At 62.4% G+C, this 225275-nt stretch carries 212 protein-coding genes, 3 tRNA genes, 4 pseudogenes and 1 riboswitch (2 of these 220 cut by a window edge); of the genes and pseudogenes, 124 read left to right on the top strand and 95 right to left on the bottom strand.

The window, feature by feature from the left end; translation table 11 throughout:
* The 3 genes from AMK00_RS02800 to AMK00_RS02790 all read right to left on the bottom strand — a co-directional run.
* Positions 1-247, bottom strand: partial view of an oxidoreductase gene (locus AMK00_RS02800; RefSeq protein ID WP_064809529.1) — the 5' portion only. Its footprint begins 575 nt before the window's first position; only the first 247 of its 822 coding nucleotides appear in the window; the start codon lies at positions 245-247; its stop codon lies off the left edge, out of view.
* A gap of 72 nt (positions 248-319) precedes the next feature.
* On the bottom strand, positions 320-3430 hold the full coding sequence (locus AMK00_RS02795; protein ID WP_064809528.1) for an efflux RND transporter permease subunit: 3111 nt from the start codon (positions 3428-3430) through the stop codon (positions 320-322).
* The gene (locus AMK00_RS02790) at positions 3427-4545 is read right to left on the bottom strand and encodes an efflux RND transporter periplasmic adaptor subunit (RefSeq protein WP_064809527.1); all 1119 of its coding nucleotides are present in this window, start codon (positions 4543-4545) and stop codon (positions 3427-3429) included. Before AMK00_RS02790 ends, AMK00_RS02795 begins: the two co-directional genes overlap by 4 nt.
* Before the next feature lie 98 nt (positions 4546-4643).
* On the opposite strand from AMK00_RS02790, the gene AMK00_RS02785 reads away from it, so the two are divergent.
* A complete protein-coding gene (locus AMK00_RS02785; protein ID WP_064809526.1) occupies positions 4644-5231 on the top strand; it encodes a TetR/AcrR family transcriptional regulator in 588 nt (195 codons plus the stop codon).
* A 23-nt stretch (positions 5232-5254) separates the two neighbouring features.
* Here the strand turns inward: AMK00_RS02785 and AMK00_RS02780 are convergent.
* Positions 5255-5328: transfer RNA gene (locus AMK00_RS02780), tRNA-Gly, on the bottom strand.
* Positions 5329-5386: 58 nt separating this feature from the next.
* Complete coding sequence (locus AMK00_RS02775; protein WP_064800561.1) at positions 5387-6481, bottom strand: 2'-deoxycytidine 5'-triphosphate deaminase; 1095 nt, start codon at positions 6479-6481, stop codon at positions 5387-5389.
* 74 nt (positions 6482-6555) lie between these two features.
* Positions 6556-6634, top strand: a riboswitch (SAM riboswitch).
* Positions 6635-6676: 42 nt separating this feature from the next.
* On the opposite strand from AMK00_RS02775, the gene AMK00_RS02770 reads away from it, so the two are divergent.
* A complete protein-coding gene (locus AMK00_RS02770) occupies positions 6677-7861 on the top strand; it encodes an O-succinylhomoserine sulfhydrylase (protein ID WP_064800560.1) in 1185 nt (394 codons plus the stop codon).
* Between the two features lie 223 nt (positions 7862-8084).
* The gene (apaG, locus tag AMK00_RS02765; protein WP_011423893.1) at positions 8085-8477 is read left to right on the top strand and encodes a Co2+/Mg2+ efflux protein ApaG; all 393 of its coding nucleotides are present in this window, start codon (positions 8085-8087) and stop codon (positions 8475-8477) included.
* A gap of 200 nt (positions 8478-8677) precedes the next feature.
* On the opposite strand, the gene AMK00_RS02760 is transcribed toward apaG, so the two are convergent.
* The 3 genes from AMK00_RS02760 to AMK00_RS02750 all read right to left on the bottom strand — a co-directional run bounded on the left by AMK00_RS02760 (position 8678) and on the right by AMK00_RS02750 (position 11911).
* Complete coding sequence (locus AMK00_RS02760; protein WP_064800559.1) at positions 8678-9670, bottom strand: Hsp33 family molecular chaperone; 993 nt, start codon at positions 9668-9670, stop codon at positions 8678-8680.
* Between the two features lie 89 nt (positions 9671-9759).
* Entirely contained in the window at positions 9760-10674 is a 915-nt protein-coding gene (gene argF, locus AMK00_RS02755) for an ornithine carbamoyltransferase (protein WP_004677055.1), read from the bottom strand.
* Positions 10675-10711: 37 nt separating this feature from the next.
* Positions 10712-11911: an aspartate aminotransferase family protein gene (locus AMK00_RS02750; RefSeq protein ID WP_064800558.1), complete on the bottom strand. Its 1200-nt coding sequence runs from the start codon at positions 11909-11911 to the stop codon at positions 10712-10714.
* A gap of 424 nt (positions 11912-12335) precedes the next feature.
* On the opposite strand from AMK00_RS02750, the gene AMK00_RS02745 reads away from it, so the two are divergent.
* Positions 12336-12869 (top strand): GcrA family cell cycle regulator, encoded by a 534-nt coding sequence (locus tag AMK00_RS02745; protein ID WP_064800557.1) that lies wholly within the window; start codon positions 12336-12338, stop codon positions 12867-12869.
* Between the two features lie 360 nt (positions 12870-13229).
* Here AMK00_RS02745 and phoB read toward each other — a convergent pair whose 3' ends face one another.
* The 7 genes from phoB to phoR form a co-directional block, all read right to left on the bottom strand.
* The gene (gene phoB, locus AMK00_RS02740; protein ID WP_004672768.1) at positions 13230-13913 is read right to left on the bottom strand and encodes a phosphate regulon transcriptional regulator PhoB; all 684 of its coding nucleotides are present in this window, start codon (positions 13911-13913) and stop codon (positions 13230-13232) included.
* A 160-nt stretch (positions 13914-14073) separates the two neighbouring features.
* Complete coding sequence (gene phoU / locus AMK00_RS02735; protein WP_004672769.1) at positions 14074-14787, bottom strand: phosphate signaling complex protein PhoU; 714 nt, start codon at positions 14785-14787, stop codon at positions 14074-14076.
* 44 nt (positions 14788-14831) lie between these two features.
* Positions 14832-15647, bottom strand: a complete 816-nt coding sequence (gene pstB / locus AMK00_RS02730; protein ID WP_064800556.1) for a phosphate ABC transporter ATP-binding protein PstB — start codon at positions 15645-15647, stop codon at positions 14832-14834.
* 14 nt (positions 15648-15661) lie between these two features.
* Complete coding sequence (gene pstA / locus AMK00_RS02725) at positions 15662-16984, bottom strand: phosphate ABC transporter permease PstA (protein WP_064800555.1); 1323 nt, start codon at positions 16982-16984, stop codon at positions 15662-15664.
* Entirely contained in the window at positions 16981-18462 is a 1482-nt protein-coding gene (gene pstC / locus AMK00_RS02720) for a phosphate ABC transporter permease subunit PstC (protein ID WP_064809525.1), read from the bottom strand. The genes pstA and pstC overlap by 4 nt, the downstream gene beginning before the upstream one ends.
* A 167-nt stretch (positions 18463-18629) precedes the next feature.
* Entirely contained in the window at positions 18630-19664 is a 1035-nt protein-coding gene (locus AMK00_RS02715; protein ID WP_064800553.1) for a substrate-binding domain-containing protein, read from the bottom strand.
* A 559-nt stretch (positions 19665-20223) separates the two neighbouring features.
* A complete protein-coding gene (gene phoR, locus AMK00_RS02710; RefSeq protein ID WP_064805877.1) occupies positions 20224-21444 on the bottom strand; it encodes a phosphate regulon sensor histidine kinase PhoR in 1221 nt (406 codons plus the stop codon).
* Between the two features lie 242 nt (positions 21445-21686).
* On the opposite strand from phoR, the gene ppk2 reads away from it, so the two are divergent.
* Positions 21687-22568, top strand: coding sequence for a polyphosphate kinase 2 (gene ppk2, locus AMK00_RS02705; protein WP_064809524.1), 882 nt, complete (start codon positions 21687-21689; stop codon positions 22566-22568).
* A gap of 13 nt (positions 22569-22581) precedes the next feature.
* On the opposite strand, the gene AMK00_RS02700 is transcribed toward ppk2, so the two are convergent.
* On the bottom strand, positions 22582-23778 hold the full coding sequence (locus tag AMK00_RS02700; RefSeq protein WP_064809523.1) for a hypothetical protein: 1197 nt from the start codon (positions 23776-23778) through the stop codon (positions 22582-22584).
* Positions 23779-24064: 286 nt separating this feature from the next.
* Between AMK00_RS02700 and AMK00_RS02695 the strand changes: the two genes are divergently transcribed.
* A complete protein-coding gene (locus tag AMK00_RS02695) occupies positions 24065-25024 on the top strand; it encodes an NAD(P)H-dependent flavin oxidoreductase (RefSeq protein ID WP_064809522.1) in 960 nt (319 codons plus the stop codon).
* Positions 25025-25142: 118 nt separating this feature from the next.
* Positions 25143-25218: transfer RNA gene (locus AMK00_RS02690), tRNA-Thr, on the top strand.
* 219 nt (positions 25219-25437) lie between these two features.
* On the opposite strand, the gene AMK00_RS02685 is transcribed toward AMK00_RS02690, so the two are convergent.
* Complete coding sequence (locus tag AMK00_RS02685; RefSeq protein WP_064809520.1) at positions 25438-26574, bottom strand: acyltransferase family protein; 1137 nt, start codon at positions 26572-26574, stop codon at positions 25438-25440.
* Between the two features lie 229 nt (positions 26575-26803).
* Here AMK00_RS02685 and AMK00_RS02680 point away from each other — a divergent pair, with 229 nt between their 5' ends.
* The gene (locus AMK00_RS02680) at positions 26804-27160 is read left to right on the top strand and encodes a hypothetical protein (RefSeq protein WP_064809518.1); all 357 of its coding nucleotides are present in this window, start codon (positions 26804-26806) and stop codon (positions 27158-27160) included.
* Between the two features lie 230 nt (positions 27161-27390).
* Entirely contained in the window at positions 27391-28881 is a 1491-nt protein-coding gene (locus tag AMK00_RS02675) for an MDR family MFS transporter (RefSeq protein ID WP_064809513.1), read from the top strand.
* 225 nt (positions 28882-29106) lie between these two features.
* On the opposite strand, the gene AMK00_RS02670 is transcribed toward AMK00_RS02675, so the two are convergent.
* Together AMK00_RS02670 and AMK00_RS02665 are read right to left on the bottom strand one after the other, a co-directional pair.
* Positions 29107-31056: an ABC transporter ATP-binding protein/permease gene (locus tag AMK00_RS02670; RefSeq protein WP_064809511.1), complete on the bottom strand. Its 1950-nt coding sequence runs from the start codon at positions 31054-31056 to the stop codon at positions 29107-29109.
* Positions 31057-31148: 92 nt separating this feature from the next.
* Complete coding sequence (locus AMK00_RS02665) at positions 31149-32048, bottom strand: GntR family transcriptional regulator (RefSeq protein WP_064800534.1); 900 nt, start codon at positions 32046-32048, stop codon at positions 31149-31151.
* Between the two features lie 236 nt (positions 32049-32284).
* On the opposite strand from AMK00_RS02665, the gene AMK00_RS02660 reads away from it, so the two are divergent.
* The 7 genes from AMK00_RS02660 (at position 32285) to AMK00_RS02630 (ending at position 40300) form a co-directional block, all read left to right on the top strand.
* The gene (locus AMK00_RS02660) at positions 32285-33787 is read left to right on the top strand and encodes a UxaA family hydrolase (protein WP_064809507.1); all 1503 of its coding nucleotides are present in this window, start codon (positions 32285-32287) and stop codon (positions 33785-33787) included.
* A 47-nt stretch (positions 33788-33834) separates the two neighbouring features.
* Positions 33835-34854, top strand: a complete 1020-nt coding sequence (locus tag AMK00_RS02655) for an aldo/keto reductase (protein WP_064811624.1) — start codon at positions 33835-33837, stop codon at positions 34852-34854.
* Between the two features lie 10 nt (positions 34855-34864).
* A complete protein-coding gene (locus tag AMK00_RS02650; RefSeq protein WP_064809505.1) occupies positions 34865-35311 on the top strand; it encodes an RbsD/FucU family protein in 447 nt (148 codons plus the stop codon).
* A gap of 208 nt (positions 35312-35519) precedes the next feature.
* Entirely contained in the window at positions 35520-36509 is a 990-nt protein-coding gene (locus AMK00_RS02645; RefSeq protein WP_064809504.1) for an ABC transporter substrate-binding protein, read from the top strand.
* Positions 36510-36613: 104 nt separating this feature from the next.
* Complete coding sequence (locus AMK00_RS02640) at positions 36614-38167, top strand: sugar ABC transporter ATP-binding protein (RefSeq protein WP_064809502.1); 1554 nt, start codon at positions 36614-36616, stop codon at positions 38165-38167.
* A gap of 75 nt (positions 38168-38242) precedes the next feature.
* Positions 38243-39217 (top strand): ABC transporter permease, encoded by a 975-nt coding sequence (locus tag AMK00_RS02635; RefSeq protein ID WP_003570656.1) that lies wholly within the window; start codon positions 38243-38245, stop codon positions 39215-39217.
* A 63-nt stretch (positions 39218-39280) separates the two neighbouring features.
* Entirely contained in the window at positions 39281-40300 is a 1020-nt protein-coding gene (locus AMK00_RS02630; RefSeq protein ID WP_064809500.1) for a zinc-binding alcohol dehydrogenase family protein, read from the top strand.
* 227 nt (positions 40301-40527) lie between these two features.
* Here AMK00_RS02630 and AMK00_RS02625 read toward each other — a convergent pair whose 3' ends face one another.
* Together AMK00_RS02625 and AMK00_RS02620 are read right to left on the bottom strand one after the other, a co-directional pair.
* Positions 40528-41253, bottom strand: coding sequence for a copper homeostasis protein CutC (locus tag AMK00_RS02625; RefSeq protein WP_064809498.1), 726 nt, complete (start codon positions 41251-41253; stop codon positions 40528-40530).
* Positions 41250-42479 (bottom strand): LysR family transcriptional regulator, encoded by a 1230-nt coding sequence (locus tag AMK00_RS02620; protein ID WP_064809496.1) that lies wholly within the window; start codon positions 42477-42479, stop codon positions 41250-41252. Before AMK00_RS02620 ends, AMK00_RS02625 begins: the two co-directional genes overlap by 4 nt.
* On the opposite strand from AMK00_RS02620, the gene AMK00_RS30485 reads away from it, so the two are divergent.
* From AMK00_RS30485 to AMK00_RS02590, 7 genes are all read left to right on the top strand, one after another.
* Positions 42447-42713, top strand: coding sequence for an acetyltransferase (locus AMK00_RS30485; protein WP_237350425.1), 267 nt, complete (start codon positions 42447-42449; stop codon positions 42711-42713). The genes AMK00_RS02620 and AMK00_RS30485 overlap by 33 nt on opposite strands.
* A gap of 186 nt (positions 42714-42899) precedes the next feature.
* On the top strand, positions 42900-43808 hold the full coding sequence (gene osmF, locus AMK00_RS02615) for a glycine betaine ABC transporter substrate-binding protein OsmF (protein WP_064809494.1): 909 nt from the start codon (positions 42900-42902) through the stop codon (positions 43806-43808).
* 58 nt (positions 43809-43866) lie between these two features.
* The gene (locus AMK00_RS02610) at positions 43867-45033 is read left to right on the top strand and encodes an ABC transporter permease (RefSeq protein ID WP_064809492.1); all 1167 of its coding nucleotides are present in this window, start codon (positions 43867-43869) and stop codon (positions 45031-45033) included.
* Complete coding sequence (locus tag AMK00_RS02605; protein WP_064809491.1) at positions 45030-45974, top strand: ABC transporter ATP-binding protein; 945 nt, start codon at positions 45030-45032, stop codon at positions 45972-45974. The genes AMK00_RS02610 and AMK00_RS02605 overlap by 4 nt, the downstream gene beginning before the upstream one ends.
* Positions 45971-46720: an ABC transporter permease gene (locus tag AMK00_RS02600; RefSeq protein WP_064809489.1), complete on the top strand. Its 750-nt coding sequence runs from the start codon at positions 45971-45973 to the stop codon at positions 46718-46720. Before AMK00_RS02605 ends, AMK00_RS02600 begins: the two co-directional genes overlap by 4 nt.
* Before the next feature lie 44 nt (positions 46721-46764).
* Positions 46765-47160 (top strand): VOC family protein, encoded by a 396-nt coding sequence (locus AMK00_RS02595; RefSeq protein WP_010023464.1) that lies wholly within the window; start codon positions 46765-46767, stop codon positions 47158-47160.
* A 68-nt stretch (positions 47161-47228) separates the two neighbouring features.
* Positions 47229-49682, top strand: a complete 2454-nt coding sequence (locus tag AMK00_RS02590; protein ID WP_064809487.1) for a glycoside hydrolase family 2 protein — start codon at positions 47229-47231, stop codon at positions 49680-49682.
* Positions 49683-49837: 155 nt separating this feature from the next.
* On the opposite strand, the gene AMK00_RS02585 is transcribed toward AMK00_RS02590, so the two are convergent.
* Positions 49838-50230, bottom strand: a complete 393-nt coding sequence (locus AMK00_RS02585; protein ID WP_004668843.1) for a PRC-barrel domain-containing protein — start codon at positions 50228-50230, stop codon at positions 49838-49840.
* A gap of 260 nt (positions 50231-50490) precedes the next feature.
* Between AMK00_RS02585 and AMK00_RS02580 the strand changes: the two genes are divergently transcribed.
* The 3 genes from AMK00_RS02580 (at position 50491) to otsA (ending at position 55799) form a co-directional block, all read left to right on the top strand.
* Positions 50491-52191: a long-chain fatty acid--CoA ligase gene (locus tag AMK00_RS02580; protein ID WP_016734896.1), complete on the top strand. Its 1701-nt coding sequence runs from the start codon at positions 50491-50493 to the stop codon at positions 52189-52191.
* A gap of 140 nt (positions 52192-52331) precedes the next feature.
* Positions 52332-53957 (top strand): glucose-6-phosphate isomerase, encoded by a 1626-nt coding sequence (pgi, locus tag AMK00_RS02575; RefSeq protein ID WP_064800519.1) that lies wholly within the window; start codon positions 52332-52334, stop codon positions 53955-53957.
* 435 nt (positions 53958-54392) lie between these two features.
* Positions 54393-55799 (top strand): alpha,alpha-trehalose-phosphate synthase (UDP-forming), encoded by a 1407-nt coding sequence (gene otsA, locus AMK00_RS02570; RefSeq protein ID WP_064800518.1) that lies wholly within the window; start codon positions 54393-54395, stop codon positions 55797-55799.
* Between the two features lie 148 nt (positions 55800-55947).
* Here otsA and AMK00_RS02565 read toward each other — a convergent pair whose 3' ends face one another.
* From AMK00_RS02565 to AMK00_RS02555, 3 genes are all read right to left on the bottom strand, one after another.
* Complete coding sequence (locus tag AMK00_RS02565) at positions 55948-56874, bottom strand: carbohydrate kinase family protein (RefSeq protein WP_064809485.1); 927 nt, start codon at positions 56872-56874, stop codon at positions 55948-55950.
* A gap of 60 nt (positions 56875-56934) precedes the next feature.
* Complete coding sequence (locus AMK00_RS02560) at positions 56935-57624, bottom strand: orotate phosphoribosyltransferase (protein ID WP_064809483.1); 690 nt, start codon at positions 57622-57624, stop codon at positions 56935-56937.
* Positions 57625-57698: 74 nt separating this feature from the next.
* The gene (locus tag AMK00_RS02555; protein ID WP_064809481.1) at positions 57699-58349 is read right to left on the bottom strand and encodes a TetR/AcrR family transcriptional regulator; all 651 of its coding nucleotides are present in this window, start codon (positions 58347-58349) and stop codon (positions 57699-57701) included.
* Between the two features lie 95 nt (positions 58350-58444).
* Here AMK00_RS02555 and AMK00_RS02550 point away from each other — a divergent pair, with 95 nt between their 5' ends.
* Positions 58445-58927 (top strand): anthrone oxygenase family protein, encoded by a 483-nt coding sequence (locus AMK00_RS02550; protein ID WP_064809479.1) that lies wholly within the window; start codon positions 58445-58447, stop codon positions 58925-58927.
* Between the two features lie 374 nt (positions 58928-59301).
* On the opposite strand, the gene AMK00_RS02545 is transcribed toward AMK00_RS02550, so the two are convergent.
* The 6 genes from AMK00_RS02545 to AMK00_RS02520 all read right to left on the bottom strand — a co-directional run bounded on the left by AMK00_RS02545 (position 59302) and on the right by AMK00_RS02520 (position 65493).
* Complete coding sequence (locus AMK00_RS02545; protein ID WP_064809477.1) at positions 59302-60480, bottom strand: GGDEF domain-containing protein; 1179 nt, start codon at positions 60478-60480, stop codon at positions 59302-59304.
* A gap of 171 nt (positions 60481-60651) precedes the next feature.
* Positions 60652-61698 carry a dihydroorotase gene (gene pyrC, locus AMK00_RS02540; RefSeq protein ID WP_064809476.1) on the bottom strand — a complete coding sequence of 349 codons (1047 nt, stop codon included), beginning with the start codon at positions 61696-61698 and terminating at the stop codon, positions 60652-60654.
* A 144-nt stretch (positions 61699-61842) separates the two neighbouring features.
* Entirely contained in the window at positions 61843-62475 is a 633-nt protein-coding gene (locus tag AMK00_RS02535) for a nucleoside triphosphate hydrolase (protein WP_064809471.1), read from the bottom strand.
* Positions 62472-63254, bottom strand: coding sequence for an ATP-binding cassette domain-containing protein (locus tag AMK00_RS02530; RefSeq protein WP_064809470.1), 783 nt, complete (start codon positions 63252-63254; stop codon positions 62472-62474). Before AMK00_RS02530 ends, AMK00_RS02535 begins: the two co-directional genes overlap by 4 nt.
* Positions 63255-63256: 2 nt before the next feature.
* Entirely contained in the window at positions 63257-64321 is a 1065-nt protein-coding gene (locus AMK00_RS02525; protein ID WP_064809469.1) for an ABC transporter permease, read from the bottom strand.
* A gap of 152 nt (positions 64322-64473) precedes the next feature.
* Positions 64474-65493: a sugar ABC transporter substrate-binding protein gene (locus AMK00_RS02520; RefSeq protein ID WP_064800508.1), complete on the bottom strand. Its 1020-nt coding sequence runs from the start codon at positions 65491-65493 to the stop codon at positions 64474-64476.
* Between the two features lie 327 nt (positions 65494-65820).
* On the opposite strand from AMK00_RS02520, the gene AMK00_RS02515 reads away from it, so the two are divergent.
* From AMK00_RS02515 to AMK00_RS02500, 4 genes are all read left to right on the top strand, one after another.
* On the top strand, positions 65821-67068 hold the full coding sequence (locus AMK00_RS02515; protein WP_064809468.1) for an ROK family transcriptional regulator: 1248 nt from the start codon (positions 65821-65823) through the stop codon (positions 67066-67068).
* Positions 67052-67525 (top strand): RbsD/FucU family protein, encoded by a 474-nt coding sequence (locus AMK00_RS02510; RefSeq protein ID WP_064809467.1) that lies wholly within the window; start codon positions 67052-67054, stop codon positions 67523-67525. The genes AMK00_RS02515 and AMK00_RS02510 overlap by 17 nt, the downstream gene beginning before the upstream one ends.
* Positions 67526-67884: 359 nt before the next feature.
* Positions 67885-69162 (top strand): DUF892 family protein, encoded by a 1278-nt coding sequence (locus AMK00_RS02505; protein WP_064809466.1) that lies wholly within the window; start codon positions 67885-67887, stop codon positions 69160-69162.
* A 262-nt stretch (positions 69163-69424) separates the two neighbouring features.
* The gene (locus AMK00_RS02500) at positions 69425-70006 is read left to right on the top strand and encodes a TetR/AcrR family transcriptional regulator (RefSeq protein ID WP_064809465.1); all 582 of its coding nucleotides are present in this window, start codon (positions 69425-69427) and stop codon (positions 70004-70006) included.
* 28 nt (positions 70007-70034) lie between these two features.
* Here AMK00_RS02500 and AMK00_RS02495 read toward each other — a convergent pair whose 3' ends face one another.
* A complete protein-coding gene (locus tag AMK00_RS02495; protein WP_064809464.1) occupies positions 70035-71039 on the bottom strand; it encodes an NADP-dependent oxidoreductase in 1005 nt (334 codons plus the stop codon).
* A 428-nt stretch (positions 71040-71467) separates the two neighbouring features.
* On the opposite strand from AMK00_RS02495, the pseudogene AMK00_RS33665 reads away from it, so the two are divergent.
* Both AMK00_RS33665 and AMK00_RS33660 read left to right on the top strand, forming a co-directional pair.
* Positions 71468-72148 (top strand): annotated as a pseudogene (locus AMK00_RS33665) (diguanylate cyclase domain-containing protein); the annotation flags it as partial.
* A 21-nt stretch (positions 72149-72169) separates the two neighbouring features.
* Positions 72170-73015: an EAL domain-containing protein gene (locus AMK00_RS33660; RefSeq protein ID WP_237350466.1), complete on the top strand. Its 846-nt coding sequence runs from the start codon at positions 72170-72172 to the stop codon at positions 73013-73015.
* A gap of 122 nt (positions 73016-73137) precedes the next feature.
* On the opposite strand, the gene AMK00_RS02485 is transcribed toward AMK00_RS33660, so the two are convergent.
* Positions 73138-73638 (bottom strand): RidA family protein, encoded by a 501-nt coding sequence (locus AMK00_RS02485; RefSeq protein WP_064809462.1) that lies wholly within the window; start codon positions 73636-73638, stop codon positions 73138-73140.
* 65 nt (positions 73639-73703) lie between these two features.
* A complete protein-coding gene (locus AMK00_RS02480; RefSeq protein WP_064805867.1) occupies positions 73704-74138 on the bottom strand; it encodes a cupin domain-containing protein in 435 nt (144 codons plus the stop codon).
* Between the two features lie 118 nt (positions 74139-74256).
* On the opposite strand from AMK00_RS02480, the gene AMK00_RS02475 reads away from it, so the two are divergent.
* The 4 genes and pseudogenes from AMK00_RS02475 (at position 74257) to AMK00_RS02460 (ending at position 77337) form a co-directional block, all read left to right on the top strand.
* Entirely contained in the window at positions 74257-75789 is a 1533-nt protein-coding gene (locus AMK00_RS02475; RefSeq protein ID WP_064809461.1) for a winged helix-turn-helix domain-containing tetratricopeptide repeat protein, read from the top strand.
* 212 nt (positions 75790-76001) lie between these two features.
* The gene (locus AMK00_RS02470; protein WP_064809460.1) at positions 76002-76583 is read left to right on the top strand and encodes a TetR/AcrR family transcriptional regulator; all 582 of its coding nucleotides are present in this window, start codon (positions 76002-76004) and stop codon (positions 76581-76583) included.
* A complete protein-coding gene (locus AMK00_RS02465; RefSeq protein WP_064809459.1) occupies positions 76580-76942 on the top strand; it encodes a nuclear transport factor 2 family protein in 363 nt (120 codons plus the stop codon). Before AMK00_RS02470 ends, AMK00_RS02465 begins: the two co-directional genes overlap by 4 nt.
* A pseudogene (locus AMK00_RS02460) lies at positions 76935-77337 on the top strand (TfoX/Sxy family protein). The gene AMK00_RS02465 and the pseudogene AMK00_RS02460 overlap by 8 nt, the downstream one beginning before the upstream one ends.
* A gap of 81 nt (positions 77338-77418) precedes the next feature.
* Here AMK00_RS02460 and AMK00_RS02455 read toward each other — a convergent pair.
* From AMK00_RS02455 to AMK00_RS02410, 10 genes are all read right to left on the bottom strand, one after another.
* Entirely contained in the window at positions 77419-77790 is a 372-nt protein-coding gene (locus tag AMK00_RS02455) for a hypothetical protein (protein ID WP_064809458.1), read from the bottom strand.
* Positions 77791-77822: 32 nt separating this feature from the next.
* Positions 77823-78860: a proline racemase family protein gene (locus AMK00_RS02450; RefSeq protein ID WP_012482499.1), complete on the bottom strand. Its 1038-nt coding sequence runs from the start codon at positions 78858-78860 to the stop codon at positions 77823-77825.
* Between the two features lie 35 nt (positions 78861-78895).
* Complete coding sequence (locus tag AMK00_RS02445) at positions 78896-80146, bottom strand: NAD(P)/FAD-dependent oxidoreductase (RefSeq protein ID WP_064809457.1); 1251 nt, start codon at positions 80144-80146, stop codon at positions 78896-78898.
* A gap of 208 nt (positions 80147-80354) precedes the next feature.
* Entirely contained in the window at positions 80355-81632 is a 1278-nt protein-coding gene (locus AMK00_RS02440) for an alpha/beta hydrolase (protein ID WP_064809455.1), read from the bottom strand.
* A 608-nt stretch (positions 81633-82240) separates the two neighbouring features.
* The gene (locus AMK00_RS02435; protein ID WP_004672366.1) at positions 82241-83122 is read right to left on the bottom strand and encodes an aldo/keto reductase; all 882 of its coding nucleotides are present in this window, start codon (positions 83120-83122) and stop codon (positions 82241-82243) included.
* Positions 83123-83362: 240 nt separating this feature from the next.
* Positions 83363-84031, bottom strand: a complete 669-nt coding sequence (locus AMK00_RS02430) for a class I SAM-dependent methyltransferase (protein WP_004672365.1) — start codon at positions 84029-84031, stop codon at positions 83363-83365.
* Between the two features lie 218 nt (positions 84032-84249).
* On the bottom strand, positions 84250-84549 hold the full coding sequence (locus AMK00_RS02425; RefSeq protein ID WP_064809454.1) for a hypothetical protein: 300 nt from the start codon (positions 84547-84549) through the stop codon (positions 84250-84252).
* A gap of 156 nt (positions 84550-84705) precedes the next feature.
* On the bottom strand, positions 84706-85089 hold the full coding sequence (locus AMK00_RS02420; protein WP_064809452.1) for a hypothetical protein: 384 nt from the start codon (positions 85087-85089) through the stop codon (positions 84706-84708).
* Between the two features lie 191 nt (positions 85090-85280).
* Entirely contained in the window at positions 85281-85601 is a 321-nt protein-coding gene (locus AMK00_RS02415) for a hypothetical protein (protein WP_064809450.1), read from the bottom strand.
* Between the two features lie 222 nt (positions 85602-85823).
* On the bottom strand, positions 85824-86411 hold the full coding sequence (locus AMK00_RS02410; RefSeq protein ID WP_064809448.1) for a hypothetical protein: 588 nt from the start codon (positions 86409-86411) through the stop codon (positions 85824-85826).
* A 247-nt stretch (positions 86412-86658) separates the two neighbouring features.
* Between AMK00_RS02410 and AMK00_RS02405 the strand changes: the two genes are divergently transcribed.
* Positions 86659-87075, top strand: coding sequence for a hypothetical protein (locus AMK00_RS02405; RefSeq protein ID WP_064809446.1), 417 nt, complete (start codon positions 86659-86661; stop codon positions 87073-87075).
* A 217-nt stretch (positions 87076-87292) separates the two neighbouring features.
* Positions 87293-87538, top strand: a complete 246-nt coding sequence (locus AMK00_RS02400; RefSeq protein WP_064707810.1) for a DUF982 domain-containing protein — start codon at positions 87293-87295, stop codon at positions 87536-87538.
* 441 nt (positions 87539-87979) lie between these two features.
* Here the strand turns inward: AMK00_RS02400 and AMK00_RS02395 are convergent, their stop codons facing one another.
* The 4 genes from AMK00_RS02395 to AMK00_RS02380 form a co-directional block, all read right to left on the bottom strand.
* Positions 87980-88171 (bottom strand): hypothetical protein, encoded by a 192-nt coding sequence (locus AMK00_RS02395; protein WP_064809444.1) that lies wholly within the window; start codon positions 88169-88171, stop codon positions 87980-87982.
* A 98-nt stretch (positions 88172-88269) separates the two neighbouring features.
* A tRNA-Arg gene (locus tag AMK00_RS02390) sits at positions 88270-88346 on the bottom strand.
* Between the two features lie 123 nt (positions 88347-88469).
* On the bottom strand, positions 88470-89987 hold the full coding sequence (locus tag AMK00_RS02385) for an ATP-binding protein (RefSeq protein ID WP_064805866.1): 1518 nt from the start codon (positions 89985-89987) through the stop codon (positions 88470-88472).
* A 351-nt stretch (positions 89988-90338) separates the two neighbouring features.
* Positions 90339-92339: a methyl-accepting chemotaxis protein gene (locus tag AMK00_RS02380; RefSeq protein ID WP_064809443.1), complete on the bottom strand. Its 2001-nt coding sequence runs from the start codon at positions 92337-92339 to the stop codon at positions 90339-90341.
* A gap of 419 nt (positions 92340-92758) precedes the next feature.
* Here AMK00_RS02380 and rpmH point away from each other — a divergent pair, with 419 nt between their 5' ends.
* From rpmH to yihA, 4 genes are all read left to right on the top strand, one after another.
* Positions 92759-92893 carry a 50S ribosomal protein L34 gene (gene rpmH / locus AMK00_RS02375; protein ID WP_008524438.1) on the top strand — a complete coding sequence of 45 codons (135 nt, stop codon included), beginning with the start codon at positions 92759-92761 and terminating at the stop codon, positions 92891-92893.
* A gap of 21 nt (positions 92894-92914) precedes the next feature.
* On the top strand, positions 92915-93316 hold the full coding sequence (gene rnpA / locus AMK00_RS02370; RefSeq protein ID WP_064800485.1) for a ribonuclease P protein component: 402 nt from the start codon (positions 92915-92917) through the stop codon (positions 93314-93316).
* A complete protein-coding gene (yidC, locus tag AMK00_RS02365; RefSeq protein ID WP_064800484.1) occupies positions 93316-95106 on the top strand; it encodes a membrane protein insertase YidC in 1791 nt (596 codons plus the stop codon). Before rnpA ends, yidC begins: the two co-directional genes overlap by 1 nt.
* Positions 95107-95246: 140 nt before the next feature.
* Complete coding sequence (gene yihA / locus AMK00_RS02360; RefSeq protein WP_064800483.1) at positions 95247-95900, top strand: ribosome biogenesis GTP-binding protein YihA/YsxC; 654 nt, start codon at positions 95247-95249, stop codon at positions 95898-95900.
* A 43-nt stretch (positions 95901-95943) separates the two neighbouring features.
* On the opposite strand, the gene AMK00_RS02355 is transcribed toward yihA, so the two are convergent.
* The 3 genes from AMK00_RS02355 to AMK00_RS02345 all read right to left on the bottom strand — a co-directional run bounded on the left by AMK00_RS02355 (position 95944) and on the right by AMK00_RS02345 (position 97863).
* Positions 95944-96498, bottom strand: a complete 555-nt coding sequence (locus tag AMK00_RS02355) for a fasciclin domain-containing protein (RefSeq protein WP_064811623.1) — start codon at positions 96496-96498, stop codon at positions 95944-95946.
* Between the two features lie 109 nt (positions 96499-96607).
* Positions 96608-97327, bottom strand: coding sequence for an anti-sigma factor (locus AMK00_RS02350; protein WP_064800482.1), 720 nt, complete (start codon positions 97325-97327; stop codon positions 96608-96610).
* Positions 97324-97863: a sigma-70 family RNA polymerase sigma factor gene (locus AMK00_RS02345; protein WP_064805862.1), complete on the bottom strand. Its 540-nt coding sequence runs from the start codon at positions 97861-97863 to the stop codon at positions 97324-97326. The genes AMK00_RS02350 and AMK00_RS02345 overlap by 4 nt, the downstream gene beginning before the upstream one ends.
* A 145-nt stretch (positions 97864-98008) precedes the next feature.
* Between AMK00_RS02345 and argB the strand changes: the two genes are divergently transcribed.
* Positions 98009-98896 carry an acetylglutamate kinase gene (gene argB, locus AMK00_RS02340; protein WP_011423809.1) on the top strand — a complete coding sequence of 296 codons (888 nt, stop codon included), beginning with the start codon at positions 98009-98011 and terminating at the stop codon, positions 98894-98896.
* 90 nt (positions 98897-98986) lie between these two features.
* Here argB and AMK00_RS02335 read toward each other — a convergent pair whose 3' ends face one another.
* Complete coding sequence (locus AMK00_RS02335) at positions 98987-99352, bottom strand: metalloregulator ArsR/SmtB family transcription factor (protein ID WP_064800481.1); 366 nt, start codon at positions 99350-99352, stop codon at positions 98987-98989.
* Between the two features lie 163 nt (positions 99353-99515).
* Between AMK00_RS02335 and AMK00_RS02330 the strand changes: the two genes are divergently transcribed.
* Both AMK00_RS02330 and AMK00_RS02325 read left to right on the top strand, forming a co-directional pair.
* Positions 99516-100454 (top strand): fatty acid desaturase, encoded by a 939-nt coding sequence (locus AMK00_RS02330; protein ID WP_064809442.1) that lies wholly within the window; start codon positions 99516-99518, stop codon positions 100452-100454.
* A 377-nt stretch (positions 100455-100831) separates the two neighbouring features.
* Positions 100832-101980 carry an alpha-hydroxy acid oxidase gene (locus AMK00_RS02325; RefSeq protein ID WP_064800479.1) on the top strand — a complete coding sequence of 383 codons (1149 nt, stop codon included), beginning with the start codon at positions 100832-100834 and terminating at the stop codon, positions 101978-101980.
* Between the two features lie 66 nt (positions 101981-102046).
* On the opposite strand, the gene AMK00_RS02320 is transcribed toward AMK00_RS02325, so the two are convergent.
* Together AMK00_RS02320 and AMK00_RS02315 are read right to left on the bottom strand one after the other, a co-directional pair.
* The gene (locus tag AMK00_RS02320) at positions 102047-102817 is read right to left on the bottom strand and encodes an isocitrate lyase/PEP mutase family protein (protein WP_064800478.1); all 771 of its coding nucleotides are present in this window, start codon (positions 102815-102817) and stop codon (positions 102047-102049) included.
* A complete protein-coding gene (locus AMK00_RS02315; protein ID WP_064809441.1) occupies positions 102814-103890 on the bottom strand; it encodes a bifunctional transcriptional activator/DNA repair enzyme AdaA in 1077 nt (358 codons plus the stop codon). Before AMK00_RS02315 ends, AMK00_RS02320 begins: the two co-directional genes overlap by 4 nt.
* A gap of 103 nt (positions 103891-103993) precedes the next feature.
* Between AMK00_RS02315 and AMK00_RS02310 the strand changes: the two genes are divergently transcribed.
* Positions 103994-104710 carry a pyrimidine 5'-nucleotidase gene (locus AMK00_RS02310; protein ID WP_064800476.1) on the top strand — a complete coding sequence of 239 codons (717 nt, stop codon included), beginning with the start codon at positions 103994-103996 and terminating at the stop codon, positions 104708-104710.
* A gap of 108 nt (positions 104711-104818) precedes the next feature.
* Positions 104819-105448, top strand: coding sequence for an EF-hand domain-containing protein (locus tag AMK00_RS02305; RefSeq protein WP_064800475.1), 630 nt, complete (start codon positions 104819-104821; stop codon positions 105446-105448).
* Positions 105449-105531: 83 nt separating this feature from the next.
* Here AMK00_RS02305 and AMK00_RS02300 read toward each other — a convergent pair whose 3' ends face one another.
* A complete protein-coding gene (locus AMK00_RS02300; RefSeq protein WP_064809440.1) occupies positions 105532-106398 on the bottom strand; it encodes an LOG family protein in 867 nt (288 codons plus the stop codon).
* Positions 106399-106592: 194 nt separating this feature from the next.
* Between AMK00_RS02300 and dapD the strand changes: the two genes are divergently transcribed.
* The 3 genes from dapD (at position 106593) to AMK00_RS02285 (ending at position 109329) form a co-directional block, all read left to right on the top strand.
* Positions 106593-107453, top strand: coding sequence for a 2,3,4,5-tetrahydropyridine-2,6-dicarboxylate N-succinyltransferase (dapD, locus tag AMK00_RS02295; protein ID WP_064800473.1), 861 nt, complete (start codon positions 106593-106595; stop codon positions 107451-107453).
* Positions 107454-107552: 99 nt separating this feature from the next.
* Positions 107553-108746, top strand: a complete 1194-nt coding sequence (dapE, locus tag AMK00_RS02290) for a succinyl-diaminopimelate desuccinylase (RefSeq protein WP_064809438.1) — start codon at positions 107553-107555, stop codon at positions 108744-108746.
* A complete protein-coding gene (locus AMK00_RS02285; RefSeq protein ID WP_064800471.1) occupies positions 108733-109329 on the top strand; it encodes a hypothetical protein in 597 nt (198 codons plus the stop codon). The genes dapE and AMK00_RS02285 overlap by 14 nt, the downstream gene beginning before the upstream one ends.
* Before the next feature lie 20 nt (positions 109330-109349).
* Here the strand turns inward: AMK00_RS02285 and truA are convergent, their stop codons facing one another.
* From truA to AMK00_RS02255, 6 genes are all read right to left on the bottom strand, one after another.
* Entirely contained in the window at positions 109350-110147 is a 798-nt protein-coding gene (gene truA, locus AMK00_RS02280; RefSeq protein ID WP_064800470.1) for a tRNA pseudouridine(38-40) synthase TruA, read from the bottom strand.
* Positions 110147-111082 carry a methionyl-tRNA formyltransferase gene (fmt, locus tag AMK00_RS02275; protein WP_064809436.1) on the bottom strand — a complete coding sequence of 312 codons (936 nt, stop codon included), beginning with the start codon at positions 111080-111082 and terminating at the stop codon, positions 110147-110149. Before fmt ends, truA begins: the two co-directional genes overlap by 1 nt.
* A gap of 20 nt (positions 111083-111102) precedes the next feature.
* Complete coding sequence (locus tag AMK00_RS02270) at positions 111103-111522, bottom strand: type II toxin-antitoxin system VapC family toxin (RefSeq protein WP_064809435.1); 420 nt, start codon at positions 111520-111522, stop codon at positions 111103-111105.
* Positions 111519-111779, bottom strand: coding sequence for a FitA-like ribbon-helix-helix domain-containing protein (locus AMK00_RS02265; RefSeq protein ID WP_064809433.1), 261 nt, complete (start codon positions 111777-111779; stop codon positions 111519-111521). The genes AMK00_RS02270 and AMK00_RS02265 overlap by 4 nt, the downstream gene beginning before the upstream one ends.
* A gap of 63 nt (positions 111780-111842) precedes the next feature.
* Positions 111843-112358 (bottom strand): peptide deformylase, encoded by a 516-nt coding sequence (gene def / locus AMK00_RS02260; RefSeq protein WP_064811622.1) that lies wholly within the window; start codon positions 112356-112358, stop codon positions 111843-111845.
* A gap of 98 nt (positions 112359-112456) precedes the next feature.
* The gene (locus AMK00_RS02255; protein ID WP_064809432.1) at positions 112457-113953 is read right to left on the bottom strand and encodes a globin-coupled sensor protein; all 1497 of its coding nucleotides are present in this window, start codon (positions 113951-113953) and stop codon (positions 112457-112459) included.
* 203 nt (positions 113954-114156) lie between these two features.
* Between AMK00_RS02255 and AMK00_RS02250 the strand changes: the two genes are divergently transcribed.
* The 3 genes from AMK00_RS02250 to AMK00_RS02240 all read left to right on the top strand — a co-directional run bounded on the left by AMK00_RS02250 (position 114157) and on the right by AMK00_RS02240 (position 118955).
* The gene (locus AMK00_RS02250; RefSeq protein ID WP_064809430.1) at positions 114157-115380 is read left to right on the top strand and encodes a DNA recombination protein RmuC; all 1224 of its coding nucleotides are present in this window, start codon (positions 114157-114159) and stop codon (positions 115378-115380) included.
* A 79-nt stretch (positions 115381-115459) separates the two neighbouring features.
* Complete coding sequence (locus tag AMK00_RS02245; protein WP_064811621.1) at positions 115460-116359, top strand: ribokinase; 900 nt, start codon at positions 115460-115462, stop codon at positions 116357-116359.
* 241 nt (positions 116360-116600) lie between these two features.
* Positions 116601-118955: a methyl-accepting chemotaxis protein gene (locus tag AMK00_RS02240; RefSeq protein WP_064809428.1), complete on the top strand. Its 2355-nt coding sequence runs from the start codon at positions 116601-116603 to the stop codon at positions 118953-118955.
* A 72-nt stretch (positions 118956-119027) separates the two neighbouring features.
* Here the strand turns inward: AMK00_RS02240 and ptsN are convergent, their stop codons facing one another.
* The 7 genes from ptsN to lptC form a co-directional block, all read right to left on the bottom strand.
* Positions 119028-119492, bottom strand: coding sequence for a PTS IIA-like nitrogen regulatory protein PtsN (gene ptsN, locus AMK00_RS02235; RefSeq protein ID WP_011423788.1), 465 nt, complete (start codon positions 119490-119492; stop codon positions 119028-119030).
* Between the two features lie 73 nt (positions 119493-119565).
* Positions 119566-120141 carry a ribosome hibernation-promoting factor, HPF/YfiA family gene (hpf, locus tag AMK00_RS02230; RefSeq protein WP_064800465.1) on the bottom strand — a complete coding sequence of 192 codons (576 nt, stop codon included), beginning with the start codon at positions 120139-120141 and terminating at the stop codon, positions 119566-119568.
* 290 nt (positions 120142-120431) lie between these two features.
* Positions 120432-121337, bottom strand: coding sequence for a DMT family transporter (locus AMK00_RS02225; protein ID WP_064809427.1), 906 nt, complete (start codon positions 121335-121337; stop codon positions 120432-120434).
* Between the two features lie 88 nt (positions 121338-121425).
* On the bottom strand, positions 121426-122985 hold the full coding sequence (gene rpoN / locus AMK00_RS02220; RefSeq protein ID WP_064809425.1) for an RNA polymerase factor sigma-54: 1560 nt from the start codon (positions 122983-122985) through the stop codon (positions 121426-121428).
* A 141-nt stretch (positions 122986-123126) separates the two neighbouring features.
* The gene (gene lptB / locus AMK00_RS02215; protein ID WP_064800463.1) at positions 123127-123903 is read right to left on the bottom strand and encodes an LPS export ABC transporter ATP-binding protein; all 777 of its coding nucleotides are present in this window, start codon (positions 123901-123903) and stop codon (positions 123127-123129) included.
* Positions 123904-123940: 37 nt separating this feature from the next.
* A complete protein-coding gene (locus AMK00_RS02210; RefSeq protein ID WP_064809423.1) occupies positions 123941-124573 on the bottom strand; it encodes an LptA/OstA family protein in 633 nt (210 codons plus the stop codon).
* Between the two features lie 15 nt (positions 124574-124588).
* Entirely contained in the window at positions 124589-125254 is a 666-nt protein-coding gene (lptC, locus tag AMK00_RS02205; protein WP_064800461.1) for an LPS export ABC transporter periplasmic protein LptC, read from the bottom strand.
* A 224-nt stretch (positions 125255-125478) separates the two neighbouring features.
* Between lptC and sppA the strand changes: the two genes are divergently transcribed.
* From sppA to AMK00_RS02190, 3 genes are all read left to right on the top strand, one after another.
* Positions 125479-126429 (top strand): signal peptide peptidase SppA, encoded by a 951-nt coding sequence (sppA, locus tag AMK00_RS02200; RefSeq protein ID WP_064809422.1) that lies wholly within the window; start codon positions 125479-125481, stop codon positions 126427-126429.
* A gap of 29 nt (positions 126430-126458) precedes the next feature.
* On the top strand, positions 126459-126758 hold the full coding sequence (locus tag AMK00_RS02195; RefSeq protein WP_003544934.1) for an integration host factor subunit beta: 300 nt from the start codon (positions 126459-126461) through the stop codon (positions 126756-126758).
* A 131-nt stretch (positions 126759-126889) separates the two neighbouring features.
* Positions 126890-127222 carry a LapA family protein gene (locus AMK00_RS02190; RefSeq protein ID WP_064800459.1) on the top strand — a complete coding sequence of 111 codons (333 nt, stop codon included), beginning with the start codon at positions 126890-126892 and terminating at the stop codon, positions 127220-127222.
* Positions 127223-127241: 19 nt separating this feature from the next.
* On the opposite strand, the gene AMK00_RS02185 is transcribed toward AMK00_RS02190, so the two are convergent.
* Both AMK00_RS02185 and AMK00_RS02180 read right to left on the bottom strand, forming a co-directional pair.
* Positions 127242-127676, bottom strand: coding sequence for a GNAT family N-acetyltransferase (locus tag AMK00_RS02185; RefSeq protein WP_064811620.1), 435 nt, complete (start codon positions 127674-127676; stop codon positions 127242-127244).
* 59 nt (positions 127677-127735) lie between these two features.
* The gene (locus AMK00_RS02180) at positions 127736-128191 is read right to left on the bottom strand and encodes an SRPBCC family protein (protein ID WP_064809421.1); all 456 of its coding nucleotides are present in this window, start codon (positions 128189-128191) and stop codon (positions 127736-127738) included.
* Between the two features lie 106 nt (positions 128192-128297).
* Here AMK00_RS02180 and AMK00_RS02175 point away from each other — a divergent pair, with 106 nt between their 5' ends.
* The 6 genes from AMK00_RS02175 to AMK00_RS02150 all read left to right on the top strand — a co-directional run bounded on the left by AMK00_RS02175 (position 128298) and on the right by AMK00_RS02150 (position 134799).
* The gene (locus AMK00_RS02175; protein WP_123876168.1) at positions 128298-128897 is read left to right on the top strand and encodes an NUDIX hydrolase; all 600 of its coding nucleotides are present in this window, start codon (positions 128298-128300) and stop codon (positions 128895-128897) included.
* Between the two features lie 126 nt (positions 128898-129023).
* Complete coding sequence (locus tag AMK00_RS02170; RefSeq protein WP_064809418.1) at positions 129024-130118, top strand: class I SAM-dependent methyltransferase; 1095 nt, start codon at positions 129024-129026, stop codon at positions 130116-130118.
* Complete coding sequence (locus AMK00_RS02165) at positions 130115-130975, top strand: TrmH family RNA methyltransferase (RefSeq protein ID WP_064809416.1); 861 nt, start codon at positions 130115-130117, stop codon at positions 130973-130975. Before AMK00_RS02170 ends, AMK00_RS02165 begins: the two co-directional genes overlap by 4 nt.
* Entirely contained in the window at positions 130972-131475 is a 504-nt protein-coding gene (lspA, locus tag AMK00_RS02160) for a signal peptidase II (protein WP_064800454.1), read from the top strand. Before AMK00_RS02165 ends, lspA begins: the two co-directional genes overlap by 4 nt.
* A gap of 55 nt (positions 131476-131530) precedes the next feature.
* The gene (locus AMK00_RS02155; protein WP_064809414.1) at positions 131531-133813 is read left to right on the top strand and encodes a hybrid sensor histidine kinase/response regulator; all 2283 of its coding nucleotides are present in this window, start codon (positions 131531-131533) and stop codon (positions 133811-133813) included.
* 110 nt (positions 133814-133923) lie between these two features.
* On the top strand, positions 133924-134799 hold the full coding sequence (locus AMK00_RS02150) for a GNAT family N-acetyltransferase (RefSeq protein WP_064809412.1): 876 nt from the start codon (positions 133924-133926) through the stop codon (positions 134797-134799).
* Positions 134800-135031: 232 nt separating this feature from the next.
* On the opposite strand, the gene AMK00_RS02145 is transcribed toward AMK00_RS02150, so the two are convergent.
* Positions 135032-137314, bottom strand: a complete 2283-nt coding sequence (locus tag AMK00_RS02145) for an NADP-dependent malic enzyme (protein ID WP_064809410.1) — start codon at positions 137312-137314, stop codon at positions 135032-135034.
* A 113-nt stretch (positions 137315-137427) separates the two neighbouring features.
* Here AMK00_RS02145 and mutS point away from each other — a divergent pair, with 113 nt between their 5' ends.
* The 4 genes from mutS (at position 137428) to murJ (ending at position 145067) form a co-directional block, all read left to right on the top strand.
* On the top strand, positions 137428-140154 hold the full coding sequence (gene mutS, locus AMK00_RS02140) for a DNA mismatch repair protein MutS (RefSeq protein WP_064809408.1): 2727 nt from the start codon (positions 137428-137430) through the stop codon (positions 140152-140154).
* A gap of 11 nt (positions 140155-140165) precedes the next feature.
* Positions 140166-140441 carry a hypothetical protein gene (locus AMK00_RS02135; RefSeq protein WP_064800449.1) on the top strand — a complete coding sequence of 92 codons (276 nt, stop codon included), beginning with the start codon at positions 140166-140168 and terminating at the stop codon, positions 140439-140441.
* Between the two features lie 131 nt (positions 140442-140572).
* On the top strand, positions 140573-143476 hold the full coding sequence (locus AMK00_RS02130) for a [protein-PII] uridylyltransferase (protein WP_064809406.1): 2904 nt from the start codon (positions 140573-140575) through the stop codon (positions 143474-143476).
* A gap of 10 nt (positions 143477-143486) precedes the next feature.
* On the top strand, positions 143487-145067 hold the full coding sequence (gene murJ / locus AMK00_RS02125; RefSeq protein ID WP_064809405.1) for a murein biosynthesis integral membrane protein MurJ: 1581 nt from the start codon (positions 143487-143489) through the stop codon (positions 145065-145067).
* Positions 145068-145276: 209 nt separating this feature from the next.
* On the opposite strand, the gene AMK00_RS02120 is transcribed toward murJ, so the two are convergent.
* Positions 145277-145705, bottom strand: coding sequence for a YcbK family protein (locus AMK00_RS02120; protein ID WP_064809403.1), 429 nt, complete (start codon positions 145703-145705; stop codon positions 145277-145279).
* Between the two features lie 186 nt (positions 145706-145891).
* Between AMK00_RS02120 and AMK00_RS02115 the strand changes: the two genes are divergently transcribed.
* The 14 genes from AMK00_RS02115 (at position 145892) to AMK00_RS02050 (ending at position 157782) form a co-directional block, all read left to right on the top strand.
* Positions 145892-146299 (top strand): VOC family protein, encoded by a 408-nt coding sequence (locus tag AMK00_RS02115; RefSeq protein WP_064809401.1) that lies wholly within the window; start codon positions 145892-145894, stop codon positions 146297-146299.
* A gap of 87 nt (positions 146300-146386) precedes the next feature.
* Complete coding sequence (trpS, locus tag AMK00_RS02110) at positions 146387-147451, top strand: tryptophan--tRNA ligase (RefSeq protein WP_064800444.1); 1065 nt, start codon at positions 146387-146389, stop codon at positions 147449-147451.
* 111 nt (positions 147452-147562) lie between these two features.
* Positions 147563-148054, top strand: a complete 492-nt coding sequence (locus AMK00_RS02105; protein ID WP_011423764.1) for a universal stress protein — start codon at positions 147563-147565, stop codon at positions 148052-148054.
* 109 nt (positions 148055-148163) lie between these two features.
* Complete coding sequence (locus AMK00_RS02100) at positions 148164-148730, top strand: NifU family protein (RefSeq protein WP_064693562.1); 567 nt, start codon at positions 148164-148166, stop codon at positions 148728-148730.
* Between the two features lie 89 nt (positions 148731-148819).
* Positions 148820-149482 (top strand): tRNA (adenosine(37)-N6)-threonylcarbamoyltransferase complex dimerization subunit type 1 TsaB, encoded by a 663-nt coding sequence (gene tsaB, locus AMK00_RS02095; protein WP_064800443.1) that lies wholly within the window; start codon positions 148820-148822, stop codon positions 149480-149482.
* A gap of 2 nt (positions 149483-149484) precedes the next feature.
* The gene (locus AMK00_RS02090) at positions 149485-149979 is read left to right on the top strand and encodes a GNAT family N-acetyltransferase (RefSeq protein WP_064800442.1); all 495 of its coding nucleotides are present in this window, start codon (positions 149485-149487) and stop codon (positions 149977-149979) included.
* A gap of 81 nt (positions 149980-150060) precedes the next feature.
* Positions 150061-150489 (top strand): Fur family transcriptional regulator, encoded by a 429-nt coding sequence (locus AMK00_RS02085; RefSeq protein WP_064800441.1) that lies wholly within the window; start codon positions 150061-150063, stop codon positions 150487-150489.
* Positions 150490-150516: 27 nt separating this feature from the next.
* Positions 150517-151314 (top strand): lysophospholipid acyltransferase family protein, encoded by a 798-nt coding sequence (locus AMK00_RS02080; protein WP_064805853.1) that lies wholly within the window; start codon positions 150517-150519, stop codon positions 151312-151314.
* 48 nt (positions 151315-151362) lie between these two features.
* Complete coding sequence (miaB, locus tag AMK00_RS02075) at positions 151363-152772, top strand: tRNA (N6-isopentenyl adenosine(37)-C2)-methylthiotransferase MiaB (protein ID WP_064800440.1); 1410 nt, start codon at positions 151363-151365, stop codon at positions 152770-152772.
* 18 nt (positions 152773-152790) lie between these two features.
* Positions 152791-153843, top strand: a complete 1053-nt coding sequence (locus tag AMK00_RS02070) for a PhoH family protein (RefSeq protein ID WP_064800439.1) — start codon at positions 152791-152793, stop codon at positions 153841-153843.
* Positions 153843-154358, top strand: coding sequence for an rRNA maturation RNase YbeY (gene ybeY / locus AMK00_RS02065; protein ID WP_064800438.1), 516 nt, complete (start codon positions 153843-153845; stop codon positions 154356-154358). Before AMK00_RS02070 ends, ybeY begins: the two co-directional genes overlap by 1 nt.
* Positions 154355-155500 carry a hemolysin family protein gene (locus AMK00_RS02060; RefSeq protein ID WP_064809399.1) on the top strand — a complete coding sequence of 382 codons (1146 nt, stop codon included), beginning with the start codon at positions 154355-154357 and terminating at the stop codon, positions 155498-155500. The genes ybeY and AMK00_RS02060 overlap by 4 nt, the downstream gene beginning before the upstream one ends.
* 110 nt (positions 155501-155610) lie before the next feature.
* Entirely contained in the window at positions 155611-157215 is a 1605-nt protein-coding gene (gene lnt, locus AMK00_RS02055; protein WP_064809398.1) for an apolipoprotein N-acyltransferase, read from the top strand.
* A gap of 147 nt (positions 157216-157362) precedes the next feature.
* On the top strand, positions 157363-157782 hold the full coding sequence (locus tag AMK00_RS02050; RefSeq protein ID WP_011423753.1) for a helix-turn-helix domain-containing protein: 420 nt from the start codon (positions 157363-157365) through the stop codon (positions 157780-157782).
* 147 nt (positions 157783-157929) lie between these two features.
* On the opposite strand, the gene AMK00_RS02045 is transcribed toward AMK00_RS02050, so the two are convergent.
* Complete coding sequence (locus AMK00_RS02045) at positions 157930-159300, bottom strand: IS1182 family transposase (protein WP_064809302.1); 1371 nt, start codon at positions 159298-159300, stop codon at positions 157930-157932.
* Between the two features lie 206 nt (positions 159301-159506).
* Here AMK00_RS02045 and metK point away from each other — a divergent pair, with 206 nt between their 5' ends.
* From metK to AMK00_RS30480, 3 genes and pseudogenes are all read left to right on the top strand, one after another.
* A complete protein-coding gene (gene metK / locus AMK00_RS02040; protein WP_064800435.1) occupies positions 159507-160760 on the top strand; it encodes a methionine adenosyltransferase in 1254 nt (417 codons plus the stop codon).
* Positions 160757-161458, top strand: a complete 702-nt coding sequence (gene trmB, locus AMK00_RS02035) for a tRNA (guanine(46)-N(7))-methyltransferase TrmB (RefSeq protein ID WP_064809396.1) — start codon at positions 160757-160759, stop codon at positions 161456-161458. Before metK ends, trmB begins: the two co-directional genes overlap by 4 nt.
* A 190-nt stretch (positions 161459-161648) precedes the next feature.
* Positions 161649-161912 (top strand): annotated as a pseudogene (locus AMK00_RS30480) (DUF2277 domain-containing protein).
* 294 nt (positions 161913-162206) lie between these two features.
* Here AMK00_RS30480 and AMK00_RS30475 read toward each other — a convergent pair.
* Complete coding sequence (locus AMK00_RS30475; protein ID WP_064939094.1) at positions 162207-163085, bottom strand: alpha/beta fold hydrolase; 879 nt, start codon at positions 163083-163085, stop codon at positions 162207-162209.
* Between the two features lie 213 nt (positions 163086-163298).
* Here AMK00_RS30475 and AMK00_RS02020 point away from each other — a divergent pair, with 213 nt between their 5' ends.
* Positions 163299-163853: a methyltransferase family protein gene (locus tag AMK00_RS02020; protein WP_064800432.1), complete on the top strand. Its 555-nt coding sequence runs from the start codon at positions 163299-163301 to the stop codon at positions 163851-163853.
* A gap of 87 nt (positions 163854-163940) precedes the next feature.
* Here AMK00_RS02020 and AMK00_RS02015 read toward each other — a convergent pair whose 3' ends face one another.
* Together AMK00_RS02015 and AMK00_RS02010 are read right to left on the bottom strand one after the other, a co-directional pair.
* The gene (locus tag AMK00_RS02015; RefSeq protein ID WP_008524631.1) at positions 163941-164198 is read right to left on the bottom strand and encodes a DUF1150 family protein; all 258 of its coding nucleotides are present in this window, start codon (positions 164196-164198) and stop codon (positions 163941-163943) included.
* Positions 164199-164245: 47 nt separating this feature from the next.
* A complete protein-coding gene (locus tag AMK00_RS02010) occupies positions 164246-164671 on the bottom strand; it encodes an Hsp20 family protein (protein WP_010032703.1) in 426 nt (141 codons plus the stop codon).
* Between the two features lie 281 nt (positions 164672-164952).
* Between AMK00_RS02010 and AMK00_RS02005 the strand changes: the two genes are divergently transcribed.
* On the top strand, positions 164953-165897 hold the full coding sequence (locus tag AMK00_RS02005; RefSeq protein ID WP_064809391.1) for a nucleoside hydrolase: 945 nt from the start codon (positions 164953-164955) through the stop codon (positions 165895-165897).
* Positions 165898-165935: 38 nt separating this feature from the next.
* Here the strand turns inward: AMK00_RS02005 and grpE are convergent, their stop codons facing one another.
* Positions 165936-166571 (bottom strand): nucleotide exchange factor GrpE, encoded by a 636-nt coding sequence (grpE, locus tag AMK00_RS02000; RefSeq protein ID WP_064800430.1) that lies wholly within the window; start codon positions 166569-166571, stop codon positions 165936-165938.
* 111 nt (positions 166572-166682) lie between these two features.
* Positions 166683-167771, bottom strand: coding sequence for a heat-inducible transcriptional repressor HrcA (gene hrcA, locus AMK00_RS01995; protein WP_064800429.1), 1089 nt, complete (start codon positions 167769-167771; stop codon positions 166683-166685).
* 126 nt (positions 167772-167897) lie between these two features.
* Between hrcA and rph the strand changes: the two genes are divergently transcribed.
* Genes rph through hemW form a run of 4 tightly spaced genes read left to right on the top strand, consistent with a single transcriptional unit; the run spans position 167898 to position 170896 of the window.
* A complete protein-coding gene (gene rph / locus AMK00_RS01990) occupies positions 167898-168617 on the top strand; it encodes a ribonuclease PH (protein ID WP_064809389.1) in 720 nt (239 codons plus the stop codon).
* Complete coding sequence (locus AMK00_RS01985) at positions 168614-169039, top strand: VOC family protein (protein ID WP_064809387.1); 426 nt, start codon at positions 168614-168616, stop codon at positions 169037-169039. The genes rph and AMK00_RS01985 overlap by 4 nt, the downstream gene beginning before the upstream one ends.
* Positions 169040-169684 carry an RdgB/HAM1 family non-canonical purine NTP pyrophosphatase gene (rdgB, locus tag AMK00_RS01980; protein WP_064809385.1) on the top strand — a complete coding sequence of 215 codons (645 nt, stop codon included), beginning with the start codon at positions 169040-169042 and terminating at the stop codon, positions 169682-169684.
* A gap of 9 nt (positions 169685-169693) precedes the next feature.
* Positions 169694-170896, top strand: a complete 1203-nt coding sequence (hemW, locus tag AMK00_RS01975; RefSeq protein WP_064809383.1) for a radical SAM family heme chaperone HemW — start codon at positions 169694-169696, stop codon at positions 170894-170896.
* 61 nt (positions 170897-170957) lie between these two features.
* Here hemW and AMK00_RS01970 read toward each other — a convergent pair whose 3' ends face one another.
* The 5 genes from AMK00_RS01970 to mutM form a co-directional block, all read right to left on the bottom strand.
* Positions 170958-172040, bottom strand: coding sequence for a saccharopine dehydrogenase family protein (locus AMK00_RS01970; RefSeq protein ID WP_064809381.1), 1083 nt, complete (start codon positions 172038-172040; stop codon positions 170958-170960).
* A gap of 163 nt (positions 172041-172203) precedes the next feature.
* Positions 172204-173754, bottom strand: coding sequence for a chromosomal replication initiator protein DnaA (dnaA, locus tag AMK00_RS01965; RefSeq protein ID WP_064811619.1), 1551 nt, complete (start codon positions 173752-173754; stop codon positions 172204-172206).
* A gap of 837 nt (positions 173755-174591) precedes the next feature.
* Positions 174592-174870: a 30S ribosomal protein S20 gene (gene rpsT, locus AMK00_RS01960; protein ID WP_064800423.1), complete on the bottom strand. Its 279-nt coding sequence runs from the start codon at positions 174868-174870 to the stop codon at positions 174592-174594.
* Positions 174871-175061: 191 nt separating this feature from the next.
* The gene (locus tag AMK00_RS01955; RefSeq protein WP_064809379.1) at positions 175062-175835 is read right to left on the bottom strand and encodes an enoyl-CoA hydratase; all 774 of its coding nucleotides are present in this window, start codon (positions 175833-175835) and stop codon (positions 175062-175064) included.
* A 20-nt stretch (positions 175836-175855) separates the two neighbouring features.
* Positions 175856-176746 (bottom strand): bifunctional DNA-formamidopyrimidine glycosylase/DNA-(apurinic or apyrimidinic site) lyase, encoded by an 891-nt coding sequence (mutM, locus tag AMK00_RS01950; RefSeq protein WP_064809377.1) that lies wholly within the window; start codon positions 176744-176746, stop codon positions 175856-175858.
* A 147-nt stretch (positions 176747-176893) separates the two neighbouring features.
* Here mutM and ubiE point away from each other — a divergent pair, with 147 nt between their 5' ends.
* From ubiE to AMK00_RS01910, 8 genes are all read left to right on the top strand, one after another.
* The gene (gene ubiE, locus AMK00_RS01945; protein ID WP_064809375.1) at positions 176894-177670 is read left to right on the top strand and encodes a bifunctional demethylmenaquinone methyltransferase/2-methoxy-6-polyprenyl-1,4-benzoquinol methylase UbiE; all 777 of its coding nucleotides are present in this window, start codon (positions 176894-176896) and stop codon (positions 177668-177670) included.
* Positions 177671-177718: 48 nt separating this feature from the next.
* Positions 177719-179293, top strand: a complete 1575-nt coding sequence (ubiB, locus tag AMK00_RS01940) for a 2-polyprenylphenol 6-hydroxylase (RefSeq protein WP_064809373.1) — start codon at positions 177719-177721, stop codon at positions 179291-179293.
* Positions 179294-179381: 88 nt separating this feature from the next.
* The gene (locus AMK00_RS01935; protein WP_064800418.1) at positions 179382-180950 is read left to right on the top strand and encodes an aromatic amino acid lyase; all 1569 of its coding nucleotides are present in this window, start codon (positions 179382-179384) and stop codon (positions 180948-180950) included.
* Positions 180951-181087: 137 nt separating this feature from the next.
* Positions 181088-182467 carry a dihydroorotase gene (locus tag AMK00_RS01930; protein WP_064809371.1) on the top strand — a complete coding sequence of 460 codons (1380 nt, stop codon included), beginning with the start codon at positions 181088-181090 and terminating at the stop codon, positions 182465-182467.
* Positions 182464-183744, top strand: coding sequence for a Zn-dependent hydrolase (locus AMK00_RS01925; RefSeq protein ID WP_064809369.1), 1281 nt, complete (start codon positions 182464-182466; stop codon positions 183742-183744). The genes AMK00_RS01930 and AMK00_RS01925 overlap by 4 nt, the downstream gene beginning before the upstream one ends.
* Positions 183725-184822, top strand: coding sequence for a DUF917 domain-containing protein (locus tag AMK00_RS01920; protein ID WP_064809367.1), 1098 nt, complete (start codon positions 183725-183727; stop codon positions 184820-184822). Before AMK00_RS01925 ends, AMK00_RS01920 begins: the two co-directional genes overlap by 20 nt.
* Before the next feature lie 3 nt (positions 184823-184825).
* Positions 184826-185155 (top strand): TfoX/Sxy family protein, encoded by a 330-nt coding sequence (locus AMK00_RS01915; RefSeq protein WP_064809365.1) that lies wholly within the window; start codon positions 184826-184828, stop codon positions 185153-185155.
* Between the two features lie 269 nt (positions 185156-185424).
* On the top strand, positions 185425-187086 hold the full coding sequence (locus AMK00_RS01910) for a urocanate hydratase (RefSeq protein ID WP_064809363.1): 1662 nt from the start codon (positions 185425-185427) through the stop codon (positions 187084-187086).
* A gap of 27 nt (positions 187087-187113) precedes the next feature.
* Here AMK00_RS01910 and AMK00_RS01905 read toward each other — a convergent pair whose 3' ends face one another.
* Genes AMK00_RS01905 through AMK00_RS01895 form a run of 3 tightly spaced genes read right to left on the bottom strand, consistent with a single transcriptional unit; the run spans position 187114 to position 189674 of the window.
* On the bottom strand, positions 187114-187500 hold the full coding sequence (locus AMK00_RS01905; protein ID WP_064809362.1) for a VOC family protein: 387 nt from the start codon (positions 187498-187500) through the stop codon (positions 187114-187116).
* Positions 187497-188735 (bottom strand): MFS transporter, encoded by a 1239-nt coding sequence (locus AMK00_RS01900; protein WP_064809360.1) that lies wholly within the window; start codon positions 188733-188735, stop codon positions 187497-187499. Before AMK00_RS01900 ends, AMK00_RS01905 begins: the two co-directional genes overlap by 4 nt.
* 33 nt (positions 188736-188768) lie before the next feature.
* Positions 188769-189674, bottom strand: a complete 906-nt coding sequence (locus tag AMK00_RS01895; protein WP_064809358.1) for a LysR family transcriptional regulator — start codon at positions 189672-189674, stop codon at positions 188769-188771.
* 122 nt (positions 189675-189796) lie between these two features.
* Here AMK00_RS01895 and AMK00_RS01890 point away from each other — a divergent pair, with 122 nt between their 5' ends.
* Positions 189797-190561 carry an SDR family oxidoreductase gene (locus AMK00_RS01890; protein WP_064809356.1) on the top strand — a complete coding sequence of 255 codons (765 nt, stop codon included), beginning with the start codon at positions 189797-189799 and terminating at the stop codon, positions 190559-190561.
* 217 nt (positions 190562-190778) lie between these two features.
* A complete protein-coding gene (gene coaBC, locus AMK00_RS01885; RefSeq protein ID WP_064809355.1) occupies positions 190779-191987 on the top strand; it encodes a bifunctional phosphopantothenoylcysteine decarboxylase/phosphopantothenate--cysteine ligase CoaBC in 1209 nt (402 codons plus the stop codon).
* 35 nt (positions 191988-192022) lie between these two features.
* Here the strand turns inward: coaBC and AMK00_RS01880 are convergent, their stop codons facing one another.
* Positions 192023-192835, bottom strand: a complete 813-nt coding sequence (locus tag AMK00_RS01880; RefSeq protein WP_064809354.1) for a class II glutamine amidotransferase — start codon at positions 192833-192835, stop codon at positions 192023-192025.
* 505 nt (positions 192836-193340) lie between these two features.
* On the opposite strand from AMK00_RS01880, the gene AMK00_RS01875 reads away from it, so the two are divergent.
* From AMK00_RS01875 to AMK00_RS01845, 7 genes are all read left to right on the top strand, one after another.
* Positions 193341-194018 carry a FadR/GntR family transcriptional regulator gene (locus tag AMK00_RS01875; RefSeq protein WP_064800406.1) on the top strand — a complete coding sequence of 226 codons (678 nt, stop codon included), beginning with the start codon at positions 193341-193343 and terminating at the stop codon, positions 194016-194018.
* Entirely contained in the window at positions 194015-195304 is a 1290-nt protein-coding gene (locus AMK00_RS01870; RefSeq protein WP_064809353.1) for a CynX/NimT family MFS transporter, read from the top strand. Before AMK00_RS01875 ends, AMK00_RS01870 begins: the two co-directional genes overlap by 4 nt.
* An 87-nt stretch (positions 195305-195391) precedes the next feature.
* The gene (locus AMK00_RS01865; protein WP_064809352.1) at positions 195392-196924 is read left to right on the top strand and encodes a S10 family peptidase; all 1533 of its coding nucleotides are present in this window, start codon (positions 195392-195394) and stop codon (positions 196922-196924) included.
* A gap of 10 nt (positions 196925-196934) precedes the next feature.
* Positions 196935-197336, top strand: coding sequence for a GFA family protein (locus AMK00_RS01860; protein WP_064809351.1), 402 nt, complete (start codon positions 196935-196937; stop codon positions 197334-197336).
* 631 nt (positions 197337-197967) lie between these two features.
* Positions 197968-201549 (top strand): DUF5801 repeats-in-toxin domain-containing protein, encoded by a 3582-nt coding sequence (locus AMK00_RS01855; RefSeq protein ID WP_064809350.1) that lies wholly within the window; start codon positions 197968-197970, stop codon positions 201547-201549.
* 83 nt (positions 201550-201632) lie between these two features.
* On the top strand, positions 201633-203378 hold the full coding sequence (locus AMK00_RS01850; protein WP_064809349.1) for a type I secretion system permease/ATPase: 1746 nt from the start codon (positions 201633-201635) through the stop codon (positions 203376-203378).
* Entirely contained in the window at positions 203375-204709 is a 1335-nt protein-coding gene (locus AMK00_RS01845; protein ID WP_082240257.1) for an HlyD family type I secretion periplasmic adaptor subunit, read from the top strand. The genes AMK00_RS01850 and AMK00_RS01845 overlap by 4 nt, the downstream gene beginning before the upstream one ends.
* Before the next feature lie 12 nt (positions 204710-204721).
* Here the strand turns inward: AMK00_RS01845 and AMK00_RS01840 are convergent, their stop codons facing one another.
* Positions 204722-206305: a peptide chain release factor 3 gene (locus tag AMK00_RS01840; protein ID WP_004673960.1), complete on the bottom strand. Its 1584-nt coding sequence runs from the start codon at positions 206303-206305 to the stop codon at positions 204722-204724.
* A gap of 90 nt (positions 206306-206395) precedes the next feature.
* Between AMK00_RS01840 and dut the strand changes: the two genes are divergently transcribed.
* A complete protein-coding gene (gene dut, locus AMK00_RS01835) occupies positions 206396-206866 on the top strand; it encodes a dUTP diphosphatase (RefSeq protein WP_064809348.1) in 471 nt (156 codons plus the stop codon).
* 59 nt (positions 206867-206925) lie between these two features.
* Entirely contained in the window at positions 206926-207696 is a 771-nt protein-coding gene (locus AMK00_RS01830) for a hypothetical protein (protein WP_064811617.1), read from the top strand.
* An 80-nt stretch (positions 207697-207776) separates the two neighbouring features.
* Here AMK00_RS01830 and AMK00_RS01825 read toward each other — a convergent pair whose 3' ends face one another.
* Entirely contained in the window at positions 207777-208241 is a 465-nt protein-coding gene (locus tag AMK00_RS01825; RefSeq protein WP_064800398.1) for an Lrp/AsnC family transcriptional regulator, read from the bottom strand.
* Between the two features lie 111 nt (positions 208242-208352).
* Here AMK00_RS01825 and AMK00_RS01820 point away from each other — a divergent pair, with 111 nt between their 5' ends.
* From AMK00_RS01820 to AMK00_RS01805, 4 genes are all read left to right on the top strand, one after another.
* Entirely contained in the window at positions 208353-209255 is a 903-nt protein-coding gene (locus AMK00_RS01820; RefSeq protein WP_064809347.1) for a DMT family transporter, read from the top strand.
* Between the two features lie 119 nt (positions 209256-209374).
* Positions 209375-209992, top strand: a complete 618-nt coding sequence (locus tag AMK00_RS01815) for a LysE family translocator (protein ID WP_064800396.1) — start codon at positions 209375-209377, stop codon at positions 209990-209992.
* A 146-nt stretch (positions 209993-210138) separates the two neighbouring features.
* Positions 210139-211101, top strand: coding sequence for a cysteine synthase A (gene cysK, locus AMK00_RS01810; RefSeq protein ID WP_064809346.1), 963 nt, complete (start codon positions 210139-210141; stop codon positions 211099-211101).
* 215 nt (positions 211102-211316) lie between these two features.
* The gene (locus AMK00_RS01805; RefSeq protein WP_237350423.1) at positions 211317-211778 is read left to right on the top strand and encodes a hypothetical protein; all 462 of its coding nucleotides are present in this window, start codon (positions 211317-211319) and stop codon (positions 211776-211778) included.
* A 218-nt stretch (positions 211779-211996) separates the two neighbouring features.
* Here the strand turns inward: AMK00_RS01805 and AMK00_RS01800 are convergent, their stop codons facing one another.
* The 5 genes from AMK00_RS01800 to rsmI all read right to left on the bottom strand — a co-directional run bounded on the left by AMK00_RS01800 (position 211997) and on the right by rsmI (position 216616).
* The gene (locus tag AMK00_RS01800; RefSeq protein WP_064809345.1) at positions 211997-213529 is read right to left on the bottom strand and encodes a YifB family Mg chelatase-like AAA ATPase; all 1533 of its coding nucleotides are present in this window, start codon (positions 213527-213529) and stop codon (positions 211997-211999) included.
* A 154-nt stretch (positions 213530-213683) separates the two neighbouring features.
* Positions 213684-214631 carry a glutathione synthase gene (gene gshB / locus AMK00_RS01795; protein ID WP_064809344.1) on the bottom strand — a complete coding sequence of 316 codons (948 nt, stop codon included), beginning with the start codon at positions 214629-214631 and terminating at the stop codon, positions 213684-213686.
* 86 nt (positions 214632-214717) lie between these two features.
* Positions 214718-215221, bottom strand: coding sequence for a cupin domain-containing protein (locus tag AMK00_RS01790; protein ID WP_064809343.1), 504 nt, complete (start codon positions 215219-215221; stop codon positions 214718-214720).
* Between the two features lie 119 nt (positions 215222-215340).
* A complete protein-coding gene (locus AMK00_RS01785) occupies positions 215341-215709 on the bottom strand; it encodes a YraN family protein (RefSeq protein WP_064809342.1) in 369 nt (122 codons plus the stop codon).
* Complete coding sequence (gene rsmI, locus AMK00_RS01780; RefSeq protein ID WP_064809341.1) at positions 215699-216616, bottom strand: 16S rRNA (cytidine(1402)-2'-O)-methyltransferase; 918 nt, start codon at positions 216614-216616, stop codon at positions 215699-215701. The genes AMK00_RS01785 and rsmI overlap by 11 nt, the downstream gene beginning before the upstream one ends.
* 259 nt (positions 216617-216875) lie before the next feature.
* On the opposite strand from rsmI, the gene dnaN reads away from it, so the two are divergent.
* The 9 genes and pseudogenes from dnaN to AMK00_RS30465 all read left to right on the top strand — a co-directional run.
* Entirely contained in the window at positions 216876-217994 is a 1119-nt protein-coding gene (gene dnaN / locus AMK00_RS01775; RefSeq protein WP_064809340.1) for a DNA polymerase III subunit beta, read from the top strand.
* 55 nt (positions 217995-218049) lie between these two features.
* Positions 218050-218955 carry a DUF72 domain-containing protein gene (locus tag AMK00_RS01770; protein ID WP_064809339.1) on the top strand — a complete coding sequence of 302 codons (906 nt, stop codon included), beginning with the start codon at positions 218050-218052 and terminating at the stop codon, positions 218953-218955.
* A gap of 95 nt (positions 218956-219050) precedes the next feature.
* On the top strand, positions 219051-219650 hold the full coding sequence (gene pmtA, locus AMK00_RS01765) for a phospholipid N-methyltransferase PmtA (RefSeq protein WP_064809338.1): 600 nt from the start codon (positions 219051-219053) through the stop codon (positions 219648-219650).
* A 1-nt stretch (position 219651) separates the two neighbouring features.
* Positions 219652-220233, top strand: a complete 582-nt coding sequence (locus AMK00_RS01760; protein ID WP_064809337.1) for a histidine phosphatase family protein — start codon at positions 219652-219654, stop codon at positions 220231-220233.
* A 6-nt stretch (positions 220234-220239) separates the two neighbouring features.
* Positions 220240-220947 (top strand): orotidine-5'-phosphate decarboxylase, encoded by a 708-nt coding sequence (gene pyrF, locus AMK00_RS01755; RefSeq protein WP_064809336.1) that lies wholly within the window; start codon positions 220240-220242, stop codon positions 220945-220947.
* 28 nt (positions 220948-220975) lie between these two features.
* A complete protein-coding gene (locus AMK00_RS01750; protein WP_064800384.1) occupies positions 220976-221263 on the top strand; it encodes a DUF1330 domain-containing protein in 288 nt (95 codons plus the stop codon).
* A 109-nt stretch (positions 221264-221372) separates the two neighbouring features.
* Positions 221373-222353, top strand: coding sequence for a complex I NDUFA9 subunit family protein (locus AMK00_RS01745; RefSeq protein ID WP_064809335.1), 981 nt, complete (start codon positions 221373-221375; stop codon positions 222351-222353).
* A gap of 642 nt (positions 222354-222995) precedes the next feature.
* On the top strand, positions 222996-223241 hold the full coding sequence (locus tag AMK00_RS01740; protein WP_064809334.1) for a type II toxin-antitoxin system VapB family antitoxin: 246 nt from the start codon (positions 222996-222998) through the stop codon (positions 223239-223241).
* 44 nt (positions 223242-223285) lie between these two features.
* A pseudogene (locus AMK00_RS30465) lies at positions 223286-223384 on the top strand (type II toxin-antitoxin system VapC family toxin); the annotation flags it as partial.
* Between the two features lie 118 nt (positions 223385-223502).
* Here AMK00_RS30465 and AMK00_RS01735 read toward each other — a convergent pair.
* Positions 223503-224300 (bottom strand): undecaprenyl-diphosphate phosphatase, encoded by a 798-nt coding sequence (locus tag AMK00_RS01735; protein WP_064809333.1) that lies wholly within the window; start codon positions 224298-224300, stop codon positions 223503-223505.
* 258 nt (positions 224301-224558) lie between these two features.
* On the opposite strand from AMK00_RS01735, the gene AMK00_RS01730 reads away from it, so the two are divergent.
* Both AMK00_RS01730 and queG read left to right on the top strand, forming a co-directional pair.
* The gene (locus AMK00_RS01730; RefSeq protein ID WP_064800381.1) at positions 224559-225251 is read left to right on the top strand and encodes a glutathione S-transferase family protein; all 693 of its coding nucleotides are present in this window, start codon (positions 224559-224561) and stop codon (positions 225249-225251) included.
* A 12-nt stretch (positions 225252-225263) separates the two neighbouring features.
* A protein-coding gene (gene queG, locus AMK00_RS01725; protein WP_064809332.1) for a tRNA epoxyqueuosine(34) reductase QueG crosses the window boundary here: on the top strand, positions 225264-225275 show its start. Its footprint extends 1146 nt past the window's final position; 12 of the gene's 1158 nt are visible here — the first part of the coding sequence; it begins with the start codon at positions 225264-225266; the stop codon falls past the right edge of the window.

Here is a 225275-nt window from a genome sequence, read left to right as displayed (position 1 = left end):
CGCCAGCGTTGTTGATCAGGATGTCGATCTTGCCTGCCTCGGACAAAACCCATTCGACGAAGTTCGAGACCGAGGCATCATCGGTGACGTCGACAGTGCCGAAGCGCACGCCGGCGATCGGATGAGCGCGCTTCGGGTCGCGCGCACCCCCAAAGACCTGGAACCCGTTTTGTGCAAGAAGGCGCGCCGAAGCTTCGCCTATTCCAGAGGACGCTCCGGTAATCACTACAACCTTATCTTTAGACATGCATGCTCCTTGATTGGCGCGGGTCATCAATTATGGGCTTCAGTAGAAGCGGCTGCCTCGGCAACACAGGCATCACTCGGCAGCCAATGCTGCCTGCAGTTCCACGTCCTTTGGTGAATTCTCGTGACTTTCGTTTTTCGTCGGCTTGATGCGGAACCAGGTTGCGTAGAGAGCGGGAAGGAAGAGCAGGATCAACACGGTCCCGACCGCCGTTCCGCCGATCAGCGTGTAGGCCATCGACCCCCAGAACACCGAGTGGGTGAGAGGAATGAAGGCAAGGACGGCCGCAAGGGCTGTCAGGATAACGGGACGCGTGCGCTGCACCGTCGCCTCGATGACGGCGTGATAATCGTCGAGACCGGCTGCCTTGTTCTCCTTGATCTGTTCCGTCAGGATCAAGGTATTGCGCATGAGGATTCCGGCCAATCCGATCAATCCGAGAATGGCGTTGAAGCCGAAGGGCTGATTGAAGAGAAGCAGGACCGGAACCGCCCCGGCAAGACCGAGCGGCCCCGTCAGCATGACCATGGTCATCGTCGACAGGCTGCGGACCTGCAGCACGATAACGATCAGCATGGCGGCAATCATCGCCGGGAAGATTTTGACGAGGGCGGCGTTGGCCTTGAGCGACTCCTCGATGTTCCCGCCCATCTCGATGCGATAGCCCACAGGCAGCGTGGCGATCAGCGGCTGCAGCGCCTTCATGACCTGCTGGGACACCTCCGGGGGCTGCGTCGCCTCGTCGATATCGGAACGGATCGTGACAACGGGCGTTCGATCGCGACGTTTCAGGATCGGCTCTTCAAACCGGATTTCGGAATGACCGATCTGATCGAGCGGAACCTGGCGGCCATCCCGGCTCATCAGCGAGAAGTCCGCCAATCGCGACGGGTCAAGCCGGTTGTCGCCGGCGCTGCGGGCGACGACAGGCACGTTGCGGATATTCTCGCGAACCTCGGTAATCGGGATCCCGCTCAGCAGCAGCTGCATCTGCTGGGCGGCCTCCGCCGGCGAAAGGCCGATCAGGCCCAGCCGTTCCTGGTCTGGAACGAAGCGCAGCACCGGTGTGCGGTTGCCCCAATCACGGTTTGCCTGACGCACATCCGGCACGCTCTTCATGATTTCCAGGGCCTTTTCGGAGAGCCGGTACAATTGGTCGGTGTCAGGACCCATGATGCGGAATTCGACCGGAAACGGCGTATAGGGACCGAATACGAGCTGGGTGACGCGGACATAGGCTTCGGGAGCGAGCCCATCCGAGATGGCCGCGCGCAGGCGAAGCTTCAAAGCCTCGCGTGTGTGGGCGTCAGGGGTCAGTACGACGATCTTGGCGAAGGACGGGTCCGGCAGCTCAGGGGCCATGGCGAAGAAGAAGCGGGGAGCGCCCTGACCGGTATAGCTCGTCACGGTCTTTGCCTCCGGCTGCTGCTGCAGCCAGTCTTCGAGCTTCCCCACCGTTGCGGCCGTGGTTTCGATACTGGTCCCTTCAGGCATGCGGACTTCAACCAGAACCTCCGGACGATCCGACGTCGGGAAGAACTGCTGTTTCACCGCTCCCATGCCCACGACAGAGACCGCCATGACGATGCCGACCACCGCACAAGTGACGAACTTGTGACGCACGGTAAATTCGATCATCCCCCGCAGACGCCGGTAATTCGGCGTGTCGTAGATGGCGTGATGGCCACCTTCGACCGGTTTGATGGCGGGCAACATCTTGACGCCGAGATATGGGGTGAAGATCACCGCGACAATCCACGATACGATCAAGGCAAAGCCCACGACCCAGAAGATATTGCCGGCATATTCGCCGGCGGTCGAGCGGGCAAAGCCGACCGGCATCAGGCCGATGATCGTCACGAGCGTGCCTGATAGCATCGGGGCCGCGGTATGGCTCCAAGCATAGGCGGCCGCCTTGATGCGGTCCATCCCCTCTTCCATCTTCACCACCATCACCTCGATGGCGATAATTGCGTCGTCGACCAGAAGGCCGAGCGCGAGGATCAGCGCCCCAAGGGTGATGCGATCGAAGAACCGGCCGGTCTCCAGCATGATGAGGAAGACGACGGCAAGGGTCAGCGGAACGGCCAGAGCCACGACGATCCCGACGCGCCAACCAAGGCTGACGAGGCTGACGAACAAGACGACGCCGAGCGCCATGGCGAATTTCAGCATGAATTCGCCGACGGCTTCCTTGATATTGACGGCCTGGTCGCTGACCTTGGCGAGCGTCATGCCGAGCGGCAAGGTCTTGGCGATCGCGGCGGATCTTTCCTCCAGCGCCTTGCCGAGTTCCAGACCGTTCCAGCCCTGCTGCATCACCGCGCCGAGCATGATGGCGGGCTCGCCGTCATGGCGAATGAGATAGGTGGCCGGATCTTCATAGCCGCGCCGCACTTCGGCAAAATCCGATAGTTTCAATGTGCGTCCGGCCGCGACGATCGGCGTGTCTGATATCGCCTGAATGCTGTCATAGGCGCCATCGAAGCGAATGAAGACCTGCGGGCCGCGGGTGTCGATCGACCCCGCCGGCGTCACGGTGTTTCGCCGCTGCAAAGCGGCCGCGACGTCTTGCGCAGAAATGCCGAGCGTCGCCAGCTTGGCATAGGAAAATTCGACAAAGATCTGTTCGGGCCGCTCACCGAGGATGTTGATCTTCTTGACTCCAGGCACATGCAGAAGATCCTGGCGGATGACCTCGGCCTGGCGCACCAGCTCGCGCATCGGCATGCCCTTGGCCTTCAGTGCATAAAGCCCGAAGCTGACATCGGAATATTCGTCGTTGACGAAAGGACCGAAGACGCCCTGGGGCAGATTGCGGGCCTCGTCCCCAAGCTTCTTTCGGGCCTGATAGAATTCCTCTTCGACCGCCGTGGACGGCGTACTGTCCTTCAGCGTCACAGTCAGAAAGGCGTATCCCGGCCGGGTTGTCGTCTCGACACGATCGTACCAGGTGAGTTCCTGGAGGCGCTTCTCCAGCGGTTCGGCAACCAGGTCCTGCATCTCGCGCGCCGTCGCACCCGGCCACACGGTCGTCACGGTCAAGGTTTTGATGGTGAATGAGGGGTCCTCCGCGCGCCCAAGCTTGACGAAGGCATAGGCGCCTGCGGCGGCCAGCAGAATGATGAAGAACAGCGTAACGGCCCGTTCGCGGACGGCGAGCGCGGAGAGATTGAAGTTCATTGTTTTGCCGCCTCTGCCTGTTCTACCTTGGTGCGCACGCTGGCGCCGTCCTGCAGCAGATGGGCGCCGAGAGCGACGACCGGCTCGCCTGCTTTGACGCTGGAAACCACCGCGACCTCCTCGCCTATTTGTTCAATTTTCACCTGCCTGAAGTGGACGGTCGAAGATTTCTCATCGAAGACCCACACGCCGGTTCGGCTGCCGTCGTCCAAAACCGCGCCGACAGGCACCGCGGCCTGTGATTGGCCCCTGCTGTTGGAGATCCTGATCGTCACCGTCGCGCCCAGCGGGGCCGACGCTGCCGCGCCATCCAGAACCCAGCGTGCTTCATAGGTGCGGGTTTGAGGGTCGGCGGCGTCGGAGATCTGCCGCAACCGCGCCTTGTCCCGCCGGCCTTCGTTTCCGTAGATGCTGGCATCGGCTGTCTGACCGATCTCAGGCCGCAGGAATTCAGGAAGCCAGACCAATGCTTCACGCGGGCCGGCCTGTGCGAGCCGAACCACTGTTTGTCCGGCCGTCACCACCTGCCCCGGCTCTCCGAGCGTTTCGACAACCGTCCCATCGGTATCGGCAACGAGGATGGAATAGGCGGTCTCGTTCTCTGCGACCTTGGCGTCCGCTTCCGCCGCGGCAAGCTGCGCCGTCGCGGTGTCGAGGGCTGCCTTTGCCTGTTCATAGCGCTGTGGCGTCGCGGCCAATCCGTTTTTCACCAAGGCGGCATAACGCCGCTCGTCGGCTTGCGCCTGGATCAGCACTGCTTGGGCTGCCGCAACGGCGTTTCGTTTCGCGGTCAAAGCGAGACGCAGATCGGTCTCGTCGATGCGCATCAGCGGCTGACCGGCTTTGACCTGCACGCCAACGTCCACATAGCGCTGCATGATCTTGCCGGGCACACGGAAGCCGAGATTGCTCTGCACCCGGGCGGCAATGGTGCCCGTGAAGGTGCGTTCGGTGGCCTCCGGGTTTTTTGCCTCCACCAGCTTGACAAAGGGGGGTGCCGTGCGGGGATCGGCGGCTTTTGCACTGGCTTTGGAGGGCTCCTCGAAAAGCACGAAAGCGGTGGCGCCGGCAGCAGCCACAAGTGCGAAAGCGCCGAGTAATATTTTGCGATTCATCTCATTAACCCTTATTGACCGGCACGGCGGATCATTTAGATTGCGATCTAACTCTAAAATTGGTATAGATGTCAAATGAAATCTAATTGGAGGTCGCTATGAGAGTCAGTCGTGCCCAGGCCGAGGCCAACCGCGAAACGGTGATCAATGTCGCAAGCCGGCTCTTCCGGGAGCATGGTTTCGACGGCATCGGGCTGAAAGATCTGATGAAAGGTGCCGGCCTCACCCAAGGCGGATTCTACAAACAGTTCCGATCGAAAGACGATCTTGCGGCGCTGGCATCCGGGCGAGCGATGGAGAGTGCAATTCGCCGGTGGTCGAGGGTTGCCGCCGGAAGCGCCGATCCCTTCGGCGCGGTTGTCGGCATGTATCTCTCGACCGGGCACCAGGAAGAGAGAGGCGATGGTTGCCCCCTGGCCGCGCTCGGCTCCGACGCGGCGCGTCAGAGCGAGGAGGTACGCCTTCCATTCCAGAATGGCATCGAAGCTCACCTTCAGGTTCTCGACGAATTAATCCCGGCATCGGACGGCACAAAACCGTACGAGAAAGCCATGGTCGTGCTGTCCCTGATGGTCGGCGCCGTCACCATCTCTCGCATCATGACCGATCGGGAGATGTCGGAGCGACTGCTGGAAACCGCGGCCGATGCGGTCAAGCGCGTCGCGGGCGACACGGACGAAGATTGAGATTTCGGTTGCGGATGAGGACTTGGAGCGGGTGAAGGGAATCGAACCCTCGTATTCAGCTTGGGAAGCTGCTGCTCTACCATTGAGCTACACCCGCGATGCGCTGAGATTTCCAACAGATGGGGGCCGCTGTCAAGTCGGCTGAGCGCGGCCCGTCAGATGCGGAAGTGTTTCGAGAGTTTCAGGCCCTGGGCCTGGTAGTTGGATCCGAGGCCGGAGCCGTAGAGGCTGGCGGGCTTTTCCTGCATGTGTTCATAGACCAGGCGGCCGACGATCTGGCCGTCTTCGAGGATGAAGGGCACTTCATGGCTGCGCACTTCGAGCACGGCGCGGCTGCCGCGCCCGCCGGCCGGCGCATGGCCGAAGCCCGGATCGAAAAAGCCGGCATAGTGGACGCGGAACTCGCCGACCAGCGGATCGAAGGGGGTCATTTCGGCGGCATAATCCGGCGGCACATGCACAGCCTCACGCGAAACGAGGATATAGAACTCGTCGGGATCGAGGATCAACTCGTTGCGGCCGCGGCTATAGAGCGGCTCCCAGAAATCGAAAATATCGTGCTGGTCCTTCTCGTCGACATCGACGACGGCGGTGTGGTGTTTGCCGCGATAGCCGATCAGGCCGTCCTTATCACCGGTGAGATCGATCGACAGCGCGATGCCGCCGCCCGACACGTTCGGCTGCTTGCTGGCAACCAGCGTCTCGCTTTCATGCAGCTTCAGAAGTTCCGGCTCGCCGAGCACGGATTGGCCGACGCGGAAGCGTATCTGCGACAGGCGCGAGCCGCGGCGCACGACGATCGGGAAGGTCCGCGGGCTGATTTCGAGATAGAGCGGGCCGGAATAACCTGCCGGGATCTTGTCGAATTCCTGGGCGTAGTCGGTGATGACGCGGGTGAAGATATCGAGCCTGCCGGTCGAACTCTTCGGATTGGCCGAGGCCGACATGTCGGACGGCAGCGCCAAGCTCTCCATCAGCGGCACGATATAGACACAGCCGGTTTCGAGCACCGCGCCTTGGGACAGATCGATCACGTGCAGGCTCAGCCGATCGAGCTTGTCCGAGACCAGATGCGACGGCCCCGGCATGAAGGAAGCGCGCACACGAAAAGCCTTGCTTCCTAAGCGCAGGTCGAGACTTGCCGGCTGGATCTGATCGCGGTCGAGCTCCCGCTCGGAGTTCAGACGCCCCGTTTCGAACAGCGCCGCAATCGCGCGGTCCGCCAGAATTCCAGTTTCGCGAGCCATCATGCCCCATCCATCATTTTGCCGCCGACAAAACCAAATACGGGGAATTGACGCAAGCAGCTAACAGCAGTATTGCAGAATTATCCCGTGGTGATTTGGCCGGTCGGCTTGCAGCCACGTTAAACAAGTGGCTAAAAAGACCGGGTTGAAACCGGTCTGCTTTTGCGGCCGGTTTTTTTGTTATGTGAAGGTGATGGCATGAGCAAGACCTGGCGCCCGGCAACCCAACTCGTCCATGGCGGCACGCTGCGTTCGCAATATGGCGAAACGTCGGAGGCAATCTATCTCACCCAGGGTTTCGTCTATGACACGTCGGAAGCGGCCGAAGCCCGCTTCAAGGGCGAAACGGACGGCTTCATCTACGCCCGCTACGGCAGCCCCACCAATGACATGTTCGAAAAGCGCATGTGTGCATTGGAAGGCGCCGAAGATGCCCGTGCCACCGCCTCCGGCATGGCGGCCGTCGCCGCCGCCGTTCTCTGCCAGGTGAAGGCAGGCGACCATATCGTCGCCGCCCGCGCCCTGTTCGGCTCCTGCCGCTGGGTCGTGGAAACGCTGGCGCCGAAATACGGCGTCGAGTGCACGCTGGTCGACGGCCGGGATCTCGCCAACTGGGAAAAGGCGATCCGCCCGAATACCAAGGTGTTCTTCCTGGAAAGCCCGACCAACCCGACGCTCGAAGTGGTCGATATATCAGGCGTCGCCAAGCTCGCCAACCAGGTCGGCGCCAAGCTGATCGTCGACAATGTTTTTGCGACGCCGCTCTTCCAGAAGCCCTTGGAGCTCGGCGCTCATATCGTCGTCTATTCCGCCACCAAGCATATTGACGGCCAGGGCCGCTGCCTCGGCGGCGTGGTGCTCGCCGACAAGGCATGGATCGACGAGAACCTGCACGACTATTTCCGTCATACCGGCCCGGCCATGTCGCCGTTCAATGCCTGGACGCTTCTGAAGGGCATCGAGACACTGCCGCTGCGCGTGCGCCAGCAGACCGAGAATGCGGCGAAGATCGCCGATTTCCTGGCGGAGCAAGGCAAGGTCGCCAAGGTGATCTATCCCGGCCGCAAGGATCACCCGCAGGCCGAAATCATCGCCAAGCAGATGACCGGCGGCTCGACGCTCGTCTGCTTCGAGCTGAAGGGCGGCAAGGAGGCGGCCTTCGCGCTGCAGAACGCGCTTGAGATCATCAAGATTTCCAACAACCTCGGCGACAGCAAGAGCCTGATCACCCATCCGGCAACGACCACGCACAAGAACCTGACGGAAGAGGCGCGGGCCGAACTCGGCATTTCTCCGGGCACGGTGCGGCTTTCGGCCGGCATAGAGGACACGGACGACCTGATCGAGGATTTCGCGCGGGCGCTTACCAAGATCTCGGCCTGATCGACTGGAATAGCGGCCGGACTTCGTCCGGAGCCGGCCGCCGATCCGCGGGAACAAGTCCACCCGCGCCGGCGTTGCGAAGTAAAATTAACGCTGACAGTTAGGCTTAACGACCGAAAACCCTTCGATCATCACCATTTGACCGCTGATCAACGTTCCGTTTCTTGACGGACAGGGCCTCTTTATAAGATACGGGTAACATATCTTGACTATGGTGCAAGGCATGTATCGCGCCCTCACAAGAGATATCGAAGTCGTGGTCGAACCGTTCTATCTGGAGGAGCAATCCGATCCGGAGGACGATCGCTATGTCTGGGGTTACCGGATTGTCATCAGCAACAATTCCGGCGTCGCCGTTCGCCTCGTCAACCGCTACTGGAACATCACCGATCAGAACGGACAGGTGGACGAGGTGACCGGCCCCGGCGTCGTCGGCGAACAGCCGCGGCTCAGCCCCGGCGACACCTACGAATATTCCTCCGGCTGCCCGCTCGACACGCCCTCAGGCCTGATGTTCGGCCACTATCAGATGGAAACGGATGAAGGCGAGCTGTTCGACGTCGACATCCCCGCCTTCTCGCTGGATTCGCCGGGGCTGTTGCGCGTGCTGAATTGAGGGGCAAGTTCCCACTCAGGAGATTGCCGAGATCTGAAAAAGTCCCCTCGCCACAAGGGGGAGGGGCTAACGCAATGCGCCAACTGCAGCAGACATCTGCTTCTCTGCGGAGACGGTGAAATGGAAAACAGTGGGGGCGGCATCCAAGCCCCTCCCCCTTGTGGGGAGGGGTTGGGAGGGGTTTTTGGCGCCGCCGAGAATTATTCCGCCGGCTGAAGCTCGGTCGCTTCGAAGCGGTAGGTGGTCGAGCAGAATTCGCAGGTGACGGATATCTCGCCGTTTTCCTGGCTGGCCTCGATCTCCTCGGCGGTGAAACCCTTCAGCACGTTGCCGATCTTTTCCCGCGAACAGCTGCAGCGGTCGAAGACGGCGCGGGGCTCGAAGACGCGCACGCCGCGCTCGTGGAACAGGCGGAACAACAGCCGTTCGGTGCCGACCTGCGGATCGGTCAGCTCGTCGGCGTCGATGGTCTCGACCAGCGAGCGGGCTTCGGTCCAGGCATCGTCCTCACCATGCGGGCGGTCGCCGGTGTCGCCGTCGCCGCCGTGGAGATCGGGCTGGCGCATGCGCTCCGGCGCCTCCGGCAGGAACTGGGCGACGAGGCCGCCTGCCCGCCAGCGGTGGCGCGGCTTGCCGGCGTCGTCACGGTCGAAGAGTTCGGCCGCAGCCAGGCGCACACGCGTCGGAATCTGCTCCGACTGGCGGAAATAGACGCCGGCGATCTCCTCGAGCGAGGTGCCGTCGAGCGCAACAATGCCTTGATAGGGCTGAGCGAACTTGCCCTGATCGATGGTGAAGGCGAGCACGCCCTTGCCGAGCAGTTGCTCCGGCTCGGTCTCGCCCGATGCAATGGCCTGGTCGAGCAGCGCCCGATCGAAACGGGCATAGGCGCGCACGTTCTCAGGCGTCGAGAAATCGGCGACGAGCAGATCGACCGGGCCGTCGCCCTTGGTCTGCACGGTGAACTTGCCGTCGAACTTCAGCGAGGTGCCGAGCAGCACCGTCAGCACCACGACCTCGGCAAGCAGCCGGGCGACGGGCGCGGGATAATGATGACGCTCGAGGATGGCATCGAGCATGGGGCCGAGCTGGACGGCGCGGCCGCGCACATCCAGACCCTCCACCTGAAAGGGGACGACATGATCATCGCCGGCGAAATCGAACTGGCCGAGGGCGGCTGCAGCTTCTGCCATGGCTTTCACTCCTAGTTTTCAAGCAAAGGGTCAGCGTGCCCTTCGCTCGCGCGGTCGCGCGCTTTTCACGCGCGACATCCGATTATGGTTCAGATCGCGCCCAGGCACCAAGCAAGAATCGACTTCTGCGCGTGAAGGCGGTTTTCCGCCTCATCGAAGACCACGGATTGCGGACCGTCGATCACCTCGTCCGTCACTTCCTCACCGCGATGAGCAGGCAGGCAATGCATGAACAATGCATCGCTGCCGGCCTTGGCCATCAAGGCCGCATTGACCTGATAAGGCTGGAAGACGTTATGACCCCGGGCCCGATGTTCCTGATTCATGGAGACCCAGGTATCGGTCACCACGCAATCGACGCCTTCGACCGCACGGTCGGCATCATGGCAGAGCATGATTTCGGCGCCCTCATTGCGGGCCCAGTTCAGATAGTGATCCTTAGGCTCCGAACCAAGGGGTACGGCCATGTTCATGCGGTAGCCGAAACGCGCGGCGCCTTCGACCAGCGAATGCAACACATTGTTGCCGTCGCCGGTCCAGGCGATGGTCTTGCCTTTGATCGGGCCGCGATGCTCCTCGAAGGTCATGATATCGGCCATGATCTGGCAGGGATGGGTATCGTCCGTCAGGGCGTTGATCACAGGCACGGTCGCATGTTCGGCAAGCTCCAGCAGGCGCGAATGCTCGGTGGTGCGGATCATGATCGCGTCGACGTAACGCGACAGAACCTTGGCGGTGTCGCCGATCGTCTCGGCGCGGCCGAGCTGCATTTCGGTACCCGACAGGAACAGGGTTTCGCCGCCGAGCTGGCGCATGCCGACGTCGAAAGAGACGCGGGTACGCGTCGACGGCTTCTCGAAGATCATCGCCAGCATCTTGCCGGCGAGCGGCTTGTCGCCCTGGCCGGCCTTGAAGGCCTGCTTGCGGGCGAGCGCGTCGTTCATGATGGTTCTGAGGTCGGCCGATGTGACGGCCGAAAGATCGAGGAAATGTTTAGGAGCCATGTTCTTACCTGTCGTGCGCCCGAAAGCGCCAATCCCTTCAAGCCGTCTTCTTGATCTTGGCGGCGCGGATGCTCTCGGCGGCGCGTTCGAGGCGGGCGAGACCCTCGCGGGCTTCCTCGGCGGTGACGACGAGCGGCGGGAGAAGGCGGATAACATTGTCGCCGGCCGGCACGCCGAGCAGATGCGCGGCGCGGATCGCCTGCAGCAACTCGGCCGAGGTGACGGCCGCCTTGACGCCGAGCAGCAGGCCCTCGCCCCTGATATCCTCGATCACATCGGGATAACGGTCCTTCAACGAGGCCAGCCCCTGACGGAAGACAAGCGCCACGTCGCGCACATGCTGGAGGAAGCCGTCGGCGAGGATGACATCGAGCACGGCGCCGCCGACGGCCATGGCCAGCGGATTGCCGCCATAGGTCGAACCATGGGTGCCGGCCTTCATGCCGGAGGCGGCCTCAGCGGTCGCAAGGCAGGCGCCGAGCGGGAAACCGCCGCCGATGCCCTTGGCGACGGCCATGATGTCGGGTGTGATGCCGGACCATTCATGGGCGAAGAGCTTGCCGGTGCGGCCGACGCCGGTCTGCACCTCGTCGAGGATCAGCAGCAGGCCTTTGTCGTCGCAGATCTGGCGCAGCGCCTTCATGAACTCGGTCGTGGCGGGACGCACGCCGCCCTCGCCCTGCACCGGCTCGATGAGGATTGCCGCCGTCGCATCGGTGATCGCGGCGCGTACCGCTTCGATGTCGCCGAACGGCACCTGATCGAAGCCCGGCGTCTTGGGGCCGAAGCCTTCGAGATATTTTTCCTGGCCGCCGGCGGCGATCGTCGCAAGCGTGCGCCCATGGAAGGCGCCTTCGAAGGTGACGATGTGGAAGCGCTCGGGATGGCCCTTGGAAAACTGATAGCGGCGCGCCGTCTTGATGGCGCATTCGAGCGCCTCGGCGCCCGAATTGGTGAAGAACACCTTATCGGCGAAGGTGGCGTCCGTCAGGCGCTTGGCCAGACGCTCCTGGCCGGGGATCTCATAGATGTTGGAGAGGTGCCAGACCTTATCCGCCTGCTCCTTCAGCGCCGCGACCACATGCGGGTTGCCGTGGCCGACGGAGGTGACGGCGACACCGGCGCCGAAATCGAGATAACGCTCGCCGCTCTCGGTGATCAGCCATACGCCCTCGCCTCGCTCGAACCGCAGCGGGGCGCGAGAATAGGTGTCATAAAGCGGCGCGGCTTCAGCCATGGCGCGGGTCTCCCGTTCAGTGTTGTCCTGCACGGACTCCGGCTAACGAAACCAGGTCCGAAAAATCAAAAATGCCGCCTTTCGGCGGCGAGCGGTACTATTTCCTTTTCGCGCTGCAATGTCAACAAAACTGCGGCCTTAGCGTATGCAGCAAGCTTGTACAGGGGCACTTTCGGCCTTCAACAGGCATTATTGCAGAAATGACACGCAGAGGAAGCAAGTTGGGGAAAACTTGAAATTCGATTCATCCGGATTCCCGCGACTCTTGTCACGGAGTCAGCCTCACACTAGGTTAAAGTTCAATTACTAGACTGCATGCGGCGGAACTAGTCACCAAAATTGATCAAGCGTTTCTTGTTTCGGAGGCTTCCGGGACAACGGTGAGGGATTCTGCCATCACCAACGCAAACGGTGGAGACAGGGCATGAACTGGACAGACGAGCGGGTCGAGAAACTCAAGAAGCTTTGGGCCGAGGGACTGAGCGCCAGCCAGATTGCTGCGCAGCTTGGCGGCGTGAGCCGAAACGCCGTTATCGGCAAGGTGCACCGGCTGAACCTGCCGGGTCGTGCCAAGGCCGGCGGCACGGCGACGGCGGCGCGCACGCCGAAGCGCCAGACATCGGCGCCGCGCGCGCCGAACTACGCCTCCCGGATCACCACCCGCACCGTTACCCGCCAGCAGGGCGCAACGATGCTGAAGGAAGAGATCGAGATCGAAACGGTCGAGGAAATGGAATACGTGCCGAAGGGCAACGTGGTCGTGCCGATTTCCCGCCGCCTCGGCCTGACGGAACTGACCGAACGCACCTGCAAATGGCCGGTCGGCGATCCGCTGAAGGACGATTTCCACTTCTGCGGCTGCGAATCCCCTGACAATTCGCCCTATTGCAGCTATCATCAGAAGCTTGCCTATCAGCCGATCAACGAACGCCGCCGGGCGGCAGCGCGCGTCAGCTGAGCGGGCGACATCGTCGAGAGTGAGAAACGGGCCGAGCAGCCCGTTTTTTGTGATTAGAGTGGGGAAGCGACCTTTGTGTTTGGCAGCAAAGCCGACCACGCATTCCGTCATCCCAGGGCTTGACCCTGGGATCCACGACCAGGCACTCGGCTTCGATAATTTCCCTGCATTTGAATGCCATCGCTCCTCCCGCAGCGCCAGCCGCATGGATCCCAGGGTCAAGCCCTGGGATGACGGAGAGGAGAGGTGGTGCCTGGATGACAGAGGTGAGGTGGTGCCCGCTCATACGCCGCGCCGGTGCAATGAAGGGCCTGGGAAAGGCTGCACCGGCGGGAACGCCGACCACACACTCCCTCAGCCTCAGGCCTCCATCGAATAGCCGGCGCCGCGGACGGTGCGGATGACGTCCTGCATGTTGGAGAAATTCAGCGCCTTGCGCAGGCGGCCGACATGGACGTCGACGGTGCGTTCATCGACATAGATGTCGTGGCCCCAGACGCCGTCGAGCAGCTGCGAGCGCGAGAAGACGCGGCCCGGCGACGACATCAGGAATTCCAACAGGCGGAATTCGGTCGGGCCGAGGCGGACTTCGCGGCTCTTGCGATGAACGCGATGGGTTTCGCGGTCGAGTTCGATATCGCCGCATTTCAACACCGAGGACAGCACCTCGGGACGGGCCCGACGCAGCATCGCCTTGACGCGGGCGACGAGTTCGGGGGTCGAGAAGGGCTTGACGACATAATCGTCGGCGCCGGTGGACAGTCCGCGCACCCGCTCGCTCTCCTCGCCGCGCGCCGTCAGCATGATGATCGGCAGCCGCTCGGTTTCCGGCCGCATGCGCAGGCGCCGGCAGAGTTCGATGCCGGAGACGCCGGGCAACATCCAGTCGAGGATGAGGAGATCGGGCGTGCGCTCCTGAAGCCTGATTTCGGCCTCGTCGCCGCGCAGGATGGTATCGACTTCAAAGCCTTCCGCTTCGAGATTATAGCGAAGGAGCACGCTGAGCGCTTCCTCGTCTTCAACAACTGCGACTCTCGGGATCATGCGTGTCCGTCTCCTCGCGCACAAGCCTTAAACCGGGACGATTTAACCAGGCGTCCTGCGCAAATTCAGAAATTGGCTGCGACCTCTTTGCGCGCCCCGAACGGGCGCGCACGCAAGTGACTGGTCCGGGCGGCGGGCTCGGGCGGCTCGTTCGGAACGATTATTCCGTCGCGGCGCCGACGGTGTTGGCGCTGTCATCCTTCGGACGATCGCCTTCCGGCTGGGCGCCCGTCGCCATGTAGTAGATCGTCTCGGCGATGTTGGTGGCATGGTCGCCGATGCGCTCGATGTTCTTGGCGCAGAAGAGCAGATGCGTGCAGCTCGTGATGTTGCGCGGATCTTCCATCATGTAGGTCAAGAGCTCGCGGAACAGCGAGGTGTACATCGCATCGATCTCGTTGTCGCGCTCGCGGATGGCGGTCGCCTTGTCGGCGGCGCGCGTCGTATAGACGTCGAGCACTTCCTTGAGCTGGACGAGCGCCAGCTCGGACAGGTGCTCGAGACCGCGGGCGAGCTTGCGCGGAACGCCGGTGCTCTGCACGGCGATGACGCGCTTGGCGGTGTTCTTGCCGAGGTCGCCGACGCGTTCGAGGTCGGCGGCGATGCGGATCGAACCCATGATTTCGCGCAGGTCGGCGGCCATCGGCTGGCGGCGGGCGATGGTGACGATCGCCTTGTCGCCGATCTCGCGCTCGGTGTGATCGAGGATCACATCGTCGGAGATGACCTTCTGCGCCAGCGCCGTATCGCCGTTGACCAGCGCCCGGACGGATTCGGCGACCATCTGCTCGGCCAGGCCGCCCATTTCGGAAATCCGCCTGGAGAGGAACTTCAGATCATCATCATAGGCAGAATAAATATGTGTCGATGCCATGGGGCTTTGTCCTCGAATAACGGGAAGGCTTCGGATTGCCGCAATCAGCCGAAGCGACCCATGATGTAGTCCTGGGTGCGCGGATCGTCCGGGTTGGTGAACATCTTGTCGGTGTCGTTCTCCTCGACGAGGTTGCCGAGGTGGAACATGGCGGTGCGCTGCGAGACACGCGCGGCCTGCTGCATGGAGTGGGTGACGATGACGATCGTGTAGTTCTCGCGCAGCTCGTGGATCAGTTCCTCGACCTTGGCGGTGGCGATCGGGTCGAGCGCCGAGCAGGGTTCGTCCATCAGGATGACCTCAGGGCTGACGGCAACGGCGCGGGCGATGCACAGGCGCTGCTGCTGACCGCCGGAGAGGCCGGTGCCGGACTCGTGCACGCGGTCCTTGACCTCGTTCCAGAGGCCGGCGCGCTGCAGGCTGGTCTCGACGATCTGGTCGAGATCGGCCTTCGACTTGGCGAGGCCATGGATGCGCGGTCCGTAGGAGACGTTTTCGTAGATCGACTTCGGGAACGGGTTCGGCTTCTGGAAAACCATGCCGACGCGAGCGCGAAGTTCGACGACGTCGATATCCGGATCATAGATGTCGTCGCTGTCGAGCGTGATCTTGCCGGTGACGCGGCACCCCTCGATCGTGTCGTTCATGCGGTTGAGGCTTCGCAGGAAAGTCGACTTGCCGCAGCCCGAGGGGCCGATCAGGGCGGTTACGGTGTTTTCGCGGATGTTCAGGTTCACGTCGAAAAGCGCACGCTTCTCGCCGTAGTATACGGAGACATCCTGTCCGATCATTTTATACGGGACGTTGCTCATCTTCTGATCCAGCGCCTTTTCAACTGCAGCTTCCGTCAGCATGTTCATGATATCTACTCCGTTTACCAGCGGCGCTCGAAGCGACGACGCAAGAGGATGGCGCCCATGTTCATGACGATCAGGAACAGGAGCAGGACGATGATGGCACCCGAAGTACGTTCCACGAAGGCACGTTCGGCCTCGTTCGCCCACATATAGACCTGGACCGGCAGGGCCGTCGAGGGATCGAGCGGCGTCGTCGGCGCATTGGCGACGAAGGCGACCATGCCGATCAGGAGCAGCGGCGCGGTTTCGCCGAGCGCATGCGCCAGCCCGATGATCGTGCCGGTGAGGATGCCGGGCATGGCGAGCGGCAGGACATGGTGGAACACCATCTGCATCTTCGAGGCGCCGAGGCCGAGGGCTGCGGCGCGGATCGACGGTGGCACGGCGCGCAGTGCGGCGCGGGTGGCGATGATGATCGTCGGCAGGGTCATCAGCGTCAGCACCAGGCCGCCGACCAGCGAGGCCGAGCGCGGCAGGCCGATGAAGTTGATGAAGACGGAAAGGCCGAGCAGACCGTAGACGATCGACGGGACGGCGGCGAGGTTGTTGATGTTGACCTCGATCAGGTCCGTCAGCCTGTTCTTCGGCGCGAACTCCTCGAGATAGATCGAGGCGGCAACCCCGATCGGCAGCGACAGCGCCAGCACGATCAGCATCAGGTAGAGCGAGCCGATCAGGGCGACGCCGAGGCCGGCAGCCTCCGGACGGCTGGAGTTGCCGTTGACGAACAAGCCGGTATTGAACTGCTTCTGGAGAGCGCCGCTCGCCTTCAGCTGGTTCATCCAGGTCACCTGCTTATCGTTGACCTTGCGGTTCTTCTCATCGACGGTGAGATCGATCTGGCCCTTGTTGGCGCTGTCGATATTGGCGTCGGCGAGCAGCGAGACATTGACCGTCTTGCCGATCAGCGAGGGATCGGCGACGACCATGTCGCGCAGCTGGATCGGCGCACTCTTGGAAAGCATGGCGGATGCATCGCGCACGTTAGGCTTGCTTGAGGCATTGATATTCAGCTGTTTGACGATCGCGTCGCGCAGCAGAACCGGGTAATTGGCGGTGATCAGCACCGAAGGGTCGGTCGCACGCTTGTTGCTGGGGTCGATCGTCTTCTCGGAGAATTCGATCGGCAGGGTGATCGCCGTCTGCTGGAAAGCGGTGTAGCCCTTGCCGATCACCGTCCACAGCAGAATGAAGAGGAAGACGAGACCGAAGGTGATAGCGGCGATGCCATAGGCCTGGAAGCGGCGCTCGGCGGCGTAGCGGCGCTTGATGCCGATATCGCGGCGGGCGGGCGCCTTGGAAACGGTAACACCTTGGGTGGGAGAAACAATATCCGTCATTCGTACTGCTCCCGGTATTTGCGCACGATGTAGAGCGCGTAGATATTGAGGCAAAGCGTGATGCAGAACAGGGTGATGCCGAGGGCAAAGGCAACCAGCGTCTGCGGCGAGGTGAACTCGAGGTCGCCCGTCAGCTGGTTGACAATCTTGACGGTCACCGTCGTCATCGGCTCGAAGGGGTTGATCTGAATGCGGGCGGCGACACCGGCGGCCAGCACGACGATCATGGTTTCGCCGATGGCGCGCGAGGCGGTCATCAGCAGCGCGCCGACGATGCCGGGAAGGGCTGCCGGCAGCACCACCTTCTTGATGGTTTCGGAGCGTGTGGCGCCGAGACCGAGCGAACCGTCACGCAGGGCCCGCGGCACGGCGGTGATGATGTCGTCCGACAGCGAGGAGACGTAGGGGATCAGCATGATGCCCATGACGATGCCGGCCGTCAGAACACTCTGCGCCTGGATGAAGTTCGAATAGTTGCCGGAGAGCAGGCCGCTGATCTGCGCCGAGAAATCGCGCAGGAACGGACCGACGGTGACGAGGGCGAAGAAGCCGTAGACGATCGTCGGAATGCCGGCCAGCACTTCGAGAAGCGGCTTGGCGACCCCGCGCAGCTTCGGCGAGGCGTACTCGGCCATGTAGATGGCGGCAAAGAGCCCAACCGGCACTGCGACCAGCATGGCGACCAAGCCGATGTAGAGCGTGCCGAGCAACAGCGGGATCAGGCCGAACTGGCCGAAGGAGGAGCTGCCGGCGCCGGCAAAGCGCGGATCCCAGACCGTGCCGAAGAAGAACTCGCCGGCGGGAACGACGGCAAAGAAGCGCGTGGCTTCCGACAGCATCGACAGCACGATGCCGACGGTCGTCAGGATGGCGATCGAGGAGGCGAGCAGCAAGCCCCAGAGCATGACGCGCTCGACGCGATTGCGGGCGCGGAAGCGGGGCGCAATGGCACGCAGCGCGTAGAAGGCGCCGGCAACGGCCAGAATGAAGACGACCGCGGTCATGGCCATGCGGCTCGTCAGGCTCATGGCGTTGAGTTTCTTGGCGGCCTCGACCATGTAAGGCTGCGGCTGGCCGGCGAGCGGCACACCCTTCTCACTGAGTTTGGCCTGCAGGGCGGCCGGATCGTTTGCGACCGCGGCGGCTTCGTCGGAAGTCAGCATCGTCAGGCCGCGCGCGATCGTCGCCACCATCGAATAGCTCAGATCCTGCTCGACTGCGGCCTGGGCCTTGACGTCGGCGGGGAAAGTGCCGCGCACCGAGGACTGAATGATACCGGGGCTGACCGAGAGCCAGACGCAGAGAACGATGAGGGCCGGAAGAACGGCCCAGATCGCGGCATAGGCGCCGTAATAGGCCGGCCGGGAATGCAGTGCGGAGGACCTGCCTCCGGCAAGGGCCGTGGCACGGCTGCGCGCGACCAGATAGGCGGCGGCGCCGATCACCACAAGGCACAGAAGTATGACGGATGTGCTCATTCGTTACGTCCCCAGGCCCGTGGCCCCCAAAAAAGCGCGGCGGCTTCAACAGCCTGCCTTCGGCTTCCAATCATGGAGAAGGAATTCAACCCTGCAGCGGAAAGACCGGCACGCAGGGACATAAACGATGCCGGCGCGGTGTTTGAAGCACCGCGCCGGCAAAGTCATTACATAGCCTTACCGGCTTCGACGTCCTTGCGGATCGCATCGCGCTCGGCATCCGGAGCGGCAACGAGGCCGTATTCAGCCAGCGGGCCGTCGGGGCCGATCATCTGGTCGGATACGAAGAAGTTGACATATTCCTTCAGGCCCGGAACGGCGCCGAGATGTGCCTTCTTGACGTAGAAGAACAGCGGGCGGGAAACCGGATAGGTGCCGTTGGCGATCGTTTCGGTGGACGGAACGATACCGTTCACGCTGGCGACCTTCAGCTTGTCGGCGTTGTTTTCATAGAAGGAAAGGCCGAATACGCCGACGCCGGTCTTGTTGGCGGCGATGCGAGCCAGGGTTTCCGGATAGTCGCCGTCGATGTCGACGGCAGCGCCGTCCTTGCGGACTGCGACGCAAGCCTTGCCCTGGGCAGCCTTGTCGGAGATTTCCTTGGCGATGACGTCGAGGGCGCCGGAAGCCTTGCAGCCGGCGGCGAGAACGTTCTGTTCGAAGACTTCGCGGGTGCCGTGCTTTTCGCCCGGAATGTAGGCAGCGATATCAACAGCCGGGAGCTTCGGGTTGACTTCCGACCACTTCTTGTAGGGGTTGGCGACGAGCTTGCCGTCGACGACGACCTGGGCTGCAAGAGCCTTGTAGATGTCGGCCGGAACGTAAGCGACATCGGGGTTGGACGAGTCGGTTGCGAAGACGATGCCGTCATAACCGATCTTGACTTCCTGGATGTCGGTCACGCCGGCAGCCTTGCAGGCTTCGGCTTCGTTCTTGTTGATCGGACGCGAAGCGTTTGCGATGTCGATGGTGTCTTCACCAACGCCCTTGCAGAATTCCTTCAGACCAGCGCCCGTGCCGCCGGATTCGACGACCGGCGTCTTGAAGTTGGTGAAGGTCTCGCCGAAGGACTCGGCAACGATCTTGGCGTAAGGCAGGACGGTGGACGAACCAGCGATCTGGATCTGGTCGCGGGCGACGGCTGCGCCAGCGAAAGCAGCAGTTGCAGCGAGCGCGGCAACGGTGAGCTTGAAGGTGTTCATTAAAATCTCCCGCATTGGGCTTGTGTGAGTGCGGCCTAAAGAGGCCCCCGCAGTGCCATTTTTCATCGGCGGGACTCTCTTAGCGCTGTAAGCACCGTCCTTTTATGTCAAATCGGTGAAACATTTGTGACAGGTTAAGTTGTTGTCTTTAAATGATAAATTATACAGGATCCGACTGATTACGTCGGCGGATGGAAAAGCTCGGACCGCAGAGCGACTTAACGTTGTAAAACCTTCACAGATAGCCCGTTGGTTGCTGGATGCCCGCAACAAAGGCGAAAGGGGTGCGCCGCGACCTCTCGACTCCCTCTTCTCCCCAGCGGGGAGAAGGTGCCCGTAGGGCGGATGAGGGGGCCAGTGACGCAGATCCTTCCAATGAGCCTCATGCGAGTTTAGACTGCGCCAACATCGTCTCGACCATCGGCGTGTTGAATAGGTGAATTACTTAAAAAGGATGTCGGTGTGGCCCCCTCATCCGACCCTTCGGGCCACCTTCTCCCCGAGGGGAGAAGGGACATGCCGCAACCGTTCGATCCTCGTCCGGAAGGGACAACAAATATCAGAAGCGCACCGTAAAATCGGTCCCCTTGCCGACTTCGGACTTGACTATCAGCCGGGCGCGGTGGCGGGTCAGGATGTGTTTGACGATGGCGAGGCCGAGGCCGGTGCCTTTTTTCGAGCGGCTGTCCTCGATGCTGACGCGATAGAAGCGTTCCGTCAGACGCGGCACGTGCTCGGCCGGAATGCCCGGCCCCTTGTCAACGATGCTGACCTCCACCGGCCCGCCGGCGCCGTTCTTCAGCCAGACATCGACGATCTTGCCTTCCTGGCCGTATTTGCAGGCATTCTCCATCAGGTTCTCGAAAACCTGGACAAGCTCGTCGCGGTCTCCCAGCACCTCGACCTTGCCATCGGGCAGATGCAGGTTGATGTCGACGCCGACATCTCTGGCCAGCGGCACCAGCGAGTCGCGGACATGGCCGAGCAGCGGCACCAGATCGACCTTTTCATCCGGCGCGATGTGCGATTTCAGCTCCAGGCGGGAGAGCGACAAGAGGTCGTCGACCAGCCGGCTCATGCGGGTGGCCTGATCAAGCATGATGCCCAGGAACTGTGCCTGCGCCTTCTGATCGTTCCTCGCCGGCCCCTGGATGGTCTCGATGAAGCCGCGCAGCGAGGCAAGCGGCGTGCGCAGCTCATGGCTGGCATTGGCGACGAAATCCGAGCGCATGCGGTCGATGCGGCGGACCTCCGATATATCGCGGAAGGACAGGATGAAAAACCGCTCCGGCTCTCCGTCGGCCCGGAATTCGACAGGCGCGCTGCGGACGATATAGACGCGCTCGGACGGCAGCCGCTCGGCATGCTCGATCTGGTTCGGCGCATTGGTGGCGATGGTTTCGCGCACCATATCGAGCACGCCGGGCGAGCGCAGCCGGGCCGATATGTGGGCGCCGAGCGCCACCTCGCCGAAGGCCTTTTCGGCGGCGCGGTTCTGGAACAGCACCGAAGCGTCGTCCGACAGCACCATGACGGGAATATCGAGGCCGGCGAGCGTGGCGGAAATCTCAGGCAGGCGGCTCGGCGGCGTTTCCGGCCCCGCCTCCACCGGCTCGACGGGTTCCGCCTTGAGGACCGGCGCCTCATTGAACAGCGCGGTCAAGATCATGACGAGCAGGAGAACGAGCACGACCCACTTGTTCATCCCGGCGGCAAGGGCGGCTAGCGCGCTGAGGATGGCCGCAAGCAGTACCGGCCGTTCACGCCGGATGCGCGCCAGCAGGCTTTTTCTCCAGGGGGTTTCGTCTTGCAACTGGGCCTCGCGGCGTCGATTCGTTTTTCTTTATATTGAACTCTGCCTGATAGCGGCAATTCATGACAGAAGTTTTCGGCTGGCGCCGCTCAAGCGAAAGACTGCAGCGCAAGCTTCAAGAAAAATCACCGGCCAAAAGCGAAAGATTTGATTTTCAACGGCAAATATGTTCGCCTGCGGCCAGAGGACCACCAGCGCAGGAGGAGCATATGGGCGAGGCTGTCGAAAGCAGGGCCGTGGAGCTCGATATCCGCGGCAAGAAGCGCATCTTCGACGTCGACGATCCGGTCCTGCCGGACTGGGTGGACGACCACGCGCTGGAATCCGGCGAATTTCCCTACAAGAAGAAACTCAACGAGGAGGATTATCTGGAGCAGCTCACAAAACTGCAGGTCGAACTCGTCAAGGTGCAGTTCTGGCTGCAGGCGACCGGCAAGCGGGTGATGGCGCTGTTCGAGGGGCGCGACGCGGCAGGCAAGGGCGGCGCGATCTCGGCCTCCTCCGCACATATGAACCCGCGCCTTGCCCGCGTCGTCGCGCTCGCCAAGCCGACCGAGCGCGAGCAGGGGCAATGGTATTTCCAGCGTTATGTCGCACAGTTCCCGACCGCAGGCGAATTCGTGCTGTTCGACCGCTCCTGGTACAACCGCGCCGGCGTCGAGCCGGTCATGGGTTTCTGCACGCCGCAGCAATATGAAGGCTTCCTCAAACAGGCGCCGCAGCTCGAAAAGATCATTGCCCATGAGGGGATCTTCTTCTTCAAATTCTATCTCGATATCGGCCGCGAGATGCAGCTCAAGCGTTTCCACGATCGCAGGCACGATCCGCTGAAAGTCTGGAAGCTGTCGTCGATGGATGTCGCGGCGTTGACGAAATGGGCCGATTACAGCGAAAAACGCGACCGCATGCTGAGGGAAACCCATAGCGATTTCGCGCCATGGACTGTCATCCGCGCCAACGACAAGCGGCGTGCGCGTCTGCAGCTCATTCGTCACATGCTCAACAGGATGGACTATGACGGCAAGGATAAAGCGGCGCTCGGCGAGATCGATAAGGAGATCATCGGCTCGGGCCCCGGCTTCCTGAAATAGATCGCCTGCCGCGTCACTGCCCCGGCAGGATGCGGATGGCGAAGAGGTTGATGCCGCGCGCCTTGCCGTCGAGATCGCTGTTGATCACAAGGGTGCCCGGCGAATTCGGGGCGAGCGAGCGGTCGAACTTCACCTGCAGCAGCGCATCCGACTTCTCGCGCGTGACGCTGAAGCGATGGCGGGCGCAATTGCCCAGCGACTGGAAATCGCATTCGACTGTCACCTGCGTCGGCTCGTCGGTGGTCGATTGCAGCGTCAGCGCGATGGTCGAGGATTTGCCGGCAAGCTGCTGCAGCACAGAGGCGGGAACACTGACCGAAATATTGCCGTCAGCCGCACCGCTTTCGGAAATCAGGCGCACGGCAGGGCCGTCATTCTCGGTGATGTTTTCGGTGCGCGCCTGCGGGCCGCTCTTGATCTTGTCGGTCTCGTCGGGCTTGAACACCGGGATCCAATCGGCCGAAAAACTGTTCTGCGGATCGATGGTTACCGGCTGATCGGTATGGGTGGCGGCATTGCCGGCGCTGTCGTCGTTGCCGGTGAAATCCTCCGGCTGGGTGCTGGCCGGCGGATTGGCGACGCTGGTGTCGCGCTCGACCGCCGTCAGGAGCAGGCCCGACGTATAGGCCCACCAGGCGCCGATGCCGATGAAGGCGAGCAGCACGCACCAGACGAGAAGCCTCGAAAAGAACTTGCGCGGCTTGCGGCGGCCGGCCGCCCGCTCCGGACGGAAATCCATGTTGGCGGCGCGCTGGCCGCGCTGCAGCCGCTCGTCGCCAACCGGGGCGGCGGAGAGATGATCGGCAGTGCTCGCATGCACATCGTCGAGCCTCGACTCGTCGCTGCGGTGCATGATCACTTCGGGAGCACGGATTTCGCCGGCCGCCACCGGGCTGTCGATCAGGCTGTCGATATCGGCCACATCCCCTCGGTGAGCGGGCGGCGGCATATCGACAACAGGCGGCACCGGCACTTCCGGCGGTCTCTGGCGCGGGTGAAGACGGTCTCGCTCCTCGCTTTCGATGGCGTGGATGGTGGTTTCCAGGCGATGGCGATGATGGGCCACGGCCTCGGCATCGGTGATATCCTGCTTGCGCAGGCCGGCTTCCAGCGCCTGGCGGGCCGATTGGTAGATCCTCGCTCGAACCTCCGGATTGTCGCGATCGGCATTTTCGAGCGCTGTTCTGATGGCCGTTTCTAATCCGCTCACGTCAAGTCCTTCACTTCGAACCCGGCATCGAACTGCCGTCCCTGCCGTTCTCTATAAAAATTCGGTAGCGGCAAGCGCGGCAAACCGCAAGCCTTGCAGCCCCGTTAGCCGTTGATCGGCGGCGACAATCGCCAGCTTTCACGGCTTCCGGGCCTTGCCCTTTTCTTCATGCGCAGCTGATATATCGGGTCGAAATCGACGAAGGCATGGCGGCTGCTCTTTTATCGGCTTTTCTTCTCTGTTATGAGATTGACGTTTTCGTAAACGTCAATGCGAGCGGTGAACTATGGCCCTGCCCCCGATCCTCAAGGACAAACTCAGACTGCCGGTGATCGGCTCGCCGCTCTTCATCATCTCGCATCCGGCGCTGACCCTGGCGCAATGCAAGGCGGGCGTCATCGGCGCCTTTCCGGCGCTGAATGCCCGACCGGAAAGCCAGCTCGACGAATGGCTGGCCGAGATCACCGAGGAACTCGCCCGCCACGATGCCGGCCATCCGGAAAGGCCGGCAGCACCATTTGCCGTCAACCAGATCGTCCACATGTCGAACAAGCGGCTGGAGCATGATCTTACGCTCTGCGTCAAATACAAGGTGCCGATCGTCATCTCTTCCCTCGGTGCGGTGCCCGAAGTCAACGCCGCCGTGCATTCCTATGGCGGCATCGTGCTGCACGACATTATCAATAACCGCCACGCCCATTCGGCGATCCGCAAGGGCGCGGACGGGCTGATTGCGGTGGCCTCGGGCGCCGGCGGCCATGCCGGCACGCTGTCGCCCTTCGCGCTCGTCCAGGAAATCCGCGAATGGTTCGAAGGGCCGCTGCTGCTTGCCGGCGCGATCGCGACCGGCGGCGCCATTCTGGCGGCGCAAGCGATGGGCGCCGACATGGCCTATATCGGCTCGCCCTTCATCGCAACAGAGGAAGCGCGCGCCGCGCCCGCCTACAAGCAGGCGATCGTCGAAGGGGCAGCCAGCGACATCGTCTACTCCAACTATTTCACCGGCGTGCACGGCAACTATCTCAAGCCCTCGATCATCGCCGCCGGCATGGACCCCGACAACCTGCCCGTCGCCGACCCCTCGAAGATGGATTTCGAGCAAGCCACCGGCGGCGCCAAGGCCTGGAAGGACATATGGGGCAGCGGCCAGGGCATCGGCGCCGTCAAGGCGGTGGAGCCGGTGGCCAATGTCGTCGACCGGCTGGAGGCCGAATACAAGGCCGCCCGCACGCGGCTCGCGCTCTGAGGGTCTTCCACACCCTGCCCTCTTTTTTGCCAAAGGCATGACAGGGTGCTTGAAATCTTCAGACAATGCCTGTATCAGCGCCATGCAAATCGCAGGCCGCACGCTTCGGCCGCCAAATGCCGCTTTAGCTCAGTCGGTAGAGCACATCATTCGTAATGATGGGGTCACGTGTTCGAGTCACGTAAGCGGCACCATTTTTCTTCCATCGCATGCCAACAACCTCCATTATAAGCGTCTTTTAATATCCCGCCTTCACCTTTAGCTGCGTTTGGCCGCGCTGCGGGCAAGTTCCAACAAATGGTGGCTTGTACTCTCACACGGTCGGGCTGCTCCCTTCCTCAGCCGCGGCCGGATGTAGCGGCGCAGCCGCGGGAGGCACGTGGACAAGCCATACGGTGAGAATCGCGCCGGTTCTAGGCCGCCACCTGCCTCTGTTGTGTCAGACGCCTGCCGACCGACTGACCGGGCAGCTCGATGAATTTGTAGCCCATGAAGGACAAGACATAGACGACAGGGATGGTGACGATCAACGTCACCAGCCAGCGAGCGGGATTGCTGAGGTCGGTATTGCCGATCAGCCAAGCGATCACCGGCTGCATGATGAGCAGGTGAATGAGATAGGCCCCGAACGAAAGTTCCCCGAGGTTTCGGAAGAAGGTGTTGCCGAGCACCGAATTGACCGAGCGCGAATAATGGCCGGCGGAACCCGGGAAACGATCCGCGTGCACCAGGACAAAGAACAGCACCACGATCCCCACGCGCACAGTTTCGTGCAGCACAGTCACGTCGCCGCCGAGAGGGATGAGGACCAGCAGAGCCGAAATCGCGAAAGCGAGGTAAGCTCTGCCCTGCGACATCCACAATGCGCCCGCCAGCAGCATGCCGGCGGCGAAGATGTGCATTTTCATCGGCAGAAACGACGGCATCGGGAAGCGAAAGCCCAGATGATGGACCACCCAGGCGGCAATGACCGCCAGGCCGACGGTGACGAGCATGCCCTTCAGCCAGCCCAGCCGCCCGAGAACGATCATGATGAAGGGCAAAGCCGCATAGAACTGCATTTCCAGGCCGATGCTCCAATCGGGCAGCGCCGTACGGAAGGCGTGAGCCGGGGACAAGCCGAACAGGAAGGAGAGATGCATCAGGTAATTGGTCAGGCTATCGTCCAGATAGCGGGATGCGGCTTGCGGCGGATTGCCGTTGAACGCATCGATGACCATCCTTGCCTGATAAATCTCGGACCCGGCGATGAGCGCAATCACCAGCATGAGGTAATAGAGCGGTGCGATGCGGAAGAAGCGACGCGCCCAGAAGACCGCCCATGTTTGCGGGCTCTCCCATGGCTCCCTGCCCTTCCGCCGCTGATAGTGAAACACCATCAGGAAGCCGGAGAGCATGATGAACAGGTCGACCCCGAGCTCCGGATCTCCGATAATCGGCACCTTGAATCCCGTCAGGATATGCGCATGGCCGATCAGCACCCATAGCGCCGCCAAACCACGCAAACCATCCAGACATTCGATGCGTCTGCCGCCTTTCATCGCGTCCATGAGATACCTCTATCCATTCGTATCCGCGGGCAGGGTTAGCATCTTCGACGGCAACCGGATAGTGTTGAGCGGATTTTAATGCGCTGCGGCACAACTTGCGCGGGTCGACAGCCGATGAAGGCCGGGTGGCGTCAGGCGGTCCGTTGCGTCCTTTCGACGCGAAATATCGGACGGAACATGCCGCTCCCGAGCAGGTTTCCCCCTTGAGACAACAAGGATGGAGAAGACCATGTCCTGCAAACTCATCGCGATATCCCTCCTTTCGCTCGGTCTTGCCGGCTCGGCCCTGGCCCAGACGGCCGGTGGGGCGAATTCCAGCGGGCGGCTTTCGGTGGCGCCCATTATCGGCGGCTCGGGCAATACAGGCTCGGGTTCGGCTGGTACCGGCTCCGTCGGTACGGGGTCGACCGGCAGCGGTTCCATCGGCACCGATCCCGGCACGACAGGCAGCACCACCGGCAATGGCGGCGTCGATCTCAACAGCGGCCGCAGCACGATCAATCCGGGCGGCGTCAATCCGGATCTCCAGCAGACCCCGGGCTGCACCGACGGCAGCAGTTCGATGAGCGAGGCATGCCAGCGGTGAGAAATGGCGCCCCGCCCGCCTGCCGACAGAATGAAGGCCCGGCCGTGATGGCGCCGAACCTTCATTTCCGCCGCTGACGTCGCGCAAAATGACGGCGGCCCATGAGAATTGCTTTACCGGCCGGCGTTCCGGTCGTACAAGAACAGCCATCCCTCCGCACATGGCAATCGCCACACCCAGCCAGCCTGCCGATATCTCCGGCGTCCGCGGAGCACCCGAAGAGGACCGTCATGTCGAATGCAGCGCATCGCTCGAACCGTGTGCTTGTCGTCGCGACCATCATGGTGGCGACATTCATGGTCGCCATCGAGGCGACGATCGTGGCGACCGCAATGCCGCGCATTGTCGGGCAGCTCGGCGGCTTTTCCTATTACAGCTGGGTATTTTCGGCCTTCCTGCTGGCGCAGTCGACGACGACGGTCATCTACGGCAAGCTTTCGGATATTTTCGGACGCAAGCCGGTGTTGATCGGCGGCATCCTGATCTTCCTCGCCGGCTCTTTGCTCTGCGGCTTTGCCTGGTCGATGATGTCGCTGGTGCTGTTCCGGCTGCTGCAGGGGCTCGGCGCCGGCGCGATCCAGCCGGTGACGATGACGATCATCGGCGACCTCTTCAGGCTTGAGGAACGCGGCCGTGTGCAGGGGGCGATGGCGACGGTCTGGGCGACGTCGGCCGTCGTCGGGCCGCTTGCCGGCGGCATCATCGTCGACGCCTTTTCCTGGGCGTGGATCTTCTGGATCAACCTGCCGATCGGCATCATCTCGATCATCGCCTTCATGATTTTCCTGAAGGAGGAGGTCGCGCACAAGCAGGCGAGGATCGATTATCTCGGATCCGTGCTGTTTTCGATTTCGATCGTCGCCCTGCTGGTCATGCTGACGGAAACCGATGCGAGCGCCTGGATCCTGTTGTCGCTTTTCGCCGTCTTCGTGGTCTCGGGGTTGTTCTTCCTCGCCCAGGAGAGGCGGGCGGCGGAGCCGATCATTTCGATCGCCCTCTGGAGCCGCCGGCTGATCGCGACCAGCAATGCCGCCACCCTGCTTGCCGGCATGGCGCTGATCGGGCTTTCCACCATCCTGCCGATCTATGTGCAGGGCGTGCTCGGTCGCACCCCGATCGTCGCCGGATTCACGCTGACCATGCTCATCGTCGGCTGGCCCCTGGCGGTGATGCTCTCCAGCCGCTTTTACCGGGCGTTCGGCATTCGCCGCACGCTGCGCGTCGGCAGCCTGATGTTTCCGTTCGGCGCCTGCTTCCTGTTGTTCCTGACGCCTGAAAGCTCGCCGGTTCTTGCCGGCGCCGGCTCCTTTTTCATGGGCTTCGGCATGGGCCTGATCAGCCTGACGAGCATCGTGCTGGTGCAGGACAGCGTCGAATGGTCGATGCGCGGCAGCGCGACGGCCTCGATCATCTTCGCCCGCAGCCTGGGCAATACGCTCGGCGCGACCGTGCTCGGCGCCATTCTCAATGCCGGCATCGGCCATTATGCGAGCGGCGAAACGGCGGCAGCCCTTCATAAGGCGCTGAACCAGCCGACCGGGCTCTCGGCCCTCGCCGCCGATCCGGCGATCCGCAGCATCTTCGACGCCGCGCTGCACTGGAGCTTCTTGGGCGTGGTCGTCGTCGCGGTGCTGACCTTCTTCACCACCTGGCTGATCCCGGTCGGCCACCGCCAGACGCGCGAAGAGCCGGCGGTGGCAAGCGAGGCGGCCTCGCATTGATAAGGTTGCTCCTCAGGGGAAGCGCCTGGCAGTTTGTTGACAACGTCTCCTCCGTCATGCTCGGCCTTGTGCCGAGCATCAGAGCACCGCAATTGCTTGGCATGACTCATTTATTTTCAGATACTTAATTGGACGCGTGCAGATCCTCGGCACAAGGCCGAGGATGACGTCGCGGGTATCCAAGCACCTACGGAAAAGCCGCTTCGCGCCTTTCGTGGGATCGCCTTAGCGGCGGTTGTCCAAAACGCGCAGGATCAAGTTTCGTCTTCCCTTGCGCGGGACGAGATCGATATCGCTGACGAGCTTTGCGCCGCCCTCCCGCCGTTCCAACGTGATCTTGCGGCTGTGGAAGGCTTCCAGCTCGGCGCGATGTGCCACGCTGATGATGGTCGCCGCCGGCAATTCGTCGATCACCATCTCCATCATCCTGTCCTGGCTCTTCTCGTCGAGTGCCGAGGTCGCTTCGTCGAGCACGATGATATCGGGGGTATGCAGCAGCAGCCGTGCGAAGGCGAGCCGCTGCTTTTCGCCGCCCGACAGGATCTGGTCCCATGGCGCCTCTTCCTCGATTTTCTCGCTCAGATAATCCAGCCCCACCTTGGCAAGGGCGGCCTTGATTTCCTCCGGCGTCCAGCTGTCGGCGGCGCGGGGGTAGGCGACTGCGCGGCGAAGCGTGCCGGAGGGGATATAGGGCCGCTGCGGCAACATGAACAAGCGCCGGTCACCGTGGAAATCGACGCTGCCGTGACCCCAGGGCCAAAGACCGGCGATGGCGCGCACCAGCGTGCTCTTGCCCGAGCCGGATTCGCCTGCCACCAGCACCCGCTCGCCCGGCGCGATCTCGACCTGGGTTTCCTTGACCACCGCGGTGCCGTCGTCGAGAGACACTGCGAGATCGTTCAAATTCAGGATCGTATCGTCCTTGGTTTCACCGTGCCTGATGCGTCCCAGAACGTCGCTCTGTTCGGCGCGCTCGAGCCCGTCGAGCGACATCATCAGCGAGGCGACGCGTCGCGCGCAGGCGTTCCAGTCGGCAAGACGCGGGTAGTTGTCGACCAGCCATCCGAACGCCGTCTGAACGATGGCGAAGGCGGAGGCAGCCTGCATGACCTCGCCAAGCGTCATGCCGCCGGCGAGAAATTTCGGCGCGCATAGCAGGAGCGGCACAACAGGAGCAATCAGCATCGACCCGTGCGAAACGAAGGTCGTTCGCATGTGCTGGCGCGCAAGCAGCGCCCATTGCTTCAGCACATTGGAAAATGTCTTGTCGAGGTCGCTACGCTCCTCTTCCTCGCCGCCGAGCAGGGCGATGCTCTCGCCGTTTTCGCGCACACGGGTCAACGTGTAGCGAAGCTCGGCCTCCACCTGGTTCTTGACCTCCGAGACCTGGACGAAATGGCGGCCGATGACCGCGATCACGGTTGAGGTGATCACGGCATAGAGAACCGCGGTGACGACGAGAAAACCGGGGATGGTGATGGTCGACCCGGCGACCGGCAGCGTGAGCGCTCCGCCGATCGTCCACAGCACGACGATGAAGGTCGAGGCCGACAGAAAGGCGGCGATGACGCCGGCGATGAAATCGACCGGCGCTTCGGTGGCGATCCGCAAATCCTCCGAGAGGCGCGCCTCAGGATTCTTGTGGTCGCCGCCGATGAGGTTCAGCTGATAATAACGACCGTTGGCCAGCCAGCGCGTGATCACCGCCTTCGTCAGCCAGGAGCGCCAGCGGCGCTGGATCATCATGCGAACATAGACTTGCGCGGTGACAAGCGCGACGCTTCCGAGCACAAGCGGCACGAAGACGGCGCTGAGATAATAGACGGTGCCGGCGTCGTGTCGCTCTATAGCGTCGAAGATACCGCGGTTCCAGCGATTGATCCCATACTGGAAGCCGACATTCATGCAGATCATCATCAACAGACCGATCGAGCACGGCCAGGCAAACCTGTCGCCGCTGCGGCCCCAGTAACGGCGGGCGCTGATCCAGAAACGCCTCAGTAAATATCGCTTGCGCGCCTGCTCGGCCTCCTCGGGCGTGAGCTTCTGACTTGGTTCGATGACATCTGGCGGCGGCGCGACCTCGACAGTCGATGCCTTCTCCTGGCGCGACTTCTCGGCACCGCCCTGCTCGGTGCCGTCGACCGATTTCGGTTTGATTTTAACGTCGGTCATAAGCACGATAACGGCTTACAAATCAGAAGGTTTCATGGCGCCGGCGCCGACGTGGCGCGCGCATGAAGATGACGTCTGCCGGCATAGGCGGCTCAGGCGTTGTCGCTCATAGTCTGCGGCAGAGACTGCAGCAGGGTCTGGCGAGCGGAGCGCAGGTGGACGCGGCAGGCTTTGCCGATCGCTGCCTGGTCGCCGGATTCCAGTGCGGCGATATAATCCAGATGTTCGTGGATGGCGCGCTCGTTGCGCTCGCGGGCGGCGGTCTTGTTCCACTGGTAGTGATAGTGGAAGATGATGGCGATCGCGTCGTAGAAATCGGCGATGAAGCGGTTCTTCGAAGCGCGGTGGATCAGCAGGTGGAAGCGCTCGTCGAGGACGGAGAAGTCCTTGAAACGCTGGTTGATGTCGGCAAGCATGGAAAGATGCTCCTCGCGCATGGCGGCAAGATCGATCCACGCTTGATTGTCCTTGGGAAGCCGGCCGAACTCGGCAGCCGAATGCAGCTCAAACATTTCGCGGACATCGGCAAGCTCGAGCGCGAATTCGCGCGTAAAACCCTTCAGCGTCCAATGGCTGTTCGGCCGCTTTTCAATCAGTCCGAAGCGGGAGAAGCGGATCAGAAATTCGCGCACGCTCGTCGTGCCGGTGCCGATCTCGCGGGCAAGCTCCAGCTCATTGATCTGCATGCCGGGCGCGGCATCGTCGGCAAGGATGCGCCGCATGAAGCTGCGCTCGATGATGTCATGCAGCGAATCCGTCTCTTCGGAGGGAAAGAGGTCGCGGTCGGTGGGCTCGCGCAGCACGATCTTCTGACGTTTGTTCCAGCGGATGATGCCTTCGTCGCTGAGGCGGGTGAGGATGGCGCGCGCGGTGGAACGGCTGACGCCGAGCTGGGCGGCGATCTCCGGTTCCGACGGCAGCGCCGTATCCGTGCGCAGGGCCGCGGCATACCTGTTGTAGGCTTCCTTGAAGACCGTATTCTGCCTTGCCATCAGATCCCCCGCTTTCCGCCCGCGTGCCGGGATTTCCGTTCCGCTTCAACAGCGAAACGGCGCCCGACCGGAGCTTGTTGAAAAAACCATTAGCGTATTTCCGATCGTCTGCGGCGCGTTGCCTCCCTCGTCCACAGGATCAATATTCCCGTTGACTTGAAAATGTTTATTGTAGATAAAAAACAAAATCAATCGCATTCGCCGATGCAGCAAGCGTTTCCTTCAGGGAGAAGAGATTGGACAAACAGCCTTGGATCATCCTGTCGGCCGGCGACAATGTCGCGGTCGCAACGTCCGCCATCGCCGAGGGCTCCACGGTTGCCGGCATTGCAGCCCGCCAGAAGATCGAGCCGGGCCACAAGGTGGCGATCGCCGATATTCCGCTCGGCTCCGCCGTGGTGAAATACGGACAGGCGATCGGCCGCACCACCGCCGAGGTCAAGGCCGGCGAGCATGTGCACAGCCATAATCTGCATTTCGAAAACGACCGGCTGGCCGCCACCGCCAATTCGGCGCCGGAGACGGCGACGGCCGAAGACAAGGCGCGCACCTTCATGGGCTATCGCCGCGCCGACGGGCGGGCGGCGACGCGCAACTATATCGGCATCATCGCCAGCGTGAACTGTTCCACCACCGTCTGCCGGGCGATCGCCGACGAGGCGAACCGGACGATCCTGCCGCATTATGACGGCATCGATGGCTTCGTGCCGATCGTGCATGACCAAGGCTGCGGCATGAGCTCCACCGGCGACGGCATGAATGTGCTGCACCGCACGCTTGCCGGCTATACCAGACATGTCAATTTCGGCGGCGTGCTGATGATCGGCCTCGGCTGCGAGGTCAACCAGCTGACGCTTTACGGCCAGAGCGGTGCGGGCGCCTCGAAACGGCATTTCAACATCCAGGACGCCGGCGGTTCGCGCCGTGCGGTCGAGCGCGCCATGGGCGTGCTGCGCGAGATCGCCGCCGATGTCGGCAAGGAGAAGCGGGTGCCGATCTCGATCGGCGAGATCATCATCGGACTGCAATGCGGCGGTTCGGACGGCTTTTCCGGCATCACCGCCAATCCGGCGCTCGGCGTCGCCGCCGATCTCCTGGCGGCGGCCGGCGGCACGGCGATCCTGTCGGAGACCTCGGAAATCTATGGTGCCGAACATCTGCTGCGCAGCCGCGCCGTCAGCGACGAGGTGGCGAGAAAGCTCGACGAGAAAATCGCCTGGTGGGAAAACTATGTCGCCCTGCACGGCGCCTCGCTCGACAACAACCCGTCGCCCGGCAACAAGCGCGGCGGTCTCACCACCATCCTGGAAAAGTCGCTCGGCGCGGTTGCCAAGGGTGGCCGCTCGCCGCTGACGGCGGTCTATGGCTATGCTGAGCGGGTGACAGCCCCCGGCCTGGTCTTCATGGATACCCCCGGCTATGACCCGGTCTCGGCGACCGGCCAGGTGGCCGGCGGGGCCAACATGATCGCCTTTACGACAGGGCGCGGCAGCTGCTTCGGCTGCCGGCCGGCGCCGTCGCTGAAGCTTTCGAGCAATTCGGCTCTCTACGCCTCGATGGAGGAGGATATGGACATCGATTGCGGCACGATCGCCACGGGTGATGCGACGATCAGCGGCAAGGGCCGCGAAATCTTCGATCTGATCGTCGACACGGCCTCCGGCAAGAAGACCAAGAGCGAGATCTTCGGTTACGGCGATAACGAATTCGTGCCTTGGCATCTCGGCGCAACGCTCTAGATTGCGATGCTAAGCTTTTGTTTTTATGCAATTCCCGAGGGGGCATGATGAAGACGAGACGGATCGGCAAGACCGGGCTTGAGGTGACCGAGATCAGCTACGGCGCAGCTCCACTGGGTGGTCTCTACCGCGCATGCCCGCGTGAGCAGGCGATGGAAACGCTACAGGCCGCCTGGGACAGCGGCATCCGCTATTTCGACGTCGCGCCCTGGTATGGGCTCGGCCTTGCCGAACGGCGCGTCGGCGATTTCCTGCGCGACCAGCCGGACGGCGCTTACGTGCTGTCCACCAAGGTCGGCCGGCTGCTTCGTCCGGTGCCGACGGGGACGGTGCCGGATTACAGCTATGTCGATCCGCTCTCCTTCGATGCCGATTACGACTATTCCTATGACGGCATCATGCGCTCGGTCGAGTTCAGCTATGCCCGTCTCGGCCTCAACCGCATCGATATTCTCTATGTGCACGATATCGGCGTCTATACGCATGGGGCGGCAAAGAACGCGGTCTATAAGAAGCAGCTGCTCGATTCGGGCGTGAAGGCGTTGGAAGAGCTGAAGTCTTCCGGGGCGATCTCCGCCTTCGGCCTCGGCGTCAACGAAGTGCCCGTCTGCCTCGACGTCATGCGCCATGCCGATCTCGACTGCATTCTGCTTGCCGGCCGCTACACGCTGCTCGACCGCTCCGCAGTGGAGGAACTGCTGCCGCTCTGCCGGCAGAAGGGCACCTCGCTCGTCGTCGGCGGCGTCTTCAACTCCGGCATTCTCGCCACCGGTCCGGTGCCGGGCTCGCATTTCGACTATATGCCGGCCGATGCGGACGTGCTTGCCAAGGTCGGCGCCATGGAGGCGATCGCCAAGCGTCACGGCGTGCCGCTCGCGGCCGCCGCCATGCAGTTTCCGCTGCGCGATCCCCTCGTCGCCTCGGTGCTGATCGGCACCGCCAAGCCGTCGAGCCTGACCCGCAACATGGAAATCGTCGAGCCGCCGCTTGCCGAGGGCATCTTTACCGAATTCGAGCCCTATACGCTCACCGCGCCGCCGCTCGGCGCCGAAGCGGTCCGAGTCTGAGGAGACAACTATGCTGAGGGGTATTCATCCGCTGCTCGGTCCCGACCTGCTCCATGCCCTGAAGACGATGGGGCATGGCGACGACATCGTTATCGCAGACGCCAATTTCCCCGCGGGCTCGATGGGCCCGCCGGTCATCCGCGCCGACGGCGTCAGCGCCACCGCGATGGCCGAAGCGATCCTGACACATATGCCGCTCGACACCTTCGTGCCGGAAACGGCATGGCGGATGGAGGTGGTCGGCGACCCGCAGGCCGTGCCCGAAGTCTGCGCCGAGTTCCAGCAGATCGTTTCGAAGCGCGCCGGCGATTTTTCGATTGTCCCGGTCGAGCGCTTCGCCTTCTATGCGATGGCGCGCAAGGCCGCCTACATCGTCGCGACCACCGAATTCCGGCTGTACGGCAACTTGATTTTGAAAAAGGGCGTCGTGCATCCGCATGAGGTCGATTTCACCTGATAGCTATTTTAGGCTATCGTTGTATTGAAATGAAATCAGATGCTTGGGAGGAGTTTTTCGGAGCAAAAAAGCGCAATTGACGCTCTTGCAATTTGATTGCTCCTCGGCTAGCTTCTGCCTGCAAATGTTTTTTATCGATAAAAACCCTCCGCCAGCGTTCAGCGGTCCGGTTTATTGGAGGAGAACGCATCCTGAGAGGAGAACCCTTATGAGCATCGTGAAATCCATTCTGTCGCGTCGCGCCTTTACCGCGCTCGCGGGTGCCGCCGTCATCGCCACGGCGATGCCGGTCACGTCCTTTGCCGCCGATGTGACGATCCCGATCATCGTCAAGGACACGACGTCCTTCTACTGGCAGATCGTTCTGGCCGGCGCTCGCAAGGCGGGCAAGGATCTCGGCGTCAACGTGCCGGAACTCGGCGCCCAGGCAGAATCCGACATCAACGGCCAGATCAGCATTCTCGAGAACGCCGTCGCCGGCAAGCCGGCCGCCATCGTCATTTCGCCGACCGAATTCAAGGCGCTCGGCAAGCCGATCGATGAAGCCGCCAAGTCGGTTCCGATCATCGGCATCGATTCGGGCGCCGACTCCAAGGCGTTCAAGTCGTTCCTGACGACCGACAACGTCCAGGGCGGCCGCATCGCCGCCGACGGTCTTGCCGCCGCGATCAAGGAGATGACGGGCAAGGAAGAAGGCGACATCGTCATCCTCACCAATCTTCCCGGCGTCGGCTCGCTGGAACAGCGCCGCGAAGGCTTCCTGGATCAGATCAAGACCAAGCATCCCGGCCTCAAGGTCATTGCCGACAAGTATGGTGATGGCCAGGCAACGACTGGCCTCAACATGATGACCGACCTGATCACGGCCAACCCGAAACTCGTCGGCGTCTTCGCCTCGAACCTCATCCTGGCGCAGGGCGTTGGCCAGGCGATCGCCGAAAACAAGCTCGGCGACAAGATCAAGGTCATCGGCTTCGACAGCGACGACAAGACGGTCGGCTTCCTCAAGGACGGCGCCATTGCCGGTCTCGTCGTTCAGGACCCCTATCGCATGGGTTATGACGGCATCAAGACCGCGCTCGCCGTCTCCAAGGGCGAGAAGGTTCCGGAAAATGTCGATACCGGCGCCAACCTCGTGACCAAGGCTAATATGGCCGATCCGAAGATCGATGCGCTGCTGAACCCGAAGATCAAGTAATAGAACAAGATGGCCGCGCCGGCTCAAAAACCGGCGCGGCTTTTTTCATCCATGGTATGATTCACCCGGGATGGAGCGAGAGACGACAAGAGGAGGAGAGGTCCATGATCGGACTGGAAGAGGTCAGTCATCGCCATGATGACAGCGCCACGCTGAAAGAAGCCAATCGCATTCCCACCGGGTCGCCTATCCTCGAACTCAAAGGCCTGCAGAAGAATTACGGTCATGTGCAGGCGCTGAAACCGGCGACGCTGACCTTCCTGGCGGGAGAGATCCACGCCATCGTCGGCGAAAACGGCGCCGGCAAATCCACTCTGATCAAATTGCTCACCGGCGTCATCACCCGCACGGCCGGCGAGGTGTTGTGGTGCGGTCACCCGGTGGGGCTGTCGACGCCGAACGAGGCGATCGCCCGCGGCATCAACGCCGTCCACCAGGAAGTGGTGCTCTGCCCACACCTGACAGTCGCCGCCAATCTCTTCCTCGGCGACGAGGTCAACCGCTACGGCCTGATGCGCAAGAAGCAGATGGAGAAGATGGGCCAGGCCGTGCTCGACGATCTCGGCTTCGGCCTGCCGGCCGGCGCGCTTCTAAGTTCGCTGACGATCGGCCAGCAGCAGCTGGTGGCAACGGCGCGCGCGGCGATGCGCGGCACGCAGTTCCTGATCTTCGACGAACCCACCGCCTATCTCACCCGCCAGGAATCGGCGCAGCTGTTCAAGCTGATCCGCCGCCTGCAGGGCGAAGGCGTCACGATCGTCTATATCAGCCATCGCATGGAGGAGGTCTTCGAACTGGCCGACCGTGTCTCGGTGCTGCGCGACGGCACGCATGTCGGCACCCGGCTGATCGGCGAGACCAACGATGCCGAGCTGATCGCTTTGATGATCAACCGCTCGATCGAGCAGATCTACCATAAGGAAGAGATCGCCTTCGGCGAGACGATCGTCGAGGTCAAAGGGCTTTCGGGTCCGGGCTTCGAGGACGTGTCGCTCAGCGTCAAATCAGGACAGATCGTCGGCCTCTATGGCCTGATCGGTGCCGGACGTAGCGAATTTGCGCTCGGCCTTTATGGGCGCCAGCCGACAAGCGCCGGCGAAATCCACTGGATGGGCAAGCGCGTCGACATCCGGAACGAACGCACCGCGATGGAGCTCGGCATTGCTCTGGCGCCGGAAAGCCGGCGCGACCAGGGGCTCTGCCTCAATCAGTCGATCGGCCTCAATATCAACCTGCCGGTCTTCGGGCGCCTCAGCTACGGGCCGGTCATCAACCATGCGCGGGAATCGGCGAATGCCGACAATCAGATCCGCAATCTCAGCATTAAGACGCCGAGCCGGCGTGTTCCGGCCTCCAGCATGTCGGGCGGTAACCAGCAGAAGATCGTCATTGGCAAGTGGCTAAGCCACGGCGCCAGGCTGTTCATCTTCGACGAACCCACGGTCGGCGTCGACGTCGGCACCAAGGCTGAGATCTACCGGCTGTTCGCCAAGCTTCTGAAGGAGGGCGCCGGCATCATCCTGATCTCCTCCTATCTGCCCGAGGTCTACGAATTGGCCGACCGGCTGCACGTCTTCCGCGGCGGCAGGATCGTCGCCAGCCATGATTATCACGCGGCGACGCATGAAGAAGTGCTCAGCGAAGCGATCGGCGTCTGAGCACGAGACAACAAAGAGATAGAGCATTTCCGCGGTTCGGAAAAAAACGGAAAGGCTCTAAGAGGGAGAAAATTCATGACTGCCACCCCCACCGAAATCGTCGCGCCGCCGCCGCGCCGGAAAATGAACATCCTGTTCGGCCTGACGCTGATCGGGCTCTTGATCTTCCTCTGGGTCGTGCTTGGGCTGGTCACCCCGAGCTTCTGGACGCCGCTCAACATCTCGAACCTGCTGCGTCAGGGGGCGATGACGGCGATTCTGGCGCTCGGCCAGACCTTCGTCATTATCACCGCCGGCATCGATCTGTCGGTCGGCGCCATCGTCGGCTTCTGCACCGTCATCATCGCCTGGCTCCTGCAGGCCGGCGTGCCGCTCTGGGGCGCTATCGTGCTGACGCTCGCCATCGGTGTGGCGATCGGCGCCTTCCACGGCTTCGGCATCGTGCATATGGGCCTGCCGCCCTTCATCATCACGCTGGCAACGCTGACGTCGCTACGCGGCATCGGCCTGCTGATCACCAACGGCTCGACGATCAGCATCACCGACGAGAGTTTCAGCAATTTCGCGCGGGCCGATTTCCTCAGCATTCCGAGCCTGTTCTGGATGGTCATCCTGGTGGCGGTGCCTTCCTTCGTCTTCCTGCATTTGAGCCGCTGGGGCCGCTATCTCTTCGCGGTCGGCTCGAATGCGGAAGCGGCGCGCCTTTCCGGCGTCAACGTCAAGGGCATGATCTATCTCGCTTATATCCTCTCGGCCGGCTTTGCCGCCTTCGTCGGCGTGCTGCTCGCCTCGCGCATCGCCATCGGCAACGCGACACAGGCCGACGGCTGGGAACTGCAGGCGATCGCCTCCTCCGTTATCGGCGGCACCAGCCTGTTCGGGGCGGTCGGCTCCGTGCACGGCCCGTTGATCGGCGCCTTCATTCTCGCCACCATCAACAACGGCGCCAACCTTCTGAACGTCAATTCCTTCTGGCAGCGCATCATCACCGGTCTGTTGATCATCGTGATCGTGTTCTTCGACCAGCTGCGCCGCCGCAAGAGCAATTGAGAAACACAGAGAAGCCGGTCGGACAGGCCGGCTTCTTCAATTTCGAGGAATGCGAGACCTGTCATGAAAGCAGTTGTTTGTCGTGAGCCCGGCGTGCTCGAGATCGTCGAGCGGCCATCTCCCGCCGCACCGGCGCCCGGCTGGGTGCGGCTCGCCGTCAGCCATGTCGGCATCTGCGGCACGGATTATCATATCTTCGAGGGCAAACACCCTTTCCTCGAATATCCCCGGGTGATGGGGCACGAGATCTCGGCGACGGTCGTCGAAGCCGGTGAGGGCGTAACGCTTGCGACCGGCACACCTGTTATCGTCAACCCCTATCTCTCCTGCGGCCAATGTGTCGCCTGCATCAAGGGCAAGCCGAATTGCTGCACCGACATCAAGGTGCTCGGCGTCCATACCGACGGTGCCTTCTGCGAAGAGATCTCTGTTCCGGCAGGCAATCTCTACCCCGCCAGGGGCCTCAGCCTGGAGGCGGCGGCGACCACGGAATTTCTGGCGATCGGCGCGCATGCGGTGCGCCGCTCGCTGGCCGGCGCCGGCCAGCGCGCACTCGTCATCGGCGCCGGCCCAATCGGCCTCGGCGCGGCGATCTTCTCGCGCATTGCCGGTCACGAGGTGACGCTGCTCGATACCAGTGCCGAACGGCTGCAGATGGCATCGGAGCGCTTCGGCTTTAGCTCCGGCATCGTCGCCAACGAGGCGACGGCCGAGGCCGTCAAGGAAAAGACCAATAACGACGGTTTCGACGTGGTGTTCGATGCGACCGGCTACGGCCCGTCGATGGAAAAAGCCTTCTCCTTCGTCGCCCATGGCGGCGCGTTGGTGCTGGTCAGCGTCGTCAAGGACGATATCCGCTTCTCCGACCCGGAATTCCACAAGCGCGAAATGATGCTGATCGGCAGCCGCAACGCCACCCGCGCCGATTTCGAACATGTGGCGGATTCGATCGCCAAGGGCCTTGTGCCGGTGGACAAGCTCATCACCCACCGCACGACGCTCGCCGACGCACCGCGCGACCTCGCCCGCTGGGCGCGTGAGAAGAGCGGGCTCATTAAGGCGGTGATCCGGGTTGGCGGTTAGGGTATTTTTAGAAAGGTGGGGAGCGGTTTGCGCTTATAACTGCCCCTCACCTAACCCTCTCCCCGTAAACGGGGCGAGGGGACGTGCCCTGCGAGAGGTTGGTGGGGAACGGAGAGGTCGCGGCATATCCCCTTCTCCCCCCCAAGCGGGGGTCCGAAGGACGGGTCGAGACCAGTGGCTCGACCCCCGTCGGTGGCGGCAGCCGGATCAGGGACAAGCGGCAGCCGCTAACCCGCAGCCGCAATCGCCCTGCGCATATCCCTGACAACATCGACATCCGTCCTGTTGCTGCTCTTCGCCTCGAAGCCGAAGGCAACCGCACGTGGGTCGACGCTTTCGACCGGCGAGCTGCAGGACCCATGCACTTCGCGGGCGCCGGTTGCCTGCAAGATGGCAGTGACATTGGCGGGGCGGATGCCGCTGCCGGGCATGATCGAAATGCGGCCGGCGGCCTTTGCCGAGAGGCGTTTCAGCTTTTCGATGCCATCGGCGGCCTTCAACGCGCAGCCGGAGGTGAGGATGCGCTCAACACCGAGCTCGACCGCCTGCTCCAGCGCCTGGTTGGCATCCGGCACCAGATCGAAAGCCCGGTGCAGCGTTGATCCCAAGCCTGAAGTATGTGCCTTCAGGCGGTGGATCAGCGGCATGTCGAGCGTACCATCAGGCCGATTGGCGCCGATGACGACGCCGGCGAGGCCGGCGGCGCGCACGGCGTCGATATCGAGCAGCATCGCTTCCTCGTCGGCGCTGCCGAAGATGAAGGGGCCGGCATGCGGGCGGATCATCGCGTAAACAGGAATGGGCGCCCGGGCGGCGATCCGCATCAGGCTCGGCAATGGCGTCAGGCCGCCGAGCTCCAACGCCGAGCAGAGCTCGATGCGGCCGGCGCCACCTTCGATGGCGGCGGCAAGGCCCTCGGCGCTGTCGACACAGACTTCCAGCAGGATCGTCATGCGGCGCTCTCCCTGACTGCGTCGGTTTTCGCGACGGTCTCCGACGTTATTCTTGCCGCCGCCGCGATGATGACGGCAGAGGCATCGGCGGCGGCTTTGCGATGGTTGAAGGCGACGTGATAGGACATCGGCAGGGCCTCGTCGAGATCGACGATGCGCACCTTGTCGGCGATCGGCATGGCGCTGACACGGCCGAGGAAGGAGACGTAACCGTGATTGGCGACGAGGTCGACGATCACCGGCAGTGAATCCGCCGCGGTGATATCGCGGCTGCGCAAGCGCCGGTCGGGTGCACGCTCGGCGCTGAAGGCCATGGCCGCATGGCCGAGGCCGGTGCGCGGACTCGGCATGCAGATGGCATGACCGGCGACGAGATCGGCGACCGAGGTTTGCGTGCTTTGCGGCGGCGCGATCACCACCATGTCCGTCTGCAGCAGTTCACGATGCCGGAAGCTTTCCAGGCCGAAGACCGAATCCAGGATCGCCACATCGATGCGGCCGCTCTTCATTGCCTCGCGCAGATCGTCGGCGGTCATCGAGACCAGCGAGATCGCATTGTTGCTGCGGCGCGCGTTCCATTCGGAGACCAGCAGGCCGAGGCAGCGCGCCACCCAGCTTTCCGATCCGGTCGGGATGATCGAGCCGATGCGCAGCGACCGGGCGGTGCGGCGATAGCGCTCGTCGGCCGCCGATTTCAGATCGTTCCACGCCTGGCTGATCGCCATGAAGATCTGGTAGGCGCGCCGGCCCTCCTCCGTCAGCACCGAGCCCTGCGCCTGCCGTTCGAACAGCCGGCGACCAAGAAATTTTTCAAGATTGGCAAGCTGCAGCGAAAGCTGCGGCTGACCGAGATGCAGGCGGCGGGCGGCGCGGTTGATGCTGCCCTGGTCGGCGACCTCGAGGAACCGCTCGATCGCGCCGATCTTGACGGGAATGCGGGCGGCCCAGGCCTCATCGATGCCGCCGGCGCCTGCATGGCCGGCGAATAGGCAGAGTTCGCCGATCGCGGCCGTGATCGGCTCCAGGCCTTCGAGCACGCCGCCGCTTGCGATCAGCGTCACCAGCTCGCCGGAGGCGCGTTCCGTCAGCTTCATCGCCAGTTCGGTCTCGGCATTGCGGATGGCCGCAGACACGGTGGAGGGCGACAGTTGGAAGCGGCGCGCGGTTTCGCGGACCGAAGCCGAGGTCAGGACGTGACGGATGATGAACAGGGCGCCGAGATGCAAAGGCTGGCTCCGGAAAGCGCTTTAAAAACCGGACGATATGATGTGTTCGCGAAAAAAGATATCCCTGCCTCGACAGAGCCGGGCTATCGTCGCCGTCATAATAATCCGGGCGGCGGTTATCCGCGCAAGAGCACCGGAACCATCGCGGAAACACGCAAGGGAACAAAAACAAATCGTGCCGGACCTGGAAAAGGGAATGCCTTTCCGCGCGCCGGGCCGCGTTCGCCGCCATAATCACCGGCGCGAACGCAAATACTGGAGGGGGCCTGCATCGATTTTTCGAGTGTGCACGCTATTTCCATGACGCACGCAATTCCGGCATGATGGCGGCCTTGTCGCCTTCGCCGGCGGATTTCCTGCGCAGACGCCTCCCGCCGGGGGGCTGCGCCACGTTAACGGTGTTAAAACAGGGGATATTCCATGCTGAAGAAACTCGCACTTGCCGTCTCGCTCTCCGCCTTCGCGGCGGGTGCGGTTCAGGCCGCAGACGTCGTCGTCTCGTCGAAAATCGATACGGAAGGCACGCTGCTCGGCAACGTCATCGCACTGGCGCTCGAAGCAAACGGCATCAAGACGCAGGACCGCATCGCGCTCGGCGCCACACCCGTGGTGCGCAAGGCGATCACCGCAGGCGAAATCGATATCTACCCTGAGTATACCGGCAATGCCGGCTTCTTCTTCAACAAGGCCGACGACGCGGCCTGGAAGAACAACGACCAGGGGTATGAGCTGGCAAAGAAGCTCGATTATGACGCCAACAAGATCGTCTGGCTGACGCCCTCGCCCGCCAACAACACCTGGGCGCTCGCCGTGCGCAACGACGTCGCCAGCCCGAACAAGCTGAAGACCATGTCCGATTTCGGCAAGTGGGTTGCCGGCGGCGGCACCGCCAAGCTTGCGGCCTCATCCGAATTCGTCAATTCGGCCGGCGCGCTTCCCGCCTTCCAGACGACCTACGGCTTCGAGCTGAAACCCGACCAGATGGTCGTTCTCTCCGGCGGCGACACGGCGGCGACGATCAAGGCGGCGGCCGACCAGACGAACGGCGTCAACACCGCCATGGTCTACGGCACCGACGGCGCGATCGAAGCGGCCGAACTCACCGTTCTCGAAGACGACAAGGGTGTGCAGCAGGTCTATGCGCCGACCCCGATCATCCGCGAAGCGGTGCTGAAGGCCAATCCGAAGATCGAGGAAATCCTCTCGCCGATCTTCAAGAGCCTCAGCGCCGACGAGCTGCGCAAGCTCAACGCCAAGATCCAGGTCGACGGCGAGCCGGCAAAATCCGTCGCCGAGGCCTATCTCAAGGAAAAAGGCTTCCTGAAGTAATCATCGCCCGCTCCGCCCGGCAGCGGGCGGAGCGTCCTTTCCCCATAAGGTTGGATCGATGGACGAAACCTCAGCGGTCCGCAGGCTGGACCGGCTCGGCGCGGTTCTGGTGGCCGGCGGCATTGCGGCCACCGCACTGATGCCCTTCATCTACGTCAAGGCGAACCGGATCGCCGCCGGCAAGCCGATGCTGCTCACCCAGCTCTTTCCCCAGCCTTCCGTCGTCGTCCTGACCGCCCTGCTTATTCTCACCGCCCTGGCGGCGCTGTTTCTGCGCAGCGCAGTGGCGCGGCTTGTCATCGCCACGCTCTGCCTTGTGGCGCTGGTCGTCGCGATCGGCCTGGTCTCGAGCGCGGCGACGCCGCCCGGCAGCACCGTGGCGCGCATGACGCCCGGCGGCGGTTTCTGGGTGCTGTTTGCGGTGATCGGGCTCATCATCTCCGATGCGCTGGTGAAGATAAGGCTGGCGCCGTGGATGCGGGTGGTGGCGCTCGCCGCCTATACGGCGCTGCTGTTCATCTCGCTTGCCTCCGGCCTGCTCGACAGCCTGTCGATCATGAAGGAGTTTGCGACGCGGGCGCCGCAATTCGAGACGGAAGCGATTTCGCATCTGTTGCTGGCGCTCGGCTCGCTTGCCATCGCCATTATTCTCGGCCTGCCGCTCGGCATCCTCTGCTTCTGGGTGCCGCGGCTGCGGGCCGTCGTGCTGCAGGGTCTGAGCCTCATCCAGACGATCCCGAGCCTGGCGCTCTTCGGCTTGCTGATGCTGCCGCTCGGCTATCTCGCCACCCATGTGCCGCTGGCATCAGCGATCGGCATCCGCGGCATCGGCACGGCGCCGGCGCTGATTGCGCTGGTGCTCTATTCGCTGCTGCCGATCGTTGCCAATACCGTCGTCGGCCTGCAGGGCGTCGATCCGTCGGTGCGCGATGCCGCGGCCGGCATGGGGCTGACGCGCCGGCAGATCCTTGTTGGTATCGACATGCCGCTCGCCTTTCCGGTCATTCTTACCGGCATCCGCATCGTGCTGGTGCAGGCGATCGGCATGGTGACGATCGCCGCGTTGATCGGCGGCGGCGGCTTCGGCATCTTCATCTTCCAGGGGCTCGGCCAGACCGCGATGGATCTGGTGCTGCTCGGCGCCGTGCCGACCGTCTTCTTCGCCTTCTCATCGGCCGTCATCCTCGATGCGGTCATCGACAGCATCCGGGGGCCTGCCGCATGAGCATGATCGAAATCCGCAACGTCACCAAGCGCTATGGCGCTGCCACCGTCGTCGACAATGTCTCGATGCAGGTCGAAAAGGGCTCGATCACCGTCGTCGTCGGCACGTCGGGCTCCGGCAAATCGACGCTGATGCGAATGATTAACCGGCTGGTGCCGATCACCGAAGGCGAGATCTTCGTCGGCGGCCAGAATGTCATGGACGTCGAAGTGACCGAGCTTCGCCGCAGGATCGGCTACGCCATCCAGGGGCACGGCCTGTTTCCGCATCGAACCGTCGCGCAGAACATCGCCACCGTGCCGCAGCTTCTCGAATGGGATTCGGCACGTATCGCCGCCCGCGTCGAAGAACTGCTCGGACTGTTCAACCTCGATCCGGCAAGTTTCGCCGACAAATATCCGCACCAGCTTTCCGGCGGCCAGCAGCAGCGCGTCGGGGTCGCCCGGGCGCTGGCGGCCGAACCGGAACTGCTGCTGATGGACGAACCCTTCGGCGCCCTCGATCCCGTCATCCGCGGCAAGGCGCAGGACGACCTGCTGGCGATCCAGAAGCAGTTCGGCACCACCATCATTCTCGTCACCCACGACATGGACGAGGCTTTCCATCTCGGCAATCAGATCGCGGTGATGAGCCAGGGCAGATTGCTGCAATGTTCGACGCCGGAAAAGATCCTCACCGAACCGGCCGATCCCTTCGTCCAGCAACTGACCGGCACCTCCGACCGGGCGCTGAAGCTGATGTCGCTGCTGCCGCTGAAAGAGAGCATGGAACCGGCCAAGAGCGGCCTTGCCTATGCCCTGCCGCAGTCGCTCAGCCTGCGCGATGCGCTCGCCGAAATGATCTGGCAAGGGGTCGATGAAGCGGCCGTGCAGGATGGCGAAAAGGCGCCTGTCGGCTCAATCTCGATGACGCGGCTGCTCGAACTGGGCCGCAAGGCATGAAACTCCTCGTCGCCAATCTCTTCCGCCTGGCGGCGCTCGCCCTGCTGCTCATCCTGCTGTTCAGGACCGAGTGGCTTTCCTTCCTGCTGACGCCGCTGACCAGCAACAATGCGCCGGCCGTCTATACGCAGAACAGCCTTGCGTCGCTCGCCGCCGGCCATCTGCAGCTCGTCGTCGGATCGATCGCCTGCAGTGCCGTGCTCGCCGTGCTCGGCGGCATCTTCGTCACCCGCGAAAGCGGCGCCGACTTCCTGCCGCTGTCGCGGGCGATTGCCAATGCCGGGCAGACCTTTCCGCCGGTCGCGGTGCTGGCGCTCGCCGTCCCCGCCACCGGCTTCGGCGCCATGCCGACGCTGATCGCACTGTTTCTTTACGGCCTTCTGCCGATCTTCGAGAATACCGTCGCCGGCCTGAAGCAGGTGTCGCCGCAGGTGCTTGATGCCGCCGACGGCATGGGCATGAGTGCCACCCAGCGGCTGTTGCGGGTCGAGCTGCCGCTTGCCCTGCCGCTGATCCTCGAAGGGCTGAAGGTCGCGACCGTCATCAATATCGGCACGGCAACGATCGGCTCGACGGTGGCGGCCAAGGGCCTCGGCGAGGTGATCATTGCCGGGCTGATTTCGGACAATACCGCCTTCATCCTGCAGGGCGGGCTGATCGTCGGGCTGATGGCGGTGCTGATCTATGACGCCATGGGCCTTGTCGAAGGCGCGATCACGCGAAGAATCGGCTTGCGCGCGGTGTGAAAGGACCGCTACCACAGGCGTGACCGAAAGAATGGGAGGCAGAATTGGCGAAGATGATCCACTCCATGATCCGCGTTCTCGACGAGGCGCGTTCGGTCGACTTCTATCGCAAGGCTTTTGGCCTTGAAGTTGCCGATCGCGTCGATTTCGAAACCTTCACGCTGATTTATCTGAGCAATGCCGAGACCGGCTTCGAACTGGAGCTGACCGTCAACAAGGGCCGGACCGAGCCCTATAATCTCGGCAATGCCTATGGCCATCTCGCCATTTCGGTCGAAGAAGTGGCGGTCGAGCGCGAGCGCATGCTGAAACTTGGGCTTAAGCCGGGTGAGCTGGTGGAGCTCAATCGCGACGGCAGGCTCTTCGGCCTGTTCTTCTTCGTCAGCGATCCCGACGGCTACAAGATCGAAGTGCTGCAGCGCCACGGCCGGTTTCTCTGACGCGCCGCGGCGCCCCTCCTAAAGCACCCCCCACCACAGTTTCGAGCGGCATTAATCAGGAGCCCGCCATGATCGAGAAGACCGTGCTCAATTCTGGCTGGACGCTCTCCTGCAACGATACAGCAAGACCGGACCTGCCGGAAACAATCGCTGCGACGGTGCCGGGCTGCGTGCATCTCGACCTTCTCGCCAGCCGGCTGATCCCCGATCCCTATATCGACGTCAACGAGATCACCAATGACTGGATCGGCAAGACCGACTGGACCTATCGCTGCAGCTTCGAGGCCGCACCCGATGATGACAGGGTGTGGGAATTCGTCTTCGACGGGCTCGATACGGTCGCGGTCATCGCGCTGAACGGCGAAGAGATCGGCCGCAGCTTCAACATGCATCGCACCTATCGTTTCGATGTTTCCGGGCTGCTGAAAACAGGCGCCAATGAACTCACGGTCAGCTTCCGCTCGGCCTATGCCTATGGCGCGGAGATGGAGAAACATTACGGCTACCGGCCGAACAACTATCCGGGGCCGGGCAATCTGATGCGCAAGATGGCCTGCAATTTCGGCTGGGACTGGGGTCCGACGCTGGTGACATCAGGTCTCTGGAAACCGGTGCGGCTGGAAAGCTGGGACCGGGCGCGGCTTGTCGAGACACGAGTCTCGGCAAGCCTTGCCGGCGGCGACGGGCTGGTGAAGATCCATGCGAAGGTGGCACGACATGGCGAGACGACGTGCCGGCTGGCCGCCGCGATCGGCGGCGTGACGACAACGGTTGTGATTAGGCCTGAAGAAGATGAAGTCACCTTCGAGCTCGTCCTTCCCTCGCCAAAACTTTGGTGGCCGCACCATCTCGGGGCGCAGCCGCTTTATCCCCTGACGCTCGAGCTCATCGACGATGCCGGCGGCGATCTGCTCGACACCTATGAACGGGAGCTTGGTTTCCGGTCGCTCAGGCTCGACACCGCGGCCGACGCGCACGGCTCGGCCTTCACCTTCGTCATCAACGACGTGCCGCTGTTCATCGCCGGCGCGAACTGGATCCCCGACGATTGTTTCCCCTCGCGGGTGACGGCCGAGCGCTATGTCGCCCGGATCGAGGAGGCGAAGGCCGCCAATATCCACATGCTGCGCGTCTGGGGCGGCGGCATCTTCGAGCGCGACGAATTCTACGAGGCCTGCGACCGCATGGGCATGCTGGTCTGGCAGGATTTCCTCTTTGCCTGCGCCGCCTATCCGGAGGAGGAGCCGCTTCGAAGCGAGGTCGAGGCCGAGGTGCGCGACAATGTCGTGCGGCTGATGCCGCATGCTTCGCTGATCCTGTGGAACGGCAACAATGAGAATATCTGGGGCTTCGACGAATGGGGCTGGCGGCCGATCATCAAGCAAGGGGAGAGCTGGGGGCTCGGCTATTATCTCGACCTGCTGCCGAGGCTTTGCAGTGAGCTCGATCCCGACCGGCCCTATTATCCCGGCAGCCCCTATTCCGGCTCGATGGAGATCGAGCCGAATGCCGACGGACATGGCTGCAAACATATATGGGACGTGTGGAACGATGTCGGCTACGAGGTCTACCGCGACTATATCCCGCGCTTCTGCTCCGAATTCGGCTGGCAGGCGCCGGCCGCCTGGGCGACGATCGAAGAAAGCGTGCACGATCAGCCGCTGACGCCGCAATCGAACGGCGTCTTCCACCATCAGAAGGCGACGCTCGGCAATGACAAGCTGATCCGCGGCCTCGCCGGCCATCTGCCGGAGCCGAAGACGATGGACGACTGGCACTTCGCCACCCAGCTCAATCAGGCCCGCGCCATCCGCTTCGCCATCGAGCACCTGCGCTCGCATCGGGAGATCTGTAGGGGTGCGGTGGTCTGGCAGTTCAACGACTGCTGGCCGGTGACCTCCTGGGCGGCGCTCGATTCGGCCGGTCGCCGCAAGCCGCTCTGGTATGCGCTGCAGGCAGCCTATGATCCACGCCTGCTGACCATCCAGCCGCGCGGCCGCGGACTTGCGGCAGTGGCGGTCAACGAACGCACGCTGTTCTGGCGGGCGAAGATCAGCGGCAGACGTTTGAAGCTCGACGGCACCGTGCTGGCCGAATTCGAATTCTGGCGCCTGCTCTGCGACCGCTTCGAAGCCAAGGAATTTCCGCTGCCCGAGAATATCGTCAGGCCGGACTTATCAAAGGACGAGGTCATCGTCGTCGAGATCCTCGACCGGCGAGCGTTGCATTATTTCGTCGAGGATATCGAGCTTGCCCTGCCGGTGCCGCGGCTGGCGGTCGATGTGACCGGCACTGAGGGCGGTTATGCCGTGAAGGTGACGGCTGAGAATTTCCTCAAGGACCTCTGCCTGATGGCGGATCGGCTCGATCCGGATGCTGTGGTGGATACGATGCTGGTGACGCTGCTGCCGGGCGAGAGCCATGTGTTTGCGGTGAAGACGGCAAAGGTGATTTCGGCCAACGACCTTGTCGTCGGTACAGTGCTGCGGTCGGCCAATGATCTTGTCGCGGGTCGACAATAAAGGCCGCCGCAACGTCTCGACTCCCTCTTCTCCCCTCGGGGCGAAGAAGAGATACAGCGACCTCCCAGTTCCTGGCAACTTTTGTAAGGCACGTCACCACACCAAAAAGGCCCCGCATCGCACGGGGCCCTTCCAGCTCGGTCCATCGGACGACGTTACATCCAGTAGGGCGGCACGCCGTAGTAGTCATAGACCCGGCGGCCATTATCGTTGTACCAGGTGTCATCATCGTCCGAATAGCTCGGGGCGCCTTCGATCTGCTCCTTGGTCAGGTCGATGCGATAGCCGTCCAGTTGGGTATCGTAGTTCAGCTTTTCCCAGGGGAGCGGATAATGGTCGTGTCCGATGCCCAGGAAGCCGCCGAAGCTCAACACCGCATAGGCGACGCGGCCATCGCGCTTGCCGATGATCAGGCGTTCGATCGAGCCGATATGCCGGCCATCGGAGCCATAGACCCGGGTGCCTTCGACCCGGTCGCTGGCGATCAGCGAATGCGTTTCCTTGGTGTCAGGGTCGCGGCGGCTGGCGTCAGTATCCTGGTTCAGCATTGAAACCTCCTTTGGTGTTCCTCATGGTTGGTGTGAAGGTCAACGCCATGGCGGACTCAAAGTTCCCTGCCTTTCGAGGGCTACGCGGCGAGCCAATGTTGACGTTTACGTCAAGGTTAGTATAGCGTCATTCGGCTTGAACCGTTCAGGCAATGGCATAAGCTGCCGGACAGGAAGATGGAGGATGCTTCCGGTCAATTGCGGGCCAGCCGATAGCGGCTCGGCGCCGGCGCAGCGGCCGCAAGGGAGAGAGAGACACGATGAGCAGCATTTCCGTCCATCCGAACGGAGCAAAAGCCGACAAGCCCTGGCTTGCCACCTATCCCGAAATGGTTCCGGCCGAACTCCCGCCGCTGGAACATGCCTCTCTTGCCGAACTCCTGGAAAAGTCCTGCGCCCGTTACGCCGACCGGACGGTTTTTTCCAGCATGGGCAAGGCGATGAGCTACCGCGAGCTGGAGGACCAGACGCGCAAGGTCGCCGCCTGGCTGCAGAGCATCGGGCTCGAGAAGGGCGACCGCGTCGCGGTGATGATGCCGAACGTCCTGCAGAATCCGGTCGCGACCTATGCCATCCTCAGAGCCGGCTTCGTCGTCGTCAACGTCAATCCGCTCTATACGCCGCGTGAGCTCGAACACCAGCTGCGCGATTCCGGCGCCAAAGCGATCTTCGTGTTGGAGAATTTTGCCCGCACGGTCGAGCAGGTCCTGAACAAGACCGATCTGCGCCACGTCGTCGTCACCTCGCTCGGCGAGATGCTGGGGCCGAAGGGGCTGATCGTCAATTTGGTCGTGCGCAAGGTGAAGAAGCTCGTTCCTTCCTGGTCGATCCCGCAGCATAAGAGCTTCAGCCAGGTGCTGCGCGAAGGCGCGAAGAAAAGCCTTCAGCCGGTGACGCTAGCCGGCGGCGACGTCGCCTTCCTGCAATATACCGGCGGCACAACAGGCGTTGCCAAGGGTGCGGTGCTGACGCATCAAAATCTGCTCGCCAACAAGCTGCAGCTGTCACTCTGGCTGCGATCGGCCTTCGAGCGCAAGAAACAGCCCGAAGTGCTGAATTTCCTCTGCGCGCTGCCGCTCTACCACATCTTCGCGCTGACGGTGAATTCGCTGATGGGCATGTCGCTCGGCGCCCACAATATCCTGATCGCCAATCCGCGCGACATTCCCGGGCTGGTCAAGGAATTCGAAAAGTCCGATGTGCATATCTTCCCGGGCCTCAACACGCTGTTCAACGCACTGATGAACAATGCCGAATTCGCCAAGCTCGACTTCTCCTCGCTGATCATGTCGCTCGGCGGCGGCATGGCCGTCCAGCGCCCGGTCGCCGAACGCTGGTTGAAGATGACCGGCACGGCAATTACCGAGGGTTACGGCCTTTCCGAGACCTCGCCCGTCGCCACCGCCAACCGCTTCGATTCCATCGAGTTCACCGGTTCGATTGGCCTGCCGCTGCCCTCCACCGAACTCGACATCCGCGACGAGGAGGGCCGGCCGCTGCCGCTCGGCGAAATCGGCGAGATCTGCATCCGCGGACCGCAGGTGATGGCCGGCTATTGGCAGAAGCCGGAGGAAACGGCGCGGGTGATGACCGCGGACGGCTATTTCCGCTCCGGCGACATGGGCTTCATGGACGAACGCGGCTACACCAAGATCGTCGACCGCAAGAAGGACATGATCCTGGTTTCGGGCTTCAACGTCTATCCGAACGAGATCGAGGAAGTCGCCGCCATGCATGCCGGCATTCTCGAAGCCGCGGCGATCGGCGTGCCGGACGGGCATTCGGGCGAAGCAGTCAAACTCTTCGTCGTCAGGAAGGATCCGAACCTGACGGAGGCGGAGGTGAAGGCCCATTGCATCGCCAATCTCACCAATTACAAACGCCCGCGCTTCATCGAATTCCGCACCGAACTGCCGAAATCCCCCGTCGGCAAGATCCTGCGCAAGGACCTGCGCGGCTGATTTTGACGGTCTGATGAAATTCAACGCCATCCGCTTGCCGCGGGTGGCTTTTTTCATATTGGAGCGGCGGCCGAACTTGATTTGGTCCCGATAAAGCGAATAGTTTCCGCAACCCTTTCCGCCTCCAAAGGAGCCTCCCCATGAACGCCATCGTCGAACAGCTGAAAAGCACTGCCGCCGCCACCAAGGCGACCGATCTCCGTGCGGCCTTCGCCGCCGATGCGCAGCGCTTTTCGCGCTTCTCCGTCGCTCTCGACGATCTCCTGATGGATTTTTCCAAGACGGCGGTGAACGACGACATCCTGAAGCTGCTGGTCAAGCTCGCCGAAGACGGCGGCGTCGAGAAGAAGCGCGAGGAGATGTTCTCCGGCAAGGCGATCAACTTCACCGAAGACCGCGCCGTTCTGCACACCGCGCTGCGCAACCGCTCCAACACGCCGGTTCTGGTCGACGGCAAGGACGTCATGCCCGATGTCAACGCGGTGCTCGCCGCCATGGGCAGATTCGCCGACGAGATCCGCTCCGGCGCGTTGAAGGGCGCGACCGGCAAGGCGATCACCGACGTCATCAATATCGGCATCGGCGGCTCGGATCTCGGTCCTGTCATGGCGACGCTGGCGCTTGCCCCCTTCCATGACGGCCCGCGCGCCCATTTCGTCTCCAATATCGACGGCGCCCATATCGCCGACATCCTGAAGCTGGTTCAGCCGGAGACGACGCTCTTCATCGTCGCCTCGAAGACCTTCACCACCGTCGAGACGATGACCAATGCGCAAACGGCGCGCAATTTCATCGCCAAGGCGCTCGGCGAAGCGGCCGTCCAGCACCATTTCGCCGCCGTCTCGACGGCGCTCGACAAGGTCGCCGCCTTCGGCATCGACAGCGCCCGCGTCTTCGGCTTCTGGGACTGGGTCGGCGGCCGCTATTCGATCTGGTCGGCCATCGGCCTGCCGCTGATGATCGCCATCGGCCCGGAGAATTTCGGCAAGTTCCTCGAGGGCGCGCATGCCGTCGACAACCACTTCCGTCAGGCACCGATTACCGAAAACCTGCCGATGCTGCTCGGCCTGATCGGCTTCTACCACCGCAATGTGCTGGGTTATCCCACCCGCGCCATCCTGCCCTACGACCAGCGCCTGTCGCGTTTCCCCGCCTATCTGCAGCAGCTCGACATGGAATCGAACGGCAAGGGCGTCACCATCGACGGCACGCCGGTCGAAGGCAACTCCGGCCCGGTCGTCTGGGGCGAGCCCGGCACCAACGGCCAGCACGCCTTCTACCAGCTCATCCATCAGGGCACGAGCATCATCCCGGCCGAATTCATGATCGCCGCCAATGCCTTCGAGCCGGAGTTGCGCCATCAGCACCAGCTGCTGATCTCCAACGTTCTCGCCCAGTCGGAAGCGCTGATGAAGGGCCGCAGCTTCGCCGAAGCCAAGAAGCAGCTGACCGACAAGGGCATGGACGACAAGAAGGCCGATTTCATCGCCCCGCACCGCGTCTTCCAGGGCAACCGGCCGTCGATCACCTTCGTTTACGACAAGCTGACGCCTTACGCGCTCGGCCGCCTCATCGCGCTCTACGAACACCGCGTCTTCGTCGAAGGCGTGCTCTTCCGCATCAACTCCTTCGACCAGTGGGGCGTCGAGCTCGGCAAGGAACTGGCGACGGGCCTGCTGCCAGTCGTCGAGGGCAAGGAGAGCGCGGAAGGCCATGATTCCTCGACGCAAGGGCTGGTCGCGGCACTGGCGAAACTGGCGAAGTAGGCGCTCGAGGGCGCGCCCTCTGTGTGGATAGAAGGCGCGCCCGTTGACCGGCCGACGCCGTGATTGGCGCCAACATCATCATTGCCAAAACGGACTTCGACGCGCCGGGTGCGCCCCTGCCGCGCGACGGGCTGTCGTGCGGAAGCGGATGAAACGTTCCTCTAATGGAAAATTGTAGAAAGAATTCTTCCATTCCCCTGTAATCGCCCTAGATTCAAGCAAATTCTGTGCAATGGGTATTTCCGACGACATGGCCTATCAAGCCCGGGACGACGCTCCGTTCCATTGTTCCCGCCGGTCTCTGCGGCGGCCCCTCGTCCGGATGTCTCGTTCGATGTCGGTGCCCGCGCAGCATCGCCCCCATCAGATTCAGGAGGTTCTCCAGGAGGCTCGTCACATCGCGTTTTCATGCCTCATCTTAACTGAAGGAAGCTTATGAGCCGTCTTATCGTCGTTTCCAATCGCGTTCCCGTGCCGAGTAAAGATGGCGGTGCGGCTGCCGGCGGCCTCGCCGTCGCACTGCAGGCGGCCCTGCAGGCGCGCGGCGGCATCTGGATGGGGTGGTCGGGAGAATCGAGCGGCGACAGGGAACCCGGCGCGCTGTCGCAACAGCAGAAGGGCAACATCACCTATGCCCTGACCGACCTCACCGACACCGACGTCGAGGAATATTATCGCGGCTTTGCCAACCGCGTACTCTGGCCGATCTGCCACTACCGCCTGGATCTCGCCGAATATGGCCGGAAGGAAATGGCCGGTTATTTCCGCGTCAACCGCTTCTTCGCGCACCGGCTGGCGCCGTTGATCGAGCAGGACGACATTATCTGGGTTCATGATTACCACCTCATTCCGCTCGCCGCCGAACTGCGCCAGATGGGGCTGAAGAACCGGATCGGCTTCTTTTTGCACATTCCCTGGCCGCCGGCCGACATACTCGTCACCATGCCGGTCCACGAGGAGATCATGCGTGGGCTCTCGCATTACGATCTCGTCGGCTTCCAGACGGACTATGATCTCCAGAATTTCGCCGGTTATCTGAGAAGAGAGGGCATTGGCGACGACCTCGGCAACGGATTGTTCGATTCGCACGGGCGGATATTCAAGGCCGGCGCCTATCCGATCGGCATCGAGACCGCGGCCTTCGCCGAATTCGCCGAGAGAGCCGCTGACAATGTCATGGTGCAGAAGACCCGGCGCAGCATCGAAGGCCGGGATATGATCATCGGGGTCGACCGCCTCGATTATTCGAAGGGCATCATTCAGCGGCTGGAAGCCTTCGAACGCTTCCTCACCAGCAATCCTGCCTACCAGAACAAGGTCACTTATCTGCAGGTCACGCCGAAATCGCGATCGGAAGTGCCCGAATACGAACATATGCAGAAAATGGTCGCCGAACAGGCCGGCCGCGTCAACGGCGCCATCGGAACCGTCGACTGGGTGCCGATCCGCTATGTCAACCGATCGATCAGCCGCAACGTGCTCGCCGGCCTCTATCGCCTGGCGACGATCGGGCTCGTCACACCCTTGCGCGACGGCATGAACCTCGTCGCCAAGGAATATGTCGCCGCCCAGGATCCGGATCGCCCTGGTGTCCTGGTGCTGTCACGCTTCGCCGGCGCCGCACGCGAGCTGAAGGGGGCGCTGCTGGTCAATCCTTATGATGTCGAAGGCACCGCCAATGCGATTGCTCGAGGGCTCGCCATGTCGCTTGAGGAGCGTCGCGACCGCTGGAGCATGATGATGGAACATCTGCTCTCGCACGACGTGTCGCTGTGGTGCAAAGATTTCCTGCGCGACTTGGTGGCTGCTCCGAGCTCCGACCGGAGCGGGGCTCAGGGATAGTCTCTTCAGCGCGCGCGAAGAATGAAATCTCTGGCAAATCAGTGCCGGTTGGCACGGGAACCGGGCGCAGGCGTTGCGGCATATCCCCTTCTCCCCCGCGGGGAGAAGATGCCGGCAGGCGGATGAGGGGCCGACGCTGGCTTAAGCCTTAAAGCCCGATCTCATGCGCCCAGGGCGGATTGGCGCCGGCGCGGGAGACGGTGACGGCGGCGGCTTTGGCGCCGAGTGTCAGGGCGTTGCGCACCGCCTGTTCGTCGAGCGAGGCGACCTGCGCCTTGGTCAGCAGGCCATCCCGCTTCAGCGAGGCCAGCACGCCGGCATCGAAGGTGTCGCCGGCGCCGACCGTGTCGACGACTGCGACGCGCTCGCTCGGCACCGTCACCTTGCGCTCCCTGGTATAGCCGGAAGCGCCTTCGGCACCCTTGGTGATCACGACAAGCTTGGCGCCGTGGGCAAGCCAGTGGGCGGCGAGTGCGTCGTGGTCGCCTTCAAGGCCGAACCAGTCGAGGTCTTCGTCGGAGAATTTGACGATGTCGGCTTTGGCCGCCATGCGCTTGATGCGGGCCATATGCGCCGGCTTGTCCTTGATGAAGCCGGGGCGGATGTTGGGATCGAGCGAGATGACGCGCTTTTCGGCTTCGCGGTCGAGCAGCGCTTCGTAGGTTTCGCCGCAGGGGCTCGGGATCAGGCTGATCGCGCCGAAATGCAGTGCTTCGCAATCATCGCCGAGGGTAGGCAGGTCGGCCTCGGTGATCATCCGGCCGGCCGTGCCCTCGTCGTAAAAGGCATAGGTCGCCTGGCCGTTGACGAGCTTGACGAAGGCGATCGTCGACGGGCGCTGCGTGATGGCGCAGGGGCTGTAGTCGACATTGGCGGCCTTCAGCGTCGCCAGCAGGATTTCGCCCATCATGTCGTCGGCAATGCCGGTGAAGAAGGCGGTCGGGATGCCGAGGCGGCCGAGCGCGATCGCGGTGTTGAAGATCGCGCCGCCGGCATAGGGCGCAAAACCCTTTTCACCCAGGGTCGTGTCCCTCGGCAGCATGTCGATCAAGGCTTCGCCGCAGCACAAAATCATCGAATTCCTCCCACAGGGCCTACATTCTTCAATCGATTTAAGCGAGCTTTTGTCAAAAGGCTAGAGCGAAAGCTCACTGACGCCACCATTCCTTCCCGACCAGGCGAGCGGCGCATCGAGGAAGGCCTCGACTTCTTCGAGCGTCTTGTCGTCGAACAGCTTCTGCGCCCTGGCGACGGCCAGAACATTGCGCCAGGTGGCGATATGATGCAGCCGGACCTTGCCGTCGGTAAACCGCTGTTGGCCGAAGATGTCATAGAAGAACAGCGCGATGCCGTGATCGACGATGCCGCCCGCGGCGCGGACCGCATCGATGAACTTGAACATGCTGCCGCCGGCCGTCGTCAGGTCCTCAATGACGAGCACACGCGAGCCTTCCGGCATATTGCCTTCGATCTGGGCATTGCGGCCATGGCCTTTCGGCTGCTTGCGGACATAGATCATCGGCAGGCCGAGGCGGTCGGCGAGCAGGGCGGCGAAAGGAATGCCGGCGGTCTCGCCGCCGGCGATGCAGTCGAACTGCTCGAAACCGGCGTCACGCATCAGGGTGCTGGCGGCGAAATCCATGACGGTCGAGCGGATGCGCGGATAGGAGAGCAGCTTGCGGCAATCGATATAGACCGGGCTCGCCATGCCGGAGGAGAGCTTGTAAGGCTGAGCGGCGTTGAAATGCACCGCCTTGATCTCCCAGAGCATCTTGGCCACCAGTTCGGCCATTACGGCGCGGTCGGGAAATGTCGTCTGGATCATGCGGCTCTCCTTCAGCTTTGCGTCTCCGGCAATAGCAGCAAGAGCCCCGAGTTTCCAGACGCAACACGGCTCTATCAGCGCAGCAGCCGGCTGAAATCGACGAGCTGCATCGTCTTGAACAGGGCGATCGCCCGGGCGCCCTCCTCCGCATCCAGCGATACGGCGTAGCGGACGGCCGCGGCCAGCAACTGCATCGTCAGCCGGGCAATCGCCAGAAGCTCGCCGTGGTCGCGATCGGGCCACAGGCGGACGAGCACGGCGAGAAACGCCTGGGCGTGGAATTCCATGTCCTCGGCATCGATCTGCTGCAGCAGCTTGTCGGTATGGGTCGCATGCCAGAGATCGCGCATGACGGGCTCACGGCGGAAAAAGGCATAATATTCGTCGACGATATTGGCGAGCGCGCCTTGCAGGGCAGCGGCGTCGGCGACCTTTGCCAATTCCGCCGCGACACAGCGCCTGCCCTCTTCGTTGAAGCGTTCGGCCAAGGTCCGGATGATCGCGCTCTTATCGGGGAAATACTGGTAGAGCGCCCCGAAAGAGATGCCGGCCGTCTCGACGATCTCGCTCATCTTCAGGCCGTCGCTGCCCTTGCTTTCGATCAGCTCGGCGGCGGCGGCAAGGATCTTTTCGAAGCGTTCGCGGCCGCGCTGCTGGCTGGGGATCCGGCGCGGTTGGCCCGTATGCTGCTGACGCCTGCGCGGCGCGACGGCCTGTTCCGACAATGCTCTCTCCTTCACGGTTGACAATCAAAATAAGAGAGTTTATCTCATTTCGCAAATGAGAGAGTTTCTCTTATTTTCTCGGAAGGAGTTTCGACATGCAGATCGTCCTTATCCTTTCCCTCGTCGCCGCGGCGCTCGGCAGCGGCCTTGTCGCCGGTATCTTCTTTGCCTTCTCGACCTTCATCATGACCGCCTTTTCGCGCATCCCGGCGGAACAGGGCATTGCGGCGATGAACTCGATCAACGTGACGATCGTCCGCTCGCCCTTCATGGCACTGTTCGTACCGACGGCGATCCTCTGTCTCGTCATAACAGTGCTGGCGGTGATCAACTGGCGCGGCGGGGCGTCGGCGCTGATGCTGGCGGGAGCCGCACTCTATGTCGTCGCCTCCTTCCTTTCGACCATCATCTTCAACGTGCCGATGAACGATGCGCTGGAAAAGGTGAGCGGCAACGGGCCGGAAGCGGTTGCGCTGTGGAGCACCTATCTCAAGGACTGGACCTGGTGGAACCATGTGAGGACGGTGGCCTCGCTGCTGGCTTCGGTCGCTTTCGTCAGGGCGTTGATGATCGTTTGAGACATGCAAGGAGCAGCGTTGCGGCGCGTCCTTCGAGGCTCCACCCTACGGCTTCCGCGCCTCAGGAAGAGGGACGTCGGAGGGTGCCGCGGCTTGTTTTGCGAAGGACGAGGCGGGTATTCCGGCGTCCGAATGGGTCTCCCCTGCCCATCCCACCCTCCGTCATGCTCGGCCTTGAGCCGAGCATCCACACCGCATTCAACAGCAGCAGCCGTCGCATGGATCCCAGGCTCAAGGCCTGGGATGACGGAGAGTTTGGTCGGCGTTCTCGCCAAACTCGCCGCCAGCTAACGCCGAACTTTCAAACGTGCGGCGTCGCGGGGCGGCTGACTGCATCCGGCCGAAGGCGCAGTTATGAGGGGATGCGTCCGGAATCAAGACGCGGTGCGCGATACCTCGGCCGGAACCGCTCTGAGGTGGGCGGCCAGCTCGACGCGGTTGCGGCCGCCGCGCTTGGCGGCGTAGAGCGCCTTGTCGGCGGCACTCAGCATGGTGTCGAAATCCGGCATCTGCGAGCGGCCGGGGGCGACGCCGACGCTGACCGTGCATCTCAGCATCTGGCCGTCGATGTCGATCTCGCGCGCCTCGAAGGCCCGGCGGATGCGTTCGGCGACCAGTTCGGCCCGGCCGGGCATGATCTCTTTCAGCACCAGCGCGAACTCCTCGCCGCCGAGCCGGGCGGCGGTGTCGCCGGCGCTGCAATGGGCCTGCAGTTCCTCGGCGAAGACGGTGATCACGCGGTCGCCGGCGGCATGACCATAACGGTCGTTGACGGATTTGAAATGGTCGATGTCGAAGACGATGACGGCGGTGGTCGTTCCCATGGGACGCGTGCCATATTGGTCGAAGACGGCACGGCGGTTGAGCAGGCCGGTCAGCGGATCGGTGATCGCCTCCAGGCGATGGCGGGCGGCAAGACGCCACTGATGCAGCGCCAGCGACAGCGCACCGATTCCGGTCATGCCGGCGATGCAGACGGCAAGGCTCAGATCCTCGGCCCAATTACTGGGCGCTGCGCCGAGCACCAGCTTGCCGTCGGCAATCAGCACGCCGGCGCAGAGCACGAAGGAGATTGCCGTGGCGGTATAGAGCGCGGCAATGCCGAGGATCGGCGCCGGGACTTCGGCGCGAGCGAGCCAATATTGCCGGGCGGTGGCAAAGAGCAGCAGGGCGATGGCAAGATTGTCTGCGATGAAGGCCAGGCCGTCGTAACCCGCCAGCATCGGCGCAACGGAAGAGATCATCGCGGCCAGCGCGCGGATGGCAATGGCCGGGATCGACAGACAACCGGTGAGGAACTGCTTGCCGGCGCCCCAGATGGTGGAAAAACCGGCATGGAACAGTACGAAACTGCCAATGGCGAAGGCTGGTTCCGGCCGGTTGACATAGGCGCTGTAGACGAAGATTCCGCTGACGACGAGGACGAGGCCGATCGTAGCGGTCAGCAGGACGGTTTCGGCCCGGCGCACCAGCCAGCTGCCCATCAGGGTCACGGCAAGGCATGCGGCGGAGACACCGAGCGCCAGCAGCAGGGAGTTATAGTCAAGCGTCATGCTCTTCAGTCTCCGCAGCTGCGCCGGAATATCGGCAACTCATGGGTCCGCGACGAGGACTGTCTTACGCATCCGTTAACAAATGATGCACCGCACAATGCAAATGTTACGCGTTTAACGTCGCGCTGAAATTTTAGATGAATTTTCGATTTAAAATTGAAATCCTGACGATTACGCCCGCGGCACCACTTGCCAGCGCAGGGGAAACATCGGATCGAAGACGGTAACTGGTCCGGCGCCGGTTTCAATCTTAGCGGGAAAGACGACGGGCTCGGCCTGCTTTGCCAGGGTGATGCGTTCCTCGTTCGGCTGAAACCCATACCAGGCCGGCCCGTTCAGCGAGGCGAAGGCTTCGAGCTTGTCGAGAGCACCCTCCTCCTCGAAGACATGAGCAAGGCAGCTCATCGTGTTGATCGAGGTATAGATGCCGGCGCAGCCGCAGGCGCATTCCTTCAAGGGATCGACATGCGGGGCGGAATCGGTGCCGAGGAAGAAGCGGGGGTCACCGCTCACGGCGGCGGCGCGCAGCGCCAGTCGGTGGTTCTCGCGCTTGGCGACCGGCAGGCAGTAATAATGCGGCCGGATGCCGCCGACGAGGATGGCGTTGCGGTTGATGATCAGATGGTGGGTGGTGATCGAGCCGGCGAGATTGCCCTTGGCGGCCTTGATGTAATCGATGCCGTCTGCTGTCGTCACATGCTCCATCGTCACCTTCAGCTCCGGCAGGCGCCGGCGCAGCGGGTCGAGCACGGTGTCGATGAAGACGGCCTCGCGGTCGAAAATATCGACATCAGGCGTCGTCACTTCGCCGTGGACGCAGAGCGGCAGGCCGATCTTCGCCATGCGCTCCAGTACCGGCATCGCCTTTTCCATGTCGCGCACGCCGCCATGCGAATTGGTGGTGGCGCCGGCCGGATAGAGCTTGACGGCGGTGATAAGGCCGCTTTCCGCACCCGCCTCGACATCGTCGGGGCTGGTGTGCTCGGTGAGATACAGCGTCATCAGCGGCTGGAAACGATGGCCGTCCGGCAGGGCCTTGAGGATGCGCTCGCGATAGGCCGCCGCATCTGATGTGGTGACAACAGGCGGCACCAGATTGGGCATGATGATGGCGCGGGCGAAGGTGCGGCTCGTATCGGCGATCACGCCTTCCAGCATGGCGCCGTCGCGCAGATGCAGGTGCCAGTCGTCAGGGCGGCGGATGGTGATCGATTGCATGGCAGACCTCCGAAGCGATGCGTCTGCGGCCTCGATAGCACTAAAGCGGGCCGCATTGAAATCGATTCATGCGCCGCGCTTTCGCTCTTTGTTTTGATGCATGTCGTTCTCCCGGAACCGCGGTACACTTCCTGATGACATGCATTACGCCAGCGCCATCTCCAGCGTCACATCGGCCGGGCGGCGGTTTTCGAGGATCAGCCTGCCGTTCGGCAGGTCGTTGCCGTAGACCTTGGCGCTGGCCGCTTCTTCGCTGAGATTATAGCCGCGCCAGCGGTCCCAAAGGCGTTCCTCGAGCACCTCGATCGGCGGCGCCAGCATGATGGTGAAATCGAAGATGCCGTCGAGTTCGGCCCATTTTCCCTGTGTGAACAGCAGATAATTGCCTTCGACGATGATGAACCGGTCCTTGGGATCGATCGGACGGGCCGAGGCGATGGCGAGTTCACGCGCGCGATCGAAGACCGGCACCAGAACCTCCTGGTCAGCCGGCCTGACGGCGCGGACGATATCGAGGAAGCCACGGACGTCGAAAGTTTCGGGAATGCCCTTGCGGGCCAGAAGACCGCGTTCGATCAGGATGGCATTGTCCATGTGAAAGCCGTCCATCGGCAGGACCGCGGCACTTTCGCCCTTGGCTTTCAGCGCCGCCGCCAGATTGTCGGCCATGGTCGATTTTCCCGAACCCGGCGGCCCGGCAATGCCGATCAGGAAACGTCTGGCATCGCCGGCGCGGCCAAGAACCTCGCCGGCGATTTCGTCGATGCGTGCACTCATGCCGCAACGGGCTCCGTCGGCACCGCCTTGGCGCCGGTCATGAAGGCGACGGCGTCCGACATGGTGTATTCCTTCGGATTGATCACCGTCAGGCGCCGGCCGAGGCGGTGGATATGGATCCGGTCGGCCACTTCGAAGACATGCGGCATGTTGTGCGAGATCAGCACGATCGGCAGGCCGCGGGCGCGCACATCGAGGATCAGCTCCAGCACCTTGCGGCTCTCTTTGACGCCGAGAGCCGCGGTCGGCTCATCCATGATGATGACCTTCGAGCCGAAGGCGGCGGCGCGGGCGACGGCGACACCCTGGCGCTGACCGCCGGAGAGTGTCTCCACCGCCTGATTGATGTTCTGGATGGTCATCAGGCCGAGTTCGGAGAGCTTGTTGCGGGCCAGCTTTTCCATCGCCGGCCGGTCGAGCATGCGGAACATCGAGCCGAGCGGGCCTTTCTTGCGGATCTCGCGGCCGAGGAACATGTTGTCGGCGATGGAGAGCGCCGGCGACAGGGCGAGGTTCTGATAGACGGTCTCGATGCCGGCCTCACGCGCTTCCATCGGCGAGCGGAAATGCACCTGCCGGCCTTCGAGCGTGATCACTCCCTCGTCGGGCGTGACGGCGCCTGAAATCGCCTTGATCAGCGAGGACTTGCCGGCGCCGTTATCGCCGATGACGGCAAGGATTTCACCCGGGTAGAGGTCGAAATCGGCATTGTCGAGGGCGGTCACGCGTCCATAGCGCTTGACGAGACCGCGGGCAGTGAGAATGGGTTCGTGAGCCATGATTACACCGAAACCTTTCTGATCCACTGATCGATGGCGACGGCGGCGATGATCAGCACGCCCGTCAAAAGAACTTTCCATTGCGGGTCGGCGCCGAGCATGTTGAGGCCCATCGACACGACGCCGACGATCATGGCGCCGAACAGCGTGCCGAGAATGGAGCCGCGGCCGCCGAAGAGCGAGATGCCGCCGATCACGGTCGCGGTGATCGCCTGGAGGTTATAATCGGTGACGGCCGAGGACGGCGAGATCGAGCCATTGCGGCCGATCGAGACCCAGGCGGCGAAGGCGGCGATGACGCCGGACATTGTATAGACGGTGAGCAACACCCGCTTCGTCTGGATGCCGGACAGCTTGGCCGCTTCCGGATCGTCGCCGACTGCATAGACATGCCGGCCCCAGGCGGTGTGATTGAGCTCATACCAGAGCAGCAGGACGAGCAGCACCATGGCGATCACGCCGAGGGTGAGCACAGCGGTGCCGAGCCTGAAGCTTGCGGCGAAAAGATGCAGCAGCGGCGCCTGTGCGTCGACATCGGCGTCGCGGATCGTCTCATTGGCTGAATAGATGAAATTCGTCGCCATGACGATGTTCCAGGTGCCGAGCGTGACGATGAACGGCGGCAGCTTCATGAAGGCGACGAGGAAGCCGTTCAGCAAGCCGCAGAGACCGCCGACCAGCAGGCCTCCGATGACCGCAATCGGCGTCGGTATGCCGTAGGTGATGGCGACGTTGCCCATGATGACGGCCGAGATCACCATGATGACGCCGATCGAAAGATCGATGCCGGCCGTCAGGATGACCAGCGTCTGGGCGGCGCCGAGAATGCCGACAATGGCGATCTGCTGCAGGATCAGTGTCAGGGTGTAGGACGAGAAAAACCGTCCGCCGAGCGCTATCCCGAAGATGATGATCGCCAGCACCAGCACGATGAGCGGCACGGCGGCCGGCGTCGAGTGCAGAAAATGCTGCGCACGCTTGATCAGCGGGACGCCCTGGTGCTCGAAGGAGGCGACGTTCTTGTCGCTGCCGTCGAGGACGCGTTCGAATTCCTGTGCTCCGGTCATGGTTCCTCCTCCGCATCCGCGCGCCGAACCCGCGCGGAGGCCGCCACCCATTGTCATCCGTTCGTTGCTTAGCCGGTGGGGTGACGGCACATCGTCCGTCCAAAACGGCCGGGGATCAAGCCCCGGCCGCTTGCTCTTTCAATAGATCGGGCTCAGCCCCAGCACTTGTCGGTGCCTTCCTTGGTGTCGATCGACTTGACGCCGGAGACCGGCTTGTCGGTGACGAGCGAAACGCCGGTGTCGAAGAAGGACTTGCCTTCGGTCGGTTTCGGCTTCTCACCGCTATCGGCGAACTTCTTGATCGCCTCGATGCCGAGCGACGCCATCAGCAGCGGATATTGCTGCGAGGTGGCGCCGATGACGCCTTCCTTGACCGACTTGACACCCGGGCAGCCGCCGTCAACCGAGACGATCAGCACGTTCTTTTCCATGCCGACGGCCTTCAGCGCCTGATAGGCACCGACAGCGGCCGGCTCGTTGATCGTGTGGATGACGTTGATGCTCGGATCCTTCTGCAGAAGGTTTTCCATGGCCTTGCGGCCGCCTTCCTCGTTGCCGTTGGTCACGTCATGGCCGACGATGCGCTTGTCGTCTTCGTCGCCGATCTTGTCCGGGTTCTTCGGGTCGATGCCGAAGCCCATCATGAAGCCCTGGTCGCGCAGGACGTCGACCGTCGGCTGCGACGGCGTCAGGTCGAGGAAGCCGACCTTGGCGTCCTTGGCCTTGTCGCCGAGCGTTTCCTTGGCCCACTGGCCGATCAGCTTGCCGGCGAGCAGGTTGTCGGTGGCGAAGGTGGCGTCGGCGGCATCGGCCGGCTCGAGCGGCGTGTCGAGCGCGATGACCAGTACGCCGGCATCACGCGCCTTCTTGACCGAAGAGACGATGCCCTTGGTGTCCGAGGCGGTCAGCAGAATGCCCTTGGCGCCGTCGGCGATGCAGCTTTCGATTGCCGCAACCTGGCTTTCGCTGTCACCGTCGACCTTGCCGGCGTAGGACTTCAGCGAAACGCCGAGTTCCTTGGCCTTGGCCGTCGCGCCTTCCTTCATCTTGACGAAGAAGGGATTGGTGTCGGTCTTGGTGATCAGGCAGGCGGAAACGTCGGCAGCCATAACAGGTGCGGAAAAAGCGACGCCGAGCGCGAGCGCGCCGAAAGCGAGAACTGATTTCTTCATGAACTCCTCCCAGAGTTTGCCGGCGCCGCCTCTCGCGGGCCGGAATTTTCGAGATGTGACACTTCGCTTCGGTCGCTCATCGCTTCCGAAGCCGCCCGTGCCCTTGACGCTGGCAATTAAGAGCGAAAGAAATCGGCTTGTCAATAAATAAATCCAATTGAATTATTAATTCGATGTGGCATGCTCAATCGCATTAGGATGTACGGTACCGCGCCTTTTCAAACGCAGAGAATGGCCGCCTTACCGCTTTCAGCTGCTGCACAATCCCCTTGGATCGCTTCCGATCCGGGGAACCGTGCAAGAGGCCAACGCTCGGGAGGAGCGGCCATGTCGTCTTTGGATGGGCCGGAACACACACCGGTCCCGCCGCCCATTCTCAATCCGGCCGGGGGTGCGAACCAGGTCAGGGTGCGCGCCTATAACGAACGGCTCGTGCTGTCGCTGGTGCGCCTCTACGGCGCCCTGTCGAAGGCCGATATCGCGCGCCGCAGCGGCCTGTCGGCGCAGACCGTCTCGGTCATCATGCGGGTCCTGGAAAAGGAAGGGCTGCTGTCGCGCGGGGCGCCGGTGCGCGGCCGGGTCGGCCAGCCGTCGATCCCGATGCATCTCAATCCCGACGCCGTCTATTCCTTCGGGCTCAAGATAGGCCGTCGCAGCGCCGATCTGGTGCTGATGGATTTCGTCGGCCGCATCCGCATGCAGCTGCACCAGACCTATGCCTATCCGCTGCCGGACGAAATTCTCGCCTTCGTCACCTCGGGCATCGAGGAGATCGAGAGCAGGCTCGACGACAAGCAGCGCAGCCGTATTGCCGGCCTCGGCATCGCAGCTCCGTTCGAGCTCTGGAATTGGGCCGAGGAAGTCGGCGCGCCGCCGGGCGCCATGGAGGTCTGGCGGGATGTCGACCTGCAGGCCGATATCGCCGCCCGTGTCTCCCATCCGGTTTTCCTGCAGAACGATGCGACCAGCGCCTGCGGCGCCGAGCTCGTCTTCGGCGTCGGCCCCTCCTATCCCGACTTCGTCTATTTCTTCATCGGCTCCTTCATCGGCGGCGGCATCGTGCTCAATTCGGCGATTTTTTCCGGCCGCACCGGCACGGCGGGTGCCATCGGGCCGCTGCCCGTGCGTGACCGGAACGGCGAGACCAAGCAGCTGCTCGAAATCGCCTCGATCTTCGTGTTGGAAAACATGCTGCGCGAACGCGGCATCGATCCCGAGCCGCTCTGGTATTCTGCCGACGACTGGGTGGATTTCGGCGAGCCGATGGAAATCTGGATCCAGGACACCGCCAAGGCGCTGGCGCAGGCGATCGTCGCGGCCGCCTCGATCGTCGATTTCAGCGCCGCCGTCATCGACGGCGGCTTTCCCGATTGGGTGCGCAGCCGCGTCGTCCAGGCGACGATCGACGAAGCTGCCAAGCTCGACCTGCAGGGCGTCGTCATGCCCGAAATCATCGAGGGCGCGGTCGGCGCTCAGGCGCGCGCCATCGGCGGCGCCAGCCTGCCGATCTTTTCGCGTTACCTCACAGACCAGAACGTACTCTTCAAGGAGATAGACCATGCTGAAGGGACTTGATCCGCTTCTGAGCCCGGAATTGCTGTTCACGCTGCGGGCCATGGGCCACGGCGACGAGATCGCCATTGTCGACGGCAATTATCCCGGCGTCGAACATGCCCGCCGGCTGATCCGGCTCGACGGCCATCGCCTCATTCCGGTGCTCAACGCCGTGCTCAGCGTGATGCCGATCGACGATTTCGTGCCCGAGGCGATCTTCCGCTCGACCGTCAAGGCTGAGCGCGACAAGCTCGATCCGGTGCATGAGGAGATGATCGACTGCTGCGCGGTGCACGAGCCGCACCGGCAGGTGGTGCCGCTCGTCGGCCAGGATTTTTACGGCCGGGTAAAGGCCGCTCATGCGGTGATCCAGACCAGCGAGCCGCGGCTTTATGCCAACATCATCCTGCGCAAGGGCGTGATCTATCCGAAAGAGCCGGGCACCCAGGCGGCCGACGTCGATCCTTTCGTTTACTAGCCAAGGGTCTGGTCCCGCCGTTCAAGCCACGATTTCGCTGCGCGTCTGCCTAGACGCGCGGCGCTCACAATCCGTGCTGAGCCACGCCGAAGATGCGCAGCTGCCGATCCGGCCAGCCGCGGCTGTCCGCATTCCCACGCCCTATTTGCTGCGCGAGTATCGATGATCCCGTCGAGGAAGCCAGCATGTGATGGGGCTCCTTATCATGGGGTACGTCCGCACAGGTAATGCCTGCCTCCGAAGCGGCACCGACCGGTGTGGGCTGATGAGGACGCAATCCGATGCGCCGGCAGCAGCCACAGATGGGGAACATTCCTGCAATAGGTCGGTTAGTCGCCATCCAACCAGGAGGAACCCCAATGTATCACCACGTAAAAAAGCTCATGTATACCGTTCGGGTTGACGAACCTGATCCAAAATTCGGCAATATGCTGCTTGAGCAGTTCGGCGGCGCAAACGGTGAACTCGCGGCGGCCATGCAATACTCCATTCAAGGCTTGAACTGCGAGGATCCCGGTCGGAAGGACCTCCTGATGGACATCGGGACCGAAGAACTCAGCCACCTCGAGATCGTCGGTACTCTTGCGAGAATGCACCTCAAGCCGCTGAAGTCAGTCAGAGAGGAGGCGGAAGCCGATCCGCTGATCGCCATTGCAGGCGGCGGTGGCGTGAACCTTTTCAATTCGATGGGAAACCCCTGGACGGCCGATTATCTCAAAATAACAGGCGAGCTGGATGTGGATCTGCGAAGCAATATAGCCGCGGAAGCGCGCGCCAAGATCGTCTACGAACGCCTGATCGACTTCTGCCGCGATCCGGGAACCAAGGATGCGCTGCAGTTCCTGATGACGAGAGAGATCACTCATATGCGTGCTTTCGCGCTGGCCCTCGAAAGCATGGGCAAGCCGCCGCTGAGCGTCGGCAGGATTGCGCCGACAGCAGGACTGGTCGATCAGTTCTTCAACGATTCCACGGGTCAAGGGGATTTGGGTGAGGTTGACACCCGCGGTCCATGGAATGAAGGAGAACCCTGGGAATTCGTGGAGGCGCCGGCCTTCCAGGATCTCCCGGGCGCTGAAAACGCCGGAAGGGCAATCCGCGCTCAAAGCGCTCCCCCTGAAGGAGCAGAAGCGATTCAGGAGGTCCTTGTGGACGAGCTCCGTGACCTGCTGCATGCGGAGAAGCAGCTGTTGAAGGCGCTTCCAAAGATGCAGAAAGCCGCGCGGACGCAGCAGCTCCAGACCTTGCTGCGCAACCATCTTGCGGAGACGGAGGCGCAGGTCGAGCGTTTGAACGAATGTCTGCGCATCCTTGGCACCTCGGCTCGCGCCAAGCCATGCAAGGGCATGGCCGGCCTGGTTGAGGAAGGCGAGGAAGTGATGGCGGAAGGCAAGAAAAAGGAAGACGCTCCCGCTGATCTGGCTTTGATCGGAGCGGCGTTGCGGGTCGAACACTACGAGATTGCCGCCTACACCACCGCTCGCAATATGGCACTTCAACTAGGGCAGCCGGCGGTCGCGCAATTGCTAATGCTGTCGCTGGGTGAAGAGCAGAATGCCGGCCAGTTGCTGGATCAGGTTGCCCAACCCCTAATGTCGGAAGCGAGAATGCCAAGTAGCGTCCTTCTGACAGTTTAGCCCTGCGCGGCGAGGAACGCGTATTGGTCAGCGACGGCGAGGCAACCATCTGAAGCCGATGCCGAGAGGGCTTTTTCCTACACTCAAAGTTGCTGCAGATGTCACCGCGCGAAAAAACGCGCGGTGACATCTGCATGGAGTGCGTCAGCATCTCAAGGGGATACCTTGTTCACCGTCCATATTAATGATGTGCATCATTAATAAGTAAGCTATAATGACGGTTGCCATCATAGCTGGAAATGGACGTGGAAAGGACCGTGACGTGCGGATCACCAAGGAACAGAAGCAGGAAAACTACGACCGGATTATCGCCACCGCGTCAGAGCTGTTTCGCGAGCGTGGATTCGATGGAGTGGGCGTCGCGGAATTGATGGAGCGCGCGGGGCTCACCCATGGCGGCTTCTACAATCACTTCCGCTCCAAGGAGGAACTGATCGCCGAATCGACCGAGAACGGGTTGAACGAGACCTTGCAGCGCTATGCCGGTTACGACGTCCTCGACGTCATGGAGCTTTATCTCGCACGCGATCACCGGGATGGGCGCGGCCAGGGGTGCACGGCCGCAGCACTGAGTTGCGATGCCGCCCGACAGCCTGAGACAACAAAGGCTGTTTTCGCTGCAGGAATAGACAAGCTGGTGCGCGCAGTGGAGGGTGGCATTGCGCAACGTCACGCTTCCGGCGCCGGCCGGCGCGCCCAAGCCATCGCTATTCTCGCTCAAGCCGTTGGCGCAATCGTGCTTTCGAGGGCCTGCCCGAACGATTCTCCCCTGGCTGACGAACTGCTCGACGCCTGCCGCGCGGATTGCCGCGACGCCATTGAGAACCGGATGCGGCAACGATAGGGCCACGCATCCGCCGGCGCGATGTTCGTCAATTCGCGACGGCGATGACCACCTTGCCTTTGGCTCGCCCGGTCTCGACATAGGCCAGCGCATCCTCCGTCTTCTCAAACGGGAACACCTTGTCGACGACCGGCCGGATCACGCCTTGTTCGATCAGGCGGGCAATCTCACCCAGCTGCCGCCCCTCGGCGCGCATGAACAGGAATGAATAAGCGACGCCGAGACGCTTGGCCTTTCTGCGAACTCCTCGGCTGAGCAGCCACAGTACCAGCTTCAGGAACAGATTGAGGCCGAGCTCCCTGGCGAATGCCGGATCGGGCGGACCGGAAATAGAAATGAGCCGGCCACCCGGCTTCAGCACGCCCAGCGACTTTTCGAGCGTCTTCGGATCCTGGCTGTTCAGCACCAGATCGTAGCCCGACAAGATCTTTTCGAAATCCTGCGTCTTGTAGTCGATGACCACGTCCGCCCCGAGACTTCTCGCCAGCTCGGCATTTTCAGCACTCGTCGTCGTCGCAACCGCCGCGCCGAGGTGTTTGGCGAGCTGAATGGCGAACGTCCCGACACCGCCGGAACCGGCCTGAATGAAGACTTTCTGGCCGGGCTTTATCTTGCCCACCTCGACCAGCGCCTGCCAGGCGGTCAACCCGACAAGCGGGACGGACGCCGCTTCGCTCATGCTGAGGTTGCTTGGCTTCAGCGCCGCATCGGCTTCATCGATGGCAATGAATTCGGCGAATGTCCCGACGCGATGATCACGCGGTCGTGCATAGACCTCGTCACCCATCTTGAACCGCCTTACCCTGGATCCGACTTTGACAACCGTCCCGGCAAGGTCATGCCCGAGGACGAAGGGCGGACGATAGGGAAGAATAAGCTTGAACTCCCCGTCCCTGACCTTGGAGTCCAGCTGGTTCACGGCGGTGGCCTTTATCCGCACGAGCACGTCATTGTCGTGCAGTTCCGGTTCCGGCAGGCTGGCGAGGCGCAGAGCGCCCTTCTTCTTGTACTTGTCAACGACGAATGCCTTCACGGGGCCTTCTCCTGTTGCGGCGTCAGGTATCGAGGAAACGATAAAGCCATCGGCACTAATCGGCGTGGACCTCAAGTGGCAGAAGACGACCCTCGTTCCGCCAATCTTTAATGACGTTTATCATCATAAATGTTTAATGATATCCGTCATCAAAGTTGTCAAGCAGATATTTCTGAACCGGCGCCTCATGCGAATTGCGGCAACCTGTCCGATGCGCGCAGCGAAACGCATGCACCTTCGGCCAGGCAACCCACCATTAACCTTCGAGGTTCAAAGATATGTTTGGAGGTGCCGGTGCGCTTGGTCGATGCCGGCGAGCCGACCTCTCAACTCCGCCCGAATGAATTGTGGCGGTTTCGACCACCGCCGGGGACGATGCGGTTCTGCGAGCCGGCCATGAGGGCTCTTCACCCAACAGGAGCCGTTCTATGCCCCGCATCCGACCGACCAGACCCCAGATGGAGATATTGGGTTGGCTCGCGATCTTCCTGCTTCTCTTCTGCCTCTCCTGGCGCTTCCAATGGCATGAAGAGCTGGATGAGTTTATCGAGCGGCATCACCGCTATCCGCTGGACCATGCGCTGCTTGCCCTGAATATCTCCGGGTTTTTGGGACTCATCTATTCCGCACTCAGGATCCGGGATCTTTCGAGAGAAGTCGCTCGCAGGCTGCAGGCCGAGAAGAATGTTGACTGGATTGCCTGCCACGACACGCTGACCGAGCTGCCGAACCGCAGATTTCTGGAATCCGTATGCGCGCAGGCGATGAACGAACGAACGGCAGAAGAAACCTATGCCGTGTTCAGCATCGATCTCGACGGCTTCAAGAAGGTCAACGATCTCCTGGGGCACGATCACGGTGACGCTGTGCTCAAGACCGTCGCCCAGCGGCTCTCGTCGCTCTTCCCTCGCGATCACGTTTTTCGCCTCGGGGGAGATGAGTTTGTGATTCTGGCGCGGCGGGTCGGAAATGCCGATCTTGTCGCCTTGGGAAACCGCATCGTCAGTGCGATCGGAAAGCCGTTCACCTTCAATGGTGCTGCCGTCGATCTCGGCGCCAGTGTCGGCTTTGCACTTTATCCCGAGAATGGCGATGAGCTCGGTCAAGTCATCCGGCATTCGGATTGCGCGATGTATGTCGCAAAAAAGCAGGGCCGCAATCTGGTGAAGTCTTTCGTGCCTTCGATGCAGGACGAGCTGGCGAAGCGGATCAGGACAGAAGGCGATCTGCGGGCGGCCATCCGGAAAGCCCAGATCGTTCCCTATTACCAACCGCTCGTGGACCTCAAGGCGAACAAGATCATCGGCTTCGAGGCGCTGGCGCGCTGGAAAACGGCCTCCGGCGAATTCATCCCGCCGAGCGAATTCATTCCGGTCGCGGAGGAAGCCGGGCTGATCGTCGAATTGACGGACCAGCTGCTTCGCAGGGCCTGCACCGATGCGCTTTCCTGGCCAAGCGAGCTTGTCCTGTCCTTCAATCTTTCTCCGATCCAACTGAGCGACCGGTTGCTCGGCTTACGAATTCTGAAGATTTTGGGCGATGTCGGCCTGCCCGCGCACAGGGTCGAGCTTGAGGTGACGGAGAGCGCCATTATCCAGGACGCGGTTACCGCACGGATTGTTCTCGACGATCTGGTGAATGCCGGGGTCAAGATTGCTCTCGATGATTTCGGAACGGGCTTTTCCAGCCTCTCCCAGCTGTCCAGCTACCGGTTCGACAAGATCAAGATCGACAGGAGTTTCGTCGCCTCGTTCGAGACCAATGACAAGCAGGACAAGGTGATCAAGGCCATCATCGCGCTCGGCGCCGGACTGGGCGTGGCGATTACCGCCGAAGGAATCGAAGAAGAGAGCCAACTCCAGCGGCTTCAGGACCTCGGCTGCGACATCGGCCAGGGATACCTGCTGGGCAGGCCTGCGCCCATCGAGGAGATCGCCGCAGATCAAGCCGGCGGCAGGATTCTGCAGCGGCGTTGATGGGATGATGCGATCTTGGATCGGGCCGAAAGAGGCTCGATCAAGCGCGGTGCAGATCGTGCAACAGCCCCTTGCGCCCGGCAACGCCGCCTTTTCTCCACGTTGATCGTGAGGGCTCCGACCTAACCCGCACCCGGAGATTTACCGTCGATTTCGACTTCCGCTTCGCAATTCACCGGCGCATTCAGCGGGATGGCCATGCCGATAGACGAGCGGGCGTGCGCGCCGACATCTGGACCATAGAGCGCCAGGATCAGGTCGGAATAGCCGTTTGTGACCAGCGGCGTCTCATTGAACCCTGGCGCAACATTCACCATGGCGAAAACGCGCAGCCACGCCGTGACCCGGTCGAGATCTCCGAGAGCCCGCTTGAGACTGGCGAGATGGGCCAGGGCAACGAGGCGCGCCGATGCGTAACCCTGCTCCGGAGAAACCTCGGCCCCGACCTTGCCCAGCGGTTTTGCCAATGTCCCATCCGGATTGGAGGCGACGTGACCCGAGATATACGCGCGGGTGCCGCGCACCCGTACCCAGGCAAAGGGCAGTTTCAGGCCGTCGCGAACCTTCAAAGGTTCGGGCAATTGCAGACCCATTTCGGCCAGACGTTGTTCGATGATGGCCATAATGTACCTCCCATGCGGTTAGATCGCGCAAAGCGGACAGCGGTTTTGCGATAGCGACGCGCACCTTACGGCACGATCTCGTCAAGCTCCGGCATCAGAACGACGCTCTCGTTCGCCGCCGGATCGTTGCGGGCGCCGAGGAATTCGGCGTCTTCCGGGCTGCGATTGACAGCCACGTGCGGAACGCCGGCCGGAATGAACAGGTAGTCACCGGGGCGGACCATTTCGCAGCGTTCGAGCTTCGCCCCTGACCAGATTTCGATCTCCTGGCCGCCGGTCATGAGAAGGGCGGTTTCGTGTCCCTCGTGGCGATGGGCGCTGGTACGCCTGCCTGCGGGCAGCGAAATCGTCCCGAGCCACAGCATCGTCGATCCGACGCTCTGTGCCGAGACGCCCGATCGGTAGACGGATCCCTGCTGCGCGACATGGCTGCCGCTGCCGCTCACGACTTTAGCGGTTCCTGCATAAGGATTTTTCGGTTGCGTTGCCTGGTTCGTCATCGCGCTCACCATTTCGACCGTTGCATGGGAGCAGACTCTGCGTGCTCGGCCGCCGCAAGTCCTGAAGAGCGGCCGAAAAATTCCGAAAAACGGCGAAATCGGCGTATCATAGCCGGCCATGAACACCCCCCACCTCGCATTCGGCCACTTCGAGTTCAGCGCCGAGAATGGATGCCTGCTTCGTGACGATCGGCCTGTCGCCGTTGGCGCCCGCGGCGCTTCACTGCTTGCCGTTCTGCTGGCGGCACAAGGGGGCGTCGTCGCCAAATCGGCGCTGATGGATGCCGTTTGGCCGGGATTGGCCGTCGAGGAAAGTAATCTTTCCGTTCAGATTGCTGCCCTTCGCAAGCTGCTCGGCCCGGCACCGGACGGCGGCGAATGGATCATCACCGTCCCACGGGTCGGCTACAGGTTTTCCGGCCGGGTGGAGAGCGCAAGCGAGGGGACCGACAGCGGGTGGCATGCGCAAGCCGGATCGAAGCTGGGGATCGCAGTGCTGCCGTTCGACAATCTGTGCGGCGATGCCGAGAAGCAATATCTGGCCGACGGTATCGCCGACGACCTGATCACAGCGCTCACCCGGTTCAGATGGCTGCGCGTCGCCTCACGCGGGGCGAGTTTCAAAGACAGGTCCGGCTCCAGGGATCCGCGCGCCGTCGGGCTCGAACTCGGTGTCAATTTTCTGGTGGATGGAGCTATCCGGTATACCGGCGACCGGATCCGGATATCGGTGCACCTCGCCGAGGCGGGCAAGGGCGCGACCGTCTGGTCCGAACATTACGATCTTCAGCTGGCCGAGATATTCGCGGTGCAAGACGCGATCGCCGAGCGGATCGCCGCGGCGGTCGAACCGGAGCTGCTGTTGCGCCACGGGCTTGCGGTCGCTCCCCACACCGGCAACATCACGGCCTGGGACCTTGTCCGGCAAGGCACGTTCAATTTCCACAAGGTCTCACGGCCGACCCACCTTCTGGCAAGACGATTTTTCCGCGAGGCCGCCGAGCTCGACCCCATGCTTCCGGAGGCGCAGATCTGGCGGGCGCGGGTCAATGCGGGCCTCATCGCCTATGGCTGGACGGACGATCCTGCCGCGGATGGTCAGGAAGGGCTAACCGCCGCCCTGCGGGCGATCTATCTCGACGCGCGAAACCCCTATTCGCACTATGCGCTGGCGATCGTGTCGGCCTATACGGGCCGAGCCGACCAGGCGATCCTCGCCGCGGAACGGTCGATCGAGCTCGGCTCGAGCTTCGCCCTCGGGCATCTCGTCCTTGGCATGGCCCGGCTCTTTACCGGTGATGCGGCCGGCGCACGCAAGCCTTTGTCGCGCGGCCTGGAACTCAATCCGCATGATCCGCAGAATGGGGTCTGGTTCAGTCTGCTGATGCTTGCACAGTACTTTTCGGGAGACGTCGAAGGGGCGCTCGACGCGGGGCGTGCGGCGTTAAAGGCGCGGCCCGACTGGCCGGCGCTGCTGCGCATACACGCGTGCTGCCATATGGCGCTGGGACATATTGAGCAGGCTCGCCGATTTGCCGCTGCTGCCAGCGGCCTGCCGGAAGCCGCTGGCGATGCGCTTGGGCCGTTCAGAGAGGGCAACACGGAATGGGCGGCCCGTCTTGAGCAGTTGCTGCGTGAGGCCGAACTTTAACACCGCCTCTGCCGGCGGGCTACGGGCGACGTCGTCCGGCCAGGACTTCTGCTCTGCCAACGTCATCCTGACCCATTCCGAAAGCGCGATGCAGCGCACCCGGCATGAGCAAATGCGACCGGATGAGAATTTTCGGAGAACCGGCGAAAGGCGGTTGCACTCGCATTCTTTATCAGTCATTCTAGAACGATCAATAAAGAATCGAGGCGAGTGTGGGCAGACCGCGGGAATTCGATGAGGAGGCGGTGCTGAAGGGAGCGATGCACGTCTTTCGCAAACACGGATATCAAGGTGCGTCGATCCGAGACCTCGAAGAGGCGACAGGCCTCAAAGGCGGAAGCATCTATCACGCCTTCGGCGACAAGGCCGGGCTCTTCGACGCGGCGTTCAGACATTACAATCGGGCGGTCCTGGAGGGGCGGCTCGAGCGATTTGCGCCGCCGGGGAGCGGCCTTAAAGGCTTGCGCGAACTGTTCCTTTCACTGCTGCATGAGCCCGACAATGGCTCCCTGGGCTGCCTGATCACCAACATGGCTGTGGAGTTCGGCGGTGACGTCAAAACGCATCCCCGTGTCGAGGCAGCGCTCGGTCTTCTTCGCAGCACGTTCCGCTCGAGGCTCGGCGAGCCGCCGAGCTTGGCCCGAGACACGGACAGAACCAAGGCCGACAGGACAGCTGTCCGCCTCCTTGCCTTCTATCAAGGCCTGCTCGTGCTCATTCGCGGCGGCGAAGACAAGGCGAGCCTGCGGCAGGCGATCGAAGACGAATTCAATCAACTGGAGACACTGTTATGACGCCTGAGGCGCTATGGAATCGATATGCGGCCATCTGGTCGCTGGACGCTGACGCACGCGAGCCGGAAATGTTGGCATGCCTCGCCGACGATGTGACCTATTGCGATCCGAATGGAGCGATCGCGGGGCGAGCCGGCCTCTCGGCTTACATGGCCGGCTTCAAGGAGAGCGTACCGGCAGGCCGGTTCATAATATTGAGTGTCCTCCATCACAATGAACGTTCGCTGGCACGCTGGGAACTGCGCCACGAGGACGAGACCGTCCTGCAAACGGGGACAAGCTTCGCGGCGATGTCCAATGGCCGGCTCAGCGCGATCACCGGCTTCTTCGATCCTCTGGCAGGGCAGCACCATGGGTAGCGAGGCGACACGCAGCCTGGCGCTCGAATTTGCGAGCCAGATCGCCCCACCGGGCGCCATCGATGTCCGGCGGTTCTTCGGCGGATCCGCCCTCGTCCGAAACGGCGCCCAGTTCGGGTTCGTCATGAAAGGCATATTGTATCTGCGCGTCGACGCCGCAATGCGCGCGGAATTCGAGGCAGATGGCTCGGAACCGTTCAGCTACCGCGCTGCTGGAAGGGATGTGACGGTTCGCCGCTACTACGCAGTGCCGGCGCATGTGATCGACGATCCATCGCTGTTGCGCGGGTGCTCGCAGCGCGCATTTGACGCGACCCCTGCCCGGCCGCAAACGCTCAAACACGATCCTCGCTGTCACCCCGAGAAAGAGGCTTGAAATGGCTGATGATCGATAGTGCGTGCGCATCAGCATGCGGCAGGCGCGCGTAAGTCGAAGAGGGGCGGATGTCTAAAGACTTGGCCGATTTAGGGGCAAGTCATTTAGCGGTCACCGACGCACAGTAGGTGAAATAACTCTCATACAAATCAGCCGAACCGCCTCCTATCGACCACTCCGATACGCTGACGTGGGTTCGGCCGGCTCCGGATCCGACAACCTCGATGATGGTCTGGAATTTATCCTGCGAACCCTGAAGGAACCTCACTTGTTTGGTATCGCCGTGGTCTTCGCGAAGCCAATACTGGCCAGACAGATACTTAGCTGCACAGCTGGCTATGGCTTTATAGTCGCCGCTCACTTCAACATCGGCAAAATGCTGGACTACGGTATCGCAGCCGCACAGCGGGATAACGACCAAAGATGCCGCCAAACGCTTCCACCAGTTCACCAGACCTACCGGTTCAACCATATATTATTTCCACGCAGGGCCAGGAGGAAGGCTCAAATTTCCCCGGCCGACGGCCCCCAGACATCCGTCAGTGCGAAGCCGCCGGGATGTGGGTCGAAGGGGTCGAGCGCCACCTGGGTCAGGCCGAAGGTGAAGCCGCGGCCGGTGATGGTGGGGATGACCGCCGGGCGGCCGGCAACCTCGGTCACCGCCTGCAGCCCGACCTCGAACTGCGAGCCGATGATCGATTTCGAGGTGAAGATGTCGCCGATTTTCGCCCTGCCGCGGGCATGGAGCGCGGCGAGATTGGCGGAATTGCCGGTACCGCAGGGCGAGCGGTCGGCCCGGCCCGGCCACATGGTGGTGCAGGTGCGCACCGTGCCGTCGGCTTCGGTATCGCGGAACATCACATAGGCGACGCCCGAAATTGCCGGGATTTCGGGATGGACGACCTTGATGTCGCGGTTGATCAGCTCTTTCAGGATCATGCCGGCCTGGACGAGGCCGGCGGCATTGGCCTTCTCGATCGTGAGACCGATCTGGCCGACATCGACGAGGGCATAGAAGATGCCGCCGTAGCAGAGATCGGCTTTGATCTTGCCCCAATGCGGCGTGTCGATCGTGACATCGAGCTCATGCACGAAGGACGGCACCATGGTGAGCCGGACCTTTTCGCAGCGGCCGTCGCGGCAGGTCGCGGTCGCCTTGACGAGGCCGGCTGCGGTTTCCAGCGTGACGATCGTTTCCGGCTCCTGCATCTCGACAATGCCGGCTTCGAGCAGCGCCGTCGTCACGCAGATCGAGTTCGAGCCGGAGCTCGCATGCGCCTGGTCGGGCTGCAGGATGATGAAGGCGGCGTCCGCTTCCGGATGACGCGCCGGCAGCAGCAGATTGACCGAGCCGATCGGAGCGCCGCGCGGCTCGAGGCAGAGGAAGCGGCGCAGCTCGTCGCCCTTCGGATCGGTGTTCAGCCAATGCAGCTGGGCGGCGATGGTATCGCCCGGGATTTTCGGTACGCCGCCGATCGCGACGCGGCCGATCTCGCCCTCGGCATGGACATCCAGCAGCTGGATCGTGCGTTTCCATCTCATGTCGAAACCTCCGGTTCTGAAGCAACGGCTCTCATTCAGTATCGGTCGATGCGGAACGGGCGCATGTCGATCGGCGGCTCTGTGCCGCTCACCATATCGCCGATCAGCCGCGCTGTCGTCGGGGCATAGGTCAGGCCGAGATGGCCGTGGCCGGTCGCATAAAAAACACCCGGCATTTTCGACGACGGCGAAATGATCGGGATCGTATCGGGCAGCGCCGGGCGGTGGCCCATCCAGTCCGTCGCCTCCTCGAGCTTCAGCCCGGGCAGCGCCCGCTGGGCGTGGCGCACCAGCACCCGCGGGCGGCGGAAGTCCGGCGCGGCATCGAGACCGGCGAGTTCGACATTGCCACCGACACGAATGCCGCCCGCCGTCGGCGTCACCATGAAGGCGCGCGCCGGCCAGATCATCGAATAGCGCATGGAGATGCCCGGCTTCATGATCTGGGTATGATAGCCGCGCTCGGTTTCGAGCGGGATCGGCTCGCCGAGCTTTTCGGCCAGAAAACGGGTGTGGACGCCGGCGGCGAGCACCACGGAATCGGCCTCGAGGCGGCCGCCATCTTCCAGGAGGACGACGACGGCGCCATCGCCCTTGCGCTCGATGTTCCTGACGGCGCCGGAGACAAAGGCCGCGCCCGCGACCTTGGCCGCCTCGGCCAGCTTGACCACCAGCCGATAGGGATCGCGGATCGACTTGTTGTCGGGCAGCAGCACCGCCTTGGCGATGGCAGGCGAAAGGGCCGGCTCATAATATTGGATGGCGCCGTTGCTCAAGACTTCGAATTCGAGGCCGTAGCGCTGCATCATGGCGAGGTGGCCGCGGTCGGCGGCAAATTCCGCTTCCGTCTCGTAAATCGCCAGACACCCCTCCTCCGTCATCAGCTCGGAGGCGCCGATCGCCTGCAGCATCTGCCTGAAATCGCCGAGCGCACGCTCAGACAGGCTCATGCCGGCATCTTCGATTTGTCGGAGGCGCGACGGGCGGCCGGCGGCGAGGAAGCGCAGGAACCAGGGCAGCATTTTTGCTGCATAGGAGGGCCGCAGCCAGACCGGACCTTCGGGATCGAGCAGCCAGCCGGGCATTTTCTTCCAGGTCGAAGGACCGGACCCGGCGGCAAAATCGAGCGCGATGCTCGCCATATTGCCGAAGGAGGTGCCGCGTCCCGGCTCGCCCTTGTCGACCAGCGTCACCTGATAGCCACGCCGCTGCAAGTCGAAAGCAATGGAGGCGCCGATCACCCCCGCGCCGACGACAACAACCCTCTTCTTCGTTTCTTCAGCCATGCCATCAACCCAACCGCACGGCAGACAAGAGCGCCGCTTCGTCAACCTGATATATCAGATCAGCGGTGATTGCCTAGAGAATTTCTGTTTTCTCCGATTGATGGAAATTCTCTATCTCTTTGTTTCCTCGCAATTTCATGGGAAGTCGCTTTGCGCCTTCCCCGGCAAAACCGCTGTACACTTTTGCTGAAATTGCTCTGTGGAATTTTCACTGGGTTTCAGGCAGGCCGGCGCCAACACTGTCGCCGACCGAACCGACGGTATTATCGACCGACTGGCCGAGACGCTTCAGCTGGGCGTCGTAATTGCGCCTTGTGCGCGGATCGAAGATGGCGATCGGCGTGCTGACGGCGACGCCGACGGCACTTCCGGCGGTCTGGGCAGCGCCCATCGCCACGGCGCCGACGGCCTCGCCGAGGCCGACATTGGAATCGGTGATCGTCTGGCCGGCGATCAGCCGGTCGCCGATCAGCTTCACCACTTCCGGGCTTTCGGCGAATTTGCCGTGGTTCAGCCGGTCGCCGCCCTTGAGCTTGGTGAGATCGAGCACGGTGATGCCGGCCGCTTCGAGCTTGCTGCGATAGGGCTCGGCCGAGGGGTCGATCTGGCCGAGGCGGTCGATATTGCCGGAGATGCGCCGCGACAGCGCCAAGGCGCGATCGTCCTGTGAGACGAAGATGGTGAAATGCGGCTTGTCCTTGCCGAGGCTTGCGAACTGGCGGCCGAAGACGTCGACATCGAGATCCGGCGAGGCGAGGATGACATTGTTGATCTTGCCGGCCACCTGGCCGTTGCGGATCGCCATTTGTCTCAGCGCTTCGACGGTAAGCCAGGTGCCCATCGAATGCGCCATGATGGTGATGTCGCTGACGGCGGGATTGGCGGCGGTGCGGGTCAGCAGTTCCTCCAGCGCGTCGCGGGAATAGTTGGTGCTTTCCTTGTCGTAATTGTAATCGAAGATGCTGGCGCGCGACGGCCAGGTGAAGACGACAGGGGCGACGTCGGCATGCGAATCATGGACGATCTGGGCGAAGCGGTAGACGGCATCCTCGTAACGATTGTTGAAACCGTGCACGAAGACCAGCACGCGGCGGCTTTTTGGCATATGGCCCTTCAGCCAGCTCTCGCCCGCCCGCTCGCCTTCGAGCGGATCGACGGACACGGTGACGAAATCGCGCAACGGGTCGGCCGGCAAGCGCTTTGGCCATTGCACCTGGCCGACCTTGCGATTGGCATCCGGCGGAATGGAGACATCGACGGCATTGACGGTGAGCCCGGTGCCGCGTTCGCCGGAGAAAAGCACGGCGGGATTGTCGTCGGCAGCCCGCGTCGTCGCCACCAAGAGATCGACCTTCGGGGTGCCGGGCGGCACCGTGCCGGCCGCCTGCATGACGCCGACCGGCCTGCCGCCGCAGCCGGCGAGCACAAGCGTTGCAACCAGAAGACCTGTCAGGGCCGCATGCGGGGCGCGCCATTTGCCGATCATGACCAAACTCCAACCGGTGCGCGCACCGGACAGAGGGGCGCCCGTTCAATTAGTCCGACGATGCTTGCCGAGTCAAACCGCGCGTGGCGAAGAACCTGCTGGGAAAAAGAAAAGAGCCTGGCGCGGGAGGAGGTGCGCCAAGCTCTTGATCCTGACTGACAACTGGGAGGAGGAGTGTTGTCAGTCCGATGTAAGAGCGCTGGGAGGAGGAGTGCGCTGCTTACGGAGATATAGATAGCCCATTCATTTGATCGGGAATAGCGAAAATACCGCAATGCAGCAATGCACCCAGCGCAATGCTTGCCCTCAAAACACCAGATCGCCGCCTCATTTTGCGGCATCTTTGACCGGATGGTCAAATTCTGCTGAAAAATAAGGCCGCGCTGATCGCCGATGGCTGACACCAGCCCGAGACCCCTCCCAACCCTCCCCACAAGGGGGAGGGACTAAGCCGCAGCACCCGGCGTGACCAAAAGAACAGTTCTACCGGCTGCTCCCGTTCTACAGTTTGGTATGATGGACGTTGTGTGAAGCGGCGCGGCATCGCAGCCCCTCCCCCTTGTGGGGACGGGTCTTGGACTGGGCCAGCCATCGGCTGCCGTCGCCCCTTAAGCCGCCTTGAACAGCTTCCGGCCTTCGGCATCCAGCGCCGAGAACTCATCATCCGACAGCGCGATGTCGACGGCCGCGACGTTTTCTTCCAGGTGCTTGACCTTGGAGGTGCCGGGGATCGGCAGCATGACAGGGCTGCGCTTCAGCACCCAGGCGAGCGCGATCTGGCTCGGCGCGGCATTGTGCTTTTTGGCGATCGTGTCGAGCAGCGAGCCTGATTTGGCGAGGTCGCCGGCGGCCAGCGGGTACCAGGGGATGAAGCCGATATTGTGCTTGGCGCAATAATCGAGCACGTCCTCGCTGGTGCGATCGACGAGATTGTAGCGGTTCTGGACGGTGGCGACCTTGAAGTGCTTCGAGGCCGCCTCGATTTCGGCGACGGAGACTTCGCTCAAGCCGGCATGACGGATGAGACCGGCATCGAGCAGCGACTTGATCGCGTCGAACTGCTCCCTGGCCGGCACTTTCGCATCGATGCGGTGCAACTGCCAGAGATCGATCTGCTCGACCCCGAGATTGCGCAGGCTCTTATGCGCCTGCTGGATCAGATATTCCGGACGGCCGACCGGCAGCCAGATGTCGGGGCCGTGGCGGGTCAGGCCGCCCTTGGTGGCGACCACGGACTTGCCGCCATAGGGATGCAGCGCCTCCTTGATCAGCCATTCGGAGACATCGGGACCGTAGGAATCGGCCGTATCGATGAAATTGACGCCGAGCTCCGGCAGGCGCTTCAGTGTGCGGATGGATTCGGCGTGATCTTCGGGCTCGCCCCAGATGCCCTTGCCGGTGACGCGCATGGCGCCGAAACCGAGACGATTGACCTCGATCTCGCCGCCGATCCTGAAAGTGCCTGACTTGGCTGCGTTGTGACTGGCCATGATCTTTCCTCTCTTGGTCAATGGAATGGTTGAACGTCAGCTGGAAGGCCGAAAGCCGCCTGGATCCAGTCGCCGCAAACGCGCATGTCTGCCCGCCCTGGCGAGGCCAATGGCTGGCCGCAGCAGCAGCGGCAAGCGGCCGCTGGGACGCTTGAGATATAGGACGGCGCCACGGAGATAACAGGGATGGCGCCGGAGCGGCGATAGGAATGCCGGCGGCGCTTGCGTTTCGCCTGCGGGTCAGCCGCCTGTTTCGCCGGAAAAGGCGGCGACGTCGATGTCGGCGTCGCTGTCCCGATATCGCAGGCGCTCGCGCGAGAGTTCGAGCGGCTTGCGGCGGGAAATGCGGTAGACGGAGGCAGGCGGCAGGTTGCGCACCGTGCCGCCGATGCGCACGGCCTTGAGGCCGAGGCGGTCGAGGATCGGCCGCGGCACCGGGCAGCGCGGGCCATAGGTGAACTGATAGACCGCCCCGCCCGGCCGCATATAGGTGAAGACGCCGGCAAGGATCGAGGCGATCTTGCGCGGCGACATGGACAGAAGCGGCAGGCCGCTGATGACGGCGCCGACCGGTTCGTCCTCGAAAATATCGGCCTGGGCAAGGTGGGCGGCATCCATCTGCAATACACGCGCCGCCGGGAACCGCGCCTGCAGCGCGTCAATAAACTCAGGCCCATATTCGATTAGGGTGAGATCGGCCTCGCTGACGCCGCGGGCGAGCAGCGCCCGGGTGAACACGCCGGTGCCCGGGCCGAGCTCGATGATCGGCCCATCCAGTGCGGCAATTTCGCTGGTCATGATTCTGGCCAGGGAATCCCCCGACGGCGCGATCGCCGCCACCCGCAGCGGGTTGCTGATCCAGGAGCGGAAAAAATGCAGGAAATCGGAGCATGCAGCCTTTGCGGTCATGACTGTTCCACCTGTCTGAAATTCAATTGAGTATCAACGCGACCATCGCGGCCAGCATGGCAATTCCAAGGCAGAGACGTCAATCGCCTGTGTATGCCGGCGTTTGCGACGATTTTTCCATCGGCGCCCGGCCTGTTTCCGCATCCATGCCTATCTCCGGGCAGCGTCCCTATGGAAAAGGGGGGCCCGAAAGCCGCCCCTTTCCCGATCGCAGGGCCTCAATAGTTGCAGCCGGAGCTGCTTGTCGGGTTGAAGCCGAGCTTGCAATCCATGTTCAGCGGCTTCTTCGGGTTCATCATGTAAGGTGAAGCCATGGTGTCGGGGCCGCGCTCGCCGATCGAGCCGGTGGTGCGCCGGTCGTGCTGCATCTGGGTTTCTTGCTGGGCAACCGGCTGCTTGACCGCGCCCTGCTGTGTCGCACTCGACTGGAGGGGAGCCGCTTCGGCCGAGAACCAGGAAAGGCCGAGCATTGCACCGATGACCGCAGCCGCCAGGCCGCTCTTGAACGTCGTGATCATGATCGTCTCCTTGGGAGGATTTCGGGGAATTTACGCCGAGGAGTTAGGAAGCGGATCTGTCACATACTACGGCACTGCAACAGGGGTCACGAATATGTGAGCGGGCGCCCTGATCGAGAAAGAGGCGGCTCGTCGCCGCCTCTTTCCTTTGCCGGCTCAATAGCCGTTATCGCAGGGCATGCTGCCGGAACCGATCGATCCAGAAAACGTAGGGTTGCACATTGGCGGAGCCGCCGGCCTGTTCACGGGCTGGCGGATGATCGAGCCGGTCGTGCCGGGTTCGACGCCGAAAGCGGCCAGCGGATACCAATAGCCATCGGAATGGCGGCGGGTGCCGGGACGTTCCGTGGCAAAGCCCCGATAGCCGTGCCAGGTGCCGGCATGTGCCTTATATTGCACCGTTTTCGCATCTGAAAGGCTTGGCGAGACGATGGGCGGCCGAAGTGTCGGAATGGGTGCGGCCGCAGCCGGAGCGATCGCCGCGAGGGCGACAAGGGTGCCGAGGGCGGCGGTCAAAGGGGCAAGGCTGACTCTCTTCATGATAAACCCTCCTTCGTGGATTTACCCTGCGAAAATGCCTTTGTGACGGGTGGGGTTCCGCGATCACGCGCGGCTTCCGAAACTCGTGATTGCAGGCGATCCGGCGTGACCTTATCGCGAAAAAATGTGAAAAGCCGCAATCAGGCGAAGGGCGCCGACGGAGCCGGCCAGGAATCATGAATTCTCTGTTCTCAATTCGCGTATAATGTGGGGTAGCCCTGGCCGGAGAGGCAGGCGACATATTGGCGATGGGCGGCGGCGCGAGCAATCGTTTCCGCTTCCAGCGCATCGGCCTGCGCATATCCGGTCAGCTGGGCGCGCAGCTCGTACTGGCGCTTCGCCTCGTCATACATGGCATTGCCGTCGGTCATGCACAGGCTGTGTGCAACGGCCGGCGGATTGACCGGCACGCCGACGGCCAGCAGCACCGGCTCGTTGGCATGGTCGATGCAGCCGGCAAGAGCCGCCATCAAGGCCACGGCGCCGACAGCCCGAAAAATTCCCATCGCCATGCATTCCTCCGGCCGAAAGCGCGTCAAACATCGTCACGCTCGCGGATACACCCGCAAGGTTGCGCGAAACTAGGCATGCCGGCAGCAGGCACCTGCGCTGCTGGCTTCTGATCCGATCTTGCGGGTTCATGAGGCATTCCCCACCAGAATCTATATAGCACTGCGGAATCCCGAAATTGGTTGCGGCACTGAAATCATTGACTCTTCCCTCGCCCCGAGCGCTCACGAGGCGCGGCGAATTTCGGGATCCCGAAGCGGGGGAATTTCGGGATCCCGAAGCGGCGTTTTTTTCTTCCTGCCGACCCGCCCGCGTTTGTCGGCGGCAAGCTTGCGGTCGATCTCCGACCACTTCCGGCACCTCTCCGCCGTGCACCGCCGCCAATCGTTCGTGGGCGGTGCGCCTTCATGGTCACCGACAAAGGTCAGCGTGAAGAGGTTAGGATGCGCGACACCGCTGCCCGCCCGGCCGCGGCGAACCTTGATGAGGCCCTTATAGGCCAGCTCGTCGAGGGCATCGGCGACATATTCGCCGGTGACGCCGTAGGAGACGAACTGCGGATGGGTGACGACAAGCCGGCCATTTGCCAGGGCGGCGTGGGCGGTGTGCTCGATGATGATGCGGAAGAAGGCGCGGCTGGCATTCGCGCTCAGCGACGTGAACGCCGCCGATTCCAGCAGCTGGATCGTCAACCATTGCCAGCGGAGGCTGCCGTCATCGCCTCCGCTCGGCGGCGCGGTATGTTTGCGCACGAGCGACCGCGTCTTGCCGGCACTGGTGCGGCTCTTGTCACGAGGGTTGAATTCCGCCATCAGACCCTCACCTCGGCTGCCGGCACCTCCTTCCGGGAAACGGCAGAAGAACTCGTTTTTTCAGGCGTGCGGAGGGAAAGCCCCACCCAAGCACCCACATCACCAATCACTGCAAAATTCTTCGACATTCAACATTCCATGGTTGCAACAATGAGCAATCTAGCGTAAGAACGTTTCATGAACTAGGAAAATAATCTTAGGCGATTTTGATATCACCTGACGACGGGTAATTGCGGTGGAGGCCAGAATGCGAAAGAGCGGCATGAGGGAGATGGGCGCGATGGTCTACGGCCAGCGGCTGATGGCATTGATTTCAATCTTGCTGGGAAGCGCCGTCCAGGCTTTTCCCTGCGATCAGCCAATTATGATATCGAATTGGTCGCTCTGTGCGATCGCCAATGTGAGCGACGAGGGTGGTCAGGCTGATTGGAAAGCCGTGCCTGCATGGACTCGTCAGAAAGCTATAAGCGCGTATTTCGGAAACGAGCCGCGGCTGCTGGCAAACCACGGACTCTGCAACGCCAAGTTTGAACGCGTCGTGCTCTGCCTGCCAGGATGGGACATGGGCGACCCGGATGAGTGCTCCTATCTGATTTGCAGCGGCTATTACTCATCCATGTCCGGAAAGAAAGACCGGGAAGACTTTGAGAAAGAGTTCAACTAGGTGATCTTTCGATACTTTTTGCTTTCCTGCATTGGGATTGAGAATCTAGCGGCGAAAAGAAGCGACTGCCGGAAAATAGGCGAGCCGAATATGCCGGTGTTTCACAAGCAGCTCACTGCTCGATAAAACATCGTGTTCAGGCGGCCACCTCGCCATGCCGAATGAATTGTCTTATGTGAGCAGGCGGCGGAGAATACGCAGTGGAGATCCTGCAATCATGCAAACCCTATGGAAGAAGCCGGTGACGCTGGCCCTTGAAGGCCCGGATCAGTGGGTGGTCATCCAGACGACCCAGGCCGCAACATGGGCGCTGATCGAAGACTGGCCGACCGAAGAGGGCCCTGCGCTCGACAGAGCGTGTGCGGTTTGCGCCGATGTCATATCTGGGAAACGGAGCCGGGAAGAGGCGCGGCAGGCGTTCATCGAAGCTGCGATCGAAGCCGGGATCCCTATCAAGGAATGAGGCGACGCGCCCCGGTCTAGCATTCCCGCGGCCAACCTTCCCGCCGCTTCGAGCGCATTCCCGGAAAGGCCGCCGAAGCGCACGCGCGACAGATGGTCAGTGTCCACTACTGCAGCGCGCCGATGAACTGCGACGGGATCAGGCCAGCAGAGCAATTCCTCGGCTTGGCCGGGTCGTGAAAAGCACGTGGGTGCGGCTGGAAATGGTTTAGGCCTGCCAGGCACTTTCGCACTGGACAGGCCCGCAAGCCCTTTCGGGAGGTTTCTGTTGCGTCGATGCGCGGAAGCCGATTAAAGTTTGTGATGGTTGACGAGATAGACCGCTGTTCCGGCGATGATCAATCCGGCGACGGGCATCAGCAGCAGCGAAATCATTTCCATCGTCGTCATGGCTTCATCCTTTTGAGAACCGTGCTTGCCGAGTAATGTAATGTACATGCGGTCAAAAACAAACGATGCTGACCAGCATCAGGAAAAGGGTCGGGCCGCCGGAATTATACAGGCTGGAAAAGACAGGGGCCAGGCCGCCGACCGCAAACACCGAAATGCCAATGCCGTTCAGGAAGGTCGCAAGCAATTTCAGCCGCTCATTGTGAATGGTCACTGCCAGTTTGGCGAGATCAGGATCGGTCATGGATATCTGCTGATGACGTGACGGACGGAGGCGGCAATCGCCTGTGACATTCGGAGCCGATTTTTCAAAACAGGAGGTATCAAAGGAAGGGAAAAGAATGGCGCACCCGAAGAGATTCGAACTCCTGACCCCCAGATTCGTAGTCTGGTGCTCTATCCAGCTGAGCTACGGGTGCGTGGCAGAAGCGGCGGTGCCGCTTGCGTGGGCGATCCTCTAAAGGGTCCTTTCGGACATTGCAAGAGCATTTCTGAAAAAATCGCGTCTTTGCCTGTAAGGGCCGCGCTCCGGCGAAAACCCGTCACTTCTCACCCTGGGTCCGATTGCGGTAATCGTCCAGCGAAACCGGCCGATCGGGGATCTCGATGCGGAACTGGGTGCCGACCGTCGGCTTTTCCACCAGCGCAATCGTACCGCCATGGGCGAGCACCAGTTCGCGGGCGATGGTCAGGCCGAGGCCGGTGCCGCCGGAACGGGCCGAGCCGCGGAAGGCGGCAAAGAGGTTCTGGCGCGCCTTCAGCGGCATGCCGGGGCCGGTATCGTCCACCGTGATGCTGACGACGCTGCCGACACGCTGGGCGGAGACGGTGATGCGCCGGATGGTGCCGGGGCCGCCCTCGCCCGGTGAAGTCAGCGCCTGCAGGGCGTTGCGGCAAAGATTGTGAATGACCCGGAACAGCTGCTCGCCGTCGGCATCGACCTCGAGATCGGCAGCGAACTGTTCGACAAACTCGATGCCGCTTTGCGGATCGATCGCCAGCATGTCCTTGACGTCCTGAGTCAGTCCCAGCAGCCGAACATGGCGGCGGCGCGGCGCCGATTCGCTCGCCTTGCCGTAGGACAGCACCTCTGTTGTATACCCGACGGCGCGGTCGATGGTGCGCAGCAGCTTCGGCGCGAAGCTCTTGACCATCGGATCATCGACATCGACGAGCCGGTCCGACATCAGCTGCGCGGAAGCCAATATGTTGCGCATATCGTGATTGATCTTGGAAACGGCGAGGCCAAGAGCGGCAAGGTTCTTCTGCTGCTTCAGCGTCTTCTGCAGCTCCATCTGCATCGAGGTGAGGTTGCGGCCGGCCACCGCCAGCTCGTCACGGCCACCGTCACCGATATAGATATGGGCCGGATTCTCGGGATCGGAGGAGAATTGCTGCATGCTGCCGGTCAGCCGGCGAATCGGGCCGATGAGAATGCGGTTGATCGCAAAGAAGATCAGCGTCGCCGTGAAGAGCGAAATCAGCACCGAAAGCAGCAGCACGTTGCGGGAATAGGCAAACATCGCCGTGCGCAGCGGCCGGTCCTTCATGACAACCTCGACGCCGACCTTGTTTTCACCGACCGGGCCGTAGACGCGGATCATCCTGCTGCCGCCGAAAATCAAGGTGTCGAGAGCGTCGCGGATCGCCGTCAGCGGCGGCACGTCGGTGAGGTCGTAGGATTCGTCGACGGAGGTCGGCATGTCGGTCGTTGCCAGCAGCCGCGAAGTGCCTTCCTTGCGCAGCACGATCGCCTTGGTGCCGGTCGCTTCCAGCGTCTCTTTCTGCAGGGCGCGCGGCAGCTCGATCGGCTGCAGCCCGTCGATGACGATGGCGGCGGCGGCGGCCGTGTTCAGCCTGTCCTGCAGCCAGCGCATCCGCATGCTGGCGACGGAGGGAAAGAAAATCAGGATCTCGGCGAGCATGATGAAGACGACGGTGAGCCAGAGCAGCTTGCCCGAAAGCCCGCCGAACAAGCCGGACGGGCACCGCCCCTTGGCAGCCTCGCCGGCTGCCGGGATGTCAGCCGAAGGATCTTTGCCCTGGTCTCGAACCGGCATGGTCATCTCGCCCGATCGGCAGCGCTCGCCGCCCTCACCGATGGGTTCTTATATTAGACCAAGACGCTCCGCTTTCAAATCTTTGCGAGCAGCGTCGCCTCGCCACAACAAAACGTGCGGAGGAAGCCCCCTCCCCAACCCTTCCCTACAAGGGACTAATTTGCGGCACCCGCACAGCAAATAGCAGCCTTTCCGCGGATGAAACGGCGAAGTGGGAAGTGCCGTTGCTACAGGTTGAGCCCCTCCCCTTGTGGGGAGGGGTTTGGGGCGGGGTCTTTGCCCGGCGCGGACCGGGCAAAAAAAACCAACGCCGCCCGGAGGCGGCGTTAAAAGGCGCCTGATAAGTGGCGATCAGAACTCTTCCCAGCTCTGCTCGGCTGCGGCCGCATTGCCGCCGCCGAAGGCGCGGGCGACCTTGGCGATCGCCCGGCGGGCGGGCGAGGCGACCGGCTGCCGGTGCGGCTCGTTGCGGACGAGCGCTACGGGCGTGGCCGTGTCCGACAGCTTGAAGCGGGCGATGAGGTGCACGAGCCCGTTGGCTTCGGCCGAAAGCCTGTGGGTGGCGGCGGAGGTTTCCTCCACCATCGCGGCGTTCTGCTGGGTCACCTGATCCATCTGGTTGACGGCGGTGTTGACCTCCTTGAGGCCGGTCGACTGCTCGACCGCGGCGGTGGCAATCGAATGGATATGATCGTTGATGGCGATGACGCGGGTGCCGATTTCGGACAGCGCCTCGCCGGTCGCCTGGACAAGCTTGACGCCGACCTGCACCTCGTCGCCCGACTTGGTGATCAGCGCCTTGATGTCCTTGGCGGCCGTCGCCGAACGCTGGGCGAGTTCGCGCACTTCCTGCGCGACCACCGCGAAGCCCTTGCCGGCCTCGCCGGCGCGCGCGGCCTCGACGCCGGCATTCAGCGCCAGGAGGTTGGTCTGGAAGGCGATCTCATCGATGACGTTGATGATCTGGCTGATTTCGCGCGAGGCCTGTTCGATGCGGCCCATGGCCTCGACGGCGTTGCGGACGACGACGCCGGAGCGGCCGGCATTTTCCTTGGCTTCGGACACCATGACGGTTGCTTCATGCGCCCGCTCGGTGGAGTTCTGGACGACGGCGGTGATCTCGTCGAGTGCCGCCGAGGTCTGTTCGAGTGCTGCCGCCTGCTGTTCGGTGCGCTTCGACAGGTCGTCGCTGGCATTGCGCAGCTCGGCGGTGTTGCCGTTCATCGCTTCGGTCGTCTCGCGCACTTCGCGCATCGTCGCCTGCAGCGTAACCAAGCTGTTGTTGACGTTCTGCTGCAGCTCGGCGAAGGCGCCCTGGAAGCTGCCATTCATCGTCTGGGTGAGATCGCCTTCGGCAAGGCTTGCGATGACGCGGCGGGTCTCGCCGATGCCGGCGTCGACGCTCGACAGCAGCGTGTTGATGTTGTCGGCGAACTGGTTGAGATTTTCGTCCTGATAATCCTTGTCGATCCGGTGGCTGAAATCGCCGGCCGCAGCCGCGGCGACGACGACGGACATGCTCGATTGCAGGTCGTCGCTCTTGGCACGCATCGCCGCTTCCTGGGCGTTCAGACGCTTGATGGCCAGGCCGTTCTCCTTGAAGACGGCGACTGCGGCGGCCATCTCGCCGATTTCGTCCTTGCGGCCGGCAAACGGAACCTCGGCGTCGAAATTGCCGTCGGCGACCTCCTTGATTGCATGGGTGACGCGCTTGATCGGGCGGCTAAGATGGCTGGTGCCGATATAAAAGCCCATGCCAACACCGGCCGCGATGCCGATGCCGGTGATGCTGAGGACGAGCATCAGCACCCAGGAACGGAAGCTCTCGATCTCATCATCGACCGCCTGAAGCGCTGCCTTGTCGGTGGCGACCACCGCGTCGATCTCGGCCTGGAACGCCTTGCGATTGGCGCGGTTGGCCTCATTGTTGCCCTGGGCGCTGGCAGCCTCGGGACCGACTTCGGTGCCGAGCCGAGCCGTTTCCGTGCGGAAAGTGCGAAATTCGGCGGCGCGCGCCACCAGCTTGGCGAAATTGTCCTTTTCGCCTTCGGGTACGAGCGGCGCCCAGCCGGCAGTGACCTTATCGATTTCGTCGAGGCCGGCCATCAGGCCCTTGGCGAAGTTCGGCGTATCCTTGATCGATTTTGCGGCATAGATACCGCGCGATTCCATGACAACGGCGGTGACGAAACGGTTGAGGCGTTCGCCGGCATAGGCGCGGGCGGCGGCCTGCTCGTAAGCCGTCAGATTGCGGCTGTATTCACGCATGGCGGATAATGCTGTTGCGCCGATCAGAAGCGCCACCGCGCCCATCACGCAAACCAGCAGATTAATTTTCCCGCGGATCTTCAATGCAATGCCTCCTAGCTACACCACAGCCTGGAAACAACTCCCCCAGCCGATGCGCTGAATATCAGCGAAATTGATTAAAGTTAGATTTCTAATATTTACGATTAAGAGTACAGAACATTGCCGATCCGACCCTCGCCCTTCCATTCAAGCCATTGCAATTTCAGGCGATCGACCCGATGCGGCGCCAAAGTACAACTTATTGGCGCTGGTCGAATTTATTAACACCACAATGCGAAAACCGTGGTCGCCGATGGCCGCGCAGTTCAAATGAGCCGATATAATTGACTTTGCCGGGCTTCATCCGTATAAGCCGCCGCACGTCCGGTCACTCAAGCCGTTCATGGCCCGCCCGTTCGAAAAACAACGCTCCTTGCATAATGCAAATTCAAGAAGGGCCGCACTCCGCGGTGTTTAAATAAATGAAGCGTACTTACCAACCATCCAAGCTTGTTCGCAAGCGTCGCCACGGCTTCCGTGCGCGCATGTCCACGAAGGGTGGCCGCAAGGTCATCGCTGCCCGCCGCGCGCAGGGCCGCAAGCGTCTTTCGGCTTAAGGCCGGGCTGCCCGGTAAGAGATGGCGGGCGAAGTGACGACCAGTGAGAAGAAATATGCTGTCGGGCGGCTGAAGAGCCGCCCGCAGTTTCTTGCCGTGCGCGAGGGCGAAAAACGCCGGGGAGGACTCTTCCTTCTCGAAGTCCTCGACCGGAAGGAACCCGACAGCCAGGCCCGCGTCGGTTTCACAGTCACCAAAAAACATGGCAACGCGGTCGAACGGAACCGCATGCGCCGCCGCCTGAAAGAGGCGGTGCGGCTTCATGCGGGATTTGCAATGCAGCCCGGACACGACTATGTGGTTGTCGCGCGCAGGGACGTGCTTGATGCGTCCTTCCAGGAATTGGCCGCGGAGCTGAAGCTTCGCGTGGAAACCAGGCCGAAACACCGGCGCTCCGGAGACGGACGCCCCAGGAACGTATGATGGAAAACAACCGCAATTATTTCATTGCGATCGCTCTCTCGGTGCTGATCGTCCTCGGCTGGCAGTTTCTCTATATGAATCCGCGCATCGAGGCCCAGCGCAAGGCGCAGGAAGCCCAGAAGGCGCAGCAGCAGACCGAGCAGGTCCAGCAGCCTACCGCCGGCGCAACGCCGGCTCCGACCAGCGGTGCAGCCCCTTCCGGCCAGGCCGTCGCAACGGCGACCCTTGAGCAGGCGCTCGCAAAGACCCCGCGTGTTGTCATCGACACTCCTGCCCTTTCCGGCTCGATCAACCTTGCCGGCGCCCGGCTCGACGACCTGAAGCTCAAGGGCTACCACGAGACCGTCGACGATTCGAGCCCGATCATCACCCTGTTCAGCCCGGCCGAAACCAAGGACGGCTACTTCACCGAGCTCGGCTATATCGGCAGCGATGCCACGGGCAGCGTTCCCGGCGCCTCGACGCTGTGGACGGCGCCGGAGGGCGCCAAGCTCACCGAGAAGACGCCGGTGACGCTCAGCTATACCAACGACAAGGGCCTGACCTTTACCCGCACGATTTCCGTCGACGAACGCTACATGTTCACGATCGCCGACAAGGTCGCAAACACCGGCCAGGCGCCCGTCTCGCTCTCCTCCTACGGCCGCGTGACACGGTACAACAAGCCGACGACGCCATCGGCCTACGTCCTGCATGAAGGTTTCATCGGCGTCATCGGCGACGACGGCCTGATTGAAACCAAATACACAGCGGCCGAGAAGGAAGCCGTAACGCCGGCAAAATCCACCGGCGGCTGGCTCGGCATTACCGACAAATACTGGGCTGCAACGATCGTTCCGCCGCAGACGTCAGCCTACGAGGCGCGTTTCTCGCATTTTGCCGACGGTCAGCCGCGCTATCAGGCCGACTACAAGGACGATGCCTTTACCGTTGCGCCCGGCCAGTCGATCGAACTCAAGAACCTGGTCTTCGCCGGCGCCAAGGAAGTGCCCGTCATCGACGGCTATGAGGCCAGCTATTCGATCCCGAAATTCGACCGCCTGATCGACTGGGGCTGGTTCTATTTCATCACCAAGCCGATGTTCAAGCTGATGGACTTCTTCTTCCGCTTCTTCGGCAATTTCGGTGTCGCGATCCTGTGCACCACCATCGTCGTCAAGGCGCTGTTCTTTCCGCTCGCCAGCAAGCAATATGCGTCGATGGCGAACATGAAGCGCATGCAGCCGAAGATGGAGGAACTGAAGGCGAAATTCGGCGACGACCGCATGGGGCTGCAACAGGCGACGATGCAGCTCTACAAGGAAGAGAAGATCAATCCGATCGCGGGCTGCTGGCCGGTGGCGCTGCAAATCCCGATCTTCTTCTCGCTCTACAAGGTGATCTACATCACCATCGAAATGCGCCACGCGCCGTTCTTCGGCTGGATCCAGGACCTTTCGGCGCCCGATCCGACGACGATCGTCAACCTGTTCGGCCTGCTGCCATTCACGGCGCCGACATTCCTGCATCTCGGCGTCTGGCCGCTGATCATGGGCGTCACCATGTTCCTGCAGATGCGCATGAACCCGACGCCGCCCGATCCGACGCAGGCGATGATCTTCAACTGGATGCCGCTGGTGTTCATGTTCATGCTGGCAAGCTTCCCGGCCGGCCTCGTCATCTACTGGGCCTGGAACAACACGCTCTCGGTGATCCAGCAGTCGGTGATCATGAAGCGCCATGGCGTCAAGATCGAGCTCTTCGACAATCTCAAGGGCCTGTTCCGACGAAAAACGGCGCCATCGAAATGATGCTCTCAAGCCCCGCTCCGGCGGGGCTTTTCATTTCCGGCCCGCCCGCGACGCGCGGCGCGGACCGCCTGAAAGCTTGACATCCGCCCGTAAAACCACGAAGCCGACAGTAGACCTAATCCGGAGATTGCCGAGCCCGCATGCCTGAAACCGCAAAGCCGCTCTTCGGCCACCCATGGATCTTCATCCGCGGCGTCCCGTCGCTCAACTTCCTGCCGCCGGAAGGACCGGCTGAAGTCGCCTTCGCCGGACGCTCGAATGTCGGCAAGTCGTCGTTGATCAATGCGCTGGTCGGCCAGAAGGGCCTGGCGCGCACGTCGAACACGCCGGGGCGCACGCAGGAGCTCAACTATTTCGTCCCGGACGGATATTCCGGCGAGGCGGGCGACCTGCCGCCGATGGCGATCGTCGACATGCCGGGCTACGGCTATGCGCAGGCGCCGAAGGAGCAGGTCGACAAATGGACCAAGCTGGTTTTCGATTATCTGCGCGGCCGCGCGACGCTGAAGCGCGTCTACGTGCTGATCGACAGCCGCCACGGCATCAAGAAGAACGACGAGGAGGTGCTTGATCTGCTCGACAAGGCGGCCGTCTCCTACCAGGTGGTGCTGACCAAGACCGACAAGATCAAGGCGCCGGCCGTGCCCAAGCTGCTGGCCGACACGGCGGACAAGATCCGCAAGCGCCCGGCCGCCTATCCCTATCTGCTGTCCACTTCATCCGAAAAAGGTGACGGGCTCGACGATCTGCGCCAGGCGATCGCCGAAACCGTCGGCATCGCAACCTGGAAATAGAGGGGCGCCTCGAAGAGCGCCCCTGCCCGCCGATACCGGTGATTTACATTTTCGGCAGCAGCACCTTGTCGACCACATGAATGACGCCGTTCGACTGCTTGACGTCGGCGACGGTCACATGGGCAATCTCGCCGTTTTCGTCGGTCAGCGTGATCTTGCCCATGCTCTCCCTGGCCTTGATCACGCAGCCGCCGACGGTCTTGATGTCGTGCTCGCCGCCATCATCCTTGATCATCTTGGCCACGGTTTTGGCCATAGCGTCCGCGGCCACCACGTGGCAGGTCAGAACCTTGGTCAGAGTCGCCTTGTTTTCCGGCTTCAGCAACGTATCGACGGTGCCCTTGGGCAGGGCGGCGAAGGCCTCGTTGGTCGGCGCAAAGACCGTAAAAGGCCCTTTGCTCTCAAGCGTGCCGACGAGACCGGCCGCCTTGACGGCGGCGACCAGGGTCGTGTGATCCTTGGAATTCATGGCGTTCTCGATGATGTTCTTGCTTTCGAACATCGCAGCGCCGCCGACGACCGGGTTCTTCGCCGCAGCAAAGGCGACAGCGGACAGGGCGGCGGCAAGTGCAAAGCCGCGCAGTAAGGACTTGATCATGATCTTCTCCTCTGGCCGGATATTCTTCGCCGGCATCATGCCTGAGCGTCGTCCGGGCAATGCCAACTACGAAGTGATGCGCCGAAGAGTTTCAGAGGAGAGAAATTGATTATGGCCGCTGTACGGTGCCGCTCGCAATCACCGGACCGGTCACCTGCCCGCTCGGCGAGCCGCCGAAAGGCTCGAGGCTGACGGCAAGCGTTGCGCCATCGGCGACATTGTTGCGCAAATCCGCCGGAATGACGAGTTCGCCGCTTTCGCCGGGCTGGAAGATGCCGAGCGATTTCGGCGCGCCGCTGCCCGGCACCAGCCAGAGTTCCAGCGATTTCTCCTCCGGCTTGCCGGCGGCGACCGGCACGATCTTCAGCCGGCCGCTCTGGATCTCGTAGGAGGCGCGGAGATTGATCGCGTTGTTTTGACCCGCAAGTTCGGCCACCAGCGGTGCCGGTCCCTGCGGCTGCGGCACAAGGCCGGAGGCGAAGATGACGGCACTGACGGCGACGACGATGCAGGCGAACGCCAATGAGCGCCAGAAAACCGCCGAATTCCACAGCCCCTGCGAAAAGGATGCGGGTTTTCCGGCATCGCCGAACAGCCGGGACTCGATCTGCTTGAAGGTTTCCCGGCTCGGCGCGACGCCGTCATATTCGTCGTTGAAGGCGGAGAGGTTGGTTTCCCAACGGCTGACGATCGCCGCAAATATCCGATCGTGGCGCATGCGCTCTTCCACCACCCGGCGATCCTGCAGCGACAGGACGCCCAAAACATATTCACCGGCGAGGACCTCGTCGCGGGAGCGGTTTCCCTTGCTTTTGTCGGGCGATGTCATCGTTCCATGCACTCTCTCAGTTTCAAGAGGCTGCGCCTGAGCCAGGTCCGCATCGTGTTCAGCGGAACGCCGAACTGATCCGCCAGTTCCTGATAGCTCAGCCCTTCGACATAAGCCCGTTTCACGGCGACCGCACGATCAGCTTCCAACTCTTCCATGCAGGTGTCAATCCGCCTTCCTTCATCCTTCGTCACCGTCTGTCTTTCCGGGTCGGGTTCGGAATCGGCAAGATCGTAAACGCTGTCGAGTTCGTCGGCGACGGGCTTGCGCGCACGCAGCAGATCGATCGACCGGTTGCGGGCAATTGCGGCCAGCCATGCCGGGGACGATCCCGAGGCTGCCTGGAAGCTTCGAGCGCGTTGCCAGATGCTGATATAGACTTCCTGCAGGGCCTCCTCGGCCTCCGTGCGGTCCTTCAAGATACGCAGGCAGATTGCGAAAAGTTTCGGTGCGGTCTGGTTGTAGAGGGCAGCGAAGGCCATGCGGTCGCCGAGCGCGACGCGGCCGATCAAGTCCTTGATCTCATCCCCCTGCATGCCGTTCCCCTCTATCGTGCCTCGCTCAGCCAGCGGGTCCAACTCCTCCGGCTTCATGCCACATACGAAAAACTATTGCGTTCTGGATTATTCCCTCTGTCAGAAACTTGCGATAAAAGGCCGCGATCAATTCTGCGGGGTTCCCATGAACGAGTCCGAAAGCGAAATCCAGGCACGTCTTCTCGCCCAGGCGCTGCCCTTCATGCAGCGTTATGAAAACAAGACGATCGTGGTGAAGTACGGCGGCCATGCGATGGGCAATCCCGAGCTCGGCAAGGCCTTTGCCAGCGACATCGCGCTTTTGAAACAGTCGGGCGTCAACCCGATCGTCGTTCACGGCGGCGGTCCGCAGATCGGCGCTATGCTGACCAAGATGGGCATCGAATCGAAGTTCGAAGGTGGCCTTCGCGTCACCGACCAGAAGACGGTCGAGATCGTCGAGATGGTGCTCGCCGGCTCGATCAACAAGGAGATCGTCGCGCTGATCAACCAGACCGGCGAATGGGCGATCGGCCTTTGCGGCAAGGACGGCAACATGGTCTTCGCCGAAAAGGCGCGCAAGACCATCAAAGATCCGGATTCCAACATCGAGCGGGTGCTTGATCTCGGCTTCGTCGGCGAAGTGGTCGAGGTCGACCGCACGCTGCTCGATCTGCTCGCCCGCTCCGAGATGATCCCGGTCATCGCGCCCGTTGCACCTGGCCGCGACGGCGCGACCTACAATATCAACGCCGACACCTTCGCCGGCGCCATTGCCGGCGCGCTCAACGCCACCCGCCTGCTGTTTTTGACCGACGTTCCCGGCGTGCTCGACAAGAAAGGGCAACTGATCAAGGAGCTTTCCGTCGCCGAAGCGCATGCGCTGATCGCCGACGGCACGATCTCCGGCGGCATGATCCCCAAGGTCGAGACCTGCATCGATGCGATCAAGGCCGGCGTGCAGGGTGTCGTCATCCTGAACGGCAAGACCGCCCATTCCGTCCTGCTCGAGATCTTCACCGAGCACGGCATCGGAACGCTGATCGTTCCCTGATCAAGGCTGCGCTCTTCAACGCATGAAGGGCGCGTCTTCTCACTTCGAACATTTCCCGGTCTCCCTAAAGATCGGGAGAGATGCCAGAATTCAGGGCAATTCTTTCCGGCGCGCACGCGACTGGCTTTCCTTCTTGATCGGCCGGCCAACCGGGCAGACCTCCTGCACGAACCCGTTGAGCGTATTGACGAGATTGTTCTCGATCAGGGAATAGTGAACGAACTGGCCCTGTTTTTCCCGTCTGAGCAATCCTGCCGCTTCCAGGATGGAAAGATGCTGGGAAACCGCTGGCTTCGACATGCTGAAGCGGTCGGCGATCTCACCGGCGGTCAGCCCCGACGCGGAGAGGTATGCGAGGATCTTCCGCCGCGGCGCGCTGGAAAGCGCGTGGAACACCCGCTGGGCGGCACCGACCGAACTGCCTTTAGTAATGTCGTCGAAAGTCTCGTCTTTCAAGTTCCGTCTCCATGCCTACGGCAATCAACGCGTCGATCTGCCAAACAGTTAAGCAATTAGCGCATTGCTTAACTGTTTTTCCTGATGCAAGGTAATTAGGTAATTGCTTAATTAATGAATTGCCGGCCGGTGTTCAAGTGGCGCCCGATGGGAAGGAGTTGTTATGAGCAGTATTTCCACCGGACGCATGATCGACGATAGCAGCGATCCCGTGAAGGGCAGAGTGGTCTGGATGCCCGCGAAATCGATCTGGATCACCGCAATGACCGTGGTTGCCGTAGTGGACGGACCACTGACCTTCAGCTGGAGCGCTGTTACCGTCTTTGTTCTATCGACCGCCATCACGATCTGCCTTGGCCATTCGGTGGGCATGCACCGGCTGCTGATTCACCGTTCCTTCAGCGCTCCGCTCTGGCTCGAGCGCTTGCTCGTCTATCTCGGCACGCTGGTCGGCATGGCCGGCCCCTTTGGCATGATCTACGCCCACGATATTCGCGACTGGGCGCAGCGGCAACGAGACTGCCATGACCTCTATGCCCATCGGCGATCGTTCTTCGTCGACGCCTTCTGGCAGATGCATTGCGCCGTGGCGCTCGACCGGCCGCCACGTTTCGTCCTTGAAGAGCGTGAGCGGGGCGACCGCTTCTATCGTTTTCTGGAGGCGACATGGATGGCGCAGCAAATTCCCTTGGGACTCCTGCTCCTCATTCTTGGCGGACTGCCGTGGCTGGTCTGGGGGATTGCCGTGCGGGTCTCGGTGTCGCTGACCGGGCACTGGCTGGTCGGTCATTTCGCCCATCGGCACGGCCATCAAGGCTGGAGCGTCGATGACGTCGCGGTGCAAGGCTATAATCTACCGCATTTCGGGCTGGTGACCTTCGGCGAGAGCTTCCACGGCAACCATCACGCCTTTCCGGAATCGGCGCGGCTCGGCATCGAGCCGGGGCAGCTAGACCTCGGCTGGCATTTTATCCGGCTGCTGGCAGCGCTCGGTCTGGCTTCAGCGATCAAGCTCCCGCACACGATCGTACCGAGGGATGGGTTGAGAGGCGTTGAAGTCTCCGGAGACACTGGTGAGGATCATCCTGTTGGTCAGCGTTGAGGAGTACCACAGAATATAGCGCGGCGTTCAAGAGAGCCTCCCCCTGAGGTGCCCCGGAGGGACCTCGAAGGGCGGGGCGGGTGCGCTGGCAGCGGATGGATGCAAGCAGCGGCGTTGCGGCATGTCCTTCGATGCTTCGCCCTGCGGGCTGCGCGCGTCAGGATGAGGGGCGTTGGAGAATGCCGCGCCGAGGCACAGGCCGGGGAGAGACAGCTCAGCCTCTGCATGAGCGCGCCCAGCAGATCATTATCCGCCTGCAAACCCACCCAAGCCGCAATATCCATCCGACAGGTCGCAAATCGCACAATCTAGCCTTGGCAAGGTTTCGAATCGTGCTTTAGGTTGCGGCCCGAAAACTAACTGGGTCGAGCAAAAAGATGCGCCTTACAGACTGCTATAATTTTCACGATTTCCGGCGCATGGCCAAACGGCGTCTTCCGGGGCCGATCTTCGACTATATCGATGGTGCCGCCGATGACGAGGTGACGTATCGGCGCAATACCGCGGCTTTCGAAAATTGTGATCTGGTGCCAGACGTTCTCAAGGGCGTGGCCGAGGTCGATATGTCGGTGACGGTCATGGGGCAGAAGCTCGCCATGCCGGTCTATTGCTCGCCGACGGCGCTGCAGCGGCTGTTTCACCACCAGGGGGAACGGGCGGTCGCGGCGGCAGCGGCAAAACACGGCACGATGTTCGGGGTTTCCTCACTCGGCACGATCAGCCTGGAGGAGGCCAGGCAGATCAGCGACGGGCCTCAGGTCTATCAGTTCTATTTCCATAAGGACCGCGGGCTGAACCACGAAATGATGGCGCGGGCGAAAACGGCGGGCGTGCAGGCGATGATGCTGACGGTCGACAGCATCACCGGCGGCAACCGCGAGCGCGACAAGCGCACGGGCTTTGCCATTCCCTTCAAGCTCAATCTCGCCGGCATGATGCAGTTCGCGATCAAGCCGTCCTGGGCGATCGGCTGGATGACGCATGAGGCGTTCCGGCTGCCGCAGCTCGAAAACCACGTCAAGATGGACGGCGGTGCGCTGTCGATCAGCCGCTACTTCACCGAAATGCTCGACCCCTCGATGTCGTGGACCGACGTGGCCGAGATGGTGCAGGCCTGGGGCGGGCAATTTTGCCTGAAGGGCATCATGTCGGTGGAGGACGCCAAGCGCGCGGTCGAGATCGGCTGCACCGGCATCGTGCTGTCCAACCACGGCGGCCGCCAGCTCGACGGTTCGCGCAGCGCTTTCGACCAGTTGGCCGAGATCGTCGATGCCGTCGGCGACCGAATCGACGTGATGATGGATGGCGGCGTGCAGCGGGGAACACATGTTCTGAAAGCGCTGTCGCTGGGGGCAAAGGCAGTCGGGCTCGGCCGCTACTATCTCTTCCCGCTGGCCGCCGCCGGACAGCCCGGCGTCGAACGGGCGCTGGAGACGATCCGCACCGAGATCGAACGCGACATGAAGCTGATGGGCTGCACCTCGGTCGACCAGCTGACGCGGCGCAACCTGCGCTTCCGCTCCTGAGCCGAGCAGGATGTCATTTAAGGGCCGCAGCCCAACATACGGATGCGGCCCTCGCCCACAGCGGCGTCAAAGCAGGCTATAAATCGCCGCCGCCTCCTGTTTCAGCTTTTCCATCATCGACCGGTAGGGCCCCGGGCCATAGCTGATGCGGCCGACGCCGAGCTTTGCCAGGGTTTTCACGTCGGGAGCGCCTGCCCGCATCATGACATTGACCGGCAGCGACGATGCCGCGCAGATCTTTTCGATCAAGGCGGGGTCGATCAGGCCAGGCACGAAGAAGCCGTTGCCGCCGGCGGCCGCATAGGCCCTGCCCCGCTCGATCGCCTCGTCCACCAGGCCCGCATGTTTGGCAAGATCGCTCTCGGCCAGGAAGAGGTCGGTGCGGGCGTTGATGAAGAAGGGGATATCCTTGCCGTCGGCCATGGCGCGAATGGCGCGGATGCGGGCCGCCTGGCTTTCGACGGGATAGAGCCCCTCGCCGGCGACCACCCGATCCTCGAAATTGATGCCGATGACCCCCACATTCATCAGCCTGGCGACATTGGCGGCCGCCCCCTGAGGATCGGCGGAATACGCCCCTTCGAAATCGACCGAAAGCGGCAGGTCGACGGCATCGGTGATGGATTTTGCCGTCTCCACCAGCACCGACATCGGCAGCTTTTCGCCGTCGGCAAAGCCATGGGCGGCGGCGACCGACCAGCTTCCCGTCGCAAGCGCCTTGGCGCCGGCATCGGCGACGGCCTTTGCCGTCCCCGCATCCCAGATATTGTAAAGGACGATCGGGTCGCCCTTCCGGTGAAGCGCGCCGAATGCCTTGGCCTTTTCAGTCTGGTTCATGCTGTCTCCTCCATCCTTGTCTCTGTGCTGATTTTCTCTTCATGGCGCAGCAGCCACTGCTTGCGCCAGAGCCCGCCGCCGTAACCGGTCAGAGAGCCATCGGCGCCGAGGATGCGGTGGCAGGGCACGACGATGGCAAGCTGGTTGGCGCCATTGGCGCGGCCGACCGCACGCACGACCTCCGGTCTTTCCATCTCCCTGGCGAGATCGCCATAGGCGCGCGTCTGCCCGATCGGGATCTCCATCAGCCTTGCCCAGACATGCTTTTCGAAGGGCGTGCCGCCAAGCGCCAGGGGCGTCCTGAAGGTGGTCAGCCGGCCTTCGAAATAATCGCGGATCTCCGCCTCGATCTGATCGATCGCGGGGGTGCGGCCGATCGCGACGGAGGAGCGGACGCGCTTCTGCAGCGCTTCGAGTTCGCTCGGTAGCGCCTTGCGATCGTGAAATTCTAGCAGATGCAGATGTGTCTTGTCGGCGACCGCGATCATCGGTCCGAGCGGCGTGTCGAACCAATCGGCAAAGAGCAGCTCGCGGTTCTGCGAGAGCGCCGGCGCCTTGCCGACCATCCGCTGGAACGCCGACCGGAAGCCGCTCGGAGATTCGTATCCGGCGTCGATCTGGGCATCGATGACACGCGCCCCATCCGCCAGCTGCCGGGCCGCTTCTCCGAGCCTGCGGTAACGGACGATGTCATGGAAGGTCATGCCGAGCGCCCGCTTGAAGGCGCGGCGCACGGTCGAGGGATCATGGCCGCGGCGCACAAGCTCCTCCTCGGTCCAGCGAACCTCCGGCTCGCTGTCCAGCCGCGCCAGCAGCTCGTCGACGACTGGCTCCCGGCCTGGCTGCTGTTCCAGCGGCCTGCAGCGCTGGCAGGGGCGAAAGCCGGAATGCATGCAGGCGGCGATCGTCTCGAAGAAGAGCGTATTTTCCCGCTTCGGTTTGCGCGCCGGGCAGGTCAGACGGCAGAAGATGCCCGTCGTCTTCACGCAAACATAGGCCTGGCCCTCGTAATCGGCGCTGCGCGCGACCAGGGCGTCATAGAGCGTATCATCGTCGGGGCGTTCGAAAAGCATGTGCGCTTTCTAACATCCAACGCCTGCCGCGTCCGCCGAAAATCGGGCGTCTATTTTTTCTTGTCGATTTCCTTGGGCGAGCAGCCGTGCCATAAGGGCGGCCATGACCAAGATCGACCGTACGCCTGAAAAAGCCGATTTCGAACACGTGACAGACTGGGTGTTCGACCTCGACAACACCCTCTACCCGCATCACATCAATCTTTTCGCGCAGATCGACAAGAACATGACCGCCTATGTCGCGGCGCTGTTACAGATGGAGCGGGAAGAAGCGCGCAAGCTGCAGAAGCAGTATTATCTCGACCACGGCACGACGCTGCAGGGCCTGATGATCCATCACGGCATCGACCCGAACGATTTCCTCGAAAAGGCGCATGCGATCGACTATTCGGCGCTGACGCCGCAGCCGGAACTCGGCGAAGCGATCAAGAAGCTGCCGGGGCGCAAATTCATCTTCACCAACGGCAGCGTCAAACATGCCGAAATGACCGCCGGAGCGCTCGGCATTCTCGAGCATTTCGACGATATCTTCGACATCGTCGCCGCCGATTACGTGCCGAAGCCGGCGCAGGCGACCTACGACAAGTTTGCGGTGCTGAAGCGGGTCGAAACGAACAAGGCGGCGATGTTCGAGGATCTGCCGCGCAATCTGACGGTGCCGAAGGCGCTCGGCATGCAGACCGTGCTGCTGGTGCCGCGCAATCTGGAAGAGACCGTCGTCGAATGGTGGGAAAAGACCAGCGGCGACGAGGATCACATCGATTTCGTCACCGATGACCTCGTTGCATTTCTCGGCAAGGTGACCAGATCCGGCGGCTGACCGCCAGGTTACGAAAGTTTCACCCAGCTTACCGATGTTTAACTGGGTCATTGAGGCCTGCTGCCGTAGCTTCTTTCGTGAGGGGACACCTTACGAAAGGGAAACACGATGTACCGCAACAAGCTGATACTGGCAGCGCTCTCCTCCGTCCTTATCTTCGGCGCCGCAGCCGGGGCAAGCTTTGCCGCACCGGGCGACGGGCCGCGCCCGCATCATGCCGGCATGGACCGCCCGGGTCCGGCTGGCTTCCGCGAAGTCACCTATGTCAGAATGCTCAAGCAGTTCGACACCAACAAGGACGGTCAGATCTCCAAGGAAGAGGCAACCGCCGGTCTCGACAAGATCTTTGCTGCGATCGACACCAATAATGACGGCTCGTTGACACCCGGCGAAATCCGCCAGTACCGGGAAACGCAGATGAAGGCGATGAAGGATGAGCGCAAACAGGAGGTCGGCGAGAATGACGACGTCAATGCCGTGCCCGACCTGCTGGACAATGACGATCAGGGACGGCCGCCGCGGGAAGATCATGAAGGCCGCGACGGACGTCACTGGATGCGCCATGGCGGCAATTTCATGCGCGCCTCGATGATGATGCGCCGCGTCGATACCGACGAGAACGGCCAGATCTCCAAACAGGAAGCCTCCGCCGCCCTCGACAAGCTGTTTGCGCGGATGGACAGCAACAAGGATGGGGTCATCTCGATCGACGACATGCCGGACCGGCCGCTACTGTAAGGGCGGTGAACCATTGCATACTCCTTCCCCGCCCCGGTGGGGAAGGAGATACGCGTTGCAATCGAGACGCTGCGCTCGGCCCCCTACTCGCGATGTTCGTAGAAATCCTGGACGATCTTCCACGCGGCGTCGGCCGTATCAACGAAGCTGATCAGCTTGACGTCGTCGGGCGCGATCGTGCCGAATTCGGCCAAGGCCTCGAAATCGATGATGCGCCGCCAGAAGGCCTCGCCGAAAAGGATCAGCGGCAGACGTTCCATGCGGCCGGTCTGGATCAGCGTCAGGCATTCGAAGAATTCGTCGAGCGTTCCGAAGCCGCCGGGAAAGACCGCGATCGCCTTGGCGCGCACCATGAAATGCATCTTGCGAATGGCGAAATAGTGGAAGTTGAAGCTGAGCTCCGGCGTCACATAGGTGTTCGGAGCCTGTTCGTGCGGCAGCACGATGTTGAGACCGATCGACGGCGCGCCCTCATCGGCTGCGCCGCGATTGCCCGCTTCCATGACGCCGGGGCCGCCGCCGGTGACGATGACATATTCCTGAAAGTCGAAGCCCGCCGAATATTTCGAGCAGAGACGGGCAAATTTGCGCGCCTCGTCATAATAGACGGAGGCCGCCTCCAGATTGGCGCGCTGGATCTCGTTGCGCGCCGCCCAGGCGCTCTGGCCGGGGGCGGGAATGCGGGCGCCGCCGAACATGACGACGGTCGAGCGGATGCCGCGTTCGGTCAGCATCATCTCGGTCTTCAAGAGTTCCAGCTGCAGCCGGATCGGCCGCAATTCCTCGCGGCAGAGGAAATCCTCGTCGACATAGGCTAGGCGATAGGCCGGCGACAACGTCTGCGGCGTCTTCGGCACGGCTTCGGCGCGCTGCCTGTCGGTCGAGCTGCTCTTCAACGGGTCCCATACGCCATCCTTGCGCCGCGAACCGCCGTTTCGTCCCTTCGCCATGTCGAAATGCCTTTCAGTATTGCCGGCCGTGAAACCGGATATGTCGCTATAACGCCTTGAATCCAGGTATGATCTTGTTCGAAAAATCATTCCGTTCTACGGGTGCATGCTGTAGAGCAGGACAAACCCACGCCGATCGCATGTCCGGAGACTCCGCCGTCTCCACGATAAAGATCGAAGTTTAAGGAATTCTCATGAGCGCCACCGACCTCGCATCCCTGGAAAAGACCATCGAAGCCGCCTTCGACAATCGCGATAATGTGAACATGTCGACGAAGGGCGAGGTCCGTGATGCGGTCGAAGCGGCGCTCGATCTGCTCGATTCCGGCAAGGCCCGCGTCGCGACCCGCGGCGCCGACGGCGCCTGGACGGTCAATCAGTGGCTGAAGAAGGCGGTGCTCTTGTCTTTCCGCCTCAACGACATGGAGGTGGTCAAGGGCGGCTCCGGCAATTCCACCTGGTGGGATAAGGTTCCCTCGAAATTCGAGAATTGGGGCGAAAACCAGTTCCGGGCGGCGGGCTTCCGCGCCGTGCCCAACTGCGTCGTGCGCCGCTCGGCCTATATCGCCCCGAACGCCATCCTGATGCCCTCCTTCGTCAATCTCGGCGCCTATGTCGGCGAAGGCACGATGGTCGACACCTGGGCGACGGTCGGCTCCTGCGCGCAGATCGGCAAACATGTGCATCTGTCCGGCGGCGTCGGCATCGGCGGCGTGCTGGAGCCGATGCAGGCCGGCCCGACGATCATCGAGGACAATTGCTTCATCGGCGCCCGTTCCGAAGTGGTCGAAGGCTGCATCATCCGCGAAGGCTCGGTGCTCGGCATGGGCGTCTATATCGGCAAGTCGACCAAGATCGTCGACCGCGCCACCGGCGAGGTCATGTACGGCGAAGTGCCGCCCTATTCCGTCGTCGTTGCCGGCTCGATGGCATCGGCCAATGCGACGATGGCAAACGGCCAGCCGGCGCCGCATCTCTACTGCGCCGTCATCGTCAAGCGGGTCGACGAACAGACCCGCTCCAAGACCGGCATCAACGAGCTGCTCAGAGATTGATGACACCGGGACATTGATCCGGTAAACAGACGGCGTCTTTCGGCGAGGCGGCCCCGCCTCGCCATGTCTTTGCCATTCCCGCCGGATAGTTCGACCGCCATGACCGCTTCCGACCCCGTCGCCAATCTCCAGACATTGATTCGCTGCCCGTCCGTGACGCCCGCCGAAGGCGGCGCGCTCACGGCGCTCGACGCCATGCTCACGCCGCTCGGCTTTACGGTCGACAAGGTGACGGCACGCGAAGAGGGCACAGCCGATATCGAGAACCTCTATGCCCGCCTCGGCCGCGACGGCCCGCACCTGATGTTTGCCGGCCACACGGATGTGGTGCCGGTCGGCGACGAAGCCGCCTGGACGCATCCGCCTTTTGCCGCCGAGATAGCAAAGGGCGAGCTCTTCGGACGCGGCGCCGTCGACATGAAGGGAGGCATCGCCTGTTTCGTCGCCGCCGTCGCCCGTCATATCGAAAAGAACGGGCCGCCGGCCGGCTCGATCTCTTTCCTCATCACCGGCGACGAAGAAGGCCCGGCGATCAACGGCACGATCAAACTGCTGCAATGGGCGGCGGAGCGAGGCGAACGCTGGGACGCCTGCCTTGTGGGAGAACCGACCAATCCGGACCGGCTCGGCGACATGATCAAGATCGGTCGGCGCGGCTCGCTGTCGGGGAAGATCACCGTGCATGGCGTTCAGGGCCATGCCGCCTACCCGCACCTCGCCGACAATCCGGTGCGCGGCATGCTGCAGCTGACCCAGGCGCTGATGGATCCGCCTTTCGACGCTGGCACCGACGATTTCCAGCCGTCGAACCTCGAAGTGACGACGGTCGATGTCGGCAATCCGGCCACCAACGTCATTCCGGCCAAGGCATCGGCCAGCTTCAACATCCGCTTCAACGACAGCTGGACCGTCGAAACGCTGCGTGCGGAAATCCTGCGCCGGCTCGAGGCCGCTGCCGGCAACGGCCAGCTGCGGCCGGGCCGGGAGCCGGTGAAATACGATATCGTCTGGGCCGACCGGCCGAGCCATGTCTTCCTGACACGCAACAACGCCCTGATCGCCTCGCTGTCTTCGGCCATCGAGAGCGCGATCGGCTGCTCGCCGAAGCTTTCGACCACCGGCGGCACGTCGGACGCCCGCTTCATCAAGGATTATTGTCCGGTCGTCGAGTTCGGCCTGGTCGGTCAGACGATGCACATGGTCGACGAGCGTGTCGCCGTTGCCGATCTGGAGACGCTGACGGCGATCTACGAAACCTTCATCGACCGCTGGTTCGCTCATGCCGGGTCTTAGGGAAGTCCAGTATTATCTGGCCGGCCTCTGGCTGCTGATCCGGATGGATCCGCGCGGCTTCCGCTTCCTCGATCTATCGGAGCGCGGCGTCAACCGGTCGTTTTGGGCGATGGCCTGGTGCCTGCCGCCGATGGGCATTTCCTGGCTCTGGTGGCGACAGGCCTTCCTGCGGTCGATGCCGCCCGAGGCCGATGTCGATCTTGCCTTCTACATCAGGCTCGGCCTCGTCGAGGTCGCCAACTGGTTCGTGCCGCTGGTCTTTGCCGGGCTGCTGCTGCTTGCCTTCCGCATGGGCGAGCGCTTCGCCCCCGTCGTCGTCAGCGTCAACTGGCTCGGCGTGCCGCTCTCCTATATCAACGGTCTGCTATTGGCGCTGGTGTTCTTCCTGCCCGGCACCGTCGGCCTCGTCTCGCTGCTGCTGCTCGCCTTCATGCTGGCGCAGATCTTCGCCCTGGCCCGCATTCTCAGGATGATCTGCCACGATCACGCGCTGATGGTCGGGGCGCTGACGCTGGTGCTACTCGTGCCATCGATGATCCTTTCGGAATATCTGCAGCACTTCCTCGGCATCTACCCCGCCTGACCCGCGCTATCGCATGAGCATCAGAGATCGTCGTCGTTTTCCTCGGCGGGCCTGCGGCGGTCAGTGATCACCTCGGGATAATCCACCTGCAGGAAATAGAGCCCTTCGGGCGGCGCCACCGGGCCGCAGGCCTTGCGGTCCTGCGCCTCGAGCGCCGCCTGCACATCCCCAGGGGTCCATTTGCCTTCGCCGGCAAGCTTCAGCGTGCCGGCGAAGGAACGGATCTGGTTGTGGAGAAAGCTCTGCGCCGTGGCGCGGATCTCGATCAATTCGCCATTTCGCGTCACGTCAAGCCGGTCGAGCGTGCGCACCGGGCTGTTCGCCTGGCAATGGGCGGAGCGGAAAGTGGAGAAATCGTGCCGGCCGACCAGCCTCTGGGCGGCGGCGTGCATGACCTCGTGATCGAGCGTCTTCGGCACCCACCACGCCTTGCCGGCTTCGAGCGCCAGCGGCGCCCGGCGGCTGACGATGCGATAGAGGTAATGGCGCCGCAGTGCCGAAAAGCGGGCATCGAAAAAATCGGGAACCGCCTCGACGTCGAGAATGGAGACACGCTCGCCGGCAAGCCTCAGATGCGCGTTCAGGGCATTTTGCAGCTTGTAGGGCGACCAGTCCTTGGAAAGGTCGGCATGGATCACCTGTCCCATGGCGTGAACGCCGGAATCGGTGCGACCGGCGCCGCGGATCGACACGGTCTCGCCGGTCAGCGACAACACCGCCGCCTCGATCGCCCCCTGCACCGAGGGGCCGTTCTCCTGCCGCTGCCAGCCGACATAGGGGCCGCCGTCATATTCGACGGTCATGCGGAAACGCGGCATCAGGAAAGCCTCGTGCCGGCGGCAAGCGGCGTACCGCGGAGGAAATCCGCTGCGGTCAGCGGCTTACCGCCGGCCTTCTGCAGCCGTGTCAGCCGCACGGCGCCGGAAGCACAGGCGACGACGAGATCGTCGGTCAGCAGCTGCCCGGCAGCGCCCTGCCCCTCGGCCAGTTCGGATCCCAGTACCTTGACCCGCTCCGGCCTGCCGCCGATCTCAAGCTCGAACCAGGCGCCGGGAAATGGCGCCAGGCCGCGGATATGGTTGTGCACATCACTGGCATTTCTTGCAAAATCGATGCGCGTCTCGGCCTTGTCGATCTTGGCGGCGTACAGCACGCCCTCCTCCCGCTGCGGCGTCAGCGGCAGGTCGTTCATCTCGAGCTTCACCATGGCTTCCGCCATCGCCTTGGCGCCGACGAGCATAATCCGGTCGTGCAATTCGCCCGCCGTCATGTTCGGGCCGATCTCGACTTCGCGGGTCAGCGCGACAGCGCCGGTGTCGAGCCCCTTGTCCATCTTCATCACCATCATGCCGGTCTTTTCGTCACCCGCCATGATCGCCCGCTGGATGGGCGCAGCACCGCGCCAGCGCGGCAGCAGCGAGGCGTGGCCGTTGTAGCAGCCGTCGCGGGTGCCGTTCAAAACAGCCTCCGGCAGCAGCAGCCCGTAGGCGACGACGACGGCGACATCGGCCTTGAACGCGGCAAACCTCTCGCGCTCCTCCGCATCCCTGAAATTAATCGGCGTGAACACCGGCAGACCAAGCAGTTCGGCCGCCTGATGCACCGGCGATTTCTGCAGATCGAGCCCGCGCCGGCCGCCCGGCCGCGGCGGCTGCGTATAGACGGCGACGATCCTGTGGCCGGCGTCGACGAGCAGGCGCAGCGTCGGGACCGAGAACTCCGGGGTTCCCATGAAAATGATGCTAAGAGACATTCTATCTCGCCAATTGAGGATCAGCCGTCTTCAAACGGGTTTACGAGCTTGAGATCAAGCCCCTCGAAATCTCGGGTGTTGCGGGTGGCGAGCGTCGCGCCGTTTGCCAGGCAGATGGCGGCAATCATCCCATCCTTCGTTTCCATCGGCCGCCCCATCTTTCTGCGCTGCGCCGCCAGGAGGCCGTAACGATTGGCCGCGCTCAGGGAAAAACCGAGCACGCGGCCGGCAAATTCCGACTCGATCCTGTTGAAGTCGGATATCAATGTTGCCTTCCGCCTGCCGTCATCAAGAAGTTCAAGACCATAGCGCATTTCAGCGACGGCGATCGTCGTCAGGAAAAGCATCTCGACGTCGTAACCATCAAGCCAGCTCAATATCCGCTCGCTATGGGTCCTCCCCTGCAACTCGGAAATCACATTCGTATCGAGGACGATCATTTGTCGAAGCGCGGCGGTTCGCGGTCGTGTTCGTGACGAGATGCGGCGATAGCTTCCACTTCCTCATCGCTTAACTTTTCATCGCTCATCAGCGAGCGCAGGCGCTGTCCGGCGGAAGCCCCCGAACGCCCGACCGCAATCTGCCGGCGGATGATTTCGATCGCCTCTTCCGAAAGGCTGCGGCCATTGCGCTGCGCGCTTTCCTGAAGTTGCCGCTTCATTGCGTCAGGAACATCGCGAATAAGCAGGTCACCCATTCGGCACCTCCATCATGATATCGGTGATATCATAGTGCCTCGCCGGCGCATTTTCAACGCTCGTCAGAGTGCCTTGGACTTCGCCGCCTTGGTGAACTTCTTGATCACCATCTCGCGCTTCAGCCGTGAGATGTGATCGATGAACAGCACGCCGTTCAGGTGGTCGATCTCGTGCTGCAGGCAGGTGGCGAGCAGGCCGTCGGCTTCCACCGTCTGTTCCTTGCCGTTGCGGTCGAGATATTTGACCGAGACGACCGCCGGGCGCTCGACCTCGGCATAATAATCCGGAATCGACAGGCAGCCTTCCTCATAGACCGAGCGTTCGTCGGAAGATTTGACGATCTCCGGATTGATGAAGACCTGCGGCTGCTTTTCTTCGCCTTCGCGCGACACGTCGATGACAAGCATGCGTCGCGGTATGCCGATCTGGATGGCGGCAAGGCCGATGCCCGGCGCGTCATACATGGTTTCCAGCATGTCGTCGGCCAGACGCTGCAGCTCGGCGTCGACCCGCTCGATCGGCTTGGACAGCTGGCGGAGAAGGGGATCGGGAAGAATGATGAGTGGCTTGATGGTCATGGGCGTTCCCATAACCCATCTTTTCCCACTATGGAATTATCCGGCGGGCGGGGAAGACGCTTTTTTCCATCCCCGCCCGGAATTTCGCCATATTCGCCTCATGCCGCCCGGCGGGTGGCGGCGACGGAACGGCCTTCCGGCCGGGCGCGGAAGCGGCGCAGCAGCTCGATCAGCTGGTCCACCTCGTCCTTGAGGCGGCCGGTTTCCGCCGACGTGCGCTCGACCATGCCGGAATTCTGCTGGGTGATCTCGCCCATGCTGCGGATCGCCACACTGACCTCGTTGACGCCGGTCGCCTGATCGCGGGCGGCAGCGGCGATATCGGCGACGAAGCGGTTGATGATGTCGATGCGGCCGATCATGTCGTTCAGCGCCTCGCCGGTGCTGGAGACGATGCCGACACCCTCATTAACCTGGGTCGAGCTCTGCGAGATCAGGTTCTTGATCTCCTTGGCGGCTTCGGCCGTGCGCTGGGCCAGCTGGCGCACTTCCTGGGCGACGACGGCAAAGCCCTTGCCGGCATCACCAGCGCGCGCTGCCTCGACGCCGGCGTTCAGCGCCAGCAGATTGGTCTGGAAGGCGATCTCGTCGATGACGCCGATGATCTTGGAAATCTCCGTCGAGGATTTTTCGATGCCGGCCATCGCCGAGACGGCGCTGGTGACGAGTTCACCCGAATTCTTCGCCTTCTGCTGCGTCTCGCGTACGGCATCCGAAGCCTTCTCGGCATTGGCGGCGGTCTGGCCGACGCTGACGGAAAGCTGCTGCAGGGCAGCCGAACTCTCCTCGACACCCGCCGCCTGCTGGGCAGTGCGCAACGCCAGGTCATTGGTCGCATTGGAGATGACGTCGGCGCCGTTCATGATATGGCCCGACGTGTCGCGCACCGATGCGAAGGACTGGCGAAGAGCCTTGACGGCACGATTGTAATCCTCGGCCATCTGCCGGAAATTGCCCGGCAGGTCGGATGGCAGGGTGGCCTCGAGATCCCCGCTCGACAGCGCCTCCAGACCGCGGCGCAGCTGCTCCAGCGCCATCGTCTGATCAGCCTCGGCTTGGGCGCGCTGCTCTTCCAGAGCCTGACGCTTGGCTTCAAGCGTCTCGAGATAGACCGAGATGGAATAATCCATGTCGAGCATGCCCGCCTTGATGACCGCCGACAGCTTCTCGGCGAGCAGTTTACCCTGCTGGCGCGCGAAGACCGACGGCCACTGCTTCTCCATGATGCCCTTGACGAGCTCGGACATGACGATGGCATAGCCGCCGATATACCAGCGCGGCTCCAGCCCGATGCGGGCATGCGTGCGGCCGACGCCAGTCACGCCCTCGACGTAGCGCTCGTCAAACGTACCGCTTGCAAGATTGGCCCAATGATCCTGCTGCCGCTTCTTGGCATGGCCGACATGGCTCTTGTCCGTGAAGAAGCTCGAGACAGCGGGAGTCCTGGCGATCTTGGCGTAGAATTTATCGAGGGCGCCGCCGATCAGCTCGGCAATCAGAGGGCGCAGCTCCCGCATCGACTTGCGCGCCGCCTCGTCCAGTTCGATGAAATCGAGACGCTGCTTGAGCGCGCTGTCGGTCTGCTGGGATGTCATGGGTATCTCTGTATTTGGCGCGACGGCGCGGGAGGGAATTCTGCGCCACAGCTTTTGGCGAATATGGTTGAGCAATCGTTAAATCCGGCCGCGATTTTCCGCGTTGGCCGGCAAGGCGCGGCGGCCTCTTGAGATATTGAGGATCGCCGATTTCGTTCACGTTTTGATCTATATCTTGCCGCATCTTCTGTTATGGTTGCGCCATGACCGTCACTTCCGAATCGCTCGCAGCTTCCGTCGCCTCTATCAGCCCGGCCATGCCGGCGCTGGCCGGCGGCGTTCTTGCCGCCATCATCCTGCTGGTGATCGTCCTTTCTCTGCGCTCCGCCGGCCTTCGCCGCGAACAGGCGGAGGAGGCAGATCTGCGCGCCAGGGAAAGTGCGATGCGCATGGCCGAGCTTTTGAAGATCCAGGCCGAGATGCAGGGCCGCATCACGGCCATGGCCGAGGTTTTCGGCGCGCGGCAAAGCGAACTCAATCAGTCGATCAATCAACGCCTCGACGGCATGTCGCAGCGCATGAGCTCGACGATCACCGAGCAGACCAAATCGACGCATGAGAATCTGCAGCGGCTGCAGGAGCGGCTGGCGGTCATCGATGCGGCGCAGAACAATATCCAGACGCTCGCCAAGGACGTCGTCGGACTGCAGGCGATTCTCTCGAACAAGCAGACGCGCGGCGCCTTCGGCCAGTCGCGGATGGAGACGATCGTCGCGGACGGCCTGCCGATGGGCGCTTATGCCTTCCAGCAGACGCTTTCGAACGGCTCGCGGCCGGATTGCACGATCCACATGCCGAACGGCGCGCCGCCGCTCGTCATCGATGCGAAGTTCCCGCTCGAAGCCTGGAACGCCATCCGCGACGCCGGCAGCCCCGAGGCCACCAAGATCGCCGGCCAGCAGTTCCGCCGCGACATGGAGATCCATATCCGGGATATTTCGGAGAAATATCTGATTCAGGGGGAAACCCAGGAGACGGCCTTTCTCTTCGTGCCGTCAGAGTCGATTTTCGCGGAGATCCACGAGAACTTCGAGGCCCTGGTGCAGAAGGCGCACCGGGCGCGCATCGTCATCGTCTCGCCATCCCTGCTGATGCTGTCGATCCAGGTCATCCAGGCGGTGCTGAAAGACCAGCGCATGCGGGCGCAGGCGCATCTGATCCAGGGCGAGGTGGCGCTGCTGATGGACGATCTCAGCCGCCTCGACGAGCGGGTGCGCAAGCTGCAGGGCCATTTCGCCCTGGCGCAGAAAGATATCGACATGGTGGTCACGTCGGCCGACAAGCTCACCAGGCGCGGCGCCAAGATCGAAGCGCTGGAATTCGAGGCAGGCGGCGACGCCAAGCCCGCCCGCCACGACGAGACTCCGGCCAAATCCGTGGAAAGCCGTACCGGCCTTCTCAAGCTTCGGGTGGTTGACGAGGAGTGATCGCTTCGGGCAGTGTCTCGCCCCATGAAATAGCAGGAGCATGATGTCATTCGCATGCTCCAAAAGACGGGACAGCCTGATGATCACAGTTTTCGGATCCATCAACATGGATCTCATCGCCACGACCGAGCGACTGCCAAAGCCCGGCGAGACGGTGGCCGGCAACGGTTTTGCCACGGCCGCCGGCGGCAAGGGCGCCAACCAGGCGCTGGCAGCCCGTCGCGCCGGCCGCTATGTGCACATGGCCGGCGCCGTCGGCAAGGATGCTTTTGCCGCCGATGCTCTCGCCCTGCTCGATGAGGCCGGAACCGACCTCTCCCTCGTCAAGCATGTCGACGGCCCCACAGGCACGGCGCTGATCCTCGTCGGCGGCGACGGCGAGAACATGATCGCCGTGGTTCCGGGCGCCAACGGCTTGGTCACGCCTGCGGATGCGGAAATCGCGATCGGCCGCATGAACGAAGGCGACATGCTGATGTTGCAGCTCGAGGTGCCTGTCGCGGCCGTCGAACGCGCGCTCTCGGCCGCGCGCGCCAAGGGCATCACCAGCATCCTCAACCTCGCCCCCTTGATCCCCGATGCACCGCGTCTCGGTCGCCTGGCCGATATCGTCATTGCCAATGAGACCGAGTTCGAGCGGCTCGCCGGACAGAACGGCATGGACACGCAAGAGCGCGAGGCAGCGCTTGTCCGCCTGCATCAGGAGACCGGCCAGACGCTGATCGTGACGCTCGGCGGTGACGGCGTCATCGCCATCCGCGACGGGGTCATTTCACGGGCGCAAGGGTTGGCGATCGATCCTGTCGACACGGTCGGAGCGGGAGACACCTTCTGCGGCTATTTCGCCGCCAGCCTCGATGACGGCGTGGATTTTCCGACGGCGCTGCGCCGCGCGGCGGTCGCCGGTTCACTCGCATGCCTCAAATCAGGCGCGCAACCGTCGATTCCTTTGAGCGAGGAAGTCGCAGACAGAATATAGGCTGGCCTCCTTGCGAAAGGTGGCCGGACCTCCCTTCGATTTTGAGGGGATTTCTGCGGCTTTCCTCATATAAACCCCTAAAGTTTCACTCAAATTTAAGAGGTCTCCGGCGATCTTCCCAGTGATCGCCGGGTCTTCGCGCTTGCGGATCCGCGGCTCATGCGGCTGCTCCATGACGGAGCCATGCCTTCGCTCCTGTGCCGAAGAATGCCCCTTCGGCGCATCCTTGCCCGAGGACCCCATGTTCATCTTTCGCATGAAATCGCTTGCGGCGAAGCTTATCGTCATCACCGGCATCGCCATCGCGCTTGTTCTCATCGTTTCGAATTTCTTCCTCATCGGCCAGACCCGGGATCGCGTCCAGACGCTGACGATGGATCAGGCCAACCTCGAAGCAAAATCGATCGCCAATGAAATCGCCGCCAATGTCGGCGAGCTCGCCAGTGCCGCGCGCAGCATGATGGGCGTCCTCGGCCGCGCCCACGACGGCAAGTCGCTCGATCGCAAGGGCATGATCAACGTGCTGAAGGCCAATCTCGAACAGAACGCCTTTGCCTTCGGCAGCTGGTTCTGCGAGCAGCTCGGCGCGCTCGACGGCAAGACCACCGAGATCGCCAACAATAATGACGAAGGCACGAACAAGAACGGCGCCTTCACGCCCTATTGGTCGAAGACCAAGGACGGTGGCATTCAATACTCCACCTTCGACAATGACTATACCGCCGAATGGTGGAAGCTTGCTGCCGACAGCCGCAAGGGCGCGATCACAACCCCCTATCTCGCCCAGGGAACAGATGTACCGACGCTGCTGACATCAATTGCCTATCCCGTCATAGCGGGCGGCAAGATGATCGGTGTCGGCGGTGTCGACATCTCGCTGAAGTCGCTGACCGACAAGCTGCAGGCGCTGCATCCCTTCGGCTCGGGGCGCGTGACGCTGCTGTCGCAGGCCGGCAACTGGATCGTCGCGCCGATCCCCGACCTGATGACGAAACAATATGACGGCGAAGGCGCCGACGTCGTCAAGGCGGCGCTGTCGAACAAGCAGCCCGGCCTTGTCAGGAATCTCACTTATGACGGCCTCGACCCCTTCGACCGCGTCGTCTATCCGTTCGAAGTCCCCGGCGTCAACGCCACCTGGGTCGTGCTTGTCGATGTCCCGCACACGGCGATCAACGCGCCGGTGCAGGACCAGACCTACATGATGATCGCCACCGGCCTGATCGTGCTCGGTGCGGTGATGCTCGCGCTCTATTTCGCCGTCCGCTCGCTCGTACAGCGGCCGCTCGGCAGCCTTGTCGCTAGCGTCAAAACGCTCAGCGACGGCGAATATGCCGAACCCATCGCTGCCCAGGACCGTACCGACGAAGTCGGTTCGGTCGCCAAGGCGCTCGAAGGCTTCCGCTTCAAACTCGCCGACTCCAGGCGCCTCGAAGACGAGGCCACCCACCAGCGACAGGCCGCCGAGACCGAGCGCAGCCGTTCGGAATCGGAACGGCAACAATCGGTGTCGCTGCAGCGTCATATCGTCTCGATCGTCGGCGCCGGCCTTTCCGAACTGTCCCAGGGCAATCTGGGTCACCGCATCACCGAGGAATTCCCCGGCGAATACGGCAAACTGAAGCAGGACTTCAACGCCGCGCTTGCGAGCCTCGAAGAGACCATCAACACGATGAATCTCAGCGTCGTCAATATCGGCGCCGGCACCGGCGAGATCAGCAACAGCGCTTCCGACCTCGCCAAACGCACCGAGCAGCAGGCGGCAAGCCTGGAAGAGACGGCGGCAGCGCTCAATGAGCTTACCGCCCAGGTCGATTCCAGTGCCGAGAATGCCCGCACGGCTGCCGACAACGTCAACCTCGCCTGCCAGGATGCCGAGAAATCAGGCGAAGTGGTGCAGAAAGCCATCGCCTCTATGCATGGGATCGAGCAGTCTTCGACGGAGGTTTCGCGGATTATCGGCGTCATCGACGAAATCGCCTTCCAGACGAACCTGCTGGCGCTGAATGCCGGCGTCGAAGCGGCCCGCGCCGGCGAAGCCGGCAAGGGTTTTGCCGTCGTCGCCCAGGAAGTGCGTGAACTCGCGCAGCGTTCGGCCAATGCTGCCAAGGAGATCAAGACGCTGATCAACACGTCGGCCGTCCAGGTCAAGGAAGGCGTCGATCTCGTCGGGCGCGCCGGCGGCACGCTGCACAAGATCGCCGAACAGGTGATGGGCATCAACAGCCTCATCCGGCAGATCTCGGCATCGGCGAGCGAACAGGCGGTCGGGCTGAAGGAAATCAACCAGGCCATGAACCAGATGGATCAGGTGACGCAGCAGAATGCGGCGATGGTGGAGGAAGCGACCGCCGCCAGCGTGGCGCTCAACGACGAGGCGCAGACGCTGAAGGCGCTCGCCACGCGCTTCAGCGTCTCCGGCTCCGCCAACGCGACTGCACTCGCCTCCGTGGCAAGGCAGATGCGTGCGCCGGCTGCAGCCCCCTCACATTTCGCGGCTGCTCCCGCGGTCCGCCACGCCCCGGCGACCCGCCGCACCACGCCTCAATCGCATGGCTCGGCTGCCGTGGCTCGGGATAACTGGGAAGAGTTCTGACCGTTCAGCCCTGCATAAGAAAAAAGGCGCCTGCGAAATCAGGCGCCTTTTTTCATTTAGAAATTATGCAGCTCAAGCAGCGTTCGACGTCTGCTCCTCGTTGAGGAAGGCGTAGATCGCCGAGGCGGAATCGGTGGCCCGCAGCTTTGCAACCAGGTCTTGATCGCGCAGGACGCGGGCGATGCGCGACAGGGCTTTGAGATGATCGGCGCCGGCGCCCTCCGGTGCCAGCAGCAGGAAGACGAGATCGACCGGCTGGTCGTCCAGCGCTTCGAAATCGACAGGCTGCTCCAGCCGGGCGAAGATGCCGACGATGGAATGAATGTTCACCAGCTTGCCGTGGGGAATGGCGATACCGTTGCCGACGCCGGTCGAGCCGAGGCGTTCGCGCTGCAGGATGACGTCGAAAATCTCCCGTTCGGAGAGCCCGGTGATCCTCGCGGCTCTTGCCGCCAATTCCTGAAGCAACTGTTTCTTGGAATTTACTCTGAGGGCGGGAATGATCGCATCCTGATGGAGCAAATCTGCCAATGCCATTTCTTTTTCCTTCTGTCGCCGGGATCAGATGATGCGAGGAGCGGCGGCGATACCGCCGCTCACCGCCCTGATCTCAGCCTTTGATATTGGCCGAATCGATCCAGCCAATATTTCCGTCGTGCCGACGATAAACGATATTCAGATGTTCCTTGCCGGGACTGCGGAACAGGAGAAGCGGCTCATCGGTCATGTCGAGCGCCATCACGGCGGTGGCGACGGACATGGTCTTCAACTGCTTCGTGCTTTCAGCGACGATTGCCGGGGCGAAATCGTCGGGAATTTCATCCTCGTGATCAGGAACGGAGTCCATGACCGTGTAGGAGACTTCTGCAAAGCCATTCAGGTGGTTTCCGGCATGATGGTCCTTCAGCTTGCGCTTGTAACGGCGCAGGCGTTTCTCGATGCGCTCGGAAGCGGCGTCGAAAGCAAGCTGCGGATCCGTGGCTTCGCCGGCGGCATGAAGCACCACCCCGCTGTCGAGATGAAGCTTGCAGTCTGCCGAGAAACGAGAACTCGCCTTTTCGACGGTCACCTGGCCGGAATACCCCCCATCGAAGTATTTCGTGATGGCCGTAGCAATTTGGTCCTCGATCTTTTGACGGAAGGATTCACCAATTTCCATATGTTTCCCGGATACACGCACACTCATGGAGTTTCCCTTCTTATGGTCGTTTGCGGGTATCAGTTTACGCCAAGCCTCGGGTTCATCCAAGCACTTCGCGCAATCTCAAGCAAGATCGGCGCAGGCCTGTGGGCCCTCGGTGCCCTTGGGATGATGGGGATAACTTCAAAACGCCGTTCACGGCGCCAATTGCGGCGGGCTTCTAGCCAGAGGTTACCAGAAAGTCAATAGGACGCCGAATCAGCCCCGGGCGCGCTCGCAGAAGCTGTAGCAAATCTCCTGCGGAAGGAGCCTTCCAGCAACTTCCTTTCATGAGCTCACGCGCTTCGCGCCTGCGTTGTGCGCGGCATCGTCATGGCGATGACACCGAGAATGACGCAGGTGAGCCCGATCCAGGCCGTCGGGCTCAGGCTTTCACCGAGGAAGACGATACCGATCGCGACACCGATCGGCACGCGGAGATAGGCTTGCGACGTGGTTCCGACCGAACCCAGCGTCTGAACGAGGCGGAAATAGATCGTAAAGGCAAGCGCCGTCGAAAAGGCGGAAAGGGCAAGCAGCGCCAGCACCGATGCGGCCGAGGGATCGAGCCCCCACGGCCGATCGACGATCAGGCTCACGGGCATCAGAATGACCGCGCCTGAGATCAGCGAACCGGCCGCCGGCACGGCGGGATCAAGGCCTCTGAAGTTCTTGCTGAAAATCGCAGCCCCGGCATAACAGATGGTCGCCAGGATGATGGCAAGCTGCGCCATCAGGCTTTCGCCAAGACCGCCGAGCGCTTCGACGCCGATGACGAGGCAGATGCCGGCAAGCCCGGAGACGACGCCGAAAAGCTTCCGCGCCGTCGCCTGCTCATGGCGGGTTATCGACACGGTCAGCAGGAAGGTGAAGATCGGCGTCGCCGAATTCAGGATCACCGCCAGTCCGGCATCGACGGACTGCTCCGCCCAGGCGATCAGCGTGAAAGGAATGACGCTGTTCAGGCAGGCCTGGACGACGAACAGGCGCCATGTCGCGCGGTCGCGCGGCAGGCGGACATGCCGATGGCGAAGCACGGCCAGCAGAATGGCGCCGGCGATCAGTGTGCGCACCGCGATCAAGGTCACCGGCGGGATCGTTTCGACCCCGATCTTGATAAAGGTGTAGGAAGAACCCCAGAGGGTCGCCAGCACCAAAAGCAGGACAAGTTCTCTGGCAAGCTTCGGATTTTGCGGCGTCATAGGCACATCGATATTCGTTTAAGACACGGGAGAAATAGGCCAATTTGCGAAGTGGATGCTTCGATCACGGTCGAAGCGTCCTGCTGCCTCAGAAGCCCGCGACCTTGGCGAGCGCCCGTTTCTCGCGGCGGCGCTGGACCGAGGAAGCGATGTTCATCGCTTCCCGGTATTTCGCGACCGTGCGGCGGGCGAGATCGATGCCGCCCTTCTTCAGCATGTCGACGATATCGTCATCGGAGAGCACCGCGTCGGGGCTCTCCTGCATGATCAGCGCGCGGATCTTGTGGCGCACGGCCTCGGCCGAATGGCTGTCGCCGCCCTCGACCGCGCCGATCGACACGGTGAAGAAATATTTGAGTTCGAAGAGGCCGCGCGGCGTCAGCATATATTTGTTCGAGGTGACGCGGCTGACGGTGGATTCATGCATCTTGATCGCCTCGGCCACCGTTTTCAGGTTCAGCGGCCGCAAATGGTCGACACCGTGCAGCAGGAAGACGTCCTGCTGGCGGACGATCTCGCTTGCCACCTTCATGATGGTCTTTGCCCGCTGGTCGAGGCTGCGGGTCAGCCAGTTGGCGCTCTGCAGGCACTCGGAAAGGAAGGCATGATCCTCGCCGTTCCGGGTCACGCGGGAAAAATAGGACTGATTAACAAGCACGCGCGGCAGCGTATCCGGATTGAGCTCGACCAGCCAGCCACCCTCCGCGGAGGGCCTGACGACGACATCGGGCATGATCGCTTCGGAAACACCCGTCTCGAAACCGCTGCCGGGCTTCGGATTGAGCTGGCGGATCTCGCCGAGCATGTCGAGAAGATCTTCCTCGTCAACGCCACAGAGCCGCTTCAGCGTGGCGAAGTCGCGCCGGGCCAGGAGCTCGAGATTTTCGACCAGCGCCTGCATGGCAGGGTCGTAACGGTCCTTCTGCCTGAGCTGGATCGCCAGGCATTCGGCGAGGCTGCGGGCAAAAACACCCGGCGGATCAAGCGTCTGGAGGGCGGCGAGCACGTGTTCGACCTGCGTGAGACTGGTGCCGAGCCGCTCGCCGGTCTCGACCAGATCGACCTGGATGTAACCGGCATCGTCGAGCTGATCGATAAAATTCTGCGCGATCAGCCGGTCGCTCATATCGGGCAGCACGAAGGGGATCTGCTGAGCGAGATGATCGCGCAGCGACACCTGGCCGGCGACAAAATCGTCGAGATCGTAATCGGCGCCGTCGGCGCTGCCCGGCATCGACTTCCACTGACCGACGAGTTCCGGTGCGTCGAGGCGCTGCGGACCACCGTCATCGGGAAAGACATTGGTGTAATTGGCGTCGAGCTCGTCGTTCAGCCGGCTGCTGCTTTCGCTGCCGCCATTGTCGTACCAGTCACTCGACAGCGCCTCGGCGCGATTGTCGGCGCCGTCGTCCGAGCCGGCGTCCTCCGGCGAATGACCGAACTGCTCGTCCTCGCCTGCCGGCCGTTCGTCGCCCGCCTCCCCGTCATTCGACGGAAATTCGAGCAGCGGGTTCTTCTCCACTTCCTGAGCGATGAACTGAGTGAGCTCGAAATGGGTCATCTGCAGCAACTGGATGGATTGCATCAGTTGCGGCGTCATGACCAGGGACTGGCTCTGGCGCAGAAATAGATTGGCGGACAGTGCCATGACGGACGCGAAACTCCCTCGACTCCAGGAAACCGCGCCCGATCCACGCTTCAGGCCACGGAAATCCGAGTTGGCCCAAAAATTGCTTTTTTATCTCATTTGGTCAAGCGGAACTACGCGGCAAGGTGAATCGGCGCGGGATCAGAGGCTGAAATTATCGCCGAGATAGAGCCGGCGCACTTCCGGATTGTTGACGATGTCGTTGGCCCGGCCGTGGGTCAGCACTTCACCGGCATGGATGATATAGGCGCGGTCGATGAGGCCAAGCGTCTCACGCACATTGTGGTCGGTAATGAGAACGCCGATGCCGCGGGCCGTCAGGTGGTGGACGAGGTTCTGGATATCGGCGACCGAAATCGGGTCGACACCGGCGAAGGGCTCGTCGAGCAACATGAAAGTCGGGTCGGTTGCAAGCGCTCGTGCGATTTCAAGACGGCGGCGTTCGCCGCCGGAAAGGGCGACGGCCGCGCTCTTGCGCAGCTTCTGGATATGAAATTCCTCAAGCAGCTCGTTCAGCTTCTGCTCGCGCTCGGCCTTGTCCTTCACATGCACTTCGAGGACGGCGCGGATATTTTCTTCCACCGTCAGTCCGCGAAAGATCGAGGCCTCCTGCGGCAGGTAACCGACGCCGAGGCGCGAGCGGCGGTACATCGGCATGGTCGTGACATCGTTTCCGTCGATCTCGATCGTGCCTTCATCCACCGGCACCAGGCCGGTGATCATGTAAAAGCAGGTCGTCTTGCCGGCGCCGTTCGGGCCGAGCAGGCCGACGGCTTCGCCGCGACGCACCACCAGGGAGACGCCGTTGACGACACGGCGCGTCGCATAGGTCTTGGTCAGACCACGGGCGATCAGCGTTCCCTGATAGCGGCTCTTGTCGGCGGCACCCGCAGCGTGCGGCTCAGGCCTGCCGAACATGGTTGATAGCGATGATAATTTCACGTGGGAGGCCGGTTCAGTTCTGCTTCTGCGCGTTCGGCTGCGATTTCGGATCGAGCTGAATCTGGACACGACCGCCGCAGCTTTCAAGCTCCGCCTGGCCGGTTTGCATGTGAACGGTCAGCTTGCAGCCGGTGAAGACGTTCGGACCGTCCGACAGAATGACCTTGTTTCCCTGATCCGCGGTCAGGATGAATGTCTGCGAGGCCATGTCGAAATTGCCGTCGTCGGCAGTCGCCGTCTGCGTGCCCGAGACCAGGTAGACCTTGTCCGTCACCAGGATCTTGTCGATATCCGCACTTCCCGACGCCAGCGAGGCCGACTGCGCGGGCTTCGCCTCGGGTTGAGCCGGCGCGCCGGCGCCCGACTTTGCCGCCTTGTCCTTGTAATAGACGGTCATCTTGCCGGACTGCATCGTCGTCGTGCCCTGGACGACCTTGACGTTGCCGGTGAAGAGCGCCGTGTGCTCCTGGTCATGGATCTCCAGCTTGTCGCTTTCGATCTGGATCGGCTGGTCGTTGGAAAGCTTCATGCCCGACATGGTGGTCGACTGCGCCCCAGCGCCCGAGACCGTCAGAATAAGGGCAAATGCGCCGGCAACGAATGCGATGCCCGTCTTGCAAGCTGAAATGCGACAATCTTTTGTCATGGGTGACCCGGCTGGTTAAGTGCCCTGTTTATGAATGGTGGATGGATCGACATTCATGCGAACATTCCCCTCGAATGTGATCACGCGCCCCTTATCGGTTATCTCCAGCGTCTTCGCAACAATGGAAGCATTGTCCTTTGTGATGGTGACGGGGTCGTCGCTGCGCATGTTGCCGCCCTTGATGTCGAGCCGGGCGGACTGGAATTGCGCGTTGAGGCCGCTGCTCAGCACCAGGGTGAAGGGAGCCGTCATATGCAGGTTATCGGTGGCGCGATTATAATCGGCAGTCGAAGCGATGACGCGGGCAATCAGCCCGTCATTCATCGGCACGGCGGCCTTGATGGTCTCGAGGGTGATGAGATCGGGATTGCGGATATCCTGCAGCGCCCTTTCGGCAAGCATGGAATAATTGACGCCGTCGGAGTTGCGTCCGGCAATTGCCGGCTTTTCCATCACGACCTTGCCGTTCTCGATCTTGGCGCCTTCGAACTTGACGTTTTCGGGCAGGTAGAGGCTCACCAAGGCCACCGTCGCAAGCGCGCCGGCGACGATAAGGGCGGCCAACGGCAGCAAGATCTTCAGCCGCCGCACGCGGGCGGAATGGAACAACGCATCGCGATAGGGGCTCCTGCCGGAGCCCGCATAAGCGGCATGTCCGTTGTTCTTCAGGGTATCGAGCATAGGTCTCGTTCCATGTGCGGTGATTGCCTCGCCTGCGTAACAAAGCCGGCCGGCAATCACAGTTCGTTTCGCATTATTACATTGGCTTGCCAATATGGAATTTTTTCTGCAACAAGCAACAAAATGGAAAAACATACAAAAGTGGCATTCATACGCGCCGCTGCCACCCATTTCACCGGGCTCATCGGCGCCATGCCGACCCGGGCCAGCGCTGGAGGTATCTCATGGACAGTTCGATCATCGCGGATCGCCGGCGGCTGCGCCGCAAGCTCGGCTTCTGGCGCATCGTCGCGGTCGCCCTCATCGTGGCGCTCGGTTTTGCCTTTTACCGCTTCGCCGTCGGCGAGGCCGGCACGGCAAGTCCGCAAATCGCCCATGTGACGATATCGGGGCTGATCGTCGATGATGACGAGCTGCTGGAGCGGCTAAAGAAGGTCGAGACCAGCGATCAGGTGAAGGCCGCGGTGATTTCGATCTCCTCGCCCGGCGGCACGACCTATGGCGGCGAAAAAATCTTCAAGGCGATCCGGGCGATATCAGCGAAGAAGCCCGTCGTCTCCGACGTGCGCACGCTGGCCGCTTCCGCCGGCTATATGGTCGCCACCGCCGGCGACACGATCATTGCCGGCGACAGCTCGATCACCGGCTCGATCGGCGTCATCTTCCAGTACCCGCAGATCCAGCCGCTGCTCGACAAGATCGGCGTGTCGCTGCAGGAGATCAAGTCCTCGCCGCTGAAGGCCGAGCCTTCGCCCTTCCACGAGGCGAGCGAGGAAGCCAAGGCGATGATCCGCAACATGGTGATTGACAGCTACAACTGGTTCGTCGACCTAGTGGCCGACCGGCGCAAGCTGCCCCGCGAGGAGGTGCTGAAACTCGCCGACGGGACGATCTATACCGGCCGGCAGGCGCTCCAGGCGAAACTCGTCGATACGATCGGCGGCGAGGCGGAAATCCGCGCCTATCTCAAATCGCGTGGCGTCGACGTTGATCTGCCGATGGTGGATTGGGACAAGAAGAGCAACACGCCTTTTCTGCTCGCTGGAGCTGTTTCGCGGCTGGTTACTATCCTGGGTTATGATGATCTTGTCAGGGGTCAGGATATCAATGGAATCCTACCCCCAAAGTTGCTTCTTGACGGGCTGCTTTCAGTTTGGCAGGTTGGCCGCGATTGATAAGAAATCAATAATTTAAGGGGGCGACTGTGATCAAGTCCGAATTGGTGCAGATTGTTGCGGCACGCAACCCGCATCTCTATCATCGCGACGTCGAAAATATCGTCAACGCGGTTCTCGACGAGATCACCGATGCACTGGCTGCGGGCAACCGCGTCGAATTGCGCGGCTTCGGCGCGTTTTCGGTCAAGAACCGCCCTTCCCGCTCCGGCCGCAACCCGCGCACCGGCGATACCGTCTTCGTCGAGGAAAAGTGGGTTCCCTTCTTCAAAACAGGCAAGGAACTGCGCGAGCGGCTCAATCCCGGCCAGGCCGACGAAGAGGATTGAGCGGCGCGAGCCGCCTGCGGCGAAACCGCACTTGAACTTGAACACCGTTTTCCTATTCTGCTAGCGCATCGGCCCGAAAGTCGGAATCGATTTTCGGGCCGATGCATATATAAGGCGCATGGAGAGTTCAAATGGCCAAGAAGATTGTCAACCTGTTGATTTTGCTGCCGCTCGGCGTCATCCTCATCGTCTTCTGCGTCGCCAACCGGCAGAGCGTCACGCTCGCCTTCAATCCCTTCAGGCCCGACGATCCGGTGCTTGCTGTTTCCGCGCCCTTCTTCGTCTTCCTGTTCATCGCGCTGATAGCAGGCATGCTGATCGGCTCGGCCGCCACCTGGTTCAGCCAGGGCAAACACCGCAAGCGCGCCCGCACCGAGGCCAAGGAAGCCATTCGCTGGCAGGGCGAGGCCGACCGCCACAGGACCCGCGCGGAGGACATCGCCGGCCAGCTGCCGTCGCGGTGAGATCGGCTCACCGCCCGAGTCAAACCGGAGAAAAGCTCAGCTCCTCATAATCGCCTTCCGGCGACGCGCCATTGCCGGTCACGGCAAAACCGTGGGAAAGGTAGAAGGCCTTCGCCCGTCGGTTGTTCACCAGGCATTTCAGACGGTACTTATGTTGCGGCCACTCCGGCAGCGCCCGGAGCAGCGCCGTGCCGGCGCCAAGACCCTGAAACTCGGGCCTTATATAAAGCATGTGAATGAAATCGTCCTCCGGCCAGAGCGACAGGAAGCCGGCAAGGCTGCCATCGACATGCTCGCAGACGAAGATCGTCTCACCATTGGTATGAGCGGAGAAATCCTCGCGGTGAAACTTGCCGGGATCGACCCAGACGAATGTCTGGCGGCGCACGGAAAGATAGATGTCCGCGAGCATTTCCTGGTCTTCCGCCCGCGGCGGCCTGATGGTCCATGTCATCATGTCGGAATAGCTCAGGCACGGGTCCGCGCCAAGCCCGCAGCGAAAGCCTTCGATGCTCAATCCGCAGCCATTTTTGCAACGACCGCAGTATTGAAATCCGAGAAGAAGCCCTCGGCCAGCCGCTGCGAGGTCGAATCGAGCAGGCGTGCGCCGAGCTGAGCGAGCCTGCCGCCGAGTTCGGCCTTGGCCCGATAGTGCAGGATCGTCTCCTCGCCGCTCGCCTCGAGTACGACATCGGCGCTGCCCCTGGCGAAGCCAGCCAGGCCGCCCTTGCCTTCCGCCGACAGCGTATAGCTTTCCGGCGCATCGATATTGGAAAGCGTCAGTAACCCATGGAAGGTGGCGGAGAACAGGCTGAACTTCACCTTGATCGTCGCCTCGAACGCGCTTGGCGATAGCCGCTCGATGCCCTGGCAGCCGGGAATGCAGCCACGCATGATCTCCGGATCGTTGAGCGCTGCCCAGACCATGTCCCGCGGCGCGGCGATACGTTCTTCGCCGGTGAAATCCATTCGGCAGCCCCATCTTCGATTCGCTCAACTTATCCAGCGGGAAAGCGCTTTGCCAAGGCGGAGGGGAATGTTATCTGCGCTACGATCCCGAGTGAGGAATTGGCCGATGAACGAACTGAAGCCCTGGAGCGTGACGGCAAGCCGCATCACCTATGAAGACCGCTGGATCAGGGTGCGGAGCGACGATTGCGTCACCGCCGACGGAATCGTCATCGCGCCATTCCATGTGCTCGATTATCCCGACTGGATCAACGTCATCCCAGTCATGCCCGACGGGCGGGTGCTGCTGACGCGGGAATACCGGCACGGCCGCGGCGAGATCGTGCTCGGCCTCGTCGCCGGCGGTGTCGAAGCAGACGATGGCAAGACTGGCGACGGCAAGAGCGGCGATGCGGCGTTGGCGGCGGCACAGCGCGAACTGCGGGAAGAGACCGGCTATGAAGCCTCGACCTTCGTCAAGCTGCTCACCTCCTATCCGAATGCGGCCAGCCATAGCAACACGGTGACGAGCTGGCTGGCGCTCGGTCTGAGCCGGGCCGGCGAACCGCGTTTCGACCCCGGCGAGAAGGTCGAGCTGCTGTTTACCGATCTTGCCGCCATCCTCGGCGACCTGCAATCCGGCGCCGTCATCATGCAGTCGATGCATGTCGCTGCACTTTATGCGGCAGAAAGCTGGCTTCGGAGAGGGGCGCGTCCGAGGGCTTGAAATAGGCGCTGTGCCCGCAGAAGCTGCCCTCTCGCCGGGGCCGACCAGCGCGCAGTTGATCCGGCACGGTCTTCTGGGCTACTGCATAGCCTGCAAGACACCCCGACAGAGACGCGGAAGAGCACGTTGAAACAAAGAGAACGCCGGCCGGGCCAGAAGAAGACATCAGGTCCCGCCGGTGAAAGCCGCAGGGACGATCGGGCCGGCCGATCACTGAAGCCCGTGGTGCGCCCCGCGGCCACACGCGATACAGTTCGCGAGACTGCGGCGGCCGCGGTTTCGCGCCCGCTCATGGTACGCAGCGGCGGTCGGCCGGCGGAGCGCGTGCCTGTCATTCTCGAATCGCTCGGCGCCGGCGATTTCCACCTGATCGACAGCGGCGACGGCCAGAAGCTCGAGCAATATGGCCCCTACCGCATCATCCGCCCGGAGGCCCAGGCGCTGTGGCGGCCTTCGCTGGCGCCGCAAATCTGGGAAAAGGTCGATGCCGTCTTCACCGGCGATACCGACGAGGAAGGCACCGGCCGCTGGCGCTTTCCGAAGGCCGCACTCGGCGAGACCTGGCCGCTCAACCTGCTCGGCGTCGATTTTCTCGGCCGCTTCACCTCGTTCCGTCACGTCGGCGTCTTTCCCGAGCAGATCGTGCACTGGAGCTGGATGAAAGAGCAGGTTGAAAAGGCCGGCCGGCCGCTGAAGGTGCTGAACCTCTTCGGTTATACCGGCGTCGCCTCGCTGGTCGCCGCCGCTGCCGGCGCCGAGGTCACCCATGTCGACGCGTCGAAGAAGGCGATTGGCTGGGCGCGCGAGAACCAGGCGCTCGGGCGCATGGAGAAGCTGCCGATCCGCTGGATCTGCGAGGATGCGATGAAGTTCATCCTGCGCGAGGAACGCCGCGGCAGCCAGTACGACATCATCCTGACCGATCCGCCTAAATTCGGCCGCGGCCCCAATGGCGAAGTCTGGCATCTTTTCGAGCATCTGCCATTGATGCTCGATGTCTGCCGCGAAATCCTGTCGCCGAAGGCGGTCGGCCTGGTGCTGACGGCCTATTCGATCCGCGCCAGCTTCTATTCGATCCACGAGCTGATGCGCGAAACGATGCGCGGCGCCGGCGGCGCGGTCGAATCCGGCGAGCTGGTGATTCGCGAGGCAGGCCTCGACGGCAAAACGCCGGGCCGCGCGCTTTCCACCTCCCTCTTTTCCCGCTGGGTGCCGCAATGAGCAAGGACTTCCACGATCAGGGACCGCGCAGGGTCGGGCAGGTGAAGGAAGTCACCTCGCTCGCCAATCCGATCATCAAGGACATCAAGGCGCTGACCAACAAGAAGTCGCGGGAGGAAAGCGGGACTTTCCTCGCCGAAGGTCTGAAGCTCGTCATCGATGCGATCGAGCTCGGCTGGACGATCCGCACGCTGGTCTATGCCAAGGCCGCCAAAGGCAAGCCGCTGGTCGAGCAGATGGCGGCAAGGACCGTCGCCGCGGGCGGGCTGGTGCTCGAAGTCAGTGAAAAGGTGATTGCCGCAATCACCCGGCGCGACAACCCGCAAATGGTCGTCGGCATCTTCGAGCAGCGCTGGACGCCGCTTAAGGGCATCCGACCCCAGGAGGGTGAGACGTGGGTGGCGCTCGACCGGGTGCGCGATCCGGGCAATCTCGGCACCATCATCCGGACGGCCGATGCCGCCGGCGCGTCCGGCATTATTCTGATCGGCGAGACGACCGATCCCTTCTCGCTGGAGACTGTGCGGGCAACCATGGGCTCGGTCTTTGCCGTTCCGGTCGCGCGGGCGACGCCGGAGGAGTTCTTGGCCTGGCGGAAGTCGGCCGGCGTTTCCATAGTCGCCACCCATCTGGCCGGCGCGGTCGATTATCGCACGATCGACTACCGGAGGAAGCCCACCGTACTGCTGATGGGCAACGAACAATCCGGCCTGCCGGACCAGCTCGCCCGGGAAGCCGATGCGCTTGCCCGCATCCCGCAGCAGGGCCGCGCCGATTCCCTCAACCTCGCCGTCGCCACCGCCGTCATGCTTTTCGAAGCGCGCCGCCATCTCCTCTCACTTGCCGAGGGCAAATGACCGAACCGACGCATGCACGCCCCGCACTGTTTTCGCGCCCGGCGCCGATCCTCTTCTTCATCCTCTTCGCCGTTCTGATCGACCAGGTCGTCAAGGTCGCCGTCGATCATTACCTGCCGCTGCAGGAAGCCGTGCCCGTCATTCCGATGCTGGCGCTCTACCGCACTTATAATCTCGGCGTCGCCTTTTCGATGCTGGAGGGTATGGACGGCTGGTTTATCGTCGGCATGCGGCTCGTCATCGTCGCCTTCGTCATCTGGCTGTGGTACCGCACGGCAAAAGACCGCTGGCTCGCCCATCTCGGCTATGCGCTGATCATTGCCGGGGCGATCGGCAATCTTGTCGACCGCTTCGCCTATGGGCATGTGATCGACTACATCCTCTTCTACACCGAAAGCTGGTCGTTTGCGGTGTTCAATCTCGCCGACAGTTTCATCACCATCGGCGCCGGCTGCGTCATTCTCGAGGAACTGCTGCTGCCGAAAAAGGCCGGCCGCTAAAATTGTATCGAATTCCTGAAGGCATTCGGAACAAGCCTCATGTTATCCAGATACCATGCAGAGTCTGGGACAGTTGCAGGAAAGATTGTCCGCCGCCTTCGGCGGAGCCGCCGTCAAGCCGCATCAGGAGCGGACGGAGGAACCCTCTCCGCGTCCCGGCGCATCGCCAGCGCGCACGGGTACTACTCCCCTGTCGGGGCCTGCAGCGACGCGGCGCCTGCTGTTCTACTGGCTGAGCGGCGCCGGTTTTCTGGCCGCGATGATCCTGACGCTGCTCGCCCATGCCGGCGAGCCGCTGCTCCTTTCGGGCGGTCTCGTCGCTCTCGGCCTTGCCGTCATCGCCGGCTATGCCGTGCTGGTGGTTCGCCGGCAGAGAAGCGGGCAGCCGGCCGGTCGATCCACTCCGAACGGCGATGATGGCGCGAAGCTCTTCGCCGAGGTGCATGATGTGCTCGGCGACATCACCCTCACCCGCGCCATGGACCGGCGCATCATCTCGGCCAACGACACGTTTCGCCGGCTGACCGGCCGGCTGCGCCCGGAAGGGCGGACCTGCGAAGAGATCGGGCTTGCCTTCCGCCCCGGCCCGATCCCGCACTGCTACGACGTCGAGATATCGACGCCGGAAGGCCAGCGTATTTTCCTGTGGCGCGACGTCGTCACCCGCGATCCGGGCAGCGGTCACCTGCTGCTGCAGAGTGTTGCCCGTGATGTGACGGAGGAACGGCTCGTCGCGCAGGGCCGCGAGTCCGCCCGCCAGAAGGCCGAGTATAACAGCGCCGCGAAATCCCGACTGCTTGCAACCGTCAGCCACGAGGTGCGCACGCCGCTTTCCGGCATTCTCGGCATGACGCACCTGCTCGCGGAAACGAGGCTGACGCAGGAGCAGCAGAATTATCTGGCCAACATCCGCCAGTCCGGCCACGCCTTGACGCAGCTTGTCGAGGATCTGCTCGATTTTTCCACCATCGAGGTCGGCCGATTCGAGCTTCACCCGCGCTCGGAATCGCTGCGGAAGCTCCTGGAAAGCGTTGTCGAAATGCTCGCCCACCGGGCGCATGAAAAGGGCATCGAGATCGGCGCCACCGTGTCATCAGACGTTCCGGAGAAAATGAGCTTCGATGCGGCGCGCCTGCGCCAGGTTCTGTTCAACGTCATCGGCAATGCCGTCAAATTCACCCAGGCCGGCGGCGTTTTCATCCGCGTATCGCTTGATGCCGGCAACCTCCTGATCACCGTCACCGACACCGGTCCGGGCATGACGGCGGAGGAGCAGGCGCGTGTCTTCGGCGAGTTCGAGCAGGGTGGAAACGTTGCCGACAAGAGCGGCGGCACCGGGCTCGGCCTTGCCATCTCCGCCCGCATCATGCGCGAATTCGACGGCGCCCTGACGGTCACCAGCGAAAAGGGCAAAGGCAGCACGTTCACCATCCGCTTCCCGATTGAACTCGATAGCGAGCGTTCCGAGCGGCGAAACACGCTGCTTTCCGGCAACAGCGTCGTGCTGCTGGCGCCGGCGGGGGCTGCCCGCTCCGCCATTGCCGAAACGATCACCGCGCTCGGCGGCATTTGCCATCTCGTCGACACCGGCGAGGCTGCGCGCGCGAGGCTGCTCGGAATGGCGAGCGGCGGCCGCCGGCCGACCGATATCATCGTCGATCATCGCATGTCGGCGGAATTTTCAGCGCACCTCGCCGATCGCGCCGAAATCGCTGCACTTGGCCTGCGCAAGGTCCTGCTCGTCAACCCGGAAGAGCGCAGCGCCCATCCGCTCGACCTGTTCGATGCCTGGCTCATCCGGCCGCTGCGCGAACAGTCGCTGATCGATGTGCTGCGCGGGCGCATGCGCGGCATGGAGAAGCGCGACGCGCTGAACGACAACCAACCGGGCTTCGGCCTGCCAATGACCGACACCGTGGTTGCCGCACACGGGCTGCGCATCCTGCTCGGAGAGGACGATCCGATCAATGCGATGCTGGTGCGCGTCATGCTCGAAAAGGGCGGACACAAGGTGCACCATGTCGAGGATTTCGAGACGCTCCTCGATTGCGCCCTCGGCGAGGCGAACGCTCGGCCCGACATCATCATCAGCGATCTGTCGATGCCCGGCGGCAACGGCATCGACATGCTGGGGCGGCTGCGCGGCCACGAAAGGCGGCTCGATCTCGACCCGGTGCCGGTGATCGTGCTCACCGCCGACAAGAGCGACGAGTCGCGCCGCCAGGTCTTGCTCAATGGCGCCAACCGCGTCATGGTGAAACCGGTCGACCCGGTGCGGCTGCTGACGGAAGTTCAGGCGGTCGCCGCGCTTTCCGCCCGCCGGGCAGAGGCGCGGTAGGTCGCTGAATTGACTGCGCAGGCTGCTTGCGCCGGGAAATTCAATATGTCACTTTCCTGTCGCACAGAAGTGTTTTATGGCGTCGATAAGCCGGCAACGGGAGAATCGCCATGTCCTCCATCGACATCCTGAATCGTGACGTTACCACGGAGGCTGCACGGCCGTCGACGGCTGCGCAGCAAGACGGCGACATCCTCGGCCGGATCGGCAATCTCGAAACCCGCCTTGCCCGCACGGCACGTGAGATCGATGCGGCCCAGGCCGTGCGCTACCGCGTCTTCGTCGACGAAATGAAGGCGCAGCTGCCGCCGGAAGCCATGCGGCGCGAACGGGATTTCGATGCTTATGACGCTTTCTGCGACCATCTTCTCGTTCTCGACCGCTCGCTCGAAGGTGATCCGGAAGACCAGATCGTCGGCACCTACCGGCTGCTGCGCCAGGATGTCGCGATCGCCAATGGCGGTTTTTACTCGGCTTCCGAATTCGAAATCGAGAGCCTGCTCGCCAGGCATCCGGACAAGCGTTTCATGGAACTCGGACGCTCCTGCGTGCTGCCGGAATACCGCACCAAACGCACCGTCGAGCTTCTCTGGCAGGGCAACTGGGCTTATGCGCTGAAGCACGGCATGAGCGCGATGTTCGGCTGCGCCTCGTTCCCAGGCGTCTACCTCGAAAGCCACGCATTGGCGCTGTCCTTCCTCTACCACAATGTGCTGGCGAAGGACGAATGGACCGTCGGCGCACTGCCGCATCTCGCTCGCAACATGGACCTGATGCCGGCCGAGGCCGTCAACCCGAAGCGGGCGCTGATGGCCCTGCCGCCGCTGATCAAGGGCTATCTCAGACTCGGCGCGATGGTCGGCTCCAGCGCGGTCATCGACCACGCCTTCAACACGACCGACGTGCTGATCGTGCTGCCGATCTCCAGCATTTCCGACCGCTACCTGAACTACTACGGCGCCGACGCCGGCCGTTTCGCCAGCTGATCGCTTCGTCGCGCTGCCGTCCGATAGGATCAATGGCTGCCCCTCATCCTAACTCTCTCCCCGTAATGACGGGGAGAGAGGACGTGCCTTATGAGAGATCTGCGAGGAACTGAGAGGTCGCGGCACGCTCCCTTCGCCCCGCAAGCGGGGAGAAGCTGCGGGCAGGCGGATGAGGGGCTGATCTCGCCGATCTCCCCTGTCACTAAATAGCTCGCTATGCGGGCAGGTGGCCTTACGAACCGCCATAGGCGGCGATCGCCGCCATGTTGACGATGTCGCTGTCCTTGGCGCCCATCGAGGTGATCTGCACCGGTTTGTCGAGGCCGACGAGGATCGGGCCAATGACGGTGGAGCCACCGAGTTCCTGCAGCATCTTCGTCGAGATCGAGGCCGAGTGGAAGGCCGGCATGACGAGCACGTTGGCGGGGCCGGAGAGCCGGCAGAAGGGATATTGCTCCATCACCTTGCGGTTCAGCGCCACATCGGCGGCCATCTCGCCGTCATATTCGAAATCGACGCGGCGCTTGTCGAGGATCTTCACCGCTTCGCGCACCCGCTCGGAGCGTTCGCCGGAGGGATGGCCGAAGGTGGAATAGGCAAGCAAGGCGACGCGCGGCTGATAACCCATGCGCCGTGCGAGACCGGCAGCCTCTTCGGCGATGTCGGCAAGCTCTTCGGACGTCGGCATATCATGCACGGCCGTATCGGCGACGAAGACAGTGCGGCCGCGGCAGAGCGCCAGCGACACACCGATAACGCGGTGGCCGGGCTTCTCGTCGATGCAGCGGCGTATATCCTCGAGCGCGGTCGAATAGTTGCGGGTGATGCCCGTCACCATGCCGTCGGCGTCGCCAAGCGCTACCATGGTGGCGGCGAAATGGTTGCGGTCATTGTGGATCAGCCGCTGGGCATCGCGGTGAAGGTAACCCTTCCGCTGCAGCCTGGCATAGAGATAATCGATATAGGCCTCGACGCGGGTGGAGATACGGGCGTTGACGATCTCCAGGCCGGGGCGGTTGAGATCGATGCCGGCGCGCTCCGCCGTCGCCCGGATCAGGTCTTCGCGGCCGAGCAGCAGCGCGGTGCCGAGCTGCTGATTGGCATAGGACAATGCTGCACGCAGGACCTGCTCTTCCTCGGCTTCGGCAAAGACGATCCGCTTCGGCCGGCGGCGCACCCGCTCGTAGAGGCTGGCGAGCGTCGAGGCGATCGGATCGCGGCGGGCCGAAAGCTCGCGGGCGTAACCGGCCATATCGGTAATGACCTTGCGGGCAACGCCGGTCTCGATCGCGGCTTGGGCGACCGCGACCGGAATGGCCGAGATCAGCCGCGGATCGAATGGAACCGGGATGATGTATTGCGCGCCGAAACGCGGCCGGTTGCCCTGATAGGCGGCGACCACGTCATCGGGCACGTCCTCGCGGGCCAGATTGGCCAGCGCGTTGACGGCGGCGATCTTCATTGCGTCGTTGATCGTCGAGGCGCGCACGTCGAGGGCGCCGCGGAAGATATAGGGGAAGCCGAGGACGTTGTTGACCTGGTTCGGATAGTCCGAGCGGCCGGTCGCCATGATGGCGTCGTCGCGGATGCGGGCCACCTCCTCCGGGGTGATTTCGGGATCGGGATTGGCCATGGCGAAGATGATCGGCCGATCCGCCATCGAGCGGATCATCTTGGCCGAGAAGGCGCCCTTCTGCGACAGGCCGAAAATGACGTCGGCACCCTTCATCGCCTCTTCCAGCGTGCGGGCGTCGGTCTTGGCCGCATGCGCCGATTTCCACTGGTTCATGCCCTCGGTGCGGCCCTGGTAGATGACGCCCTTGGTATCGCAGAGGATGATGTTTTCAGGGGCAAAACCCATCGCCTTGACCAGTTCGACGCAGGCGATCGCCGCCGCGCCCGCGCCGTTGCAGACGAGCTTCGTCGTCTTCAGGTCGCGGCCGGTCAGCTCCAGCGCGTTGATCAGGCCGGCGGCGGCGATGATCGCCGTACCATGCTGATCGTCGTGAAACACCGGAATATCCATCAGCTCGCGCAGCCGGCTTTCGATCACGAAGCAATCCGGCGCCTTGATGTCCTCAAGGTTGATGCCGCCGAAGGAGGGGCCGAGGAAGCGCACGCAATTGATGAACTCGTCGACATTTTCGGTATCGATCTCGAGGTCGATGGAATCAACGTCGGCGAAGCGCTTGAACAGCACCGACTTGCCTTCCATGACCGGCTTGGAGGCGAGCGCGCCGAGATTGCCGAGGCCGAGAATGGCGGTGCCGTTGGAGATAACCGCGACCATGTTGCCGCGCGCCGTGTAGTCGTAGGCCGTCTGCGGATCGGCGGCGATCGCCTTGACGGGGACGGCGACACCGGGCGAATAGGCGAGCGACAGGTCGCGCTGCGTTGCCATCGGCTTGGTCGGATTGATCTCCAGCTTGCCGGGCCGGCCCATCGCATGAAAATCGAGCGCCTCCTGGTCGGTCACTGATGTCGTCGGCCGGTCCTTCTTATCGATATCGGGCATAAATCCTCCAACGTCCTGTGGGCGACGCTTTGCTCTTCCTCAAATGCTGTTGTCATCTATAGCGGCGCACGGATAGGGTTGGCACCTGTTTTTTTGGGAAAAACTGCACCTCCGTGAACGCACGAATAGACACAGGAAATGAAGCCTTTTCGGCTGCCGAGCTTGCCACGGCGGAAAGCCGTGCCTCGGCGACGCCGATGATGGAGCAATATATCGAGATCAAGGCGAACAATCCGGGTTCGCTGCTGTTCTATCGCATGGGCGACTTCTACGAGCTGTTCTTCGAGGATGCGCTGGAGGCTTCGCGCGCGCTGGGCATCACGCTGACGAAGCGCGGCCAGCATATGGGCCAGGATATCCCGATGTGCGGCGTGCCGGTGCATGCCGCCGACGATTATCTGCAGAAGCTGATTTCGCTCGGTTTCCGCGTCGCCGTCTGCGAGCAGGTCGAGGATCCGGCCGAAGCAAAGAAACGCGGCGGCAAATCCGTCGTCAAGCGTGATGTCGTGCGGCTGGTCACGCCGGGCACGATCACCGAGGAAAAGCTGCTATCGCCTTCGGAATCCAACTATCTGATGGCGCTCACCCGCATTCGCGGCGGGGCCGAACCGGCGCTGGCACTTGCCTGGATCGATATTTCCACCGGCGTCTTCCGGCTGGCGGAGACGGAAAGTTCGCGCCTGCTCGCCGACATCCTGCGCATCGATCCGCGCGAGCTGATCCTGCCCGATACGATTTTCCACGATCCCGAGCTGAAACCCGTCTTTGACGTGCTCGGCCGCACGGCGGTGCCGCAGCCGGCGGTGCTCTTCGACAGCGCCAGCGCCGAAGGCCGGATCGCCCGCTATTTCGGCGTTTCGACGCTGGACGGCTTCGGCAGCTTCTCGCGCGCCGAGCTTGCGGCAGCCGCAGCCGCCGTCGCCTATGTCGAGAAAACGCAGATCGCCGAGCGTCCGCCGCTCGGGCAGCCCGAGCGGGAAAGTGCCGCTTCGACGCTGTTCATCGACCCGGCCACCCGCGCCAATCTCGAGCTTGCCCGCACGCTGTCGGGCGATCGCAACGGTTCGCTGCTGAAGGCGATCGACCGCACCGTCACCGGCGGCGGCGCCAGGCTTCTCGCCGAGCGGCTGATGTCGCCGCTCACCGACCCCGCCCGCATCAATGCCCGGCTCGATTCGATCGGCTTCCTGATCGACGAGCCCTCGCTCTGCGGCAGGCTGCGCGATACGCTGAAACATGTGCCCGACATGCCGCGGGCGCTCTCGCGCCTGGCGCTCGACCGCGGCGGCCCGCGTGATCTCGCGGCCATCCGCCAGGGCCTGCAGGCCGCAAGCGGCCTCGCGGATCTGCTCGCCACCGCCATGCTGCCGGAAGAACTCGGCGAGGCGCTGTCCGGACTGAAAGCGCTTCCCGCGAGCCTGGAAACGCTGCTTGCCGAGACGCTCGCCGACGAACTGCCGCTGCTCAAGCGCGACGGCGGTTTCCTGCGCGACGGCGCCAGCGGCGAACTCGACGAGGTCCGGGCGCTGCGCGACCAGTCGCGCCGCGTCATCGCCGGGCTGCAGCTGCAATATGCCGAGGAAACCGGCATCCGCTCGCTGAAGATCAAGCACAACAATATTCTTGGCTATTTCATCGAGGTCACCGCCGGCAATGCCGGCCCGATGACCGATACGGCGGAAGCCAAGGCCCGCTTCATCCACCGCCAGACGATGGCGAGCGCGATGCGCTTCACCACGACGGAACTTGCCGATCTCGAAAGCCGCATCGCCAATGCCGCCGACCGGGCGCTTTCGATCGAACTCGAAGCCTTCGACAAGATGACGGCGGCCGTCGTGGCGGAAGCCGAGGCGATCAAATCAGGCGCCCGGGCGCTGGCCGTCATCGACGTCGCCGCGGGTCTCGCGCTGCTCGCCGAAGAGCAGGCCTATTGCCGGCCGCAGGTCGACGGCTCGAAGATGTTTGCCATCGAGGGCGGCCGTCATCCTGTTGTCGAGCAGGCACTGCGGCGGCAGGCGGGTGGCCCCTTTGTCGCCAACCATTGCGATCTTTCGCCGAAGGACGGCGCCAAGGACGGCGCCATCTGGCTGCTGACCGGCCCGAACATGGGCGGTAAATCGACCTTTCTGCGCCAGAACGCGCTGATCGCGATCCTGGCGCAGATGGGCTCTTTCGTGCCGGCGACGTCCGCCCATATCGGCATCGTCGACCGGCTGTTCTCGCGCGTCGGCGCCTCCGACGACCTGGCGCGCGGGCGCTCGACCTTCATGGTCGAGATGGTGGAGACGGCTGCGATCCTCAACCAGGCGAGCGACCGCTCGCTCGTCATCCTCGACGAGATCGGCCGCGGCACCGCCACCTTCGACGGCCTGTCGATCGCCTGGGCCGCCGTCGAGCACCTGCATGAGGCCAATCGCTGCCGCGGTCTGTTCGCCACGCATTTCCACGAGCTGACCGTGCTGTCGGAAAAGCTTGGCCGGCTATCGAACGCCACGATGCGCGTCAAGGAATGGGACGGCGACGTGATCTTCCTGCACGAGGTCGGCCCGGGTGCCGCCGACCGCTCCTACGGCATCCAGGTCGCCCGTCTTGCCGGGCTTCCGGCCTCGGTCGTGTCGCGGGCCCGCGACGTGCTCACCCGCCTCGAAGATGCCGACCGCAAGAACCCGGCGAGCCAGCTGATCGACGACCTGCCGCTCTTCCAGGTGGCGGTGCGCCGCGAGGACACGACCCGCGGCCCATCGAAGGTCGAGGAGACGCTGAAGGCGATGAGCCTTGACGACATGACGCCGCGCGAGGCGATCGACGCGCTTTACGATCTCAAGAAAAAGCTGAAATAGGAGCGCAGCCGATGTTCATGGAGAAGCTGGTTCGCGAAACCGAGCGTCTGTCGCTCATCTGCTCCATGCTCGACACAATGCGGCGCGCCGACAAAGACCGCAACGCGCGCGGCTGGACATCGCCGATCGGCCTGCTGAAAATCACCCGCTCTTGCGCTATGATCTCTGAACTCGGAACGTCGATCGCCAAGGCGGGCTACCGCGAGTGCGACAGGGCGACGCTCGAGGAGATCCAGCGCGAGACCCGGCAGGTGCTGTATTCGCTGCATGCGCAGGTCGCAGACTGAGGCTTTACGGAAAGGCCGCCGCTTGCGGCAAAGCGTCCCGCATCGCAGCATGGCAACACCATTTCGCCAAATTTAAAGGTTCTTGCAGTACGAAGGCCCGTGTCAATCGCCGGGCAAAGAGGTTATAGCGCATGCAGACGAAACGTGAGGCGAGCCTCGATCAGGCAGCCCGGCATGAACAGGAAACCAGCCCTGTGAGCGCGACGCGCAACCTCGATTTCTCGGAGATCCTCGACGCCGAGCTCTTGCAGAAGCAGTGCGACGCCGTTGCCGAGGCCAATCGGAACCGGCCCGACATCATGCGCGCCGATCTTCTCGCGGCGCTGAAAAAGGCGAGCACGGACGGCCGGCAGAAGGCGCGCGCGGCCCTTGCCGCCGACGGCAGCGGTCTCAATTGCGCCTATCGGATTTCCTGGCTGCAGGACCAGATCATCACCGTCCTCTATAATTTCGCCACTGCCCATATCTTTCCGCTGCAGAAGGACAAATTCGCGGTGACCGCCGTCGGCGGCTACGGCCGCGACACGTTGGCGCCGGGCTCCGATATCGACCTGCTCTTCCTCTTCCCGCCGAGGCCGGCGGAGGAGACGCACAAGGCGGTCGAATTCATGCTTTACGTGCTCTGGGACATGGGCTTCAAGGTCGGCCACGCCACCCGCACGGTGGAGGAATGCATCGCGCTGTCCAAGTCCGACATGACGATCCGTACCGCGATCCTCGAGATGCGCTATATCTGCGGCCTGCAGCGGCTGGAAACCGAGCTCGAGGCCCGCTTCGACAAGGAGATCGTCACCGGAACCGGCCCCGAATTCATCGCCGCCAAGCTGGCGGAGCGCGACGAGCGCCACCGCAAGGCAGGCGACACGCGTTACCTGGTCGAGCCGAACGTCAAGGAAGGCAAGGGCGGGCTGCGAGACCTGCACACGCTGTTCTGGATCTCGAAATATTACTACCACGTGCGCGACCAGGCGGAGCTGATCAAGCTCGGCGTCTTGTCGAAACACGAATATCGCCTGCTACAGAAAGCCGACGATTTTCTCTGGGCGGTGCGCTGCCATATGCACTTCCTGACAGGCAAGGCCGAGGAGCGGCTGTCCTTCGACATCCAGCGCGAGATCGCCGAGGCCTTCGGTTATCACACCCGCCCCGGCCTCTCGGCGGTCGAGCGCTTCATGAAGCATTATTTCCTCGTGGCCAAGGATGTCGGCGATCTCACACGCATCCTCTGCGCCGCACTCGAAGACCAGCAGGCGAAATCGATCCCGGGTCTCACCGGCGTTATCAGCCGCTTTACCCATCGCACCCGCAAAATCGCCGGCAGCGTCGAATTCGTCGAAGACCGCGGCCGCATCGCTCTCGCCGACGCCGATGTCTTCAAGCGCGACCCGGTCAGCATCCTGCGGCTCTTTCACGTCGCCGACATCAACGGGCTGGAATTCCATCCCGACGCGCTGAAACGCGTCACCCGTTCACTCGCGCTGATCGACAACAGCTTACGGGAAAACGACGAGGCCAACCGCCTCTTCATGTCGATCCTGACGTCGAAGCGCGACCCGGCGCTGATCCTGCGCCGCATGAACGAGGCCGGCGTGCTCGGCCGCTTCATCCCCGATTTCGGCAAGATCGTCGCGATGATGCAGTTCAACATGTATCACCATTATACGGTCGACGAGCATCTGATCCGCACCGTCGAGGTTCTCTCGGAGATCGACAAGTCGCGCTCGGAGGATCTGCATCCGCTCGCCAACAAGCTGATCTCGGGAATCGAGGATCGCGAAGCGCTCTATCTCGCCGTTCTCCTCCATGACATCGCCAAGGGCCGCCAGGAGGATCATTCGATCGCCGGCGCCCGCGTCGCCCGCAAGCTCTGCGCCCGCTTCGGACTGTCCCAGAAGCAGACGGAACTCGTCGTCTGGCTGATCGAGGAACATCTGACGATGTCGATGGTGGCGCAGACCCGCGACCTCACCGATCGCAAGACCATTATCGACTTTGCCGACCGCGTGCAGTCGCTCGACCGGCTGAAGATGCTTCTGATCCTGACAATCTGCGATATTCGCGCCGTCGGCCCCGGCGTCTGGAACGGCTGGAAGGGCCAGCTGCTGCGCACGCTCTATTACGAAACCGAGCTGCTGCTGGCCGGCGGCTTTTCGGAGGTCTCCCGCAAGGAGCGGGCCAATGCCGCCGCCGAGGCGCTGCGCGGCGCCCTTTCCGACTGGAGCCAGAAGGACCGCAACACCTATACGAAGCTGCATTACCAGCCCTACCTGCTCTCCGTGCCGTTGGAAGACCAGCTCCGCCACGCCGATTTCATCCGCCAGGCCGACAAGGCGGGCCAGGCGCTCGCCACCATGGTGCGCACCGACAGTTTCCACGCCATCACTGAAATCACCGTGCTGTCGCCCGACCATCCCAGGCTGCTTGCCGTCATTGCCGGCGCCTGTGCTGCGGCGGGCGCCAATATCGTCGATGCGCAGATCTTCACGACCTCGGACGGACGGGCGCTCGATACGATCCATGTCAGCCGCGAATTTGCCGACGATGCCGACGAACTGCGCCGCGCCGGCACGATCGGGCGGATGATCGAGAATGTACTGGCCGGCCGCAAGCGCCTGCCCGAGGTCATCGCCACGCGCACGCGCAACCGCAAGAAAAGCAAGGCTTTCGACATTCCGCCCTCGGTCAATATCACCAACAGCCTGTCGAACAAGTTCACGGTCATCGAGGTCGAATGCCTCGACCGGCCGGGCCTGCTGTCGGAGATCACCGCCGTGCTCTCCGATCTGTCGCTCGACATCCAGTCGGCGCGCATCACCACCTTCGGCGAGAAGGTGATCGACACCTTCTACGTCACTGATCTCGTGGGACAGAAGATATCCGGCGACAGCAAGCGCGCCAATATCACCGCCCGGATGAAGGCCGTGATGGCGGAGGAGCAGGACGAACTGCGCGAGCGCATGCCCTCCGGCATCATCGCGCCCGCCGCCACCCGAACATCCCCCGCAGCCGAAAAGAAAGCCGATTCCCCCGCATGAGCCCCAAAGCATGAGCCTCGTCAAGAAATTCGCGACCGTCGGCGGCGCCACTCTCGGCAGCCGGATTTTCGGTTTCGCCCGTGAAACGCTGATGGCGGCGGCGCTCGGCACCGGGCCGATGGCCGACGTCTTCTACGCCGCCTTCCGTTTTCCGAACCTCTTCCGCCGGCTGTTTGCCGAAGGGGCCTTCAATGCCGCCTTCGTGCCGCTCTTTGCCAAGGAAATCGAGGCGAGCGGCACGGACGGCGCCAAGCGCTTTTCGGAAGAAGTCTTCGGCGTCTTGTTTTCGGTGCTGCTCCTCATCACCATCGTGATGGAGCTTGCCATGCCGCTCTTGGTGCGCTTCATCATCGCGCCGGGTTTTGCCGACGATCCCGACAAGTTCTCGATCACGATCCGCATGGCGGCCGTGATGTTTCCCTATCTGATGTGCATGTCGCTGACGGCGATGATGAGCGGCATGCTGAATTCGCTGCATCATTTCTTCGCCGCCGCCATCGCCCCCGTCTTCCTCAACGTGGTGATGATCGGGGCGCTGTTTTATTCGCTCTATACCGGGGCCGATCCGCTCGCGACAGCCTGGTATCTCTCCTGGGGCGTTCTTGCCGCCGGGGTGCTGCAGCTCGCGGTCGTCTATATCGGCGTGCTGGCGGCCGGCATGAGCATCGGCTTGCGCTTCCCGAAAATGACGCCCAACGTCAAGCGGCTGCTAATTCTGGCCGTGCCGGCCGCCGTCACCGGCGGCATCACCCAGATCAACCAGCTGATCGGCCAGGCGATCGCCTCCTCCCGCGACGGCGCGATCGCCGCCTTGCAATATGCCGACCGTATCTATCAGCTTCCGCTCGGCGTCGTCGGCGTCGCCGTCGGCGTCGTGCTGCTGCCGGAGCTTGCCCGGGCACTGAAGGGCGGGGCGCTGCGCGAAGCGGCAAACCTGCAGAACCGCTCGATCGAATTCGTGCTGTTCCTGACCATCCCTGCCGCTTTCGCGCTCTGGATCCTCTCCGACGAGATCATCCGCGTGCTCTATGAGCGCGGCGCCTTCCATCAGGAAAACACCGCGGTGGTCGGCTCGATCCTGGCGATCTACGGCATCGGCCTGCCGGCTTTCGTGCTGATCAAGGCGCTGCAGCCGGGCTTTTATGCCCGCGAGGACACCAAGACGCCGATGCGCTTCTCGGCGATCGCAGTGGGGACCAACTGCGCGACGGCGCTGACCCTCTTTCCTTTTATGGGCGCGCCTGGCATCGCCGTCGCCGAAGCCACCGCCGGCTGGATCAGCACGTTTCTGCTGTTCACCACGCTTCTGCGCCGCGGCCATCTGACATGGGAATGGGCATTGGCAAAACGCGCCGCCCTGCTGATCGTCGCCTCGGCCGTCATGGGCGCGGCGATCGTCTTCCTCAAGCAATATTGGGCGCCATGGCTCGCCTCCGGCGCGCCGCTTCTGAGCAAGGTTGGTACGCTGGGGCTGCTGATCGCAATCGCCATGCTCATCTATTTCGCCGCCGCTTTCCTGATCGGCGGGGCGGACCTCGGCATGATCCGGCGCAATCTGAACCGCAAGCCGGTGCCGGCGAAGGATGCGTGAAACCAGGGTAATTGCCAATACCGGCCCCTCATCCGGCTGCCGCCACCTTCTCGCGTTCTGACGGGGAGAAGGGACTTGCCGCACCGTCATGCCTCTCTCAAGACTCTCGTAGGGCATGTCCCCTCGCCCCGTTTACGCGAGAGGGTTAGGGTGAGGGGCAAAAGCCACCATCGCAAATGCACAAACCCCTGCACATTTTCCTCGGTCGCTTAACAATCGACCCATCGCCGTTGCGGCCCGACATCGACATGAATGATGCCGTTGCAATAGCTGCCGATGCCGCCGATGCCAGGAGCTGTCCTGGCGGCAGCAATGATTGTTCGTTCCGAGAGACCCGGCACCCTGATATCGGCCGCCAGGCATTTTCCATGCAGGGAGCCATGACGGCGGGGATGAGGCCGGAGGCCGGAGGTGACGATCGGGCGGCGTCCGGTCTTTGCGGCGATATGCGAGAGGATCGCTCGCAGGCGCTCTGGAAAACAGTCGGCGCGCACGCTGACGGTCTGGACCGCATAGGCGAGACGCGCCTCATGCTTGGGAAGATGAATGACCGGTCTCTTGCTGTCTTGACCGGCGGCGTCGGTTGCGGATTGTAGAGCGAAAAGGCCTGCCATGGCGAGCAAACTGACGTTCTGCATGGTCCCTCCGGGCGGTTAGGCTGGCGATCAATGGACTGGCCAGCACGGCCGAGGATTTTCAGTTCAATAAAAGCTTTTCTGTGAAATTTTATACTCAATTTGAACTAAGAAGGCTGATCAATTCGGCTTAAAAATGAGCATCCTTCGCGTTCTAGGTGGAATAAACATCCAAATGCAGGAGATCACATGACCGTCCAGTCTCTTTTTCTCGTCACTCTGGTCGTCGACGATTACGACCGCGCCAAGCGCTTTTATTGCGGCACCCTCGGTTTCGATTGCCTTCAAGACGAAAAGCAGCCTGAGGGCAAACGCTGGGTGGTGGTGAAGCCGAAAGGCGGAGATGGCGCCGCCTTTCTGCTGGCGCAGGCGGCAAGCGAGACGCAGCGCGCGGCGATCGGCAACCAGACGGGCGGCCGCGTGGGCTTCTTCCTGAAGACCGACGATTTCGCCCGCGATTATGCCGCGATGATCGGCGCCGGCGTGTGCTTCCTGGAGGAGCCCAGACATGAGGTTTACGGCACGGTTGCCGTCTTTGCGGATCCTTACGGCAACACCTTCGACCTGATCCAGCATGCCGCAGCCCGAACCTCTTGATTGCGACCGGCCGCCCGTGCATAAGCCGCGGCGTTAGCAACACAGGCGAGAAGCCTTGGGGCCCTCCACCAGCCTATTGAGGACGACATGAGCGAATTCAAGAAACTCGTATTCTCCGGCGTACAGCCAACCGGCAATCTACATCTCGGCAATTATCTCGGCGCGATCCGCCGCTTCGTGGCGCTGCAGGAAGGCAATGACTGCATCTACTGCGTCGTCGACATGCATGCGCTCACCGCCCAGCTGGTGCACGAGGATATGCCGAGCCAGACGCGCTCGATCGCCGCCGCCTTCATCGCCGCAGGCATCGATCCGGAAAAGCACATCGTCTTCAATCAATCGGCCGTGCCGCAACATGCGGAACTCGCCTGGATCTTCAACTGCGTCGCCCGGATCGGCTGGATGAACCGCATGACGCAGTTCAAGGACAAGGCCGGCAAGGACCGCGAGCAGGCTTCGCTCGGCCTCTATGCCTATCCGAGCCTGATGGCCGCCGACATTCTCGTCTACCGCGCCACCCATGTGCCCGTTGGCGAGGACCAGAAGCAGCATCTGGAGCTTGCCCGCGACATTGCGATGAAGTTCAACCTCGATTATGCCGAGCATATTCGCAAGAGCGGCTACGGCATCGACATCACCGTCGGCGACGAGCCGGTGCATGCTTATTTCCCGATGGTCGAGCCGCTGATCGGCGGGCCGGCGCCGCGCGTCATGTCGCTGCGCGACGGCACCAAGAAAATGTCGAAATCCGATCCCTCCGATCTTTCGCGCATCAATCTGATGGACGACGAGGAGGCAATCTCCAAGAAGATCCGCAAGGCCAAGACCGATCCAGACGGTTTGCCGAGCGAGGTCGACGGGCTGCAGGGCCGGCCGGAAGCCGACAATCTGGTGGCGATCTATGCCGCGCTCGCCGACAAATCGAAGACCGAGGTGCTGGCCGAGTTCGGCGGCCAGCAATTCTCCGTCTTCAAGCCGGCGCTGGTCGATCTCGCCATCCATGTGCTGGCGCCGATCACCGGCGAGATGCGGCGGCTGATGGACGATACCAGCCATATCGACGCGATCCTGCGCAAGGGCAGCGAACGGGCGAGAGCCCGCGCTGAAGTGACGATGAGCCAAGTGCGCGACGTCATCGGCTTCCTCTACTGAGGCAGATCTCCTCTTCTGCCCTTCTGGGGGAGAAGGGGATCTCCTTCCGAGCGCGAGGCGCCAAAAAACTGCACTTGCAATTTTTCCGCTTCGGGTGTCAGAGTCCGCGCCATGGTATCGAAGCGACTCTCACGGCTCGAAGGTCACCGGCGCAAATTCATGGCGGTGATCGACGGGACACCCGAATGCCAGCGCGCCGTTCATTATGCCGGCCGGCGCGCGAAGAACTCCAATGGCGGCCTGGTGCTGCTCTATGTGATCCCCAACGGCGATTTCCAGCAGTGGCTCGGCGTCGAAGAGATCATGCGGGCCGAGGCGCGCGAGGAAGCCGAGGCAACCGTCGCAAAGATCGCCCAGATCGTGCGCGAGACGATCGGCATCGAGCCTGAGGTCGTCATCCGTGAAGGCAGTGCGGCCGAGCAGATCAACGCCGTCATCGAGGAAGACCGCGATGTGGCGATCCTCGTTCTTGCCGCCGGCTCGGCGAAAGAAGGCCCGGGACCACTGGTTTCGTCGGTCGCCGGACGCGCGGCGGCGTTTCCGATCCCCGTCACCGTCCTGCCGGATACGCTGACCAACGAGGAAATCGACGCCCTCTGCTGAGCCTATTTCTTGAGTACAAGTCTCTTGATTAGGCCAGGCAATGGGCTTATCTTCTTTTGAAGAATTCTAAAGACGGCCGAGGTCTCGAGCCTGTCACATGGAGAGCCAGATGTTCATTCAGACCGAAGCCACGCCGAACCCCGCCACACAGAAGTTCCTGCCGGGTAAGGTCGTCATGGAAAACGGCACCGCCGAATTCCGCAGCGCCGAAGAGGCTGAAGCCTCGCCGCTCGCCGCTCGGCTGTTCGAAATCCCTGGCGTTACCGGCGTCTATTTCGGCTATGATTTCATTTCCGTCTCCAAGGACAACGCCGAATGGCAGCATCTTAAGCCGGCTATCCTTGGCTCAATCATGGAGCATTTCATGTCCGGCAAGCCGGTCATGGGGGATGCTTCCATCCTTTCCGAGGATGCCGATGCCGGCGACGAGTTCTTTGACGAAGGCGACGAATCGATCGTGCTGACCATCAAGGAGCTTCTGGAGACCCGCGTGCGCCCGGCCGTCGCCCAGGACGGCGGCGACATCACCTTCCGTGGCTTCAAGGACGGCAAGGTCTATCTGAACATGAAAGGCTCCTGCTCCGGCTGCCCGTCCTCGACGGCGACGCTGAAGCACGGCGTCCAGAACCTGCTGCGCCATTTTGTTCCAGAAGTGCAGGAAGTCATTGCCGCTTAAGAATTTGGAATTCGCTCCGGCCGTTCATCTCAGGTTCGGTTGGACGGTTTATGGTTAGGCGACAAACAGTTTATTCGGAAATTGATGGCATGATCGTTCTGGCGCTCGACACGGCAGGTGTGGATTGCGCTGCCGCCGTTTATGACAGCGGCAGGAATACGGTGCTGGGGGAGGCATCGGACATGATCGGCAAGGGGCATGCTGAACATCTGATCGGTATCGTCGATCGCGCGCTGGATCAGGGGGGAGTGACACTTTCTCAGATCGACCGCCTTGCCGTCACCATCGGCCCTGGCTCCTTTACCGGTATCCGCGTCGGCGTTGCTGCAGCCCGCGGTTTTGCGCTTTCCCTCAATGTGCCCGTCGTCGGCGTCACCACGCTCGAGGTGATGGCCGCCGCGCAGCGTGAGAAGACGCCCGGCCGCGCCGTGCTGGCGGCGATGGACGCCAAGCGGGACGAAATCTATCTCCAGTCCTTCGCAGCCGATGGTTCCCCGCTCGATCAGCCGCGGGCGGCAAGTCTCGCCGAGGCCCAGGCTTTCGCCGCCGGCTTCGATGGTGAAATCACCGGTTCGGCAACGCCGCTCCTGAAGGCCGGCACCCGTGGCGATCACCCCAACGTCTTTCCGATTTCGATTGTCGCGCGTCTGGGGGCTGCCGCCCCTGCCGATGTCGGAAAGCCCAAACCCCTTTATCTGCGCGGACCGGATGCCAAGCCGCAGGCCGGATATGCGATTGCGCGACGAGTGTGACGATGCTGGAAGCCTATCTGACGCTGAAGCCGGAATTCGAAATCATCGCCATGGAGCGCGAGGATTGCCGCGACGTCGCCGTCCTGCATGGCGAGCGTTTCGCCCGGCCCTGGGGCGACGGCGAATTCCACAGCCTGCTGTCGCAGGAGACTGTTTTCGGCTTCGTCGCGCGCCAGACCAACGCCATCCTGAAAAAGTCGCTTCCCGGCTTTATCCTTGCGCGTGAGGTCGCCGGCGAGGCCGAGATCCTGACGATTGCCGTGCAGGCGAAGGTCGCCCGCGCCGGGCTGGGCTGGCGGCTGATGCAGGCAGCAATGCGCGAGGCGCGGGCGCGTGGCGGCGAGAGCATGTTTCTCGAGGTCGACAGCGGCAATACGGCCGCACTCGGCCTCTACCGCAAGCTCGGCTTTGAAAAGGTCGGCGAGCGCCAAGGCTACTACAAGCAGGAAAACGGCGCCCGCTCCACGGCGCTTGTCATGAAGCGCGTTCTTCGATAGTTCCGTGGCAGAAAGATGACATCCGCACCGGCACGAACGCCGTGCAGGCATGTCGAAACACGAATATCTCTAGAGGCGGCCATGACCGATGTAGCCAAGACCCTTGAGGAGCTTTGCGCCGAACGCGGCATGCGCATGACCGAGCAGCGCCGCGTGATCGCACGCATCCTCGAAGAGTCGGAAGATCATCCTGACGTCGAAGAGCTTTACCGCCGTTCGGTGAAGGTCGATGCGAAGATCTCGATCTCCACAGTCTATCGCACCGTCAAACTGTTCGAGGACGCCGGCATCATCGCCCGCCACGACTTCCGCGACGGGCGCTCGCGCTACGAAACAGTGCCGGAAGAGCACCACGACCACCTCATCGACCTGAAAACCGGCACGGTCATCGAATTTCGCTCGCCGGAGATCGAGGCGCTGCAGGAGCGCATCGCCCGCGAGCACGGCTTCCAGCTGGTCGACCATCGCCTGGAGCTCTACGGCATTCCGTTGAAGAAGGACGATCTCTGAAGCGATGGCAGCCCGGGAGTGCCGCATTTGATCGCCTGGCTGCGCATTGCCTTCGCTGCGGTCGTGATCCTTGCCGTCAGCATCGTGCTCATGCCGCTGCAGGTGTTGGCCCTGCGTTTCGACTGGCGGCTGCGCCGCAGACTTCCGCGCGTCTGGCACCGTATCATCTGTTATTGTCTCGGCATCAGCGTCCGGGTGACCGGCAGGCTGGAAGACCGTCGGCCGCTGATGCTCTGCTCCAACCATTCGTCCTGGCTTGACATCATGGTCCTGTCGGCGGTCGCCGACGTCGCCTTCATCGCCAAGATCGAAGTCAGCGACTGGCCGATCTTTGGCACCCTCGCCAAGCTGCAGAAAAGCGTGTTCGTCGTGCGCGAGGAGAGGCGCAAGACCGGCCATCAGGCAAATGAAATCGCCGGACGCATGGCCGACGGGGAAATCGTCGTGCTTTTTCCGGAGGGCACGACATCGGACGGCAACCGGTTGCTGGAGGTCAAGTCGTCGCTGTTCGGCGCTGCCGCGATGGCGGTGCCTTATTCGCCGACGGGAACCGTCGTGGTGCAGCCGGTGGCCGTTGCCTATACCAGGGTGCACGGCATTCCGATGGGACGCTACCACCGGCCGCTCGCCGCCTGGCCTGGGGATATCGAGCTCCTACCGCATCTGATCGACATCCTCAGATGCGGCGCCATCGACGCGGAAGTTTCCTTCGGTGAGGCGGTGGAATACCGCGCCGACAGCAATCGCAAGGAGGTGAGCGCGACGATCGCCTCGCGCATCCGCAGCCTTCTCAACACAAGCCTGCGCGGACGCAGTGTCGGGTGAGCCGAGAGTCTCTTTTCTCGGACGGCAAAAACCACTAAATAGCGCGCCATGACACAGGATAACGCCCTCCTTCAGGCCCCAGAGGTTTCTCTCCGTGACGGCAGCAACAGCCGCAAGGTCTTCATCAAGACCTATGGCTGCCAGATGAACGTCTACGATTCCATGCGCATGAGCGATGCGCTTGCTCGCGACGGCTACGAACCGACCGAAGACATGGAACAGGCGGATCTCGTTCTGCTCAACACCTGTCATATCAGAGAGAAGGCGGCCGAGAAGGTCTATTCGGCGCTCGGACGGCTGCGCGAGATGAAAAAGAAGAAGGCAGCCGAGGGCCAGGAGATGATGATCGGCGTCACCGGTTGCGTCGCCCAGGCCGAAGGCGAGGAGATCCTGCGCCGGGCGCCCGCCGTCGACGTCGTCATCGGCCCGCAGACCTATCATCGCCTGCCGGAAGCACTGCGCCGGGTCCAACAGGGCCAGCGCGTCGTCGACACCGAATATGCGATCGAGGACAAGTTCGAACATCTGCCGATTGCCGAGAGCCGGAAGATCCGCGCCCGCGGCGTTACCGCTTTCCTGACGGTGCAGGAGGGCTGTGACAAGTTCTGCACCTTCTGCGTCGTGCCCTACACACGCGGCTCGGAAGTGTCGCGGCCGGTTTCCCAGATCGTCGAGGAAGCCGAAAAGCTGGTCGAAGCCGGGGTGCGCGAAATCACCCTGCTCGGCCAGAATGTCAATGCCTGGCACGGCGCCGGACCGCGGGGCGAGGCATGGAGCCTCGGCGACCTGCTGTACCGTCTTGCCGAAATCCCCGGCCTTGCCCGACTGCGCTACACCACCAGCCATCCGCGCGACATGGACGACCGGCTGATCGAGGCGCATCGCGACCTGAGGGCGCTGATGCCCTATCTGCACCTGCCGGTGCAGTCGGGCTCCGACCGCATTCTGAAAGCGATGAACCGGCGCCACACGGCCGCCGAATATCTCAGTCTGATCGACCGCATCCGCACCGTGCGGCCCGACATCGCGCTGTCGGGCGATTTCATCACCGGCTTTCCGGGGGAGACAGACGCGGATTTTGAGGATACACTGAGGCTTGTGGAGGAGGTGCGCTACGCGCAGGCCTTCTCGTTCAAATACTCGACACGGCCGGGCACCCCCGGCGCGGAACTGAAGGACCAGGTGCCGGAAGAGATCAAGGCAGAACGGCTGGAACGCCTGCAAGCGCTTCTTTTGAAGCAGCAGCAGGAATTTGCCGAATCCTGCATCGGCAAGGAGATCGATCTGCTGCTCGAAAAGCCGGGCCGCATGCCGGGCCAGCTGATCGGACGTTCTCCCTGGCTTCAATCCGTGAATGTTGATGCAAAAGCATCGCAAATCGGTGACATTATCAAAGTGCGAATCACCGGAACCGGAACGAACAGCCTGTTTGCCGAACGCGCAGAGGCTGCGGTTTAACCCAAGGAGCCCGACCGCTTGAACGGACAAGAATTGGTTTCTTCTTCACCGCGCCACCCCCGCACGCCGAGCGACACCAATCACTTCGTCCTGACGTTCGAGAACAATCGGTTCGCCAGCGAACTCTTCGGCCAGTTCGACCAGAACCTCAAGCTGCTCGAGGAGCGGCTGAACATCGATGCGCGGGCGCGCGGCAATTCCGTCGTCATATCGGGCGATGTCGTGACCACCAATCAGGCGCGGCGCACGCTCGATTATCTCTATGAAAAGCTTCAGAAAGGCGGCAGCGTGGAACGATCAGACGTCGAGGGCGCAATCCGCATGGCGGTCGCCGCCGACGATCAGCTCAGCCTTCCCACCATGGAGCGCAAGGCCAAGCTGACAATGGCGCAGATTTCGACGCGCAAGAAGACGATCATCGCTCGCACGCCGACGCAGGACGCCTATATCAGGGCGCTGGAGCGCGCCGAGCTCGTCTTCGGCGTCGGCCCGGCCGGCACCGGCAAGACCTATCTCGCCGTCGCCCATGCCGCCCAGATGCTGGAGCGCGGCGCGGTCGAAAAGATCATCCTGTCGCGCCCGGCCGTCGAGGCCGGCGAGCGCCTCGGCTTCCTGCCCGGCGATATGAAGGAAAAGGTCGACCCCTATCTTCGCCCGCTCTATGACGCGCTCTACGATATGATCCCGGCCGACAAGGTCGATCGGGCGATCACCGCCGGCGTCATTGAAATCGCCCCGCTCGCCTTCATGCGCGGCCGCACGCTCGCCAACGCCGCCATCATCCTCGACGAAGCGCAGAACACGACGTCGATGCAGATGAAGATGTTCCTGACGCGCCTCGGCGAAAATGCCCGCATGATCGTCACCGGCGACCCGAGCCAGATCGACCTGCCGCGCGGCGTCAAATCCGGCCTCGTCGAGGCCCTGGAGCTGCTGAACGGCGTCGAGGGCATCTCGATCGTGCGCTTCAAGGACACCGACGTCGTGCGTCATCCGCTGGTCGGCCGCATCGTCAGAGCCTATGATGCCACCTATCTTGTCGAAGCCGAAGACGTCGGTCGGCAGGGCTGATGGCCGAACTCGATATCCAGATCAGCATCGAGGACATCGGCTGGCCCGGCGAGGAAACGCTGCTGGTTTTTTGCGAGCGCGTGCTCGGAGCCGCCGCGGTCTATCTGCGCGACAATGAGAAGCAGCCCTTTCCGACGATGCCGCCCGAGGTTTCGCTGGTCTTTACCGACGATGCCTCGATCCAGGACATCAATGCCGAATGGCGCGGCAAGGACAAGCCGACCAATGTGCTCTCCTTCCCGGCCTTTCCGGTTCAGCGGGGCAAGCTGCCCGGGCCGATGCTCGGCGACATCATCATCGCCCGGGAGACGGTGGAGCGGGAAGCCCAGGAACTCGAAAAGAGCTTCGACGACCACCTGACCCATCTGCTGGTGCACGGTTTCTTGCATCTTCTCGGCTACGACCATATGAATAATGCCGAAGCCGAAATTATGGAGGCGCTGGAGACTCGCATTTTGGCGCAGCTCGGCCTATCTGATCCCTACGAGGGTCAAGACCTTAAAATGGAACCATGAGCGACTTTACGACGAAGCCGGCGGCAGACGCCAAGGACTCCGAGCCATCCTCATCTTCGGATGAGGTCGGCAGTAGTAGTCGGCCATCCGGCCGATCCCAATCCTTCTGGTCGCGCGCCGCCCGCATTCTCCGCCCGCAGCAGGGCTCGCGACTGCGTGAGGATCTTGCCGATGCGCTGATGACCGATGCGGCCGGCGACGACGCTTTTTCGCCCGACGAACGGGCGATGCTGCACAATATCCTGCGCTTTCGCGAGGTGCGCGTCGCCGACGTGATGGTACCGCGCGCCGATATCGAGGCGGTGGACCAGAACATCACCATCGGCGAGCTGATGATCCTTTTCGAGGAATCCGGCCGCTCGCGCATGCCTGTTTATGCCGATACGCTCGACGACCCGCGCGGCATGGTCCATATCCGCGACCTGCTCTCCTATGTCGCCAAGCAGGCGCGCAACAAGCGCCGCGGTCCGGCAAAGCCGGCCGCTGCAGCGCCGGCGATCGAGGTCGCGCCGGAGAACATTCAGAAGCCGCCGCGCTCGACCAAGCCGAATTTCGATCTTGCCCGGGTCGATCTGCAGAAGACGCTGGCCGAAGCCGGCATCATCCGCAAGATCCTGTTCGTGCCGCCGTCGATGCTGGCCTCCGACCTCTTGCGCCGGATGCAGGTGAACCGTACGCAGATGGCGCTCGTCATCGACGAATATGGCGGCACCGACGGGCTCGCCTCGCATGAGGACATCGTCGAGATGGTGGTCGGCGACATCGACGACGAACATGACGACGAAGAGGTGATGTTCAAGCGCGTCGCCGAAGACGTCTTCGTCGCCGACGCCCGTGTCGAGCTGGAAGAGATCGCCGAAGCGATCGGACCGGATTTCGACATCAGCGAACAGGTCGACGAGGTCGACACGCTGGGCGGGTTGATCTTCTCCGCGCTCGGCCGCATCCCAGTCCGCGGCGAAGTCGTTCAGGCCCTGCCGAACTTCGAATTCCACATCCTCGACGCCGATCCGCGCCGCATCAAGCGGCTGCGCATCACCCGTAAGCGCCACGCGATCCGCCGCCGCGCCAAGGAGGCTGGCGACATCACGCCCGGATCCGAGACCGGCGACGACCGGCCGGCCGAATCGACCACCAACTAGGCATCGGTACGAAAATCGGAATCGCCTTTCGGGCCGATGCGGAACAGGACAAAGAGCCGCTTTTTTGAAAGACTGCGAATGGGTTGATTCGCGGTGTGATGGGAGTGCGCATGGAGCGGCTTGCGGACAGGGTTATCCTCGTCTGGGGGGTAAAACGGTCGTTGCTGGCCGTCGCCGCTGGAGCATTCGCCGCGCTGGCGCTGCCGCCTTTCGGCTTTTTCGCGGCGATGTTTCTCTCCTTCACGCTGCTCGTCTGGCTGATCGACGGGGCGGCGGCTTCTCCTGAAAGCGGCCTGATCGGCAGGCTATGGCCAGCCTTTGCCATCGGCTGGCTGTTCGGCTTCGGTTATTTCGTCGCCGGCCTCTGGTGGATCGGTCACGCCTTGCTGGTCGATTCGGAGGAATTTGCCTGGGCACTGCCCCTGGCAGTCCTCGGACTGCCGGCCGGCCTCGCGGTCTTCTACGGGCTGGCGACTGCACTTGCCCGGATCGTCTGGTCCGACGGCATGGGACGGATCGCCGCACTTGCGGCCGGCTTCGGCCTGATGGAATGGCTTCGAAGCACGATCCTCACCGGCTTTCCCTGGAATGCCATCGGTTATGGCCTGATGCCCGTTCCGCTGATGATGCAGTCAGCGCATGTGATCGGCGCGATGGGGGTGACGACACTTGCCGTCTTCGTCTTTTCCGTCCCGGCGCTGATCGGGACGCGACAGGGCGCGAAGCCTGGAATTGCGCTCGCCACCCTGCTGTTTGCCGCCCATATCGGCTACGGAGCCTACGCTCTCTATCTGGCGCCGCGGCCCGCGCCGTTGCCTGAGGACAAGCGGCCCGTGGTGCGGCTGGTGCAGCCGGATATCGACCAGGCGGCGAAGATGGACAACGACGCCGATCGCAATGCGATCTTCGAGACGCATCTGAAGCTTTCCGCCGAGGCGCCGAGGAATGGCGGCCGCAAACCCAATATCATCGTCTGGCCGGAAACCTCGATCCCCTTCATCCTCACCGACAACCAGGATGCGCTGACGCGCATCGCCGATACGCTCGACGACGACCAGATCCTGATCGCCGGCGCGGTGCGCGCCGAGGAGATGGGGCCCGGCACCCCGGTGCGCTACTATAATTCCATCTATGTGATCGACGGCCGCGGCCAGATCATCGCCGCCTCCGACAAGGTGCATCTGGTGCCTTTCGGCGAATATCTGCCCTTCGAGGACATCCTCACCGAACTCGGCATCCAGAATGTCGTCGAGATACCGGGCGGCTTTTCGGCCGCCGCAAGTCGGCACCTGCTGGCGCTGCCGGGCGGCCTCAATCTTTATCCGCTGATCTGCTACGAGATCATCTTTCCGGGCGAAATGACCGGCGACATCGTGGATGCCAACGCGCTCCTCAACCTCACCAATGATGCCTGGTTCGGCATCACGCCCGGACCCTACCAGCATTTTCAGCAGGCGCGGGTGCGGGCAGTCGAGACCGGCCTGCCGCTGATTCGCGACGCCAACAACGGCATATCGGCACTCGTGAACGCACACGGGGAAATCATCGCAGGCCTCGATCTTGGTGAGACCGGCTTTATTGATGCAACTGTTGATGGGTTCGGCAATGCGTTCGGAACCTCATACCCCCTTCAGACATACTTCTGGTTGACCGAAGCACTGTTGATATTGATTGCGCTAATTTCACGCGGAGGTTTTATTTTAGGGTTGAATTGACCAAAAACCCCTAAAATTGCATAGTGGTGTCAATCGGCGTTCTTAACGTATGTTTATCGGCGGGTTCCCGCCGCTTACAACGTGGCGTTTTGGGATGGATCAGGGGCATGCCGGTTGGAAACAGAAATTCGTAGCTAGGGCACGACCATGATTGAAAATAAGAAGAAACCGAATCCGATCGACATCCATGTTGGCAGCCGCATTCGCCTTCGCCGAACGATGTTGGGCATGAGTCAGGAAAAGCTTGGCGAAAGCCTCGGCATCACCTTCCAGCAGATCCAGAAATATGAGAAGGGCACCAACCGTGTCGGCGCAAGCCGTCTGCAGAACATCTCGAGCATCCTCAATGTTCCGGTCTCCTTCTTCTTCGAGGATGCGCCCGGCGAACATGCCGGCGCCGCCGGCGGCATGGCCGAAGCCTCCAGCTCGAATTACGTCGTAGACTTCCTCTCCTCCTCGGAGGGCCTGCAGCTCAACCGCGCCTTCGTCAAGATTTCCGATCCCAAGGTTCGCCGCAAGGTCGTGGAACTGGTCAAGGCGCTCGCTGCCGAAGCCGACGCTGACTGATCCAGCTCTTATTGCGAAACAGAAAGGCGGTCGAAAGACCGCTCAGGCTGCTGACAAACCCCGTCATTTTTTGGCGGGGTTTTGTTTTGTATTGATATTGGTGGCTTGAACGACTTGCGATGGCGGGCTTTCGGAGGCGTCATCGCCTCATGCGGGCGTTGGTTTTGGTGCCGTTGTGAGGGCCATTGCGATCTTCTTGATGTTCTGCGCTGCGGCTGCCAGCAGGCACTGGCATGCGACGCGGATTTGACTTCGGAAGCGGGCATAGCGATGTCCGTGAAGCTGTTTGGCATCCGCGAAGGAGCGTTCGACCGTCTCCTTTCGCCGCTTGTAGATTGCTTTGCCCCAAGGCTTCAGTCGGTTGGCATCGGTCCGCTCGCGGGCTTCGGCCCAGACGTGTCGGGTGATGGTGCGGGTCGAGGCGGCGTTCGAGGTGCAGGATGCAAGCAAGGGGCAGTCGCAGCAGATCACCGGGTCGGAGCGATAGTGGCGATAGCCGTTGCGGTCGGTGGTGGCGTAGGCGAGCAGTTGGCCTTGCGGGCAGCGGTAGCCGTCTTCTTGCCCATCGTAGACGAACTTCGACTTGCGCATCATGCCAGGCTTGGGCGGCGTCGGATTGCGATAGCCGGTGACGCCGAGGATGTCGCGTTGTTCGAGCCCTCTGGCAATGCCGGATGTGGCATAGCCCGCATCGAGCCCGACCGCTTTGACATCGAAGGAGAAGCGTTGGCGCTGACGGTCCAGCCGATCGAGATAGACGATGCTGTCATGCACATTGGCTGGGGTGACATGGGTGTCGGTGATGATGGCGTGCCGGCCGTCCACCGTGCGGTGGTCGAGATAGAAGAAGCCTTTCGGCTTGCCGTCGCGCACCATGTAGCCGCTGTCGGGATCGGTGCGCGACACCTTGGTTTCCCTGACCTCAGGCGCGCGCGCCTTTTCCTTCAACGGCTTCTGGCCGCGCACCAGGCGTTCCGCATCGATCGCCCGGTCGAGATCGGCCCAATAGTCGGACCGCGACTTTTCGATCATCGCAAGATCATATTTGCCCTTGTTGGCATTCGCCTTCAGGTGGGTCGAATCCGTATAGAGCACCGTGCCATCGACCAGCCCATGGCCGATCGCCTGCTCGACGATATGGTCGAAGATGTCCTGCGCCACATCCGTATCGTTGAAGCGCCGGCGCCGGTTCTGCGACAAGGTCGAGGCGTCGAACACCCCATCCGTCAGTTTCATCCGCAAGAACCAGCGATAGGCGACATTGACCTCGATCTCGCGCACCAACTGCCGCTCGGAGCGGATGCCGAACAGGTAGCCGATGAACAACGCCTTGAACATCAAGGTTGGATCGAGCGGTGGTCGGCCGTTGTCGGCGCAATACAATCCCGCAACGCGGTCGTGGATGAAGGAGAAGTCAATCACCGCCTCGATCTTGCGAAGCAGGTGATCCTTTGGCACCAGACTATCGAGCGTCACCATCTCGAGAGCTGTCTGTTCAGGGCTGGGTTTCTTCAACATGTCCCAGTGAATCACAAACCCCCAGCTCTCGCCAGGGGTTTGTCAGCAGTCTGAGCGGTCGAAAGACCGCTTTTTTTGTGTTTTTGCGGCAAAATTTGTCACTTCGCCGCAGATATAAAGATATATTTATGTCCTTGTGCGCTTGTCATCGGCGCTCGAACTGAGTACCTACTAGCTGGCTTTTATTCTTTGAGGGGAATCCCGGAATGCGCGCGAATTATCTCTTTACCAGCGAATCTGTTGCCGAAGGTCATCCGGACAAAGTGTGTGACCGCATCTCCGACGAGATCGTCGATCTGGTGTACCGCGAAGCGGCCAAGACCGGCGTCAATCCGTGGGGTGTGCGCATTGCCTGCGAAACGCTGGCAACGACCAACCGTGTCGTCATCGCCGGCGAAGTCCGCCTTCCGCCGAGCCTGATGAAGAAGGACAAGGACGGCAAGGACGTCATCAATCCCTCGAAGTTCAAGGCCGCTGCTCGCCGCGCCATCAAGGATATCGGCTACGAACAGGACGGCTTCCACTGGAAGAAGGCAAAGATCGACGTGCTCCTGCACTCGCAGTCGGCCGATATTGCCCAGGGCGTCGACAGCGCCGCCGACCAGCAGGGCGACGAAGGCGCCGGCGACCAGGGCATCATGTTCGGTTACGCCTGCAAGGAAACGCCGGACCTGATGCCGGCGCCGATCTATTATTCCCACAGGATCCTGCAGCTGCTGGCGGCCGCCCGCAAGAAGGGCGACGGTGAAGTCGCCAAGCTCGGCCCCGACGCCAAGAGCCAGGTAACCGTGCGTTACGTCGACGGCAAGCCGTCGGAAGCAACCTCGATCGTGCTTTCGACCCAGCATCTCGACGAGAGCTGGGATTCCAAGAAGGTCCGCGCCGTCGTCGAACCCTATATCCGCGAAGCGCTCGGCGAACTGAAGATCGCCGAGGATTGCAAGTGGTACATCAATCCGACCGGCAAGTTCGTCATCGGCGGACCGGACGGCGATGCGGGCCTGACCGGCCGCAAGATCATCGTCGACACCTATGGCGGTGCGGCTCCGCATGGCGGCGGCGCATTCTCCGGCAAGGACACGACCAAAGTCGACCGTTCGGCCGCCTATGCCGCCCGCTACCTCGCCAAGAACGTCGTGGCCGCCGGCCTCGCCGACCGCTGCACGATCCAGCTCTCCTACGCCATCGGCGTCGCGCAGCCGCTGTCGATCTACGTCGACCTGCACGGCACCGGCAGGGGTGTGTCGGAAGACCAGGTCGAAGCGGCGATCCGCCAGAATATGGACCTGTCGCCGTCGGGCATCCGCCGTCACCTCGACCTCAACAAGCCAATCTACGCAAAGACCTCGGCCTACGGTCATTTCGGCCGCAAGGCCGGCCGTGACGGCTCGTTCTCCTGGGAGCGCACCGACCTCGTCAAGGCACTCAAGGAAGCCGTCAAGACCAAGGTCGCTGCATGACGGATATGGAACGCCGGGGACGGGCGACCGAAGCCTTTTTCGGTCGCCGCAAGGGAAAGGCCCTGCGCGAACAGCAGGCCGAAACGCTGAACAGCCTGCTCCCGGCATTCCTCATCGACCTGTCGGCGGCTCCTCCGGAGCCGCTGACCTCTCTCTTTCCGGTTCCTGTCGAAACGTTGCGGCTGGAAATCGGTTTCGGCGGCGGCGAGCATCTGATGCACCGTGCCCTGGAAAGGCCTTCGACCGGCTTCATCGGCGTCGAGCCCTTCGTCAACTCCATGCAGAAGCTGTTGTCGCGTATCGGCGAGACGGGTGCCTCCAATATCCGCGTCTATAACGACGACGCGACGCAACTGCTTGACTGGCTGCCGGATGCGTCGCTCGACCAGATCGATCTGCTCTATCCCGATCCCTGGCCGAAGCGGAAGCACTGGAAACGCCGCTTCGTCTCGAAGACCAATCTCGACCGCTTTCACCGGGTGCTGAAGCCCGGCGGCCTGTTCTGCTTCGCCTCCGACATCGACACCTATGTGAACTGGACGCTGATCAAATGCCGCGACCATGGCGGCTTCGACTGGCTGGCCGACAATGCGGCGGATTGGCTGACCCCCTATGAGGGCTGGCCGAGCACCCGCTACGAGGCGAAGGCACGCCGCGAGGGCCGCTCTTCGGCGTATCTGACCTTCAGGAAGATCTGAGGCTGTCGGCAATTTCCGGCATCCGGCTCCAAAACCGACGACGACAACAAACCGAACTGAACGCGCTACGCTCTCACTTGTGGCGCGTAGAGTTCCGCCGTGGAACGGTTGCAATTGCCGCTGACGCGACTATTTCCGTGCTGGCCACCCTCCGCTCAAATGGAAGGGAGAAAATGACCGGGAGCATGTCATTTGCCGAAATATAAACCCCTGTTCAATTTCGATCCGCCAGCGACGGACGACGAGGTCCACGATGCCGCGCTCCAGTTCGTGCGCAAGGTGAGCGGAACGACCAAACCGTCGAAGCGCAATGAGCTCGCATTCGAGCACGCGGTCAGTTCGATCACGGCCTGTGCCCGCGAGCTGCTCGATTCGCTGGAAACGTCTCAACCTCCTCGTGATCGCGAAGAGGTTGCGGCAAAGGCGCGCGCGATCAGCGGTCCGGTTCGCGTAAGAGAGCTCCGTCATGCACGGGAGATCTCAATCAAGCCTCAAGTGGCCTACCTGACGGCTTTCGGTCCGAAGCGGACTATCAGTTCATTTCAGGTGGACGACCGCTATGCGCCCACAAGCGGACATGGGCGGCCCGCCGATCGACACCGTTTGCCAAATCCGCAATCTGAACCAGGCTGCTATGCATCAGAAGCCTATCAAGCGCGAGAGGGTCACGTTTCCGACACGACAATCCGGCGGAGAGAGTCGCCGCCAATAGGTGATGGCCAAAGCCTTGGTTTCATCGTTGATGATCCTATATCTGGCTTCCACTGCGGCGACAGTGTTGATTTTTCAGATCGGTATTGGCTTCATGAGCGGCGACTGTGTTCAGGAACCGGTCGAGCATCGAGTTGAAGCTCTCCGGCTTCTCCCAGAAGGGCGCGTGTCCAGCCCCTTCTATTACATGCGCTTTGCCTTCGAAGAGCAACTGGATGTTCAGGCCCGAAAAATAGCTGAGTTTGACAAAGGGGTCATAAAATCCATTCACAAAAGCAATGGGTATATCAGCCTGTTCGACGGTGCGGCGCTGATCCACCCCCTGCCCCCGCAACATTGCGCGAGAAAAAACGCTCCTTAGTCTCCCGTCCGCGCGCGCTATGGCATCGCGAAAGGAGGGGTTACTCGTGTCTCCAAAGCAAAGAGACTGAAACCGCTCCACATCACGCGATGTAAAGTTCTCTTTTGATGCCAGAAGAATATCAAATGATGGATGGAATCCCCGCAGCATTCCGAGGAGACCGCTTTGGATCGGTGGCGTGCCGCACAACATCAGGCCCGAAATGCCGTTGCTGCTGCCCGCCATCTGAATCGCGACGTGACCGCCAAGCGACCATCCCAGCACGGGAAAGCGATGAAGTCCCAGGCGGGCTGCCACCTCTCCTATGCAGTCGGCAAGACCGGTGACGGTGTAAGTTGACTGCGGATCTCGAGCGTCGCTCGATTCGCCATGTCCCGGAAGATCGAGCGCAATCAGACGCCAATTCCGAGACAAATGGCTGTGTAGTTGCTGTGAAAAGACCGTCCGTGAGCTGCCCGAACCGTGTATCATAACCAGTGGTGCAGCGCCATCAATAGTGTCACTGATGCGCACAGCGCCGTGGCTGGTGTCGATTGTACAGTGAAATATGTCCATAAACTGCGACCCCTAACGCGCAGCCAAAGTCTTGCACGAAAATATCTATGGCAGGTGCATGATCATCGTAAACCAGATCTGAACCAGGTCGTGCAATCACGACACGTTTCGGTGCGGTTACGCATCAATACACAATCATTTGCCTTGGCGTTGTATACGGGTTAGGTCTGTCGCAGCAGCAATTGCAACCAACCTTTCAAGGTGGACATCACGATGCAATTTCTTCTGGACTTTGTTATTTCGATCACCAGCCTGAGTGTCGTCGGGTTCTACGCGTGGTCGTTGCGAGGCCACTTCAACTCGCCGAAGATGGAAGCCGGAGCAAAGCTGATCACCGTCGTCGTCATCGCGACGACGGCGTTTTTCCTGTACCTGGTTTGGTCCGGGACGCAGATGCTATGGGTACAGGTAGTCGGACTGGGATTTGAAATCGGGTCGGCGGGCTTGTTCTGGTGGGCGGTGTCGGCGTCGCGAGAGGCCAGGTTGCGCTTTGTGTTCACCCTCGATCACCCAGATAGTCTTGTCACCGACGGTCCCTATCGCTACCTGCGGCACCCTTTTTACACGTCCTACCTGCTCTTCTGGTCGGGGTGGGCGCTGGCATCTTGGTCGATATGGTCGATCCTGCCGGTCTTATTTTTTACGGTTGTCTACGTGATTGCAGCCCGCAACGAGGAGAGGAAATTCGCCCTATCACCGCTGGCATCCGAATATGAAGCCTATCGGCGCAAGACGGGCTTGCTGACGCCGTGGTTTGATTGGCGATAATGTCGCGACATCCGTCCCGACCGCAGCGAAAACGAATAGAGCGACCGTGCACCGCAAGCAGTGAAACGTAGCAGACGGTCTTGACGGTCAGTGCAGGCTGACCGTCTTCAATTCGTCCTCGGCCGCTTTGAAGAAGGTGCTGGAACGGTTGTCCGTCAGCAGAATCGGCGTGCCGTCGGCGCCGAAGAGTGCCCAGAGATCGACGTTCGGATCGATATCCGGCGCCTCTGGAAAGCACTTGGCGACCTCTTCGGTGCGCATCTTTCTGATGTAGGCGACCTCGCCGTTGCCGATGTGGGCAAGCTCGGATTTGGTCAAGTGAGACGTGGCTTCTTTCATCAACATTCCTGTTCCTCCGGAAGAAGGGACCAACGGTTTTGGAAACCGTTGTGCTACTGTGAGACCGAAATGTTAATTTTCTTGACCATGCGGGCGGGTTCGGGTCGAATTAGATCGACGGAGAGCAGACCGTTTTTCAGGCCGGCGCCAAGGACCTGCATGCCGTCGGCCAGCACGAAGGTGCGCTGGAACTGGCGAGCGGCGATGCCGCGATAAAGATAATCCCGCTCGCCCTGCTCCACCTGGCGGCCGCGGATGACAAGCTGATTCTCCTCGGTGGAGACATCAAGCTCCTCCTCGCTGAAACCGGCAACGGCAAGGGTGATGCGCAGACGCTCGGGCGCGCCGCTGTCGGCGGCGATACGTTCGATATTGTAAGGCGGGTATCCGTCGCTCGCCTTGGAAATGCGCTCCAGCGTCTTTTCCATAGCGTCGAAGCCCAGAAGCAAAGGGCTGGCGAAAGGGGTAATGCGGCTCATCTCTTTTCAAGTCCTTGATGCAAGCGACCATCCCGGACCTAAAAGTGCAGCATCCGGATGCCGCTAATATGGGGGCATGATCACGGCGCTGCAAGGCGCGCGCGATCCTCCGCGATTTAAACATCTGTCAATTTCGAACGGCGGCGCCTGCCTCCTTGCTTGACAAAGGACCTGCTGCCTCGCATCAAAACATGCCCGCGCGGAATGTGCCGATTTGTGACGGGAAATGAAGAGATGGTGTCTGCCGGGATAAGCGGCATGCCGAGAACGGGACGATTGAAATGGCAAGCGCGAGAAAGATCATCATCGACACCGATCCCGGCCAGGATGACGCGGCCGCCATCATGCTGGCTTTCGGCAGCCCCGATGAGCTCGAGGTGCTGGGGATCACGACGGTCGCCGGCAACGTGCCGCTGTCATTCACCAGCCGCAACGCGCGCATCGTCTGCGAGCTCTGCGGCCGCACGGATGTGAAGGTTTTCGCCGGCGCCGACAAGCCGATCGCCCGCAAGCTGGTGACGGCAGAACATGTCCACGGCAAGACCGGCCTCGACGGCCCTGTTCTGCCCGAACCGACGATGGCGCTGCAACCCGGCCATTCCGTCGATTTCATCATCGAGACGCTGCGCCGCGAGCCGGAAGGCACGGTGACGCTCTGCACGCTCGGGCCGCTCACCAATATCGGCATGGCCTTCCAGAAGGCGCCCGACATCATTCCGCGCATTCGCGAGCTGGTGATGATGGGCGGCGGCTTCTTCGAGGGCGGCAATATTACGCCGGCCGCCGAATTCAACGTCTATGTCGATCCCGAGGCGGCCGACATCGTTTTCCGCTCGGGCGTTCCGATCGTGATGATGCCGCTCGACGTGACGCACCAGCTGCTGACCCGCAAGGACCGGGTCAAGCGCATGGCCGTGATCGGCACGGCGCCGGCAAAGGCCATGGTCGAAATGTTGGAATTCTTCGAGCGCTTCGACATCGAAAAATACGGTTCCGACGGCGGGCCGCTGCACGACCCGACGGTTGTCGCCTATCTGCTGAAACCAGAGCTTTTTCAGGGCCGCGACTGCAATGTCGAAATCGAGGTCCAGTCCGAACTCACCGTCGGGATGACCGTCGTCGACTGGTGGCATGTGACCGAGCGCAAGCGCAATGCCAAGGTCATGCGCACCGTCGATGCGGACGGCTTCTTCGATCTGCTGATCGAACGCTTCGCCCGCATCTGAATTTTCTTCCTTCTCCGAGGCGGAGAAGGAAAACGACCTCAGGCGTCCTTCTCGTCGAAGACGGAATTGATTTCGGCCTCGACCGGCTTCGGGCCGCCCTTGGCAACGCCGACCATGGCCGGGCGCAGGACGCGTTCGCCGATGGTGAAGCCGGCCTGCACGACCTGGACGACGGTATTGTTCGGCACTTCGGAGTTCGGCACCTCGAACATCGCCTGATGGAAATTCGGATCGAATTTCTGGCCAACCGGCTCCAGCTTGCGAACGCCGTGGCGCTCCAGCGCCGAGAGCATCGAGCGCTCGGTCATCTCCACACCTTCGATCAGCGTGGTGAGGCCGGCATCGGCCGTGGCCTTGGTCTCCGGAGAGATGGCGTCCAGCGCCCGGCGCAAATTGTCCGAGACGGCGAGCATGTCCCGGGCGAAACCGGCGACGGAATAGGATTTCGCATCCTTGACCTCGCGCTCGGTGCGGCGGCGCAGATTATCCATCTCGGCGGCAAGGCGCAGATAGCGGTCACGCAGCTCGGCATTCTCGGCCTTCAGGAGGTCGAGCGGATCCGGCTGGTTTGCCTCCTCCTGCCCGACAGTGGCAGTCTCGACGTTGACGGCAGCGTCGGCTGCGGCGTTGGCCGCAGTTGCGTCAGGTCCGTTTTTCGTCGTTTCATCGGTCATGACGGTCTCCGGTTGGTATTTTCAGATGCGCCCGATATCGAGGTTTGACCGGAAAAAATCAAGTCTGCGTGACGAAGAAGCGAAAATTCCGCGGCTTCGTCAGTGATGACATCAAAGCGGATTGCGCGACAGGCGGGAGACGAGCTGGGCGGTATAATCCACCATCGGCACGATACGGGAATAATTGAGCCGCGTCGGGCCGATGACGCCAACGGCGCCGACGATCCGGTCGTCGTCGTCGCGATAGGGCGCGACGATGAGCGACGAGCCGGACAGCGAGAAGAGCTTGTTTTCCGAGCCGATGAAGATGCGCACGCCCGAACCGCTTTCGGCGAGGTTGAGAAGCTCGATCAGGCTGTCCTTCTTTTCGAGATCGTCGAACAGCATGCGCAGCCGGTCGAGATCTTCGGCGCCGGCGAGGCCTTCGAGCAGGTTGGCGCGGCCGCGGATGATCAGCTGAGCAGGCTTTCCCTCGTCCGGGCTGCCGGCCCAGACGGCGATGCCGCGCTCGACAAGATCGCGCGAGAGCGCATCGAGTTCGTGACGGACATCATCCTTCAGCCGGCTTAACTGTTTGCGCAGCTCCGGCAGCGTCTGGCCGGACATGTGCGCATTGAGGAAATTCGCCGCCTCCGTCAGCTGCGAGGAGGTGACGCCCGCCGGCAGTTCGATGATGCGGTTTTCCACCTGGTCATGATCGCCGACGAGCACAGCGAGCGCCTTTGTCGGTTCAAGCCGGATGAACTCGACATGTTTCAGCACCGGATCGCTTTTCGAGGTGATGACGAGGCCGGCCCCGCGCGAGATGCCCGAAAGCATGCGGCTGGCTTCGTTCATCATCGATTCCACCGGATTGCCGCCGCTTTCGGCCCGCACCTGGCGATCGATATTGGCGCGCTCCTCGGCGGAGAGATCGCCGATCTGCATGAATGCATCGACGAAGAAGCGCAGCCCGATCTGGGTCGGCAACCGGCCGGCGCTGACATGCGGGGAATAGATGAGACCGAGCTCTTCGAGATCGCTCATGACGTTGCGCACCGAGGCCGGCGACAGCGACATCGGCAGCAGGCGCGACAGATTGCGCGAGCCGAGCGGCTCGCCGCTTTCGAGATAACCTTCGACGATGCGGCGAAAAATTTCCCTGGAGCGCTCGTCCAGTGCAGCAACGGCATCCGAAACCGACGTCGACCTGATGCCCATGAACCTTTTCAAACCCGCGCTGATGATGCTCCCGAAAATATAGTCAAACTCGCACCCGTGGCAAAAGGGAATTTGCAAATGGGCGCCGCCAATCGTAGAAGCGGTCAACAACTCCAGGAGATGAGAATGCGGCCTTCAGGCAGAAAAACCGACCAGATGCGCAAGGTCTCGTTCGAGCGCAATTTTTCCAAGCATGCGGAAGGCTCCTGCCTGGTGAAATTCGGCGATACGCACGTGCTTTGCACCGCAAGCCTCGAGGAAAAGACGCCGCCGTGGCTGCGCAACACCGGCAAGGGCTGGGTCACGGCCGAATACGGCATGCTGCCGCGGGCGACCGGCGAGCGAATGAAGCGCGAGGCCGCCGCCGGCAAGCAGGGCGGCCGCACCCAGGAAATCCAACGGCTGATCGGCCGGTCGCTGCGCGCCGTCGTCGACCTGCAGGCGCTCGGCGAAAAGCAGATCACGCTCGATTGCGACGTCATCCAGGCCGATGGCGGCACACGGACGGCCTCCATCACCGGCGGCTGGATCGCGCTTTACGACTGCCTGAAATGGATGGAAAGCCGCAACATGATCAAGGTCGACCGGGTCCTGAAGGATCACGTCGCAGCCATCTCCTGCGGCGTTTTCGCCAGCCAGCCGGTCATCGACCTCGATTATCTCGAGGATTCCTCGGCCGAGACCGATGCGAACTTCGTCATGACCGGCGCCGGCGGCATCGTCGAGATCCAGGGAACTGCCGAAGGCACGCCGTTCAGCGAAGAGGAATTCAGTTCGCTGATGCGGCTTGCCAAGAATGGCATCGGCGAACTCGTCGCCCTGCAGAAAGAGGCGATTGCGGGATGAACGCCATGCTGGAAGGCATGTTGGAAACCGCGCTCTATGCGCGCGATCTCGATCAGGCCGAGACGTTCTACGAGGGCGTTCTCGGGCTTGAAAAGATCACCCGCGCCGGCAACCGGCATGTCTTCTTCCGCTGTGGGCCAGGCGTTCTCCTCATCTTCAACCCCGAGGAAACGATAAAGCCGCCAGCACCCGACGCGCTGCAGGTGCCGCCACACGGCACGACCGGGCAAGGCCATGCCTGTTTCCGGGTATCTGGCCGCAACATAGATGCGATGGCCGAACAGCTGAAAGCAGCTGGCGTTGCGATCGAATCCGAGGTGCACTGGCCAAATGGCGGCCGCTCGATCTATTTCCGCGACCCTGCCGGCAACAGCCTGGAATGCGCGGAGGCTAAAATCTGGGGCATCGAACAGGATATTTGAATGCGCAAGCTCGAAACCAAAACCATCGTCGTCGCCAGCCACAATGCCGGCAAGATCCGCGAGATCCAGGAATTGATCGGACCGCTCGGCTTCACCGCCAAATCCGCCGCCGAACTGAATTTCGTCGAACCTGACGAAACCGGCACGAGCTTCGAGGAGAATGCGACGATCAAGGCGGTCGCCTCGGCCAATGCCGCCGGCATGCCGGCGCTTTCGGATGATTCCGGCCTGGTGGTCGACGCGCTCGGCGGCGATCCCGGCGTCTACACCGCCAACTGGGCGGAAAGGGCAGACGGCACGCGCGACTTCGACATGGCGATGGCCAAGGTGGAAAAGGCGCTGCAGGACGCCGGCGCTACGACGCCGGAACAGCGCGGGGCGCGTTTCGTCAGCGTGCTCTGCCTTGCCTGGCCGGACGGGCATACCGAGCTTTTCCGCGGCGAGGTGGAAGGCCATGTCGTCTGGCCGCCGCGCGGCACCCAAGGCTTCGGCTATGATCCGGTTTTCCAGCCCGAGGGTTATGCCGTCACCTTCGGAGAAATGAGCGGCGAGGAGAAACACGGCTGGAATGTCGGCAAGCCGCAGGCGCTGTCGCATCGGGCCCGTGCCTTCAAACTTTTCGTCGAAACCTGCCTGGAGGCATAAGATCTGTTCGTGGGCAATTTCGATACGCCAAGCCTCTCGCGCGACGCCGCGCTGCTGCCCGATACCGGCGAGCCCGGCTTCGGCGTCTATGTGCATTGGCCCTTCTGCGCGGCGAAGTGCCCCTACTGCGACTTCAACAGTCATGTGCGCCATCAGCCGGTGGATCAGGAGCGCTTTGCATCAGCCTTTCTGAAGGAGATGGCGGCAGTCCGGGCGATGAGCGGTCCGAAGACGGTGACAAGCATCTTCCTCGGCGGCGGCACGCCGTCGCTGATGAAGCCGGAGACGGTCGATGCCATTCTCGACGGCATCGCGCGGCACTGGCATGTGCCCGCCGGCATTGAAATCACCATGGAGGCCAACCCGTCGAGCGTCGAGGCTGAACGGTTTCGCGGCTACCGGGCGGCCGGCGTCAACCGCGTCTCGCTCGGCGTGCAGGCGCTTGATGATCGGGATCTGAAATTCCTCGGCCGGCTGCATGACGTCGCCGACGCCCTGAAGGCGATCCGGCTGGCGCGCGAGATCTTCCCGCGCATGTCCTTCGACCTCATCTATGCCCGGCCGGACCAGACGGTCGAGGAATGGGAGAAGGAACTTAAGGAAGCGATCTCCTATGCCGTCGACCATCTGTCGCTCTATCAGCTGACCATCGAGGAAGGCACGCCCTTCTTCGGTCTGCACAAATCAGGCAAGCTGATCGTGCCGGACGGCGAGCAATCGGCTCTGCTCTACGAGGCGACGCAGGAGATCACGGCGCGTGAGGGCATGCCCGCCTACGAGGTCTCCAATCATGCCCGGCCGGGTGCCGAAAGCCGACATAATCTGACCTATTGGCGTTACGGCGATTATGCCGGCATCGGTCCGGGCGCGCACGGCCGGCTGACGCATGGGCATGAGAAGCTTGCGACGGCGACCGAGCGCAAGCCGGAAGCTTGGCTCGAGATGGTCGAGCGCGACGGCCACGGTATTCTCGACCAGGAGCGGCTCGGTTTCGAGGAACAGTCGGACGAACTACTGCTGATGGGACTGCGGCTGAGGGAAGGCGTCGATCTCGCCCGCTGGCAGCAGCTTTCGGGCCGTGAGCTCGACCCGAAGCGCGAGGAATTCCTGCTCGAACACAAATTCGTCGAGCGGATCGGCAATTCGCGCCTGCGCTGCACGCCATCGGGCATGCTGATCCTCGATTCCGTCGTCGCCGATCTCGCCTGCTGACATCCAACGAGGTTGATCCGGGCGCGACAGCGACATCGCCGTCCGCGCCGGAAAACATGTCTCAGCCGTGGCTGGTCGCGCCCGCCTTGAACAGGCTGCCGGTCGGCGTCTTCAGGAACGTCTCCAGTGGAATGTGCTCCTGGTGCAGGAAGCCCGTCGCCGGCAGGAGGCCGTCGCGGACCATCTCGATGACGGCAACGACGGAGGCCGAGGTCGTCCAGGCAATTGCCGTGCGGCGCGCGCCGGCAATCTCGATCGGATAATAGGCGCGCACGAATTCCTTGCGGCGCAGGCTGCCATTCTCCGTTCCCTCGGCCGCGACATGGACGTAGACGACATCGTCTTCGACAGGCGGCTTGGCATTGGTCAGGATCTCGCCGGCGAGCTTGCGCTTGTCGCGCATCAGGAGCTCATGGAAGAAGAAGTTCATCAGCTCCATATGGCCGGGATAACGCATGGTCTTGTAGTCGAGATTGTCGACCTTGCCGAGCATGGTGTCGCACATGGTGCCGAGGCCGCCCGAGGTCGTGAAGGCTTCGAGCTTGACGCCGCCGACATAGATGGTCTCATGCCATTCCATCGGCGAGACCAGCTTGCGCACACCGCCCTCGATGACCTCGCAATCGTTCAGATATTCGTTGACGACTCCCTCCGGCGACCAGTTGAAGGCATAACCGAGAAGGCCTGTGGGATGCTGCGGCAGTGCGCCGACGCGCATGCGGATCGAGCGGCAGCGCTCGAAGCCGTCGGCAAGGCTTGCGCCGACGATGCCGACGAAACCCGGCGCCAGTCCGCATTGCGGCGCCATCAGGCCGCGGGCGGTCTTCGACAGTTCGATGATGAAGTTGGTGGTCGGAACGTCTTCGGTCAGATCGAAATAATGGATGCCGGCAAGATGGGCGGCGCGGGCCAGTTCGATGTTGAGGTGATAGGGAAGGCAGGAAAGCACCGCCTCGACGGTGGAGAGCAGCTCGCCGATCACCTGAGCGTCGGAAATATCGCCGGTGCGGCACTTGAACGGGACCTCACCCAGCGGCAATTGCGCGTCGACACCGATGACCTCGAAGCCGCCTTCATGCAACAGCGTCGCCGCCAGCCGGCCGACCTTGCCCAGGCCGAGAACGGCAACCTTTTTAAAACTCATGCATATCCTCCCACGCGCCCGCTTCGGCGCTTTCGTTTTTATCCGATGCGCGTCGCTCCAAATCGGACGTGCACGGGATGGCTGGAGGTATAGAATAAAAAGCTTATAAAGGAAAACGGCCGGAATCGCTCCCGGCCGTCGAATTCCCTCGAAAATCCACCAATTATTCGTTGATCAGCCGCTTCAGCAGCTCGATTTCGTGCGAAAGCTTGGTGTCTCCCGATATCAGCTCTTCGATCTTGCGCACGGCGTGCAGCACGGTCGTGTGATCACGCCCGCCGAAACGGCGGCCGATCTCGGGGAAGGAGCGCGGCGTCAGCGTCTTCGACAGATACATGGCGATCTGGCGCGGCTTGACGATGACGCGGGTGCGGCGGTTGGAGACCAGTTCCTGGCGCGAGACGTTGTAGTGCCTGGCGACGATGCGCTGGATGTCTTCGATGCGCACGCGGCGCGGCTCGCCCGAACCGACGAGATGGGCGAGCAATTCGTCGACGCGCTCGATCGACAGGTTCGGCTCGAAGGAGCGGCGGAAGATCAGCTGGTTAAAGGCGCCTTCGAGTTCGCGTCCGCTGGCCGTGATGTTGCGGGCGACATGCTGCAGCAGATCTGCCGGAATTTCGAGCGACGGATCCTCGAGACGGGCCGCGGCCAGACGCCGCTTGAGGATTTCGAGGCGCATTTCGTAATCCGGCGCGTCGAGTTCGATGGCAACGCCGCCCTGCAGGCGCGAGCGGACGCGCGGATCGAGAGACTCCAGCTCCCATGGCGCCCGGTCGGCGGCGACGACGACCTGCTTGGCGCTGTCGAGCAGCATATTCAGGAGATGGCAGAATTCGTGCTGGATCATCTTGCCCTGCAGGAACTGCATGTCGTCGATGATCAAGAGATCGATGTTGCGCAATGAATCCTTCAGCGTCAGCGCGTCGTTGTCGCGGATCGCCGTGGCGAAGCGCCACATGAAATATTCCGCCGTCAGATAGACGACGCGCAGAGCCCGCGGGTTCTGCACCGCCGCATTGGCGATCGCCTGCAGAAGATGGGTCTTGCCGAGGCCGACCGTCGAATGGACGAAGAGCGGATTGAAGCGCACGGCGCCGGAGCCGACTTCCGCGATTGTCTTGGCAGCCGCAAGCGCGACGCGGTTCGAGCTGCCTTCCACGAAGGTATCGAAGGTGAAGCGGCTGTCGAGCGGCGAGCCGAAGAGCGGCGTGCCGAGGCTTGCGGGCCTTGCGGCGGCAACGGCCGAAACCGCCTGCTGGACGGCCTGGCCAGCCGGCTGGGCGCTCGGCGGACGGCGCATCTGCGCGTGAGCAGCGGGCTCAGGCTGGACCACCTCGTCGGCGGCCTTCATGCCGCTGCGCGTTGCCGTGCGCACGAGGATTTCGATCTTCATGATTTCCGGATCTTCGGCCTGGAACAGACCGGTGATAAGGTCGAGATAACGATTGTTGATCCACGACTTCAGGAAGGTCGTGGGAACTGACAGGCGAACAACGCTCTTCGATACCGAATGCAGCTTCAGCCTGGCAAACCAGCTGGCATAGACGTCAGGACCGACCTGGGCCTTCAAGCGCGCGCTGACGCGCTCAAACAAAATGCTCTGCTTCATTTCCGCCTTTGCTTCCCCCACTTCCTGGCGAATGGAGCCGAACGCCTGCGGTGCCGCATCCCCATTGTCGAGCCCGCCCGCCATCATCGTATTCATCTGCATAATGCCGCCTTTCAATTCCACCGGGCGGCCTCCGCTAAACAGCCGCCCGATCATTCCCCGCTTTGACGGGCTGGCGGCATCCTCATGAAGCCACTCGCCTGCCGGTTCACTCAAACACGGCACGGAAGCTCTTTGCAGGTACCGCATTCATGCGGCGCCTTCATCGGCTTTCGGTGCCAGGCTTGTCGGTCAATCCTCGTTTTCGGCCGACCAGCCCGAACGCAATATTACTATCCCTATCCGGCATCCTCACGTTAAACGTGTGGTTGCCATAGGCACAAAACATCCCTGCCCGTAACAGCCACGTTACGGCCCAAATCCGTCAAGTGCTTGAAAAAACGGAAGCGCAAGGCTCCGTAACAGATGGCACAAACGTATCGCCCTGCCGACGTGGCAGTTAAGACCGAACTCTGCAGGTGATGTCCGCGCCCTCTGTTGGACGCCATTTAGGCAGGATCAAATGGCAAGATCAACGATGAATTTTACGCAAAATTAAGATGCGACCATTGACTCCGGCCGCCCTTTTCGGGCGTCACACCAGCGTCAAAAAAGAATCGCAGTTGAATCAAAGAGATTCCCCGTTCGGGCTATTTTGACACGCAAAGAAAGAAAAAAAATAAAAATCTGCTTGACTCGCCCGTGATCCGCAAAGGTTTGGCCAGAGTCGCGCAATGGGAAAGCATCCTTGCGCAAGCTATTGTTTTAAAACGATTTTTCCTGTCATGGCGCTGACACGAAACAGTCGTGAGATTCACCATGCAGAGGTCGTTCGGCAGAATCGAAAAAGCCCGGTAAAATTACCGGGCTAATCATAACGAGGAGGTCGTTAATGGATTATTACGCGGTCGTGGAGACCGACAGAGCCTTCACACGAGCGGCCAGGCGAGAGACCTTGCGCGATGCCGTGTTGGAGTGCAGCACGCCCTTGCTGGCGGCGCGGGCGAGTTCCGGCTGAGCGGCCAGGAAAGCTGCCTTCGCCTTGTCGGCGTCACCGGATGCGATGGCCTCTTCGACCTGGCGAACGAAAGTACGAACGCGCGAGCGACGAGCCTTATTGACGTCGGTACGGCGGGCGATCTTGCGGGTCGCTTTTTTCGCCGAAGTTGTATTGGCCATGGATGCCTCTCTCAAGAATTCGAACAAACTCCGCCATTACCGCGGGCCCTGCGGCCACCAAATCCAGCAATACGGGAGCAATCGCGGAAAACCAGAGCGGCTTTCCGAACCGTGGGCGGGCATATAACCCTAAAGCCGGCCCACGTCAACGCGGATTTTCAAGCTTTCCGGCGGCAAGCGCCGAAAAGCATTCAACGGTGCTTAAAGGCAGGTTTGCGCTTCTCGATGAAGGCGGTCATGCCTTCTTTCTGATCGTCCGTGGCAAAGAGACTATGAAACAGGCGGCGTTCGAACCGCAACCCTTCCTCCAGCGTCGTCTCAAAGGCGCGGTTGACCGCCTCCTTGGCCATCATGACCGAGGGCTGCGAAAGCGAGGCGATCTTTTCGGCCGCGGCAAGCGCCTCGTCGAGAAGACGCTCGGGCGCCACCACACGCGAAACGAGTCCCGATCGTTCGGCTTCCGCCGCATCCATCATCCGGCCGGTCAGGACAAGATCCATCGCCTTCGCCTTGCCGACGGCGCGCGTCAGCCGCTGCGAGCCGCCCATGCCGGGAATGACGCCAAGGGTGATCTCCGGCTGGCCGAACTTCGCGGTCTCCGAGGCGATAATGAAATCGCACATCATGGCGAGCTCGCAGCCACCGCCGAGGGCAAAACCGCTGACGGCAGCGATCACCGGCTTGCGCGCCTTGGCGACGTCATCCCAGCCGCTGATGAAGTCACTCTTATAGATGTCGGCGAACTGGAGCGACTGCATCTCCTTGATATCGGCGCCGGCGGCAAAGGCGCGTTCGGAGCCGGTGATGACGATCGCGCCGATCGCCTCGTCGGCGTGGAACGCGGCGTAGGCCGCCTTCAACTCCTTCAGGACGGTGGAATTCAATGCGTTCAGCGCCTGCGGGCGATTCAGCGTGACGAGGCCGACATTGCCTCGGGTTTCGACGATCAGGGTCTCGTAGGCCATGCTGGTCTCCCGGTTCTCTGTTATTTCTGGCAGGCGGCGCAATAGAAGGTGGAGCGGCCCGCCTGCACGACACGGGCGACCGTAGCGCCGCAGCCGGGCGTGCCGCAAGCCTCACCTTCGCGATCATAGACGGAGAAGGAGTGCTGGAAATAACCGAGCGATCCGTCGGCCTGGATATGGTCTCGCAGCGACGATCCGCCGGCGGCGATTGCATCGGCGATGACGTCGCGGATCGAGGCGACCAGCAGGTCGAGCTCATGCTTCGGCCGGCCGCCCGGCGTCACCAGCGTGCCGGCAGCACGCAGCGGCGACAAATGCGCGCGCCACAGCGCCTCGCATACATATATATTGCCGAGACCGGCAATGTTCTTCTGGTCGAGCAGCGCGCTCTTCAGCGGCTGCGCCTTGTCGCGAAAACGTTCGGCCAGATAAGCGGCGCCGAGTTCGTTTCCTGTCGGCTCCGGGCCGAGATCGCGGAAGAAGGGGTGGGCGGCGAGATCGGCGCGTCCGACCATATCCATGAAGCCGAAACGGCGCGGGTCGTTGTAGATGACGCGGCGTGCGCCGTCCGGACCCTGCAGATGAAAGACGACGTGATCGTGTTTCTCATCCTTCGAGCGGGCGTGGTGGAACTCGCCCGGCATTGCGGAGGCGGAGTTCTCCTCGATGCGAAAGGAACCGGACATGCCGAGATGGGAAATCAGCGTGTTGCCGTCATCGAGATCGACCAGCAGATATTTGGCGCGGCGACCAAGGCCGATGATGGTGCGGCCGGAAACCTTGTCGGCCAAGGCATCGGGAAAGGGGAAGCGCAAATCCTTGCGCCGCAGTTCCAGCCTGGCAATGCGAGCGCCTTCCATCGCCGGCGCCAGGCCGCGCTTGACCGTTTCGACTTCTGGCAATTCCGGCATCTTAACCCATCTCTATCGAACGTGTTTCAACCGAGGACGATGTGCGCTATAGCGCCATGTGCCGCGGAGAGCGCGGTCCAGTGATAACGTCGCGCGCGGTCTTTCGCTACGGTCGCCGCGCCGATCTTCAAGGAACGGAGCAGCCTGATGTCAGAAAGCCGCACTTCCGCCGATGGCGGCATGGAGACCTCCTACGGCTTCCGCGAGGTGCCGGGCGGCGAGAAACAGGGTCTGGTCAATCAGGTGTTCCACAAGGTCGCCAAGCGCTACGACATCATGAACGATGTGATGTCGATGGGCATGCACCGGGCCTGGAAAGATGCGATGATCTCGGCGCTCAACCCGCGCAAGGAGCCGGGCTACAAGGTGCTCGACGTTGCCGGCGGCACCGGCGACATCGCCTTCCGCATCATCGAGGCTTCGGGCCGGCAGGCGCACGCGACCGTGCTCGACATCAACGGCTCGATGCTCGGCGTCGGCGCCGAGCGGGCGGCAAAGAAGAAGCTTTCCGACAATCTCACCTTCGTCGAGGCGAATGCCGAGGAACTGCCCTTCGAGGCCGCGAGCTTCGATGCCTATACGATCGCCTTCGGCATTCGCAACGTGCCGAGGATCGACAAGGCGCTGTCCGAGGCCTATCGCGTGTTGAAACGCGGCGGACGGCTGCTGGTCCTGGAGTTTTCGGAAGTCGATATGCCGCTTCTCGACAAGATCTATGACGCCTGGTCTTTCAACGCCATTCCGCAATTCGGCAAGGCGATCACCGGCGATGCCGAACCCTACCAGTATCTGGTGGAATCGATCCGCAAGTTCCCGAACCAGGAGAATTTCGCGGCGATGATCCGCCAAGCCGGATTTTCGCGCGTCACTTATACGAATTATACCGGCGGCATCGCCGCGCTGCATTCCGGCTGGAAGCTCTGAGGGAATGAACGAAAAAAAGACGAACCTCCCTCGATGGGGCACTTCTGCATGAGCACTTTCGGAGCCTATTTCCGCCTTTGGCGTGTCGGTTGGGTGCTCGTGCGTGAGGGTGTCGTATCGGCCCTGCCGTCCGAAGGTTTGCCGCCTTCGGTCGCGCTAGCCAAATCCTTCGTCACGATTTTCGAGCGCAGCAGGGCGCGGCATCAGAAGCGCAGCGATCGGCTGGCGCAGGCGGTCGAGCGGCTCGGCCCGTCCTATGTCAAGATCGGCCAGTTCCTGGCGACACGGCCCGACGTCGTCGGCGTCGAATTCGCCAACGACCTGTCGCAGCTTCAGGACCGGATGGCCTTCTTCCCCTCGGCTGCCGCAAAGGCGAATATCGAAGGATCGCTCGGCCGGCCGATCGAGGAACTCTATGTGAGCTTCGGCGAGCCCATCGCCGCCGCCTCGATCGCGCAAGTGCATCCGGCCGAAGTCGAAACGGCAGAAGGCCGAACGAAGGTCGCCGTCAAGGTCGTCCGACCGGGCGTGCGCCAGCGTTTTGTCCATGACATCGAGGCAATGTATCTGGTCGCCCACATGCAGGAGCGGTTCATGCCGTCCAGCCGGCGGCTGCGGCCGATCGAGGTGACGAAGACGCTGGAACAGACGACGAAGGTGGAGATGGATCTTCGCCTGGAGGCGGCAGCGCTTTCGGAGATTGCCGAAAACACCGACAGCGATCCCGGTTTTCGCGTGCCGAAGGTCGACTGGGAGCGCACGGGCCGCGACGTCATCACCATGGAATGGATCGACGGCACGAGAATGTCGGACGTCGAGGGCTTACGCGCTGCCGGCCACGACCTCAACCTGCTCGCCGACACGCTGATCCAGTCGTTTCTCCGCCACACGCTGCGCGACGGTTTCTTTCATGCCGACATGCATCCGGGCAATCTCTTCGTCGATGCCGGCGGCATGATCGTCGCAGTCGACATGGGTATTGTCGGGCGGCTCGGCAAAAAGGAGCGACGGTTCCTCGCCGAAATCCTCTACGGCTTCATCACGCGCGATTACATCCGTGTCGCAGAGGTGCATTTCGAGGCCGGCTACGTGCCCGGCCACCACAATGTCGAAAGCTTCGCCCAGGCGATCCGGGCAATCGGCGAGCCGATCCACGGGCAGCCGGCCGAAACCATCTCAATGGGCAAGCTCCTGACGCTGCTGTTCGAAGTGACCGAACTCTTCGACATGGCGACACGGCCGGAGCTTGTGATGCTGCAGAAGACCATGGTCGTGGTCGAAGGCGTGTCGCGCATGCTCAACCCGCGTTTCAATATGTGGAAGGCTTCCGAGCCCGTCGTCGGCGACTGGATCCGCACCAATCTCGGCCCGAAGCGGATCGTCACCGACCTCAAGGACGGGCTGAAGGCGGCGGTCAAGCTCGCCGAAGCCGCGCCCGAGATCGCGGCGAAAACCGAGAAATTCCACCATCAGCTGCTGCATATGAGCGAACACGGCCTGCGTTTCGACGACCAGACGGCCGAGGCGATCGGCAAGGCCGAAGCGCGTCACAACCGCTCGGCCAGGATCGCGCTCTGGGTGATCGCATTGACGCTTCTCTATATTGCCTGGATGCTGAGCTGACCGCTCCGATAACATGCTGTGTTCGGCATTTAGGATATCCCATGTGACGGAGGGCTCGCTTAGTCTCGCAGTTTAGGAGATACGGCACATGCAGCACGAACGCCCCGGCATCGAACTTTCCGGACGACCGCTCGGTTTTGCCGAGATGGTGACGATTGGTGCCGGCAAGGCGAGGATTTCGGCTTCACCGACCGGCATGGCCCGCATCGCGATTGCCCGCGAGATCGTAGAGGACGCGATTGCCGCCGGCACGCCCGTCTACGGCTCGACGACTGGCGTCGGCGCCATGAAGGACGTGGAGTGGTCGGCCGACGAACTCGACACTTTCAATCTCGGCTTGGTGCGTGCCCATCACTTCGGCACCGGCACGCCGTTTTCCTGCAATGTCGTGCGCAATGCCATGGCGATCCGCGTCAACACGGCGCTGACCGGCCAGGTCGGCTGCACGCCGGAGCTGATCGAGGCCTATATCAGGATGCTGGAGGCCGATCTCATCCCGGTCGTGCGCCGCACCGGCTCGATCGGCTGCGCCGATATCGGCCTGATGGGGCAGATCGGCGCGGTACTGACCGGTGTCGGTGAAGCGGTCTATCGCGGCAACCGGATGCAGGCGGCCGACGCTTTCCGGGCGGCGGGACTGGAACCGGTGCGGATGGCGCCGCGCGACAGCCTCGCTTCGCTGAGTGTCAACGCGGTGAGCTTTGCGGCGGCGGCGGAAACGACGCGCAATGCCGCGGCCTCGATCCGTATTCTGCTCGCCACCGGGATGATGGCATCAGGTGCGCTCGGCGCCTCCCGCGATCCGTGGAAGGCAGTCCGCCACGTCGGCACGGCGCGCGAGGCGCTGATCGGCGCCTGGCTCTGCAACGCCTCGGACGAATGGGACTGGCCGGTTGCAACGCATGTGCAGGATCCGCTCAGCCTGCGCATGATCGCCCAGGTGTTCGGCGCCGTCATCGAAAATCTGCTTTCGACCGGCCACAAGATCCTTGCCGCCACCGGACGCTCGGACGACAATCCGGTTGTTGTCGAGGGCCGGGTGATGACATCAGGCGGTTCGCTTCCGCTCGATGTGACGATCCTGCTCGAATCGGCCGCACTCTGCATGGCGCATGCGGCGCGCAATGCCTTCAACCGCTGCGTCATTCTCGGCAACGGTCAACGGCGCGACCTGCCGGTCAACCTCGTGCCGCCAGGCCGGATTGCCACCGGCTTCGGGCCGATCATCAAGCTTGCCGGCGAAATCTTCTCGCGCGTCCTGTCGATGTCAGGTCCCGTTTCGGCGCAGTCGCTTGTCGTTGCGGCCGGGCTGGAGGACGAGGCCGCCTTCCTGCCGCTGGTCATCGAGCGCTTCGAGCGGCAGATGCAGGCGCTGAAGCGCCTCGCGGCACTCGAGGCGCTCTTGTCTGCCCAGGCGATCGACATTCTCGGCGATGAACCGAAGGGCGTGGCCGGCATGCTCTACGACGTCGTGCGCAAACATGCGGCCTTTTATACCGTCGACCGGCCGCTTTCGGCTGAGGTGGAGGCGATCGAGGAAGAACTCGGATCGGACACCTTTCTCGCGAAGCTGACCGAACAGGTTCCGATCGCCTCCTTCGACGATTTTTTCGCACTCGGTTCGCCGGAGCCCATCGAGGAGCGGCTGGCCAGCTGAACAGGATGATGTCCGGCCAGGGACTGAAAATCTGGATCCTGTTCTACATTAACCGGTCCGGGCCGTGCGAAAGACGCTCGCGCTTTTGGCGTTCTGCCCCGGCCGGCAACGGTGACTTCAGTCTAGGAGGAAGCGGCATGGACTTCGATCTCGTTCTGCAGGGCACGGTGGTGCTGCCGCATCGCATTCTCGACGAAGGCTATGTCGCCGCCCGCGACGGCAGGATCGCCGAGGTCGGCCTTGGCGTACCACCTTCAGCGCGTGAAAGGCATCTGCTCGGCAAAGCACTGATCCTGCCCGGTGCGATCGACGCCCAGGTGCACTCGCTTTCGCAGAAAGACCAGGAAGACTTCATCTGGTCGACGCGTTCGGCGGCGGCCGGCGGCGTCACGACGATCGTCGACATGCCCTATGACGAGGGTGATCTCGTTTGCTCGGCGGCGGCGGTCAAACGCAAGATCGACCATGCCGGGCAGCAGGCGCGTGTCGACTTCGCGCTTTACGGCACCGTCGATCCGGAAGAAGGCCCGGCGCGGATCGGCGAGATGGTCGAGGCGGGCGTCGCCGCCTTCAAGTTTTCCACTTTCGGCACCGACCCCAAGCGCTTTCCGCGCATTCCGCCGGCCCTGCTCGACGCCTGCTTTGCGGCGATCGCGCCGACAGGACTGACATCAGGCGTGCACAACGAGGACGACGAGGCGGTGCGCAGCTACATGGAGCAGGTAAAGGCGAGTGGCATCGCCGACTGGCGGGCGCACGGCCTGTCGCGGCCACCGATCACCGAACTTCTGGCGATGCACACGATCTTCGAGACGGGTGCGGCCACCGGCTGCCCGGCGCATGTGGTGCATTGCTCGCTCGGGCGCGGCTACGATATCGCCCGCGCCTATCGGCGTGACGGTTTTGCGGCGACCGCCGAATGCTGCATCCATTATCTGACGCTCGACGAAGAGAATGACGTGAAGCGCCTCGGCGGCAAGGCGAAGATCAATCCGCCGCTGCGGCCGCGCGCCGAGGTGGAGAAGCTCTGGCGGAAGGTGGCCGAGGGCGATGTCTGGCTGGTTTCGACCGATCACGTCAGCTGGTCGGAGAACCGCAAGACCAATCCCGACATGCTCGCCAACGCATCCGGCGTGCCGGGTCTCGAGGTCATGGTACCGCTTTTCGTCAAAGGCGCCATCGACCGCGGCATTCCGCTGACTTGGGCGGCCCGGCTGATGGCCGAGAATCCGGCCAAGCATTTCCGGCTCGACCATATCAAGGGGGCGCTGACACCAGGCAAGGACGCCGACATTACCGTGCTGGAGCCGCGCGAAAGCATCTACGATGCGGCTGCGAGCGGCAACAACGTCGTCGGCTGGAGCCCCTATAACGGCATCCGCCTGCCGTGGACGGTTACGGCTACCTATCTGCGCGGCGAAAAGATCGCCGAAGGTGGCAAGGTGCTGGCCAAGCCCGGCACCGGCCGGTTCGTCCGGCCGCCGCCGCGCCACCTCATTGCGGGGGCCAGTGCATGAATCGCAATCTTCCCGTCAATGCCAGCCGGATCGCTGAGGATATCGTGGCGCTGGCCGAAATCACCGAGCCGGGGCACCCCTGGACGCGGCGGGCCTTCTCGCCGCTCTTTCTCGAAGGCCGGGCCTACCTCGAAGCGCGGATGAAGGCGGCCGGACTGGAAACGCGGATCGACGCGGCCGGCAATCTGATCGGCCGGCGCACGGGTCGCAAACCGTGGCTCGGCACGATCATGCTCGGTTCGCATTCCGACACGGTGCCCGACGGCGGCCGCTTCGACGGCGTTGCCGGCGTGATTGCGGCGCTCGAGGTGGCGCGGGCGCTGCATGACCAAGGCCTGGAACTGGACCACGATCTGGAGATCGTCGATTTCCTTGCCGAGGAGGTCAGCATCTTCGGCGTCTCCTGCATCGGCAGCCGCGGCATGACCGGGCAGTTGCCGGAAGCCTGGCTGTCGCGGGCAAGCGGCGGCCTTGATCTTGCCGGCGGCATCGCCCGGGTGGGCGGCGAGCCCGGCGTGCTGGGACAGCAGAAGCGGCCCGATCTGGCAGGCTTCCTGGAGCTCCATATCGAGCAGGGGCCGGTGCTCGAAGCCGAAAGGGAGGATATCGGCATCGTCACGGCAATATCGGGCATCACCCGCATCGAGATCACCGTCGAAGGACGGGCTGACCATGCCGGCACGACGCCGATGGACAGGCGGGCGGATGCGCTGGTCGCGGCCTCGCAGCTGGTGCTCGACATCCGCAATGCCGCCGCCGAGCTTGCCAGGACGCCGGGGCATTTCGCGGCGACGGTCGGTGAGTTCAGGATCGAGCCGAACGCAGCCAATGTCGTCCCCTCGAAGGTCGTGCTGCTGATCGACGGGCGCGCGGAAATCCGCCCCGACGTGGAAGCCTTCTGCCGCTGGCTCGACGGCCATGTCGAAAAGCTGGCGACCGCTTACGGCGTGACGATCGAGGCGCCGAACCGGGTTTCCGACAATCTGCCAACGCCCAGTGATGTCGCGCTCCTTTCGACGCTGGAGACCGCCTGCGAACGCGTCGGCGCAAAATACCGGCGCATGGCCTCCGGCGCCGGGCACGATACGGCCTGGATCGCCAAGGTGGCGCCGGCGGCAATGATCTTCGTGCCCTGCCGGGGAGGTCGCAGCCATTGCTCCGACGAATGGGCCGACAATGAGGATATTGCGCTCGGCGCAGCCGTGCTTTTCGAGGCGGTGCGCGAGATGGACAAGGATTTGAAGCGGGAGAAGGCCGATGGGACGCATACTGGTTGAGAAGGACGTCGAGGCGGCTGTCAAAGGCGGCTCCGTCTATGCCGCCGGCGGCGGCGGCTGGGCCGATCACGGCCGCATGCTCGGGCTTGCGGCCGTCACCATCGGCAAGCCGGAGCTGGTATCGGTCGACGAATTGAAGGATGACGACTGGATTGCCACGGCGGCGGCGATCGGCGCGCCGGCCTCCACCACGCCCTGGGAAATGCAGGGCGTCGATTATGTGAAGGCGGTGCAATTGCTTCAGGAGGCGCTCGGCGAAAGGCTTTCCGGGCTGATCATCGGCCAGAACGGCAAATCGTCGACGCTGAACGGCTGGCTGCCATCGGCGATTCTCGGCACCAAAGTGGTCGATGCCGTCGGCGATATCCGCGCCCACCCGACCGGCGACATGGGCTCGATCGGCATGGCCGCCTCACCCGAGCCGATGATCCAGACCGCCGTCGGCGGCAACAGGGCCGAGAACCGCTACATCGAGCTGGTGGTGAAGGGTGCGACGGCCAAGATCTCGCCGGTGCTGCGCGCCGCGGCCGATCAGTCCGGCGGCTTCATCGCCAGCTGCCGCAATCCGCTCCGGGCTTCTTACGTGCGCAGCCATGCCGCACCTGGCGGCATCTCGATGGCGCTTGCGCTCGGCGAAGCGATCATTGCGGCGGAGAAGCGTGGCGGGCCAGCGGTCATCGATGCGATCTGCAAGACGACGGGCGGGCATATCCTCGCCGAAGGAGTCATCAGCCGGAAGGACGTCGTCTACACCAGGGAGGCCTTCGACATCGGCACCATCACCGTCGGCTCGGGCAATAAATCGGTGACGCTGCATGTGATGAACGAATATATGGCCGTGGACGATGCGGGTGGCGGGCGGCTTGCCACCTTCCCTGCCGTGATCACCACGCTGTCGCCTGAGGGCGAGCCGCTGAGCGTCGGGCAGTTACAGGAAGGCATGCAAATCTTCATCCTGCATGTGCCGATGGATATCATTCCGCTGTCGGCTAGCGTACTCGATCCGACAGTTTATCCCGTCGTCGAAAAGGCGATGGGAATCGAGATCGCGCGTTATGCACTGGCGGCGAAGGCCTGAGCCATGGCACGCGATTCCGGCCTTGAAGAACTGCTGCGTGAGGAACTCGGCGATCGTCCTGGGCTCAGCGAAAAATCCATGTTCGGCGGCCGCGCCTTCCTGCTGAACGGCAATCTTCTCTGCGGCGCCCGCAGTGACGGCATGCTGATCCGTCTCGGCAAGGGCAACGATGATTGGGCGCTGGCGCTGCCGGGCGTAATCCGGATGCTGATGGGCGAGCGTGTCATGCACGGCTGGCTGCGCGCCTCCGCCGAGGCTTACGGCGACGATGCCCTGAGACGGCGTCTGCTCGATGCGGCGCTTGCCTATGTGGAATCGCTGCCGGGCAAGTGACGCCATTTCCCTTCTCCCCAGTGGGGTCCGAAGGACGGGTCGAGACCTGCGGCTAGACCCCGGTCAGATGTCCGAAGGACAGATGAGGAGGTGAGCGACGCCAGGAGCGAATGCGCTGAGCGCAAGCGAAGAGCAATGGAGGGCGTGCCGTGCGGCCCCCTCATCCGACCCTTCGGGCCACCGACCGGGGTCGAGCCACAGGTCTCGACCCGTCCTTCGGACCCCCGCTGGGGAGAAGGGAAAAGCAGAAACCAAGCGAGGAACCCACGATGCCGAAGGCCAATCCACGTCATCCGAAATTTCCGATTCCCGGCGGGCCGGAGTTGCGCGCCAAGGGCTGGCGGCAGGAGGCGCTACTGCGGCTGCTCGAAAACGTGCTCGCCGTCGGCGAGGATCCCGACAATCTGATCGTCTATGCCGCGCTCGGCAAGGCCGCCCGCAACTGGGCGGCGCACAAGGGCATTGTCAAGGCGCTGACGGAGATGGATGAGGACCAGACGCTGCTCATCCAGTCCGGCAAGCCGATCGGGCTGGTGAAGACGCATGCCAAGGCGCCGCTGGTCATCATGGCGAACTGCAATATCGTCGGGCAATGGGCAAAGGCCGAGGTGTTCTATGAGCTGCAGCGCAAGGGACTGATCTGCTGGGGCGGGCTGACGGCAGGGGCCTGGCAATATATCGGCAGCCAGGGCGTTATCCAGGGAACCTACGAGATCTTCATGCGCATTGCCGAACGTCGCTTCGGCGGCGATCTCCAAGGCCGCTTCGTGCTGACGGCCGGCCTCGGCGGCATGGGCGGGGCACAGCCGCTCGCCGGCCGCATGGCGGGCGCGGCGATCCTCTGCGTCGACATCGATCCGGAGCGGGCGCGCAAACGCCAGCAGATCGGCTATCTCCAGGAGATCGCGCCGGATCTCGATACCGCCCTTCAAATGATCGATAGGGCGGTGAAGGACAAGCGGGCGCTCTCCGTCGGGCTCGTCGGCAATGCGGCGGAGGTTTATCCCGAGATTGCCCGGCGCGGCATCGTGCCCGATATCGTCACCGATCAGACCTCGGCGCATGACCTCGTCTATGGCTACGTGCCGAAGGGCATGAGCCTCGATCAGGTCAAAGGCTTGCGCGACGATGGCCAGGGGCAATTGATGGCGGCAAGCCGCGCCTCGATCGTCGAGCATGTGACGGCGATGCTGGAGTTCCAGAAGAAGGGCTCCGAAGTCTTCGACAACGGCAATCTCATCCGCACGCAAGCCCGCGAGGGCGGTGTGACCAACGCCTTCGATATTCCGATCTTCACCGAAGCCTATCTGAGGCCACTCTTTGCCCGGGCGATCGGACCGTTCCGCTGGATGGCTCTGTCAGGCGAGGAAAGCGATATCGCGCGGATTGACGACCTGCTCATCGAGATGTTCTCCGACAACAAGATCATTACCAACTGGATCCGGCTGGCGCGCGAGCACGTCCCCTTCGAAGGGCTGCCGGCGCGCATCGCCTGGCTCGGCCACGGCGAACGCACGATGCTGGCGCGGCGTGTCAATGCCCTGGTTGCGAGTGGCGAACTCAAAGGGCCGGTCGCCTTCTCGCGCGACCATCTCGATGCCGGCGCCATGGCGCATCCGAATATCATGACCGAGCGGATGAAGGATGGCTCCGATGCGATCGCCGACTGGCCGCTGATCGATGCGATGATGCTCTGCTCCTCCATGGCCGATCTCGTCGTCGTCCATTCCGGCGGCGGCGGCTATGCCGGCTACATGACGAGCTGTGGCGTCACCGTGATCGCCGACGGCACCGATGCCGGAGACGAACGCCTCGACCACGCGCTGACCAACGACACGGCGCTCGGCGTCATGCGCTACGCCGATGCGGGTTACGAGGAGGCGCTGGATGAGGTGGCGAAGAAGGACGTGCCCTATATCAGGCTGGATTGAGCCCGGAGGCGGATATCGGCCTAAGCGTCAGTCGATGAGGTTCGAAACTTCGATGAGATTGCCGTCTGGGTCTCGGAAATAAACCGAACGCAACCGTCCGGTCGCGCCGGTGCGTTCGACCGGACCTTCCTCAATCACAATGCCGGACGCCTGCAGATGGGCGATGACCCCGCCAATCGACGTTTCGGCGATGAAACAGAGATCGCCGGAGCCGGGGATAGGATGTTTGGCCTTGGGTTCGAATTCGTGGCCGGCCTGATGCAGGTTGATCTTCTGGCGGCCGAATTTCAGCGCCTTGCGGCCTTCCGCGAAGGTTTCGACCGACATGCCGAGGATGCGGGAGTAGAAATCGCAAGTGGCTGCCATATCGGCGACGGTCAACACCAGATGATCGAGACGGTCGATGCGGATCATGCGTTTTCCCTTGCAAGGCGCTGGGCGACACAGGCCGCGATAAAGGCCAGCGCCAGCATGGCAAGGGTGAAGACGACGACAGCTGCCCAGCCTTCGACCGCGAAGAACCAGCCGCCGGCCGAGCCTATCAGGCTGGAGCCGACGTAATAGGCCAGCATGTAGATCGATGAAGCGTGCCCCTTATTGCCAAAGGCAAGTTTGCCGACAAGGCCGCTGGCGATGGAATGGCTCATGAAGAAGCCGGTCGTCAGCACGATGATACCGAGGATGATCGGCGGCAGCGAGGCGAAGAGCGTCAATGCGCTGCCGGCAGCCGTCAGGGCGAGGCCGAAGAAAAGCACCGGAAAGTGACCGATCCGGTCTCCCAGCAGCCCGCCGGTCGAGGCGGCGCCGATGCCGAAGAGATAGACGGTGAAGATCAGGCCGAGTTCGGTCTGATTGAGGCCGTAGGGCGGCGCTACCAGGCGGAAACCGGCATAATTATAGATCGTCACGAAGGAGCCCATCGCCAGGAAGGCGATGGCGAAGAGGAAGGGCAGCGCCGGATTTCTGAGATGGCCGAGCCAGGCTTTCGCGTGAAAACGCGGATCAAAGCCAGGCCGGCGAACGAAATTCCGTGATGGCGGCAGAAGGGCGATGAAGCCAATCGCCGCGGCAAGTCCGATGGCGCCGACGAGGAAGAGCGCCGGGCGCCAGCCAAAATATTCGGCAAAGATGCCGGTGAGCACGCGACCGGACATGCCACCGAAGGCCGTGCCGCCGACGTAGAGGCCCATGGTGGCGCCAAGGCCGCGCGGATCGATTTCTTCGGCAAGATAGGCCATGGCGACGGCCGGCACGCCGCCGAGAACGAAGCCCTGCAGGGCGCGGATGACGAGCAGCAGGTGCCAGTCCGGCGCAAAGGCGGTAGCGATCGTCAATAGAGCCGCTCCAAGCAGCGATATCGACATCAGGCTGCGGCGGCCGATTCCTTCCGAAACGGCGGCGGCGCAGACGATGGCGACGGCGAGAAAGCCGGTGGAAAGCGACAGCGACAGCGAGCTTTCGGCCGGACTGACGGAAAATTCCTGCGAGAAGACCGGCAATAGCGGCTGCACGCAATAGAGCAGCGAGAAGGTGGAAAAACCGGAGAGAAAAAGCGCCAGGCTGGCGCGGCGGTAAGCGCCTGTACCGCGCGTCAAATAATGCTTTTCTGCTGCGATCGCGGTCTTCGCGGTTTGCGCTGGCGGCGGCATATCTTCATTCCCGTGAGCCTTCGAACTCATGCGTTAACCCGCCGGATCCCAATAGGGCGGGTCCCCGAAGCTCTTCCTCAAGTGATCGGCGATAGCGCGAAGCTTGGTCGAGGGATTTCGGCCCTCGGGATGGGCCATATAGATGAATTCGGCCTCCGGCCTGTGACCGACATCGATTTCGGCAAGCCGGCCCTCGCGGATGGCCGGGCCGGCGATGAAGGCCGGCAGCAGGGCGATGCCGAGGCCGGCAATCGCCGCATCGCGCAGCATGTCGCCATTGTTGATGCCGAGCGCCGGTTTGGCGCGGACGACGACCGCTCCCTCCGGCGTCTGGAAGCGCCAGTCGGCAACGCCGCGGTTGGTGTAGAAGACGCCGCGATGGCGGTTCAGGTCGGCAAGCGACGATGGCGTTCCCTCGCGGGCGAGATAATCCGGCGAAGCGCAGAGAAGACGGCGGCTGCGGGTGAGCTTCCAGGCGACCAGCCGGCTGTCGGCGATCGGGCCGTTGCGGATGATGGCGTCGTAGCCGTCCGAGGCCGCATCGACGCGGCGGTCATCGATGTCGAGCGTCAACTCGATATCGGGATGATCGGCAAGAAAGGGGTAGAGCGCCGGGCCGAGATGCATGCGGCCGAACGTGACCGGGGCGGCGATGCGGATCGGGCCGGACAGCGTGCCGCGCCGCTCGGCCATATCGGCGGCAGCCTCGTCAATCTCACGCACGATGCGCGCGGCGCGCTGCAGAAATGCAGCTCCGTCCTCCGTCAAGGTGAGCTTGCGTGTCGTTCGGTGCAGCAGTACGCCGCCCAAGGACTTCTCCAATTCCGCCAACCTTTCGCTGACGACGGATTTGGAGAGCCGCAGCCGCCTGGCCGCCTCGCTGACCGAGCCTGCCTCCGCCACGGCGACGAAAGCCGCAATGCCTTCTATTCTGATCATCGTTCGGCATTTCCGAATTCGAGTTCCTTAACTTGGAGACTAATCCGAACGAAAAGAAAGTGCCATCTTCTGATCAATGAAAGGGACGGCAGGGGCCGCCCGCTCAAACAGGAGATGGAAGCATGAACCGCTTGAACAACAAGGTCGCAATCGTTACCGGCGCAAGCTCCGGCATTGGCCGCGTCACGGCAAAGCTCTTTGCCGCCGAAGGCGCGAAGGTCGTCGTCGGCGCCCGCCGCGAGCGCGAACTCGACAGCCTTGTTGCGGAGATCAAGGCAGAAGGCGGCGACGCCATCGACGTTGCCGGCGATGTCCGCTCGGAAGATTATCAAAAGGCGCTTGTCGCGGCTGCCATGACCCACTACGGCAAGCTCGATATCGCCTTCAACAATGCCGGCATCATCGGCGAAGCCGGTCCGAGCACCGGTGTCTCCGAAGCGGGATTCAGCGACGCACTGGCCGTCAATCTGACTGCTTCCTTTCTCGCTGCCAAGCACCAGATCGGCGCGATGACCGACAGTGGCGGCGGTTCGGTGATCTTCACCTCGACCTTCGTCGGCTACAGCTTTGCCTTTCCCGGCGTTGCCGCCTATGCCGCCAGCAAATCCGGCCTGATCGGCCTGACGCAGGCGCTGGCCGCCGAATTCGGACCGCAGGGCGTGCGCGTCAACGCCATCCTGCCGGGCGCCGTCGATACCGATATGTACCGCGATGTGAACGATACGGCGGAGAAACAGGCTGCCATCACCAATATGCACGCGCTGAAACGCGTCGCGACACCTGATGAAATCGCCCGCTCGGTTCTCTACCTCGCCTCCGACGATGCAAGCTTCGTCACCGGCACGGCTTCGCTGGTCGACGGCGGCATTTCGATCAGCCGCAGTTGAGACGGCGGGGGCTGCCGCCATCCACGGGGGGTCAGCCAAGGTTGAAAGACTCCTCCCCAACCCCTCCCCCTTGTGGGGACGGTTGGGGAGGGGTCGTTCACCGACGCACCGGTCGCCCGTCTCGAGCAGATCCGATACCTGTCGTCCGCGCGATTGCATGTTCTCCGCCAAAGGCTTAGGGTCGGGGCAGGTCAGAAAAGGCAACGGGTAGAAGGCCATGGCTCTCAGCGGCAAACGCATCCTCCTCATCATCTCGGGCGGCATTGCCGCCTATAAGAGCCTGGATCTGATCCGCCGGCTGCGGGAGCGCGGTGCCAGCGTGCGCCCGGTCATGACCAAGGGGGCGCAGGAATTCGTCACGCCGCTTGCGGTCGGCGCGCTGGCGGCAGACCATGTCTTTGTCGATCTGTTTTCGCGGCAGGACGAACAGGATGTCGGCCATATCAGGCTGGCGCGCGACTGCGATCTTGTGCTGATTGCCCCCGCCAGCGCCGATCTGATGGCGAAGATGGCGAACGGCCTTGCCGATGACCTCGCCTCGACCGTGCTTCTGGCGACGGACAGGCCTGTGCTGGCCGCACCGGCGATGAACCCCAGAATGTGGGCGCATCCGGCAACACGGCGCAATGCGGCGAGGCTCAGGGAAGACGGCGTGCGCTTCGTCGGGCCGATGGCCGGTGAGATGGCCGAAAGCCGGGAGGCGGGGATCGGTCGGATGGCGGAGCCCCTGGATATCGTCGCGGCCGCCGAAACCATGCTCGACGAGGGGGAAAAGCCGCTGAAGGGACGCAAGGCGATCGTCACGTCAGGGCCGACCCATGAGCCGATCGATCCGGTGCGCTACATCGCCAACCGCTCCTCCGGCCGGCAGGGGCACGCGATCGCCGCAGCTCTGGCGAAGCTCGGGGCCGACGTGACGCTCGTCTCCGGGCCGGTGACGATCGCTGATCCGGTTGGCGTCAACGTCATCCACGTCGAGCGGGCCGAGGAAATGCGCGATGCCGTGCTGGCGGCGCTGCCGGCCGATATCGCCGTGATGGTGGCGGCGGTGGCGGACTGGCGCGTCGCCTCGGCCGCCGACCAGAAACTGAAGAAACATCCGGGTGAATCCATTCCGACGCTGGCGCTGACCGAGAACCCCGACATATTGAAGACCCTGGGACATCACACGATGCGGCCGAGGCTGGTGATCGGCTTTGCCGCCGAGACCCAGGACGTGGAAAGCAATGCCAGGGCGAAGCTCGAGCGGAAGGGCGCCGACCTGATCGTCGCCAATGACGTTTCTCCTGCGACCGGCATCATGGGCGGCAGCCGCAACAGCGTCAAACTCATTCGCCACGACGGCGTCGAGCAATGGCCAGACCTGACGAAGGAACAGGTCGCCGAAAGGCTAGCGGCGCTGATCGCCAAACGCTTCCGCGCATAGCCGCCTCGAAAATCGATCCCGTTTTCCGGAAAGGATTATGCCGAGATCGCCAGGCGCTGTGATTTGGCGGCGCTCGGCTTTTCCGGCCGGAATTCCGCGACATCGATACCGTTTTTGCCGACGATGACGGCGCTGCCATCCGGAATCTCCGCCCAGGCGTCGACATCGTCGTTCAAGGGTTCGGAGACGAGGCAGTAGCCGGCACCGACGGGCGAGGCGTAGAGCGTCGGCGCCTTGCGATCCGTGGCATAGCGGATCGCATAGAGCGACTTGCCGTCGGAGAAGGCGGCGGTGAAGCGCAGCAAGATCGAGCCGATGGTGCGTTCGGCGAGATCTTCGACGAAGCCGACCATATCAGCCATCGCAGCGATCGGCGCCTCGCGCAGGCCGAACTGCAGCGCCAGCAGAAACATCAGCTCGGAATCGGTCGTGCCGCTGCGGGCATTGAACAGCTCGTCGTCAAGCATCGCCTCCATCGGCCGGCGCAAGCGCTCGAAGCCCGATATCTGGCCGTTGTGCATGAACGACCAGATATCGTGGGTGAAGGGATGGCAATTGTCCCGGCGCGTGCCGCCACCGGTGGCGGCACGGACATGGGCGAGGAAGAGGGGCGAGCGGATCTGCCGCGCCAAGCTCTTCAGATTGCAATCCGACCAGGCCGGCAGGATGTCGCGGTAGCGGCCGGGCTCGGGCCGGTCGCCATACCAGGCGATGCCGAAGCCGTCGCCATTGGTCGCGGTCTTGGCGCGGGTGGCGCAATGGGACTGCTCGATCAGCGAATGGGCCGGCGAAGATACCAGTTCCTCGAGGTAGAGAGGGTCTCCGCGATAGGCTGCCCAGCGACACATGGCTCTTTGCTCCGGAACCCGCGGCATCGGCGGGCATGCTCTAAATTGTCGAACGTCACGGCTAATAACAGCTTAACGCGCGACCGATTTGTAGACCGATCATGACGGTTTGGTGACAGGGTGGAACTTCAAATTCGGCGAAAGCCTGTGTTCTTTTGTGAACGCGGCTCCGACCCAGAGGGATGCCTCGAGTGCAATTTCTTCTTGCATCCGGCGCGAATCGTCCTACCTTTTCCCTATCGGCAACAGAACGAAAGGAAGGTGATCCAATGTCTAATGAGATTTCGGACCTCGTATCGGGCATGGAAGTGGTGATGAAAGCGAGGCAGCCCTCGCTCTAAGACCCCCCTTCCTGGGGCTGCTTTGACAGTCCAGGCCAGTTCGAGGCCAAACTCATGGAAAGGGTCGCCGAGGCGGCCCTTTTTTATTGCCTGAGTCCCCAAGATTGACAGAAGACGACAATTCTTCTACTCATAAAGTCATCTGATGACTTTATGAGTAGAAGATGCAGGCGCTCAGCAAGACCAATCTCGCCGATGAGGCGATCGAGGCAATTCGCAGCGACATTGTCGGCAAGCGCTGGGCGGTCGGCGACAAGCTGCCGAACGAGGCCTCGCTGTCGGCCATGCTCTCCGTCAGCCGCGGCACGGTGCGCGAGGCGGTGCGGGTGCTTGTCTCCCAGGGTTATCTTGAAACCCGGCAGGGGTCGGGCACCTATGTGCGTTCGACCAGCGACGCCGGCCGGCCGCTGACCATGGCGCGGCGCGCGAGCCTGCGCGATCAGTTCGAAGCGCGCTTAGCACTCGATGTCGAGGCGGCACGACTGACGGCGATGCGCAAGACGGCGGAGACGATTGCCGAGCTGCGCCGGCTGCTGAACGAACGCGGCAGTTACGCCGGCGGCGATGAAGCCGCCTTCATCGAACGGGACCTCGCCTTCCACAAGGCGGTCATCGCTGCTTCCGGCAATCGGGCGATGATCGAAATCTACGCTTTCTTTTCGGCCTCGATCGCCGACACCATTGCGGCGACGCTCGGCAGGGATATTCCCGAGCCCGACATGCAGGCGCATGTCGATATCGTCGATGCGATCGACACCGGCGATCCCGACCAGGCGGATGCCGCGGTGCGCCGCTTCATGGCGCCGGTTCTTGCGGCACTCGACCGGATGATCCTGTCATGAATACACCTTCCAACGCTGCCGCCATCACGCTTGATGTGGCCGACGAATTGCTGATCGATGCCGAGGCCGGCAGCCTTCCCGCCCAGCAGGCAACGCCGGTGCGGAATGGTGCGGCCAGTTTGCTGCTCGGCGCGAGCCTGGTGCTGATCGCTTTCAACCTGCGCCCGGTGTTTTCGAGCGCCTCGGCGCTCCTGCCGGAGATCCGCTCCGAACTCGGGCTGAGCGCGCTCGGCGCCAGCCTGCTGACGACGCTTCCGGTCGTCTGCCTCGGCGTCTTCCCGCCGCTTGCGCCGCGTCTTGCCCAACGCATCGGAACCGAACGCACACTGCTCGGCGTTCTCCTGCTGCTTGCGCTCGGCACAGCCTTGCGCGGGCTTTTCTCCGTGCCGCTGCTCTTTATCGGCACGGCGCTTGCCGGTGCCTGCATCGCCGTCGGCAACGTGCTGCTGCCGGGACTGGTGAAACGGGACTTCCCCACGCGCGCCGCGCTGATGACCGGCTTTTATACGATGGCGCTCTGCGCAGGCGCTGCCGGCGCGGCCGGGCTGACCCTGCCGATCGAACACGCGCTCGGCGGCTCTCTCGGCGGCGCGCTCGCCGTCTGGGCGCTGCCGGCGCTCGCCGTCGGCCTGATCTGGCTGCCGCAGGTCCTTCGCAGCGGCGCCGGAGCAAGGCGAAACGGCTTTCGCGTCGACGGACTCTGGCGGGACCGGCTGGCCTGGCAGGTTACGCTGTTCATGGGGCTGCAATCGGCGCTTGCCTACTGCGTCTTCGGCTGGCTGGTTCCGATCCTGCGCGAACGCGGGCTCGACGGCGTCACGGCCGGGGCGATCGTATCGCTCTCGGTGATGGTGCAGGCGGCCTCCTGCCTCGTCGTGCCGCATATCGCCGTGCGCGGCCGGGATCAGCGATTGATCAATGCCGGCCTCTGCGGCGTCGCCGTCATGGCTCTGCTTGGACTGCTCTTTGCGCCGCTTTCGAGCGTCTGGCTGTGGGCGGTGCTGCAAGGCATCGGCCAGGGCGGACTGATCGCGGCCGCCATGACGACGATCGTGCTGCGCTCGCGCGACCCCGATGTTGCCGCCCATCTCTCCGGCATGGCGCAATGCGTCGGCTATCTGCTCGCCGCAATCGGCCCGCTGATCGTCGGCCTCATCCGCGGCTGGACCGGAAGCTTTTCCTTGTGTGCGGTTCTCTTCATCGCGCTCGGGCTCGGGGCCGCGATCAACGGCTGGAGGGCCGGCCGGGCGCTGGAGGTGAATGTGCATGCGGTCGAGAAAGTCTAGGCTCACCGGCCCATCACCATCTCTTGATGCCGGTCGCCAGGCGCGGATGCTACGCTATCTCAGCCTGCATCCGCCGGAGGACAAGTCGTGCGCATACGAACCCTGTTTCTGCTCACCGCGTTGATGGCATCGCTGGGGCCTGCCTTTTCCCCGGCGCAGGAACGCGGCGGGCGCCAGGCAAATGTCGAGCGCAGTGCGCGCGACGGCGTGCTGAAGCTGCTGCCGGCCGACTCCGCCACGGAGCACGAGCTGACGGTCGACGGCCGGAAGATCGCCTATACCGCGACCGCCGGTACTCTTGATCTCTTCGGCCAGGACGGAGCGCAGACCGGCGCGATCTTCTACACCGCCTATGTCGCCAAGGGTGGCGGGGCGGATCGGCCGCTGACCTTTGTCTTCAATGGCGGGCCGGGCGCCGCTTCCGCCTTTCTGCATCTCGGACTGGTTGGGCCCAAAGTGCTCGATTTCGGGCCGCAGGCACGCGACGGCGCCCATGCGAAACTCGTCGATAACGAGCATAGCTGGCTCGACTTTACCGATCTCGTGCTGATCGATCCGATCGGCACCGGCTGGAGCCGGACGGCGAAGGCCGACGACGCCTCCAACTATTACAATGTCAACTCGGATGCCCAGAGCATCGCCAAGGCGATCGCGCTCTATGTCGCGCATAACAACCGTTCCAACTCGCCGAAATATCTGCTCGGCGAAAGCTACGGCGGTTTCCGCGCCGCCAAAGTCGCTTCCACCCTGCAGGAAAGCCAGGGCATTGTCGTCGCCGGCGCCGTCATGCTCTCGCCGCTGCTCGAAGGGCAGCTGATGTTCGATGCCGACCAGTTCGCGCTCGGCGCGGCGCTCGAGCTGCCGTCGCTGGCTGCGGCCGAGCTCGACCGGCAAAATGGCTTTACCGAGGAGAAGCAGAGGCAAGCGGAGCGTTTCGCGCTCGGCGATTATTTGACGACGCTCGCCGGCCCGCCGCCGACGGGCGCCGATGCTGCAGCCTTCTATGGCAGGATCGCCGGGCTAACCGGCATCCCGCAGGATATCATCGCCCGCAACCGCGGTTTCCCAGGCAATTCCTTCGTCAAGCACTCGAACGGCGGCAGCGGCGAGCTGATGAGCCCCTACGACGCGTCCTTTGCAGCGCCCGACCCCTATCCGGAGTCGGATTACGACCGCGGCGACGACGCCATCCTCGACGGCTTCGCCCGCGCCTATGGCGGCGCCTTTGCCGACTATGCCCGCAACGAGCTCGGCTTCAAAACCGAAATGACCTATTCGCTGCTCGACAGCGATATCAGCCGGCGCTGGGAATGGGGCGGCGGCCGCGGCGGCGGATCACGCTTCCAGGCGAGCGCGACCGACGACATCAGGCAGCTGCTCGCCTCGAACACGGCCTTCCATCTGCTGATCGCGCATGGCTACAGCGATCTGGTGACGCCTTACAGCGTCAGCCGCTATGTCGTCGACCACCTGCCGCCGTCGCTCGCCGATGGCCGCGTTGGGCTGAAGCTCTATCATGGCGGCCATATGTTCTACACGCAAGCCGATCAACGGGCCGCCTTCACGGCGGATGCCAAGGCCTTCTATGCCGCACGCCCGGCCGCACAACCGGCGGATTGAGGAGTTGCCGATGCATATAACGGGAGGATGTCATTGCGGGGCGATCCGCTATCAGGCGGAAATCGATCCGGAGCGGGTCACGATCTGCCACTGCACCGATTGCCAGCGATTGACGGGCTCGGCCTACCGCGTCACCGCGCCGGCGCAACCGCAAAGCTTCACGCTTATTTCGGGCGAACCGCGCAGCTATGCGAAACATGGCGACAGCGGCGCCCTCAGCCGGCAATTCTTCTTTCCGAATTGCGGATCGCCGCTCTATCGTACGGATGGCGAAGGCGGTGCGATCGGCATCCGTCTCGGCGGCATCGACCAGCGGCGAGAGATGACGCCAAAAAAACAGATATGGTGCCGGTCGGCCCTGTCCTGGTCGGAAAATATCGAGCCGCTGCCGCGGTTTGATCGCGAAGACTGAGAGATCTTCCACGCCCATCTGAAAAGACGTGTCGCGCTGCAATCAGGAGTGCCATTTCCGACCCGCTATCCATGACACCGGCGTATAGTCTTGCGGCGCCGCTTAATGTTCTCTTGTCGCATCCAGACGCGGCGTCGGATGTCCGACTGTTCACCGGGCCGCAGGTCTCCAGTTGAACTCGCGCCATATGCAATGCGATGTATTCGTTGACGAATAACAGGATAATTGGGTGATATTGTAATATATATCTGCCTTAGCTCGAATTGGCTAAGTGAAATTTCGCCCAACTTGTAGTATACATCTAAATGGAGGGGAATTCTCGTGCCGCGTTTGATGGAAGCTTTTAGCCATAAATGCTGTATTTGCGAGTTCACAAGCTTTGTCTTGCATTTATGAGAATGTAAACTTATGCGTGTCTTTATGGCGAGCCTCCATGTATAGGCTTTGGTCTTAATCCAACACCGGACTTCAGTCTTAATACCCTCCAACTGGGAAGGACCGGCGCTCTCCATCAGCGAGACAATCGCGATCGATGGGGAGCGGCAAGTCCGATACGCAAGGGGGTAGACCCACCGGGTGCATTCCGCGTCCGGGGCATGGCTCCCTGCGACTTAACGGAGGGAGAATCTCCATGGCACTCGACATCACAACCCAGGACCTCATCATCGATGAAACCCCCGGCTTGCAGGACGATGATATCAATCCGTCCACTTCACCACACGACGTCAACACCACGCTGCAATATATGTTAACCCGCGATGGCGCGGGTGGGCTATCCTCACCTGAAGTCGCCTACCAGTCCAATTTCGTCGTGGCCTCAGCCAGTGCAGGGGAAACCATCACGACGGTGATTCTCACGCAAAGCGCCTCCGGCACCCCGTTTTCCACTACGGTCGGCGTCAACAGCAACATCCGCACCGTCGATGGCAATTATGTCTGGCTGTTCCAGGACCCGACGCATACAAACGTCGTGATCGGCGTCATCGGCACCTCTAACCCGCTCACCGCACCCGCCGCGACCGGGCCTCTTGCCTTTTCACTGGGGCTGGTCGGCACGAGCACCACTAATGCCGACCTCTACACCGTCCAATACGTGCCGTTGTTCCATCCCATTGCGACCGATGCCGACGACCGCATCGATCTGACCAACAAGGTGTTTGCGTCGGTCACTGGGACCAGCGACATCAGCTTTACCGGCGACAATGCCCATTCCGGCAGCAACCAATTCAACCTCCTCAGTTCGCCCGATGACGCTTCCAAACAGTTGCTGGTGACGGGGCTCGTAAGATCGAGCCAAGCCGACCCCAACAGTGCGCTGGTCAACAGCGAGTGCAACGTGAGTGAGCAAGGTTTTGGCGTCGATAACCAGAGCATTAACCCGGATACAGATGGGCAGAATCAACCTAAAGGACATGAAGTGCTGCAAGTCGATTTTGTGACCGGCGGCACGCCTAGCGCCGGTGATGGCGCGGACATCGCATATGGCAGCCACCTCGACAACATCCTGCAGGCCGGCTTCATCATCAACCAGATCACGCCGTCTACTCCGACTGACCGGGTCGACATCAAGATCAGCGCTTTTGATGTTCAGGGAAACGAGCAGGGTTCAAACTTTTTTGATGGCAGTCCGACCAATCCCGTGGACATCACCAGCCTCACATTGACGGGTGCGTCAGCCTTGGCCACCATCACCGCCGATGGCACCTACGCCACAGCAAGTGGCAACGTCACCGTAACCGGGCTCAGCGGGACCGGAAATGTCGTGACCATCACCGGGCTCGACAACATCACCACCGTCGATTTCACCACAAGCAGCCAGATGGATCGGCTGCATGTGGAGGCGATCGATGCGACCGAAGGGCTCGACATCACCGAGATCCATTACGCGCAGCAGACAACCAACGCCTTCAATAAAGAAGTCGGATCCTTCATCAACTTCGATGATGACGGGCCAGCGATCACGGCAGTCGGCACTGCACCGCAGGTGATAGTCGACGAGAGCGACCTGGCGACCAATGCGACCGGTAACTTCGCGACCGCCTTCGCCCCAACCCCCGGCGCTGACGGCGCCACCATCGCCTATGCGCTCGGCATCAACGCGCTCAACAATGTCAGCGGTCTGACCGACACGGCAACCGGCCAATCCGTGCTGCTCTTCAAGGAAGGCACCAGCGTCGTCGGCCGCGCCGGAGCCGGTGGTCCGATTGTCTTCACCGTCAGCGTCGATGCTAACGGCGTCGTCACCCTCGACCAGCAAAGGGCAATCGTCCATGCCAACACCAGCAATCCGGACGACAGCCGAACCTTGGCAGCCGCCGACCTTGTCACCCTGACCGCAACCATCACCGATCGTGACGGCGATCCCGCCTCGGCTATCCGTAATATCGGCCAGAACCTCAACTTCGAAGATGACGGACCGACGATCAACGCAAACGGCACCGCACCGCAAGTGACAGTCGACGAGACCGACCTGGCGACCAATGCGACCGGCAACTTCGTCGCCGCCTTCAACTCGACTCCGGGGGCCGACGGCGCCAATACCACCTATGCGCTCGGCGTCAATCTGAACACCAATGTTAGCGGCCTTACGGATACCGAAACCGGCGCGTCCGTGCTGCTCTTCAAGGAGGGCAGCAATGTGGTCGGGCGCGCCGGAGTCGGCGGGCCTGTTGTCTTCACCGTTAGCGTCAGCGCTCTCGGCGTCGTCACCCTCGACCAAGCACGGGCAGTCGTCCATGCCAATACCAGCAATCCGGACGACAGCCGAACCTTGGCAGCCGCCGACCTTGTCACCCTGACCGCAACCATTACGGACGGTGACGGCGATACCGCCTCGGCTATCCGCAATATCGGCCAGAACCTCAACTTCGAGGATGACGGGCCGACGATCACGGTTCCGTTTGACGGCGACCCCATTGCCGCAAATATCCAGCACGAGATTCTGGCCAACGCGCTCAACGCCTCGGCCAGCGGCGTCTTCGGCTATAATATCGGCGCGGATGTCCACCCAGCCGCATTCTACACTGGTGGCGGATCCGACTTTGTCGACCAGGATGGCGGGACTGCCGGTGTCCAGATCGGACTGACCGGCGCGATTACCGGCGGCGGCGGCGGCAATCTCCTCAGCTCGAGTGTGACGCTGGCGTCGGAGAGCCTCACCTCGGCGACGTTCAACTTCACCTTCACCTACGACAAGGATCCGGCGGCCGGCACCCAGACGGGCACGGCAGGCGGCACCCTCGTCTTCGACAAGGTCGCCGACACCTATGCCATCAACCTGACCGACCCGCTCGAAGGCTTCAGCTTCGACGTGCTCCATACCAGCGAGCTCCTGGCCAAGAACCCGACGAGCAATACCGGCCACCCCCCGATCGTGCTGGAAACGCTGCAGGTCGATGACCCGAAGACAGATCCCAATGAAGGCTTCTATGTGCAGTTCACCGGCAACCTGGTCAACAAGGCCAACCCGTTCGGCCTGACGAGTGATGGCGAGGGCACCACCTCCCCCCTTGACACCACCTTCACTGTCGGCGGTCACGACATGGTGAGCAACAACAATGAAACGTGGGTGTCTGCAACACGGAGCACCAACGGCGTTGCCGGCGACACGATCCAGAAGGACGAACTGCTAACCTTGCGGTTCTTCAACACCAATGTCGGCATCACCACCGAAGCCACCGACCCGACGGCCACCGCCGGCGCGATGGCCATCAAGTTCGACGGCATCGGCAACAGCGAGGATCTGATGCTGATCCTGAACCTCACCGATGGGAACGGCCACGAGATCACGCGGGCCATGTATGTGTCGAACGAGGACATCTACAAGACCGGCCAAGTCCCGGCTCCCTACAGCAGCGAGTTCACGCTCGACAATAATGACGGCCTCGTGATCGTTGAGCAGAACGATTACAACGCGGCTGGCGAGAATTACGTGCTGCAGGGTGTACAGATCATGCAGTCGGCCAACGGGATCACCGGCATCAATGCGGCGATCGACCTCAACAGGTTGACCGGCGCCACCGGCGGCAGCAATGCGACCACCAATCTGGTGAACTTCGACCCCACCGACAATGACGTGCTGAAGATCACCGATATCGGCTTCACCTCGACCGTCACACAGACGCCGGATGCCAACCTCGACTTCGCCTTCCGTGTGGCCGACGCGGACGGGGACCAGACGGAGATACAGCACATCCTCGTCGACGTCACCTGACACTTGACCAGCGGGGGCAGCGAAAGCTGCCCCCGTACTTCCTTCCGCATGACATGTGATCTCGAGTAACAGAGCTAGAAAAGATGAAAACCAAACAGCCGCCCCCGGCGCTTCAGGTGGTGATGAAAGAGGCCAGACGGGCCATTCGGCCGCTTATCTGGTTCAGCGGCGGCATCAACGTCCTGATGCTGACCGGGGCGCTTTACATGCTGCAGGTCTATCACCGCGTGCTGTCCAGCCACAGTCTCGAGACCTTGGCGATGTTATCGCTGATGGCCGCAGGCGCACTTGCGGCAATGGCGGGGCTGGAGGTGGTGCGCGGGCGCCTTCTGGCAACCGTGGGGTCGTGGATGAACGCGCGGCTGGCGCCCGTTCTGCTGACGGCATCGGTGGAATATGCCGCCTCAAAACCCGGCCAGGCCAATGCCCGCCCACTGCGCGACCTCGATCAGGTCCGGAATTTCTTCACCAGTCCGAGCATCTTCCCGATTCTCGATGCGCCTTGGGCGCCGCTGTTTTTCGCCGCCATCTTCTTCATGCATCCCTGGCTGGGCTGGCTGGCGCTGTCGGGCGGCGGGGTGCTGTTTGCACTGGCCTTGCTCAACGAATGGCTGACGCGCAAGCCGTTGACCGAGGCCACCAGCGCACAGTCGCGGGCCTACAACCAGGCCGAGGCGGCAATCCGCAACGCCGAGGTCGTCCAGGCGATGGGCATGCTGAAGCCGCTGCTGGAAGGCTGGAAGGTGCAGCAGGACGAGGCAAACAGGGGCCAGGTTCTCGCCGCCAACCGCGGCGGCATCATCTCGGCCATTGCGCGTTGCCACCGGCTGGCTCTGCAAATGGGAATATTGGGCCTCGGAGCCTATCTCGTCCTGCGCAACGAGGCTTCCCCGGGCATCATGGTCTCCGCCTCCATCCTGATGGGCCGCGCGCTATCGCCGGTCGAGCAGGCGATCGGCACGTGGAAGGCGACGGTCGGCGCGCGCGCCGCCTACCGGCGCCTCACCGCCGTCGCCGGCGAGCACCCAGAGTCCACGCCGGTTCCGGCAATGCCGCGGCCGACAGGCCGGTTCGAGGCAGACAATATCGTGCTTGCCCGACAGGGCGGCGAACATATTCTGAAAGGGATCAACTTCCGTCTCGAGCCGGGTGAATCCATGGCGTTGATCGGCCAGAGCGGGGCCGGCAAGACGAGCCTGGCACGCATCCTGGCCGGGGCCTGGCGCCCTTCCGGCGGGCGGGCTTTGCTCGATGGCATGGATGTCGCCCAATGGGCGGCGGAGGACCGCGGTCATCATGTCGGCTACCTGCCGCAGGACATCGAGCTTTTCGCAGGCAATGTCTGCGAAAATATCTGCCGCTTCGCCACGGTCAGTCCCGTGGTGTTCGACAAGGCGGTCAAGGCAGCGCAGCTCGCCGGCGTCCACGAACTGATCAAAGGGCTGCCGAAGGGTTACTTGACCGAGATCGGTGAATCCGGCGCGGTGCTGTCGGGCGGACAGCGCCAGCGCATCGGCCTGGCGCGGGCGCTCTACGGCGATCCGGCGCTCATCATCCTGGACGAGCCCAATTCGAATCTCGACCGGGAGGGCGAGGAGGCCTTGATCGCGGCGCTCGGCACGGTCAAGGCGGCGGGCACGACCGTTATCCTGATCGCACACCGGCCGAACATCATGGAAACCGTCGACAAGATACTGGTTCTCAACCGAGGCCAGCAGGACCTGTTCGGTCCGCGCGACCATGTCTTCAATGAACTCGCCGCACGTGTCCGCAAGGTCGCCCAGATGCCGACGATCGTGGCAAAGCAGCAAGGACCGAAACAGCCATGACGGATATGAAAGTCGTCCCGTTACCGGTTTCGCCGCCCGCTGCGCCAATCCCCCTGCGTCTTACAGGCGTAACGGTCACGGGCTTCGCGATCATATTCCTGTTCTTCGGCATGGCCGGGGGCTGGGCGACACTTGCGCCGCTGGACAGCGCCGCAGTGGCGCCGGGTGTCATCAAAGTGGTCGGCGACCGCAAGCTTATCCAGCACCTGGAGGGCGGCATCATCGCCGATCTGAACGCCGCCGATGGCGATATCGTCAAGGCGGGCAAGGTGCTCATCCAGCTCGACAGCACGCAGGCGAGGTCGAAGCTCGATCTGGTCCAGAACCGGATCGCAACGCGCGAGGCGCTGGCCGCGCGGCTGCGCGCCGAGCGCGACGACAAGGCCGAGATCGAATTCGATCCGGCCTTGCTGGCAAACCCCACAACGTCGGCTAAGGACGCGGTGGCCGCTCAGCGTGATGTCTTTGCGGCGAAGCACCACAATCTGCAGGACGAGCGGGAAATTCTCAGCCAGCGCCGGCACCAGACCCAGGAAGAGATCACCGGACTGCAGGAGCTGATCGTTACCGAGGACAAGCAGATCGAGGTCTTCGAGGGTGAAACCAAGGATCTTGAAAGCCTGCTCAAGCGTGGCCTGGTCACCCGCGAGCGCGGCCTGCTGCTCACCCGGCAACAGCGGGAGGTCGAGGGCGATCGCGCGACCAATGTCGCGGCCATTGCCCGCGCCAAGAGCGCCATGGCCGAGATCGACATGCAGATCCTCAATCTCAGCACGTTGCGGCTGAACGAGGCGGTCGAAGAGCTGAGCAAGGTCGAGGCGGAACTGGTCGATCTCAGGCAGGAGGAGCGGTCCGCCAAGGACGTGCTTGCCCGCACCGATGTCGTCGCACCGGTTGACGGCATCGTCATGGACCTGAAGGTCCACACAACAGGCGGCGTCGTCAAACCCGGCGAGACGTTGATGACGGTCGTGCCGCTCGGACAGCAGCTCGTGGTCGAGGCCATGGTCCGGCCGGAGGATGTCGAGACGATCGCGCCCGGGCAGCGCGCACGCGTCAGCTTCCCGGCCTTTGCCCGCTACAACCTGCCGCCGCTCGAGGGCGTCGTCGGGATCGTCTCGGCCGACAGGATGTTGGAAGAACGCAGCGGGGCACCCTATTTCGCCGCAACCGTGCTGATCGACAAGAGCGAACTCGCCAAGCTGGAAGGCCGCAAGCTCATGCCCGGCATGTCGAGCGAGGCGATGATCCGGACGGGCGCCCGCACCGTGCTGTCCTATCTGGCCGAGCCGATCACCCAGAACTTCCGCCGCGCAATGCGGGAAAAATAGCCGCGAGCTAGATCACGCCGCCTTGGCGGCGTGATATTCCTTGATGGCGACCATCTTGATTGCCGGGTAACGCTCGGCCTCGTAACGCAGCGAGAATGCGTCCTGGGCGAGGAAGACGGGATCGCCGTCGAGATCGCGGGCGATATCGCCGCGTTTGACGGTGAGGAATTTGTCGAGATCGGCCGGCTGATCGGCCGAAATCCAGCGGCACACGGAGAAACGCGACATTTCGAAGGAGACCGGCAGGCCGTATTCGGCCATCAGCCGTTCCTTCAGGACGTCGAGCTGCAGGGCGCCGACGACGCCGACGATTGCCGGCGAGCCGTCTTCCGGCGAAAACAGCTGGACGACGCCTTCTTCAGCCATCTGCTGCAGGGCTTCCTTGAGCTTCTTCGCCTTCATCGCATCTTCGAGGCGCACGCGGCGCAGGATCTCGGGCGAGAAATTCGGCACGCCCTGGAAGACCAGCGATTCACCTTCGGTCAGCGTATCGCCGATGCGCAGCGTCCCGTGATTGGGAATGCCGACGACATCACCGGCATAGGCGGTGTCGGCCAGCTGGCGCTGCGAGGCGAAGAAGAATTGCGGTGCCGTCAGGCCGAGCTGCTTGCCGGTGCGGGCGAGCCTCGCCTTCATGCCACGTTCGAGCTTGCCGGAGCAGATGCGCGCAAAGGCGATGCGGTCGCGGTGGTTAGGATCCATGTTGGCCTGGATCTTGAAGACGAAGGCCGTCATCTTGTCATCGGTCGCATGAACCGTCCTGGTATCGGCGACCTGGTCACGCGGCGGCGGGGCGAATTCGCCGAGCGCGTTGATCAGATCGCGAACGCCGAAATTGCGCAGCGCCGAGCCGAAGAAGACCGGCGTCATATGGCCTTCGAGGAAGGAGTCGCGATCGAAGGGGCGACAGGCCTCGATGGCGAGCTCGGTCTCGTCGATGAAGGCCTGGCGTTCGTTTTCCGGCAGCCGGCCGGCAACGGCCTGCGGGCCGTTAACCGGCGTCGTCTCGACTTCGGTGTCGGAACCGCGGGCGGTGCTGTTGGCGAGATGGTAGGAGCCGCAGAAGGTCTTCGAGCGGCCGATCGGCCAGGTGATCGGCGCCGTATCCAGCGCCAGCTTCTCTTCGACCTCGTCGAGGATCTCGAAGGGATCGCGGCTTTCGCGGTCCATCTTGTTGATGAAGGTGATGATCGGGATATCGCGCATGCGGCAGACTTCGAAAAGCTTCAGCGTGCGCGGCTCGATGCCCTTGGCGGCGTCGATGACCATGACGGCGGCGTCGACGGCGGTCAGCGTGCGATAGGTGTCGTCGGCAAAGTCCTCGTGACCGGGCGTGTCGAGGATGTTGAAGACATTGTCGTTATATTCGAAGGTCATCACTGAGGTGACGACGGAGATGCCGCGCTCGCGCTCGATCTTCATCCAGTCGGAGCGCGTCTGCATGCGGTCCTTCTTCGCCTTGACTTCGCCGGCCAGCTGAATGGCGCCGCCGAACAGCAGCAGCTTTTCGGTGAGCGTCGTCTTGCCCGCGTCCGGGTGGGCGATAATAGCGAATGTGCGGCGGCGGGAGACCGCCTCGGCGAGACTTTCGGCCATACTATGAATCCTGTGGAATTGCGGCGTATCTAACGATTAAAGCCCGGCTTTGCAATTGACCTCGGCGCTCGCGGCGCAAAGTAATGAGCCATGACCATTCATCCCGACCTCAGCCCGACGCTGAACCTCATCTGCCTGGCCAATGGCGAAGGCCTCGACCTGCCCGCCTATGAAAGCAAGGGAGCGGCCGGCATGGACCTGCGCGCCGCCGTCGATGCGGATGCGCCGCTGAAGCTGCTGCCCGGCAAGCGGGCGCTGGTGCCGACCGGCTTCATTTTCGAGATCCCCGAGGGTTTCGAAGGCCAGGTGCGACCGCGCTCCGGCCTTGCCTTCAAGCACGGCATCACCTGCCTCAACTCACCCGGCACCGTCGACAGCGACTATCGCGGCGAAGTGAAGGTGCTGCTCGCCAATCTCGGCGAAGAAGCCTTCGTCATCGAACGCGGCATGCGCATCGCCCAGATGGTAATTGCGCCGGTCACCCAGGCACGGGTGGCCGAAATCACAGCGGCAAGCGAAACCGCGCGGGGCGCCGGCGGCTTCGGCTCCACCGGTGTGTGATGACGGCTCGAACAGTGAAGCAACCGAACGATTGATGAGCAGCGTTTGTGGGGGCGCTCATGCTATTCAAGAGGGCGCCATGGGGCGTGGTTATGGGTCTAGCGGCAGCGCTGATTGGGGCGCCGGCGCTTGCGATCGATTCAACAAAGCTCCAGTCGATTCGCTCATCTTTATCTGCGGAACAGATCGTCGCATTTGCCATGGCGAAATCGACGGTGCCGATTCTCGACATCGACAAAACCATCGAGATGAACATCGTCCTCAATGCGAAAGGCATGCAGAAGAGCGATATTCAAGCGCTGCAGCTCGAGTTTTTGCGCGCGTTTTCTGCGGTCATGGCGTATGCGGACATTCGTATCAACTTTAACGCCAGTCAGTCGATAGATTATTCAGTCGGAACGCCATATGTCCCTTTCGGCGATCAGAACCGACTCTCAAATACCCAAACCGTCGATGTATTTGTTGATCGTGATGCGCTCAAGCTGGCGAAGTTGGGCCAAATAGCAGTTCATGATGTGGATACGCTTCGAAGCAAGCCGGACACGTTAGAATGCTACCATGAGCGCCGAAAAGGATACGCGGCTATCAACGTCGTCGTCGACCGTGATATCAACCCAGTAGGTTGCCTTTACGCAGTGGTAGTGCAATCGGTCGGACTTAGAGATCTTTTTGGCGGTGCTGCCGCGACTTTCACTCCGGGCAGAATCCCCGGCTTCCGGATCAACGCTGAAATGGCGGCGGCATATGCCATTCATGAATGCCGATCGCTCATCGATAAGAAAGATCAATATGAAAAATGCCTAAGAGAGGTTCTTGATGCCGACAAGTAAGGATCGCATCAAGCAACTCCTCCACATATTCTAGCTCGGGATCGTCACCGGTCGCGATTTTTAGAGCTTCCCGGCTGACCTTACCCTTTGCGCGAAAGCGGCGGCAGGCGTCGCTTAACGGGAGAGGCTTTAATCATCGCGGTGTTGGTCTCCGCGCGTTCGGCAACCCTGTCCAGGAGACCGTCAAGTTCCGCCATCGAGCGGATGACCAGGCGGGCGATAAAACAATCCTCGCCGGTCACCTTGTCGCATTCGACGATTTCGGGAATTTCCTGAATGAGCCGCTCGACGACATGCAGTTGCCCCGGCAGCGGACGCACGCGGACGATGGCCTGCAGGGGATAGCCGACGGCGGCAGGATCGAGATCGATGGTGAAGGCCTTGATAACGCCGCGCTCCTCCAGCCGGCGCAGACGCTCGGCAGCGCTCGGCGAGGAAAGCCCCACCTGCTGCGCCAGCTCCTTCAGCGAGATCCGGGCATTGCCGGCCAGCGCTTCGAGAATGGCCTGATCGATTTCGTCGAGCGGCGGGACGTCGTTAGGCATTAGCGTGATTTCCCCTATTATTATTAGGCCACAGCAGCGAAGTTCGTTTTTATCTTTATATAATTTTACCCATCACCGCAATATTATCACCTCAGCAAAACGGAGGCGATCATGAGCGGCGACATCAAAAGAGGCACGGCGGAAATGACGGCAGCGATGCTGATCTCGGGGACGATCGGCTGGTTCGTCGTCATGTCGGGCCAGCCGGTCAGCGGCGTGGTTTTCTGGCGCTGCCTGTTCGGCGCGCTCACCCTGCTTGTCATCTGCGGCGCTCTCGGGCTGCTGCGGCCAGGCATCCTCACGCTGCGCACCTTCGCCATCGCCGTGCTCGGCGGCATCGCCATCGTCATCAACTGGCTGCTGCTGTTTGCCTCCTATTCGCATGCGACGATCTCGATCGCCACCACCGTCTACAACACCCAGCCGTTCATGCTCCTGGTGCTCGGCGCGCTGTTTCTCGGCGAAAAGATCACCGCCGCCAAGCTGTTCTGGCTGACGCTCGCTTTTGCCGGCATGATAGCGATCGTCCAGGCAAAACCGGGCGGAAGCGGCGATACGTTCGAGAGCTACGGCCTCGGCATCCTGATGGCGCTGGGCGCGGCTTTCTTCTACGCGCTGGCAGCGCTTGCCGCGAAGTGGCTGAAGGGCACGCCGCCGCATCTGATCGCGCTGATCCAGGTCGCAACCGGCATGCTGATGCTGGCGCCGATGACGGATTTTTCGCAGTCCCCTCAGGATGCCGAAAGCTGGGCAATCCTCGTTTCCATCGGCGTCGTTCATACCGGACTGATGTATGTGCTGCTCTACGGCGCCATCCAGCGACTACCGACCCATCTGACCGGGGCCTTGTCCTTCCTCTATCCGATCGCCGCAATCCTCGTCGACCGGCTGGCCTTCGGCCACGCGCTGCAGCCGATGCAGATCGCAGGCGCCGCCATCATTCTTTTGGCTGCCGCCGGCATGAACCTCGGCTGGACACCGCGCTGGCTGCGGCCGCGGGCACTTCAAGGCTGACGACGGCGGGCAGGCACAAGGCCGGCAGGCATTTCTTCTGGTGATGGACCCATCAACGCCGGCGGATTGATTGGTACGGCTTGGCGGATATAAAACAGCTGGCAAGAGGGAGCCCACACATGAGCCTTGCCGCCTTGCTTGCCTATGCCGGAGCGCTGTTCATTGCAGCCGCCATTCCCGGGCCGGGGATTACCGCAATCGTCGCCCGCGCGCTCGGCTCGAATTTCCGCGAGACCTTCTTCATGGGGCTCGGCCTAGTGCTCGGCGACATGACTTATCTCACCGCAGTCATTCTCGGCCTTGCCTTCGTGGCACAGACTTTCACGGAAGTCTTCCTCATCATCAAGATCGCCGGCGCCCTCTATCTCGGCTACATCGCCTGGAAACTCTGGACGGCGGGGCTGCTGCCGCAGGACATCGCGGCGAAGAAATCCAGCAATATCGGCCTGTCCTTCCTTTCCGGTCTGCTGGTGACGCTCGGCAATCCGAAGACGATGCTGTTTTATGTCGCGCTGGCGCCGACGCTGATCGATATCGGCAATATCGGTTTGCGCGACTATGCGCTTCTCCTCGCCGTCACCTTCGTCGTGCTCATATCAGTGCTGGTGCCCTATATGCTGCTGGCCTCGCGGGCACGCACGATGCTGAAACAGCCGCGCGCCCTGCAGGCGCTGAACCGGGTTGCGGCCGGCATTCTGGCCGGCACGGCCGCCTTCATCGCCACGCGGGCGGCCTGAAATAAACATCCGCAAGGAAACGGTTTTCAAAGCTTATTTTCTCTCCCGTCCGCGCGCCGGAAGCGAACGCGCTCTGGCCTCCTGCGGCCTTTGACCCTATTCTCCTCCTCGATTTCAGGAACGAAATTTCAAAGGGAGAGCACACCATGTCGCACAAGCCCGGCCGCGGCCGCATCTATTCCTCGATCACCGAGACCATCGGCGACACGCCGCTCGTGCGCTTCGACAAGCTGGCGCGGGAAAAAGGCGTCGTGGCCAACCTGATCGGCAAGCTCGAATTCTTCAACCCAATCGCCTCGGTCAAGGACCGCATCGGCGTGGCGATGATCGAAAGCCTCGAAGCGCAGGGCAGGATCACCCCCGGCAAGTCCGTGCTGATCGAACCGACCTCCGGCAATACCGGCATCGCGCTCGCCTTTGCCGCCGCTGCCAAGGGCTATCGGTTGATCCTCACGATGCCCGAAACCATGTCGGTCGAGCGCCGTAAGATGCTGGCGCTGCTCGGCGCCGAGCTGGTGCTGACCGAAGGGGCCAAGGGCATGAAGGGCGCGATCGCCAAAGCGGAGGAACTGGCGGAGTCGCTGCCCGACGCCATCATTCCGCAACAGTTCGAAAATCCGGCCAATCCTGAAATCCACCGCAAGACGACGGCCGAGGAAATCTGGAACGACACCAACGGCACGGTCGACATCGTCGTCTCGGGCATCGGCACCGGCGGCACGATCACCGGCGTCGGTCAGGTGCTGAAAAGCCATAAGCCCGAAATCCAGATCATCGCCGTCGAGCCCGCCGATTCCCCCATTCTCTCCGGCGGCAATCCCGGTCCGCACAAGATCCAGGGCATCGGCGCGGGCTTCGCGCCGAAGATCCTCGACACCGGCATCTACGACGAGGTCGTCACCGTGACCAACGACGAAGCCTTCGAACAGGCGCGCCTGGTCGCCAGGCTGGAAGGCGTGCCGGTCGGCATCTCCTCGGGTGCGGCGCTGACGGCCGCCATCAAGGTCGGCAGCCGGCCGGAGAATGCGGGCAAGAACATCGTCATCATCATCCCGTCGTTTGCGGAGCGTTATTTGTCGACGGCGCTGTTTGAGGGGTTGGGGAGCTGAGGTAAGGCTTTATCTCCCGGTTTCCCATTCTTAATCCCCGCGGGAATATTGGGGGCGCTGCGGCGCCCCTAGCTCTTGCTGATGTGATCCGCTGGGATGAACTTAAAATTGGATAAAACTTGGGGCAAAGTCACGGTCTATACTGTTAAGCGGGGATTTGCGTTCATCCTTATCGGATCGATGAAAGCTAAGTGCACTGGTGTGAGAAGGAAAGAATGCTGAACGCGCAGGCGCGATTATTATGTACAGCGGTTTTGGTTCTATCGGCTATTGGTCTGCGGCAGACTGCGGCAATGGCGCCGTGTCCTAGCCAGAAAGAACTGCTTGCGAAGGCAGAGATCGTCGTGGAGGCGAGGGTCAGATCACTCTCCATCAGCCCTTCTGGTTTGATAACGACCGACAAAGATTTCCCAGGGCAGCTGGTAAGAGCAGAGTTGGAGATCAAGAAGGTCGTCAAAGGAAAGTTCGCTGCAAAGGAGGCGATAGTGTACGGCATCCCATTTCCTCCCGGGCCGTTCACTGAGTTGACTACCATGGCACTAATCTACGGGTACGAGGGCCATGACACATTCGAGTGGGAACTTTCGCAGGCCGACATGGACCATGGTATAGGGTGGTTCAGGATCAATGACTGCATCTATCACAAATTCCCCGAATTAGACGTCGGCCCCCGCTGACGAAGGTGACCCGCCCTGCATTACGCAGAGCTAGTTGCAGACGTTCGTCCCATCGAATTCGGTCTAGACCGAAATTTGTCGTTGATTGAAAGCATGGCTTGTTCCCGATGTCGCGCGAGCAGGGCATTGCTGTCATAGGCTTTATCGCCGAGCACCGGCCGTGCCCACCTGACCAACGAGAAGAGCAGGACGTCAGCGCGCCCGCGGTCCTCATCTCGCTATGCCGCCGCCGTCAACCTCTCCCCGGCAATCCTGTAGGAAATCGCTTCGGCGAGATGCAAACGGCCGACTGTCGGTTTGTCGTCGAGGTCGGCGAGGGTGCGGGCGACCTTGAGGACGCGGTGGTAGCCGCGGGCGGAGAATTTCATTTTTTCGGCGGCGTCGCGCAAGAGCTGCAAGCCGGCGGCGTCGGGTTCGGCGAGTTTTTCGATCATCGCGGTGGAGCAGCGGGCATTGGTGCCGATGCCCTTGGCGCCGGCGGCTTCGAAGCGCTCTTGCTGGAGTTCGCGGGCGCGGGCGACGCGGCGGGCGACGTCGGCGCTGGCCTCGGCCGCCATCGGCCGGATGAGGTCGGCGGCTGAGACGGCGGGCACGTCGATGCGGATATCGATGCGGTCCATCAGCGGCCCGGAGATGCGGGTCTGGTAATCGCTCATGCAGCGCGGGCCGCGGGCGCAGGTGTGGCCGGGCTCACCGGCCATGCCGCAGCGGCAGGGGTTCATCGCCGCGATCAGCTGGAATTTCGCCGGATAGGAGACGCGGTGATTGGCGCGGGCAATGACGCATTCACCGCCTTCGAGCGGCTGGCGCAGCGCATCGAGCGCCTGCGGCGTGAATTCGGGAAACTCGTCGAGGAACAGCACGCCGTGATGGGCAAGCGAGGCTTCGCCCGGCCGGGCGCGTATACCGCCGCCGACAAGCGCGGCCATGGTGGCGGAATGATGCGGAGTGCGGAAGGGCCGGCGATCGGAAAGCTTGCCGCCGGTGAGCTGGCCGGCGATCGAGTGAACCATCGACACTTCAAGCAGTTCGGCGGGCGAAAGCGGCGGCAAGATCGAGGGCAGCCTTGCCGCCAACATCGACTTGCCGGAACCGGGAGGCCCGACCATCAAGAGGTTGTGACCGCCGGCTGCCGCCACTTCGAGGGCGCGCTTGGCGCTTTCCTGGCCCTTGATCTCGGCGAGATCCGGCAGGTTGGCCGCATTGGCGCGGATCGACGGCTCCGGCCGGGAGAGCACCTGCGTGCCGCGGAAATGATTGGCAAGGGCAATCAGGCTGCGGGGTGCGAGAATATCGACCTCGGCGCCGGCCCAGGCGGCTTCGGCGCCGCTTTCGGCCGGGCAGATCAGCCCCTTGCCGAGCGCATTGGCGCCGATGGCGGCCGGCAGCGCGCCTGCGATTGCGGCGATCGTGCCGTCGAGATTGAGTTCGCCGACGACGACATAATCCGAGAGCGCATCGGCAGGAATGGCGCCGAGGGCAGCCATCAGGGCCAGCGCGATCGGCAGATCGAAATGCGAGCCTTCCTTCGGCAGATCGGCCGGCGCCAGGTTGACGGTCACCCGTTTGCCCGGCAGCGCCAGGCCGGAAGCATGAAGGGCGGCCTGCACGCGCTCGCGGCTTTCGGCCACGGCCTTGTCGGGCAGGCCGACGATCTGCATGCCGACCTTACCAGGCGCGATCATGACCTGAACCTCGACCGGCACGCCTTCGATGCCCTGGAATGCTACCGTACTGACACGCGCGACCATATGCCCACCCTTGTCCCGCAAACTCTTAGAGACCGCCCCGTGGCCGTTGAAAGCCAGCGGTTGCAATCTGGCACGGACGCAGGACTAAAACAAGAACAATAAAAGAACGCAGGCAGATAATCAGCGGTGGACGCGGTTGTACCCGATCGCAGCCTCAGCCGCGCTTGCGCTCGATCGCGTCCCAGAGCAGGGCCGCAATATCGGCGCCACCGAACTTCCGGACCTCGCGGATGCCTGTGGGCGAAGTGACGTTGATCTCGGTCATGTAATCGCCGATCACGTCGATGCCGACGAGCAGGAAGCCACGTTCCCTGAGCGCCGGGCCGATGCGCTCGCAGATTTCCTTTTCGCGCGGCGTCAGTTCGGTCGCCTCAGCACGGCCGCCGACATGCATGTTGGAGCGGCTGTCATGCTCGGCCGGCACGCGATTGATGGCGCCGGCAAACTCGCCGTCGACGAGGATGATGCGCTTGTCGCCCTTGCGCACGTCGGGCAGATATTGCTGGGCGATGAAGGGCTCGCGGAAAAGCTGGCCGAACATTTCCAAGAGCGAAGAGAGATTGCGGTCGTCGCGGGTGGAATGGAAGACGCCGGCGCCGCCATTGCCGTAGAGCGGCTTCAGGATGATGTCGCCCATCTCGTCGCGGAAGCGGCGGATTTCGGCGGGATCCTTGGTGATCAGCGTCTTCGGCATCAGGTCGGAGAATTCGGTGACGAAGATCTTCTCCGGCGAATTGCGCACCCAGGCCGGATCGTTGACGACGAGCGTCTTCGGGTGGATGCGCTCGAGCAGATGCGTCGAGGTGATATAGGCCATGTCGAAGGGCGGATCCTGGCGCAGCAGCACCACATCCATGGTCGAGAGATCGACGCGCTCGGGCGCGCCAAGCTCGAAGTGATCACCCTTGACGTCGCGCAGCACCATCGGCTCGACGCTGGCAAAGAGCTTGCCATCGCGGAAGCTCAGGCGCTCGGGGGTGTAATGGAAGAGCCTGTAGCCGCGCGATTGCGCTTCCAGGCTCATGGCGAAGGTGGAGTCACCTGCGATATTGATGCCGGCGACATGATCCATCTGGACCGCTACATTGGTGATCTTGGCCATTTCCGTCCCTCGCTGAATGCCGGACAGATGTAGGTCGGCCCGGCATCAAACGCAACGGTCATCGAAGGTATGCGGCGGTCGCAATTTTAAGCGGCGATGCCCTGGCTGCCGCCGTTGCGCAGCATGTTGCGCAGCCGGTAGGCGATTGCCAAAGGCTTCGGGAAAGGCTTGCGCAGGAAGGCGACCTTGCGGACGTAAGTGTCGACCCGCCAGCTCGCCCAGGTTCCACCTGCGAAAAAGGCGACGTCGCCGGTGCACAGGGTCCGTTCCGTGCCATCCTCGGCGGTGATGTGGACCTCGCCTTCGAGGATCATCACGGTCTCGTCCCAGCCGAAATACCAGCGGAATTCGCCCGCCGTGCAGTCCCAGATCGCCGTCAGCGACGCCTCGTCCTGGCCGCGCGAATGTTCGGCGGTGCGGGCTTCAGGATTGCCGCTGATGATCCAGTCGGGATTGATCGGCGTCGATTTCAGCGGCAGGTGGTCGCTCGCATGCGCGACGAAGGATTTCCCGGCCGGCTTCAGCGCGATATAAGGCACCGAGCGCGCAGCCATGCCGACCGCACTTGCAAGCATCATCTTCCAGGCCATGCAACAACCCCCGATTCTTAATCCCTACCGCGGTGGTGGGTAGCAGAGAGAGGTAAGGAGCTCGTTCAACGCGGGACTAAAATTTTAACAATCCGGCAACTCGACAGCGCCGCAAGTCCTCAGAAGGCGTCGGGAAAGTGCCGCGGCAGCCGACCGGGCATGACCGCGACGATGTCGTAGCGCTGGGAAAGGCGAGCTTGATCCGCCTGACGGGCAAGCCAGAGATCGCTTGCCGCCCGGATCCGCTTCTGAGCGCCGATGGAGACGGCGTCGATGGCCGCAGCCTCGCCATGGCGGGCCTTGACCTCGACGAAGACGGCGAGATCGCCCTTGCGGGCGACGATATCGATCTCGCCGAGCCTGGTGCGGTGGCGCAGCGCCAGGATGCGGTAGCCCTTCAGCATCAAGAAGGCGGCGGCGATATATTCCGACATGCGGCCGCGGCGCAGCGCTTTCCGTTTGGTGGCGGTGAGGTCTTTATCGCCCATTGCCGCTCTTCATCTCCAGCAGGCGCTGGTAGAGCGCCTTGCGCGGCAGGCCGGTGAGACGGGCGGCCTCGGTCGCTGCCTTTGCCGTCGGCATCGACATCGACAGGTCCGCAAGCACGGCGTCGACATCGGCCTCGGACGTTTCGGCCGGCTGCGGCGGACCGACGACGAGGACGATCTCGCCCCTGACATTTTCCACCTGCTGGTAGTGGGCGGCAAGTTCGGCCAGCGTGCCGCGGCGGAATTCTTCATAGGTCTTGGTCAATTCGCGGCAGACGCAAGCCGTCCGAGCCGGGCCGAGCACATCGGCGGCGGCAAGAAGCGTCGCACCGATGCGATGGGGCGATTCAAAAAAGATCAGCGTCGCCGGGGCTGCAGCCAGTTCGCCGAGACGATCGCGGCGGGCCTTGTCCTTGGCCGGCAGAAAGCCGGCAAAGAGGAAGGCGTCGTTCGGCAGGCCGGAACCGACCAGGGCAGCGAGTGGCGCCGAGGCGCCTGGAATGGGAATGACGCGGTAACCGGCGGCAATTGCCTGCCGGGCCAGCCGGTAGCCGGGATCGGAGACGAGCGGCGTGCCGGCATCGGACACCAGCGCCACCGAGCGGCCGGCTTCCAGCGCCTGGATGAGCCGCGGACCGGCTTCGTCGGCATTGTGCTCGTGGTAGGCGAAGGGACGGTTCTGGATGCCGTAGCGGTCGAGCAGAACGCGGGTGACACGCGTATCCTCGCAGGCGAGCACGTCGGCGCCGGCCAGCGTCTCCAGTGCGCGCAGCGTGATGTCGCCGAGATTGCCGATGGGGGTCGCGACCAGATAGAGCGCCGGTTCCAGCGGCCGCGCCGGCACCGCCATGTTGTGCAGGCGGAAGCTTCGCCGGCCGGCGTCCTCCGCTGTGGTTTGCTCGTTCATGCCATTTGCCTTCGTCCCGACGGCCCTTCGCCCCTCATCGGGCCTTTATGGGCGAGCGGCGCCGCTTCGGCAAGGGTTGGGATTTCTGTGAGGATTGCTCCGGAAAACCTGAAATGCGGGGGCTCAGCCGTCCATGCCTCTTGCCATCCAATGCTGAAGTCTGCCATTTTGCCCGTCCACTCCCCCGACCTAAATCGGGAAAGCATTCTTCGGGCCTTCGATGCGCCCGGGCAGTCACGGTCGAAAGCGGTAGCATCCCATGCGTATTACTATTGAGCGGTCAAACCTTCTGAAATCGCTGAACCACGTCCACCGTGTGGTCGAACGTCGCAACACGATCCCGATCCTGTCCAACGTACTGCTCAAGGCCGATGGCCAGAACCTCGACATGAAGGCGACCGACCTCGACCTCGAAATCACCGAGGCGACGCCGGCAAGCGTCGAACAAGCAGGCGCCACCACCGTTCCCGCCCACCTTCTCTACGATATCGTGCGCAAGCTTTCCGATGGCGCCGAAGTGCTGCTGGCGACCAGCACCGACGGCGGCTCGATGACCGTCCAGTCCGGCCGCTCGAAATTCTCGCTGCAGTGCCTGCCGGAATCCGATTTCCCGGATCTGACCGCCGGCACCTTCACGCATTCCTTCAAACTGAAGGCGACCGATCTGAAGATGCTGATCGACCGCACCCAGTTCGCGATCTCGACGGAAGAGACGCGTTATTATCTGAACGGCATCTTCTTCCACACGATCGAGAGCAATGGTGAGCTGAAGCTCAGGGCGGTCGCGACCGACGGCCACCGGCTGGCCCGCGCCGATGTCGACGCGCCGTCGGGCTCCGAGGGCATGCCCGGCATCATCATTCCACGCAAGACGGTCGGGGAACTGCAGAAGCTGGTCGACAATCCGGAAGCGATCGTCACCGTCGAAGTTTCAGACGCCAAGATCCGCATGACGATCGGCTCGATCGTCATGACTTCGAAATTGATCGACGGCACCTTCCCCGATTACCAGCGTGTCATCCCCACCGGCAACGACAAGGAAATGCGCGTCGATTGCACGACCTTCGCCCAGGCCGTCGACCGCGTCTCGACGATCTCCTCCGAGCGCGGACGCGCCGTGAAGCTGGCGCTTTCCGAAGGGCAGCTGATGCTGACCGTCAACAATCCGGATTCCGGCAGCGCTACGGAAGAAGTCGCCGTCGGCTACGACACGGATGCGATGGAAATCGGCTTCAATGCCAAATATCTGCTCGACATCACCGCGCAGCTTTCCGGCGAGGAAGCGATCTTCCTGCTGGCCGATGCCGGCTCGCCGACGCTGATCCGCGACACCGCCGGTGATGACGCGCTCTACGTCTTGATGCCGATGCGCGTCTGACGGAACGAAGGCGGCCGCTTCCGGTTTTCCTCCTGTCAAACAGGAGGATTCCAGGATGAAAAAGACGGGAGCGGTGCGCATCGGCATTTCCGGCTGGACCTATGCGCCCTGGCGCGGGCAATTCTATCCGGAAGGCCTGCCGCAGAAGCAGGAGCTTTCCTACGCCGCCCGTCACTTCCGTTCGATCGAGATCAACGGCACCTTCTACGGATTGCAGAAGCCCGAAAGCTTCGGCCGCTGGCGGGACGAAACGCCTGATGATTTCGTCTTTGCGGTCAAGGGACCGCGCTTCCTCACCCATGTGCGGCGACTGAAGGAGATCGAGGCGCCGCTTGCCAATTTCTTCGCCTCGGGCCTGCTCAGGCTCGGCCCCAAGCTCGGGCCGATCCTCTGGCAATTTCCGGCCAACATGGTCTTCGATCCGGATCGTTTCGAAAATTTCCTGTCGTTGCTGCCGCATGATCACGATGCGGCGATCACGCTTGCCAAGCGGCATGACAATCGCCTCAAACAGGCCTGGCTCAAAAGCGACGGACACCAGCCGATCCGCCATGCGTTCGAAATCCGTAACGACAGCTTCCGCTCAGCCGAGTTCATCGAGATGCTCCGGCGGCACAAGGCGGCGCTGGTCTGCGCCGATACGGTGAAATGGCCGCTGCTGATGGATATCACTGCCGACTTCATCTATTGCCGCCTGCATGGATCCGAACAGCTCTATGTCAGCGGCTATGAAGACGAAGCGCTCGATCTGTGGGCCGAGCGCATCCGCGCCTGGGCACAGGGCGGAGAACCAGAGAATGCGACGCGGATAGTTGCACCGCTGCCGGCGAGAGCCAAGGGTCGCGACGTCTATCTTTATTTCGACAACACCGATAAGAAACTTCGCGCCCCTGTCGACGCCGGCCATTTGAGCGAAAGACTTGCAGACCTCATGCCTCATTCCCAGCGAAAGGCCGCATGAGCTGTTGATGCCGATGTCCTCGTTGCGAAAATCCTTGTCCCGGGAGCGACAAGCAGCATATTAAGGCAGTCGATCAACGTGCGGATGGGTGGAGAATGCGCTTACGGGTCAAGGTGAAGGAACACCTCGGGAAGAGATTTGATGAGGAAATCCGCTTCTTCCGGGGCATGATGCAGGGGCCGAAGACGGTGGGCTCGATCGTGCCGACCTCTTCGATTACGGCCAAGCGCATGGCCAGCGTCATCGATATGCATTCGGGGCTGCCGGTGCTGGAACTCGGCCCGGGCACGGGGGCCATCACCAAGGCCATCCTCGGCCGCGGCGTGAAACCGGAAAATCTCGTGGCAATCGAATATTCGACGGATTTCCACCAGCATCTGCTGCGAACCTATCCCGGCGTGCACTTCATCAACGGCGATGCCTTCGATCTCAAGACCACGCTCGGCGACTACGGCGACCGGACGTTCGATTGCGTCATCTCCTGCATTCCGCTCTTGAATTTTCCAATGGCGATGCGCGTCTCGCTGCTCGAAAGCCTGCTCGACCGCCTGCCTGCCGGCCGGCCTGTGGTGCAGATTTCCTACGGCGCGATTTCGCCGATCGCCGCCAATCCCGATCGTTATCACATACAGCACTTCGACTTCGTCATGCGCAACATCCCGCCGGCGCAGCTGTGGATCTACCGGCGCGGTTGAGATGTTCGGACTTTATATCACCCACCCGCAAGTCAAGATCGATGCGAATGTTCCCGTGCCGAAATGGGGCCTTTCCGATGTCGGCGCCGCGCGCGCCCGCAGGGCTGCCGAGAGCGACTGGACCAAACGGCTGACGCGCATCGTCTCCAGCGACGAGACGAAGGCGATCGAAACAGCCGAAATCCTGGCGGCAGCCTCCGGCATCAGCGTCGAGCTCGTCCATGGCATGCACGAGAACGACCGTTCGGCCACCGGTTTCCTGCCGCCGCCGCAATTCGAAGAGGCGGCCAACTGGTTCTTTGCCAATCCGGAACAAAGCTTCAAAGGTTGGGAGCGCGCCGTCGACGCGCAGGCCCGCATTGTCGCGGCAGTCAAGGCCGTTCTCGCCACGCATGATCCGGCCGCACCGATCGCCTTCGTCGGCCATGGCGGCGTCGGCACGCTGCTCAAATGCCATCTGGCGGGCCGGCCGATCGCCCGCGACCGCGACCAACCGGCCGGCGGCGGCAATCTCTATGCTTTCGGCCTTGCGGATCTCGGCCTAACATGCGACTGGACGCCCATCGAAGACTGGCGGGGGTGACTTCACATGGACGCACGCGAGCGGCTGATCGTCGGCCTGGATGTTCCAACGATCGGCGAGGCGGAAAGATTGGTTTCCACGCTCGGCGACGATATTCTCTTTTATAAGATCGGCTATCAGCTGGTCTTTGCCGGCGGTCTCGAATTCGCCCGCGACCTTGCCGCCAGCGGCAAGAAGATCTTTCTCGACATGAAGCTGCTCGACATCGACAACACAGTCGCGTCAGGCGTCGAGAATATCGCCAAGATGGGCATGTCGATGCTGACGCTGCATGCCTATCCGAAGGCGATGAGAGCGGCAGTGGCGGCGGCGGCCGGCTCCGGCCTCTGCCTGCTCGGCGTCACCGTGCTGACCTCGATGGATGCCGAGGACCTTGCCGAGGCCGGCTATAGCCAGGACCCGCACAGCCTGGTGCTCAGCCGCGCCGGGCAGGCCCGCGCCGCCGGCATGGGCGGTATCGTCTGCTCGGCGGCGGAGGCGGCCGAAGTGCGGGAGATCGTCGGTCCCGACATGGCGATCGTCACACCCGGCATTCGCCCGACCGGCAGCGACAAGGGCGACCAGAAGCGGGTGATGACGCCTTTCGACGCGCTCAAAGCAGGATCAACCCATCTCGTCGTCGGCCGGCCGATCGTCAAGGCGCCCGATCCGAAAGAAGCGGCCCGCGCCCTCCTTAACGAGATGGTGAGCGCGCTCTGGCCGGCAAACCGCTGACTTCAAAAGAGCAAAAAGGGAGAAGATCATGGCCAAGGCATATTGGATCGCCCGCGTCGACGTTCGTGACGCCGAGCGCTACAAGGATTACGTGGCTGCGGCCAAACCGGCCTTCGAAAAATACGGCGCGAATTTCCTGGCGCGCGGCGGCGCCATCACCGAGCTCGAGGGCAAGGCGCGCGCCCGCAACGTCGTGATCGAATTCCCGTCGATGCAGCATGCGGTCGACTGCTACAACTCGCCGGAATACCAGATCGCCGCGAAAATCCGCCAGGAAGTGGCGGATGCGGAAATGGTGGTCGTCGAAGGCGTCTGAGTCCCTTCGCATCCGCAAAACTCGCAGCGCGATAGGCCTTCCCGTCGCGCCGGGATTCGGCTAAGAGGAGCCGATACAGCATCCCGCACAGCCTTTCGAGGAGCCTGCCATGACCCTTGCCAACCTGCCGCCGCTCGTCACCGTGTTCGGAGGCTCCGGCTTCGTGGGCAGGCACGTGGTGCGGGCGCTCGCCAAGCGCGGCTACCGCATCCGCGTCGCCGTGCGCCGGCCCGATCTCGCCGGCTTCCTGCAGCCGCTCGGCAATGTCGGCCAGATTTCCTTCGTGCAGGCGAACCTGCGCTATCGCAATTCGATCGACCGTGCCGTCGAGGGCGCCAGCCACGTCATCAACTGCGTCGGCATCCTGCACCAGACCGGCCGCAACACTTTCGACGCGGTGCAGGAATTCGGCGGACGTGCCGTTGCCGAAGCGGCGCGCAATGCCGGCGCGACCCTCACCCATATTTCGGCGATCGGCGCCCACGCCGATTCCGATTCGGGTTATGGCCGCACCAAAGGCCGCGCGGAAGCGGCCATTCTCTCCATCAAGCCCGATGCGGTGATCTTTCGTCCGTCGATCGTCTTCGGACCGGAGGACAGCTTTTTCAACAAGTTTGCCGACATGGCCCGTATGTCGCCTGTCCTGCCGCTGGTCGGCGGCGGCAAGACGAAATTCCAGCCCGTTTATGTCGAGGACGTCGCCGAGGCGGTCGCCCGCGCCGTCGACGGCAAGGTTGCCGGCGGCAAGATCTATGAACTCGGCGGACCCGAGGTGTTGAGCTTCCGCGAATGTCTCGAGATGATGCTGAAGGTGACGAGCCGCAAGAACCCGCTGGTGTCCCTGCCCTTCGGTCTGGCTTCGCTGATCGGCAGCATCGCCTCGCTGATCCCCTTCGTGACACCGCCGATCACGCCGGACCAGGTGCGCCTGCTCAAGCGCGACAACGTCGTATCCCCAGAAGCCGAGGCGGAAGGCCGCACATTGAAGGGCCTCGGCATTACGCCGACCATGCCGGCATCGGTGCTCGGCTCCTACCTCGTGCAGTACCGTCCGCACGGCCAGTATACCGGCTCCGGCAAGGCCGCCTGACCATCTTTCCCGAGGAACGATAACGCCGTCCGCCGGTCCTGCGGGCGGCGTTTTGCTTTGCCGCAGCACCTTAACCGTTGCGGCGTCCTGAACGGTGTGCGACGCCGCCATGCCGGCGCAAGCTCGGCCTATTTCCTGCCGGCTATAGCGAGCAGCGTTGCATAAAAGGCGCAGCGGAAATTTTGTGGAATTAACACCAAATTTAGCAGGAACGTTTATTGCTATTTGTCATTCCACTGACTACCAAACCCCGCGTCTTCCAACGGACTCAATGTCTGCGAAGGCGTGCGGCAATCACTGTGAAAGGCATTTCTCGATGGGCAAGTCAATCGCGCTCCTTTTTGCGTGTGCGGCGCTGATTATCATGGCAGGTTCCTTCGTTGCGCCCGGTTCGGTCGCGGCGGTCAAGGGCGACTGCTCGCCGGCCTACGGCGTCGATCCTTGCTCGACGGCTTCGATCAGCCACTGACGACCGGGCGTCTTGCCAGACGCGCAAAAGACGCTCCAACACTCCGAAAATTGCGCATCGACCTGCGAAAATCGAAGCCGGTTTTCGAGCCGATGTGGTAGGTCATTGCAAAACCGTCTCTTGTAATACGCTTTCAATAGCTGTGGTCGGAAGGCTTTTGAGAGGTTGAAAAGATGTTGCAGGTGCCACAAGAGACCGAACGCCTTGCGCGGCTAGTCGCCGACCGTACGGGGCGAAGCGCCGAAGACGTCGTTCGCATCGCGATCAAGCGTGAAGCCATCACCTTCGGAGTGCTCGACAAGCCGAAGCACCGGATCACAGTGGAAGAGATGCTCGCCTTCGGGGAGAGGATTGCAGCCATGCCCGTGCTCGATCCGCGCAGCCCGCAAGAGATCATCGACGACTTGAACGCAGTATGATCGTCATCGACACGTCTGCGCTGATCGCCATCTTCGAGAAAGAAGCCGATTGTGCCGCCTACGCGCTGGCGAAGAGCCTATCTCTGCCCCTCCTCTTCAAGGGCGACGACTTCGCCCATACGGACATCGAACCATGGCATTGATCGCATGGATGTCGCCCCGTGATCAAACGGCACCGGCAGCTTCGCAGGATCAGCAGCCGCGATAGGTGCATCGCATCCGCGCCGGGAGTTGCGCGAATGCGTTGCGGGTGGGGATGCCTCAGGCGATCAGGCCAGTCGCGGCCATGCCGAGCAGCAAGACGCCGAGAATGATGCGGTAGATGGCAAACAGCGTGAAGCGGTTGCTTCTGATATAGGCGAGCAGCCATTTGACGGCGATGAAAGCGACGATCGTGGAGACCACGAAGGCGATGGCGAGCGCCGTCCAGTCTTCACCTGCCGCGCCGCCGTCCTTGAAGGTCTTCAGCAATTCATAGCCACTCGCGGCGTACATTGTGGGGATGCCGACGAGAAAGGCAAATTCGGTCGCCGCGGCGCGATTGCCGGTGCCGGCCAACAGGGCGACGAAAATCGTGGCGCCGGAGCGTGACGTACCCGGAAAGACGCCGGCAACGATCTGGGCGATGCCGACCAGGATGGCGACAAGCCAGGTGATCTGCTTATGCGGCGGCCGGCGCGCGGCCGCCCATTCGGCAAAGATCATCCAGATGCCGCCGATGATGAGCGCCCAGGCGATCGGCGTCGCGGTCTCGGGAAGTTCAAAGCCGAGCTTCTTGACGACGAGCCCGAGGACTGCGGTGATGAGAAATGCGACGATCAGTTTGGCGGCATAGTCCCTATTCTCAGGTTCGCGCCAGCCGAGCACCAGATCCAGCAGGCGGCGCCAGTAGATGATGGTGACGGCAAGGATGGCGCCCGCCTGAATGACGATGTTGAACATGTCCGACCGGTGGCCGAGCCATTGCTCTGCAATGATGAGATGGCCGGTGCTGGAGATCGGCAGAAACTCGGTGATCCCCTCGATGACACCGAGAATGGCGGCATTGATATAGTCCATAAATTGTCTCCGGTTTAAAGGTCGTTCGGACCGAGCATCTCCTGCAGGAAATGCTCAGAGCTGCGTCTGAGCCGATCAGGCAGCCGTTATCCTCATAGGCAAGACGTGTGTTTTGTCCCTTGTCAGATGGCGTGAAAGCCGATTCGCTTGTATTGGCCGGGCCAAGCTCCTATAGCTTCAACCAATGAGTCATGACTAAGGCGCTATAAACGAGCTGCCACACAGTCCTGTAACAGCAATCATAAAGCCCGAGTATCGATGCCCACGCTTTATCATCATCCCATGTCCTCCGCATCTCGCTTCGTCCGGCTGATCCTGGCGGAATACGGCTATCAGACGGATCTGATCGAAGAGCAGACATGGGAGAAGCGCCGGGATTTCCTGGCGCTCAATCCGGCCGGTACGTTGCCGGTCTATGTCGACGACAGCATGCGTGCGCTTTGTGGCGCGAGCGTCATTTCCGAATATCTCGACGAGACGCACGGGGTCTTGAAGCGCGACCGGCGGCTGCTCGCCGAGGATCCTTTCCAGCGGGCGGAAATCCGTCGGCTGACCGAATGGTTCATGCAGAAAATGGAAAACGACGTGACGAAGCCGCTCGCACGTGAGCGTGTCTACAAGTTGCAGATGACATCAGATCAGGGTGGCGGAGCGCCGGATTCGAAGATTTTGCGCACGGCCCGCGCGAATATCCGCCAGCATATGCGTTATCTCACCTGGCTTGCCGGCTCGCGCCAATGGCTGGCGGGGGAGCGAATGAGCTATGCGGATCTTGCCGCCGCCGCCTCGGTGTCGATCCTCGATTATCTCGGCGAGATCGAGTGGGCCGAAGCCCCCGTCGTGAAGGAGTGGTATCAGCGGCTGAAGTCCCGCCCGTCTTTCCGGCCGATGCTGACCGAGCGCGTGCGCGGCCTGACCCCCGTTTCACACTATGCCGATCTGGATTTCTGACGAGGGCTCTTCATGCCCGAAGCT

The organism is Rhizobium sp. N621, from assembly GCF_001664325.1.
In the GTDB taxonomy this organism is placed as follows: domain Bacteria; phylum Pseudomonadota; class Alphaproteobacteria; order Rhizobiales; family Rhizobiaceae; genus Rhizobium; species Rhizobium esperanzae.
The sequence above is the reverse complement of the archived record's forward strand: the minus strand, read 5'-3'. Positions and strand labels throughout refer to the sequence as shown.

Excerpts from the sequence above, each read along its gene's own strand:
- AMK00_RS02520 (WP_064800508.1), bottom strand. The coding sequence starts at position 65,493 with ATGAAGAAATCAGTTCTCGCTTTCGGCGCGCTCGCGCTCGGCGTCGCT.
- AMK00_RS01750 (WP_064800384.1), top strand. The coding sequence starts at position 220,976 with ATGGCCAAGGCATATTGGATCGCCCGCGTCGACGTTCGTGACGCCGAG.
- osmF (WP_064809494.1), top strand. The coding sequence starts at position 42,900 with ATGCTGAAGAAACTCGCACTTGCCGTCTCGCTCTCCGCCTTCGCGGCG.
- AMK00_RS02510 (WP_064809467.1), top strand. The coding sequence starts at position 67,052 with ATGCTGAAGGGACTTGATCCGCTTCTGAGCCCGGAATTGCTGTTCACG.
- AMK00_RS01735 (WP_064809333.1), bottom strand. The coding sequence starts at position 224,300 with ATGGACTATATCAATGCCGCCATTCTCGGTGTCATCGAGGGGATCACC.
- yidC (WP_064800484.1), top strand. The coding sequence starts at position 93,316 with ATGGAAAACAACCGCAATTATTTCATTGCGATCGCTCTCTCGGTGCTG.
- rpmH (WP_008524438.1), top strand. The coding sequence starts at position 92,759 with ATGAAGCGTACTTACCAACCATCCAAGCTTGTTCGCAAGCGTCGCCAC.
- AMK00_RS02090 (WP_064800442.1), top strand. The coding sequence starts at position 149,485 with ATGCTGGAAGCCTATCTGACGCTGAAGCCGGAATTCGAAATCATCGCC.
- pstA (WP_064800555.1), bottom strand. The coding sequence starts at position 16,984 with ATGACGGATATTGTTTCTCCCACCCAAGGTGTTACCGTTTCCAAGGCG.
- AMK00_RS02300 (WP_064809440.1), bottom strand. The coding sequence starts at position 106,398 with ATGGCGAAGGGACGAAACGGCGGTTCGCGGCGCAAGGATGGCGTATGG.
- AMK00_RS02535 (WP_064809471.1), bottom strand. The coding sequence starts at position 62,475 with ATGAGTGCACGCATCGACGAAATCGCCGGCGAGGTTCTTGGCCGCGCC.
- AMK00_RS01920 (WP_064809367.1), top strand. The coding sequence starts at position 183,725 with ATGGGACGCATACTGGTTGAGAAGGACGTCGAGGCGGCTGTCAAAGGC.
- pmtA (WP_064809338.1), top strand. The coding sequence starts at position 219,051 with ATGCGCTTACGGGTCAAGGTGAAGGAACACCTCGGGAAGAGATTTGAT.
- AMK00_RS02485 (WP_064809462.1), bottom strand. The coding sequence starts at position 73,638 with ATGGCCATCATCGAACAACGTCTGGCCGAAATGGGTCTGCAATTGCCC.
- AMK00_RS01770 (WP_064809339.1), top strand. The coding sequence starts at position 218,050 with ATGAAAAAGACGGGAGCGGTGCGCATCGGCATTTCCGGCTGGACCTAT.
- AMK00_RS02310 (WP_064800476.1), top strand. The coding sequence starts at position 103,994 with ATGACCAAGATCGACCGTACGCCTGAAAAAGCCGATTTCGAACACGTG.
- AMK00_RS01790 (WP_064809343.1), bottom strand. The coding sequence starts at position 215,221 with ATGGCCTGGAAGATGATGCTTGCAAGTGCGGTCGGCATGGCTGCGCGC.
- AMK00_RS01880 (WP_064809354.1), bottom strand. The coding sequence starts at position 192,835 with ATGTGTCGCTGGGCAGCCTATCGCGGAGACCCTCTCTACCTCGAGGAA.
- AMK00_RS01800 (WP_064809345.1), bottom strand. The coding sequence starts at position 213,529 with ATGGTCGCGCGTGTCAGTACGGTAGCATTCCAGGGCATCGAAGGCGTG.
- AMK00_RS02355 (WP_064811623.1), bottom strand. The coding sequence starts at position 96,498 with ATGATCAAGTCCTTACTGCGCGGCTTTGCACTTGCCGCCGCCCTGTCC.
- AMK00_RS02650 (WP_064809505.1), top strand. The coding sequence starts at position 34,865 with ATGCTGAGGGGTATTCATCCGCTGCTCGGTCCCGACCTGCTCCATGCC.
- AMK00_RS01830 (WP_064811617.1), top strand. The coding sequence starts at position 206,926 with ATGCTATTCAAGAGGGCGCCATGGGGCGTGGTTATGGGTCTAGCGGCA.
- AMK00_RS02750 (WP_064800558.1), bottom strand. The coding sequence starts at position 11,911 with ATGGCTGAAGCCGCGCCGCTTTATGACACCTATTCTCGCGCCCCGCTG.
- trmB (WP_064809396.1), top strand. The coding sequence starts at position 160,757 with ATGACGGATATGGAACGCCGGGGACGGGCGACCGAAGCCTTTTTCGGT.
- cysK (WP_064809346.1), top strand. The coding sequence starts at position 210,139 with ATGTCGCACAAGCCCGGCCGCGGCCGCATCTATTCCTCGATCACCGAG.
- AMK00_RS02565 (WP_064809485.1), bottom strand. The coding sequence starts at position 56,874 with ATGATTTTGTGCTGCGGCGAAGCCTTGATCGACATGCTGCCGAGGGAC.
- AMK00_RS02255 (WP_064809432.1), bottom strand. The coding sequence starts at position 113,953 with ATGACATCCCAGCAGACCGACAGCGCGCTCAAGCAGCGTCTCGATTTC.
- AMK00_RS02130 (WP_064809406.1), top strand. The coding sequence starts at position 140,573 with ATGCAGACGAAACGTGAGGCGAGCCTCGATCAGGCAGCCCGGCATGAA.
- AMK00_RS02695 (WP_064809522.1), top strand. The coding sequence starts at position 24,065 with ATGGCCCTGCCCCCGATCCTCAAGGACAAACTCAGACTGCCGGTGATC.
- AMK00_RS02655 (WP_064811624.1), top strand. The coding sequence starts at position 33,835 with ATGAAGACGAGACGGATCGGCAAGACCGGGCTTGAGGTGACCGAGATC.
- AMK00_RS01895 (WP_064809358.1), bottom strand. The coding sequence starts at position 189,674 with ATGATCAGAATAGAAGGCATTGCGGCTTTCGTCGCCGTGGCGGAGGCA.
- AMK00_RS02505 (WP_064809466.1), top strand. The coding sequence starts at position 67,885 with ATGTATCACCACGTAAAAAAGCTCATGTATACCGTTCGGGTTGACGAA.
- AMK00_RS02265 (WP_064809433.1), bottom strand. The coding sequence starts at position 111,779 with ATGGGTGACCTGCTTATTCGCGATGTTCCTGACGCAATGAAGCGGCAA.
- AMK00_RS02060 (WP_064809399.1), top strand. The coding sequence starts at position 154,355 with ATGAGCGACTTTACGACGAAGCCGGCGGCAGACGCCAAGGACTCCGAG.
- ubiE (WP_064809375.1), top strand. The coding sequence starts at position 176,894 with ATGTCAGAAAGCCGCACTTCCGCCGATGGCGGCATGGAGACCTCCTAC.
- AMK00_RS01985 (WP_064809387.1), top strand. The coding sequence starts at position 168,614 with ATGAACGCCATGCTGGAAGGCATGTTGGAAACCGCGCTCTATGCGCGC.
- AMK00_RS02240 (WP_064809428.1), top strand. The coding sequence starts at position 116,601 with ATGTTCATCTTTCGCATGAAATCGCTTGCGGCGAAGCTTATCGTCATC.
- AMK00_RS01850 (WP_064809349.1), top strand. The coding sequence starts at position 201,633 with ATGAAAACCAAACAGCCGCCCCCGGCGCTTCAGGTGGTGATGAAAGAG.
- rdgB (WP_064809385.1), top strand. The coding sequence starts at position 169,040 with ATGCGCAAGCTCGAAACCAAAACCATCGTCGTCGCCAGCCACAATGCC.
- apaG (WP_011423893.1), top strand. The coding sequence starts at position 8,085 with ATGTATCGCGCCCTCACAAGAGATATCGAAGTCGTGGTCGAACCGTTC.
- AMK00_RS02415 (WP_064809450.1), bottom strand. The coding sequence starts at position 85,601 with ATGGCGATGGGAATTTTTCGGGCTGTCGGCGCCGTGGCCTTGATGGCG.
- AMK00_RS02425 (WP_064809454.1), bottom strand. The coding sequence starts at position 84,549 with ATGATCACGACGTTCAAGAGCGGCCTGGCGGCTGCGGTCATCGGTGCA.
- pgi (WP_064800519.1), top strand. The coding sequence starts at position 52,332 with ATGAACGCCATCGTCGAACAGCTGAAAAGCACTGCCGCCGCCACCAAG.
- AMK00_RS01840 (WP_004673960.1), bottom strand. The coding sequence starts at position 206,305 with ATGGCCGAAAGTCTCGCCGAGGCGGTCTCCCGCCGCCGCACATTCGCT.
- AMK00_RS02185 (WP_064811620.1), bottom strand. The coding sequence starts at position 127,676 with ATGACATGGACCATCAGGCCGCCGCGGGCGGAAGACCAGGAAATGCTC.
- AMK00_RS02150 (WP_064809412.1), top strand. The coding sequence starts at position 133,924 with ATGTCCTCCATCGACATCCTGAATCGTGACGTTACCACGGAGGCTGCA.
- pyrF (WP_064809336.1), top strand. The coding sequence starts at position 220,240 with ATGGACGCACGCGAGCGGCTGATCGTCGGCCTGGATGTTCCAACGATC.
- fmt (WP_064809436.1), bottom strand. The coding sequence starts at position 111,082 with ATGTCTCTTAGCATCATTTTCATGGGAACCCCGGAGTTCTCGGTCCCG.
- AMK00_RS01730 (WP_064800381.1), top strand. The coding sequence starts at position 224,559 with ATGCCCACGCTTTATCATCATCCCATGTCCTCCGCATCTCGCTTCGTC.
- AMK00_RS01870 (WP_064809353.1), top strand. The coding sequence starts at position 194,015 with ATGAATACACCTTCCAACGCTGCCGCCATCACGCTTGATGTGGCCGAC.
- AMK00_RS02350 (WP_064800482.1), bottom strand. The coding sequence starts at position 97,327 with ATGACATCGCCCGACAAAAGCAAGGGAAACCGCTCCCGCGACGAGGTC.
- yihA (WP_064800483.1), top strand. The coding sequence starts at position 95,247 with ATGCCTGAAACCGCAAAGCCGCTCTTCGGCCACCCATGGATCTTCATC.
- AMK00_RS02250 (WP_064809430.1), top strand. The coding sequence starts at position 114,157 with ATGACCGTCACTTCCGAATCGCTCGCAGCTTCCGTCGCCTCTATCAGC.
- argF (WP_004677055.1), bottom strand. The coding sequence starts at position 10,674 with ATGGCTCCTAAACATTTCCTCGATCTTTCGGCCGTCACATCGGCCGAC.
- AMK00_RS02445 (WP_064809457.1), bottom strand. The coding sequence starts at position 80,146 with ATGGCTGAAGAAACGAAGAAGAGGGTTGTTGTCGTCGGCGCGGGGGTG.
- AMK00_RS02400 (WP_064707810.1), top strand. The coding sequence starts at position 87,293 with ATGCAAACCCTATGGAAGAAGCCGGTGACGCTGGCCCTTGAAGGCCCG.
- AMK00_RS02005 (WP_064809391.1), top strand. The coding sequence starts at position 164,953 with ATGGCAAGCGCGAGAAAGATCATCATCGACACCGATCCCGGCCAGGAT.
- AMK00_RS02345 (WP_064805862.1), bottom strand. The coding sequence starts at position 97,863 with ATGCAGGGGGATGAGATCAAGGACTTGATCGGCCGCGTCGCGCTCGGC.
- AMK00_RS01740 (WP_064809334.1), top strand. The coding sequence starts at position 222,996 with ATGTTGCAGGTGCCACAAGAGACCGAACGCCTTGCGCGGCTAGTCGCC.
- rpsT (WP_064800423.1), bottom strand. The coding sequence starts at position 174,870 with ATGGCCAATACAACTTCGGCGAAAAAAGCGACCCGCAAGATCGCCCGC.
- AMK00_RS02790 (WP_064809527.1), bottom strand. The coding sequence starts at position 4,545 with ATGAATCGCAAAATATTACTCGGCGCTTTCGCACTTGTGGCTGCTGCC.
- grpE (WP_064800430.1), bottom strand. The coding sequence starts at position 166,571 with ATGACCGATGAAACGACGAAAAACGGACCTGACGCAACTGCGGCCAAC.
- AMK00_RS02145 (WP_064809410.1), bottom strand. The coding sequence starts at position 137,314 with ATGCCCGATATCGATAAGAAGGACCGGCCGACGACATCAGTGACCGAC.
- AMK00_RS33660 (WP_237350466.1), top strand. The coding sequence starts at position 72,170 with ATGTATGTCGCAAAAAAGCAGGGCCGCAATCTGGTGAAGTCTTTCGTG.
- AMK00_RS02100 (WP_064693562.1), top strand. The coding sequence starts at position 148,164 with ATGTTCATTCAGACCGAAGCCACGCCGAACCCCGCCACACAGAAGTTC.
- AMK00_RS02775 (WP_064800561.1), bottom strand. The coding sequence starts at position 6,481 with ATGATGGCTCGCGAAACTGGAATTCTGGCGGACCGCGCGATTGCGGCG.
- AMK00_RS02325 (WP_064800479.1), top strand. The coding sequence starts at position 100,832 with ATGCGCCTTACAGACTGCTATAATTTTCACGATTTCCGGCGCATGGCC.
- AMK00_RS02550 (WP_064809479.1), top strand. The coding sequence starts at position 58,445 with ATGCAGATCGTCCTTATCCTTTCCCTCGTCGCCGCGGCGCTCGGCAGC.
- AMK00_RS02285 (WP_064800471.1), top strand. The coding sequence starts at position 108,733 with ATGCCGGGTCTTAGGGAAGTCCAGTATTATCTGGCCGGCCTCTGGCTG.
- AMK00_RS02600 (WP_064809489.1), top strand. The coding sequence starts at position 45,971 with ATGAAACTCCTCGTCGCCAATCTCTTCCGCCTGGCGGCGCTCGCCCTG.
- AMK00_RS02045 (WP_064809302.1), bottom strand. The coding sequence starts at position 159,300 with ATGTTGAAGAAACCCAGCCCTGAACAGACAGCTCTCGAGATGGTGACG.
- AMK00_RS02450 (WP_012482499.1), bottom strand. The coding sequence starts at position 78,860 with ATGAGATGGAAACGCACGATCCAGCTGCTGGATGTCCATGCCGAGGGC.
- pstB (WP_064800556.1), bottom strand. The coding sequence starts at position 15,647 with ATGAACATGCTGACGGAAGCTGCAGTTGAAAAGGCGCTGGATCAGAAG.
- dapE (WP_064809438.1), top strand. The coding sequence starts at position 107,553 with ATGACCGCTTCCGACCCCGTCGCCAATCTCCAGACATTGATTCGCTGC.
- sppA (WP_064809422.1), top strand. The coding sequence starts at position 125,479 with ATGGACAGTTCGATCATCGCGGATCGCCGGCGGCTGCGCCGCAAGCTC.
- dnaA (WP_064811619.1), bottom strand. The coding sequence starts at position 173,754 with ATGCAGATGAATACGATGATGGCGGGCGGGCTCGACAATGGGGATGCG.
- AMK00_RS02635 (WP_003570656.1), top strand. The coding sequence starts at position 38,243 with ATGACTGCCACCCCCACCGAAATCGTCGCGCCGCCGCCGCGCCGGAAA.
- otsA (WP_064800518.1), top strand. The coding sequence starts at position 54,393 with ATGAGCCGTCTTATCGTCGTTTCCAATCGCGTTCCCGTGCCGAGTAAA.
- AMK00_RS02305 (WP_064800475.1), top strand. The coding sequence starts at position 104,819 with ATGTACCGCAACAAGCTGATACTGGCAGCGCTCTCCTCCGTCCTTATC.
- AMK00_RS01845 (WP_082240257.1), top strand. The coding sequence starts at position 203,375 with ATGACGGATATGAAAGTCGTCCCGTTACCGGTTTCGCCGCCCGCTGCG.
- AMK00_RS02475 (WP_064809461.1), top strand. The coding sequence starts at position 74,257 with ATGAACACCCCCCACCTCGCATTCGGCCACTTCGAGTTCAGCGCCGAG.
- truA (WP_064800470.1), bottom strand. The coding sequence starts at position 110,147 with ATGCCGCGTTTCCGCATGACCGTCGAATATGACGGCGGCCCCTATGTC.
- AMK00_RS02530 (WP_064809470.1), bottom strand. The coding sequence starts at position 63,254 with ATGGCTCACGAACCCATTCTCACTGCCCGCGGTCTCGTCAAGCGCTAT.
- AMK00_RS02580 (WP_016734896.1), top strand. The coding sequence starts at position 50,491 with ATGAGCAGCATTTCCGTCCATCCGAACGGAGCAAAAGCCGACAAGCCC.
- def (WP_064811622.1), bottom strand. The coding sequence starts at position 112,358 with ATGACCATCAAGCCACTCATCATTCTTCCCGATCCCCTTCTCCGCCAG.
- rpoN (WP_064809425.1), bottom strand. The coding sequence starts at position 122,985 with ATGGCACTGTCCGCCAATCTATTTCTGCGCCAGAGCCAGTCCCTGGTC.
- AMK00_RS01970 (WP_064809381.1), bottom strand. The coding sequence starts at position 172,040 with ATGAGTTTTAAAAAGGTTGCCGTTCTCGGCCTGGGCAAGGTCGGCCGG.
- hpf (WP_064800465.1), bottom strand. The coding sequence starts at position 120,141 with ATGAGTGTGCGTGTATCCGGGAAACATATGGAAATTGGTGAATCCTTC.
- AMK00_RS01955 (WP_064809379.1), bottom strand. The coding sequence starts at position 175,835 with ATGGCCTACGAGACCCTGATCGTCGAAACCCGAGGCAATGTCGGCCTC.
- AMK00_RS02745 (WP_064800557.1), top strand. The coding sequence starts at position 12,336 with ATGAACTGGACAGACGAGCGGGTCGAGAAACTCAAGAAGCTTTGGGCC.
- AMK00_RS02785 (WP_064809526.1), top strand. The coding sequence starts at position 4,644 with ATGAGAGTCAGTCGTGCCCAGGCCGAGGCCAACCGCGAAACGGTGATC.
- AMK00_RS02760 (WP_064800559.1), bottom strand. The coding sequence starts at position 9,670 with ATGGCAGAAGCTGCAGCCGCCCTCGGCCAGTTCGATTTCGCCGGCGAT.
- AMK00_RS02210 (WP_064809423.1), bottom strand. The coding sequence starts at position 124,573 with ATGACAAAAGATTGTCGCATTTCAGCTTGCAAGACGGGCATCGCATTC.
- rph (WP_064809389.1), top strand. The coding sequence starts at position 167,898 with ATGCGGCCTTCAGGCAGAAAAACCGACCAGATGCGCAAGGTCTCGTTC.
- AMK00_RS02585 (WP_004668843.1), bottom strand. The coding sequence starts at position 50,230 with ATGCTGAACCAGGATACTGACGCCAGCCGCCGCGACCCTGACACCAAG.
- AMK00_RS02715 (WP_064800553.1), bottom strand. The coding sequence starts at position 19,664 with ATGAACACCTTCAAGCTCACCGTTGCCGCGCTCGCTGCAACTGCTGCT.
- AMK00_RS02645 (WP_064809504.1), top strand. The coding sequence starts at position 35,520 with ATGAGCATCGTGAAATCCATTCTGTCGCGTCGCGCCTTTACCGCGCTC.
- lptB (WP_064800463.1), bottom strand. The coding sequence starts at position 123,903 with ATGTTCGGCAGGCCTGAGCCGCACGCTGCGGGTGCCGCCGACAAGAGC.
- AMK00_RS02515 (WP_064809468.1), top strand. The coding sequence starts at position 65,821 with ATGTCGTCTTTGGATGGGCCGGAACACACACCGGTCCCGCCGCCCATT.
- AMK00_RS02640 (WP_064809502.1), top strand. The coding sequence starts at position 36,614 with ATGATCGGACTGGAAGAGGTCAGTCATCGCCATGATGACAGCGCCACG.
- AMK00_RS02795 (WP_064809528.1), bottom strand. The coding sequence starts at position 3,430 with ATGAACTTCAATCTCTCCGCGCTCGCCGTCCGCGAACGGGCCGTTACG.
- trpS (WP_064800444.1), top strand. The coding sequence starts at position 146,387 with ATGAGCGAATTCAAGAAACTCGTATTCTCCGGCGTACAGCCAACCGGC.
- lnt (WP_064809398.1), top strand. The coding sequence starts at position 155,611 with ATGGAGCGGCTTGCGGACAGGGTTATCCTCGTCTGGGGGGTAAAACGG.
- pstC (WP_064809525.1), bottom strand. The coding sequence starts at position 18,462 with ATGAGCACATCCGTCATACTTCTGTGCCTTGTGGTGATCGGCGCCGCC.
- AMK00_RS02315 (WP_064809441.1), bottom strand. The coding sequence starts at position 103,890 with ATGCTTTTCGAACGCCCCGACGATGATACGCTCTATGACGCCCTGGTC.
- AMK00_RS02665 (WP_064800534.1), bottom strand. The coding sequence starts at position 32,048 with ATGGCAAGGCAGAATACGGTCTTCAAGGAAGCCTACAACAGGTATGCC.
- AMK00_RS01825 (WP_064800398.1), bottom strand. The coding sequence starts at position 208,241 with ATGCCTAACGACGTCCCGCCGCTCGACGAAATCGATCAGGCCATTCTC.
- AMK00_RS01860 (WP_064809351.1), top strand. The coding sequence starts at position 196,935 with ATGCATATAACGGGAGGATGTCATTGCGGGGCGATCCGCTATCAGGCG.
- ppk2 (WP_064809524.1), top strand. The coding sequence starts at position 21,687 with ATGGGCGAGGCTGTCGAAAGCAGGGCCGTGGAGCTCGATATCCGCGGC.
- AMK00_RS02385 (WP_064805866.1), bottom strand. The coding sequence starts at position 89,987 with ATGCCGGTTCGAGACCAGGGCAAAGATCCTTCGGCTGACATCCCGGCA.
- AMK00_RS01900 (WP_064809360.1), bottom strand. The coding sequence starts at position 188,735 with ATGCCGCCGCCAGCGCAAACCGCGAAGACCGCGATCGCAGCAGAAAAG.
- AMK00_RS01760 (WP_064809337.1), top strand. The coding sequence starts at position 219,652 with ATGTTCGGACTTTATATCACCCACCCGCAAGTCAAGATCGATGCGAAT.
- AMK00_RS01820 (WP_064809347.1), top strand. The coding sequence starts at position 208,353 with ATGAGCGGCGACATCAAAAGAGGCACGGCGGAAATGACGGCAGCGATG.
- AMK00_RS01905 (WP_064809362.1), bottom strand. The coding sequence starts at position 187,500 with ATGATCCGCATCGACCGTCTCGATCATCTGGTGTTGACCGTCGCCGAT.
- AMK00_RS02685 (WP_064809520.1), bottom strand. The coding sequence starts at position 26,574 with ATGGACGCGATGAAAGGCGGCAGACGCATCGAATGTCTGGATGGTTTG.
- AMK00_RS02180 (WP_064809421.1), bottom strand. The coding sequence starts at position 128,191 with ATGGATTTCACCGGCGAAGAACGTATCGCCGCGCCGCGGGACATGGTC.
- AMK00_RS01890 (WP_064809356.1), top strand. The coding sequence starts at position 189,797 with ATGAACCGCTTGAACAACAAGGTCGCAATCGTTACCGGCGCAAGCTCC.
- AMK00_RS02270 (WP_064809435.1), bottom strand. The coding sequence starts at position 111,522 with ATGATCGTCCTCGATACGAATGTGATTTCCGAGTTGCAGGGGAGGACC.
- miaB (WP_064800440.1), top strand. The coding sequence starts at position 151,363 with ATGACACAGGATAACGCCCTCCTTCAGGCCCCAGAGGTTTCTCTCCGT.
- AMK00_RS02630 (WP_064809500.1), top strand. The coding sequence starts at position 39,281 with ATGAAAGCAGTTGTTTGTCGTGAGCCCGGCGTGCTCGAGATCGTCGAG.
- AMK00_RS02770 (WP_064800560.1), top strand. The coding sequence starts at position 6,677 with ATGAGCAAGACCTGGCGCCCGGCAACCCAACTCGTCCATGGCGGCACG.
- AMK00_RS01815 (WP_064800396.1), top strand. The coding sequence starts at position 209,375 with ATGAGCCTTGCCGCCTTGCTTGCCTATGCCGGAGCGCTGTTCATTGCA.
- AMK00_RS01930 (WP_064809371.1), top strand. The coding sequence starts at position 181,088 with ATGGACTTCGATCTCGTTCTGCAGGGCACGGTGGTGCTGCCGCATCGC.
- AMK00_RS02560 (WP_064809483.1), bottom strand. The coding sequence starts at position 57,624 with ATGATCCAGACGACATTTCCCGACCGCGCCGTAATGGCCGAACTGGTG.
- phoB (WP_004672768.1), bottom strand. The coding sequence starts at position 13,913 with ATGATCCCGAGAGTCGCAGTTGTTGAAGACGAGGAAGCGCTCAGCGTG.
- murJ (WP_064809405.1), top strand. The coding sequence starts at position 143,487 with ATGAGCCTCGTCAAGAAATTCGCGACCGTCGGCGGCGCCACTCTCGGC.
- mutM (WP_064809377.1), bottom strand. The coding sequence starts at position 176,746 with ATGCCGGAATTGCCAGAAGTCGAAACGGTCAAGCGCGGCCTGGCGCCG.
- rsmI (WP_064809341.1), bottom strand. The coding sequence starts at position 216,616 with ATGAACGAGCAAACCACAGCGGAGGACGCCGGCCGGCGAAGCTTCCGC.
- lspA (WP_064800454.1), top strand. The coding sequence starts at position 130,972 with ATGACCGAACCGACGCATGCACGCCCCGCACTGTTTTCGCGCCCGGCG.
- AMK00_RS02050 (WP_011423753.1), top strand. The coding sequence starts at position 157,363 with ATGATTGAAAATAAGAAGAAACCGAATCCGATCGACATCCATGTTGGC.
- ubiB (WP_064809373.1), top strand. The coding sequence starts at position 177,719 with ATGAGCACTTTCGGAGCCTATTTCCGCCTTTGGCGTGTCGGTTGGGTG.
- AMK00_RS01925 (WP_064809369.1), top strand. The coding sequence starts at position 182,464 with ATGAATCGCAATCTTCCCGTCAATGCCAGCCGGATCGCTGAGGATATC.
- AMK00_RS01855 (WP_064809350.1), top strand. The coding sequence starts at position 197,968 with ATGGCACTCGACATCACAACCCAGGACCTCATCATCGATGAAACCCCC.
- argB (WP_011423809.1), top strand. The coding sequence starts at position 98,009 with ATGAACGAGTCCGAAAGCGAAATCCAGGCACGTCTTCTCGCCCAGGCG.
- AMK00_RS02020 (WP_064800432.1), top strand. The coding sequence starts at position 163,299 with ATGCAATTTCTTCTGGACTTTGTTATTTCGATCACCAGCCTGAGTGTC.
- AMK00_RS02010 (WP_010032703.1), bottom strand. The coding sequence starts at position 164,671 with ATGAGCCGCATTACCCCTTTCGCCAGCCCTTTGCTTCTGGGCTTCGAC.
- AMK00_RS02225 (WP_064809427.1), bottom strand. The coding sequence starts at position 121,337 with ATGACGCCGCAAAATCCGAAGCTTGCCAGAGAACTTGTCCTGCTTTTG.
- AMK00_RS02395 (WP_064809444.1), bottom strand. The coding sequence starts at position 88,171 with ATGACCGATCCTGATCTCGCCAAACTGGCAGTGACCATTCACAATGAG.
- AMK00_RS02190 (WP_064800459.1), top strand. The coding sequence starts at position 126,890 with ATGGCCAAGAAGATTGTCAACCTGTTGATTTTGCTGCCGCTCGGCGTC.
- AMK00_RS02675 (WP_064809513.1), top strand. The coding sequence starts at position 27,391 with ATGTCGAATGCAGCGCATCGCTCGAACCGTGTGCTTGTCGTCGCGACC.
- AMK00_RS30475 (WP_064939094.1), bottom strand. The coding sequence starts at position 163,085 with ATGGACATATTTCACTGTACAATCGACACCAGCCACGGCGCTGTGCGC.
- AMK00_RS02670 (WP_064809511.1), bottom strand. The coding sequence starts at position 31,056 with ATGACCGACGTTAAAATCAAACCGAAATCGGTCGACGGCACCGAGCAG.
- AMK00_RS02525 (WP_064809469.1), bottom strand. The coding sequence starts at position 64,321 with ATGACCGGAGCACAGGAATTCGAACGCGTCCTCGACGGCAGCGACAAG.
- AMK00_RS02455 (WP_064809458.1), bottom strand. The coding sequence starts at position 77,790 with ATGGTTGAACCGGTAGGTCTGGTGAACTGGTGGAAGCGTTTGGCGGCA.
- AMK00_RS02605 (WP_064809491.1), top strand. The coding sequence starts at position 45,030 with ATGAGCATGATCGAAATCCGCAACGTCACCAAGCGCTATGGCGCTGCC.
- AMK00_RS01805 (WP_237350423.1), top strand. The coding sequence starts at position 211,317 with ATGCTGAACGCGCAGGCGCGATTATTATGTACAGCGGTTTTGGTTCTA.
- AMK00_RS02405 (WP_064809446.1), top strand. The coding sequence starts at position 86,659 with ATGCGAAAGAGCGGCATGAGGGAGATGGGCGCGATGGTCTACGGCCAG.
- AMK00_RS02155 (WP_064809414.1), top strand. The coding sequence starts at position 131,531 with ATGCAGAGTCTGGGACAGTTGCAGGAAAGATTGTCCGCCGCCTTCGGC.
- AMK00_RS02625 (WP_064809498.1), bottom strand. The coding sequence starts at position 41,253 with ATGACGATCCTGCTGGAAGTCTGTGTCGACAGCGCCGAGGGCCTTGCC.
- AMK00_RS02105 (WP_011423764.1), top strand. The coding sequence starts at position 147,563 with ATGGTATCGAAGCGACTCTCACGGCTCGAAGGTCACCGGCGCAAATTC.
- dnaN (WP_064809340.1), top strand. The coding sequence starts at position 216,876 with ATGCGTATTACTATTGAGCGGTCAAACCTTCTGAAATCGCTGAACCAC.
- AMK00_RS02545 (WP_064809477.1), bottom strand. The coding sequence starts at position 60,480 with ATGACGCTTGACTATAACTCCCTGCTGCTGGCGCTCGGTGTCTCCGCC.
- AMK00_RS01785 (WP_064809342.1), bottom strand. The coding sequence starts at position 215,709 with ATGGGCGATAAAGACCTCACCGCCACCAAACGGAAAGCGCTGCGCCGC.
- AMK00_RS02680 (WP_064809518.1), top strand. The coding sequence starts at position 26,804 with ATGTCCTGCAAACTCATCGCGATATCCCTCCTTTCGCTCGGTCTTGCC.
- metK (WP_064800435.1), top strand. The coding sequence starts at position 159,507 with ATGCGCGCGAATTATCTCTTTACCAGCGAATCTGTTGCCGAAGGTCAT.
- AMK00_RS02165 (WP_064809416.1), top strand. The coding sequence starts at position 130,115 with ATGAGCAAGGACTTCCACGATCAGGGACCGCGCAGGGTCGGGCAGGTG.
- AMK00_RS02430 (WP_004672365.1), bottom strand. The coding sequence starts at position 84,031 with ATGACCGCAAAGGCTGCATGCTCCGATTTCCTGCATTTTTTCCGCTCC.
- pyrC (WP_064809476.1), bottom strand. The coding sequence starts at position 61,698 with ATGCAATCGATCACCATCCGCCGCCCTGACGACTGGCACCTGCATCTG.
- AMK00_RS02015 (WP_008524631.1), bottom strand. The coding sequence starts at position 164,198 with ATGTTGATGAAAGAAGCCACGTCTCACTTGACCAAATCCGAGCTTGCC.
- tsaB (WP_064800443.1), top strand. The coding sequence starts at position 148,820 with ATGATCGTTCTGGCGCTCGACACGGCAGGTGTGGATTGCGCTGCCGCC.
- AMK00_RS02115 (WP_064809401.1), top strand. The coding sequence starts at position 145,892 with ATGACCGTCCAGTCTCTTTTTCTCGTCACTCTGGTCGTCGACGATTAC.
- AMK00_RS02175 (WP_123876168.1), top strand. The coding sequence starts at position 128,298 with ATGAACGAACTGAAGCCCTGGAGCGTGACGGCAAGCCGCATCACCTAT.
- coaBC (WP_064809355.1), top strand. The coding sequence starts at position 190,779 with ATGGCTCTCAGCGGCAAACGCATCCTCCTCATCATCTCGGGCGGCATT.
- AMK00_RS02480 (WP_064805867.1), bottom strand. The coding sequence starts at position 74,138 with ATGACGAACCAGGCAACGCAACCGAAAAATCCTTATGCAGGAACCGCT.
- AMK00_RS01745 (WP_064809335.1), top strand. The coding sequence starts at position 221,373 with ATGACCCTTGCCAACCTGCCGCCGCTCGTCACCGTGTTCGGAGGCTCC.
- ybeY (WP_064800438.1), top strand. The coding sequence starts at position 153,843 with ATGGCCGAACTCGATATCCAGATCAGCATCGAGGACATCGGCTGGCCC.
- AMK00_RS02320 (WP_064800478.1), bottom strand. The coding sequence starts at position 102,817 with ATGAACCAGACTGAAAAGGCCAAGGCATTCGGCGCGCTTCACCGGAAG.
- AMK00_RS02440 (WP_064809455.1), bottom strand. The coding sequence starts at position 81,632 with ATGATCGGCAAATGGCGCGCCCCGCATGCGGCCCTGACAGGTCTTCTG.
- AMK00_RS02465 (WP_064809459.1), top strand. The coding sequence starts at position 76,580 with ATGACGCCTGAGGCGCTATGGAATCGATATGCGGCCATCTGGTCGCTG.
- dapD (WP_064800473.1), top strand. The coding sequence starts at position 106,593 with ATGAGCGCCACCGACCTCGCATCCCTGGAAAAGACCATCGAAGCCGCC.
- AMK00_RS02420 (WP_064809452.1), bottom strand. The coding sequence starts at position 85,089 with ATGAAGAGAGTCAGCCTTGCCCCTTTGACCGCCGCCCTCGGCACCCTT.
- AMK00_RS01915 (WP_064809365.1), top strand. The coding sequence starts at position 184,826 with ATGGCACGCGATTCCGGCCTTGAAGAACTGCTGCGTGAGGAACTCGGC.
- AMK00_RS02610 (WP_064809492.1), top strand. The coding sequence starts at position 43,867 with ATGGACGAAACCTCAGCGGTCCGCAGGCTGGACCGGCTCGGCGCGGTT.
- AMK00_RS02330 (WP_064809442.1), top strand. The coding sequence starts at position 99,516 with ATGAGCAGTATTTCCACCGGACGCATGATCGACGATAGCAGCGATCCC.
- AMK00_RS02135 (WP_064800449.1), top strand. The coding sequence starts at position 140,166 with ATGTTCATGGAGAAGCTGGTTCGCGAAACCGAGCGTCTGTCGCTCATC.
- AMK00_RS02590 (WP_064809487.1), top strand. The coding sequence starts at position 47,229 with ATGATCGAGAAGACCGTGCTCAATTCTGGCTGGACGCTCTCCTGCAAC.
- AMK00_RS02245 (WP_064811621.1), top strand. The coding sequence starts at position 115,460 with ATGATCACAGTTTTCGGATCCATCAACATGGATCTCATCGCCACGACC.
- AMK00_RS01935 (WP_064800418.1), top strand. The coding sequence starts at position 179,382 with ATGCAGCACGAACGCCCCGGCATCGAACTTTCCGGACGACCGCTCGGT.
- phoU (WP_004672769.1), bottom strand. The coding sequence starts at position 14,787 with ATGGCATCGACACATATTTATTCTGCCTATGATGATGATCTGAAGTTC.
- rnpA (WP_064800485.1), top strand. The coding sequence starts at position 92,915 with ATGGCGGGCGAAGTGACGACCAGTGAGAAGAAATATGCTGTCGGGCGG.
- lptC (WP_064800461.1), bottom strand. The coding sequence starts at position 125,254 with ATGCTCGATACCCTGAAGAACAACGGACATGCCGCTTATGCGGGCTCC.
- ptsN (WP_011423788.1), bottom strand. The coding sequence starts at position 119,492 with ATGGCATTGGCAGATTTGCTCCATCAGGATGCGATCATTCCCGCCCTC.
- AMK00_RS02410 (WP_064809448.1), bottom strand. The coding sequence starts at position 86,411 with ATGGCGGAATTCAACCCTCGTGACAAGAGCCGCACCAGTGCCGGCAAG.
- AMK00_RS02120 (WP_064809403.1), bottom strand. The coding sequence starts at position 145,705 with ATGCAGAACGTCAGTTTGCTCGCCATGGCAGGCCTTTTCGCTCTACAA.
- AMK00_RS01875 (WP_064800406.1), top strand. The coding sequence starts at position 193,341 with ATGCAGGCGCTCAGCAAGACCAATCTCGCCGATGAGGCGATCGAGGCA.
- AMK00_RS02435 (WP_004672366.1), bottom strand. The coding sequence starts at position 83,122 with ATGGCCAGTCACAACGCAGCCAAGTCAGGCACTTTCAGGATCGGCGGC.
- gshB (WP_064809344.1), bottom strand. The coding sequence starts at position 214,631 with ATGGCCAAGATCACCAATGTAGCGGTCCAGATGGATCATGTCGCCGGC.
- AMK00_RS02085 (WP_064800441.1), top strand. The coding sequence starts at position 150,061 with ATGACCGATGTAGCCAAGACCCTTGAGGAGCTTTGCGCCGAACGCGGC.
- hrcA (WP_064800429.1), bottom strand. The coding sequence starts at position 167,771 with ATGGGCATCAGGTCGACGTCGGTTTCGGATGCCGTTGCTGCACTGGAC.
- dut (WP_064809348.1), top strand. The coding sequence starts at position 206,396 with ATGACCATTCATCCCGACCTCAGCCCGACGCTGAACCTCATCTGCCTG.
- AMK00_RS01910 (WP_064809363.1), top strand. The coding sequence starts at position 185,425 with ATGCCGAAGGCCAATCCACGTCATCCGAAATTTCCGATTCCCGGCGGG.